The 228,558-nt window shown below is 67.8% G+C and carries 211 protein-coding genes and 3 pseudogenes (2 of these 214 cut by a window edge); 119 read left to right on the forward strand and 95 right to left on the reverse strand.

Annotated features, from left to right (window positions below):
• The 6 genes from ribD to BWO91_RS13470 form a co-directional block, all read left to right on the forward strand.
• Positions 1–69, forward strand: the end of a protein-coding gene (gene ribD, locus BWO91_RS13445) for a bifunctional diaminohydroxyphosphoribosylaminopyrimidine deaminase/5-amino-6-(5-phosphoribosylamino)uracil reductase RibD (protein ID WP_240555500.1). The gene continues 1,008 nt to the left of window position 1, outside the view; only the last 69 of its 1,077 coding nucleotides appear in the window; its start codon lies off the left edge, out of view; its stop codon occupies positions 67–69.
• A 21-nt stretch (positions 70–90) separates the two neighbouring features.
• Positions 91–786, forward strand: a complete 696-nt coding sequence (locus tag BWO91_RS13450; RefSeq protein ID WP_079002887.1) for a riboflavin synthase — start codon at positions 91–93, stop codon at positions 784–786.
• Positions 783–2,066 carry a GTP cyclohydrolase II gene (gene ribA / locus BWO91_RS13455; RefSeq protein WP_079002888.1) on the forward strand — a complete coding sequence of 428 codons (1,284 nt, stop codon included), beginning with the start codon at positions 783–785 and terminating at the stop codon, positions 2,064–2,066. The genes BWO91_RS13450 and ribA overlap by 4 nt, the downstream gene beginning before the upstream one ends.
• Before the next feature lie 82 nt (positions 2,067–2,148).
• Positions 2,149–2,619 carry a 6,7-dimethyl-8-ribityllumazine synthase gene (gene ribH, locus BWO91_RS13460; protein ID WP_064294813.1) on the forward strand — a complete coding sequence of 157 codons (471 nt, stop codon included), beginning with the start codon at positions 2,149–2,151 and terminating at the stop codon, positions 2,617–2,619.
• A gap of 202 nt (positions 2,620–2,821) precedes the next feature.
• Positions 2,822–4,168: an MFS transporter gene (locus tag BWO91_RS13465; RefSeq protein ID WP_064294812.1), complete on the forward strand. Its 1,347-nt coding sequence runs from the start codon at positions 2,822–2,824 to the stop codon at positions 4,166–4,168.
• 182 nt (positions 4,169–4,350) lie between these two features.
• Positions 4,351–6,279, forward strand: coding sequence for an ABC transporter ATP-binding protein (locus tag BWO91_RS13470; RefSeq protein WP_079003987.1), 1,929 nt, complete (start codon positions 4,351–4,353; stop codon positions 6,277–6,279).
• A 69-nt stretch (positions 6,280–6,348) separates the two neighbouring features.
• On the opposite strand, the gene BWO91_RS13475 is transcribed toward BWO91_RS13470, so the two are convergent.
• Together BWO91_RS13475 and BWO91_RS13480 are read right to left on the reverse strand one after the other, a co-directional pair.
• On the reverse strand, positions 6,349–7,311 hold the full coding sequence (locus tag BWO91_RS13475; protein WP_079002889.1) for a hypothetical protein: 963 nt from the start codon (positions 7,309–7,311) through the stop codon (positions 6,349–6,351).
• Positions 7,312–7,478: 167 nt separating this feature from the next.
• Positions 7,479–9,344, reverse strand: coding sequence for a phosphoenolpyruvate carboxykinase (GTP) (locus tag BWO91_RS13480; RefSeq protein ID WP_079002890.1), 1,866 nt, complete (start codon positions 9,342–9,344; stop codon positions 7,479–7,481).
• A gap of 123 nt (positions 9,345–9,467) precedes the next feature.
• Here BWO91_RS13480 and BWO91_RS13485 point away from each other — a divergent pair, with 123 nt between their 5' ends.
• Positions 9,468–10,925, forward strand: coding sequence for a helix-turn-helix transcriptional regulator (locus tag BWO91_RS13485; RefSeq protein ID WP_071262537.1), 1,458 nt, complete (start codon positions 9,468–9,470; stop codon positions 10,923–10,925).
• On the opposite strand, the gene BWO91_RS13490 is transcribed toward BWO91_RS13485, so the two are convergent.
• Entirely contained in the window at positions 10,910–12,097 is a 1,188-nt protein-coding gene (locus tag BWO91_RS13490) for a DUF4192 family protein (RefSeq protein WP_167620482.1), read from the reverse strand. The genes BWO91_RS13485 and BWO91_RS13490 overlap by 16 nt on opposite strands.
• 223 nt (positions 12,098–12,320) lie before the next feature.
• Between BWO91_RS13490 and BWO91_RS13495 the strand changes: the two genes are divergently transcribed.
• Together BWO91_RS13495 and BWO91_RS13500 are read left to right on the forward strand one after the other, a co-directional pair.
• Entirely contained in the window at positions 12,321–14,045 is a 1,725-nt protein-coding gene (locus tag BWO91_RS13495; protein ID WP_079002891.1) for a thiamine pyrophosphate-binding protein, read from the forward strand.
• A 34-nt stretch (positions 14,046–14,079) separates the two neighbouring features.
• Positions 14,080–14,874 (forward strand): alpha/beta fold hydrolase, encoded by a 795-nt coding sequence (locus BWO91_RS13500; protein WP_240555502.1) that lies wholly within the window; start codon positions 14,080–14,082, stop codon positions 14,872–14,874.
• Between the two features lie 19 nt (positions 14,875–14,893).
• Here BWO91_RS13500 and BWO91_RS13505 read toward each other — a convergent pair whose 3' ends face one another.
• From BWO91_RS13505 to BWO91_RS13515, 3 genes are all read right to left on the reverse strand, one after another.
• Complete coding sequence (locus BWO91_RS13505) at positions 14,894–17,164, reverse strand: MMPL family transporter (protein WP_079002893.1); 2,271 nt, start codon at positions 17,162–17,164, stop codon at positions 14,894–14,896.
• Positions 17,165–17,242: 78 nt separating this feature from the next.
• The gene (locus BWO91_RS13510) at positions 17,243–17,818 is read right to left on the reverse strand and encodes an isochorismatase family protein (protein ID WP_079002894.1); all 576 of its coding nucleotides are present in this window, start codon (positions 17,816–17,818) and stop codon (positions 17,243–17,245) included.
• A 99-nt stretch (positions 17,819–17,917) separates the two neighbouring features.
• Positions 17,918–18,112 carry a hypothetical protein gene (locus tag BWO91_RS13515; RefSeq protein ID WP_064294803.1) on the reverse strand — a complete coding sequence of 65 codons (195 nt, stop codon included), beginning with the start codon at positions 18,110–18,112 and terminating at the stop codon, positions 17,918–17,920.
• Positions 18,113–18,172: 60 nt separating this feature from the next.
• On the opposite strand from BWO91_RS13515, the gene BWO91_RS13520 reads away from it, so the two are divergent.
• Together BWO91_RS13520 and BWO91_RS13525 are read left to right on the forward strand one after the other, a co-directional pair.
• Positions 18,173–19,036 (forward strand): endo alpha-1,4 polygalactosaminidase, encoded by an 864-nt coding sequence (locus BWO91_RS13520; protein WP_079002895.1) that lies wholly within the window; start codon positions 18,173–18,175, stop codon positions 19,034–19,036.
• A 128-nt stretch (positions 19,037–19,164) separates the two neighbouring features.
• Positions 19,165–20,070, forward strand: a complete 906-nt coding sequence (locus tag BWO91_RS13525; protein ID WP_079002896.1) for a LysR family transcriptional regulator — start codon at positions 19,165–19,167, stop codon at positions 20,068–20,070.
• Positions 20,071–20,082: 12 nt separating this feature from the next.
• Here BWO91_RS13525 and BWO91_RS13530 read toward each other — a convergent pair whose 3' ends face one another.
• The 13 genes from BWO91_RS13530 to BWO91_RS13590 all read right to left on the reverse strand — a co-directional run bounded on the left by BWO91_RS13530 (position 20,083) and on the right by BWO91_RS13590 (position 34,890).
• Complete coding sequence (locus BWO91_RS13530) at positions 20,083–21,537, reverse strand: LCP family protein (RefSeq protein WP_079002897.1); 1,455 nt, start codon at positions 21,535–21,537, stop codon at positions 20,083–20,085.
• 82 nt (positions 21,538–21,619) lie between these two features.
• Positions 21,620–22,783 carry a CPBP family intramembrane glutamic endopeptidase gene (locus BWO91_RS13535; RefSeq protein ID WP_079002898.1) on the reverse strand — a complete coding sequence of 388 codons (1,164 nt, stop codon included), beginning with the start codon at positions 22,781–22,783 and terminating at the stop codon, positions 21,620–21,622.
• 74 nt (positions 22,784–22,857) lie between these two features.
• The gene (locus BWO91_RS13540) at positions 22,858–23,847 is read right to left on the reverse strand and encodes a LacI family DNA-binding transcriptional regulator (RefSeq protein ID WP_079002899.1); all 990 of its coding nucleotides are present in this window, start codon (positions 23,845–23,847) and stop codon (positions 22,858–22,860) included.
• 87 nt (positions 23,848–23,934) lie between these two features.
• Positions 23,935–24,855, reverse strand: a complete 921-nt coding sequence (locus BWO91_RS13545) for a hypothetical protein (protein WP_197479028.1) — start codon at positions 24,853–24,855, stop codon at positions 23,935–23,937.
• Positions 24,856–24,939: 84 nt separating this feature from the next.
• Complete coding sequence (locus BWO91_RS13550; RefSeq protein ID WP_205847526.1) at positions 24,940–26,349, reverse strand: FGGY-family carbohydrate kinase; 1,410 nt, start codon at positions 26,347–26,349, stop codon at positions 24,940–24,942.
• Positions 26,350–26,508: 159 nt separating this feature from the next.
• Entirely contained in the window at positions 26,509–27,564 is a 1,056-nt protein-coding gene (locus BWO91_RS13555; RefSeq protein WP_079002900.1) for a DUF4432 family protein, read from the reverse strand.
• 69 nt (positions 27,565–27,633) lie between these two features.
• Positions 27,634–28,401: an SDR family oxidoreductase gene (locus tag BWO91_RS13560; RefSeq protein WP_079002901.1), complete on the reverse strand. Its 768-nt coding sequence runs from the start codon at positions 28,399–28,401 to the stop codon at positions 27,634–27,636.
• A 56-nt stretch (positions 28,402–28,457) separates the two neighbouring features.
• Positions 28,458–29,204: an SDR family oxidoreductase gene (locus BWO91_RS13565; RefSeq protein WP_079002902.1), complete on the reverse strand. Its 747-nt coding sequence runs from the start codon at positions 29,202–29,204 to the stop codon at positions 28,458–28,460.
• Positions 29,201–30,043, reverse strand: coding sequence for a class II aldolase/adducin family protein (locus BWO91_RS13570; RefSeq protein ID WP_079002903.1), 843 nt, complete (start codon positions 30,041–30,043; stop codon positions 29,201–29,203). Before BWO91_RS13570 ends, BWO91_RS13565 begins: the two co-directional genes overlap by 4 nt.
• On the reverse strand, positions 30,040–31,521 hold the full coding sequence (locus BWO91_RS13575) for a rhamnulokinase (RefSeq protein WP_079002904.1): 1,482 nt from the start codon (positions 31,519–31,521) through the stop codon (positions 30,040–30,042). Before BWO91_RS13575 ends, BWO91_RS13570 begins: the two co-directional genes overlap by 4 nt.
• Complete coding sequence (locus tag BWO91_RS13580) at positions 31,518–32,522, reverse strand: 1-phosphofructokinase family hexose kinase (RefSeq protein WP_079002905.1); 1,005 nt, start codon at positions 32,520–32,522, stop codon at positions 31,518–31,520. The genes BWO91_RS13575 and BWO91_RS13580 overlap by 4 nt, the downstream gene beginning before the upstream one ends.
• Positions 32,519–33,304, reverse strand: coding sequence for a DeoR/GlpR family DNA-binding transcription regulator (locus BWO91_RS13585; RefSeq protein WP_079002906.1), 786 nt, complete (start codon positions 33,302–33,304; stop codon positions 32,519–32,521). Before BWO91_RS13585 ends, BWO91_RS13580 begins: the two co-directional genes overlap by 4 nt.
• Positions 33,301–34,890 (reverse strand): FGGY-family carbohydrate kinase, encoded by a 1,590-nt coding sequence (locus tag BWO91_RS13590; protein ID WP_167620483.1) that lies wholly within the window; start codon positions 34,888–34,890, stop codon positions 33,301–33,303. Before BWO91_RS13590 ends, BWO91_RS13585 begins: the two co-directional genes overlap by 4 nt.
• A gap of 132 nt (positions 34,891–35,022) precedes the next feature.
• Here BWO91_RS13590 and BWO91_RS13595 point away from each other — a divergent pair, with 132 nt between their 5' ends.
• Together BWO91_RS13595 and BWO91_RS13600 are read left to right on the forward strand one after the other, a co-directional pair.
• Entirely contained in the window at positions 35,023–35,793 is a 771-nt protein-coding gene (locus BWO91_RS13595; protein ID WP_064294790.1) for a DeoR/GlpR family DNA-binding transcription regulator, read from the forward strand.
• A 55-nt stretch (positions 35,794–35,848) separates the two neighbouring features.
• Positions 35,849–36,667: a class II fructose-bisphosphate aldolase gene (locus tag BWO91_RS13600; RefSeq protein ID WP_079002909.1), complete on the forward strand. Its 819-nt coding sequence runs from the start codon at positions 35,849–35,851 to the stop codon at positions 36,665–36,667.
• A gap of 172 nt (positions 36,668–36,839) precedes the next feature.
• Here the strand turns inward: BWO91_RS13600 and BWO91_RS13605 are convergent, their stop codons facing one another.
• From BWO91_RS13605 to BWO91_RS13625, 5 genes are all read right to left on the reverse strand, one after another.
• Complete coding sequence (locus BWO91_RS13605; RefSeq protein WP_064294787.1) at positions 36,840–37,835, reverse strand: ABC transporter substrate-binding protein; 996 nt, start codon at positions 37,833–37,835, stop codon at positions 36,840–36,842.
• A gap of 70 nt (positions 37,836–37,905) precedes the next feature.
• The gene (locus tag BWO91_RS13610; RefSeq protein ID WP_064294786.1) at positions 37,906–38,991 is read right to left on the reverse strand and encodes an ABC transporter permease; all 1,086 of its coding nucleotides are present in this window, start codon (positions 38,989–38,991) and stop codon (positions 37,906–37,908) included.
• Entirely contained in the window at positions 38,988–39,749 is a 762-nt protein-coding gene (locus BWO91_RS13615; RefSeq protein WP_064294785.1) for an ATP-binding cassette domain-containing protein, read from the reverse strand. The genes BWO91_RS13610 and BWO91_RS13615 overlap by 4 nt, the downstream gene beginning before the upstream one ends.
• 130 nt (positions 39,750–39,879) lie before the next feature.
• A complete protein-coding gene (locus BWO91_RS13620) occupies positions 39,880–40,974 on the reverse strand; it encodes a class I mannose-6-phosphate isomerase (protein WP_079002910.1) in 1,095 nt (364 codons plus the stop codon).
• A complete protein-coding gene (locus tag BWO91_RS13625; RefSeq protein ID WP_167620484.1) occupies positions 40,971–42,008 on the reverse strand; it encodes a LacI family DNA-binding transcriptional regulator in 1,038 nt (345 codons plus the stop codon). The genes BWO91_RS13620 and BWO91_RS13625 overlap by 4 nt, the downstream gene beginning before the upstream one ends.
• 356 nt (positions 42,009–42,364) lie before the next feature.
• Here BWO91_RS13625 and BWO91_RS13630 point away from each other — a divergent pair, with 356 nt between their 5' ends.
• Both BWO91_RS13630 and BWO91_RS13635 read left to right on the forward strand, forming a co-directional pair.
• On the forward strand, positions 42,365–43,573 hold the full coding sequence (locus BWO91_RS13630; protein WP_079002912.1) for an HAD-IA family hydrolase: 1,209 nt from the start codon (positions 42,365–42,367) through the stop codon (positions 43,571–43,573).
• Between the two features lie 256 nt (positions 43,574–43,829).
• The gene (locus tag BWO91_RS13635) at positions 43,830–45,392 is read left to right on the forward strand and encodes an HNH endonuclease signature motif containing protein (protein WP_167620485.1); all 1,563 of its coding nucleotides are present in this window, start codon (positions 43,830–43,832) and stop codon (positions 45,390–45,392) included.
• 121 nt (positions 45,393–45,513) lie between these two features.
• Here BWO91_RS13635 and BWO91_RS13640 read toward each other — a convergent pair whose 3' ends face one another.
• On the reverse strand, positions 45,514–47,007 hold the full coding sequence (locus tag BWO91_RS13640; protein WP_079002914.1) for a mannitol dehydrogenase family protein: 1,494 nt from the start codon (positions 47,005–47,007) through the stop codon (positions 45,514–45,516).
• A gap of 69 nt (positions 47,008–47,076) precedes the next feature.
• Positions 47,077–47,793, reverse strand: a complete 717-nt coding sequence (locus tag BWO91_RS13645; RefSeq protein WP_079002915.1) for a nucleoside/nucleotide kinase family protein — start codon at positions 47,791–47,793, stop codon at positions 47,077–47,079.
• A 221-nt stretch (positions 47,794–48,014) separates the two neighbouring features.
• Here BWO91_RS13645 and BWO91_RS13650 point away from each other — a divergent pair, with 221 nt between their 5' ends.
• A complete protein-coding gene (locus BWO91_RS13650; RefSeq protein WP_064296395.1) occupies positions 48,015–48,743 on the forward strand; it encodes an SDR family oxidoreductase in 729 nt (242 codons plus the stop codon).
• 35 nt (positions 48,744–48,778) lie between these two features.
• The gene (locus tag BWO91_RS13655; protein ID WP_079002916.1) at positions 48,779–49,762 is read left to right on the forward strand and encodes a LacI family DNA-binding transcriptional regulator; all 984 of its coding nucleotides are present in this window, start codon (positions 48,779–48,781) and stop codon (positions 49,760–49,762) included.
• 88 nt (positions 49,763–49,850) lie between these two features.
• On the opposite strand, the gene BWO91_RS13660 is transcribed toward BWO91_RS13655, so the two are convergent.
• From BWO91_RS13660 to BWO91_RS13670, 3 genes are all read right to left on the reverse strand, one after another.
• Positions 49,851–50,402 (reverse strand): ATPase, encoded by a 552-nt coding sequence (locus BWO91_RS13660; RefSeq protein ID WP_079002917.1) that lies wholly within the window; start codon positions 50,400–50,402, stop codon positions 49,851–49,853.
• Positions 50,403–50,514: 112 nt separating this feature from the next.
• Positions 50,515–51,693, reverse strand: coding sequence for a Gfo/Idh/MocA family protein (locus BWO91_RS13665; protein ID WP_079002918.1), 1,179 nt, complete (start codon positions 51,691–51,693; stop codon positions 50,515–50,517).
• On the reverse strand, positions 51,690–52,532 hold the full coding sequence (locus tag BWO91_RS13670) for a class I fructose-bisphosphate aldolase (protein ID WP_064294740.1): 843 nt from the start codon (positions 52,530–52,532) through the stop codon (positions 51,690–51,692). The genes BWO91_RS13665 and BWO91_RS13670 overlap by 4 nt, the downstream gene beginning before the upstream one ends.
• 124 nt (positions 52,533–52,656) lie before the next feature.
• On the opposite strand from BWO91_RS13670, the gene BWO91_RS13675 reads away from it, so the two are divergent.
• On the forward strand, positions 52,657–53,733 hold the full coding sequence (locus BWO91_RS13675; protein ID WP_079002919.1) for a carbohydrate kinase family protein: 1,077 nt from the start codon (positions 52,657–52,659) through the stop codon (positions 53,731–53,733).
• Between the two features lie 25 nt (positions 53,734–53,758).
• Positions 53,759–54,781, forward strand: coding sequence for a LacI family DNA-binding transcriptional regulator (locus BWO91_RS13680; protein WP_079002920.1), 1,023 nt, complete (start codon positions 53,759–53,761; stop codon positions 54,779–54,781).
• 35 nt (positions 54,782–54,816) lie between these two features.
• On the opposite strand, the gene BWO91_RS13685 is transcribed toward BWO91_RS13680, so the two are convergent.
• From BWO91_RS13685 to BWO91_RS13695, 3 genes are all read right to left on the reverse strand, one after another.
• Positions 54,817–56,589, reverse strand: a complete 1,773-nt coding sequence (locus BWO91_RS13685; RefSeq protein ID WP_079002921.1) for a glycoside hydrolase family 3 protein — start codon at positions 56,587–56,589, stop codon at positions 54,817–54,819.
• Between the two features lie 136 nt (positions 56,590–56,725).
• Entirely contained in the window at positions 56,726–57,679 is a 954-nt protein-coding gene (locus BWO91_RS13690; protein ID WP_079002922.1) for an alpha/beta hydrolase fold domain-containing protein, read from the reverse strand.
• Positions 57,680–57,719: 40 nt separating this feature from the next.
• Entirely contained in the window at positions 57,720–58,085 is a 366-nt protein-coding gene (locus BWO91_RS13695; protein ID WP_064294735.1) for a MerR family transcriptional regulator, read from the reverse strand.
• A gap of 121 nt (positions 58,086–58,206) precedes the next feature.
• Here BWO91_RS13695 and BWO91_RS13700 point away from each other — a divergent pair, with 121 nt between their 5' ends.
• From BWO91_RS13700 to BWO91_RS13720, 5 genes are read left to right on the forward strand one after another with little or no spacing between them, the layout of a single operon-like run.
• Positions 58,207–59,403, forward strand: coding sequence for an MFS transporter (locus BWO91_RS13700; protein ID WP_079002923.1), 1,197 nt, complete (start codon positions 58,207–58,209; stop codon positions 59,401–59,403).
• A 50-nt stretch (positions 59,404–59,453) separates the two neighbouring features.
• Entirely contained in the window at positions 59,454–60,305 is an 852-nt protein-coding gene (locus BWO91_RS13705; protein WP_079002924.1) for a siderophore-interacting protein, read from the forward strand.
• Positions 60,306–60,361: 56 nt separating this feature from the next.
• Positions 60,362–61,297: an ABC transporter substrate-binding protein gene (locus BWO91_RS13710; RefSeq protein ID WP_079002925.1), complete on the forward strand. Its 936-nt coding sequence runs from the start codon at positions 60,362–60,364 to the stop codon at positions 61,295–61,297.
• Entirely contained in the window at positions 61,294–62,349 is a 1,056-nt protein-coding gene (locus BWO91_RS13715) for a FecCD family ABC transporter permease (RefSeq protein WP_199687303.1), read from the forward strand. The genes BWO91_RS13710 and BWO91_RS13715 overlap by 4 nt, the downstream gene beginning before the upstream one ends.
• Complete coding sequence (locus BWO91_RS13720; RefSeq protein WP_071259211.1) at positions 62,346–63,374, forward strand: FecCD family ABC transporter permease; 1,029 nt, start codon at positions 62,346–62,348, stop codon at positions 63,372–63,374. Before BWO91_RS13715 ends, BWO91_RS13720 begins: the two co-directional genes overlap by 4 nt.
• Before the next feature lie 18 nt (positions 63,375–63,392).
• Here BWO91_RS13720 and BWO91_RS13725 read toward each other — a convergent pair whose 3' ends face one another.
• The 4 genes from BWO91_RS13725 to BWO91_RS13740 form a co-directional block, all read right to left on the reverse strand.
• A complete protein-coding gene (locus BWO91_RS13725) occupies positions 63,393–63,632 on the reverse strand; it encodes a helix-turn-helix domain-containing protein (protein WP_079002926.1) in 240 nt (79 codons plus the stop codon).
• Entirely contained in the window at positions 63,632–64,282 is a 651-nt protein-coding gene (locus BWO91_RS13730) for a DUF2975 domain-containing protein (protein WP_139205314.1), read from the reverse strand. The genes BWO91_RS13725 and BWO91_RS13730 overlap by 1 nt, the downstream gene beginning before the upstream one ends.
• A gap of 100 nt (positions 64,283–64,382) precedes the next feature.
• On the reverse strand, positions 64,383–64,715 hold the full coding sequence (locus BWO91_RS13735) for a biopolymer transporter Tol (protein ID WP_079002927.1): 333 nt from the start codon (positions 64,713–64,715) through the stop codon (positions 64,383–64,385).
• Positions 64,716–64,796: 81 nt separating this feature from the next.
• The gene (locus BWO91_RS13740; protein WP_064294727.1) at positions 64,797–65,105 is read right to left on the reverse strand and encodes a hypothetical protein; all 309 of its coding nucleotides are present in this window, start codon (positions 65,103–65,105) and stop codon (positions 64,797–64,799) included.
• 269 nt (positions 65,106–65,374) lie between these two features.
• Between BWO91_RS13740 and BWO91_RS13745 the strand changes: the two genes are divergently transcribed.
• A complete protein-coding gene (locus BWO91_RS13745) occupies positions 65,375–65,860 on the forward strand; it encodes a pyridoxamine 5'-phosphate oxidase family protein (RefSeq protein WP_064294726.1) in 486 nt (161 codons plus the stop codon).
• Between the two features lie 21 nt (positions 65,861–65,881).
• Here the strand turns inward: BWO91_RS13745 and BWO91_RS13750 are convergent, their stop codons facing one another.
• Positions 65,882–67,294 carry a PLP-dependent aminotransferase family protein gene (locus BWO91_RS13750; protein WP_079002928.1) on the reverse strand — a complete coding sequence of 471 codons (1,413 nt, stop codon included), beginning with the start codon at positions 67,292–67,294 and terminating at the stop codon, positions 65,882–65,884.
• On the opposite strand from BWO91_RS13750, the gene BWO91_RS13755 reads away from it, so the two are divergent.
• On the forward strand, positions 67,293–68,207 hold the full coding sequence (locus BWO91_RS13755) for a DMT family transporter (RefSeq protein WP_079002929.1): 915 nt from the start codon (positions 67,293–67,295) through the stop codon (positions 68,205–68,207). The genes BWO91_RS13750 and BWO91_RS13755 overlap by 2 nt on opposite strands.
• 7 nt (positions 68,208–68,214) lie before the next feature.
• Complete coding sequence (locus BWO91_RS13760; protein WP_079002930.1) at positions 68,215–68,832, forward strand: FMN-binding negative transcriptional regulator; 618 nt, start codon at positions 68,215–68,217, stop codon at positions 68,830–68,832.
• Here BWO91_RS13760 and BWO91_RS13765 read toward each other — a convergent pair.
• Entirely contained in the window at positions 68,750–69,727 is a 978-nt protein-coding gene (locus BWO91_RS13765; protein ID WP_079002931.1) for a DMT family transporter, read from the reverse strand. The two genes, BWO91_RS13760 and BWO91_RS13765, sit on opposite strands and share 83 nt — an antisense overlap.
• A gap of 65 nt (positions 69,728–69,792) precedes the next feature.
• Here BWO91_RS13765 and BWO91_RS13770 point away from each other — a divergent pair, with 65 nt between their 5' ends.
• Both BWO91_RS13770 and BWO91_RS13775 read left to right on the forward strand, forming a co-directional pair.
• The gene (locus BWO91_RS13770) at positions 69,793–70,380 is read left to right on the forward strand and encodes a TetR/AcrR family transcriptional regulator (RefSeq protein ID WP_079002932.1); all 588 of its coding nucleotides are present in this window, start codon (positions 69,793–69,795) and stop codon (positions 70,378–70,380) included.
• 54 nt (positions 70,381–70,434) lie between these two features.
• On the forward strand, positions 70,435–71,226 hold the full coding sequence (locus tag BWO91_RS13775) for an SDR family oxidoreductase (RefSeq protein WP_079002933.1): 792 nt from the start codon (positions 70,435–70,437) through the stop codon (positions 71,224–71,226).
• On the opposite strand, the gene mmuM is transcribed toward BWO91_RS13775, so the two are convergent.
• Positions 71,223–72,122 carry a homocysteine S-methyltransferase gene (gene mmuM / locus BWO91_RS13780; RefSeq protein WP_240555506.1) on the reverse strand — a complete coding sequence of 300 codons (900 nt, stop codon included), beginning with the start codon at positions 72,120–72,122 and terminating at the stop codon, positions 71,223–71,225. The two genes, BWO91_RS13775 and mmuM, sit on opposite strands and share 4 nt — an antisense overlap.
• Before the next feature lie 237 nt (positions 72,123–72,359).
• Between mmuM and BWO91_RS13785 the strand changes: the two genes are divergently transcribed.
• On the forward strand, positions 72,360–73,946 hold the full coding sequence (locus BWO91_RS13785) for an MFS transporter (protein WP_079002935.1): 1,587 nt from the start codon (positions 72,360–72,362) through the stop codon (positions 73,944–73,946).
• On the opposite strand, the gene BWO91_RS13790 is transcribed toward BWO91_RS13785, so the two are convergent.
• The 4 genes from BWO91_RS13790 to BWO91_RS13805 form a co-directional block, all read right to left on the reverse strand.
• Positions 73,927–74,403 (reverse strand): hypothetical protein, encoded by a 477-nt coding sequence (locus BWO91_RS13790; protein WP_079002936.1) that lies wholly within the window; start codon positions 74,401–74,403, stop codon positions 73,927–73,929. The two genes, BWO91_RS13785 and BWO91_RS13790, sit on opposite strands and share 20 nt — an antisense overlap.
• A gap of 15 nt (positions 74,404–74,418) precedes the next feature.
• Positions 74,419–74,598 carry a twin-arginine translocase TatA/TatE family subunit gene (locus BWO91_RS13795; RefSeq protein ID WP_079002937.1) on the reverse strand — a complete coding sequence of 60 codons (180 nt, stop codon included), beginning with the start codon at positions 74,596–74,598 and terminating at the stop codon, positions 74,419–74,421.
• Positions 74,599–74,654: 56 nt separating this feature from the next.
• The gene (locus BWO91_RS13800) at positions 74,655–75,638 is read right to left on the reverse strand and encodes an intradiol ring-cleavage dioxygenase (RefSeq protein ID WP_079002938.1); all 984 of its coding nucleotides are present in this window, start codon (positions 75,636–75,638) and stop codon (positions 74,655–74,657) included.
• Positions 75,639–75,773: 135 nt separating this feature from the next.
• A complete protein-coding gene (locus BWO91_RS13805; protein ID WP_064294714.1) occupies positions 75,774–76,049 on the reverse strand; it encodes a hypothetical protein in 276 nt (91 codons plus the stop codon).
• Positions 76,050–76,188: 139 nt separating this feature from the next.
• Between BWO91_RS13805 and BWO91_RS13810 the strand changes: the two genes are divergently transcribed.
• The 8 genes from BWO91_RS13810 to BWO91_RS13845 all read left to right on the forward strand — a co-directional run bounded on the left by BWO91_RS13810 (position 76,189) and on the right by BWO91_RS13845 (position 85,757).
• Complete coding sequence (locus BWO91_RS13810) at positions 76,189–77,679, forward strand: glycoside hydrolase family 32 protein (protein WP_079002939.1); 1,491 nt, start codon at positions 76,189–76,191, stop codon at positions 77,677–77,679.
• Positions 77,680–77,760: 81 nt separating this feature from the next.
• On the forward strand, positions 77,761–79,122 hold the full coding sequence (locus BWO91_RS13815) for an ABC transporter substrate-binding protein (protein ID WP_240555508.1): 1,362 nt from the start codon (positions 77,761–77,763) through the stop codon (positions 79,120–79,122).
• A 70-nt stretch (positions 79,123–79,192) separates the two neighbouring features.
• Positions 79,193–80,074 (forward strand): carbohydrate ABC transporter permease, encoded by an 882-nt coding sequence (locus BWO91_RS13820; RefSeq protein WP_079003991.1) that lies wholly within the window; start codon positions 79,193–79,195, stop codon positions 80,072–80,074.
• A complete protein-coding gene (locus tag BWO91_RS13825) occupies positions 80,071–80,985 on the forward strand; it encodes a carbohydrate ABC transporter permease (RefSeq protein WP_079002941.1) in 915 nt (304 codons plus the stop codon). Before BWO91_RS13820 ends, BWO91_RS13825 begins: the two co-directional genes overlap by 4 nt.
• Positions 80,982–82,022, forward strand: a complete 1,041-nt coding sequence (locus BWO91_RS13830) for a LacI family DNA-binding transcriptional regulator (RefSeq protein WP_079002942.1) — start codon at positions 80,982–80,984, stop codon at positions 82,020–82,022. Before BWO91_RS13825 ends, BWO91_RS13830 begins: the two co-directional genes overlap by 4 nt.
• A gap of 10 nt (positions 82,023–82,032) precedes the next feature.
• Positions 82,033–83,475: a glycoside hydrolase family 32 protein gene (locus BWO91_RS13835; protein WP_153303466.1), complete on the forward strand. Its 1,443-nt coding sequence runs from the start codon at positions 82,033–82,035 to the stop codon at positions 83,473–83,475.
• An 81-nt stretch (positions 83,476–83,556) separates the two neighbouring features.
• Positions 83,557–85,134 (forward strand): glycoside hydrolase family 32 protein, encoded by a 1,578-nt coding sequence (locus BWO91_RS13840; protein WP_079002944.1) that lies wholly within the window; start codon positions 83,557–83,559, stop codon positions 85,132–85,134.
• Between the two features lie 35 nt (positions 85,135–85,169).
• The gene (locus tag BWO91_RS13845) at positions 85,170–85,757 is read left to right on the forward strand and encodes a DUF1349 domain-containing protein (protein ID WP_079002945.1); all 588 of its coding nucleotides are present in this window, start codon (positions 85,170–85,172) and stop codon (positions 85,755–85,757) included.
• On the opposite strand, the gene BWO91_RS13850 is transcribed toward BWO91_RS13845, so the two are convergent.
• Positions 85,711–86,718, reverse strand: coding sequence for a helix-turn-helix transcriptional regulator (locus BWO91_RS13850; protein ID WP_079002946.1), 1,008 nt, complete (start codon positions 86,716–86,718; stop codon positions 85,711–85,713). The genes BWO91_RS13845 and BWO91_RS13850 overlap by 47 nt on opposite strands.
• 98 nt (positions 86,719–86,816) lie before the next feature.
• Between BWO91_RS13850 and BWO91_RS13855 the strand changes: the two genes are divergently transcribed.
• Positions 86,817–87,275 (forward strand): VOC family protein, encoded by a 459-nt coding sequence (locus BWO91_RS13855; RefSeq protein ID WP_071259176.1) that lies wholly within the window; start codon positions 86,817–86,819, stop codon positions 87,273–87,275.
• Between the two features lie 88 nt (positions 87,276–87,363).
• On the opposite strand, the gene BWO91_RS13860 is transcribed toward BWO91_RS13855, so the two are convergent.
• Positions 87,364–87,954 carry a DUF805 domain-containing protein gene (locus BWO91_RS13860; RefSeq protein ID WP_079002947.1) on the reverse strand — a complete coding sequence of 197 codons (591 nt, stop codon included), beginning with the start codon at positions 87,952–87,954 and terminating at the stop codon, positions 87,364–87,366.
• A 239-nt stretch (positions 87,955–88,193) separates the two neighbouring features.
• Here BWO91_RS13860 and BWO91_RS13865 point away from each other — a divergent pair, with 239 nt between their 5' ends.
• Both BWO91_RS13865 and BWO91_RS13870 read left to right on the forward strand, forming a co-directional pair.
• On the forward strand, positions 88,194–89,465 hold the full coding sequence (locus tag BWO91_RS13865) for an HNH endonuclease signature motif containing protein (protein ID WP_167620486.1): 1,272 nt from the start codon (positions 88,194–88,196) through the stop codon (positions 89,463–89,465).
• Positions 89,466–89,721: 256 nt separating this feature from the next.
• The gene (locus BWO91_RS13870; protein WP_079002949.1) at positions 89,722–91,065 is read left to right on the forward strand and encodes a BNR-4 repeat-containing protein; all 1,344 of its coding nucleotides are present in this window, start codon (positions 89,722–89,724) and stop codon (positions 91,063–91,065) included.
• Between the two features lie 98 nt (positions 91,066–91,163).
• On the opposite strand, the gene BWO91_RS13875 is transcribed toward BWO91_RS13870, so the two are convergent.
• The gene (locus BWO91_RS13875; RefSeq protein WP_079003992.1) at positions 91,164–91,475 is read right to left on the reverse strand and encodes a GNAT family N-acetyltransferase; all 312 of its coding nucleotides are present in this window, start codon (positions 91,473–91,475) and stop codon (positions 91,164–91,166) included.
• Between the two features lie 178 nt (positions 91,476–91,653).
• Between BWO91_RS13875 and BWO91_RS13880 the strand changes: the two genes are divergently transcribed.
• Both BWO91_RS13880 and BWO91_RS13885 read left to right on the forward strand, forming a co-directional pair.
• Positions 91,654–92,922 carry an ammonium transporter gene (locus BWO91_RS13880; protein ID WP_064294702.1) on the forward strand — a complete coding sequence of 423 codons (1,269 nt, stop codon included), beginning with the start codon at positions 91,654–91,656 and terminating at the stop codon, positions 92,920–92,922.
• A gap of 46 nt (positions 92,923–92,968) precedes the next feature.
• Complete coding sequence (locus BWO91_RS13885; RefSeq protein ID WP_079002950.1) at positions 92,969–93,592, forward strand: hypothetical protein; 624 nt, start codon at positions 92,969–92,971, stop codon at positions 93,590–93,592.
• Here BWO91_RS13885 and BWO91_RS13890 read toward each other — a convergent pair.
• On the reverse strand, positions 93,583–94,101 hold the full coding sequence (locus tag BWO91_RS13890; RefSeq protein WP_079002951.1) for a DUF3592 domain-containing protein: 519 nt from the start codon (positions 94,099–94,101) through the stop codon (positions 93,583–93,585). The genes BWO91_RS13885 and BWO91_RS13890 overlap by 10 nt on opposite strands.
• Before the next feature lie 24 nt (positions 94,102–94,125).
• Positions 94,126–94,626, reverse strand: coding sequence for a DUF4188 domain-containing protein (locus BWO91_RS13895; RefSeq protein WP_079002952.1), 501 nt, complete (start codon positions 94,624–94,626; stop codon positions 94,126–94,128).
• Between the two features lie 69 nt (positions 94,627–94,695).
• Here BWO91_RS13895 and BWO91_RS13900 point away from each other — a divergent pair, with 69 nt between their 5' ends.
• Entirely contained in the window at positions 94,696–95,328 is a 633-nt protein-coding gene (locus BWO91_RS13900) for a MerR family transcriptional regulator (protein ID WP_079002953.1), read from the forward strand.
• Between the two features lie 19 nt (positions 95,329–95,347).
• Here the strand turns inward: BWO91_RS13900 and BWO91_RS13905 are convergent, their stop codons facing one another.
• Positions 95,348–96,265, reverse strand: a complete 918-nt coding sequence (locus BWO91_RS13905; protein WP_079002954.1) for a carbohydrate kinase family protein — start codon at positions 96,263–96,265, stop codon at positions 95,348–95,350.
• A 37-nt stretch (positions 96,266–96,302) separates the two neighbouring features.
• Positions 96,303–97,343 carry a LacI family DNA-binding transcriptional regulator gene (locus tag BWO91_RS13910; protein ID WP_079002955.1) on the reverse strand — a complete coding sequence of 347 codons (1,041 nt, stop codon included), beginning with the start codon at positions 97,341–97,343 and terminating at the stop codon, positions 96,303–96,305.
• A gap of 150 nt (positions 97,344–97,493) precedes the next feature.
• Here BWO91_RS13910 and BWO91_RS13915 point away from each other — a divergent pair, with 150 nt between their 5' ends.
• From BWO91_RS13915 to BWO91_RS13930, 4 genes are read left to right on the forward strand one after another with little or no spacing between them, the layout of a single operon-like run.
• Positions 97,494–98,876: an extracellular solute-binding protein gene (locus BWO91_RS13915; protein ID WP_079002956.1), complete on the forward strand. Its 1,383-nt coding sequence runs from the start codon at positions 97,494–97,496 to the stop codon at positions 98,874–98,876.
• Complete coding sequence (locus BWO91_RS13920; protein WP_079002957.1) at positions 98,876–99,826, forward strand: carbohydrate ABC transporter permease; 951 nt, start codon at positions 98,876–98,878, stop codon at positions 99,824–99,826. Before BWO91_RS13915 ends, BWO91_RS13920 begins: the two co-directional genes overlap by 1 nt.
• 8 nt (positions 99,827–99,834) lie before the next feature.
• Positions 99,835–100,668 carry a carbohydrate ABC transporter permease gene (locus tag BWO91_RS13925; RefSeq protein WP_079002958.1) on the forward strand — a complete coding sequence of 278 codons (834 nt, stop codon included), beginning with the start codon at positions 99,835–99,837 and terminating at the stop codon, positions 100,666–100,668.
• Positions 100,669–100,721: 53 nt separating this feature from the next.
• Positions 100,722–102,059: a glycoside hydrolase family 32 protein gene (locus tag BWO91_RS13930; protein ID WP_079003993.1), complete on the forward strand. Its 1,338-nt coding sequence runs from the start codon at positions 100,722–100,724 to the stop codon at positions 102,057–102,059.
• 63 nt (positions 102,060–102,122) lie between these two features.
• Here BWO91_RS13930 and BWO91_RS13935 read toward each other — a convergent pair whose 3' ends face one another.
• Both BWO91_RS13935 and BWO91_RS13940 read right to left on the reverse strand, forming a co-directional pair.
• Positions 102,123–102,959 carry an alpha/beta fold hydrolase gene (locus BWO91_RS13935; protein WP_079002959.1) on the reverse strand — a complete coding sequence of 279 codons (837 nt, stop codon included), beginning with the start codon at positions 102,957–102,959 and terminating at the stop codon, positions 102,123–102,125.
• Between the two features lie 138 nt (positions 102,960–103,097).
• Positions 103,098–104,729 carry a helix-turn-helix transcriptional regulator gene (locus tag BWO91_RS13940; RefSeq protein WP_079002960.1) on the reverse strand — a complete coding sequence of 544 codons (1,632 nt, stop codon included), beginning with the start codon at positions 104,727–104,729 and terminating at the stop codon, positions 103,098–103,100.
• Positions 104,730–104,904: 175 nt separating this feature from the next.
• Between BWO91_RS13940 and BWO91_RS13945 the strand changes: the two genes are divergently transcribed.
• Complete coding sequence (locus BWO91_RS13945) at positions 104,905–108,024, forward strand: DUF7507 domain-containing protein (RefSeq protein WP_079002961.1); 3,120 nt, start codon at positions 104,905–104,907, stop codon at positions 108,022–108,024.
• A gap of 83 nt (positions 108,025–108,107) precedes the next feature.
• Positions 108,108–108,668: a hypothetical protein gene (locus BWO91_RS13950; protein ID WP_079002962.1), complete on the forward strand. Its 561-nt coding sequence runs from the start codon at positions 108,108–108,110 to the stop codon at positions 108,666–108,668.
• Positions 108,669–108,674: 6 nt separating this feature from the next.
• On the opposite strand, the gene BWO91_RS13955 is transcribed toward BWO91_RS13950, so the two are convergent.
• On the reverse strand, positions 108,675–109,295 hold the full coding sequence (locus BWO91_RS13955; RefSeq protein WP_205847527.1) for an amino acid deaminase: 621 nt from the start codon (positions 109,293–109,295) through the stop codon (positions 108,675–108,677).
• Positions 109,296–109,442: 147 nt separating this feature from the next.
• On the opposite strand from BWO91_RS13955, the gene BWO91_RS13960 reads away from it, so the two are divergent.
• From BWO91_RS13960 to BWO91_RS13990, 7 genes are read left to right on the forward strand one after another with little or no spacing between them, the layout of a single operon-like run.
• Entirely contained in the window at positions 109,443–110,150 is a 708-nt protein-coding gene (locus tag BWO91_RS13960) for an HAD family hydrolase (RefSeq protein ID WP_079002963.1), read from the forward strand.
• A 31-nt stretch (positions 110,151–110,181) separates the two neighbouring features.
• The gene (gene phnD, locus BWO91_RS13965; RefSeq protein WP_079002964.1) at positions 110,182–111,192 is read left to right on the forward strand and encodes a phosphate/phosphite/phosphonate ABC transporter substrate-binding protein; all 1,011 of its coding nucleotides are present in this window, start codon (positions 110,182–110,184) and stop codon (positions 111,190–111,192) included.
• 39 nt (positions 111,193–111,231) lie between these two features.
• Positions 111,232–112,056, forward strand: coding sequence for a phosphonate ABC transporter ATP-binding protein (gene phnC, locus BWO91_RS13970; RefSeq protein WP_071259130.1), 825 nt, complete (start codon positions 111,232–111,234; stop codon positions 112,054–112,056).
• The gene (gene phnE / locus BWO91_RS13975) at positions 112,053–112,886 is read left to right on the forward strand and encodes a phosphonate ABC transporter, permease protein PhnE (protein WP_079002965.1); all 834 of its coding nucleotides are present in this window, start codon (positions 112,053–112,055) and stop codon (positions 112,884–112,886) included. The genes phnC and phnE (BWO91_RS13975) overlap by 4 nt, the downstream gene beginning before the upstream one ends.
• Positions 112,883–113,758 (forward strand): phosphonate ABC transporter, permease protein PhnE, encoded by an 876-nt coding sequence (gene phnE / locus BWO91_RS13980; RefSeq protein WP_079002966.1) that lies wholly within the window; start codon positions 112,883–112,885, stop codon positions 113,756–113,758. The genes phnE (BWO91_RS13975) and phnE (BWO91_RS13980) overlap by 4 nt, the downstream gene beginning before the upstream one ends.
• Positions 113,739–114,611 carry a MurR/RpiR family transcriptional regulator gene (locus BWO91_RS13985; RefSeq protein ID WP_079002967.1) on the forward strand — a complete coding sequence of 291 codons (873 nt, stop codon included), beginning with the start codon at positions 113,739–113,741 and terminating at the stop codon, positions 114,609–114,611. The genes phnE (BWO91_RS13980) and BWO91_RS13985 overlap by 20 nt, the downstream gene beginning before the upstream one ends.
• Positions 114,612–114,666: 55 nt before the next feature.
• Complete coding sequence (locus BWO91_RS13990; RefSeq protein WP_153303468.1) at positions 114,667–116,175, forward strand: ABC transporter substrate-binding protein; 1,509 nt, start codon at positions 114,667–114,669, stop codon at positions 116,173–116,175.
• Positions 116,176–116,189: 14 nt separating this feature from the next.
• Here BWO91_RS13990 and BWO91_RS13995 read toward each other — a convergent pair whose 3' ends face one another.
• A complete protein-coding gene (locus tag BWO91_RS13995) occupies positions 116,190–116,819 on the reverse strand; it encodes an isochorismatase family protein (protein WP_079002969.1) in 630 nt (209 codons plus the stop codon).
• 93 nt (positions 116,820–116,912) lie between these two features.
• Between BWO91_RS13995 and BWO91_RS14000 the strand changes: the two genes are divergently transcribed.
• Positions 116,913–118,028, forward strand: a complete 1,116-nt coding sequence (locus tag BWO91_RS14000) for a hypothetical protein (protein WP_205847528.1) — start codon at positions 116,913–116,915, stop codon at positions 118,026–118,028.
• Between the two features lie 15 nt (positions 118,029–118,043).
• On the opposite strand, the gene BWO91_RS14005 is transcribed toward BWO91_RS14000, so the two are convergent.
• Positions 118,044–118,556, reverse strand: coding sequence for a hypothetical protein (locus BWO91_RS14005; protein WP_079002971.1), 513 nt, complete (start codon positions 118,554–118,556; stop codon positions 118,044–118,046).
• Positions 118,557–118,671: 115 nt separating this feature from the next.
• On the opposite strand from BWO91_RS14005, the gene BWO91_RS14010 reads away from it, so the two are divergent.
• A complete protein-coding gene (locus BWO91_RS14010) occupies positions 118,672–119,226 on the forward strand; it encodes a GNAT family N-acetyltransferase (protein WP_240555510.1) in 555 nt (184 codons plus the stop codon).
• 50 nt (positions 119,227–119,276) lie between these two features.
• On the opposite strand, the gene BWO91_RS14015 is transcribed toward BWO91_RS14010, so the two are convergent.
• Together BWO91_RS14015 and BWO91_RS14020 are read right to left on the reverse strand one after the other, a co-directional pair.
• The gene (locus BWO91_RS14015; RefSeq protein ID WP_240555512.1) at positions 119,277–120,539 is read right to left on the reverse strand and encodes a glycoside hydrolase 5 family protein; all 1,263 of its coding nucleotides are present in this window, start codon (positions 120,537–120,539) and stop codon (positions 119,277–119,279) included.
• Between the two features lie 4 nt (positions 120,540–120,543).
• On the reverse strand, positions 120,544–121,587 hold the full coding sequence (locus BWO91_RS14020; protein WP_071259110.1) for a LacI family DNA-binding transcriptional regulator: 1,044 nt from the start codon (positions 121,585–121,587) through the stop codon (positions 120,544–120,546).
• Positions 121,588–121,727: 140 nt separating this feature from the next.
• On the opposite strand from BWO91_RS14020, the gene BWO91_RS14025 reads away from it, so the two are divergent.
• Genes BWO91_RS14025 through BWO91_RS14045 form a run of 5 tightly spaced genes read left to right on the forward strand, consistent with a single transcriptional unit; the run spans position 121,728 to position 128,406 of the window.
• Positions 121,728–123,011 (forward strand): ABC transporter substrate-binding protein, encoded by a 1,284-nt coding sequence (locus BWO91_RS14025; protein ID WP_079002973.1) that lies wholly within the window; start codon positions 121,728–121,730, stop codon positions 123,009–123,011.
• A gap of 17 nt (positions 123,012–123,028) precedes the next feature.
• Positions 123,029–123,961: a carbohydrate ABC transporter permease gene (locus BWO91_RS14030; RefSeq protein WP_079002974.1), complete on the forward strand. Its 933-nt coding sequence runs from the start codon at positions 123,029–123,031 to the stop codon at positions 123,959–123,961.
• Positions 123,962–123,980: 19 nt separating this feature from the next.
• Positions 123,981–124,832 (forward strand): carbohydrate ABC transporter permease, encoded by an 852-nt coding sequence (locus BWO91_RS14035; RefSeq protein WP_079002975.1) that lies wholly within the window; start codon positions 123,981–123,983, stop codon positions 124,830–124,832.
• Positions 124,829–127,102, forward strand: coding sequence for a glycoside hydrolase family 3 N-terminal domain-containing protein (locus tag BWO91_RS14040; RefSeq protein WP_079002976.1), 2,274 nt, complete (start codon positions 124,829–124,831; stop codon positions 127,100–127,102). Before BWO91_RS14035 ends, BWO91_RS14040 begins: the two co-directional genes overlap by 4 nt.
• On the forward strand, positions 127,090–128,406 hold the full coding sequence (locus tag BWO91_RS14045) for a glycoside hydrolase family 125 protein (protein ID WP_240555513.1): 1,317 nt from the start codon (positions 127,090–127,092) through the stop codon (positions 128,404–128,406). The genes BWO91_RS14040 and BWO91_RS14045 overlap by 13 nt, the downstream gene beginning before the upstream one ends.
• 32 nt (positions 128,407–128,438) lie before the next feature.
• On the opposite strand, the gene BWO91_RS14050 is transcribed toward BWO91_RS14045, so the two are convergent.
• Positions 128,439–129,113 carry a suppressor of fused domain protein gene (locus BWO91_RS14050; protein WP_079002977.1) on the reverse strand — a complete coding sequence of 225 codons (675 nt, stop codon included), beginning with the start codon at positions 129,111–129,113 and terminating at the stop codon, positions 128,439–128,441.
• Between the two features lie 158 nt (positions 129,114–129,271).
• On the opposite strand from BWO91_RS14050, the gene BWO91_RS14055 reads away from it, so the two are divergent.
• Entirely contained in the window at positions 129,272–130,909 is a 1,638-nt protein-coding gene (locus tag BWO91_RS14055; protein ID WP_167620487.1) for a PAS domain-containing sensor histidine kinase, read from the forward strand.
• A gap of 190 nt (positions 130,910–131,099) precedes the next feature.
• Here the strand turns inward: BWO91_RS14055 and BWO91_RS14060 are convergent, their stop codons facing one another.
• The 7 genes from BWO91_RS14060 to BWO91_RS14090 all read right to left on the reverse strand — a co-directional run bounded on the left by BWO91_RS14060 (position 131,100) and on the right by BWO91_RS14090 (position 140,602).
• Positions 131,100–134,318: a glycoside hydrolase family 2 TIM barrel-domain containing protein gene (locus BWO91_RS14060; protein WP_167620488.1), complete on the reverse strand. Its 3,219-nt coding sequence runs from the start codon at positions 134,316–134,318 to the stop codon at positions 131,100–131,102.
• Positions 134,319–134,376: 58 nt separating this feature from the next.
• Positions 134,377–134,790, reverse strand: a complete 414-nt coding sequence (locus BWO91_RS14065; protein WP_064294673.1) for an RbsD/FucU family protein — start codon at positions 134,788–134,790, stop codon at positions 134,377–134,379.
• Positions 134,787–135,845, reverse strand: coding sequence for an aldo/keto reductase (locus tag BWO91_RS14070; protein ID WP_079002980.1), 1,059 nt, complete (start codon positions 135,843–135,845; stop codon positions 134,787–134,789). The genes BWO91_RS14065 and BWO91_RS14070 overlap by 4 nt, the downstream gene beginning before the upstream one ends.
• Before the next feature lie 96 nt (positions 135,846–135,941).
• Positions 135,942–137,492: an alpha-L-fucosidase gene (locus BWO91_RS14075; protein ID WP_079002981.1), complete on the reverse strand. Its 1,551-nt coding sequence runs from the start codon at positions 137,490–137,492 to the stop codon at positions 135,942–135,944.
• A gap of 23 nt (positions 137,493–137,515) precedes the next feature.
• Entirely contained in the window at positions 137,516–138,385 is an 870-nt protein-coding gene (locus tag BWO91_RS14080) for a carbohydrate ABC transporter permease (RefSeq protein ID WP_079002982.1), read from the reverse strand.
• Positions 138,378–139,223 carry a carbohydrate ABC transporter permease gene (locus tag BWO91_RS14085; RefSeq protein ID WP_240555515.1) on the reverse strand — a complete coding sequence of 282 codons (846 nt, stop codon included), beginning with the start codon at positions 139,221–139,223 and terminating at the stop codon, positions 138,378–138,380. Before BWO91_RS14085 ends, BWO91_RS14080 begins: the two co-directional genes overlap by 8 nt.
• A gap of 110 nt (positions 139,224–139,333) precedes the next feature.
• Entirely contained in the window at positions 139,334–140,602 is a 1,269-nt protein-coding gene (locus tag BWO91_RS14090; RefSeq protein WP_071259084.1) for an ABC transporter substrate-binding protein, read from the reverse strand.
• Between the two features lie 289 nt (positions 140,603–140,891).
• Here BWO91_RS14090 and BWO91_RS14095 point away from each other — a divergent pair, with 289 nt between their 5' ends.
• Complete coding sequence (locus BWO91_RS14095; protein ID WP_064294668.1) at positions 140,892–141,884, forward strand: LacI family DNA-binding transcriptional regulator; 993 nt, start codon at positions 140,892–140,894, stop codon at positions 141,882–141,884.
• An 84-nt stretch (positions 141,885–141,968) separates the two neighbouring features.
• A complete protein-coding gene (locus BWO91_RS14100; protein WP_167620489.1) occupies positions 141,969–142,532 on the forward strand; it encodes a sensor histidine kinase in 564 nt (187 codons plus the stop codon).
• Positions 142,533–142,581: 49 nt separating this feature from the next.
• Here BWO91_RS14100 and BWO91_RS14105 read toward each other — a convergent pair.
• Positions 142,582–143,550 (reverse strand): annotated as a pseudogene (locus BWO91_RS14105) (aldo/keto reductase).
• 17 nt (positions 143,551–143,567) lie between these two features.
• Positions 143,568–144,437 carry a helix-turn-helix transcriptional regulator gene (locus tag BWO91_RS14110; RefSeq protein WP_079002985.1) on the reverse strand — a complete coding sequence of 290 codons (870 nt, stop codon included), beginning with the start codon at positions 144,435–144,437 and terminating at the stop codon, positions 143,568–143,570.
• Between the two features lie 173 nt (positions 144,438–144,610).
• Between BWO91_RS14110 and BWO91_RS14115 the strand changes: the two genes are divergently transcribed.
• Positions 144,611–146,035, forward strand: a complete 1,425-nt coding sequence (locus tag BWO91_RS14115) for an MFS transporter (RefSeq protein ID WP_079002986.1) — start codon at positions 144,611–144,613, stop codon at positions 146,033–146,035.
• Positions 146,036–146,057: 22 nt separating this feature from the next.
• Here the strand turns inward: BWO91_RS14115 and BWO91_RS14120 are convergent, their stop codons facing one another.
• Both BWO91_RS14120 and BWO91_RS19695 read right to left on the reverse strand, forming a co-directional pair.
• Entirely contained in the window at positions 146,058–146,564 is a 507-nt protein-coding gene (locus BWO91_RS14120) for a DUF6301 family protein (RefSeq protein WP_079002987.1), read from the reverse strand.
• A 4-nt stretch (positions 146,565–146,568) separates the two neighbouring features.
• A complete protein-coding gene (locus BWO91_RS19695) occupies positions 146,569–146,742 on the reverse strand; it encodes a hypothetical protein (protein WP_153303469.1) in 174 nt (57 codons plus the stop codon).
• A gap of 835 nt (positions 146,743–147,577) precedes the next feature.
• Between BWO91_RS19695 and BWO91_RS14130 the strand changes: the two genes are divergently transcribed.
• A complete protein-coding gene (locus BWO91_RS14130; protein WP_153303470.1) occupies positions 147,578–148,135 on the forward strand; it encodes a hypothetical protein in 558 nt (185 codons plus the stop codon).
• A gap of 72 nt (positions 148,136–148,207) precedes the next feature.
• Here the strand turns inward: BWO91_RS14130 and BWO91_RS14135 are convergent, their stop codons facing one another.
• Entirely contained in the window at positions 148,208–148,513 is a 306-nt protein-coding gene (locus tag BWO91_RS14135) for a hypothetical protein (protein WP_153303471.1), read from the reverse strand.
• A 106-nt stretch (positions 148,514–148,619) separates the two neighbouring features.
• Between BWO91_RS14135 and BWO91_RS14140 the strand changes: the two genes are divergently transcribed.
• The gene (locus BWO91_RS14140) at positions 148,620–149,189 is read left to right on the forward strand and encodes a hypothetical protein (protein WP_079002990.1); all 570 of its coding nucleotides are present in this window, start codon (positions 148,620–148,622) and stop codon (positions 149,187–149,189) included.
• An 81-nt stretch (positions 149,190–149,270) separates the two neighbouring features.
• Here BWO91_RS14140 and BWO91_RS14145 read toward each other — a convergent pair whose 3' ends face one another.
• From BWO91_RS14145 to BWO91_RS14175, 6 genes are all read right to left on the reverse strand, one after another.
• On the reverse strand, positions 149,271–149,951 hold the full coding sequence (locus BWO91_RS14145; RefSeq protein WP_079002991.1) for a hypothetical protein: 681 nt from the start codon (positions 149,949–149,951) through the stop codon (positions 149,271–149,273).
• A 718-nt stretch (positions 149,952–150,669) separates the two neighbouring features.
• Complete coding sequence (locus tag BWO91_RS14155; RefSeq protein ID WP_079002993.1) at positions 150,670–151,212, reverse strand: hypothetical protein; 543 nt, start codon at positions 151,210–151,212, stop codon at positions 150,670–150,672.
• A gap of 200 nt (positions 151,213–151,412) precedes the next feature.
• On the reverse strand, positions 151,413–152,123 hold the full coding sequence (locus BWO91_RS19700) for a hypothetical protein (protein ID WP_153303472.1): 711 nt from the start codon (positions 152,121–152,123) through the stop codon (positions 151,413–151,415).
• Positions 152,124–152,976: 853 nt separating this feature from the next.
• Positions 152,977–153,642 (reverse strand): hypothetical protein, encoded by a 666-nt coding sequence (locus tag BWO91_RS14160; protein ID WP_153303473.1) that lies wholly within the window; start codon positions 153,640–153,642, stop codon positions 152,977–152,979.
• Positions 153,643–153,653: 11 nt separating this feature from the next.
• Positions 153,654–153,836 carry a hypothetical protein gene (locus tag BWO91_RS14165; protein WP_079002995.1) on the reverse strand — a complete coding sequence of 61 codons (183 nt, stop codon included), beginning with the start codon at positions 153,834–153,836 and terminating at the stop codon, positions 153,654–153,656.
• Positions 153,837–154,138: 302 nt separating this feature from the next.
• Positions 154,139–160,780 (reverse strand): PA14 domain-containing protein, encoded by a 6,642-nt coding sequence (locus BWO91_RS14175; protein WP_167620490.1) that lies wholly within the window; start codon positions 160,778–160,780, stop codon positions 154,139–154,141.
• Between the two features lie 521 nt (positions 160,781–161,301).
• On the opposite strand from BWO91_RS14175, the gene BWO91_RS14180 reads away from it, so the two are divergent.
• Positions 161,302–161,895 carry a recombinase family protein gene (locus BWO91_RS14180; protein WP_079002998.1) on the forward strand — a complete coding sequence of 198 codons (594 nt, stop codon included), beginning with the start codon at positions 161,302–161,304 and terminating at the stop codon, positions 161,893–161,895.
• 46 nt (positions 161,896–161,941) lie between these two features.
• Here the strand turns inward: BWO91_RS14180 and BWO91_RS14185 are convergent, their stop codons facing one another.
• Complete coding sequence (locus BWO91_RS14185) at positions 161,942–163,351, reverse strand: hypothetical protein (protein ID WP_079002999.1); 1,410 nt, start codon at positions 163,349–163,351, stop codon at positions 161,942–161,944.
• A 289-nt stretch (positions 163,352–163,640) separates the two neighbouring features.
• Here BWO91_RS14185 and BWO91_RS14190 point away from each other — a divergent pair, with 289 nt between their 5' ends.
• Positions 163,641–164,795, forward strand: a complete 1,155-nt coding sequence (locus BWO91_RS14190) for a DUF4238 domain-containing protein (protein WP_079003000.1) — start codon at positions 163,641–163,643, stop codon at positions 164,793–164,795.
• A 48-nt stretch (positions 164,796–164,843) separates the two neighbouring features.
• A complete protein-coding gene (locus BWO91_RS14195; RefSeq protein WP_079003001.1) occupies positions 164,844–165,104 on the forward strand; it encodes a hypothetical protein in 261 nt (86 codons plus the stop codon).
• 27 nt (positions 165,105–165,131) lie between these two features.
• Here the strand turns inward: BWO91_RS14195 and BWO91_RS14200 are convergent, their stop codons facing one another.
• A complete protein-coding gene (locus BWO91_RS14200) occupies positions 165,132–166,496 on the reverse strand; it encodes a hypothetical protein (protein ID WP_153303475.1) in 1,365 nt (454 codons plus the stop codon).
• An 878-nt stretch (positions 166,497–167,374) separates the two neighbouring features.
• Between BWO91_RS14200 and BWO91_RS14210 the strand changes: the two genes are divergently transcribed.
• Positions 167,375–167,563, forward strand: coding sequence for a hypothetical protein (locus BWO91_RS14210; protein ID WP_079003004.1), 189 nt, complete (start codon positions 167,375–167,377; stop codon positions 167,561–167,563).
• Positions 167,564–167,699: 136 nt separating this feature from the next.
• On the opposite strand, the gene BWO91_RS14215 is transcribed toward BWO91_RS14210, so the two are convergent.
• Positions 167,700–168,332, reverse strand: a complete 633-nt coding sequence (locus BWO91_RS14215; RefSeq protein ID WP_153303476.1) for a hypothetical protein — start codon at positions 168,330–168,332, stop codon at positions 167,700–167,702.
• Positions 168,333–168,530: 198 nt separating this feature from the next.
• On the opposite strand from BWO91_RS14215, the gene BWO91_RS14220 reads away from it, so the two are divergent.
• Positions 168,531–169,196 (forward strand): hypothetical protein, encoded by a 666-nt coding sequence (locus tag BWO91_RS14220; RefSeq protein ID WP_079003006.1) that lies wholly within the window; start codon positions 168,531–168,533, stop codon positions 169,194–169,196.
• 61 nt (positions 169,197–169,257) lie between these two features.
• Here the strand turns inward: BWO91_RS14220 and BWO91_RS14225 are convergent, their stop codons facing one another.
• Complete coding sequence (locus tag BWO91_RS14225; protein ID WP_079003007.1) at positions 169,258–169,542, reverse strand: hypothetical protein; 285 nt, start codon at positions 169,540–169,542, stop codon at positions 169,258–169,260.
• A gap of 287 nt (positions 169,543–169,829) precedes the next feature.
• On the opposite strand from BWO91_RS14225, the gene BWO91_RS14230 reads away from it, so the two are divergent.
• A complete protein-coding gene (locus tag BWO91_RS14230; protein ID WP_079003008.1) occupies positions 169,830–170,078 on the forward strand; it encodes a hypothetical protein in 249 nt (82 codons plus the stop codon).
• A gap of 134 nt (positions 170,079–170,212) precedes the next feature.
• On the opposite strand, the gene BWO91_RS14235 is transcribed toward BWO91_RS14230, so the two are convergent.
• Positions 170,213–171,298, reverse strand: coding sequence for a LacI family DNA-binding transcriptional regulator (locus BWO91_RS14235; protein ID WP_240555517.1), 1,086 nt, complete (start codon positions 171,296–171,298; stop codon positions 170,213–170,215).
• Between the two features lie 81 nt (positions 171,299–171,379).
• On the opposite strand from BWO91_RS14235, the gene BWO91_RS14240 reads away from it, so the two are divergent.
• Both BWO91_RS14240 and BWO91_RS14245 read left to right on the forward strand, forming a co-directional pair.
• On the forward strand, positions 171,380–172,639 hold the full coding sequence (locus BWO91_RS14240; RefSeq protein WP_079003009.1) for an MFS transporter: 1,260 nt from the start codon (positions 171,380–171,382) through the stop codon (positions 172,637–172,639).
• Positions 172,640–172,678: 39 nt separating this feature from the next.
• Positions 172,679–174,445, forward strand: coding sequence for a glycoside hydrolase family 3 protein (locus BWO91_RS14245; RefSeq protein WP_079003010.1), 1,767 nt, complete (start codon positions 172,679–172,681; stop codon positions 174,443–174,445).
• Between the two features lie 8 nt (positions 174,446–174,453).
• Here BWO91_RS14245 and BWO91_RS14250 read toward each other — a convergent pair whose 3' ends face one another.
• On the reverse strand, positions 174,454–174,801 hold the full coding sequence (locus BWO91_RS14250) for a hypothetical protein (protein ID WP_079003011.1): 348 nt from the start codon (positions 174,799–174,801) through the stop codon (positions 174,454–174,456).
• Positions 174,802–174,829: 28 nt separating this feature from the next.
• On the opposite strand from BWO91_RS14250, the gene BWO91_RS14255 reads away from it, so the two are divergent.
• The 4 genes from BWO91_RS14255 to BWO91_RS14270 are packed head-to-tail and all read left to right on the forward strand — an operon-like array spanning position 174,830 to position 178,766.
• On the forward strand, positions 174,830–175,837 hold the full coding sequence (locus tag BWO91_RS14255) for an ABC transporter substrate-binding protein (RefSeq protein ID WP_205847529.1): 1,008 nt from the start codon (positions 174,830–174,832) through the stop codon (positions 175,835–175,837).
• 31 nt (positions 175,838–175,868) lie between these two features.
• Positions 175,869–176,924: a FecCD family ABC transporter permease gene (locus BWO91_RS14260; RefSeq protein ID WP_205847530.1), complete on the forward strand. Its 1,056-nt coding sequence runs from the start codon at positions 175,869–175,871 to the stop codon at positions 176,922–176,924.
• 4 nt (positions 176,925–176,928) lie between these two features.
• Positions 176,929–177,981 (forward strand): FecCD family ABC transporter permease, encoded by a 1,053-nt coding sequence (locus tag BWO91_RS14265; protein WP_079003014.1) that lies wholly within the window; start codon positions 176,929–176,931, stop codon positions 177,979–177,981.
• Positions 177,978–178,766 (forward strand): ABC transporter ATP-binding protein, encoded by a 789-nt coding sequence (locus BWO91_RS14270; protein ID WP_079003015.1) that lies wholly within the window; start codon positions 177,978–177,980, stop codon positions 178,764–178,766. Before BWO91_RS14265 ends, BWO91_RS14270 begins: the two co-directional genes overlap by 4 nt.
• A 183-nt stretch (positions 178,767–178,949) precedes the next feature.
• Here the strand turns inward: BWO91_RS14270 and BWO91_RS20560 are convergent, their stop codons facing one another.
• A complete protein-coding gene (locus tag BWO91_RS20560) occupies positions 178,950–179,486 on the reverse strand; it encodes a helix-turn-helix domain-containing protein (RefSeq protein ID WP_079003016.1) in 537 nt (178 codons plus the stop codon).
• An 81-nt stretch (positions 179,487–179,567) separates the two neighbouring features.
• Here BWO91_RS20560 and BWO91_RS19705 point away from each other — a divergent pair, with 81 nt between their 5' ends.
• From BWO91_RS19705 to BWO91_RS14285, 4 genes are read left to right on the forward strand one after another with little or no spacing between them, the layout of a single operon-like run.
• Complete coding sequence (locus BWO91_RS19705; protein WP_153303477.1) at positions 179,568–179,816, forward strand: hypothetical protein; 249 nt, start codon at positions 179,568–179,570, stop codon at positions 179,814–179,816.
• A gap of 19 nt (positions 179,817–179,835) precedes the next feature.
• Positions 179,836–180,825 (forward strand): hypothetical protein, encoded by a 990-nt coding sequence (locus BWO91_RS19710; protein WP_153303478.1) that lies wholly within the window; start codon positions 179,836–179,838, stop codon positions 180,823–180,825.
• A complete protein-coding gene (locus BWO91_RS14280; protein ID WP_167620491.1) occupies positions 180,812–181,633 on the forward strand; it encodes an RNA polymerase sigma factor in 822 nt (273 codons plus the stop codon). Before BWO91_RS19710 ends, BWO91_RS14280 begins: the two co-directional genes overlap by 14 nt.
• Positions 181,633–182,787, forward strand: coding sequence for a hypothetical protein (locus BWO91_RS14285; RefSeq protein WP_079003018.1), 1,155 nt, complete (start codon positions 181,633–181,635; stop codon positions 182,785–182,787). The genes BWO91_RS14280 and BWO91_RS14285 overlap by 1 nt, the downstream gene beginning before the upstream one ends.
• Positions 182,788–182,814: 27 nt before the next feature.
• On the opposite strand, the gene BWO91_RS14290 is transcribed toward BWO91_RS14285, so the two are convergent.
• Positions 182,815–183,156 carry a histone-like nucleoid-structuring protein Lsr2 gene (locus tag BWO91_RS14290; RefSeq protein ID WP_079003019.1) on the reverse strand — a complete coding sequence of 114 codons (342 nt, stop codon included), beginning with the start codon at positions 183,154–183,156 and terminating at the stop codon, positions 182,815–182,817.
• Between the two features lie 718 nt (positions 183,157–183,874).
• Here BWO91_RS14290 and BWO91_RS14300 point away from each other — a divergent pair.
• Positions 183,875–184,213, forward strand: a complete 339-nt coding sequence (locus BWO91_RS14300) for a helix-turn-helix domain-containing protein (protein ID WP_167620492.1) — start codon at positions 183,875–183,877, stop codon at positions 184,211–184,213.
• 86 nt (positions 184,214–184,299) lie between these two features.
• Entirely contained in the window at positions 184,300–184,608 is a 309-nt protein-coding gene (locus BWO91_RS14305; RefSeq protein WP_079003022.1) for a hypothetical protein, read from the forward strand.
• Between the two features lie 187 nt (positions 184,609–184,795).
• On the opposite strand, the gene BWO91_RS14310 is transcribed toward BWO91_RS14305, so the two are convergent.
• Positions 184,796–186,139: a hypothetical protein gene (locus BWO91_RS14310; protein WP_079003023.1), complete on the reverse strand. Its 1,344-nt coding sequence runs from the start codon at positions 186,137–186,139 to the stop codon at positions 184,796–184,798.
• 536 nt (positions 186,140–186,675) lie between these two features.
• On the opposite strand from BWO91_RS14310, the gene BWO91_RS19715 reads away from it, so the two are divergent.
• The 13 genes from BWO91_RS19715 (at position 186,676) to BWO91_RS19720 (ending at position 198,186) form a co-directional block, all read left to right on the forward strand.
• Complete coding sequence (locus BWO91_RS19715) at positions 186,676–187,281, forward strand: hypothetical protein (protein ID WP_153303480.1); 606 nt, start codon at positions 186,676–186,678, stop codon at positions 187,279–187,281.
• Positions 187,278–187,610 carry a hypothetical protein gene (locus tag BWO91_RS14320; protein ID WP_079003025.1) on the forward strand — a complete coding sequence of 111 codons (333 nt, stop codon included), beginning with the start codon at positions 187,278–187,280 and terminating at the stop codon, positions 187,608–187,610. The genes BWO91_RS19715 and BWO91_RS14320 overlap by 4 nt, the downstream gene beginning before the upstream one ends.
• Positions 187,611–187,675: 65 nt before the next feature.
• Entirely contained in the window at positions 187,676–188,599 is a 924-nt protein-coding gene (locus BWO91_RS14325) for a hypothetical protein (protein ID WP_079003026.1), read from the forward strand.
• On the forward strand, positions 188,596–190,101 hold the full coding sequence (locus BWO91_RS14330) for an SCO6880 family protein (RefSeq protein WP_079003027.1): 1,506 nt from the start codon (positions 188,596–188,598) through the stop codon (positions 190,099–190,101). Before BWO91_RS14325 ends, BWO91_RS14330 begins: the two co-directional genes overlap by 4 nt.
• Before the next feature lie 20 nt (positions 190,102–190,121).
• Complete coding sequence (locus BWO91_RS14335) at positions 190,122–191,498, forward strand: helicase HerA domain-containing protein (RefSeq protein ID WP_079003028.1); 1,377 nt, start codon at positions 190,122–190,124, stop codon at positions 191,496–191,498.
• Positions 191,495–193,273 carry a type IV secretory system conjugative DNA transfer family protein gene (locus tag BWO91_RS14340; protein WP_240555518.1) on the forward strand — a complete coding sequence of 593 codons (1,779 nt, stop codon included), beginning with the start codon at positions 191,495–191,497 and terminating at the stop codon, positions 193,271–193,273. Before BWO91_RS14335 ends, BWO91_RS14340 begins: the two co-directional genes overlap by 4 nt.
• A complete protein-coding gene (locus BWO91_RS14345; RefSeq protein ID WP_079003029.1) occupies positions 193,266–193,778 on the forward strand; it encodes a hypothetical protein in 513 nt (170 codons plus the stop codon). The genes BWO91_RS14340 and BWO91_RS14345 overlap by 8 nt, the downstream gene beginning before the upstream one ends.
• On the forward strand, positions 193,778–194,482 hold the full coding sequence (locus BWO91_RS14350) for a hypothetical protein (RefSeq protein ID WP_079003030.1): 705 nt from the start codon (positions 193,778–193,780) through the stop codon (positions 194,480–194,482). The genes BWO91_RS14345 and BWO91_RS14350 overlap by 1 nt, the downstream gene beginning before the upstream one ends.
• A gap of 109 nt (positions 194,483–194,591) precedes the next feature.
• Positions 194,592–194,891 carry a hypothetical protein gene (locus BWO91_RS14355; protein WP_079003031.1) on the forward strand — a complete coding sequence of 100 codons (300 nt, stop codon included), beginning with the start codon at positions 194,592–194,594 and terminating at the stop codon, positions 194,889–194,891.
• 119 nt (positions 194,892–195,010) lie between these two features.
• Positions 195,011–195,787: a ParA family protein gene (locus tag BWO91_RS14360; protein ID WP_079003032.1), complete on the forward strand. Its 777-nt coding sequence runs from the start codon at positions 195,011–195,013 to the stop codon at positions 195,785–195,787.
• 89 nt (positions 195,788–195,876) lie between these two features.
• On the forward strand, positions 195,877–196,071 hold the full coding sequence (locus BWO91_RS14365) for a hypothetical protein (protein ID WP_240555519.1): 195 nt from the start codon (positions 195,877–195,879) through the stop codon (positions 196,069–196,071).
• A gap of 70 nt (positions 196,072–196,141) precedes the next feature.
• Positions 196,142–196,840 (forward strand): DUF3800 domain-containing protein, encoded by a 699-nt coding sequence (locus BWO91_RS14370; protein ID WP_079003034.1) that lies wholly within the window; start codon positions 196,142–196,144, stop codon positions 196,838–196,840.
• 167 nt (positions 196,841–197,007) lie between these two features.
• The gene (locus BWO91_RS19720) at positions 197,008–198,186 is read left to right on the forward strand and encodes a hypothetical protein (protein WP_153303482.1); all 1,179 of its coding nucleotides are present in this window, start codon (positions 197,008–197,010) and stop codon (positions 198,184–198,186) included.
• Between the two features lie 9 nt (positions 198,187–198,195).
• Here the strand turns inward: BWO91_RS19720 and dnaE are convergent, their stop codons facing one another.
• On the reverse strand, positions 198,196–201,507 hold the full coding sequence (gene dnaE, locus BWO91_RS14380; RefSeq protein ID WP_153303483.1) for a DNA polymerase III subunit alpha: 3,312 nt from the start codon (positions 201,505–201,507) through the stop codon (positions 198,196–198,198).
• Positions 201,480–201,752 (reverse strand): hypothetical protein, encoded by a 273-nt coding sequence (locus BWO91_RS14385; RefSeq protein ID WP_079003036.1) that lies wholly within the window; start codon positions 201,750–201,752, stop codon positions 201,480–201,482. Before BWO91_RS14385 ends, dnaE begins: the two co-directional genes overlap by 28 nt.
• Positions 201,753–202,833: 1,081 nt before the next feature.
• On the opposite strand from BWO91_RS14385, the gene BWO91_RS14390 reads away from it, so the two are divergent.
• Positions 202,834–203,292 carry a hypothetical protein gene (locus tag BWO91_RS14390; RefSeq protein ID WP_153303484.1) on the forward strand — a complete coding sequence of 153 codons (459 nt, stop codon included), beginning with the start codon at positions 202,834–202,836 and terminating at the stop codon, positions 203,290–203,292.
• 551 nt (positions 203,293–203,843) lie between these two features.
• On the opposite strand, the gene BWO91_RS14395 is transcribed toward BWO91_RS14390, so the two are convergent.
• A complete protein-coding gene (locus tag BWO91_RS14395) occupies positions 203,844–206,534 on the reverse strand; it encodes an AAA family ATPase (protein ID WP_167620494.1) in 2,691 nt (896 codons plus the stop codon).
• Between the two features lie 459 nt (positions 206,535–206,993).
• Between BWO91_RS14395 and BWO91_RS14400 the strand changes: the two genes are divergently transcribed.
• The 3 genes from BWO91_RS14400 to BWO91_RS14410 all read left to right on the forward strand — a co-directional run bounded on the left by BWO91_RS14400 (position 206,994) and on the right by BWO91_RS14410 (position 210,261).
• Positions 206,994–207,704, forward strand: coding sequence for a hypothetical protein (locus BWO91_RS14400; RefSeq protein WP_079003039.1), 711 nt, complete (start codon positions 206,994–206,996; stop codon positions 207,702–207,704).
• A gap of 170 nt (positions 207,705–207,874) precedes the next feature.
• Positions 207,875–209,524, forward strand: coding sequence for a hypothetical protein (locus BWO91_RS14405; RefSeq protein ID WP_079003040.1), 1,650 nt, complete (start codon positions 207,875–207,877; stop codon positions 209,522–209,524).
• On the forward strand, positions 209,521–210,261 hold the full coding sequence (locus BWO91_RS14410; protein ID WP_079003041.1) for a hypothetical protein: 741 nt from the start codon (positions 209,521–209,523) through the stop codon (positions 210,259–210,261). The genes BWO91_RS14405 and BWO91_RS14410 overlap by 4 nt, the downstream gene beginning before the upstream one ends.
• 276 nt (positions 210,262–210,537) lie before the next feature.
• Here BWO91_RS14410 and BWO91_RS14415 read toward each other — a convergent pair whose 3' ends face one another.
• From BWO91_RS14415 to BWO91_RS19725, 3 genes are all read right to left on the reverse strand, one after another.
• Positions 210,538–210,972 (reverse strand): hypothetical protein, encoded by a 435-nt coding sequence (locus BWO91_RS14415; RefSeq protein ID WP_079003042.1) that lies wholly within the window; start codon positions 210,970–210,972, stop codon positions 210,538–210,540.
• 120 nt (positions 210,973–211,092) lie between these two features.
• On the reverse strand, positions 211,093–211,545 hold the full coding sequence (locus tag BWO91_RS14420; RefSeq protein WP_079003043.1) for a hypothetical protein: 453 nt from the start codon (positions 211,543–211,545) through the stop codon (positions 211,093–211,095).
• Complete coding sequence (locus BWO91_RS19725) at positions 211,542–211,871, reverse strand: hypothetical protein (RefSeq protein WP_153303485.1); 330 nt, start codon at positions 211,869–211,871, stop codon at positions 211,542–211,544. Before BWO91_RS19725 ends, BWO91_RS14420 begins: the two co-directional genes overlap by 4 nt.
• Positions 211,872–212,623: 752 nt before the next feature.
• Between BWO91_RS19725 and BWO91_RS14435 the strand changes: the two genes are divergently transcribed.
• The 13 genes and pseudogenes from BWO91_RS14435 to BWO91_RS14490 all read left to right on the forward strand — a co-directional run bounded on the left by BWO91_RS14435 (position 212,624) and on the right by BWO91_RS14490 (position 220,142).
• Positions 212,624–213,646: a hypothetical protein gene (locus BWO91_RS14435; protein ID WP_153303486.1), complete on the forward strand. Its 1,023-nt coding sequence runs from the start codon at positions 212,624–212,626 to the stop codon at positions 213,644–213,646.
• Between the two features lie 22 nt (positions 213,647–213,668).
• On the forward strand, positions 213,669–213,938 hold the full coding sequence (locus BWO91_RS14440; protein ID WP_153303487.1) for a hypothetical protein: 270 nt from the start codon (positions 213,669–213,671) through the stop codon (positions 213,936–213,938).
• A 143-nt stretch (positions 213,939–214,081) separates the two neighbouring features.
• The gene (locus tag BWO91_RS14445; RefSeq protein ID WP_153303488.1) at positions 214,082–214,423 is read left to right on the forward strand and encodes a hypothetical protein; all 342 of its coding nucleotides are present in this window, start codon (positions 214,082–214,084) and stop codon (positions 214,421–214,423) included.
• 359 nt (positions 214,424–214,782) lie between these two features.
• Complete coding sequence (locus BWO91_RS14450) at positions 214,783–215,799, forward strand: DUF2599 domain-containing protein (protein WP_079003049.1); 1,017 nt, start codon at positions 214,783–214,785, stop codon at positions 215,797–215,799.
• The gene (locus BWO91_RS14455; protein ID WP_079003050.1) at positions 215,799–216,074 is read left to right on the forward strand and encodes a hypothetical protein; all 276 of its coding nucleotides are present in this window, start codon (positions 215,799–215,801) and stop codon (positions 216,072–216,074) included. Before BWO91_RS14450 ends, BWO91_RS14455 begins: the two co-directional genes overlap by 1 nt.
• Positions 216,075–216,570: 496 nt before the next feature.
• Positions 216,571–216,999: a hypothetical protein gene (locus BWO91_RS14460; protein ID WP_079003051.1), complete on the forward strand. Its 429-nt coding sequence runs from the start codon at positions 216,571–216,573 to the stop codon at positions 216,997–216,999.
• Positions 217,000–217,012: 13 nt separating this feature from the next.
• The gene (locus BWO91_RS14465; RefSeq protein ID WP_079003052.1) at positions 217,013–217,297 is read left to right on the forward strand and encodes a hypothetical protein; all 285 of its coding nucleotides are present in this window, start codon (positions 217,013–217,015) and stop codon (positions 217,295–217,297) included.
• 447 nt (positions 217,298–217,744) lie between these two features.
• On the forward strand, positions 217,745–218,161 hold the full coding sequence (locus BWO91_RS14470; RefSeq protein WP_167620495.1) for a DUF4258 domain-containing protein: 417 nt from the start codon (positions 217,745–217,747) through the stop codon (positions 218,159–218,161).
• Positions 218,158–218,373 carry a DUF2283 domain-containing protein gene (locus BWO91_RS14475; RefSeq protein WP_079003054.1) on the forward strand — a complete coding sequence of 72 codons (216 nt, stop codon included), beginning with the start codon at positions 218,158–218,160 and terminating at the stop codon, positions 218,371–218,373. Before BWO91_RS14470 ends, BWO91_RS14475 begins: the two co-directional genes overlap by 4 nt.
• Before the next feature lie 213 nt (positions 218,374–218,586).
• Positions 218,587–218,751: pseudogene (locus BWO91_RS20565) on the forward strand (hypothetical protein); the annotation flags it as partial.
• A gap of 29 nt (positions 218,752–218,780) precedes the next feature.
• A complete protein-coding gene (locus BWO91_RS20245) occupies positions 218,781–218,996 on the forward strand; it encodes a hypothetical protein (RefSeq protein WP_240555860.1) in 216 nt (71 codons plus the stop codon).
• A 402-nt stretch (positions 218,997–219,398) separates the two neighbouring features.
• On the forward strand, positions 219,399–219,644 hold the full coding sequence (locus tag BWO91_RS14485) for a hypothetical protein (protein WP_079003056.1): 246 nt from the start codon (positions 219,399–219,401) through the stop codon (positions 219,642–219,644).
• 9 nt (positions 219,645–219,653) lie between these two features.
• Entirely contained in the window at positions 219,654–220,142 is a 489-nt protein-coding gene (locus BWO91_RS14490; protein WP_079003057.1) for a hypothetical protein, read from the forward strand.
• A 139-nt stretch (positions 220,143–220,281) separates the two neighbouring features.
• Here BWO91_RS14490 and BWO91_RS20250 read toward each other — a convergent pair.
• The 4 genes and pseudogenes from BWO91_RS20250 to BWO91_RS14510 form a co-directional block, all read right to left on the reverse strand.
• A pseudogene (locus BWO91_RS20250) lies at positions 220,282–220,374 on the reverse strand (ABC transporter ATP-binding protein); the annotation flags it as partial.
• A 466-nt stretch (positions 220,375–220,840) separates the two neighbouring features.
• Positions 220,841–222,568, reverse strand: a complete 1,728-nt coding sequence (locus tag BWO91_RS14495) for a putative Ig domain-containing protein (RefSeq protein WP_167620496.1) — start codon at positions 222,566–222,568, stop codon at positions 220,841–220,843.
• Between the two features lie 941 nt (positions 222,569–223,509).
• On the reverse strand, positions 223,510–224,574 hold the full coding sequence (locus BWO91_RS14505; RefSeq protein WP_167620497.1) for a sensor histidine kinase: 1,065 nt from the start codon (positions 224,572–224,574) through the stop codon (positions 223,510–223,512).
• A 14-nt stretch (positions 224,575–224,588) separates the two neighbouring features.
• The gene (locus tag BWO91_RS14510; protein WP_079003061.1) at positions 224,589–225,218 is read right to left on the reverse strand and encodes a response regulator; all 630 of its coding nucleotides are present in this window, start codon (positions 225,216–225,218) and stop codon (positions 224,589–224,591) included.
• A gap of 612 nt (positions 225,219–225,830) precedes the next feature.
• Here BWO91_RS14510 and BWO91_RS14515 point away from each other — a divergent pair.
• A protein-coding gene (locus tag BWO91_RS14515; RefSeq protein ID WP_079003062.1) for an efflux RND transporter permease subunit crosses the window boundary here: on the forward strand, positions 225,831–228,558 show its 5' portion. 1,088 nt of this gene lie beyond the right edge of the window; the window shows 2,728 of its 3,816 coding nt (coding positions 1–2,728); its start codon is at positions 225,831–225,833; its stop codon lies off the right edge, out of view.

Raw genomic sequence — 228,558 nt, forward strand, 5'->3', positions numbered from 1 at the left:
GACCTCCTCGTCATCACGACACCCGACCGCAGCGCCTCCGCCTCGGCCGCCCACCACCTCACCGCCTGACCCCCAGAGAACGGACCACCCATGTTCACGGGCATCATCGAAGAACTCGGCACCATCGTCGCCATCGACCACGGCGACGACTCGGCACGTTTCACCGTCCGTGGCCCGCTCGCCCTCGAGGGCACCCGGCACGGGGACTCCATCGCCGTGAGCGGTGTCTGCCTCACCGTCGTCGAGCAGACCGGTGAGACGTTCACGGCCGACGTCATGGCCCAGACCCTCGCGATGAGCTCGCTCGACGGCGTCACGGTCGGATCTCCGGTCAACCTCGAACGTGCGGCCCGCGTCGGTGACCGTCTCGGTGGACACATCGTCCAAGGGCACGTCGACGGCACCGGCACCGTCCTGGCCACGGTGCCCGGCGAGGCCTGGCGCATCGTGCGTGTCTCGCTCCCCGCGGCACTCGCGCCGCTCGTCGTCGACAAGGGGTCGATCACCGTCGACGGCGTCTCGCTCACCGTCAGCGCCATCAGCGCTCCGGATGCACCGGAGGCCTGGTTCGAGGTGTCCCTCATCCCCGAGACGCTGGCCGCGACGACGCTCGGCGATCGGGTCCCCGGCGACCGTGTGAACCTCGAGACCGACATCCTCGCCAGGCACGTCGAGCGCATGCTCGCCTTCAGCCGTCTCGAGTCGGCACTCCCCAGCAGCATCGGCCAGGATCCGCAGTCCGCGGACCCGGTCGGCACCACCGCCACCGGAAGGGGCAACGTATGAGCATCGCCAGCATCCCGGAGGCCCTCGAGGCACTCCGCCAGGGCCGTCCCGTCATCGTGGCCGACGACGAAGGCCGAGAGAACGAGGGCGACGTGATCCTCGCTGCGGAGTCCGCCACCCAGGAGTGGATCGCATGGACGGTCCGGCACTCCTCCGGATTCATCTGCGCACCGATGACGAACGAGATCGCCGACCGCTTGGCCCTCCCGCCGATGGTCGCGCTCAACGAGGACCCCAGAGGCACCGCGTACACCGTCACGGTCGACGCGGCCGACCGACTCAGCACCGGCATCAGCGCCGCCGACCGCGCTCACACCCTGCGCGTGCTCGCCGACCCGGCGTCCGTGCCTGCCAGTCTCTCGCGCCCCGGACACATCGTCCCGTTGCGCGCCGTCGACGGCGGGGTGCGCGAGCGCGACGGGCACACGGAGGCGGCCGTCGACCTCATGAAGCTCGCGGGGCTCGTCCCGGTCGGAGCGATCTCCGAGATCGTCGCCGACGACGGCGAGATGATGCGTCTGCCCGGCCTCATCGCGCTCGGCGAGCGGGAGGGCGTGCTCGTCACGACGATCGCCGCGCTCGTCGCGTTCCTCGAGGAGAACCCCGACGCGGCCGCGGTCTGCGCCGAGGAACGCACCGCCCAGGCGGCCATCCCCGAGTCGTCGAACGTGTCCTTCGAGGTGGAGACGACCGTCCCGACAACGCACGGCTCGTTCCGGTTGCGCGCCTACCGCGACCGCAGGACCGGTGCCGACCACGTCGCCATCATCGCCGGCGACCCGCAGGCCACCGGTGCGCTCGTGCGCGTCCACTCGGAGTGCCTGACCGGCGAGGCGTTCGGCTCGCTCAAGTGCGAGTGCGGTCCGCAGCTCGACAGCGCCCTCGACACCATCCAGCGCCACGGCGGTGTCGTCGTCTACCTGCGTGGGCACGAGGGGCGCGGCATCGGTCTCGTCAACAAGCTGCGTGCGTACCGGTTGCAGGAGGACGGTCTCGACACCCTCGACGCCAACCTCGCGCTCGGGCTGCCGGCCGACGCCCGCGACTACACGGCGGCGAGCGCGATCCTGACGGACCTCGGCATCACCTCCGTGCGCCTGCTCTCGAACAACCCGGAGAAGGAGCGACAGCTCACGAACCACGGCATCGCCGTGAGCGAGCGCGTCCCGTTGGTGGTCGGCGTCGGCCTGTTCAACGAGGGCTACCTCGAGACGAAGCGCGACCGCATGGGCCACAGCATCGGCTTCGAGCTCGCACCGGAACCGCACCCGCACCAGTAGTCCACCATCGCTCCTCGATTCCTTCGAGGAGCGGGAACACCACCAACCCCCGATGCGCTCGGGGACGAAGACAGGAGACCGCATGAGCGGCGAAGGATCCCCCACCATCAGCGTCGACGGCACCGGCCTCGACATCGTCGTCATCGCCGGCACCTGGCACGAGACCATCACCGACGGTCTCATCGCCGGAGCCGTCAAGGCCCTCGATGCGAGCGGTGCCAACCATCGCCTCGTGCGGGTCCCCGGGAGCTTCGAGCTCCCGGTCGTCGCCAAAGCCGCCCTCGAGGCCGGGGCCGATGCGGTCGTCGCCCTCGGGGTCATCATCCGCGGCGGCACGCCGCACTTCGAGTACGTCTCCGACGCCGCGACGAGCGGCCTCACCCAGGTCAGCATCCAGACGGGCAAGCCCGTCGGCTTCGGCGTCCTCACCCTCGACGACGAGAAGCAGGGGCTCGACCGCGCGGGGCTTCCCGGGTCGAAGGAGGACAAGGGGGCGGAGGCCGCCGATGCCGCCGTGGCCACCGCGGTCGTCCTCCGCGAGCTGCGCGGCTGACTCGAGCGCGTCGCATCACGCGGCATTCCGGTATCGGCATCCGCCCTGCTGGGCAACCGAATACCGGAATGCCGCACTTCGGCGTACAGTGTCATGGTCCTGCCACAAGCGGGCGAACCTCTGATCCTGCCGTCGTCGGCGGGCGTGCGCGACCGGTGCTGATGCTTCGACGGCGTCCATTCCCGAACCGAAACGCGCACGCATGTCTCTCGAAGCAACCCCAGTCACCAAGGCCCCGGTCAATCCGCGCTCTCGTGTCGTCCTCGCCAGCCTCATCGGCACGACGATCGAGTTCTACGACTTCTACGTCTACGCGACGGCCGCCGTCCTCGTCTTCCCGCACCTCTTCTTCCCGAGTGAGGACCCGACCGCGGGTCTCCTCGCCTCCTTCGCCGTGTTCGGCGCCGCGATGGTGGCACGCCCCGTCGGTGCCGTCATCTTCGGGCACCTCGGCGACAAGCGCGGTCGGAAGGCGACGCTCGTCGGTGCCCTCCTCACCATGGGGATCGCGACCTTCCTCATCGGCCTCCTGCCCACCTACCAGCTCGTCGGCTGGGTCGCCCCGCTGCTGCTCGTGATCCTCCGCATCGGTCAGGGCTTCGCGCTCGGCGGCGAATGGTCGGGTGCCGCCCTCGTGGCGACCGAGAACGCGCCGACCGGCAAGCGTGCCCTGTTCGGCACGTTCCCGCAGCTCGGTGCGCCGATCGGCTTCATCATCGCCAACGGACTCTTCCTGATCATCGCGGCTATCCTGCCGAGCGACGACCCGTCCATGCCGTCCGAGGCGTTCCTCGAGTGGGGTTGGCGCATCCCGTTCCTGTTCTCCGTCGTCATGGTGATCGTCGGCCTCTGGGTCCGACTCCGCCTCGTCGAGAGCAACGCGTTCACGAACGCGAAGGAGCAGGGCAAGGTGCAGCGGTCGCCGCTCGCGAGCGTCGTCAAGCTGCACTGGCGCAAGCTGCTCCTCGGCACCTTCTTCATGCTCGCCACGTACGTCCTCTTCTACCTGATGACGACGTTCTCGCTGAGCTACGGCCGTGCGCCGCTCGACGCGCCGGTCGCCGGCCTCGGCTACAGCTACACGACCTTCGTCCTCATGCTCATCGCCGGCGTGGTCTTCTTCGGGATCTTCACGCTCGTGTCCGGCCCCTTCGCCGACAAGTACGGACGCCGGAGGACGCTCATCGTCGTGACGAGCGCGATCCTCGTGTTCGGGCTCGTCTGGGTCCCGCTGCTCGGCGCCGGGTTCACGGGGGTCATGATCTGGCTCATCATCGGGTTCAGCCTCATGGGGTTCACCTTCGGACCGATGGGCGCCCTGCTGCCCGAGCTGTTCCCGACGAACGTGCGGTACACCGGGTCGGGGATCTCGTACAACGTGTCGTCGATCCTCGGCGCAGCGGTCGCACCGTTCATCGCCGTCGCACTGTGGAGTGCCGGCGGCGGCAGCCCGTTCTGGGTCGGCGTCTACCTCTCGGTGATGGCCCTGATCACGCTCGTCGCCCTCATCGTCTCCAAGGAGACCAAGGACGTCGACATCGACGCCTGATCGAGGCGATCACCGAGGGCCGGTGCGTGGAGGACACCTCCGCGCACCGGCCCTTGCTGCGTCGGCGCTCGGCGCGTCGGCTTCGGGCTCGGCGCGTGCGACCGTCGCCTAGAGTTGAACCACGGTGCGCCGTCGCCATGGACGTCTCGGAGCCGCGCACCGCACCTCGGAGGAAGAGCACCATGAGCACCCCAGCGCGCCCGGCACGCAGCCGCAACCCGTTCAGCCGACCGAAGGACGACGGTCCCCGCGCGAGCCTCAAGCAGCTCATGCCGTACATCTTCGAGCACCGCTCGATCCTCATCGTCGTCATCATCCTGAGCGTCATCGGAGCGGCCGCGTCACTCGCCCAGCCGCTCATCGTCAGCCAGGTGATCGGGGTCGTCGAGGCGGGCCGGTCGCTCGGCAACCTGGCGTGGCTCCTCGTCGGGCTCGTCGTGGTCTCCGGCGTCATCAGCGGATACCAGCACTACCTGCTGCAGCGCGCAGGCACCGGGGTCGTGTACTCCTCCCGGCGCCAGCTGATCGCGCGCATCTTCCGGCTGCCGATCAGCCAGTTCGACACGCGCCGCACCGGCGACCTCGTCTCGCGGGTCGGCAGCGACACGACCATGCTCTATGCCGTCCTGACGCAGGGCTTCGTGGACGCCGTCGGCGGTGCCATCACCTTCCTCGGCGCACTCATCGCCATGGCGATCATCGACCCCGTCCTGCTGGGTCTCACCCTCCTCGTCGTCATCGTCTCGGTCGTCGTGGTCGTCGCGCTGAGCGGACGCATCCGCGTCGCCAGCCGCGAGCAGCAGACCAAGGTGGGTGAGCTCGCCGCGGCGGTCGAGCGGGCCATCAGCTCCATCCGCACCATCCGCGCGTCCAACGCGACCGACCGCGAGATCGACGCGGTGGACGGCGTGGCCAAGGAGGTCTACGGCGTGGGCGTGCGGATCGCGAAGATCTCCTCGCTGGTCGTCCCGGTCGCCGGCATCGCCATGCAGACCTCGTTCCTGGTCGTCCTCGGCGTCGGTGGGTTCCGCGTCGCGTCCGGGGCCATCACGATCGCGAGTCTCGTCGCGTTCATCCTCTTCCTGTTCATGATGATCATGCCGCTCGGTCAGGCCTTCGGTGCGATCACGAGCGTCAACCAGGCGCTCGGAGCGCTCGGCCGGATCCAGGAGATCCTCGACCTGCCCGACGAGGGCGACGACGACGCGGCCATCGCCGCGCGGGTCGGACGTCCCGGGGCCGCCTCAGCGTCCGCTCCGGCGATCGAGTTCGACGGGGTCGAGTTCGCCTACCCGGACGCGGCGGTCATCGAGCGCGAACGGGCCGCAGCGGAGGCGCTCGCGACCGATGCGCTGAGCGAGGGCACCAGCGCACCGCAGGTCGTCGCCGCCGACGCCGCCCGGCTCACCGAGGCACAGTCGGCGCTCGGTCGTCAGGTGCTCCGTGGGGTGTCCTTCGCCGCGATGCAGGGCAGACGCACGGCGCTCGTCGGACCGTCCGGCGCCGGCAAGAGCACCATCCTCGGGCTCATCGAACGGTTCTACGACCCGACGGCCGGTGCCATCCGGCTGGGCGGCGTCGACATCCGCACGATCCCCCGCGCCGACCTCCGGGACCAGATCGGGTACGTGGAACAGGACGCCCCGGTCCTCGCCGGCACGCTGCGTGACAACCTGCTGTTGTCGTCACCGGATGCGAGCGACGCCGACTGCGAGCGCGTCCTGCACGCGGTCAACCTCGGCGGGGTCCTCGACCGCAACCCACTCGGTCTCGCCGCTCCGGTCGGCGAGGACGGCATCATGCTGTCGGGTGGCGAGCGGCAACGCCTCGCCATCGCTCGCGCCATCCTCGCGGCTCCCCCGATCCTGTTGTTGGACGAGTCGACCTCGAGCCTCGACGGTGTCAACGAGCAGATGATGCGGGAAGCCATCGACGCGGTCGCGACGGGACGCACGCTCATCGTCATCGCGCACCGGCTCTCGACCGTCGTCGACAGCGATCAGATCGTCGTCCTCGAGGAGGGTCGGGTGGTCGGCGTCGGCACCCACAGCGACCTCGTGACCGAGGTCCCGCTCTACCGCGAACTCGCCAAGCACCAGCTCCTCGTGTGACCCCGGTTCATTCGCCCATTCTTGGGCGAATGGGTGCTCCGTCGCCCAAAAAAGGGCGAATGAACGGTGTCACGGGCGCCATCCTGCCGCAATGAGGCGCTCGCGTGCTCGGTCGATCGCGACCGCGGCACCCGCTTGCAGGTGGTGTGCGAGGAAGCGGTCGTGGGACCAGCCGAGTCTGGTGACGGCATGGATCCGGTCGACGTCCTTCGCGAACTGCCCCGGGTCGGTGGCGTGCTGGCGCCCGTCGTACTCGAACGCTGCGCGATACGCCGGGTAGGCGAGGTCGAGACGTGCGATGAATCGCCCCCAGCGATCGCGGAGTTCGTGGTTGAGCACCGGCTCCGGGAGGCCGGCACGAACGAAGGCGAGTCGGAGTTCCGTTTCCTTCGGCGATTCGGAACCAGCGCGGATCTGCGAGAGCGCGGCACGGAGTGCCCCCGCGCCGAGACGCCGGGATCCGCTGAGCGCCGCTCCGAGGTCGTCGAGCGAGCAGAGCGCTGGAAGGCGCTGGTTGAGCCACCGGCCGGACGCACCACGCTCACGGATCAGATGATCGCCGACCGCGATCAGCTCATCGATGTCGAGAATCGGTCCGGGCCGACACCACATGTCGGCGGGACTCACGACCGCGAGCCTCTCGACGAGGATCGGATCGCCGAAGAGGCCCGCCAAGCGATGGCCGACGACCCCGGCAACCCTGGGCGCTCGGTCCGGCGGCCGGACGCCGACATGCACCTCGTCCCAGCGCAGCCGCGCCGGGAGCGGAGCCTCCAGGAGATGCGCGGCCGACAGGTGCGAGAAGAACTGCGCCGGTGCCATTCGCAAGGCGTACGCACGACACAGCTCCAGGTGCGCGAGATGACGCTGTTCGGGAGGCAGGTCCGCGCCCCTGCGCGGTGCAGCGAGGCTCCGAACCCCCGGGAACGGTGCCGGGACGCGCGTCGTGCGGAGGCGCTCCGGCGAGACGCCCTGCTCCAGCGCCGAGCGGACGGAGAAGGCGTGGTGATCGGGTAGATCGGTCGGCGTCATGCTTCGATCGTCGCGCGATCGGTCGGTCCGCGAACGGCGTATCCTCCTCGTATCGACAAGCCGCCGCGGTCTCCAGCCTGTGGAGCGCCCTCGTCACCGGTTCGTTCGCCCATCTTTGGGCACCCGAACCTCCATTCGCCCAAAATTGGGCGAATGGAGGACGAGGATCAGGATCGGAGGCGGTAGCGCAGGGCGGCGAGTTCCGCACGGAGGGCGGCCGGGACGCGGCTGCCGAAGGTGTCGAAGAAGGACTCGGTGAGGTCGCACTCGACGAGCCAGGACTCGCGGTCGACGGCGAACAGGGCGTCGAGGTCGGCCTCGGGCACGTCGATGCCGTCGAGGTTCAGCTCGTCGAGGAGCGGCAACCGGCCGATCGCCGACTCCCGTGCGTCGGCCTCGTGCTCGAGCCGCCGCACGATCCACTCGACGACCCGGGAATTCTCGCCGAAGCCAGGCCACAGGAAGGAGCCGTCGGCGTCCTTCCGGAACCAGTTGACCTGGAAGATCCGCGGCGCCTTGCCGTGCTCGAGTGCACCGCCCACTCGGAGCCAGTGACTCCAGTAATCCGCCATGTTGTAGCCGCAGAACGGGAGCATCGCGAAGGGGTCGCGACGGAGCTCGCCGACCGTGCCCTCTGCGGCGGCGGTCTGCTCGGAGGAGATCGTCGCCCCCATGAACACGCCGTGCTCCCAGCTGCTGGCCTCGACCACGAGCGGGACGTTCGTGGCGCGACGCCCGCCGAAGAGGATCGCGTCGAGCGGGACGCCGTCGGCCGCGTCCCAGTCGTCGGCGATCGACGGGCACTGCGCCGCCGCGACGGTGAACCGCGAGTTCGGGTGGGCCGCCGGGCGCCCCGACTCGGGCGTCCAGTCCTGGCCCTGCCAGTCGACGAGGTGGGCGGGCGGCTCGGGGGTCAGTCCCTCCCACCAGACGTCTCCGTCGTCGCGGAGCGCGACGTTCGTGAAGATCGTGTTGCCCCACAGGGTGTCGACGGCCGTCGCGTTCGTGCCGGCGCCCGTGCCGGGTGCGACCCCGAAGAAGCCGGCCTCCGGGTTGATGGCGTACAGACGGCCGTCGTCGCCGGGTCGGATCCACGCGATGTCGTCGCCGAGGGTCTCGACCGTCCACCCGGGGATCGTCGGACGCAGCATCGCCAGGTTGGTCTTGCCACAGGCCGAGGGGAACGCGGCGGCGATGTGGAACGCCCGGCCCTCCGGCGAGACGACCCGGACCAGCAGCATGTGCTCGGCCAACCAACCCTCGTCGCGTCCGATGACCGAGGCGATCCGCAGTGCGAAGCACTTCTTCGCGAGGAGTGCGTTACCGCCGTAGCCGGAGCCGAAGGACCACACTTCGCGCGTCTCCGGGAACTGGACGATGTACTTGGTGTCGTTGCACGGCCAGACCACGTCGGCCTGCCCCGCGTCGAGCGGGGCGCCGACCGAGTGGACGGTCCTGACCCACGGTTGTCCGTCGGCGATGAGCTCCAGCACGCGGTCACCCATCCGCGTCATGATCCCCATGCTGAGCACCGCGTACGCCGAGTCGGTGATCTGCACGCCGAGCTGCGAGAGCGGCCCGCCGACCGCGCCCATCGAGAACGGCACGACGTACATGGTGCGACCGCGCATGCTGCCGGCGAAGACCCCGTGCAGTTCGTCACGCATCACTGCGGGATCCCGCCAGTTGTTGGTCGGGCCGGCGTCCTCCTCCTGCTCGGAGCAGATGAAGGTGCGGTCCTCGACGCGCGCGACGTCGCGCGGATCGCTGCGGGCGAGGAAACTGTTCGGCCGCCACTCGGGGTTGAGCTTGATCAGCTTCCCCTCCTCGACGAGCTGGTGGGTGAGCCGGTGCGACTCGCTCGCGGAGCCGTCGACCCAGTGGATCGCGGACGGCTCCAGGAGGGCCGCGAGGTCGTCGACCCAGGCGTGCAGCTCGGCGAGGCCGGTCCGCTTCGGGCGCGGCACCGCTCGGAGCTCCGCGCGGGCGGCGAGGGCGGGTGCGGTATCGGGAATCAGTTCGGCGATGGACATGCGTTCCTCCGGCGTTGGTGGGACGGTCAAGAAGTGGTCGTAGAGCCACCATGCGCCTGATTCTGACGATCTTCGCGGGCGTTCACCCTTCAAGAATCTCGGTTCTTTCGATACGGTGAAGGAATGACGCCGACTCCCACATCGACCGCCGCTGCCGAACTCCTCACACTCGGCCATCGGATCCGGCACTTCCGGACCCGGCGAGGCCTCACCCTCGACGACCTCGGCGAACGGGTCGGGCTGGCGGCGAGCCAGCTCTCCCTCATCGAGAACGGGAAACGCGAGCCGAAGCTGTCGGTCCTGCAGGAGCTGACGACCGCGCTCGGGGTCGACCTGACCGACCTGCTGTCGAAGGAGGCACCGAACCCCCGCGCAGCACTGGAGATCGAGCTGGACCGCCTCCAGCGCAGTGCCCTCTACGGCGAGTTGACCCTGCCGATCGTCAAGCCGTCGAAAGGCATCCCCGACGAGGCCCTCCGCGCACTCGTGGGCCTGCACCGCGAACTGCAGCGGCACGCGAGCGAGGCGATCGCGACCCCGGAGGAGGCGCGGCGTGCCAACACCGAGTTGCGGGAGTGGATGCGGGAGCGCGACAACCACCTGCCCGAGATCGAGGAACTCGCGGAGTCGCGCGTGCTGCGCGCCGGGCACAGCACCGGCGCACTCACCCACCGCACGGTGAGCATCATGGCGGAACAGCTCGGCTTCGACCTCATCTACGTCAACGACCTGCCGCACTCCGCCCGCAGCGTCACCGATCTCGAGAACGGGCGCATCTACCTGCCACCGGCCTCGATCCCCGGCGGACACGGCCTGCGGTCCATGGCCCTGCAGGCGATGGCGCACCGCCTGCTCGGGCACCAGCGTCCGACGAGTTACGCCGAGTTCCTCCGGCAACGGCTCGAGATCAACTACTTCGCGGCGGCGGCGCTCATGCCGCAGACGGCCGCGGTGTCGTTCCTGCAACAGGCCAAGCGCGACCGCAACCTGGCCGTCGAGGACTTCCGCGACGCCTTCGGGGTCACCCATGAGGCCGCGGCGCTGCGCCTGACGAACCTGGCGACCGCCCGGCTCGACATGCGCCTGCACTTCTTGCGGGTCTCCGAGGACGGGGCGATCTCGAAGGCCTATGAGAACGATGCGCTGCCGCTGCCCGTCGACGTGACTGGCGCGGTGGAGGGCCAGATCGTGTGCCGGAAATGGAGCGCACGGAACGCCTTCGCGCGGACGAACCGCACCACGGAGCTCTACCAGTACACCGACACCCCGGCCGGTACCTTCTGGTGCGCGACGCAGACCGGCACGACCGAGGCCGGGGAGTTCTCGATCTCGGTCGGCGTGCCCTGGGGCGAGGCGAAGTGGTTCCGCGGACGGGAGACCACGACGCGTGCGGTCTCCACCTGCCCGGACCCGACCTGCTGCCGTCGACCGCCGTCGGACCTCGCCGACAAGTGGCGGGAGCAGGCCTGGCCGAGCGCCCGGTTGCACACCCATATCCTCTCCCCGCTGCCGAGCGGCACCTTCCCGGGCGTCGACGACTCCGAGGTCTACGACTTCCTGGAGCGTCACGCTGCGGGCTGATCGCTGGGGGCGGTTACGCCGTCGCGTGTTCCCGGGGTGCTGCAGAACGCCCAGGCCGGGAGGTGCCCCTGGCGGATCAGCGACCCGACGGTCGCCGCCAGCGGGTGGTCCAGCTCCTCGTCGACCAGCTCGGCGAGGAAGGCGGTCGCGCGCGTGCTCTGGCCGAGCGCCCACGACAGCCAGGCGAGCATGGCGAGCGGCGCGACGCGTGCGGACTCCGACGCTCGCGCCGCGACGCCGAGGAGCAGGCTGCTCGCTGCACGGATGCGTTGGACGTCGGGATGCGGTCCGTCGCCGACCAGCAGGTGGGCGACCCGGTGGAACACCTCCGGGTCGTCCGTCCCGACCGGCAGATGCCCGTACGCGCGTTCGGCGTCGTCGAGTTCCTCGCCCAGCTCGCGCCCGAACGCCCACTGCATGAGTGCGAGATCGCTCGCCCAAGGGCGTGAGAGGCTCAGCAACAGGAAGGCCACTTCCCGGGCGGTCATCCCCTCGACGCCGCGGGCGAGCGCGTCCTCGAAGACCGCAGGAAGGCCGTCGAGTCGTTCCACGGCGTCTCCGACGTCGATCCGGCAGGTCATGCGGGCGCGATCGGCGGCCTTCTCGAGCATGGAGGCCAGTCGAGCGCAGAGCACCCGGTACTCGAGGTCGACGGCTGCGAACGTCGCCACGTCCACCGACGGGACCTCGGTCGTGACGAGCTCCCAGGGGAGCGGTGGGACCGGCGGGACCGCCGCCGAGGCCACGATCGCCGGCGGACGCCCTCCGGCGGGGAGTCCGGGGTCGAGGTAGGAGCCCCAGCCGTCAGCGGCCGAGCAGAGGGCGTCTTTGACCGTGAACCCCTGCGCGGTCGCCAGCTCGAGGACGGCGTCGGCGATCGTCCTTCCCGGCGGCTCCGCCCCGGCTCCGAATGCGTCGTCCGTGTAGACCACGGGCACGATGGCGTCGACACCCGGGGCCCGGCAGGCGAACCCGAGTGCTCGCTCCGCGGCGGCGTCCGCCACCTGCCGGTCGACGTCCGTTCCGGCAGGCAGGTGCACCTGGAGTGCGCCGCGGCTGTGACGGCCCGCGAACAGGACGACGACGAGACTCGATCTCGGAGTGCTTCCGACGAGTCCGGGGATGAGGGCGAGGAGGTCTTCGGCCGCGTTGGCCTGCACGATGTGGTTCATGGAGCCAGCCTCCGTCGAACCCGGGTCCGACTGTCCGGCAGGCGTCACGGATGTGGAGCGGATGCTGTCGCTGCCGCACTGTGCAGCGCGGTCGCCGCGGAGTAGAGTGTGCTCGTCAGACTCCGCAGCACGGGGGTCGTTGCTCGAAAAAAGGGCGATAGCGCGGCCAGCACCGGCGAGACACACACGGAATCCCATCCGTCCACGTTCTCGAAGGTCTCCCATGTCCGAACACGCTTCGTCGACCGTTCCCACGTCGACCCGCTCCTCCACCGTCTCCGCCCGGGTGGCACAGGCACTCAGCCGCCATGTCTCCGAGGTGTTCGGCGTCATGGGCAACGGCAACGCGCACCTCCTCGACGCACTCGCCACGACCAGGACCCGCTTCACCGCCATGCGTCACGAGGCCGGGGGCGTCGCCGCAGCCGACGCCTACGCCCGTGCCGGCGGCGGTCTCGCTGCCGCGACCGCGACCTACGGAGCCGGATTCACCAACACCCTGACGCCCCTCGCGGAGGCGGTGATGGCCCAGATCCCGCTGATCCTCGTCGTCGGTGACGCCCCGACCACCGGGGCCCGCCCCTGGGACGTCGACCAGTTCCAGATCGCCGCCGGGCTCGGTGCACCGACCTTCACCGTCGGTCGTGACGACGCCACCGCGACCACGCTCCGCGCCATCGAGCACGCCGTCCACCGCCGGACCGCGGTCGTGCTCGCGATCCCCTACGACCTCGCCGCCGTGGCGTCCGACGAGCCGCTGCGGGCGGACGGCACACCGCACCACCCGGCGCTCGTCCGGCCGTCCCGCGTGGAGCCCGTCGCGCGGCGCCTGGACACCGCCGCCGCCGCTCTGCGCGGCGCACATCGTCCGCTCATCCTGGCCGGGCGTGGAGCCTGGCTGGCCGACGCCGGCCCCGTCCTCGGTGAGCTCGCGGAGCTGCTCGACGCCCACACCGCGACCACGGCGCTCGGACGCGGGCTCTTCGGTTCCAGCCCCCGTGATCTCGGGGTGGCCGGCGGCTTCGCGACGGAGCACGCCGCGAGTCGCATCGCCGAGGCGGACGTCGTGCTCGTCGTCGGCGCCGGCCTCAACCAGTTCACGATGCGGTTCGGCGAGGCCTTCTCCCCCGCTGCCCACGTCATCCAGGTCGACCTCGCCGACGCCCCGACGAACGCCAGGGTCGACGAGCTCGTCCACGGTGACGCGGCCCTCGCAGCCGCAGGTCTCCTGGAACGGCTCTCCGACGGCGCGGGGTCCGGATGGGTCGCGTCGGCCGGTCACGCCCGCCCAGCACCGCACCTCGACCGCGACCTGGGTGACGGCTCCTCCGGCGACGGACTGTGCGCCGACGGGCGCCTCGACCCCCGGAACCTCGCGCACCGACTCAATGAGCTGCTCCCGGCCGACCGCACGGTCGTGCAGGACGGCGGCCACTTCATCGGCTGGGCGCCGATGTACTTCGACATCCCCTCCCCCGACCGCCTCGTCATGGTCGGGACGGCCTACCAGTCGATCGGGCTCGGGTTCCCGAGCGCGGTCGGTGCCGCGGCGGCCGGGCACACGGGCACCACCGTCCTCTGCACCGGCGACGGCGGCGGCCTCATGGCGCTCCCCGACCTCGACACCGTCATCCGCACGGTGCCGAGCGGCGTGATCGTGGTCTTCAACGACGCCGCCTACGGAGCCGAGGTCCACCAGTACGGCTCACGTGGACTCGACCAGACCCCGATGCTCATCGACGAGGTCGACTTCGCCGCCCTCGCGCGGGCGTTGGGTGGCCAGGGCGTGACGATCGACACGCTCGCGGACCTCGACGGACTCACCGACTGGGTCCACGCCGGGGCGCAGGGCGTCCTGCTGCTCGACTGCCGCATCTCCACGAGCGTCGTCGCCCCGTACCTCTCCGAGATGATGCACCAGGGACCACGACCGGTGGCCGTCGACTGAGCCTACGCCGCGCCACCGCGGGTATCGTTGACGGGTGCTTCCTCAGCCTGCCCCGACCAAACCCACCTACGTCATGTCGACGGACGGCATCCGGATCGCGACGTACCTCCACGAACCGGCTCCCGGCACAGGCGACCTCGGCACGATCGTCGCGGTGCACGGCTTCGCCTCGAGCGCCGGCCTCAACTGGGACCTCGCCGGGTGGACGCGCACACTGACGCGTGCCGGGTACCGCCTGCTGAGCCTCGACCAACGCGGTCACGAAGCCTCCGACAAACCGACGGATCCGGCCGCATACCGACTCGACATCCTCGTCGACGACGTCCTGTCCGTCCTCGACGGCTACGGCCTCGACGAGCCGCACTACCTCGGGTACTCGCTGGGCTCCCGGGTGGGTTGGCGGCTGGGTGTCCGACACCCGGACCGTGTGCGTTCCCTCAGCCTCGGCGGTCTCCCCGAGGGCGACTCGCTCCGCGACTTCGACCTGGAGTCTGCCCGTCACCATGTCAGGACCGGGACGACGATCGCGCACGCCCTGACCGACACCTACGTCACGATGGCAGAGGGCGTCCCGGGCAACGACGTGGAGGCGCTCATCGCCCTGGTGGAAGGCCTCCGCGGAGGACCCCAACCGAGCACGGCCGAGGTGCCGCCGCTGCCGATGCTGCTCGTGACCGGAGACGACGACGCGGTCGCCGCCGGCAGTCGGCGGCTCGCCGAAGCCGCCGGTGCCCGCTACGTGGGGCTGCCCGGCCGCGAGCACTTCAACGCGGTCTCGTCGCGGGCGTTCAAGGACGCCGTGCTGGCGTTCCTCACTGAGCAGGGGTAGTCGGTCGCGACCGCCTCGGTCAGGCCGCGTGCCGGTGCTCGACCCGATCCTTCGCGAGCTTCGACGGCCACCAGATGGCGCTCCCGATGTCGTGGCTGAGGGCCGGGACGAGCAGCGTCCGGACGATGATCGTGTCGAGGAGGACCCCGAACGCCACGATGAACGCGATCTGCGCGAGGAAGAGGATCGGGATGACGCCCAGCGCCGCGAACGTGGCCGCGAGCACGAGTCCGGCCGAGGTGATCACGCCACCCGTGATCGCCAGCCCCCGCAGCACGCCGGCCCTCGTCCCGACCCGCAGCGACTCCTCGCGGACCCTCGTCATGAGGAAGATGTTGTAGTCGATCCCGAGCGCCACGAGGAAGACGAAGCCGTAGAGCGGCACACTCGGGTCCGCGCCCGGGAACCCGAGCACGTGGTCGAACACGAGCGCGGAGACCCCGAGGGCCGCACCGAAGGACACCACCACGCTGAGGATCAGCAGGACCGGGGCGAGCACCGAGCGGAGCAGCAGCATGAGGATGAGGAGGATGACGGCGAGCACCACGGGGATGATGAGGTTCCGGTCGTGGATGGACGCGTCGTTCGAGTCGATGGCGGTCGCCGTGACGCCGCCGACCGGCGTGTGGGTGCCGACCTCGGCGTCGAGGGTCGAGCGCAGCTGTCGCACGCTCTCCTCCGCCGTCACGGAGTCCGGTGCCGCGTCGAGCGTCGCCTGGAGGAGGATGCGGCCGTCGTCGACCGTCGGTTCGGCGGACGCCACCGGGGTCCCCGGCGGCCCCGCGGCGGGAGCCGTGAAGACCGCCTCCCCGTCGCTCACCGTCGCATCCGCGGTGCCCGTCGCGGCGTCGCTCGACAGCACCTGGACGCTGTCGAGACCGTCAGCATCCTCGAGGATCCCGATGACCTGCGCGGCATCGCCCTCCTGCGTGAGGACGTACACGGGGCTCGCCGAGCCGGCCGGGAAGTGCTCACCGAGGGCGGCCTGACCGTCACGGGCCTCGGACGTGCCGAGGATGAGGTCGCTCTGGGCGACACCGTCCGCCTTGAGCTGGAAGACCCCGAGGCTCGCGACCAGGAGGAGCAGGGTGCTCCCGATCCAGACGACGCGGGCGTGGCGGGAGATCAGACGGGCGATCCCACCCCACAGACCGGTGGTCGGCACGGCGGTGTCGTCGGTCGATGAGGCGCGCACCCGGTGCTCGCTCCCGACCTTCGGGCGCAGCGGCCAGAACGAGGTGCGACCGCAGGCCAGCAGGAGCGCGGGGAGGAAGGTGAGCGCCGCGAGGACCGAGAAGACGATCCCGATCGAGGCGACCGGCCCGAGCGCCTTGTTCGAGTTCAGGTCGCTGAGCAGCAGGCAGAGCAGTCCGGCGATGACGGTGCCGCCCGACGCGACGATCGGCTCGAACGATCCACGGAGCGCAGCCCATGTCGCATCCCACCGCCGCTCATGGTCGCGGAGCGCCTCCCGGTACCGCGAGACGTACAGCAGCGAGTAATCGGTCGCCGCGCCGATCACGAGGATGAAGAGGATGCCCTGCACCTGGCCGTTCAGCAGGACGACGCCGGCCTTCGCGAGCCACCACACGGTGAGGAGTGCGGTGCAGAGGGCGAACAGCGAGGTGCCGAGCACGAGGAACGGGAGGACCGGCGAGCGGTACACGACGATGAGGATGAGGAAGACGGCGCCGAGCGCGGTCAGGAGGAGGATGCCGTCGATGCCGGCGAAGGCGTCGGTGAGGTCGGCGGTGAACCCCGCCGGTCCGGTGACGAAGACGTCGAGGCCGGCCGGGGCCGCTTCGGCGAGTTGTGCACGGAGGGCCTCGACGACGTCGCCGACCTCCGCGTCACCGCTGATCGGGACGAAGACCTCGACCGCGTCGCCGTCCTCGGAGGGGATGGCCGGCGAGATGCCGTCGGCGACGCCCTCCGTCGAGGACAGCGCTGACAGCTCGTCGTCGATTGCGCCCCGGTCCTCGTCGGTGATCCCGCCGTCGCGGACGAACAACACGAGGGCAGGGATGTCGTCACCCTCCCGGAACCCGTCGAGTGCCGTCTGGACCTCGGTCGCGTCCGCGCTCGCCGGGAGGAAGCTCGTCTGGTCGTTGGTCGCGACCTCGCTCACCTTCCCGAAGTACGGACCGCCGACGCCGGCGGCCGTGAGCCAGAGCAGGATGAGGACCGCGGGGAGCGCGACCCGCAGCCACCGCGGCGCACCCGCACGGTCCCGCTGCTGCGTCCGGGGTTCCGCGTCCGTCCGCGTTCCGCCGTGTCGTCCGTGCGTCATGCGCGCGCCCCGTTCTCGCCCTGCTCCGAAGAATACGCAGCTAGCTTACTATCTGCGTGGGGCACCCGGGGACGGAGGTCACACGGGGACGACCACACCCCCGGCCTCGGCGATCTCGGCGAGCGCCGCATCCCCGGCGGCCTGGTCGACGGGCGCGACGAGACCGGCGAGGACGCGGACCTGCAGGCCATGCTCGATGGCGTCGAGGGCGCTGACCCGGACGCAGTAGTCCGTCGCGAGGCCGACGACGTCGACGTCGGTGATGCCCTCCTCGGCGAGGACCTCCCCGAGGGCCCGTCCCTCCGGCGTCACGCCCTCGAAGATCGAGTACCCGTGGGCACCCTGGCCCTTGCGGATGTGGGTGTCGACGCTCTTGGTGTCGAGCGCGTGGTGGTACTCGGCGCCGGCACTCCCCGCGACGCAGTGCACCGGCCAGTTCGTCTCGTAGTCGGGCTCACCCGTCGCGAAGTGACCGTCGTTGTCGCCCGCGGCGTCGTGCCAGTCGCGTGAGGCGAACACGTGCGCGTATTCGTCCCCGTGCTCGGCCAGCAGCCGCGTGACCCCCGCGGCGACGGCCTCGCCGCCGTCCACACCGAGCGCACCGCCCTCGGTGAAGTCGTTCTGTACGTCGATGATGAAGAGCGCGCGCGCCACGATGCCTCCGGGTTGTCGTCGTCCCGCCTCGGCGGAAGTGGGTTCCATCGAGGGTAACGCCGGGGAACCGACCGGGTGAGGTGGTTGCGCCGTCGTGGTTCAGAGCCGACGTGCGCGCTCCTTGCGGCGATCGAAGAATTGCAGACCGATGTTGACACCCATCAGGACGGTGCCGAGCAGCATGGACACGAGCCCGGCGATGCGGAACCCGACGGGCAGCTCCAGGAGCAGCGCGAAGACGATCCCGAGCACGATGAGCGCGGCACCCGCGGAGAACAACACCAGATACTTCATGCCCCAACGGTACCGGCTGAGCGACGACCCCCGGACGGGACCGCGACCTAGGGTGGAGACATGAACCGTCTCCGTCGTCGCGCGCAGCTGCTCATCGCGGCGGGCGCCGCCGTCCTGCTCGCGGTCACCGCCGCCGGCTGCTCCACCTTCCCGAGTGGTGCGAGCTCCGACACCGGGCCGACCCATTCAGCGGGCGGGTTCCCCACGGACATCGTCTTCGACTACCAGCTCGGTGGCGGCTACGAACCGGCGGCAGGGGTGGGCGGCGTCGCGCGCGACAGCACCGACTCCCCCGACCCCGACCGGTACTCCATCTGCTACGTCAACGGGTTCCAGAGCCAGCCGGCCGATCGCGAGGCCTGGCTGGCCGAGCCCGACCTGGTCCTCACCGACGACACCGGTGAACCGATCATCGACGAGAACTGGCCCGACGAACTCATCTTCGACCTCTCCACCGACGACCGTCGCGCGCGGATCGCCGAGCGGGTCGGTGCGAGCATCACCCGCTGCGCTGAGGCAGGCTTCGACGCCGTCGAGATCGACAACCTCGACTCGTACACCCGGTCCGACGGTCGACTCACCGTGGAGGACGCGATCGCCCTCGCCACCCGGTACGCCGACCTCGCCCACGATGCCGGCCTCCTCATCGGGCAGAAGAACGCCGCCGAGCTCGGCACACGTGGTCGGGACGACGTCGGGTTCGACTTCGCCGTCACGGAGGAGTGCCACCGCTTCGACGAGTGCGCCACCTACACCGAGGTGTACGGAGGCGCCGTGCTGGACATCGAGTACACCGACGACCTGCGCGGCACCTTCGACGAGGTGTGCGCCGATCCGCAGGTCCCGTTCTCGACGATCCTGCGGGACCGCGACCTCACGCCGTCGGACGACCCCGACCACGTGTTCGAGGCCTGCGCACCGTAGGCACCGACCGGGCATCCGCTCCGGGGCAGGAGCCCCCGCAGCGGGGCATCCTGCTGTGGGGATCCTCGGCGCTCAGGCATATCCAGCAGGTGTCGGTACCGTGGAGGCATGATCCGGATCCACGACGCATGAACCTGGAGCAGCTGGAGGCGGTCGTCGCCGTCGTCGACTACGGCTCGTACGCCGCAGCGGCCGACGTCCTCCGCATCTCGCAGCCGTCGCTCACCAGACGCATCCAACGCTGCGAGACGGACCTCGGGCTCGCGCTCTTCACCCGGGTGGGTCGGCGCATGCAGGTCACCGATGCCGGCCGGTCCGTGCTCGGTCCGGCGAGACGGATGCTCCAGGAGGCGAAAGGGCTCCGCGCGCTCGCCGACGCGCAGCAGGCGCTCACCGCCGGCACGCTCCGGATCGGTGCGCTCCCCTCGCTCGTCGCGACCCACGTCCCGGAACTCGTCGCCCGGTTCCACGCCGCGCACCCAGACGTCCGCATCGAGGTCACGGGTTCCGTCGACTCCGCCGAACTCCTGGAAGCCGTCGACCTCGGGCGCATCGACCTCGGTGTCGCCGATGTGGCCACCGCCGGCCCCGGTGTCGAGGTGCGGCTCCTGGAGGAACAGCGGTTCGCGATCGTCCTCCCCGGCCTTCGGACCGTCGCCGAGCGCGAGGCCGGCCACACGCCGCCGACCATCACCGGCGACGAGCTGGCTGCGCACACCCTGGTGACCCTCCCGCGCGGGACGTCGATGCGCGCCGTGACCGACGAGGCCTACGCCCGCTTCGGCGTGCAGCCGCCGCGGGTGATCGTGACCACCCAGCGCGACGCGCTCACGCGGTTCGCGACCGCCGGTGTCGGGCTGACCGTGGTCCCCGAGCGGCTCGCCGACTGGGCGGCGGCGAACGGCGCCCGGGTCCGCCGGTTCCCGACACCGGTCACGAGGGACATCGGCCTGCTCGTCCGCCACGACAGCCTCGGGACGCCGGCCGTGAGTGCCTTCCTCCGCTTGGCGGAGCGGGTCCCACCCGGGGTCTGACGACGCCCCGCGTCAGCCGCAGAGGTCCGCGGCGGCGTTGCGGGACTCGACCTCGACGGGCGCCGGCGCGGCAGGCGGGGTCAGCGAGCCGAAGTCGTCACCGATGACGAGCACGACGTCCTCCTCGTCCGGCCCCGGTTCGCCGCTCACGACGACCGCGATCCCCAGCTCCTGGGCGAGGGAGGCGGCCGTCGCCCGAGCCGCGTCCGAGTCGCGCGCGAGCAGGACCGTCACCGGGGTGTCCGTCTCCGCGTCACCGATCGACGCGACGGTGTAGCCGAGGGCGGTCAGTCGGTCGGCCGTCGCCGTCGCGACCCCGTTCGTCTGCGAGCCGTTGAGGACGCTGACCGCCTCGACCCGCACCGGTTCGACCGGGGCGACCGGCTCCGCCGGGGACGCGTCAGCGACTCCCGCGATCGGCACCGGGACATCGGCGGCGAGGCTCGAGAAGACGATCGCCGCGTCATCGCTCGGGACGACCCGGTTGGCGTCCGACGGTGCCTCGGTCCACGGCATCGTCAGGAAAATGATGGCCGACGCCGGCACCTGTGAGACCCGGTGCGCGAGCGAGGTCAGGCTCGCGAGGTCGCCGAGCGCGGTGTCGACGGTGAGCGAGGAGGTGACCGCGTCCAGGAAGCGGATGAGGCGGTCCGGCCGGGTGAGCACTTCGGCACTCAGCGCCCGCTGCACGATCGCGGACATCACCATCTGCTGATTGCCGAGGCGCGAGATGTCACTGCCGTCACCCACCGCGTGCCGGGTGCGGGCGAGCGCGAGCGCCTGCGTCCCGTCGATGACCTGTGCTCCGGCGGGCAGCGCGAGGTTCGAATAGGGGTCGTCCATGTCCGCCGGCAGACACACGGCCAGCCCGTCCATGCCGTTGACGATCGCCTGGAAGCCGCTGAAGTCGAGCTCGATGAAATGGTCGATCGGCACACCGGTCATCGCCTGCACCGCGGCGACCGAGCAGGCGGCCCCCGAGTTCAACGCCGCGTTCACCATCCCGTAGTCGTCGGGCGTCCCCCGCCCGGTGTCCGTGCACATCGACAGGTCGGTCAGCGTGTCACGCGGAATCTGCATCGCGTCGATCCGCGTGTTGCCCTCGGACACATGCACGAGCACCATCGCGTCGCTGCGCTTGGTACCGGTGTCCTCGCCGTAGTCGCCGACCTCGAGGTCACGACTGTCGGAGCCGAGGAGGAGGACGTTGATCGCCGGGTCCGGTGCGCCTGGCTCCGCAGGCTCGGTCGAACGCCCGGTCGGGGCGGCGATGGCCTCCGAGCTGAGGTTGCCCTGCAGCCGCAGCGCGAGCGCACCGACACCTCCGAGGAGCGCGAGCACGAGGCCGCCTGCGATGCCGACGATGAGGCGCCGACGGCGGACCCGCGCGCTCACCCCACCGCCGTGACGGCGAGCGTGGGCGGCACGTGGACGGACGGGTGCCTCGGGGAGATCGGGTCTGCGCATCGTCCCAGTGCACCAAGCGTCGAAGCGGCGGACAAGCAGCCTGCCCGGTGCGACTCATACGCGGCGCGCATGCGTCGGAGAATCAGCTCACGGGCGAGGCGACCTCCGAGCCACGCAGTCCGGGCACCGCACGCTTCCCGAACTGGCCGGTGACGACCAGGATGAGCGCCGTCGCTGCGAGGAGGATCCAGCCCGGCCAGCCGAGCAGGGTGCCGAACACACTGCCGGTGTCCTGCATCGACGTCGGGCTGGCGAACAGCAGCAGTGCCCCGACGGCGGCGTTCACCGCGCCGTGGGCGATCACCGCCGGCCACACCGAGGCGGAGCGGAGCCGCAACCAGCCGATGAGGACGCCGAGCAGCATGCACCAGCCCACCATCAGGAGCAAGCCGACCAGGTCGGTCCGCTGGTAGTTGTAGCCGAGGAGGATGAGCGGTGCGTGCCACACGCCCCAGACCGCCCCGGACAGCAGGAGGGCGGGCCAGGTGCCGAGCGGCAGGAGGTTCGGCAGCAACCAGCCGCGCCAGCCGAGTTCCTCCCCGAACGCGGACAGCGATGCCACCAGGACGCCGAGGGGCAGGGTGAGGAGCTGGACCAGGGCGACCGTGGTGAGGTCGTCCCGCCCGAGCTCGCCGGCGCCCGAGGCGGTCATGATGGCGGCCAGACCGGACAGGCCGACGAGGTCGAGCTCGATGAGCCCCATGGCCTGCCCGAGCAGCATGGAGCAGAACGCGAGGACGGGGAACCCGACGAGCGCCGCCGCGCAGAGCCCGAGGGTCCGGCCGAGGGGGCGCAGCGGCGCGAGTCCGAGCAGCCGCGGGATGCTCCTCGGACGGGCGACGAACAGCACCACGACGAGCGCGGCGATGGTCGGGGTGTACATCATGCCGAGGGCGATGAGCTGGAACCAGGGGTTCGCGAGTCCCTCACCCGACAGCCACAGCGGTGCGGCGACGAGCCAGGCGAGGCCCACGGCGAGCACGGTGAAGACCGTGACGGCGACCCACGGGACCCTGGTGGGCAGGATCGGGGCCAGCTCGCGGTTGCGCCGGCGCTGGCGGTCCGCCGCCGACTCCGGCTGCTGCGCGAGCACGGCGCGCCCGGCGGCACCGATCACCGGAGCCGCGGCCGGTGCTGGTGCTGGTGCCGGCGATCCGTCGGCGAGCGTCGTCCGGATCGGTCCAGGCGCGGGCTGTCCGATCGGCGCCCAGCCGCCCTCGGTCGGTGTGTCGTCCGGTCGCTGCATGTGATCCCCCGTGGTCGCGAACAGCTTCCCACGCTACGGAGCGACGGCACGGGGCGCATCCGCCGCCCGGGGGATCACGCGGTGAGGTGACAGCCGCAGGACTCCCGCAGGAGGAGCCCGACGGGGACGACGGTGCTGCGCTCGTGCTCGCCGTCCGCGTCACCGAAGCGGGCGAGCGCCCGGGTGGCGGCCAGGCGGCCCAGGCGTGCCGGGTCCTGTTCGATGACGCTGACCGCCGGATCGAGCTGGTCGGCCATCGGGAAGTCACCGAAGCCGAGCGAGGCGATCCCCCGTGAGCGCAGCGCGGGGACGAGCGCCATCGTCACGCGCGCGTTCGCCGAGAACAGGGCCGTCGGTGGGGAGGCGAGGGCGAGGAGAGCGTCGACCACGGCGGCGGCCGGTCCGCGGTCCGTCGCGTCGAGGCTGACGATGGCGTCGTCGAGGTCGAGCCCGCTCTCGGCGAGCGCCGAACGGTAGCCCTCGAGCCGGCGACGGGTGCTCGGCGGGTGTGCCGAGTCGGCGATGAAGGCGACCCGGGTGTGCCCGTGCTCGAGCAGGTGCCTCGTCGCGAGGTAGGCGCCGCGGTGGTCGTCCTCCACGAAGCTGTCGGCGTCGAGTCCACCGGGGGCGCGGTCGACGAACACGATGGGCGTGTGCTCGGCCCACGGCGCGAGCCACGACTGGTCTTCCGCGACGGGCGCGAGGACGAGCCCCATGAGCTGTGACCGGAGCAGCGAGTCGAGCACGGCACGCTCGCGCGCCGGGTCGTCGCCGATGCTCGTGACGAGGGTGGTGATGCCCGAGACGGAACAGACCTCCTCGACGGCGCGGACGACCGCGGCGAAGAAGGGGTCGACGACGTCCGGGACCGCGACGCCGACGGAGGAGGACCGCCCGGCGCGGAAGGTGCGCGCCAGGACGTTCGGGACGTAGTTCAGCTCCCGCATGGCCGATTCGACCCGCGACCGCGTCTCGGGGAGCACGTGCGGGTCGTCGTTGAACACGCGGGAGACCGTCTTCGAGCTCACTCCGGCGAGGGACGCCACGTCCTGCATCGTGGCCATGGCTGCTCCTCGGGTGGTTCCACCTGCGTGGCGTGGTCGGATCGGGCTGGTTCGCGGGCGGCGACCGAGGACGCCGCCCGCGATCCGTCAGCGACCGGCGAGCGCGGTCTCGATGACCTGCTCGAGCTCACGGAGGCGAGGCAGCGCACGGTTCGTGAGCAGTTCCTCACGCTTCGCCGACGAGATCGAAAGGCTATCCTTCCACAGCGAACGACCGGCCATCGCGCCGCCGGCACCGTTCTCGACCGCGGTGCGGACCTGGCCGACGAAGGTCTCGTGGTCGACGCCGGCGGACAGCACGGCCCACGGCACACCGGCGGCGGCCTCGGTCACGGCTGCGGCGGCCTCGGCGGAGCCCGGGTACTGGAGCTTCAGGACCTTGGAACCGGCGGCGACGGAGATCTCCGCGGCGCCGCGCACGAGCTCGGGGAAGATCTCGGCGTAGGCCTCGTCGCTCTCGCCGTCGAGCTGGTAGACGAGGATCTCGACGATGAGCAGCACGCCCTCGGCGGTGCACTCCTCCACGAGGCGGGCGATCTCGTCGATGACGACCTGCTCGGCCTCCCGCTGGTCGGAGCGCAGGTAGAAGAGCATCTTCGCGGCGTCGCCACCGAGTTCGCGGACCCGGCGGGCGTCCATGCCGGGGACGTACTTCGTCCGGCGCAGACCGTTCTCGGTGTCGAAGCCCGAGGAGTCCATGCCGACGACGAGACCGGTCGTGCGGGAGAGGGTGCGCTCGTCGACGACGAGCGGGAGGGCGACCTCCGGGTCGAGGAGGATGGCGGGTGCGTGGTTGCCGAGGAACCGGACGAGGTCGCTCTTGGCCTCGGCGAGTTCGTCACGGCTGATGCCGGCCGCGCCGTTCGGGGCGTCGGTCATGACGGCCTTCATGCCGTTGCGCTGGTCGCCGGCGACGATGAGCATGCCACCGCCCGGGGTGCTGATCGTGGCCATGGCGCGGCGTTCGAGCGTCGTCAGCTCGTTGGTCCTGGTGGCTACTGCGTTCATGAGGTGCTCCTTGTGCTTCGGATGGGGTCTGGTCCCGGCAGCGGTCGCGCCGGGGAGGATCGGTCTGAGTGGTCGGGTGGTCGGTCAGGGATGTGATCGGGATGTGGCGGGTTCGAGGAGGGCCCCGGCGAAGACGGCTGCGCCGTATGCCGTGTCCTGAGACCGGTGCGACACCTGCACGCCGGGCAGGACGGCCGCTCGGGCGCGTTGCACGGACCGCATGCCGGCCCAGCCGCCGGTGAGCAGCGCCGAGGTGGCCGGGGCGACCTCGCGGTCCATCGCCGCGATGAGCACGGCGAGTTCGTCGTTGCCGTGCCGGAGCACCGCTTCGAAGATCTCGGCCGGTCCCGCACCGTCGGCACGGACCGTGAGCTTGAGGACGCCGTCGTCGTTCCGGGCGCCCGCGACCGAGACGTCGCCGTCGCCGAGCAGCCCGCCCGCCGGGAGCGCCATGACCTCGTCGTCCAGGCGGTCGCGCCCTGCGCGGTCGGTCACCCCGACGAGCTGGAGGGTGCGACGCATGAGCAGACCGGTCTTGACGCCGGCGACGAGCACCCAGGTGCCCGGCACGACGTGACGGACGCAGTTGATGAACACCTCGGCGAGCCGCTCGCGGGCGGCGAACGGGAGTGGTTCGTCGAGGCGTCGCAGCAGGACCTCGGCCGTGCCCATCGACACGTGGTAGCGCTCGGCGGGGAACGAGCCGGTGGAGACGGCCGACACGAGGTGGTCGTGGCCGGCGACGGTCAAGGCCGCACCGGAGAAGACCGCCGGCACCCACTGGCTGCTCGCGGCGCCGAGCGGGGCACCGGCGTCGGTGAACGGCGGGAGGAACGACGCGTCGACGCCGAGGTGGTCGAGCAGCTCGGGCCACGGCTCACCGGTGTCCTGATCGAGCAGGCCGGTGCGCGACGAGAGCGAGTACTCGGCTGCCTCCTCGCCGCCGAGGGCCGCGACGAGGTACTCCGGCAGGTTGAGCCAGCGCGTTCCGGCGAGGTCGAGTCCGGCGTCACGGAGGTGGAGGAGCTTGATGACCGAGACCTGCACGCCGAGCGGCAGGCCGGTCCGACCGGCGAACTGCTCCGCGATCTCGGCGGGGAGGGCCGCGAGCTGTTCGGCGCCGCGCGGATCGAACCAGGCGATGGCGGGCGCGACGGGCCGGCCGACGGCGTCGAGGACGATCCCGGACTCCCCCATGCCGGAGACGGCGAGCGCCCGGACCCGCGCGGCCGGCCCGAACCGGTCGACGAGTTCCGCACCGACGTGGTCGAGGAGCTCCCGGACGGTGGCGATGAGGGACGCCGCCTCCATCACGGTCGTGCCGCCTGGACCGGCGAGCCACGGGGTGGGCAGCTGGTGGATGAGGACCTCGGCGCCGTCGGCGTCGGTCACGAGGATCTTGACGCCGGTGCTGCCGAGGTCGAGGCCGGCGACGAGTCGATCCGAGGCCACGGAGGTGACGGCGGTCGAGTCGAGGTTCGCAGCAGGGTGCACGGCGGTGTCCGTTCAGGTTCCGACGTCCGTGTCGGCTTCCGACGATGACTCCATGTCATCGATGTCATGGCGAGCATACCTCGTCCATGTCATCGATGACATACCCCAGCGCGAATTCTTCGGAATCCGGGAACCGGATGGTGACGGAGGCCGGTGGGCTCAGTCGCCGAAGTCGTCGGCCGCCGGCTCGAACACGATCTCGAGGTCGACCTCGAACGACTCCCCGGGCTCCACGGTCCGGCCCGCCTTCCCGCGATCCGGACCGGCCGCGTGACTCGGCCAGCAGGTGCCGGGTTCGATGCCGAGGGCGTACGACCCCGCGGCCGTGCTCCGCCATACCGTGAGGAACGGCAACTGCTCCGGTCGGAACCGGACCGTGACCGTGCCGGCCTCGCCCGACAGGGTCGCGATGGACCAGCCGTCGGGCCCGGCGACCGCGTCGAGGGCGTCGACCTGCTCGTCGGCCGCCGGCTCGGGCTCGCCGATCACCCGCCGCCAGCCGCCACCGTCCTGGCGTTCGGATGCCGCCCCGCCGGGGACGTCGGCCTCGGCCGCCACGACGGCACCGCCGTGCAGCACCGGCCAGCCGAGGTTCACGTGGTAGAGCAGGCGTACCGGCTCGGCGACGAACCCCTCGTTCCGGACGACGTCGTGCAGGCGGATCCGCGCGACGCCGACCTCGGCTCGGATACTGCGGGTCACCGTGAGGTTCTGCTGGAACACGGCGCCCTCGCGGAGCAGGCCGTCGACGAGGAGCTCGTAGCGGCCCGCCGCGGTCCATCGCCCCTCGCGGCGGGTCACGGTCGCCGGGATGCGATGCGCCCGACCGTGCATCCCACCGTCCGCGTCCGCGGCCAGGCCGACCGCGGTGAGCCCGCAGGTCGTCAGCAGGCCGCCCTGCCAGCGGCGGGCCCAGCTCTCGGCCTGCGGAGCGGTCGTCGGTGCGACGAACGACACGACCTCGCCGTTCCAGGAGGCCTCGCCGAGGTCGAGGAACTGGTCGACCTCGACCGTCACCTCGAGTCCGCCGAGGTGGCGCAGTTCGACCTGGCGCCGGCCCGTCGACGGCCCGTCGTCGACGCGGACTGCACGCGGAGCCCACGCACGCTCGACGGCACCGGATCGGGCCTCGACGAAGCGTCGACGCCGTGCGCCCCACACGGCGTCGCGGTCGGCCTGGTCGTCAGGCGTCTGTTCGGGCGGCGTCGTCGTCATGGCGGGTCCTCGGGTCGGTGCGGTCGGGTCGGTGTGGTCGGGTCGAACGGTTCGGCGGGTGGGGCCGGCTCAGAGGGCGGTGTAGCCGCCGTCGATGACGAGGCTCTGGCCCGTGAGGTACGAGGAGGCGTCGGACGCGAGCAGCAGGACGAGCCCGTGGAGGTCCTCCGGCTGCCCCATCCGGCCCGCCGGGATGTCCGCGGTCCACTCGGCGGCGAGGTCGGGGTTCGCCTCGGTGAACTCGCGGGTCATGTCCGAGAGGAAGTACCCGGGGGCGATCGCGTTGACACGGACACCGGAGGGTGCCCACTCGACCGCCAGTGACGACGCGAGGTGACTGACCGCCGCCTTCGACGCGCTGTAGGAGGCCTGGAACTGCGGCTGATTCACGATGAACGCCGACATCGACGAGATGAAGACCGCCGAGGCGGGCCGGCCCGCGGCGATGGCTCGACGGGCGAAGGACTGCGCGGCGAAGAAGGTGCCGTCGAGGTTCACGGCGAGCACCTTCCGCCAAGTGTCCGCCGGCACGTCGACGCTGTCGCCCCAGATGGTGATGCCCGCCGCGGTCACGAGCAGCGACGGCGCGCCGAGCTCGGCCTCGGCAGCGGCGAAGGCGGCCTCGACGGCGGTGGCGTCGGTGACGTCGACCGCATGCGCCGAGGTGCGGACGCCGTACTCGGACGCCAACCGCTCGGCCGACTCGTGGACAGTCGGCAAGAGGTCGAGCAACGCCACCTGGACGCCCTGCGCGGCGAGCGCCGTGGCGATCGAGTAGCCGAGCCCGCGGGCCCCGCCGGTGATGACGGCCGTGCGGCCGTGGAGGTCAGCGAACATGTGTGGTCCTTCGATCGGGCGGGCTGGTGGAGGTGTCGGCGGGCGAGGCGAGTCGCTCAGATCTCCTGGTCGGTGGGCAGGATGACGAGGTCGCGGATGGTGACGTGTCGGGGTCTGGTGAGCATGAAGAGCACGGCGTCGGCGACGTCCTCTGAACGGATGCCGGTGCGTGCGGCGATCTGGTCCTCCACGCCTGAGGCCCCCTCGGCGATCCCCCACAGCTCGTTGAGCACGACGCCGGGGGCGACCGCGCCCATCCGCACCCCGGATCCGACGAGGTTCCGCCGGGCGGTGTGGACGAACGACTGCATGGCGTGTTTCGTCGCGGAGTAGACGGGCTCCCAGTGGATGTCCTGGTGACCGGACACCGAGCTCGTCACCAGGACGTCGCCCGCGCCCTGCTCGACGAGGTGCGGCAGCGCTGCGCGAACCGTCGCCATCGCTCCGAGGACGTTGACGCCGACGAGCTCCTCGATCGCGGTCATCGGGGTGTCGACGACGTCACCACCGACGTAGAGGCCCGCGTTGGCGAGGACGATGTCGAGGCGTCCGAAGGCGGCGAGCGCCAGGGCGACGGCCTGCTCGGACACGGCGGGGTCGGCGAGGTCGCCCGCCAGGAACACGCTCGGTGTCGGCAGGGCGTCGGCGACGGCCGAGAGTCGCTCGGTGGAGCGTCCCACGAGGACCGTGCGCACCCCGGCAGCGGCGAGCGCCTGGGCGTACGAGCGGCCGATGCCCGAGGATGCTCCGGTGATGATCGCGACCTGCCCGGTGAGGTCGGTGGCGCTGGTCGGCTGGCTCATGTCGTGGTCCTTCCGTGCGCCGTCCCGGCGCGGGCGGTCGTGGATTCCTGCGCGGCGAGCGCGGCTCGACGCAGCAGTTCGTCGGGTCTCGTGTCGATGCGTGCGACGGCCTCGTCGCTCAGGTACACCGGCCCGCCCGCGGCGAGTGCTCCGAGGAGCACCTGGGCGACCTTCACGGCCATCTCGGTGATCCGGAGGACCTCGGCCGCACTCGAACCGAGGGCGAACATCCCGTGGTTCTGCAGGTACAGGACCTTCGGCACCCGACCGGTCGTGGCGAGCTGCCCACGGAGCATGCGGCGGACCGTGCGGGCGAGTTCGAGCCCGGGGTCGACGTAGGGCACGAGCAGCGGATCGGTGCCGAGGACCACGATCTGGTCGGGGAAGAGGGAACCTCGGGTCAGGGCGTCGGCCGACGGCGAGCAGAGCAGGGCGTTGACCGGCGCGGGGTGGGTGTGGCCGACCGCGACGACGCCGGGCAGGTCGAGGCAGACGGCGTGGAGGATCGCCTCCACCGAGGGGCGCCGACCGTTCCCCGCGAGCGCCGCGGCATCGAACAGCGCGGCCACCTCGGCGTCCCCGCCCGCGTGCGAGTCGACGAGGTCGAGCACCGGTCCGATCGCGAGACGGACCGCGTCGTCGGCGGTCGCCACGGCCATGGACGCGCCGCTCGCCTTCACGAGCATCGCCCGAACACCGTCCTCTGGCAGGAGCAGGGAGGTGTTGCCCTCCGCCAGGAGCGCCCACGCCCGATCGGGGTGGCCGAGGTCGCGCGAGAAGGCGACGAAGCGGTCGAGGAGGTCCGTCTCGGTCTCCGGCTGGTCGGTGCGGTCGGTCATGTCGGTGTCCGCTCATGGTCATGGTCATGGTCGTGATCGTCCTGGCCGTGCCGGTAGACCGCGTCGAGCGACGGCGCGTGACCGGCCGCGACGAGTTGCACGGCCAGGTTGCCGAGCGCCGAAGCCTCCGCCGGGCCGACGGTGACCGGAAGACCGGTCCGTGCCGCCGTGCGGGCACACAGGAGCCGGTTGCGCGATCCGCCGCCGACGATGCGGACCGAACGGATCGTCACCCCGGTGATCGCCTCGCAGGCCCGGACCGTCTCGGCGTAGGCGACCGCGAGGCTCTCGACCACGCTGCGCACGGTGTCGCTCCGTCCGCCCGGTGGACGCTGTCCGGTCTCCCGGCAAAGCGTCGCGATGCGTTCCGGCATGTCCCCCGGCACGAGCAGGCGTGGGTCGGCGACGTCGAACACGGCGGGCGTGACGTCCGTGGCCGCGTCTGTTTCCGCCTCGGACACGGCCGCCACGAGTTCGACGAGGTCGACCGCGCTCCCGTCCTCTGCGGACCAGGCGCGGGCGCACTCCGTGAGCAGCCACATCCCCGCCAGGTTGCGGAGGAGCAGGGAGGATCCGGCGGCACCGGCCTCGTTCGTGAAGCCGGCGTCCCGCGAGTGCTCCGTGAGCACCGGCGCCGGCAGGCACACCCCGACGAGGGACCAGCTGCCGCTCGAGACGAGGAGCTCCGCGCCGTCCGGGCGGGCGAAGGCGAGTGCGGACGCGGTGTCGTGCTCCGCGACGCGGTGGACGGGGATCGGCACGCTCGACCCGAGACGCGCGGTGACCTCCGGCGTCGTCGGGCCGGCGACCGTCCCCGGTGCGACCACCGGCGGGAAGTCGAAGCCGTCGAGACCCCAGCGACGGATGAGCTCCGCCGCCCAGTCGCCGGTGCCCTGATCGAGCAGCTGCGTCGTCGAGGCGATCGTGCGCTCCGCTCCGACGACGCCTGTGAGCAGCCACACCCAGAGGTCCGGGACGAGCAACACGGTCGGGCGATCGCCGTCGGCTCGGCGGACGTCGAGCTCCTCGGCACGGGACCGCAGCTGGTAGGAGGTGTTGATGGTCTGCTCCAGCACGCCGGTCACCGCGTAGGCCGTCGCGGCGTCGACGAGCACGGCGGCACGGGCCGGACCGTCGGCGTCGGCGCCGCGGTGGTGCGGCACGGTCGGGAACGCGGTACCGCTGCCGACGCCCACGAGTGCGACGTCGACGCCCCAGCTGTCGACCCCGATCCCGTCGAGCACACCGCCCGCGGCCGCTGCGATCCGGACGGCCTCCGCGAGCCCGACGAGGGTCTCCTCGAACAGGCGCTCCGCATCCCACCGGAGTCGACCGTCCTGCGTGATCGGGCCGTTGGGGAACCGGTGCACCTCGGTGAGCGCCAAGCGGCCGTCGGCCCAGCGGCCGAGCATGACGCGACCGCTCGACGCACCGAGGTCCACGGCGGCGTGGAAGCGTGGAACGGCCTGATCGATCATGGCGTCGTCGCCTCGTCGCGTGGCGGCGTGGCCGGTTCGCTCAGCGGTGTCGTCGGGTCGGGGTCCTGGACGGCGACCGGTGTGGTCAGCGCCTCGAGGGAGGTGAGGATGGTCGTCGCGCTCGACACGGCGAGCGCACCCCAGGCGGCGGCCGACGCGACCGCGGCCGCCGGGTCGTCCCGGCCGTCCTCGCCGTGGAGTCCGACGAGGAATCCGGCCAACGAGGCGTCGCCGGCCCCGGCCGTGTTCACGACCGTGGCTGCGACGTGCGCGTGCCACAGCCCTGCCGCGGTGCGGAGGAGCGCCCCGTCGGCGCCCATGCTCACGTAGACGAGGTCGCAGCCGGCACGGTGCAGTTCGTCGGCGGCGGAGGCGACGTCGCCGATCGTCAGCAGCTCACGGCCGGTGAGCTCGGCGAGCTCGTGCGCGTTCGGTTTGAGCAGGTGGACGAGGTCGAGGTTCGCGACGGCGGTCTCGAGCGCCGCACCCGCGGTGTCGACGGCCACGCGCGCTCCCCGGTCACCCGCCTGACGGAGCAACTGGATGATGTCGACGGGGCCGGTGCCGCCCTGGACCGTCGGGATCGTGCCGGAGAGGACGAGCCAGTCCGCGCCGATCCGGTCGATCTCCGCGCCGGAGGTGGCGACGACGGCGGCCCAGTCCTCGGCACGCAGCGGGATCGCCGGTTCGTTGACCTTGGTCGTTCCGGTCGCGGCGTCGAGGATGGTCGTGTTCACGCGCGTCCGACCGTCGGTCGGGACGACGGCGAGCAACGTCCGGAGCGCCGGGTCGTCGGCGAGGATCCGTCCGTCCGCACCCATCGGCACCACCGCACGGACCGGGAGCGGCGAGAGGGTGACCGCCCGCGCGACGTTGACGCCCTTCCCGCTCAGCTCGGTGGACACGCCCACCGCCCGGTTGACGTCGCCGAGTCGGAGCCCGTCGACGCGATAGGTCTGGTCGATCGCGGCCGCCGGCGTGACCGTCACGATGCCGCTCATGCGTCCGCCCCGACCGTCTCGACGCGGACGCCGGTCGAGCGGAGGCTGTCGAGGGTCGGTTCGTCGACGCCCTGATGCACCACCGCCACGTCGAGACGGGTGGCCGGGACGGAGGCCGCGAGGCCGTCGGCGCCGAACGTCGCCGGGTCGGCCAGGAGGATCGCCGTGGAGGCGAGTTCGGCCGCGGCCGCGACGACCGCCGCCTCCTCCGGCGAGGCGTGGAGCAGTCGGCCGTCCGCGGAGACACCGAGCGCCTCGACGACCGCGACGTCGAGGCGGAGGCCGGCGAGCTGCTCGCGCGCCCAGGCGCCGGTGAGGACGCCGCGCCCGTCCGCCGTTCCGCCGACGAGGTGGACGACGGCCGATTCCTCGGCAGCGGCCGCGGCCAGGGCGACCGGCACCGAAGCCGTCACGATGACGGTCCCGGCGGTCGTCGCGAGGCCCCCGGCGAGCGCTTCGCAGGCTGAGCCCGCGCCGAGGAAGACCGCTGAGCCCGGGTCGACCAGGGTCAGCGCCCGCGCGGCGAGCGTACCGGACACTCCGGCGTCCTGGCCCGGGTCGAGGTCGGTGCGCACCGCCCCGCCGTGCGCGCGTCGGAGGCGTCCGTCGAGTTCGAGCACGCGGAGGTCGCGTCGGATCGTCTCCTCGGTCACGCCGAGGTCCACTGCGAGCCGGCCGACTTCGACCCGCCCGTCCTGGTCGAGTCGGGTGAGGATCTCCCGACGCCGGTCGTCCACCGGGCTGGACGTGGCCGTCCCGCGGCCGCCGACGGACGCGCTCATCGTTCCACCCCGGCACGGTCGTCGCGTTCCGACGACGGACCGTCGGGGCTCGGCTCGTCGGCCCGTCGTCGCCACCACGGGCCGAGAGCCTCGACGAGCTCGTCGAACGCGGTTCCGACCCCGGCCCAGTACGCGGCTGAGGCGTCCGTCGGCAGGACGGCGGGTGCGTGTCGGACGAGGTCGTGCTGGGCCTGTTCCACCGACGGCAGGAGTCCGGTGGCGACCCCGGCGACGATCGCGGCGCCGAGGGCCCCGGCCTCCTCGGAGTCGACGACCGTCACGGGCGCCCCGAGGGCGTTGGCCACGAGTTGCACGTACAGCGGCGACCGCGCGAGGCCGCCGCCGAGGACGATCGGCTCGTCCCACCGGAACCGTTCGCCGAGCGCCCGGGTGTGCCAACGGTGCATGAGCACGATGCCCTCGAGGGCTCCGCGCAGGACGTGTGCCCGGGTGTGCCAGTCTCGGACGCCGACGAGGGTGGCCGACGCCTCGGCGCCGAGCGGCGAGTCCGATTGGAAGGGCAGGACGAGCGGCACGTGCTCCTCCGGAAGGAGTGCTGCGGCCTCGGCGATCAGCGTGTCACGGCCCGTGGCGTCGGTCACGCCCAGGAGCCGGAGCGTCCAGTCGAAGGAGGGCGATGCCGTCGCCGAGGTGGACATCGCGATCCGCAGGTCCGGGGTGATCGAGAGGCGGGACTGCCACCGCGGGTCCACGTCGGGCTGAGTCGTCGTCACGCCGTTGGTGCTGAACGAGCCGGCCACGAGGGCGAGCCGCCCGGGGACGAGCGCTCCCATGCCGATCGACGAGGCCTGCACGTCGTGGAGTCCCGACACGACCGGCGTCCCGGCGACGAGGCCCGTCACCGCGGCGGCCGCCGGCAGCACCGACCCGACGATCGTGCCGCTCGGGTTGATCGGCGGCAGCAGGCGGAGCAGTTCGGCGGGCAGGCCATAGGCGTCGAGGACCTCGGCGCTCCAGGTGGCGGTCCCGACGTCGAGGAAGGAGGCGCAGGCGTCGGAGTAGTCGGTTGAGATCTCGCCGGTGAGCCGCAGACGGACCGCGTCCTTGCAGAAGAGCATCGCATCGGCTTGCTGGACACGCTCCGGGTCGTGCCGGAGCAGCCAGCGGAGGAGGTTGCCGGCGGCGCCCGGCGTCGGCAGCTGTCCGGAGCGTTCGAGCACCACGCGCAGCCGGTCGGGATCGGAGGCGAGTTCGGCGGCCTCGACGTGCGCCCGGGAGTCCATCGCCGTGATGGCCGGGCCGACCGGTGCTCCCGCGGCGGTCACGAGGTGCAGGCCGTCGCCGTGGCCGGTGATCCCGACGGCGGCGACCAGGCTCGGGTCGACACCCGACGTCGCCATCACCTCCGACACCGCGTCGGCGACCGCGGCCCAGAGGGCGTCCTGCGACCGCTCGGCGTGCCGGGCGACGGGGCGGTCGACGGGGCTCGCGCGCCGAGCGACGGCGACCGGGTGCAACCGCTCGTCGTGGAGGACGGCCTTGACCGCGGTCTGCCCGACGTCGATCCCGAGGAGGAACCGCGACCCCGACTCGTGGGGTGCGCTGTGCGGCCCGTGCTCAGCCATCGGCGGCCTTCCGTTCGTCGTCATCGTCGTCGTCGGGTGCGCCCGATCATGTTGATCTTTGCACCGATCCCACCGAACCGGAAGGGATATCGGACAGATTCGGATACGCTGGCCAGACCGGACGGAGCAGTCATGTACCCAGCAGAGCGTCACGCCGCGATCCTCGCGGGTGCCCGCGACGGCGACGGCGCCCTGTCGGTCGCCGAGCTGAGCAGCCGACTCGGCGTCACGCCGGAGACCATCCGTCGCGACCTCGCGGTACTCGAGCGACAGGGGCTCATCCGCCGCCACCATGGTGGCGCGGTCCTCGCCCGGCGACCCGCGTTCGAGCCCAGCCTCCAACGACGCCGCGAAGGCGAGCGCATCGAGCGCGCTGCCGTCGCGAGGCTCGTCGTCGAGCAGCTCCCCGAGGAGGGAGTGGTCCTCCTCGACTCCGGTGCGATGACCCTCGAGGTCGCCGCACTCCTCCCCCACGCCAGCCGACTCCTCGTGGTGACGAACAGCCTGCCGATCGTCGCCCTGCTCGGTGGCCGGCCGCGACTCACCGTGCTCGCCCTGCCGGGGCGGGTCCGCGCCGTCACCCAGGCGACCGTCGGCGCGTGGACCGTCGAACGGCTGTCGGGGCTCCACGCCGACGTCGCCGTCCTGGGCGCCAACGGGGTGGGGCTCACCTCGGGCGCCACGACGACCCTGCCCGAGGAGGCCGAGGTGAAGCGGGCGATGCTCGACATCTCCAGACGACGCATCCTCGCCGTCACCGCCGCGAAGTTCGGCACCACCTCGTTCCACCGGGCCGCTGGGCTCGACGAGTTCGACCAGATCGTGACCGACGACGGGCTCGACCCGGACACCGTCGACGCACTCGCCGAGAGCGGACCCGAGCTGCTGCTGGCCACCACCTGACCATCCCCACCGGCACCGGGTCGATCGTCCCGCGTGCACACCGAGAGGAACCACCATGACGCTCGTCTCCACCGCCGCGCTCCTCGACGCGCAGCGCGCCGTCCTCGCCTTCAACGTCATCCAGCTCGAACACGGCGAGGCCATCCTCCGCGGCGCCGAGCTCGCGGGCCGGGGTGTGATCCTGCAGGTGTCCGAGAACGCGGCGAGGTACCACGGCGGCCTCGCGCCGATCGGGCTCGCGAGTCTGGAGCTCGCCCGCGAGGCCGGCACCGCGACCGCCGTGCACCTCGACCACGCCGAGGACGAGACGCTCGTCGACGAGGCGGTGCGTCTCGGTTTCACCTCGGTCATGTTCGACGCGGCCACCCTCCCCGACGAGGAGAACCGCGAGCGCACCGCAATGGTCGCCCGCGCGGCTCAGGCACAGGGCGTGTGGGTCGAGGCGGAACTCGGGGCGATCGGCGGGAAGGGGGGCGCACACACGCCCGGCGTCCGGACCGACCCCGGTGAGGCTGCGGCGTTCGTCGCGGGCACCGGCGTCGACGGCCTCGCGGTCGCGGTCGGCAGCTCGCACGCGATGACGTCGCGGAGCGCGACCCTGGACTTCGGCCTCATCCGCGAACTCGCGTCGGCCGTCCCCGTCCCGCTCGTCCTGCACGGTTCGAGCGGCGTGAGCGACGAGGACCTCGTGCGGGCGGTGGACGCGGGCATGCGCAAGATCAACATCTCGACCCACATCAACGGCGTCTTCACCCGAGCCGTCCGTGAGCACCTCGACGCGACCCCCTCGCTCGTCGATCCGCGGAAGTACCTGGGGCCCGCGCGCGACGCCGTCGCCGCCGAGGTCGCGCGGCTCCTCACCCTCGTCGCCTGAGGACTCGGCCCGAGAGCAGGACATCCGCACGGGGGCAGGACGCCCGGCGGTGAATCGTCCTGCTGCCGGGCGGATGTCCTGCTGCCGCGCCCGTGGCACGCGCAGCGCGACGGCGCCGGAGCTCGAAGCTCCGACGCCGTCGCGGTCTGGTGATGCGGAGTGGCTGGCAGGCCTAGCCGCACTTGGACTGGTAGACGGCATCCTTCGCGTCGCCGTCGACGTTGTCCTTGGTGATGATGGTGAAGCCGGTCTGGATCTTGGCCTCGACCTTGTCGCCGTTCAGCGCAGCGATCGCCTGGGCGACACCGTCGGAACCGATGGTGGCCGGCTCCTGAGCGACGAGCGCCTGGACGGTGCCCTCCTTCAGCTGCTTGACCTGGGCGGGACCCGCGTCGAACCCGACGATGGTGACCGAGTCCTCCTTGCCGGCCTGCTTGACACCGGTCGCGGAACCTTCGGCCGCGAACAGGTTCGCTGCGAAGATGCCCACGATGTCGGGGTCCTTCTGGAGCGCCGCGGTCACGATCTCGGCAGCCGTGGACGGCTCGTTGTGGCTGTACTGCACGCCGAGGTCGGTGAACTTGTCATCGCCCTTGACCGCTTCCTGGAAGCCCTCGGCACGGGCGTCCGTGGTCGAGATGCCGGGGTCGACCGAGACCACGAGGACCTTGCCGCCCTCAGGGTGCGCTTCCTTGATCGCGTCGAACGCCGCAGCGCCGCCGCCCTTGTTGTCGCTCGAGATCTGCGAGACCGCGAACGACGGGTCGTCGACGGTGGTGTCGACGAGGACGACCTTGATGCCCGCGTCGGCCGCAGCCTTCAGCGGGGCCTCCATGGCCTTCACGTCGGTCGGGGCGACCAGGATCGCGTCCGGCTTCGAGGCGACGACCGAGTCGACGAGCGGCTTCTGCAGCGTCGGGTCGAACTTCTCCGGACCCTGGGTCGTGACCGTCGCGCCGGCATCCTTCGCCGCCGATTCGATACCGCACTGCATCGAGATGTAGAACTCGTCGCCTGCGACGCCCTGGATGAACGCGATCTTGTAGCCGTCGGAACCTGCGCCTGCGCTGCTGCCGCCCGAGCTCGCGCCACCGGAACACCCGGTGAGCATGAGGCCTGCCGACGCGCCGAGCGCGAGGACTCCGAGAACTGACTTCTTCCACTTCATTGTGATTTCCCGTTTCTCTTGAACTGCTGGACTACTGGGATGGTGCGGGGGGTGTTGATCTGTGTAGGGGTTATTTCTTCTTCCTGCTGACGAGGGCTCGCCAGAAGCTCGTGGATCCACCGCGGGCTGCGGAGGAACGGCGGACCTGGTCGACGTAGACGGCCAGGATGAGGACGGCGCCGACCGCGACCTGCTGCCAGAAGGGCTGCACGCCGGTGATGACGAAGCCGTTCTGGAGGACGGCGGGGATGAACAGACCGACGACGGTGCCGAAGATCGTCCCGTAGCCACCGAAGAGCGAGGTGCCACCGATGACGACCGCGGCGATGACGTTCAGGTTCGTCTGCGACTGACCGGCGATCGCGGTGGTGCCGAACTGCGACAGCGACAGGATGCCGGCGAGACCCGCGAGGCCACCCGAGATCGCGTAGATGCGGATGAGGTGACGGTCGACCTTCACGCCGACGCGTCGTGCCGCCTCCTCGCTCGAGCCCACCGCGTAGGTGTACAGGCCGAACTTCGTCTTGTGGAGGACGAGCGCACCGATGATGACGACGACGAGGGCGATGACCGAGATGATCGGGACTGCGCCGAAGATGTTGCCGTACCCGATCGAGTCGGTGAGGACCGACGGCACCTCGCGGATGTCGACGCCGCCGGTGAGGATCTGGGCGAGGCCGAGCGCCATGCCGAGGCTACCGAGGGTGACGATCAGCGGCGGCACCTTCGCTTTGGAGATGAGGATGCCGTTGAAGGTACCCCAGAGGATGCCGACGCCGATCGACACGAGGATGCCGACGATCGCGGTCCCCCAGTCGTCGCCGCCCATGGCCCGCATCGTCGTCGCGGACACGACGCCCGAGAAGACGAGGACGGAGCCGATCGAGAGGTCGATGCCGGAGGTGATGATGACGTAGGTCATGCCGACGCCGAGCACCGCGAGGATGGAGGCGTTCTGCACGACGAGCCGCAGGTTGGACAGCTGCGCGAAGGTGTCGGGTGCGATCGCGGAGAAGATCGCGATGACGACGAGGAGGACGATGAAGATCTGGAAGGCCTGAGCCTTGAAGAGCTTCTTGATCGGGGTCTCCCGGTCCTTGGCCGTCTCGATGGCGGTCGTCTCCGGCCCCATCTCGGCCTGCTTCACCGCGCTCATGCGACGTTCCTCGTGCTGGCACCGGTCATGAGACCGACGAGTTCTTCCATGTTCGTGTCCTTCGTGTCGACCGTCGCCGCGCGGTGGCCGAGCCGCAGCACCTGCACGCGGTCGGACACCTCCATGACGTGCGGCATCGAGTGGCTGATGAAGACGACCGCGATGCCCTTGTCGCGCACGCGGCGGATCGTCTCGAGCACGTTCTTCGTCTGACGGACGCCGAGGGCGGCCGTCGGTTCGTCGAGGAAGACGACCTTGTTGGCCCAGTGCACCGCACGGGCGATGGCGATCGCCTGGCGCTGCCCACCGGACATCGCGCCCACCGGGTCGGTGAGCGAACGGACGGTCGCGCCGAGTTCGTCGAAGGCGTGACGCGACTGCTTGCTCATCTCCTTGACGTTCATGAGGCCGAGCAGGCCGCCGAGGCCCGGCCGCATGATCTCGCGGCCGAGGTAGACGTTCTGCACGGGGTCGAGGTGGGGCGCGAGTGCGAGGTCCTGGTAGACCGTCTCGATGCCGAGCGCACTCGACTGCATGGGCGAGGTGAGGGTGATCGGTTCGCCTTCGAACCTGATCACGCCGCTGTCGACCGCGAGGTTGCCGGAGAGTGCCTTGACCAGGGTGGACTTGCCCGCGCCGTTGTCGCCGATGAGGGCGGTGACCTCGCCGGGGTAGACCTCGAAGTCCGCCTCGTCGAGGGCGCGGACGTGCCCGAACTGCCGGGTGAGGCCTCTGGCCTCCAAGACGGGAGTCGTCATGTCGTTCTCGTTCCTTTCCAGCCGGCCCCGGTGGACGGGTCCGGCGTGTGGTGGCTGTCGTACCGCCGTTCGGGGCGGTGGTGTGTGGTGCGCTGCTGCGTGATCTCGGGTCCTGCGTCGAGGGGTGGCGTCATCGGATGTCTCCCGACGCGAGGGTCGCCGGCCAGCCCGCACCGGGTCCGGCTGCGAGCACCGTGCCCGAGCCGCTGACGGTCCAGGGCCCGAACCCGGCCGGGACGGCGAAGACCTCTCCGGCTGCGAAATCGACGGCCTCGGTGCCGGCCTCGGGGACCAGTGCGCCTGCGCCGGTGAGCGCGAGCGCGACCGAGAAGCCTGCGTCAACGGGCGCGCTGCCGTCGGTGCCGGGCGCCACGGCGAAGAGCTGGAAGTAGGGGTCGGCGGCCGCAGGCAACAACGAGACCGGCGCATCCGTCCGGGCGTCGAGGTCGTGCAGCACGACGAGGTGTTCGATCTCGGACTGCGGGAGCGCCTTCGTCGACACCGCGCCCATCACGGTCTCGAACCCAAGGCCGAGGTGGGACTCGTCGCGCGTCGAGGTCGTGACCGACCACTCCAGGAGGATGGAGAGGTCGGTCGGTTCCTGCACCTCCGCGAGGAAGATGCCGCCGTCGATCGCGTGGGCCGTGCCGGCCGGCACGAGGATGCCCATGCCGCGCTCGACGACGATCCGGTTCATGTGCGACAGCATCCACTCGCTGTCCTGGGCGTCGCGACGGCGGTCGAGTTCGTCGGGATCGACGTCCTCGCTCCATCCGAGGTGGACCGCCGAACCGGGCTCGGCGTCGAGGATGAACCAGGCCTCCGTCTTGCCGTAGGCGCAGTCGAGGTGGGAGGCGGCGAACGCCCGGTCCGGGTGGACGTGGACGGGGAGTCGCTGACGGGCGTCGAGCAGCTTGACGAGGATGCCGGTGTCGGCGGCGTCGGTGCCGTGGTCTTGTCCAGCCCCGGTCCACTGCTCGGGGTCGGCCGCGACGAGGTCTCGGAGGAGGACGCCATCGACGGTGCGGGCGAGGCCGATGGCGCCGCCGGGCTCCTGGTCGGCGCGGCTCACGGTCGCTCCGAGCCACTCCTCCGGCTGGAACTCGCTCTGCTGCTCGATACCGCGCAGGCCGGCGATACGGTCGCCGCCGCGGTAGAAGTGCTCGATGAGGTTCGGCGCGAGTCGCGTCGGCTGGGCGAGCCTCGTGGGCTGGGTCGTGCTCATGCTGCTGGTCCTCCGACCATGCTCGTGGTGGACGCGGTGCGTGCGTCCACGGTGTGACGCGGTGCCGGGCCTGGGATCTCTCCGGAACCACGCGACACCAGGGAGGTCGGGACGACCCACTCGCGCGGTTCGTCGGCCGGTGATTCGCGCAGTTCGAGGAGTCGCTCGATCGCGGCGGTGCCGATGAAGAACGGATCCTGGTTGATGCAGCTGACGGCCGGCCGCAGGACGTCGGCGAGGGTGAAGTCGCCGAACGCGATGTGCGCCGTCTCCTCGCGCCCGATGCGGTGCAATGAGCTCGTCAGACCGATCGCCGCCTTCGCGTTCGACGCGAAGAACGCGGTGGGCGGGTCCTCGAGCCCGAGCAGGCGCTCCGTCTCGGCGGCGTAGTCGAGCGAGCCGTCGATGGTCCAGGAGACGAGTGACGGGTCGAGGTCGATCCCCGCCTCGGCCAGGACGTCGGTGTAGCCCTGGTAGCGCCGACGGATGGTGAGGAAGCGTTCGTCCCGGTCGTAGAAGGCGATGCGGGTGTGACCGAGCTCGACGAACTGGCGGATCGCCAGCTGGGTGGCGGCGTAGTCGTCGACCACGACGCTGTCGAAGGCGGCGAGCGGACGGTCGACGGCGACGACGGGCGTCACGTTCCGGAACGCCTCGAGGTAGGGCAGCTCCGCGGCGACCGGGGCGATGATGACGCCGGCGACCTGGTGGCCGGCGATGAACCCGGTGAGCTGGTCGCGCTCGCGCCCCTCGTCGAGCCCGGTGCTCGCGACGAGGACGCTCAGGCCCTCCTTGAGCGCGCGGGCCTCGATGGCGCTGACGAGCGAGGCGAAGAACGGGTCGGCGAGCGAGTCGATGAGGACGCCGATCGCGCCGCCGGTGCCGGACTTCAGCGAGCGGGCGGCCGTGTTGGGCACGTACCCGAGGCGATCGATCGCCTCGAGCACGCGGCTTCGGGTCTCGGGGTGCACGGACGGTTCGCCGTTCACCACCCGCGAGACGGTCTTGATGCTGACGCCGGACTGCGCAGCCACATCCTTGATCCCGGGCGGCCGCATCAGCGGGTCCCCCTGACGGGAAGCGGAACGGGCCGGACGTCGCAGCCGGCCTGGAGCGACGGGACGTGCACACGTGTCCGGATCGGACTGGTCGCGGTGATCGCGGGGTTGCAGGTGCCCATGGGCTCCACCTCCTGACAGCGTTGTCATCGGTCGGGGTGGTGCAGCTGCAGAACCCCGTCGTTCCTTCGTGCGCCTATACTGACCGCAGACCGACAACGTTGTCAAGCAACGTTGTCTGAAAGAGATCAAATTCATTTGGAACTTGCATCGAAGAGGCGTTCAGCCCCCTCGGATGCGGGTCGCCATCCCGGAGTCATCGAGGAGTCAGCGTGATCGTCGTCGTCGCAGGAGCAGCCGGAAGCGGCAAGACCACCCTCGGACGCGAGCTCGCCCGGGCCCTCCGGCTCCCGCTCCTCGACCTCGACACCATCACCAATCCGTTGCTCGACGGTCTCGGTGCGGTGACCGATCCCGACGGTGCCGAGCCGCTCCACTGGAACGACGCGAAGCTGCGCCCGACCATGCGTCCGGCACGGTACGCGGCCCTCCGAGCGGTCCTCGCCGACCAGCGCGACAGCGGTGTCGGCGCGGTGCTCGTCGCGCCCTTCACCGCGGAGCTCCGCGGCGGCGCCGAATGGGACGCGCTCGTCGAGGCGGCAGGGGTCGCCCCGAAGGTCGTCTGGCTGCACGCCGATGCCGCCACGCTCGCAGCCCGCCGGGCCGAACGCGGTGCCGAGCGGGACACGCACATCGTGGACCCGTCCTCCGACACCCCACCCGCCATCGAGCACCTGTCGATCGAAGCGGCGTTGTCCACCTCGCAGCAGCTCGCCGCCGTCCAACGCGCGCTCGGCCTCGGACGGACCATCGAGGCCTCAGCACCGATCTTCGACCAGGTCTTCGCCGCCGGACTCTTCGACCTCGACGGGACCCTCATCGACTCGACGCCGGCCGTGAACCGGTCATGGGCGCAGCTCGCCCGCGAATACGGTCTCGAGGGCGACCTGCTCGCCGCGGGACACGGCCAGCCCGCCGCCCAGGTGCTCGCCGCGATCTTCCCGCCCGAGCAGGTCGCCGAAGCACTCGCACGGATCATCGAGATCGAGGCCGACGAGGTCGCCGACGTCATCGCGCTCCCGGGGGCGGCGGAGGCACTGGCGGCGCTCGGCGACGACGCGAAGGCGATCGTCACGAGCGGCACGAGGCTCATCGCCGGCAACCGGATCGCGGCCGCCGGGCTCGTGCGGCCGGAGGTCGTCGTGACCTTCGACGACGTCACGAAGGGCAAGCCGGACCCCGAACCGTTCCTGCTCGGCCGCACCCGGCTGGGCATGGAGTCGCAGCCGTGCGTCGTGTTCGAGGACGCACCGGCCGGGCTCGCCGCAGCGCGTGCCGCCGGCTGCTGGACGGTCGGCATCGCGGGGACGCACGAGGCGCACGAACTCGATGCGGACCTCGTGATCGACGGCCTCTTCCAACTGCGGCTCGAGCCGGTCACCGAGGGCGGGTTCCGGCTCGTCCCGGTGTCGCTCGGCTGAGCAGCGCCCCGCTCCCTGAGCGCGTCGGAACAGTCTGAGGCTGTCGATGCTCTTCGGCAACCGCGGAGTCTCGTTCCCTGAGCCCGTCGAAGGGCCCACGGGCAACCTTCCCCACCGCACCTCGACAACCGCGGGCACCCGTTCCCTGAGCCTGTCGAAGGGCCCACGAGCAAGCATCAACTGTCGGATAAATGCCCAGATCAGAGGCCCATTCTGCGCGCGTTCGAATGTCAGTGGTCCGTGTTTGGATGGACCCATGACCAGCACCGCACCGAACCCCCTCGCCGCCGCCGCGGCCGGGTTCGATGCCGTGTGGAACGGTGCGCTCGACGCGATCCGTGCCGGCTCGAATGTCGCGGAGCAGCTCGAGAACATGAACGGCGAGGCCCTGTTCCGGGTCCTCGACGAACTCGGTGCCGTGCAGCATGCCGTCGAGGTGCTCGCCGCCCGGGTCACCGGGGCGATCGCGCTCCGCCCGTCGCCCACCGGCCGCGATGGGTCGCTCGTCCGCGCCGCCGGTTACGCCAACCCGGGCGTGATGGTGTCGGAGCGGTGGCGGGTCTCCCGCGCCCGCGGTTCGGCCATCGCCGAGGTCGGCGCCGCGATCACGCAACCACGCGGGCTCCTCGGCGAGCTGGAGGAGTGCCCCTTCCCGGACATCGCCGCCGCCCTCGAGGCGACACCAGCCGCCGACGATTCCTCCGTCTCTGCCGAAACGGACGGTGCCGGGCCCGCTCAGGCCGAGGCTGCTGGCACGGTGCCCGCCCCGCTCAGCGTCGACGGGGCGGCGGTCATCGTCCGCGAACTGCGTAACGCGGGCCGCATCTGCGCCACCGTCGAACTCCAGGCGGCGTCGGTCATCGCGGTCGAGCACGCCGCGAACGCGCCCTTGCAGGATGTCGTCCGGATCGCGAAGCTCATCCGCACCCGCCTCGACCAGGACGGCCGGGAACCCCGCGACGAACTCCTCCGACGAGCCGAACGCGCGACCCTCCGAGAACTCCCCTCCGGCATGACGCTCCTCCGCGCCGAACTGGCCCCCGAAAGCGCCGCGTTCGTCCGCGCCGGCCTCGACGCCCTCATCGGCGCCGGACTGCGCCGACCGTCCTTCGTGGATGCCGACACCGCCGGCGATCAGCCCGACGGCTCCGGCACACCCATGCCAGACGGCCCATCGCTGATCCCCACCGACCGACGCCGCGCGATCGCGCTCACCGAGATCTTCCGCCACACCGCCGGCTGCAGTGGCGCCGCCACCGAGCTCGCACCCGTGTCCGTCGTCATCCGCGTCGACCACGACACCCTTGAAACCGGCCTCGGCGCAGCCACCATCGACGGCATCGAGGAACCCATCGGCGCAGGAGCCCTCCGCAGGCTCGCCGCGGACGCGAACCTCATCCCCATGGTCCTCGGCGGACCCTCCCAGGTCCTCGACCTCGGCGCCGGCGCCCGCCTGTTCACCCGCGGACAGAAAGTCGCCCTCGCCGAACGCGACGGCGGCTGCGCCTGGACCGGCTGCACCCACCCACCATCCTTCACCGAAGCCCACCACATCACCTGGTGGTCACAAGGCGGCCCCACCAACCTCGACAACGGCATCCTCCTCTGCCCCTTCCACCACCACCGCATCCACGACGACCACTGGACCATCACCATCCAGAACGGCATCCCCTGGTTCATCCCACCCAGCCACATCGACCGCCACCAAACCCCCATCCGAGGCGGACGCATCCACCTCGCCGCCTCAACCAAGGCACCCGCCTGCCCTTCGACAAGCTCAGGGACCGACACGCGAACCACCCTTCGACAAGCCCGGTGAACGACACGCGAACCACCCTCCGACAAGCTCAGCGAACGACGACGCCGTCCTCGACAACCCGGCCACCCCGGTCCCTGAGCCTGTCGAAGGGCACACGACGCGCGCCCCGTCCTCCGCAGACTCACCCCGCGGCGACGACCTCTTCCACCGCCACCCGCGCACCGACGTCCGCCAGCCGCGCGCGCGCCGCGATGAACGCCTCGCGCAGTCGCGCGTCCGATCCGAGGTCGCCGAACACGACCTCCAGGTCCAGGAACGCCCCAGGGCGCTCCGCCTCCTGCGCGACGGCCGCCTGCAACTCGGCCAACCGCCGATCGACCGGGGCAAGCTCCCGCCCGTCGTCACCGACACCCTCGATGAACCGACTCCACGCTGCGAGGACGAGCGCCGAACGCGCGATCCCGCCGCCGGTCCGCAACTGCTCACGGACCACCGGGAGCAGGAACTTCGGGATGCGCTCCGACCCGTCGACGATCTGCCGCGCCAACGTGTCCTTGACCGCCTCACTGCCGAACCGGCGCATCAGCTCCGCACAGTACGCGTCGATGTCGATGCCCGGGACCGGCGCGAGCGTCGGCCGCGCCTCCTCGTGCATGTACCCGAGGAGGAACCGCGAGAACAGCTCGTCGCGGCAGACGTCGTGCACGTACGTCTCCCCCGCCAGCAACCCGAGGTAGCTCATCGCCTGGTGGGAGGCGTTCAACAACCGGAGCTTCATCAGCTCATACGGCTCGACGTCCTCCACGAGCTGCACGCCCACCTGCTCGTATGGCGGACGACCGTCGGAGAAGTCGTCCTCGAGCACCCACTGCTCGAACGATTCCGAGAGCACCGGCCAGCGGTCGTCGATCCCGAACCGCTCGGACACGAACGCACGCTGCTCGTCCGTCGTCGCCGGCGTGATGCGGTCCACCATCGAGTTCGGGAACCGCACCTCGACACCGATCCAGGCGGCGAGCGCCGGGTCGATGCGCTCGGCGAAGGCGAGGACCGCCGTCCGGGCGACGTGCCCGTTGCCCTGGATATTGTCGCAGGACATGACCGTGAACGGGACCGCACCGGCGTCGCGTCGGGCACGGAGGGCCGCCGTGATGAACCCGAGCGGGCTCTGCGGCAGCGCCCCCGCCGGCAGCCCGTCGAGATCCGCGAGCGTCGCACCGTCGCTCGGCTCGAAAGCCCCGGTCGCATCGTTCACCCCGTAGCCGCCCTCGGTGATCGTGAGCGACACGATCCGCGTCGACGGATCGCTCACGCGGGCGAGGACCGCTTCCGGGTCGTCGGGAGCGAACAGGTACTCGACGATCGACCCGACGACGCGTGCCTCGACCTCGCCGTCCGGACTCGTCGTCACGAGCGTGTAGAGCCGGTCCTGAGCGCCGAGCGCGTCCCGCATGGCGGCGTCACCGGCCAGTGTGCCGACGCCGACGAGCCCCCAGGACGCGTGTTCGTCGCCGGGGAGCCCGAGCACGCGGTCGACGAACATCGCCCCGTGCGCACGATGGAAGGCGCCGACCCCGAAGTGGACGATGCCGGGTCGGATGGCCGAGCGGTCATAGGCGGGGACGGCCACCCGCTCGTCGAGAGCGGTGAGGGTGGCGTCGGAGAGCTGGGTCATGTGGTGCCTTCTCGTCGGTGAGCGGGTTCCGGGTGGTGCAGGTCGAGCGTGCTGGGGCTGCAGGGTGGGTCAGACGCCGTGGGTGGATTCGGTCTCCACCGGCGTCGATGCGTCGAGCGTGACGATCCGGGTGGCACGTTGCTTGGTCGCGTCGACCAGGCGGGCGTTCGGCTCGTCGACGCCGAGCACCCAGGCTTCAGCCTCGTCGCGCGGGTGTCCGTGACCGAGGCGTCGGGCGATGAGTCGGTCGCGGCGGACCTCGTCGTCCACGTCGACGTACCAGGACTCGTCGAGATGCGCGGCGACACCCTGCCAGCCGTGGTCGTCGAACAGGAGGTAGTTGCCCTCCGTGATCACGAGCGGCACCTCGGGTCGGACGAGGACGGCACTGCCGATCGACGCCTCGAGCGAGCGGTCGAACCGGGGTGCGTAGATGGGTGTGCCCGGTGAATCGGCGGTGCGTCCGGCACGGGCGAGGCGGGACAGCAGTGCGACGTAACCGTCGACGTCGAAGGTGTCGGGCGCGCCCTTGCGGTCGCGTCGCCCGAGGCGGACGAGCTCGGCGTTGTCGAGGTGGAAGCCGTCCATCCCGACGATCACGGCCTGGTCGCCGAGCGCCGCAGCGATCGCGTCGCTCACGGTGGACTTGCCCGCACCGGGTGCCCCGACGATCCCGAGGATCCGGCGGGACCCGGTGGCGGCGAGCGAGCGGGCGTGATCGATGAGGCCGTCGAGGTCGACGAAGCCATCGAGGCCGGTCCCGGCGGTGGTCGTCGTGCCGCTCATCGTGATGCCTGACCTCTCCTGGGAGCCGACCGGTCGCGGTCGCGCCGTCGCCCGACTCACGGTAAGTCCAGGGGATGCGTGTGTCAACACCAGATGTCACCGGTGTCATCATCTGCGACAGAAATCCATGTCACGGGTGACATGGCCGTCATTCCGTGGTTATGATGCTCCCGACCCGGTGCACCGACGCACGGGCCTCATCACGTCGATCGGACCACCTCATGACTGACTTCAACGGCCGCACCATCCTCGTCACGGGAGCGAGCGGCGGCATCGGCGGCGCCACCGTCCGCCACCTCGTCGCAGCGGGCGCGCAGGTGATCGCCTCCGGTCGCAACGTCGAGCACCTCGACGCCATCGCCGCTGAGACGGGCGCCGAACCGCTGCCCTTCGACCTCACCTCGGAGGACAGCATCCGCGACGCGATCGAGGGACGCGACATCTGGGGCGTCGTCAACTCCGGCGGTTGGGGCGGCGAGATCGCCTCCCCTCAGGAGACCGACATCGACGTGTTCGACAAGGTCATCAGCATCAACGCACGCGGGTCACTGCTCGTCACCAAGTACGCGTCCCGCGAGATGATCCGCCAGGAACGCGGCGGCGCGATCGTGAACGTCTCCAGCCAGGCGAGCCTCGTCGCGCTTTCCGGCCACATCTCCTACGGCTCGTCGAAGGCCGCGCTCGACAACATCACGCGGGTCTCCGCCCTGGAACTCGGGAAGTACGGCATCCGGGTGAACGCCGTCAACCCGACGGTCGTGATGACGCCGATGTCCGCCTGGTACTGGGGTCGGCCCGACATCGAAGGCCCCTTCCTCGAGGCGATGCCGCTCGGCAAGTGGGCCACCGAGGACGACATCGCCGGCCCGATCACCTTCCTGCTGAGCGACGCCGCCGGCATGATCTCGGGCGTCTCGCTGCCGATCGACGGCGGCTACACCGCGCGCTGACCCGAACCGGCAGGACCGAACGGGGGGACCCGAGCATGGCCACGATGCGCCAGATCGCCGCAGCCGCCGGCGTGAGCGCGAAGACGGTCTCGCGGGTCTTCAACGACGACCCGCACGTCCTCCCGGCGACCCGAGAACGGGTCGAGTCGATCATGCGGGAGCTCGACTACGTGCCGAACTCCCTGGCGACGGCGTTCCGCTCGGGCCGCCCGTCGGTCATCGGGGTCGCCGTCCCCGACATCGTCGACCCGTTCTTCGCCGAGATCGCACGTGCGGTGGAGCGGACGGCGCGCGATCACGACATGTCGACGCTCGTCACGAGCCTCGGCGACGACCCGGACCGCGAGCGCGCGGTCCTCGAGCCGATGCTCCGGCGTCAGCTGGCCGGAGTGGTGCTCGCGCCGATCAGCGACGACCAGAGCTCACTGGCAGCGTGGGCGTCGCGGACGCCGTTCGTGTTCGTCGACCGCGCGCCAGGCGGGCTCGCTGCCGACGCGTTCACGCAGGACGACTTCGGTGGAGCGTTCGCGGCGACGACCCACCTCGTCGAGCACGGCCACCGCCGGATCGCCTTCGTCGGCGACCAGCTGGCCCTGCCGACGACCGCCGAGCGGCTGCGCGGGTATCGGGCCGCACTCACCGAAGCCGGGCTGCCCGCCGACGAGGAGCTCGTCGCCCTCGGCGCGGCGACCCGCGAAGGGGCGGCGCGCGCGCTGGCGGCCATCGACTCGCGGGCGACGGCCCTGTTCTCGTCGAACGCCGTCTGCACGATGGCGTTGCTGCCCGCACTCGCCGAGCAACCGCTCCCACTCGTCGCGTTCGGCGACTTCCCCCTGGCCGAGCTCCTGCGACCGTCGGTGTCCGTGATCACGCAGGACCCGGAGGCCCTCGGCCGACTCGCTGCGGAACGGATCATCGATCGCCTCGACCGCCCCGACGCGCGGTACCGCCGGAGCACGGTCCTCCCGGTGCACCTCGTCGAGCGCGACTCATGCCGCGCCGCGTCCGCGACGCGCTGAGCCCTCCCCGCTGGACGATCCGGGTCCCCCAGCCCGCCCACGTGCCCGCGAGCGCTTCCCACCCCTCGACGGGCTCGGGAGCGGCAGACTATCGCCCACGCAGTGCCGCCGCCTCGCTGAGCCATCGGCTGTAGAGGTCCCAGGGGTCGACGTCGCGGGCGACCGAGGCGATGTGGGCGAGCAGTCGGGGCGACCTGGTGAACCATTCGGAGCGTTCGAGGCGCTCGCGGGCGAACTGTTCGTGACGCGCACGCTCGACGTGCCGGTCGCCGCGTTCGAGGGCGAGTAGTTCGTCGTGCCAGATCGCGGCGAACCGCTGGCGTGGGTTCGTCGTGGTGCCGATCTTCACGCGGTCGCCGTGGCGCAGGTAGTAGACGACGTCGATCCGCGGCCGGGCGAGGTCGTCGTCGGGCACGTCCCCGTGCCGCCACTCGCACGCGGCGCACAACCAGGCGGACGGGTAGCGGCGGCCGAGCCGCGAGCCGCACATGATGCACGGCGAGGGCAGGGCGTCGACCACGCCCCATCGGCGCTCCGCCCAGTCGGCGGCGAGGGCCAGGTGATCCTCGCAGAGCGCGACGGGCGCGTCGACCGATGCCGCGGCGTCACACCCGGGTTGTACGCATCCTCTGTGGGGCATCTCCCGAGTGTCCCCCACCCCGCCGACACCGGCTTCCGCTCACGGACGGAACGCGGGGCCCACGCGCTCCCGGCTGGGAGACGGTCGGGTGGCCTCCCAGCCGATGCGCACGTCACAGCGCGATCGCGCGACCCTCCTCGTGGGAGCGGATCGCCGCACGATAGATGTCGTGGGTGAGCGCCGCCTCCTCGGGGCGCGCCGCCCCGAACCGATCGCCGAGGGAGCCGTGCCGCTCGGCGAGGAACACGGCCCACATCTGGAGGATCGTGTCGGAGAACCCGGACTCGAAGTTCGGGCCGGTCACCGTCGGCCACACCGACTGGCTGCCCGCGTCGAGCTGCTGCCACACCTGCTCCCGACCGCCACCCGGGATGTCCCGCACCGCGAACACCTCGACGAGCTTCGGGTTCTTCGTGCTGAACCGGACCCCGCCGTCGAGACCGATCGCCTCGAACTCCCACGTGTTCTTCTGCCCGGGATCGATGCGCTTCGTCTCGGTCGTCAGTGGGAAACGGACGCCGTCGTGGGTCGCCCAGCTGTGCAGCACCGCGTTGTCCCAGGTGTCGCACGGCACGAGCGAACCGTCGGGGCCCGGACGCTCGGTGACGATGTTCTGCAGCACCCCGTACACGCTCTCGGGTGCCCAGCCGAGCCGCAGCGGCACGTGCCAGGTGTGCATCCCGAGGTCGTTCATCACGCCGGCCTCACCGCAGAACTGCGTCTGGCGCTTCCAGTTGATCTGCTTGCCCCGATCGATGTCGCTCGAGTGCAGGAAACTGTTGCGCGCCTCGACGATCGTGCCGAGCGCCCCGGACCGCACATAGTCGATCGCCAGCTGCGCTCCCGGGAAGAACGGCATCTCACTCGAACACCGGACGAAACTCTCCGGGTGCTCGGCCATCGCCGCGAGGACGGACTGCGCGGCCGCCGCGTCGATCCCGAAGGGCTTCTCCGCCAGCAGGCCCTTCCCGGCGCGGATGACGTCCGTGTAGATCTGCTCGTGCAGGTCGTGACGCACGGCCACGTAGACGACGTCGACTGACGGGTCGGCGAGCAGCTCGTGGTAGTCCGTGGTCTTCGTGACGACCGTGTCGATCTCGTCGAACCAGTCGAGCGCCGCCGGGTTGATGTCGCAGACGGCCGTCAGTCGCGGTCGCACCGGGTGGTCGATGAGCGCCGGCCAGCGCTGGATGGCGGCTGCGATCTCGCGCCCCATGAGTCCGCCGCCGATGATCGCGACGTCGACGCGCTCCGCCGTCGCCCGGTCGGCCGTCACCTGGTCGGCGCTCATGCGCGAGCCGCCTCGAGGATCGCGAGGCCGGCATCGGCGTCGGCGCCGTCGTGCAGCACCGCCATGAGTGCCGCGGTGATGGCCGCCGGGTGCTCGTGCTGGATGATGTTGCGGCCGTAGACGATGCCGCTGACCCCGGCGTCGAGGACGGCGACCGTGCGCTCCAGCAGGGTCCGATCGTCGACGCGACCGCCGCCACGGACGAGGACGGGGACGTCTCCGGCGACCTGCACGACGCGCGCGTACTCGGTGATGTCGCTACTCGGATCGGCCTTGATGAGGTCGGCGCCGAGTTCGACCGCCTGGCGCACGAGGGTGACGATCTTCTCGATGTCGCCGTCGACCTGGTACCCGCCGGCCGTCGTGTTGTCCTGCATGACGAGGGGTTCGATCATGAGCGGCATCCCGTACCGGGTCGCCTCGCGGCGCAGGGCCATGATCGAGCGGATGTTCGCCTCACGGACCTCGGGGTGCTCCGGGATCTGCATGAGGTTGACGCACACGGCGACGGCGTCCAGCCGGACGGCCTCCTCGATCGCGTGCGGCACGTGGTGGCTGTAGAGGATCGAGTCGAGGGGGTTGCCGTAGACGTTCGCGACGTCCGTCCGGAGGACGAGCGCCGGCTTGTCCTTACCGGGGACCTGCTGCAGGAGACGGGCCTGCCCGAGGGTCAGCTGGACGGCGTCCGGGCCCGCGGCGACGAGCGTGCGGACGACCTCGCCCATGTCCTCGATGCCGGTGATGAACGAACGCTCGCCGAAGAACCCGTGGTCGACGGCGACGTCGAGCGCGCGACCGGATCGGGCGTTGAAGAGACGATTGAGGCGGTACAGCGACATTGCGGCGGCTCCTGATCGTGACGGGGAGGGTTTCCGAATCGTCCCTCGGTGTGTCACAGTAGTGGCCTGAGACAACGTTGTCTAGCTTGCGTCGGGTCAGCCCGGGGCGAAGAACGGAGGGTCCATGGGCGAGATCGTCGTCGCCGGTCACATCTGCGTCGACCTGTCGCCGGGGCTGAGCGCGAGCGCACGCATCGATCCGGGCGCCCTCATCGACACCGGCCCGCTCCGCATCTCCCTCGGTGGCTGCGTCGCGAACACCGGTCTCGCCCTCGCCGATCTCGGGAGTACGGTCCGCCTGCACGCGACCGTCGGCGACGACGAGCTCGGCGCGATCGTCGCCTCACGCATTGCGGCGCACGACCGGCTCCACCCGGCGCTCGAGGTCACCGACCGGGCCGCGACCTCCTACAGCGTCGTCGTCGAGCCCGCCGGCCTCGACCGGACCTTCTGGCACCACACGGGCGCGAACGAGGTGTTCACCGGCGAGCACCTGGCCGTCGGCGACGCGGACCTGGTCCACCTCGGCTATCCCCCGCTGCTCCCCGGGGTCGTCGCCGACGACGCGGCGCCCCTCGCGACGCTGCTCGAACGGATCCACCGACACGGCGCCACCACGTCCATGGACCTCGCCGTCGTCGACCCCACGAGCGCCGTCGGCCATCTGGACTGGGAGGCGATCCTCCGGCGCACCCTGCCGCTGACCGACGTCGTGAGTCCGAGCGTCGACGACCTGCGTTCGGCGCTCGGCACGCTCCGCCTCCCGGCCGGGACCAGCGCATCACCGCTGGCCCTAGCGGCGGCGTTCGCGGACCTCCTGCTCGCCTGGGGCGCCGGCGTCGTGGCGATCTCGGCCGGCGAGGACGGTCTGCTCCTCCGGGCCGCCGGCGTCGACCGCCTGCGACTGAGCGGACGGATGCTCGCACCGCTCGCCGAGGCCTGGGCCGACGTCGACCTCGTCGCGCCGCCCGTCGCCGCACCCGCGTTCGTGTCGACCAACGGCGCCGGGGACGCGTCGACCGCCGGCCTGCTGTTCGCGATGTCACGCGGTGCAGCACCGGCGGAAGCGGCCGAGCTCGCGGGCGCGAGTGCCGCTGCGACGATCGCGGGACGCCGGCCGACGGCGGCTGAGATCACCCGACTGCGCCCCGGACTCAACGGCCTCTTCGCTGCCGCGGGCGCGGGCGAGCCGGTCGTGTGACCCCCCATACGCCAGGATGGTGAGCATGCGCAGCTCCCGACCCCCGACCATGAACGACGTCGCCGCGGCGGCCGGGGTCGGGCTGAAGACGGTGTCACGGTATGTGAACGGCGCGACGAACATCAACCAGGAGCTGTCGGAACGGATCGGCGCGGCGATCGAGGCCCTCGGCTACCGGCACAACCTGGCGGCCGCGAGCATCCGGCCCGGACGGTCGAGCAAGGTCATCGGGCTCATCATCAGCGACCTGGCGAACCCCTACTACTCGGTGCTGGCACGCTCGGTGGAGCGCGTGTGCACGGAACACGGCTACCTGCTGATGTCGGCGAGCTCCGAGGAGGACGCCGACCGGCACCGCCTCCTCGTCGACCGGCTCGTCGCGCAGCGCGTGGACGGCCTCGTCGTCGTGCCGCCACGCCAAGCGACGACGGCCTGGGCCACGAGCACGATCGTGCACGTCCCGATGGTGCTCGTCGACCGACCGACCGGGCCACTCGAGTCGGTCGAGGCGCACACGGTGCTCGCCGACAACGCGGGCGGAGCGACCCGGGCGACCGCGGCCATGCTCGCCGCGGGCGCACGACGGGTCGCGTTCCTCGGCGACTCACTCGAGTTGTACACGATGCGCGAGCGACTGGCCGGCTACCACCGGGCGCTCGCCAAGGCCGACCTCGGCGGCGCGGCGGGGACGGGCCCGATCGAGCCGATCGTCTCCGACGGCGCCCACTCCGTCGAGGACGCTGCGGCGGTCGTGACGGGGTTCCTGGCGACGGGCGAGGTGGACGCCGTGTTCGCCGCGAACAACCGGGCCGCGATCGGGGCGGTACAGGCGTTCGCGACGGCCGGGCGACGGCTTCCGCTCGTCGGGTTCGACGACTTCGAGGCGGCACCGCTCGTGTCGCCACCGGTGTCCGTGGTGGCGCAGGACGTGGCGCTCATGGGCCGCGTGGCGGCGGAGACCCTCCTGGCACTGATCGCCGGCGAGGCGGGCCCGCCCGTGACCCACACACTGGACGTGCGTCTGGAGCTGCGCGGGTCCGAGCGCTGACGCACTTCGACAGGCTCAGAGACCGGAAGGGGTGCTCAGGGACCGGAAGGGTACGTGAGGCCGTGGCCGAAGCGGAAGAGCGGGTCCTCGGTGTCGTAGGGGACGTCGGACCGACTCGCCTCGACGGCCGCCATCGAGCGCGGCAGGTCGAACGGCAGCCGGCCCTCCGGCAGCGCCTGACCGAAGACGACGTCGAGGAACGCCGCGTCACTGCCGCCGAAGCTCGCGACGAGCGCCGCGACCGCGTCCACCACCCCGGTGAGGATCGCCGGTCGGTCGAGGTGCATGTCGAGCACGGTCGGCACCGCGAGCGCGAGCGCCCGCAACCGCTCGACCTCGTCGGCCGGGATGTCGAGCGAGCCGGCGTGGAACATGGCCTCGAAGCCGCCGGGCCGCGGTTCGTACGGCGTCTGCATGCGCACGAGGGCGACGTCCGCCGAAGCCGGATCCGCGACGACCTCGCCGTACGCGGCGGCGACCTCGGGATCGACGCCCTCCACATACAACCGCGGACGCGGCGAGCGCACCGGCAGCGTCTCCTCCACGTTCGTCAGGACGGTGAACGCGTGGCGCTGTGCGGCCTCGCCGGCGGCGACGAAGTCCGCGCGCCCGACGATGCCGCTCGCGGCGCCCGCGTCGACGTACGGCTGCTCGAAGAGCCCGAGCACGAACTTCTCGCGCAGCAGTCGACGCACCGAGGCGTCGATGCGATCCTCGGTGATGCGCCCCTGTTCGACGAGTTCGACGACGAGCTCGGGTCGGGCCTCGCCACCGAACTGGTCGCAACCGGCCTGCAGGATGCGCTCGACCCGGGACAGCTCGTCCAGGTGCTCCAGGCCCCAGGCCCGCGCGGGCATGTCCTGCCCCATGATCGACGTGTCGGTGACGAGTCCCCAGTCGGTGCAGACGATGCCTGCGAACCCGAGCTCCTCGCGGAGGAGCCCGGTGATGATCCCGTGGTTGAAGGCGAACGCGACCTCCTCGTGCTCGGTCCCGACGGGCATCCCGTAATACGGCATCATCTGCGCGGCACCGGCGGCGATCGCGGCGCGGAACGGGATGAGGTGGTAGTCGAAGTTGTCGCCGGGGTACACCTGTTCGCGCCCGTAGGCGAAGTGCGGGTCCTCCCCGTCGAGCTGTGGCCCACCGCCGGGGAAGTGCTTCGTCATCGTGGAGACCGACTGCGGCCCGAGTTCGGCGCCCTGGAAGCCTCGGATGTAGCCCGCGACGAGTTCGGCACTGAGCTCGGCGTCCTCACCGAAGGTGCCGCCGATGCGCGACCAGCGCGGTTCGGTCGCGAGGTCGACCTGCGGGTGGAGCGCCAGCCGGATCCCGACGGCGAGATACTCCTGCCTCACGGTGTCGGCGAACGCCTCGACGAGGTCGGCCGATCCGATCGCCGCGAGGCCGAGCGTCTCGGGCCACTGCGAGAACGCGCCGGCACGGGCCGCCGTCCCCACGTTGTCGGTGAAGTGGTTGCGCGGGTCGGTCGACAGCGTGACGGGGATGCCGAGTCGCGTGCGCGAGGCGCGCTCCTGCAGGGCGTTGGTCCACTCGGCGAGGGCCGTCGTGTCGGGCGCGGTGCCGAGGACGTTGAAGTGGGACATGAGCTGCTCGCCGATCATGTGCTCGCCGCTCGCGAGTCCCATGTGCGGGTTCGCCTCGTCGATGGGGCCCGGGGCGATCATCGTCTGGAAGAGCATGCCGGCCTTCTCGGCGACGGTCATCCGTCCGAGGAGGTCCTCCACCCGGTCCTCCACCGGCAGGCTCGCGTCGCGGTAGGGCAGCGCCGGTTCATGCTCGCTCATGGGTGGTCCGTTTCTCGTCGGTGAGTGGGGCGGCGTCGGGATCACCCGGGCTCAGGCGAGCCGGAAGCGAAAACCGAACTCCATTCGGGAACGGAGTGTGACTCCAGTATGCCCGCTGACGAGGATCACGCAAGACTCAGCCGGCGTGGTTCCCCACGGCGCGCAGCCCGTCGGCCAGCCAGTCCAGCGACGGGGAGACGCCGGGTGCGACCGGATGGCGATTGAGGTGGCCATGGAGGACGCCCGGCTCGAGCCGACTACGGACGGGTGCACCGGCCGCCTCCGACGCCGCGACGAGCAGCTCCCCCGACGGCCGGAGGTCGTCGAACTCCGAGAGCAGGACCGACAGCGGCGGGCGGTCCGGGGTCACGGGGACGATTCCCGGCAGGGCGAGCTCGGGCACGTCGTCGAGTCGACCGACGTAGTTCTCGACCATCCAGTCGATCGACTCGGTCGGGAACCGCATGAAGTCCGGGAGGACCGCCATCTCGGCCAGGACGTCCGACGGCAAGGCGGGCACGACCGCGTGCAGGAACGGGTAGGCCAGCAGCACGGCGTCCGCACGACGATCGCTGCGGAGTGAGGCGGCGAGCGCGAGGGCCGCTCCGGCGCTGGCCCCACCGATGGCCGTCCGCGCACCGGGAACGGTCGACCGCTCATCGTCGAGCTGCTCCCAGACCGCGAGCACGTCGTCGAGCGGCACCGGGTATCGCGTCGTGCCGTCCGCCAGGCGGTAGTCGACGGAGACGACCTCGGCAGCCGATCGCGCCGCCACTTCGGCGCTCACGACGTGCGCCTCCGGCCAGTCGAGCGTCCCCGACGCGAAGCCGCCGCCGTGCACCCAGAGGAGCGCGACGCCACTGGGATCGGCCGGGACGTAGCGTCGGATCGGGACCGCACCGTGCGGACCGTCGATGACCTCGTCGGTGATCACCACATCACTCGGCGGGCTCCACGGCCCGTCGTCGCCGTACGCGATGAGTCGTTCTTGGAACGCCTCGTCGAGCGCTCCGCCGGCGGCGGCGCGATCGGCGTTGGAGAACCCGTCGAAGAGGCTCAGGCGGTCGCGGTAGTACGGATCGAGTGACATGCGCCGAGCCTACCCAGCCGACTCGGTCGACTCGGTCGGCTCAGACCGCGACGCCGCCGACGCGCTGGAGGTAGACGTCGATGGCGTCCCGGCTCTCCTGGATGCAGCCGAGCTTCGCATCCAGTCGCTCGCGATGCTCGAGCAACCGCTCCAGCACCTCCGCCGAGGGCGTCACCTGGTAGATCGTGTCGTCGTCCTCGAAGCAGGGCAGGACCTGGAGGATGAGCGCGGTCGGCATGCCGACGGCGATCAGCTCGCGGATGCGCTGCACCTTCGCGACGAGGTGGTCCCCGTACTCGCGGTACCCGTTCGGGCAGCGGGTCGGGCGCAGCAACCCCTGTTCCTCGTAGTACCGGAGCAGCCGCGGCGTGCTCCCGGTGGCCGCCGCCAGTTCGCCGATGCGCATGCAAGACCCCTTCGACCGAGTTGTGTCCTCATGCAGCAGCGGCCGGCGCAGGACGGATATTCCCGGAGCATCCTCGTCGGCTTGACCCTGCCACCAGTGGCAGGCCGGGAGACTCACCGACATGACCACCGACAGCGTGCGCACGGCACGATCCACGACCCCTCCAACCACCCGAACCCGCTCTCCCCTCACGACCGCGCTGCTCCTCGCCGCCGTCGGATTCGTGACGCTCCTCACCGAGGTGCTCCCGGCCGGGGTCCTCCCCGCGATGGCCGCCGACCTGGGCGTGTCGGAGTCGATCGCGGGCCAGAGCGTCGCCGTCTTCGCACTCGGCTGTATCGTCGCCGCGATCCCGATCAGCCGTGCGCTCGCGAGACTCGACCGCCGGACGGTCGTGCTGCTCGCCCTGATCGTCTCGGCGCTCGCGAACGCCGGCACGGCCGTCGCGCCCGACCTGCTCACGCATCTCGCGACCCGGTTCGTCGCGGGGCTCGTGGCCGGCGTCGTCTGGGCGATGCTCCCGGGGTACACGCGCGGGTTCACCACCCCGGAGCGGTTCGGCTCCACACTCGGCATCGTGCTGTCAGGTGCCACGCTCGGCTTCGCGCTCGGCGTCCCGGCCGGCGCGGTCCTCGGTGAGGGGTTCGGTTGGCGCACGGTGTTCGGGATCGTCGCCGCCGCCACCGCGCTCCTCGGCGTCATCGCGGTCGTCGTCGCTCCCCGCGTGGCAGGCAGCGCCCCCGGGCGTTCGACACGCATGGGTGCGGCGCTCCGCATCCCCGCGGTCGTCACGATCCTCGTGGCCCTCGCCGTCTGCATCATCGGCCAGAACATCGCGTACACCTACCTCGCACCGGTCCTGTCCGCCCGCGGCACGCCCGTGCCGCTCGGGGTGCTCCTCGCCACCTTCGGTGTGGCGTCGGTCGTCGGGACCCTCGGCGCCGGACGGCTGGCGAACCTGCGCCTCGGGACGACCATCCTCACGGCCGCCCTCCTCGGGACCGTCGGCCTCGCCGTCGTGGCCTGGGATCCCCCGGTCGTCGTCCTCCTCATCGCAGCGGCAGGCTGGGGGCTCGCCTTCGGCGCCTACTCCGTGCTCTTCCAGGTGGCGATCGCGCGGGTCGCCGGGAACGCCGCGGACGCGGCCCAGTCGGCGCTCGTCACGGTGTGGAACTGCTCGATCGCCACCGGCGGGGCGGTCGGTGGGGTCATCCTCGGCACCTGGGGTGCGTCCCTGCTCCTCCCGGCTGCGGCCGCGCTGACCATCGTCGCCATCCCCCTCTGCGCCGTGATCGCACGCGCCGTCCGCCGCGGGTGAACGACGGAGGACCCGGCACGCCGCAGCCGGGTCCTCCTAGACTCGATGCGATGCCCGTTCCGTTCCTGCACTCGCCGAACATCCTGTTCGACACGGTCGTGGAGCGCACGGAACGGCTGTCCCCCGGCTTCGTCCGCCTCACCCTCGCCGGTGCCTCGCTCGTCGACTTCGCCCCGTACGAGCGGGACCAGCGGATCAAGATCCTGCTGCCGGGAGACGACGGCGCGTACCCGGACGGACTCCACGACGGCCTGCCGGAGCACGCGTGGCGGCGCGCCTGGCGAGCGCTCCCACCGGCGGACCGCCCGGTGATGCGCAGCTACACCGCCCACCGCGTCAGGCCGGCGCAGCAGGAGGTCGACCTCGACGTGTTCATCCACGAGCCGGCCGGTCCGGCGAGTCGTTGGGCGCTCGGGGCGCGGCCGGGCGACCGGTTGCTCGTCTCGGGGCCGGACGTCCGTCGCGGCGACCCGACGCACGGTGTCCAGTGGGCGCCCGGTACCGCGACGACCGTGCTCATCGCCGCCGACGAGACGGCCTTCCCCGCCATCCACGGGATCCTGCGCTCCCTCGACGAGGACGTCCGCGCGCACGTCCTCCTCGAGCTCGGCGATTCCGCCGACACCGCCCTGCTCGGGCCACTGCTCGAACGTCACACGGTCGAGGTCCATGAACGGGCCGGGCGGCCGGGCGGTGACGCGCTCGTTGCCGGCATCGAGCAGTGGCTCCATCTGCACGGGTCGTCGGCGGCGACACTGGGCACTGACTTCGCCGCCTGGCTGGTGACCGAGAGCACCCGGATCCCCCTCCTGCGCGCTGCGACGACCGACCACGGGATCGATGCCGAGCGCGTGCACGGGCAGGGCTACTGGAACGCTCGCCCCAGAACCACGCCCGAATGAAGGTTATGCTTGCCTTACTCGGTCGCGTCCGTCGCGGCCCGTTCGAAAGGTGATCCGTGCCCCTCCCCCTCGCCCATCGTCGACGTCTCGTCGCCGTCGCCGCCCTCTCCATCGCCGCCCTCGGCCTCTCCGCCTGCAGCAGCTCGAGCGCCTCGACCCCCTCGGACACCGCGACGAGCGCGACCCACGTCATGGAGCACGCCCACGGCGAGACCAGCATCCCCGACGCACCCAAGCGGGTCGTCGTCCTCGAACCCGTGCAGCTCGACACGACCGTCGCGCTCGGCATCACCCCGGTGGGCGCAGCGGTGCTGAACGAGACCGCCGGCGTCCCCGCCTACCTCGGCGAGGAGGCCGCCGACATCCCCACCGTCGGGACCGTGGCGGAGCCGAACGTGCAGCTGATCGCCGCCGCGAAGCCCGACCTCATCATCGGCACCGAGTCACGGCACTCCGCCCTGTACGACCAGTTGTCCGAGATCGCGCCGACCGTGTTCATGGCGACGCAGACCGATCCCTGGCGCGACAACGTGCAGTTCGTCGCCGAGGCACTCGGTGACCCGGACGGCGCGGACGAACTCCTCGACGCCTACGACGCACGCTGCGCGGAGATCGCGAAGGAGCACGACACCGCCGGCAAGACGGCACAGCTGATCCGCCCGCGCGACGGCGTCCTCACGCTCTACGGCCCCACCTCCTTCGCCGGCAGCACCCTCGAATGCGCCGGGTTCACGACGCCCGAACACGCCTGGGAGGACATCTCCCTCGACCTCTCCCCCGAGCGCGTACTCGAGGCGAAGGCCGACCAGGTCTTCGTGACGAGCGTCGACCCCGACGACACCTCGACACTGCCGGCCTCCCTCACCGCGAACTCGGACGCCTTCCCCGAGCTGCACCTCGTCGACCAGTCCTTCTGGATCACCGGCGTCGGCCCCCTCGGCGGCATGGCCGTCCTCGACGACCTCGACCGGCTGCTCTCCGACGGGTCGTGACGAAGCCGACCGCGATCCTGACCGCCCGCGACACCTCGGTGAGCGGGCGGGCGCCGCAGCGACACCGTTTGCTCGTCGGACTGCTCGCGGGCGTCGCGGCGCTCGCGGTCGCCGTCCTCCTGTCGCTGTTCGTCGGCGCGAACCCGATCGCACCGGATGACGTCCGTGCCGCGCTCCTCGGCACGGGCTCGGACGAGGCGGACTTCGTCGTGTGGGATCAGCGGGTGCCGCGCACGGTCGCGGCGCTGGCCGTCGGCGCGGCCCTGGGCGTCGCTGGCGCGCTCATGCAGGCGTTCACCCGGAACCCGCTCGCCGACCCCGGCATCCTCGGGGTCAACGCCGGGGCAGGCTTCGCGGTCGCCGTCGGCCTGGCGTTCCTCGGCGTCCGGGCGCCGGGCGACATCGCCTGGCTCGCGTGCGGCGGGGCGCTCGTCGTCACCCTCGTCGTGTACGCGATCGGTTCGGGCGGGCGCGAGCAGTCCTCCACCGCTCGCCTCACCGTCACGGGTGTCGCCTTCGGCGCCGTGCTCGCCGGGCTGACGACGGGGATCGCGATCACGCACCCCGACGCGTTCGACCGGATGCGCGGCTGGAACGCCGGCAGCCTGCTCGAACGCGACCTCGGTGTCGTCGTGCCGGTCCTCCCCTTCCTCGCCGTGGGGCTCGTCCTGGCCGCGGCGAGCGCGCGGAGCCTCAACGCGATCGCCCTCGGCCCGGACGTCGCCAGAGCACAGGGCGTCAGCGTCACGCGCAGTCGCATCCTGGTGCTCGCCGCGGTGACGCTGCTCGCCGGCGGCGCCACCGCGATCGCCGGGCCGATCGCCTTCGTCGGCCTCGTCGTACCCCACCTCGTGCGCTGGTCGGTCGGCAGTGATCAGCGACGCATCCTCGGGGGTTCGGTCCTCGTCGGCTGCGTCCTCGTGCTGTGCTCCGACGTCGTCGGACGGATCGCGGTGCTCCCGGGCGAGATGCCCGTCGGGCTCGTGACCGCGTTCGTCGGGGCGCCCGTCCTCATCGCGCTCGCCCGACGCAGAACGGCCTCGGGCCTGTGAGCACGACGCGGGAACGGGAGACCGCACGTCCGATCACCGGGCGCCGACCGGCACGACGGACCCTTGTCGTCTGCGCCACCGCACTCCTGGCGATCGTCGTCGCGGCGATCGCCGGTCTCGCGCTCGGCGACTACCCGCTGACCACCGAGGAGGTGATCGGCGTCCTCACCGGACGCGTCGACGGCCTGGCCCGCACGGTCGTGCTGGACTGGCGCCTGCCCCGGGTCCTCGCGGCGATCGGATTCGGTGCAGCGCTCGGTGTCTCGGGAGCGATCTTCCAGACCCTCACCCGGAATCCACTGGCGAGCCCCGACATCATCGGCCTCGCGAACGGTTCGTTCACCGGGATGCTCGTCGCGCTCCTCCTCCTCGGCGGCAGCTGGCCGGCGTTGATGGCCGGGTCGTTGCTCGGCGGTCTGGCTGCCGCGGTCGCGATCTTCCTGCTGGCACTCCGCCAGGGCTTGTCGGGGTTCCGGTTCATCGTCGTGGGCATCGGCGTCTCGGCCATGCTCGCGGCATGCAACAGCTGGCTGTTGCTCCGGGCCGACCTCGATGTCGCGCTCTTCGCGGCGGCCTGGGGCGCGGGGACGCTCAACACCGCGACCGCGACCGTCGTGTGGCCGGCACTCGCATGCCTCGTGGCGCTCTTCGCGGTCATGCCGTTCGCCGCCCGTCCGCTCCGCCAGCTCGAACTCGGTGACGATGTGGCCGCCGCGACCGGGGTGCGCCTCACCCGCGAACGCGCCATCCTCATCGGCCTCGCGGTCGCGCTGGTGAGCGCGGTGACCGCCGTCGCCGGCCCGATCGCCTTCATCGCCCTGGCCGCTCCGCAGATCGCACGCCGACTGACCCGCTCGCCGGGGATCCCGCTGGTCGCGACGGGGCTCGTCGGCGGCGTCCTGCTCCTCGCGTCCGACCTCGTGGCCCAGCATCTGATCCCGCTGACGGTCCCGGTCGGCGTCGTCACCGTGGTCGTCGGCGGGCTGTACCTCACGCAGTTGCTGCTCCGCGAGCGGCGGCACTGAAGGTCGGGTCCGAACCACTCAGCGGGCGTCGTCGAGCTCCAGCAGTTCGCCGACCGTGCAGTCGAGCACCCGGCAGATCGCCGTCAGGGTCGAGAACCGGATCGCCTTCGCGCGGTCGTTCTTCAGCACCGAGAGGTTCACCACACTCACCCCGACGAGCTCGCTGAGCCGGGCGAGGGTGAGCCCACGGTCGGCGAGCAACCGGTCGAGGTTGCAGTGCACACCGGTCGCGACGTCCTCCTCGGGCGTCGGCACCATCAGACGAGTCCCTCGGTGTCGGCGCGCAGGCGCTCACCGGCGCGGAAGGCGATCGCGAGGCCGCCGACCGCCATGGCGACGAAGAACGGGATCCAGGTGAGCGGATACGGGGTCCCCTCGACGGCCCCGTCGGTCGCGACAGCGAGCGCGCCGTTCGAGGCCATCGTGCCGAACCAGGTGTCCGCGATCCACCCGCAGAGGATGGCGATCGAGGCGATCGAGAGCAGCCGTGCGTTCCCGGGTGCGAAGGCATCGCCACGCAGCAGACGGCGGAAGAAGCGGAACGCGCAGACGATGACCACGAGGTTCGCGATCGCCGGCAGGATCGCGGCGAGCAGCACACACACGAAGGTCGCCACCGGGAGGTCGGCGACGACGACCGAGCCCTGGTCGATCGTGAAGGCGCCGGTTCCTGCCGCACCCGGCAGGACCGTGTCGACGGCGTCGAAGAACACGGGCACCCGGGTCCCGTCGGTGCCGAAGACGTCGAGCAGCCGGAGGACGAGCATGACGACGACGGCCCCCGCCGCGACGACGGCGGCACCGAGCACGGACACGAGGTCGTTGCGGGTGGAGCGCTGGGTCTTCGCAGCCTGCCAGGCCGCGTGGTCGAAGCCGGACGGCGTCGGGCGATCGGTGGACTCGGTCATGATCATCACATCCATATCGATTGTCGTTGGTATCGATAAACGATATGCCGAGATCGATCAGAACGCAAGAGCGGGCGGAGAGCAGGTCCACCCGGCCGGATCACCCTGCTGATGACTCGTCGAGCGCGTCGAGCTCCCGCAGCGCCGCCTCGGCGCGCCCGAGTCGATCGGCCTCCGGCTCCTCCCACCATTTCGGGCCGCGTTCACCGAGCCCGTGCTTGGCGAGGCCGACCCGGCGGCGGGCAGCAGCGACCGCGTCGTCATCGCCTGCCCGCTTCGCGACGCCGACGCCGGAGCGCCCGCGGCCGAGGTGGGACTGGAGGGACGCGACGAGTTCCGACGGCAGACTCGGATCCGTCCGGCGCCAGCGTCTACCGTTCACGACGAACCAGTGGTCGTCCTCCCCCGGCCCGTCGTCCGATCGTGGCGTCACGGGTGCCTCCTGGAGACGACACAGGGCCCGGCCCACCGCGAACGCGGACGAGACCGGACCCTCGAGGTCATGATGGCGCGATCAGCCGTTCTTGACGGCGTCGAGCACGCCCGCCCAGCCGAAGGCGGAGATGGCGTCGGCGAAGGTCGAGTCACCGCGCCCCTCGCCGATCTGCTTGCCCGAGGCGTCGCGGACGACGACCGTGTGGTCCTTCTCGGCCTCGGTGCCGTTGCCCTCCTCGATGAAGTCGATGTGGATCTCGCTGTCACCGAGGGTGCCGGTGACCGTGGTCGTGGCGTCCTGCTCGGTGGTCTTCGTCGTGAGGAACGGACCGCCGCCAAGTGCCGCGAGCGCCTCGTTGATCTGGTTCGTGAGCGATGAGGTGTTCATGTGTCTCTCCCTACGGTGATGAAGAGTCCAGGCTAGTGAGCGGACCCGGGAACGGCGGGAGCATGGCGCTCGTGCACGAGATGTGCGATGGGGCGACCGGAGACGGCGACAGGACACGTCGGCCGGACTCGCCACAGGAGCAGAAGATCCGCCTCACGTCAACGGTCGGCGCCATCCAGGTGCGGTCGGAGCCACGAGTCGTAGGCTGCGAGCCACGCAGACCGGCACCCCGACACCGACGGGCCGGTCGACGAGACGAAGGAGACCCCATGGCCGGAGACACCGACCCCTACACGACCCTCAACAAGCTGCTCGCGGACTTCCGCTTCGCGATGCTCACCACGGTGGACCTCGACGGCAAGCTCGTCGCCCACCCGCTCACCGTCCAGGAGCGCGAGTTCGACGGCGACCTGTGGTTCATCGTCGGCAAGGACGCCTCCGCCGTGCAGCAGCTCGACGTCAACCCGAACGCCGGCGTCACGCTGAGCTCGGACAGTTCGTGGGTGTCGCTCGCCGGCACCGCCGAACTCGTCGAGGACCACGCCAAGCTGGAAGAGTTGTGGAACAGCGTCGTCGAGGCATGGTTCCCGGACGGCCCCTCCGACCCGCGCGTCGGTCTGCTCAAGTTCTCGGCCGACAGCGCCGAGTACTGGGACAGCCCCGGCGGCAAGATCGCGACCGCCGTCGCGTTCGTGAAGTCCAAGGTCACCGGCGAGACCTACGACGGCGGCGACAACGCGAAGCTCGACCTGTAACGAGCGGTCGCCTGAACACGTTCAGGCACGTTCGTCCGCCAGGACACCGGCGAGGATGCGGGCCGCTTCATCGAAGCGGCCCGCATCCTCGCCGGAGTAGTTGACTCTCAAATAGGGCCCCGCGGGTTCCGCAGGGAACCACTCGGTGCCGTCCGAGACGATGAGCCCGCGGCTCTCGCAGGTGCGGACCACGCGCGGCACATCGGTGCCCTCCGGGAGCCGCAGCCACAGGTTCAGTCCACCGAGCGGCAGCCGCTCGAGGTGCGCCGTCGGGGCGTGCTCGCGCAGACTCGCGACCAGCAGGTCCCGTCGAGCACGGAGGAGCGGTCGCAGACCGCGGAGGTGCGACCGCCACCCGGGCTGGGTGACGACGTCGAGGGCGGCGGCCTGCAGGACCCCGCTGATGTACATCGACTCGGCGGCCAGGTCGGCCAGGATCCGGTCGTGGGCCGGGCCCCGGGCGATGACGGCGGCGACGCGCAACGCGGGCGAGACGCTCTTGGTCAGCGACCGCAGGTAGATGACGTGGCCGTCGTCGTCGAGCGCGGCGAGCGGCCGGGCATCGACGTCGATCGCGAGATCGTGGGCCCAGTCGTCCTCGACGAGGAACGCGCCGTGTCGCCGGACGATCTCGATGATCGCGACCCCCGTCTCCGGCGACCAACGACCTCCGGTCGGATTCGCGAAGGTCGGCTGTGCGTAGAACGCCCGCGCACCGGTGTCCTGGAACGCGCGCTCGACGACGTCCGGGTCCGGTCCGTCGGGACCGGTCGGCACCGGGACCAGCGTCACGCCCGCCTGCTCGGCCGCGAGGATCGCGCCCCAGTAGCTCGGCGACTCGATGAGCATCGGCTGCCCAGGGCCGACGAGTGCCCGGAAGATCGAGCTGAGTCCACTCTGACTGCCGGAGATCACGATGACGTCCCGGGCGGTCGGCGGCGCGACCCCGGGCGGTGCGGCTGCCGCGAGGTCGGCTGCGAACCACGCCTGGAGCTCCGGCGAGCCGGCCGCCGGCGATCGGGTCATCGCCACGTCGGTGCGGGCGGCGCGCGCGAGCGCGGCGCGGACCAGCCGTTCAGGCAACAGTTCTCGGGCGGGGTATCCGGAGTGCATCGCGATCGCGGCGGGTGCGACCGACCGTTGCGCCGAGGACAGCGCGCCAGAGCGCCACGGGAGCGCGCCGAGCGCAGCGGTCTGCCAGCCGTAGTCCACCGACCGCGCCGGACGAGCCGCCCGCACGAAGGTGCCGACGCCCGGCCGACTCTCGATGAGCCCTCGCCCGGCGAGCTGGCGCATCGCGTTCTGGACGGTGACGGGGCTCGCTGCGAACTCGGCGGTCAACGCCCGGTTGGAGGGCACGCGTGCACCCGGAGGAGCCGCTGCGATCCAAGCGGTCATGGCGGCGACGATCCGCCCGGTGCTATCGTTATCCATGAGTCCACAGAGTAGCGTTATCGCTACACCGACGCGAGTGTTATCCCCCAGCGGGCTCGGCTGGGGTGCCCTCGGCGTCCTGGCGTTCTCCCTCACGGTCCCCGTCACCAAGGTCGCCCTCGTCGGCCTCTCGCCGCTCTTCATCGGTTCCGGGCGCGCGGTCGTCGCAGCCCTGCTCGCCGCGATCACCCTCGCCACCCTGCGAGCGCGGCGACCGACCGGTGTGCAGTGGGCGCGCGTCGCGATCGTCGCCGGCGGCGTCGTCGTCGGGTTCCCGCTCCTGACCTCCTTCGCGCTGACCACCGCTCCCGCCGGTCACAGCGCCGTGGTGATCGGCCTCCTCCCGGCGGCGACGGCGGTCGCCGCCGTCCTCCGGGGCGGCGAGCGGCCGACGCGTCGCTTCTGGATCTTCGCCGGCTCGGGCGCGGTCGCGGCGATGGTCTTCGCCTCGGTGCAGCACGGCGGCCTGGCCCCGATGGCCTGGTCGGACCTCCTCCTGCTCGGCGCCGTCGTCGCAGCCGCGATCGGCTACGCGGAGGGCGGACTGCTCGCACGGGAGCTGGGCTCCTGGCAGACCATCTCCTGGGCGCTCGTCGTGGCATCACCGCTCATGGTCGCCCTCACGGCACTCGCGGTCGTCCAGCAGCCGCCGACCGCAGCCATCGGCAGCTGGCTGGCGTTCGGCTACCTCGGCGTCGTGAGCATGTTCCTCGGCTTCTTCGCCTGGTATCGCGGACTCGCGATCGGCCCGATCGCCCGGGTCAGCCAGATCCAACTCGTCCAGCCGGTGCTGAGCATCGTCTGGGCGGCCCTCATCCTCCGCGAGCGACTCGACTGGGCCACCGTGCTCGGCGGGCTCGCGGTCATCCTGTGCGCCGGCCTCGCCGTCCGCACCCGTCTCGACCGGAAGTGACCCCACCATGCGCCACACCCCCACCTACCTGATGACCGACGTCGACGAGGTCAAGCGCCTCATCCGCAACCACCCGTGGGCGACGTTCGTCTCGCCTGCGAGCACCGGTCTCGTCGCCTCCCACTACCCGGCGATCCTCGAGGAGGACCGGGACGAGCTGTCGATCGTCAGCCACTTCGGCCGACCGGACGAGCGCTCGCACGAGCTCGGCGAGCACGAGATCCTCGTCATCATCCAGGGACCGCACGACTACGTCTCGCCGAGCTGGTACCCCGAGGGCCAGCTGATCCCGACCTGGAACCACGTCACCGCGCACCTGTACGGCACGCCCGAGGTCCTGAGCGAGGACGAGAACTACGAGATGCTCTCGCGACTCACCGACCACTTCGAGGACCATCGACCGGACGGCCGCCACCTGTCCCAGGACGAGGCCGGCACCCGGCGCGCAGCGAAGGGCACGGTCGGCCTGCGCATGCGTGTCAGGCGGTTCGACGCCCGCGCGAAGCTCAGTCAGAACAAGGCGCCCGAGGTGGTCGACGACATCACCGCGCACCTTGCGGAGCGGAATCCGGCACTGGCCGAGGAGATGCGCCGTCAGCAGGATCGGCCGCCGGCGAGGCAGTGACCCGACGGGCACCGATGCGACCGCGGGCGTCGCTCACGAGCACGAGGGCGACGCCCGCCGCGCTGAGCAGGAACCCGCCGGCCGTCAGGAGCGTGAACGGCTCCCGGAACAGGAGCGCACCCACGACGGCGGTCGTCGGCGCGACGAGGAACAGGAGCGCGTTGAGGACCGTGACCCCGATGCGACGCAGCAGCCACCAGTAGAGCCCGTAGGCCGAGAGCGTCGGGACGAGCGCGAGGAAGAGCGTCGTCAGCCAGAAGGTCGCGCCGCCTGGCGGCACCGCCTCACCCGTCGCGAGGGCGAGCACCGCGAGGAGCACCATGGTCGCCGTCGCGTGGACGGTCAGCGTGAGGAGGACCGGGGATCGGTGCAGCGAGCGCCGTTCGAGGATCGTCGCGGTGATGAGGCTGGCCATGGCGAGTGCGGGCAGGGCGTAGGCGATCGGCGGCGCGTCCGAGGCGCCGAACTGGGACTGCACGATGAGGAACACCCCGACCGCGCCGATCCCGAGTCCCAGCCACTGGGCACCCGGCACCCGCACGTGCAGCAGCGGTCCGGCGAGCGCCGCGATGACGAGCGGCTGGACGGCGTCGATGAGCGCGGTCGTCCCGGTCGAGATGCCCACGGCGACCGAGGCGTAGACGAACACGACGTAGCCGAACTGCGCGAACAGGCCGATGACGAGCTGCGAGCGCAGCTGAGCCCGGGTGGCGTTCCGCCACTGCCCGCTCAGCACCAGCACGATCGCGAGCCCCACGGCGAGCGGGACGAACCGCCAGAGGAGCACGGTGAGCACCGGCACGTCCTCGGTTCCGATCTTCGCGACGATGAACCCGGAGCTCCACGCGAGGACGAACCCGATCGCCGCGAGGGGGACGATGACGGCACGGATCATCCGCGCCACAGGTATACCGATCTGTCTACTCATCCCCGCAGTATACAGACTGGTATAGTTTTCGCATGACGGCCGACACTCCAGAGCTCGCACCCCTCACGCCGGGCGCCCGACGCGTGCTCGACGCCGCCTCCGTGCTCTTCTACGAGAACGGCATCCACGCGGTCGGCGTCGACACCATCGCGGAGGCGGCCGGGGTCACGAAGAAGACGCTCTACGACCGTTTCGGCAGCAAGGAGGCCCTCGTGCTCTCCTACCTGCAGCATCGCGACGCGCGCTGGCGCATCTGGGTCGACGAGTTCCTCGCCCGGCATCCGGAACCCGGGATCGACCGGGTCCTCGCGATCTTCGACGCGGCGATCGGCTGGTCGGACGACAACAGCCCCAAGGGGTGCAGTGCCGTCAACGCACGCGCGGAGATCCCCGACCACGCGACGAGCGGCCTCGTGCTCCCCGAGGTCACCCGGCAGAAACAGTGGCTGCTCGAACGCTTCGCCGAGCTCATCACCGAAGCCGGCCTGTCGGACGCCGGAGCGCGCGCCCGCGAACTCATGTTGCTCTACGAGGGCGCGATCGTGACGGTCGGGATGCGCACCTTCCGCGAACCGTTCGAGACCGCCCGCGCGATCGCCGGTCGACTCCTGGCCGCCTGACCGGAGCCGGGCGCGGCCTGTCGGCGACCACTCGACATCGCGTAGGGTCTCGGGATGGACTTCACCGACGACGCCACCGCCACCGACCGCATCGCCATCGTCACCGGGGTCGGGCGCCGCCGCTCGATCGGCGCGGGACTCGCCACCGGTCTCGCCGCGGACGGCTGGAACCTCGTCCTCAACGCCTGGCGACCCTACGACGACCGCGTGGGCTACGAGCGGACCCCCGACGACCCCGAGTCGATCGCCGACGAGTGCCGTGCGCTCGGTGTGACCGTCGAGCTCGTGCTCGGTGACCTCGCAGACCCGGCGTTCCCGGCCGAACTCGTCGAGCGCGCGGCGCAGCTGGGGCCCGTGTCGGGGCTCGTCATGTCGCACTGCGAGTCGGTCGACAGCTCGATCCTCACGACGGACCTCGACAGCTGGGACCGCCACTTCGCCGTGAACGCGCGGGCGACGTGGCTCCTCATCAAAGCCTTCGCCGAACAGCTCCCGGTGCAGGAGACGCCGCCCCGGGTGGCCGGTCGCATCGTCGCGCTCACGAGCGACCACACCGTGCACAACCTGCCCTACGGGGCCAGCAAGGGTGCGCTCGACCGCATCGTGACGGCCGCGGCGGTGGAGCTGAGCGACCGCGGGGTGCGGGCGAACGTCATCAACCCGGGTCCGATCGACACGGGCTGGATGACCGACGACATCCGTCGCTGGGGAGCCGAGGCGACGCCCGCCGGCCGACTCGGCACGCCGTCCGACACCGCCGACCTCGTGCGCTTCCTGTTCTCGCCTGCAGGCTCCTGGATCAACGGCCAGGTGCTCTCGAGCAACGGCGGATTCAACGTCGGTTAGGAACGCGTCCACCCGTCGACCTGCGCGCGGACACCGGCGATGTCGGCCGGCATGACGCGACAACAGCCGCCGACGACCGTCGCCCCGGCCTCCAGCCAGGCCTCCACCTCGCCGACCCCGGCGGCTCCACGCCAACAGCGGGCGTCGGCGTCCCAGCGCTCGCCCGAGTTCGGGTAGACCACCACCGCCTTGTCCGTCACGGACCGCGCAGCGGCGATGGCCGGGAGGACCTCGTCCGGGTGCGAGCAGTTGACACCCACCGCCTGGAACTCGTCGATCCCGTCGACCAGTCGGAAGCCCTCCGCCATCGGCTCGCCCGAGCGGAGACGACCACCCTCCACCGTGAACGACAACCACGCAGGCACTCCCGAACCCCGCACGAGCTCAGCGAGCGCCGTCGCCTCGTCGAGCGTCGGAATGGTCTCGAGGGCGAGGAAATCGGGGGCCGCGTCGACCAGTACGGCCAGACGCCGCTCGTGCCACCGCCGGAGCTCGGTCCGGCTGAGACCGGAGGAACCCTCGTACTCCGAGCCGTCGCCGAGCGTCGCGCCGTACGGACCGACCGACGCGGCGACGAGGAGCGGGCCGTCGGGGTCCGATTCGGCCCGCGTGTCGCGCGCCCCACGCGCCAGCTCGACGCTCGACCGCAGGAGCCGTTCGGTCTCCGGAACCGAGATGCCGATCCGATCGAACGCCTCGAAGCCGACCTGGTACGACGCCGTGATCGCGATCTGCGCACCCGCGGCGAAGAACTCCTGATGAGCATCCTGAATCGCCCCAGGATCGTGCGCGAGCAGCGCGGCGCTCCAGAGCACGGTGGACACGTCTCGGCCGCGCGCCTCGAGCAGCGTCCCGAGACCGCCGTCGACCGTCCAGATGCCGCGCCTCAGGTCCATACGTCCCATTGTGCTCGCGTCGCAACCCGATGAGGCGCCACTGGACACCTGGTATCGTCTATACCCGTCCAGAGCCGAGAGGACGCGTTCTCCCCGAGAACGACCCGCCACCCGACGTGCAGCTCCCCCGAGCTCCGTGCCAGTGCAGCATGGCGATCCTCCGGCATTTCTCGGGCACTGAGCGACTACGCGAGTGCCGAACGATTCAACACGACTGTCAGGAAACGAGTACTGCTTGTGAACTCCAGCGACAACGCGGCATCATCGTCCCCCGCATCCCCCTCCCCCAGAACCGGCCGGAAGCCGGCCCGCAAGACCAGGCGCCTCCGCGTCGACGACGTCCTCGTCGTCAAGACGTCCAAGGTCCGCACCGCCATCTCGGGCACCGTCGTCGGCAACTTCATGGAGTGGTTCGACTTCGGTATCTACGGCTACCTCGCGGTCACGATGACCGTCGTCTTCACCGAGGGCCTCCCTCCTGAGGCCGGCATCCTCGTCACCCTGTTCGGTTTCGCCGTGTCGTTCCTCGTGCGTCCGCTCGGCGGGCTCGTGCTCGGACCGCTCGGCGACAAGATCGGCCGGAAGAAGATCCTCTTCCTCACGATGTCGATGATGGCCGCGGCGACCGCCCTCATCGGCGTGCTGCCGACCGCCGCCCAGATCGGGCTGTGGGCGATCGCCCCGCTGTACCTCCTCAAGATGATCCAGGGCTTCTCGACCGGCGGCGAGTACGCCGGCGCGTCCACCTATGTCGCCGAGTTCTCGCCCGACCGCCGACGCGGGTTCTGGGCGTCCTGGCTCGATGTCGGGTCCTACGTCGGTTTCGCGGCAGGCGCCGGGACCGTCGCCCTCACCACGCTCATCGCGGAGGGCCTCGCCGGCCCTGACGCCATGACCGAGTTCGGGTGGCGCATCCCGTTCCTCATCGCCCTGCCGCTCGGTGCGGTGGCGGTGTGGTTCCGCCTCAAGATCCCCGAGACCCCGGCCTACGAGGTCACCGAGACCGCCGGTGGCATCGAGGCCGAGCACGAGGATCCCATGGCCCGCCAGGGGATCTTCGGGATCTTCCGTCACTTCTGGCGCCAGATCCTCATCGCGATGGCGATCGTCGCGGCGACGAACACCGCCGGCTACGCGCTCACGAGCTACATGCCGACCTACCTCGAGAAGGACGTCGGGGTCTCCAACCTGACGGCCGCGGTCGCGACCATCCCGGTCCTGCTGATCATGTCCGCCTGCCTGCCGCTCGTCGGTCGGATGTCCGACAAGCTCGGCCGCAAGCCCGTCTACCTCATGGCCGTCGGTGCGACCCTCGCCCTCATGGTGCCGGCGTTCGCGGTCATGCAGATCGGTGAGATCTGGGCGATCTTCATCGCCCTGTTCATGGTCGCCGCCCCGGTCGCCCTGTGGGCGGGACCGTCCGCGGCCTCGCTGCCGGCGTTCTTCCCGACGGCGTCCCGCTTCGGCGCGATGGCGATCGCCTACAACCTGTCGGTCTCGCTCTTCGGAGGCACGACGCCGCTGTTCAGCGAGTTCCTCATCCAGGTCACCGGGAACACCTTCATGCCCGCGTTCTACATCATGTTCTTCGCGGCGGTGGCGGGCGTCGGCGTGCTCACGATGCGGGAGACGGCTCGTCGTCCGCTCATCGGCTCGGTGCCGACGGTCGAGACGAAGGCCGAGGCGGTGGAACTCGTCAAGGGGCAGGACGACAACCCGCTCATCGACACCCACACGATGCCGCTCGACATCCTGCCCGCCGCGTCGACCACCGGCGCCGCGGCGGACGGCCGGGACGGACGCGTCACGACGCCCGCCGACTAGCGGGTTCGTCGACGCGTTCGTCGAGGACGACGCGTTCGGTGATCACGATCGGGGCGGGTGCGCGGTGCGCATCCGCCCCGTCGCGTCCGACCCGTTCGAGGAGCGCGGCCTGCCAGCCGCCGCTCGCGACCGGCTTCGCCGGGGCGGACGGCACGGTCGGGTCCTGGTCCTCAGCCGCCGGCTCGCGCGGCGCATCCGGCCCACGTTCCTCGACGAGGGCCTCCTGGACGATCCGTCGGGGATCGAACTGTCGAGGGTCGAGGCGTTTCCACTCGGCCGGGTCGAACTCCGATCCGAGCTCCTCGGCTGCTCGCGCCTTGGTCGTGGCGACGAGGTCGCGGACGGTGCGGACGAGCACTCCGAGTCGCTCGGCGTACACCGGCAACTGTTTCGGGCCGATGAGCACGGCCGCGAGGACGCCGATGACGATCAGCTTGTCCATGGTGAGTCCGAACACGATGCGCTCCGATGATCAGGCAGCCGGAGTGTCGGCGCGGGGGTCGGTGTCGGCCGACACCTCGTCCTTCAGGATGCGTGCCGACTGCCCGACGCTGCGGGCGAGGCTCGGGAGCTTCGCGGCACCGAAGAACAGCAGGATGACGGCGAGGACGATGAGGGCGTGCCAGCCGGTGAGGTTCTGGAGGAATCCCATGACGGGTCCTTTCGGGTCGATGCGGGTCGGGACAGGAACGCGTGGAGGTGCCGCGGTCAGCGTCCGCTCGGCGGCGTTCCTCCGCCGCCGCCAGCCCCGCCACCGCCGGACGGGGCAGCACCGGCGGTCGGCGTCGTCGTGGTGTCCACCCGGACGGTGAGCGCCACCTGATACCCGGAGGTCGCGTCACCCGTCACCGTCGCGAGTTGCAGGGCACCGCCGTCGTCGCCGAAGACGTTGTCGTCGTCGAGACTCACCTGGGCGAGGTTCGCGCTCGAACCGTCGTAGCCCGACAGGGCGTAGACGGTGTCGCACGCCGCCTGCGGGAGGGCGACCTGCGAGGTCGCGATGGCGTTCGCGGAGTCGGAGATGTCCGCGACCGTGGGGTACACCTCGAAGTGGATGTGCGGCCACCGGCCCGAATAGCAGGCCGGGAAGATCGAGGTGTACGAAACGGTCCCCGAGCTGTCGGCGACCTGGACGCCGCGGAGGTAGGTCTCGTCCTCGATCCCGTCGGAGTACATCGAGTAGCCGCCCGACGCGTCGCAGTGCCAGACGTACACGGCGACGTCGGCGAACGGGGCGTCACCGTTCGCCATGTCGAGGATGGTGAGCGAGAGGGCCATGGGGACTCCGCTCGCGGTGGTGTCCGACCCGATGCTCGACCGGATGTCGCTGCGGACGATGCCGGACTCCTCGAGCACGTCGGCTCCGTTGGAGCCGTCGCCCGGGTAGGGGCCTGCGGTCTCGTCGGGGATCTCGCCTGATGGGAGGTCGCCGGTCGCGGTCGCGGTGCCCGTGTCGGTACTCGCGGCGCCGGAGCTCGTGCTGCTGCTGCCGGACGCCCCGGTGGAGCAGGCGGCGAGCGCGACGGCCCCGACCCCGGCACCCACGAGGCTCAGCACCGTGCGCCGGCTGACGAGGGTTCCGAGGTCGAACGCGACGCCCTGGTCGACGACCTCCTCGTCGGCCCGGTCGAGCAGACGGCCCTCGTAGGCCGGGCCGTCCGGGGTGGTCTCGGGTGCTGGGATCCTGCTCATGGTGCGCCTCGCCTTCGTCTGCGATCGGTGGTCTCGATCGGTCGTGAGACGAGCATCGGCGTGGCGGCTATGGGCTTCCTATGAGCCGTCCATACGTCGTCGATGGGTCTGCTGGGCGGTTGCCGAGCCCGTGGATCAGCGCGGGGTGGCCTTGAGTCCGTTTGGCGGCCCGTCGCGGTCGGACGCGGTGCGCGGGACGTCGTACCGCACGAGGGCGTCCGCGCGTTCCAGGCTCGGTTGCACACTCATCAACACCCGCTTGAGCGGATCGATGTCCCAGGCGATGACGAAGTACGCGTCGGCACCACCCCGATCACGGCGCCGTTCGATGACCGCCTTCGGGATCACGGGATCGTTCCGCATCACGAGCCACGTGTCGTGGTCGAGGCGGATCGGACGCGGGCGGGTCATGGATCGAACATACGTTCGAATGTCGCGTGAGGCAAGTCGATACTCGAGCTGCTTAACTTTGCTTAACCGCTTGACCACCTTCACTGTGCCTCGCTACGGTAACTGCGTAACCGATTAACCACTCACTGCAGAGGACGTCATGAACCAACGAGGGTTCCACCAGCCGAACGGCGCATGGGTCGGAGACGTCATCCCCTGGCAGGAGGACGGTGTCTTCCACCTCTTCTACCTGCACGAATCGCGTCGCGTTCCCAAGATCGGCATGCCGTGGCATCGCGTGACCACCCGGAACCTCGTCGACTTCGACGAGCTCGGTGAGGCACTGCCGTCGGGCGGACCGTCCGCGCCGGACTTCAACGTCTACACGGGCAGCGTCATCCTGGACCCCGATGGGATCCACCACGTCTTCTACACGGGACAGCACCCGGAGCGCCGCGGTGCCGACGGTCTGGCGCTGCAACTCGTCATGCACGCCGTCAGCACCGACGGCATGCGCACCTGGGAGCGCCGGGAGGCCGACACCTTCGGCGCCACCGCAGGATATGAGACCGCCGACTGGCGGGATCCCTTCGTCTTCTGGGACGAGGACGCGGCCGTCTGGCGGATGCTCATCACCGCCCGACACGCACACGGCCCGGAACGGCGTCGCGGCGTCATCGCCCAGTGCACCTCCACCGACCTCTCGACCTGGGAACCCGTCGAGCCGTTCTGGGACCCGCGCCGCTACATCGCCCACGAGTGCCCCGAGGTCTTCCAGTGGGGCGACTGGTGGTACCTCGTGTCCTCCGAGTTCAGCGAGTCGTTCACAACGCGCTACCGGATGTCGCGCACCCTGCACGGTCCCTGGCTCGTCCCCGAGCACGACACGCTCGACGGACGCGCCTACTACGCGGCGAAGTCCGCCGCCCGCGACGGACGCCGGTTCTTCTTCGGCTGGATCGCCTCGCGTGAGGGAGCCCACGACGCGGGCGCCTGGCAGTGGGCCGGCACCATGTCGGTCCTCGAAGCGGAGCAGCGTGCCGACGGCACCCTGGCCTTCCATCCGCCCACCGAACTCCGCGACACCTTCGCGCCCGCCGACGAGCCGACGGACACCGTCGTCACCTCGGGCACGGTCCTGAGCGCCCCCGACGGGTACGCCGACGCCCTGTCGGCCGTGGACGCACCGAGTTCCTTCCGGCTGGTCGCCCGGTTCGACATCGCCCCCGGCACGACCGAGTGCGGTGTCCTCCTCCGCGCGAGCGATGACGGCGACGAGGGCTACGTCCTGCGCCTGGAGCCGAAGCGCGACCGCCTCGTGTTCGACCGCTGGCCCCGCTCCAGCACCGGCACGGAGCAGTGGCAGATCTCGGGCGACGTCCCGTTCGTCGTCGAACTCGAACGCCCCTGCCACCTCGCCCCCGGCTTGCACGAGCTCGAGGTGATCGTCGACGGCGACCTCTGCGTCGCGACCGTCGACGACGCGGTCGTCCTCAGCACGCGCCTCTACGACCGACCGGCTGGTCGCGTCGGCGTCTTCGTCGGTGAGGGGACCGTCACCGTCGAGGCGTGCACGCTCCTCGAGCGCGACGGCGGCGACTCCGACGACGACCCCACCTCACACCGACTGCTGACCAGCACCACGTCCTGATCCCGACACCACGCTCCGCCCGCCTGCACCACCACCCGCACACCCGCACCCACCTGTGATCGATCAACGGAGATTCCGACCATGCCAACCACCGCACGCCCCCGCACCATGCGCCCCACCCGCAGCACCGCCTTCGTGGCCCTCGTCGCCGCTGCAGCACTCGCCCTCTCCGGCTGCGCCGGCGGATCGAGCGCCACGGACCCGACCGACGTCGATCCGAAGGGCGACATCGTCCCCCGCGAGATCTCGTGGCTGCTCTCCCGCCCGGCCGACGGCGGGGTGATCACCGCGATGGAGCAGATCGCCGACGAGTACGCGAAGGACCACCCCGGCTTCTCGCTGAACCTCATCACGACCCCCGACCGCCCGTCCTACATCCAGAAGTACGAGACCCTGGCGGCCGCGAACAAGCTCCCCGAGCTCTTCGACACCGACGCGACCCCGTTCGCGCAGAAGCTCGCGAAGCAGGGCCGCATGGTCGACGTCGACCTGCTCCTCGAGGACCTCGGTCTCGCCGACTCCTACCGCGAGGCTGCGCTCAACTACCAGCGGTTCGACGACGGCTCGCTCTACATGGTGCCGTTCGAGTTCCAGCTGGAGTTCTTCTGGTACAACCGCTCCCTGCTCGAGGACGCCGGTGTCACCGTCCCGGCCACGCTCGACGACTTCCCCGCCATGTGCAAGGCGCTCCGCGCCAAGGGCGTCACCCCGATCGCGCTCGACGGCCAGGACCAGTGGCCGCTCGAACGCTACATGGCCTACTACCCGTTCCGGATGGCGGGTCCCGAGTACATCCAGGACCTGAAGGCCGGGAAGGCCTCCTTCTCCGACCCGGCCGGGAAGGCCGCGGCCGAGTGGCTGTACGACCTCGGGCAGGCCGGCTGCTTCCAGGAGGGCTTCTCCTCGACCGGTTACGCGGACGCGCAGGCGCTCTTCACCTCGGGCAAGGCCGCGGTCTACAACATCGGCACGTGGGAGCTCTCGAACCTCGCGACGGATGCGCTCGACCCCGGCGTCCGTGACGCGGTCGGCACCTTCACGCTGCCGACCATCGACGGCGCCGTCACCGCCGACAACGAGTACGTCACCCCGTCCGGCATCGGCATGGCGGTGAACGCGAAGACGTACGACCCGCTCGTCCGCGACTTCCTCGCGTTCGCCCTCGAGCGCTACCCGGAGCTCTACGCGGCGACTGGCGCGCTGTCGCCGACGACCTCCGCGCAGACCACCGTCCCCGCGAACGCGACCGAGCTGTACGCCAGCTCCGTGGCGCAGGCCGACGGCGTCGGACCGGCGATCGCGATGCCCTGGGACACCCAGCTCGACCCGGCCACGAACACCCGACTCCAGCAGGAGCTGACCCTGCTCGTGCAGGGTGACATCACGCCGGACGAGTTCATCGCGACGATGGACGCGACCCTCACGGAGAACGTCGATGACTGAGCTCACCCAGACCGCGGTGGGCGCGGCACCGGCCCGCCCACCACGGCGGCGGAAGCCGATGTCCACCTCGATGCTGCCCCGCCGGTCGACGCTGTCGGTGCTCGTGTTCCTCGTGCCGCCGCTCCTCCTCTACGGTGTGGCGGTGCTCCTGCCGATCGTGCAGTCGCTGTTCCTCAGCCTCTTCTCGTGGGACGGCATCACGGACATGGCGTTCGTCGGACTCGACAACTACGTCAAGATGCTCACCCGGGACGACGTGTTCTGGACCTCCTTCGGCAACGCCCTCGGCTACCTTGCGATCTGCCTGGTGCTCCAGCTCGGCGGCGCGCTCCTCGTCGCCGGACTGCTCACCGCCCTCCCCCGGGCCCGCGAGCTCGTCAAGACGCTGTACCTCCTGCCCGCCGTCATCTCGACGGTCGCGATCGCCATCCTGTTCCAGCGGCTGTACGCGCTCGAACCGGTCGGGCTGATCAACCAGCTGCTCGCGTGGGTCGGACTCGGCGACCTCCAGACGGCCTGGCTGTCGAACGTGCAGACCGTCCTCGCCGCGGTGTCGATCCCGGAGGGCTGGCGGTTCACCGGCCTGTACATGCTCATCATCTACGCCGCCCTCATGGCCGTGCCCCGCGACCTCGAGGAGGCCGCCCGGCTGGACGGCGCCTCCTGGTGGCAGATCTTCTGGCGGATCCGCTTCCCGTACATCCGGCCGGTGTGGATCACGACGACGGTCATGGCGACCACCTTCGCCCTCCGCGGCTTCGACATCCCCTACCTGCTGACGAACGGCGGGCCCGGTCAGTCGTCCGAGCTGCTGACCACCTACATGTACAAGACGGCGTTCGTCCACACGGATTACGGCTACGCCAGCGCGATCTCCATGTTCATCGTCGTCGAGTGTCTCGTCGCCGTCGGCCTCATCTTCCTGCTGCTCCGACGGAAGGACAAGTCATGACCGCCACCCTCCCCGCCCGGCCGACCGAACACGTCGCGCCCCCGGCGGCGTCGACACCGAAGCGGAAGCCCCGGCACACCCCGCGCGTGCGGGTGCAGCGGACGATCCTCACCGGGACCGTCGTCGCGATCGTGCTCGTCCAGGTCTACCCGCTCGTCTGGTTGCTGGTCACGAGCTTCCGGACGGCGGCCGACTTCGCCGGTGGCAACCCCTTCGCGCTGCCGTCCGAGTGGACGCTCGACAACTACGCCAGAGCGTTCTCGACCGGCAACCTCGGGCTGAACATCGTCAACAGCCTGATCGTCACCCTCGGGTCGAGTGCCCTGATCGTCATCGCCGGCATGATGGCGGCGTACGCGCTCCAGGTCCTCGGGTTCCGGTTCAGCGGGCTCGTCCGTGGTCTGTTCCTCCTCGGCATCATCGTGCCCGTGCAGATCGCGCTCGTCCCCCTGTTCATCGACTACTCGCAGGTCGGTCTGCTCGACACCCACCTGTCGATGATCATCCCGCTGGCGGCGTTCGCACTGCCGATGGCCGTGTACCTGTTCTCGTCGTTCTACGAGTACATCCCGAGGGAGATGTACGAGGCCGCGTCGCTCGACGGGGCGGGTCCGTACCGGATCTTCGGCCAGATCACGTTCCCGCTCTCGGTCAACACGATCATCACCGTCGTGCTCGTCAACAGCATCTTCATCTGGAACGACTTCATCTTCGCGAACACCTTCGTGCTCTCCGACGGATTGAAGACCATCCCGCTCGGCCTGCAGAACTACATCGGGGCGATGGGGAACACTGATTGGACGGCGACGTTCGCCGCCGTCTGCGTCACGGTCACACCGCTGCTGTTGGTGTTCCTCGTGTTGAACAAAGCGATGATCAGCGGCCTCGAGAGCGGAGCGACCAAGGGATGAGCAGCACCGACCAGCCGAAGCCCGGCGCGGACCACCCGAAGAACACCTCGGGCATCACGATGCGCGACGTCGCGAAGGCCGCCGGCGTCTCCGTGGCGACCGTCTCGCACGTCGTCAACGACAAGCCGGGGTCGCGGATCGGCGAGGACGCCAAACGTCGGGTGCACGAGGCGGTGGCGGAGCTCGGCTACCGGCCGAACGCCCTCGCGAAGACGCTGTCCCAGGGGCACTCCCGGTTCATCGGCCTCGTCGCCGACGCGATCGCGACGACCCCGTTCGCCGGCCAGATCATCCACGGCGCCCAGGACGAGGCGTGGCGCCACGGCTACGTCCTGCTCGTCGCCAACACCGACGGCAACACGGCCGCCGAGGAGGAGGCGATCGCGATGATGCTCGAGCACCAGGTCCGCGGGATTCTGTACTCCACCTGGTTCCACCATGAGATCACCGTGCCCGAGGCACTCCTCCAGACCGACACCGTGCTCGTGGACTGCTACGCCGCGGGCAGCGGGCTCCCGGCCGTCGTGCCCGACGAGGTGCAGGGCGGGCGGACCGCGACCGAGGCGCTGCTCGCGGCCGGCCACCGACGGATCGCGTTCGTCAATACGACGACCCCCTCACCGGCGCAGACCGGCCGGCTCGCCGGGTACCGCTCGGCGCTGCAGGCGGCGGGAGTGGCGTTCGACGACGCCCTCGTGTTCCCGGCCTCACCGGAGCAGGAGGGTGGGTACGCGGCGACCGCCGAGGTCGTCGACTCAGGCGCCACCGCGGTCTTCTGCCACAACGACCGCGTGGCGATGGGACTCTACGACGGGCTGCGCGAGCGCGGACTGCGGATCCCCGACGACATGGCCGTCATGGGGTTCGACAACCAGGACGTCATCGCCGCCCACCTCCGGCCGCCGCTGTCGACGGTCGCCCTCCCCCACTACGAGCTCGGAGCGGCCGGCGTCCGTCGGCTGCTCGGTCTCGACGCCGCGCTGCCCGCCGGGCCGCAGCTCATCGCCTGCCCGGCCGTCCCGCGGCACTCCGTCTGAGGGCGCGACCGTGCACGACGAGCAGCACGCCCTTCCACGGCCCGGCTTCCACCTGACGCCACAGCGGAACTGGATGAACGACCCGAACGGCTTGGTCTTCCATCACGGGCGGTGGCACGCGTTCTTCCAGTACAACCCGGAGGGTGGCGACTGGGGCAACATGAGCTGGGGTCACGCCTCGAGCGTCGACCTGCAGCACTGGGACGAGCATCCGGTAGCCCTGCGGTACACCGCCGAGGAGCAGGTGTACTCGGGATCCGTGGTCGCCGCGGGTCCCGACGGGCGCCTCACGGCGTACTACACGAGCGTGTCCACCGACGGTCGGCAGGCGCAGTCCCGGGCGACCAGTGACGACGACGGGCTCACCTGGCAGCGCGACCCGGAGAACCCGATCCTCGACCGCGGCTCGCACGCCTTCCGCGACCCGAAGATCATCCGGTACGAGGACGCCGCGGGTTTCCGCTGGATCATGCTCACGGTGGAGGCCGTGGAGCGTCAGGTCCTCGTGTACTCCTCCACCGACCTCCGCACCTGGGAGCACCTCAGCACCGTCGGTCCCGTCGGTCCCACCGGCGTCGTGTGGGAGTGCCCCGACCTCATCCGGCTCGCGGTCGACGGACGCCCGGACGAGGTCCGGTGGGTCCTGCTCCTCAGCACCAACCCGGTCGGCGACGTGCAGGACCCGGACGGGTCGTCGATGAGCTATCTCGTCGGCGACTTCGACGGCTCGGTGTTCACGCCTGAGCGGGCCGAGCTGCAGCGGCTCGACCACGGTCGGGACTTCTACGCGGCGGTCGGGTTCGACCGCGCTCCGGACGGTGAAGCGGTGATCCTCGGTTGGATGGGCAACTGGCGCTACGCCGCCGACCTCCCCGCCTCGCCATGGCGGGGCGCGATGTCGCTCCCGAGACGCCTGTCCTTGACCGCGGTCGACGGCGAGCCACGACTCGTGCAGGAGCCACCGGCCTTCGTCAGGGAACGACTGGCCGCGATCGACCCGACGACCGTCGCCGTGTCCTCGGACGCCGTCGACCTGGTGCTCGAGGGTGACGGCGTGGTCGAGTTGCGCTGGGATCCGTCGGTCACGGGTGAGTTGCGGCTCCGGCTGACGGCCGACACCGACGGTGCGGTCCTCATCGTCCACGACCCGGCGACGGCGTCACTCTCCGTCACCCGGTCGGGCGGTGCCATGGACGCGGTGCACCCCGACTTCGCCTCCACGAGCATCGTTCCGCTCGTCGGCGACCCGCCGGCTCGACTCCTCCTGAGCCTCGACGGCCCGCTGCTCGAGCTGTTCGTCGACGGCGGTCTCGCCACCGTCTCCGACCTCGTCATCCTCGGGAGCGGACGACCGACGCTGACCCTCGCGAGCGAACGCGCCAGTCCCGTCTCGGTGGCCGTCGCCGTCCTCGACCGGGCGCCCGCCACCGACCAGGTGCACGCGCTCGCCTGAGCAGTCCTCCACCGCACGATCCAGCACCATCCCGCCACGGGTGCCTTCGGCGCGCCCGCGGCACCGACGAAAGGAACAGCAATGACGCACGACCTCTCCCGCCGGACCGTCCTCCAGGGCGGCGGCCTCGGGGCGCTCGCCCTGTTCGCGAGTACCGGCACGCCCCTCGCCGCCCAGGCGGCGACCACCGCCCAGGCGCAGGCCTCCCTCAGATCGGTGTTCCACATGACGCCGCCGTCGGGGTGGCTCTGCGACCCGCAACGACCGGTGTTCACGAACGGCGCATACCAGCTGTACTACCTGCACTCCGGCCAGAACAACGGTCCGGGCGGTTGGGATCACGCGACGACGACCGACGGCGTCGCCTTCACCCACCATGGGACCGTCATGCCGCTGCAGCCGGACTTCCCGGTGTGGTCGGGTTCCGCCGTCGTCGACACCGCGAACACCGCCGGCTTCGGGGCGGGTGCGGTCATCGCACTCGCGACGCAGCCCACGGACGGCGTCCGGAAGTACCAGGAGCAGTACCTCTACTGGTCGACGGACGGCGGCTTCACGTTCACGATGCTCCCCGACCCGGTGATCGTGAACACCGACGGACGTGCGGCCCAGACCCCGGCGGAGATCGAGAACGCTGAGTGGTTCCGGGACCCGAAGGTCCACTGGGACGCGGCCAGGAACGAATGGGTGTGCGTCATCGGCCGGGCGCGCTACGCGGCCTTCTACACCTCGCCCGACCTCACGACGTGGCAGTTGCAGCACAACTTCGACTTCCCGAACCACGACCTCGGTGGCATCGAGTGCCCGGACCTGTTCCAGATGCGAGCGGGCGACGGCAGCTGGCACTGGGTCTTGGGCGCCAGCATGGACGCCTACTCGATCGGCCTGCCGATGACCTACGCCTACTGGACGGGCACGTGGGACGGGACGCGGTTCACCGCCGACGACCTCACCCCGCAGTGGCTGGACTGGGGCTGGGATTGGTATGCCGCCGTCACCTGGCCGAAGGCGGAGACGCCCGACGACCGCCGGCTCGCGATCGCGTGGATGAACAACTGGAAGTACGCGGCCCGCGACGTCCCCACCGACGCCTCGGACGGCTACAACGGCCAGAACTCCGTCGTCCGGGAGCTACGACTCGAGGCGCAGTCCGGTGGTCGGTACAGCCTGCTCAGTTCACCCGTGGACGCTTTGGCCGGGTATGCGACCTCCACCGTCTCCCTCCCGGACCAGACCGTCACCGGGAGCGCCGTCCTGCCCTGGAGCGGCCGGGCGTACGAGATCGAACTCGACCTCACCTGGGACACCGCGACCAATGTCGGTCTCTCCGTCGGTCGTTCGGCGGACGGCTCTCGCCACACCAACATCGGGAAGGCCGGGGCCGAGCTCTACGTCGACCGCGCACCGTCCGACCTGGCGGGCTTCTCGCTGCAGCCGTACACCCGGGCCGCAGCACCGATCGACGCGGCTGCACGCTCGGTCCATCTGCGGGTCTTCGTCGACACGCAGAGCGTGGAGGTCTTCGTCAACGCCGGTCACACCGTCGTCTCGCAGCAGGTGCACTTCGCCGAGGGCGACACGGGGATCTCGCTCTACACCGACGGCGGACCGTTGACCGCCTCGGCGATCACGATCCGCGAGTTCGGCACGGCGATCTGAGGCCAGCGCGCGCATCCATACGTCAGGATGGACGGATGGATCTGCAGAACCTGGTCGAACACGGACGTTGGACGACAGCCCCTGCGGCGGTGACGACGGAGCCGGACGGTTCCCTGCTCGTCACCGCCGTCGAGGGAAGTGACGCCTGGCGGCACACCTCGTACGGTTTCGTCCACGACACGGAGCACGCGCTGATCGCGCCGATGCAGCGACGGGCGGCGGTCGAGGTGTCGTTCGTCCTCCACGGCTCCGAGCAGTTCGATCAGGCCGGCGTGTTCCTCCGCGCCTCCGAGTCGACGTGGATCAAGGCCGGGGTCGAGGTGTCCGACGGGGTCGCCCAGCTCGGCGCGGTCGTCACGCACGGCACCTCCGACTGGTCGGTGGCACCGGTCCCCGATTGGCTCGGACGAACGGTCACGGTGCGCGCGAGCCGCGACGGCGACGCCGTGACCGTGCGCGCGCGGGTGGACGACGAGGACTGGCGACTGGTCCGCGTCGCCCACCTCGACCCGGAGGCCGACGTCGAGGCGGGACTGTTCTGTGCGGCCCCGACGCGCGCCGGCCTCACGGTCCGGTTCACCGCGGTGCGTCTCGGTCGGCCGGACGACGCGCTCCACGGCTGACCGTCCGTGCGGTCGCGGCGTTGCGCTCGGCGAGCTGCGCGAACGCGGTGACGAGCTCGGGCGGCTCGACGACGTCGATGTCGGTGTCGAAGCGGTTCAGGGAGGCGGCGAGCGCCACCCACGACCATGCGCCGGCGGTGTAGCGCGTGCGGTCCGGGCCGAGGGGCTCGGCGATGCCGTCGCCGACGAACGGTCGGACCGCCTCGAACGGCAGGTGGAGCACGACGGTGCCGACACAGGGCCAGGCGTCGGTCTGCTCGGATCCCTTGAACCTCGCCGCCACGAACGCCTGCACGTCTCCACCCGGCACCTCACGCGGACGGAACCGCGGTCCGGTCGGCGTCCTCGGCACGATGCGGTCGGCGCGGAAGATCCGCCAGTCGTCGCGGTCGAGGTCCCAGGCCACGAGGTACCAGTGCCCCTGGGAGGTGACCAGGTGGTGCGGCTCGACGCGCCGAGGCGGTTCCGGGTCGTCGTCGGATCGCCCGAACCGGAGCACCTCCCGCGCGCGGATGGCCGCGGACAGCGTGAGGAGGACCGGCACGGCCACCTGCGGCGTCGGTCCGTCTCCGGCTCGGGGCACCGAAGTGACGTCGAGGGCGTCGAGTCGATGCCGCAGCCGCGACGGCAGGACCTGCCGCACGGTCGTCAGCGCTCGGAGCGCCGGCTCCTCGAACCCGGATCCCGCGACGGCCGTGGTCTGGAGGGCGACGGTGAGCGCGACGATCTGCTCGTCGTCGAAGAGCAGCGGCGGGAGTTCACTCCCGGCGTCGAGGTGGTACCCGCCGTCCGGCCCCATCGTGGCCTCGATGCGATACCCCATCTCCCGGAGCCGGTCGACGTCGCGGCGGATCGTGCGGTGGCTGACGTCCAGCCGGTCGGCGAGCAGGGCACCCGGCCAGTCGCGGCGCGCCTGCAGGAGCGAGAGCAACTGCAGGAGTCTGGAGGTCGGTGAGGCCATGGTGCGAGCGTAGTCCGAGTGCAGGACACGATCTGTCCTAGACGCCTGGGACAGTGGTGCTCGACCGGGAGGAGCCCGGCACGACTCGAGGAGCACACATGAGCATCACGACCACGACCCACCTCAACTTCCAGGGCGACGCCCGCGCTGCGCTGGAGTTCTACCAGTCCGTCTTCGGCGGGCGGACGACGATCGCGAGCTACAGCGACGTCGGGATGCCGAAGGACGCCCCGGGCGCCGACCTGGTCGTCTTCGGTCAGGTCGAATCCGAGGACGGCTTCCGGGTGATGGCGTACGACAGCCCCGGAGCTCCGGCGGCGTCCCTGATCGGCACCGGAACGACCCGCCGTGAGCACGGGGCGACCGTCACCGGACAGTCCTGCTTCGTCGCGGTGCGTGGCGAGACGCTCGCGGAGGTCGAGGTGTTCTGGAACCGACTCGTCGTGGGAGGTTCGGTCGTCGAAGAGCTCGCCGCGTCCGCCTGGAGCCCCGGCTTCGGCATGGTGACCGACCGGTTCGGCGTCACGTGGGTGCTCGACGTGGCGGCGGCCGGCTGAGGCGTCCACGCCCGTCCGGCGAGACAGGGAACGGGCCGGTGCGGACGATCACGTCCGCACCGGCCCGTTCCGGTCGTCGGGTTGCGACTCAGCGCACGGTGTCGAACCGCTGACCCTCGGGCTTCGAGGGCAGGAGGAAGAGGACGAGCAGGACGATGCCGCCGACCGACGGGATGAGCGAGAAGAAGTAGAACGGGCCGGGGAAGTTGGCGTCGTGGAGACGGCGCCAAGCGAGGGCCAGGTTCGGGACGATGGTCGCCAACCAGATGAGGCCGAGGAGGACGACACCCGTCAGGATCAGCGGAGCAGCCCCGGGGATCTCGAGGATGCCGGGCTGGGTGTAGTAGGTCCGCGAGCCGGTACTGCTGTCGAACACGACGGCCTCGCGCTGCGCGGCAGCGGATGTCGCGCCGATCAGGACGCCGGTGAAGAACAGGATGTTCGGGATGAGCGTGACGAGGAAGACGAACAGCGTGACCCACCAGTACTCACTCCGAGAAGCACGGCCGGTGAAGGTCGCGTACTTGCGGAGGTAGCGCTTGACCGCCTGCGGGAACGTCGCTCCGTAGAGCGGGAGCGTCAGGTCATCCGGGGAGGCGGCGCCGTGGATCGGAGCGGGCGCGTACGGCTGCTTGTACGTCGGCGTCGCGGGGTAGTCAGGGGTGGCGTTGGAACTCATGGTGTCTTTCGATCGAGGTACTCGGTAATGAGACCCTGGCATAACACATGTCCACCTCAGAACAACTTGCGCGACCGACCGACTTCGGGCATGCTCCGCGGTATTTCGGTGATCCTCATCCAGCCCGAGCACCCGCTCCGGCCTCCGGTCCTGAGCCTGTCGAAGGGCACACGAGGACCCTTCCACAACCGACCCGACTCAGCATCTGGAATGTCAGTGGTCCATGGTGGACTCGTCCCATGACCGAGACCACGCTCAGCGCGATCCGCGCAAGCGACGAATACGCCGCGCGTCTCGCGGAGTTCTCGGATGAATGGGCGGACCTCCACCGCCAGCAGGCCGTCCTCGACGCACGCAAGGCGCGTCTCCTGGCCCGCTCCGCTGCCTACGCGGACGCTTTCGCCGACGCCACCGTCCCTGCGATCTTCCCGCCGGCCGAACGCCAGGCCCTGTCCCGTCGCTCCACCTGTGCGGCCCTCGCGATGGCGACCCGGATCCCGGAGCGGACGATCCAGCGTGCGACCAACGACGCCGAGCGCCTCGTGAACGACGCACCGGCGGTGCTGGCGTCGCTCGAGGCGGGCCGTATCTCGGCGAGGCATGCACAGGTGATCACGGACCAGCTCTGCGACGTCCCTGCCGCTGGCCGGGCGGTGTTCCTCGAGCAGGTGCTGCCGGTCGCCGAAGGCGCGACCGTCTCGTACCTCCGGCAACGCGCCCGCGTCCTGCGCGAGCGCCTCCATCCGGAATCGATCACCGCCCGAGCGGTCCGCTCTGAGGCCGACCGTCGGGTTGAGTTCGAGCCGGCCGCCGACGGCATGGCCTGGGTGCACCTGTTCACCACCGCGCCGATCGCGCAGGGCATCATCGAGCGGGTCGAAGCGGCCGCCGCGGAGGCACGCCAGGCCGGCGACGCTCGCACCTGCGGACAACTGCAGGCCGACGCCCTCGCGGCGCTCGCACTGACCGGTGTGACCCCGGAGGACGTCGCATCGAACCCGGTGCTCCCGCATCCGATCGAGGTCCAGGAGCACATCAAGCCGACCGTGCAGATCACGGTCCCGGCGCTCACGATGGCCGGTGTCTCAGAGGCCCCTGCCACGCTGGACGGCTACGGACCCATCGACCCCGAGACCGCCGCACGCATCGCGGTGAACGCACCGAGCTTCACCCGGATCCTGGTTCAGCCGGAAACGGGTGCGGTCCTTTCCGTCGGCCGCAGTCAGTACCGCGTTCCGGCCGACCTGCAACGCGCGGTCCGGCTTCGGGACAGCACCTGTCGGGCACCGGGCTGCGGCAGACGGGCCAGAGCGTGCGATCTCGATCATTCGGTCGCGTGGGAGGACGGAGGGGCGACAGATGTCGGGAACCTCGCCTGCCTGTGTCGGCATCACCATCGCATGAAACATCTCCCCGGCTGGAACCTCGACCACAAACCGGGCGGCGTCCTCGAGTGGACGACACCCGACGGCAAACACCACCAGACGGAACTAGACCCCGCCCCGTTCTGACCCCGCCGACGAAGGCTCCTTCGTGGGCACTTCGACAAGCTCAGTGACCGGAGGAGGTTCAGCCGGAACGTCTCGGTCCCTGAGCCTGTCGAAGGGCAGTCGGGTAGGGACACCTCGGCGAGCGGAAGCATTCCACGCGGGGCACTTCCGGTCCCGCCGCCGGCCAGAGCGCACACCGAACCGTGTCTCGGAAAACGCTTGCCGGGCGCACGCTCGCACCGGTAACCTCGTCCGGAACCCCACCCGGAAGGTCGCGATGCTGCGCCGAAACGACACCTCCACCACGCCGATGGTCGTCAATGACAACGCCGCCTGGTGTTGGTTCCAGGACGAGCGCGCACTCGTCGATCCAACGTCGAACCTGCTCGTCGTCGGCTCGATCGCGTCAACGGGCGGCGTCGACGGCGAGCAGCGCGGCGGCAACGTCGAGGTCACCGTCGTCGACCTCACCACCGGCACCGCCGACATCGTCGTCCTGCACGCACTCCTCGAGTCCGACGACCACGATGTCCCGGCTCTCTGGCGGCGGCGCGACGGGCGCTGGCTCGCGATGTACACCCGCCACAAGACCGACGACCTCACCCGCTGGCGCATCAGCGAACCGGATGACCCACGCCACTGGGGGCCCGAGCACACGTTCGACTGGAGCGCCCAGACCGGTGGACTCGGCGTGACCTACTCGAACCTCCACGAACTCGACGGCCGCCTGTACTGCTTCGCCCGCGCCGTCAACGACGACCAGTGCGCGCTCGTGTCGGACGACGACGGCGACACCTGGAACTACGCCGGCAAGGTCTTCACACGGCCGAAGGTCGGTTACGTCAACGGCTACACGCGCTACGTCTCCTCCCCCGGTCGCATCGACCTGATCACCACCGACCACCACCCGCGCGACTACGACAACAGCGTCTACCACGGCTTCCTCGACGCCGACGGGCTCCACCGGACTGACGGCGCCGTCGTCGACCCGCATCCGTTGCGTGGCGACGCACCCTCGCAGGTCGAGCTCACCACCCTCGTCGCCGCCGGCTCACGAATGCCCGACGGCGGCACCTGGGCCGGCGACCGACTCTCCCACTGCTGGACCGTCGACGTGCGACGAGCCCCCGACGGCACCGTGGCCGCCGTCGTCTCCGCCCGCGCCGACGACGGACCAGCGCATCCGGACGAGGCGACCGAACGCCTCCGGCCCGTCCTGGACCACCGGTTCCTGTTCGCCCGCCTCACGCCCGGCGGCTCCTGGCAGGTGCACCCGCTCGCCCTCGCCGGCCCCGGCCTCCTCCCGCACGAACAGGACTACACCGGACTCGCCGCCATCGACCCGGACGACCTCGACTCGCTCTACGTCTCGACGCCGATCGATCCGCGGAACGACCAGCCGCTCGCCCACCACGAGATCTTCCACGGTCGCACCGGCGACGGCGGAGCGACCTGGATGTGGACGCCGCTCACGGAGGACTCGGACGTCGACAACCTGCGTCCGATCGTCGCACCCGGTGGCCCCTCGACGGTCTCGCTCCTCTGGTTCCGCGGGGACATGGCGAGCTCGCAGGACTACCGGTGCGAGGCCGTCCTGCTCAGGCTGCCACGCACCGAGTGACGACCGGTCGCTCGAGCCAGGAGACCTCGCCACTGAAGTCCGGATGCTCCCGGAGCTCGGTCCGGACGAACGGCCAGCTCACGCCGGATGACGACCGGTCACTCCGGCCAGGACACCTCGCCCCTGAAGTCGGGATGCTTCCGGAGATACGCCTGGATGAAGGGGCAGTACGGGACGATCGTCAGTCCTCGCTCGACCGCATCGTCGAGTGCCGCGGCGGCGAGGACGCTGCCGAGCCCCTGCCCGCCGAAGTCCGGATCGATCTCGGTGTGGGTGAAGAGGACGCGACCGGGCTCCTCCCGGTACCCGGCGATCCCGGCGACGCGCTCCCCCACCTGGATCTCGTACTCGTGGCTGTCATCGTTGCGGACGACCTGCGGGCCGTCCTCGGGTGTGCTCGATGTCGACATCGGGGCTCCCTTCCGTTCGTTCCCCACTGTACGTCGAGCGATCCGTCATGTGCTGTTTACGCAGGGGCCGATTCCGCAACGTGCCGGAAACACGCGCACAGGCCATCGGAAACACGCCGGTGTCACGCTGGGCGCACCCGACGCGCTCCAGCCGCGTCCCTGCGGAGAGGCACCTCGAATGGATCAAGGAAACACAGCGTTCATCCTGATATCAGCGGCACTCGTGCTGCTCATGACACCAGGGCTCGCGTTCTTCTACGGCGGCCTGGTCAAGGCGAAGAGCGTCATCAGCATGATGATGATGAGCTTCGGCGCACTCGGCCTCATCGGCGTCCTCTGGGTGCTCTACGGGTACGCGATCGCGTTCCCCGGCTCCGAAGGCACCGTCGCCCCCTGGGCGATCGACACGGGGAACATCGGCCTGACCGCCGCCCTCGAGACGCCTGAGGGAGCGGCCTACCCGCCACTCGCCTTCGTCGCCTTCCAGGCCACCTTCGCGATCATCACCGTCGCCCTCGTCTCCGGCGCCATCGCCGACCGCGCGAAGTTCGGCTCCTGGATGATCTTCGCCGGCATCTGGGCGACCGTCGTCTACTTCCCCGTCGCGAGCTGGGTGTTCAACTTCGGCCTCGCCGACGACGGCAGCTTCGCGTACGGCGGTTGGATCACGCACGGCCTGCAGGACGTCTTCGGCGTCGGCGTCATCGACTTCGCCGGTGGCACCGCGGTCCACATCAACGCCGGTGCTGCAGCCCTCGCCCTCGCGCTCGTCCTCGGCCGCCGCGTCGGGTTCAAGAAGGGCGTCCACGTCCCCCACAACCCGCCGTTCGTGCTCCTCGGCGCCGGTCTGCTCTGGTTCGGCTGGTTCGGCTTCAACGCCGGTTCGGAACTGGCGGCCGACGGCACCGCTGCACTCGTGTTCGTCAACACCATCGCGGCGCCGGCCGCAGCCCTGCTCGCCTGGCTCATCGTCGAGAAGATCAAGGACGGCAAGCCGACCTCTGTCGGTGCCGCATCGGGTGCCGTCGCCGGTCTCGTCGCGATCACCCCGGCGTGTGGTTCGCTGCACCCGATCTGGGCCATCGTCCTCGGCCTCGTGGCCGGTGTCGTGTGCGCCCTCGCCATCGAACTGAAGTTCAAGCTCGGCTTCGACGACTCGCTCGACGTCGTGGGTATCCACCTCGTCGGTGGCCTCATCGGAACCCTGTACCTCGGCTTCTTCGCCAACGGCACCGGCCTCTTCATGGGTGGTGACGCTTCGCAGCTGCTCGTCCAGGCGATCGCCGCGTTCGCCGTCCTCATCTACTCCTTCGTGCTCGCCTTCATCATCGGCTTCGCGATCGAGAAGACGATCGGCTTCCGCGTGAAGAACGAGGACGAGATCGCCGGCATCGACACCGTGGTCCACGGTGAAGAGGGGTATGTCCTGGTCGACACCAAGGCCTGATCCACCGGCCTGAACGACCTGCCCGACCCGACCCGACGAGGACGAGATGCGCGGAGCAGCTGGACCCGAACCGGCTGCCACCCCCGCTCATCTCGTCCTCGTCGACGTCGCGTCACGACCACCGGCCGACCCGGGCCCGCCCCGGCTCGTCCGGTTCGCCGACCTCGTCCGGCAACCACTCGACCGTGGCCGTGGCAGCGTGCGAGACGTCTGGACGAGCACCGACGTCGACCGCCGCATCCGCTGGCGACTGCAGGTCGTCGAGCTCCGTGACGCCGCCGGACTCATCGCCGCTCCCGACGACATGAACCACGCGATCGTCGGCTTCGCCGGCCCACAAGTCGCGGTCCGCGCGGGCGGGAACGAGCTGAACGGCCCCAGACGCATCCTGCACCGCGACGAGGTCCTGACGGTCCGCGAAGCCTCGGTGCGCCTCTCGAGACCACGGCTCCGGGCCTCGGGGTCGAGCTCGATGATCCTGCTGAGCTACAGCACCTCGGAGGACCCGCCGACGCTGAGCTTCGAGCAGCCGGACGCCGCGCACGATCCCGCCGACGGCCTGCGGATCACCCTCGCCCTGCGCGGTCCGATCCGGCGCGGCGAGGGCGAGGTCCCACAGGGTGCCGCCCTCGTCTCCGCTCCCCTCGCGGTTCCGCCGCGCTATCGCTGACCGGCGGCAGCCTGGATCGCCGCACGGCGCGCCTGGGCACGCTCCGACCTGCCACGGGCGGCCATCACCAGCATCATGACGCCTGTCCCCCCGAGGATGACGGTGAAGACCGCTCCGAGGCCCGTCATCCACTCGCCCTCGCCCCCATAGCCCTCGACGACCGCCGCACCCGGGTCTGTCGCCCGGTACACGATCACGACCTCGTCGCCGACGGACGGCCGGTCGCTGATGTCCCAGGACTCCCACACCGAGTGCACGACGTCATCGGTGGACCGGTAGTCGACCCGGAAATCCAGGTCGGAGGCCTCGACACCGTCCTGCACTTCGGTGATCGTGCCGGTGGTGCGCGTCCCCGTCTCCAGCAACTGGTCGTCCGCAAGCCGGAGGCCGACGCCGATCGCGATCATCACCGGACCGACGAGGAGCATGCCCAGGATCAGCGCGACGACGCCGAGACGGTTGCGGGTGGGATGCGACGCCGCGGCGGCAGGTTGCTTCTGGAGGTCCACCCGCCCATCTCAACACACGAGCGGTCAGGCCGACGCCTCCGACGCACCGGTCCGGCCGTCGGCGAACCGCTGTCGCGCGTGCTGCTGCCGCGACCCGACGGGCACCGCCTCGGTCGCCGCCGGGAGCCCCATGGACGGGGTCGACACGTAGATGCTCTCGGCGCGATCGACGAGGAACGTCTCGTGCCAGACGCCGACGGCCTTCGGCGCGGACCGGGCACGCTTGTTGAAGCGCGACCAGGCGGGCCGATGGGCGGAGGCCGGAGCCGACGCGTAGGCGTAGAGCTTGTCGATCGACGACCAGTACTGGACGAGGTACGGGCCGCTGGAACCGAGCAGGATGTGCGAACCGAGGAGCCCGGACTCCGGGTCGGACATGAGCTCCTGCAGCATGCGCGGCATGTCACCGAAGATCGGGAGCCACTTGTCCACCCGCCACCACTGGTTGATGGTCATTCCGATGTGGAACACGACGAGCTCACCCTCGTGACGATGGGTGATTCGGCCGACGACGACGCGTGACATAGACTGCTCCTGTTCGATAGTGACGCTATCCAAGTTGGATAGTAGCACTATCCAGACGAGGGGGACAGGATGAGGATCTCGGAACTCGCGGCGGTGTCCGAGGTGCCGGTGGCGACCATCAAGTACTACCTGCGCGAGCAACTCCTCCCCGAGGGCGAGCGCACCTCGGCGACCCAGGCGAGTTACGGCGACGCACACGTGTCCCGGCTCCGCGTGATCCGCGCGCTGCTCACCGCCGGCGTGAGCATCGCGGAGACCCGCAACGTCGTCGCCGCGCTCGACTCGCCGCCGGCGGGCCCCTACGACCTCCTCGGCGTCGCCCACACCGCCGTCACCCCGCGCCCGAGCGGTCCGGTCGACACCACCCGCGCACTGGAGCTCTACGAACGACTCGGCGGGATCGAGGCGCAGTGCGACCCCGGACTCCTCGCCGGCCTGGCCGGGGCCCTGGATACCCTGGAACGAGCGGGCTTCACCGTGCCACCCACGGTCCTCGACCGCTACGTCGTCGCAGCGCGCCGCATCGCCGAAGCCGAGATCGACGGCATCCCGGCGGACTCTCCCGAGCTCGCGGTGCAGTACATCGTGCTCGGCACCGTGCTCACCGAACCGCTGATCCTCGCCCTCCGTCGGGCGGCCCAGCAGGTGGTGTCGTCGGAGCGCTTCGCCGGGACGGAAGCCCCGGCGTCCCAGCCGTCCTGACGCTCAGGCCCCCAGCGCCTCAGGCGTCGAGTTCCGCCGAGGTGGGCGGGTTCGCTCCCGGCCGCGACACCGTGATGCTCGCGGCCCGCGCGGCGCGGTCGAGCAGCTGCTGCAGCACCTCGTCGGACACCCCACGAAGCCGTTCCTCGACCCCGGGCCCCGCGATACCGGCGGTCAGCAGTCCGTCGATCAGCGCACCCATGAACGTGTCGCCGGCACCGACGGTGTCGGCCACCTGCACCCGCGGCGTCTCGATCTCGAGCACGGAACCGTCTCTGACCGCGACAGCCCCGTCACCACCCATCGTCACGACCACGAGTCCCGGCCCGGCCGCGACCCACTCCCGAGCGGCGTCGACCGGTGCCACACCGGGCAGCAGGAACGCGACGTCCTCGTCGCTCGCCTTCACGACGTGCGCGCGCGCGATGCAGTCGAGCGCCGCCTGACGGACGCGGGCCGCGTCGTCGATGAGCGACGGCCGGATGTTCGGGTCGTAGGTGATGAGCGCCGAGGGACGACGCGCCTCGACCAACTCGCGGAGGCGGTCGGCACTCGGCTCGAGGACCGAGGCGATCGAGCCGGTGTGGACGACGGCGGCGTCCGGCGCACCCGCGGCCTCCAGATCGAGCGAGAGGTCGAACTCGTAGGTGGCCGCGCCCTCGGCGTCGAGGGTCGCCTGCGCCGTGGACGTCCGGCCGGTCGGAGCGGACACGAGGGTCACCGCGGACGCGTCGAGCCAGGAGCGGATCGCCACGCCTCGCTCGTCGTCGCCCACATGGGTCACCAGGGCCGGGGCGCGGCCCAGCCGACCGAGGGTGATCCCGACGTTCGCCGGGCTGCCGCCGGGACTCTCCGCCTGCGTCCCGTCGAGCCGCCGGACGATGTCGATGAGGGTCTCGCCGGCGATGAGGACGTCGGTCGTGGGGGCTGCGTGCATGGCATCTCTCTCTGCTGGATCCGAGGGTCGGGTGGCGTCAACCGGCGTCGGTCGACACCGCGGCGATGAGCGAGTCGCGCTCGATGATCGGCATGGTGACCAGCTCGTGCCCGAGGGCGTGCTGACCGAGGAGCATCGAGGCTCCGAGCGCGCCGATCTCCTGGTAGGGCAGCCGTGCGGTGGTGAGGCCCGGGCGCAGGTAGCCGGCGAGGATCTCGTCGTCGAAGGAGACGACGGAGACGTCCTGCGGGATCCGACGTCCCTGTTCGAGCAGCACCTGGTAGGCACCGAAGGCGACGCCGTCGTTCGCGGCGAGGATGGCCGTGACGTCCGGGTGGCGCTCGAGGAGCGTGGCCGTCGCCTCGTAACCGGGTTCCGGCTGCCACTCGACGATGTCGACCCGAGCAGGTTCGATCCCGGCCTCCGCGAACGCCGCGGCGATGCCTGCGAAGCGGAGTGCCACCGTGGCCGTCTGTCGCGGATCGTTGATGACGTCCTGCGGCAGGTCGCCGACCACGCCGATCCGCCTGTGGCCCGCGTCGACGAGCCGTTTCGCGACCGCGTACCCGGCCGCACGTTCGTCGGGAAGGACGTTCGCGTGCCCCGAGGAGGACGCTCCGTTGAGCACGACGACCGGGACACCGGTCGAGGTGGTGGGGAGGTCGATGAGGCGGGCGCCGAGGAGACCGATGAGGATGCCGTCGACCCGGTGGTCGATCATCGTCTCGAAGGCGCGGGCGAGACCACCCTCGATCCCCTCGGTCTCCGCGATGAGCATCGTGTGGCCGTGGGCCTTCGACACCTCGAGCGCACCGCCGATGAGCCCCGAGGCGTGCCGGGTGAGCGTGACCTCGTCGGAGATGAACCCGATCGTCCTGGTCTTCCCGCGGCGCAGCACCTGGGCCGCGGGGTTCGGGCGGTAGTCGAGCTCCGCCGCGGCGGCGCGTACCCGCTCGACGGCGTCCGCGGACAGCCGGGAACCGGGACGGTCGTTCAGGATCATGCTCACCGCGGCCTTGGACATGCCCGCGCGCTCCGCGACGTCCGCGAGGGTCGTGCGGCGGCGTTGCGTGGACATGACACTCCCTCGTGCGGTTTGCTGAATCAGTTCAGCATATCGCGCGGAGCTGTGTTATGTTTCGTCTGCTGAATCCGTTCAGCACCTCCATTCACGGCTCATCGTCCGCGCCCTGCGAACGGTCGGCCCCGATTTCGCAGGAGCAACAACGTGGTTGATCTGAGTCGCAGGGCGGCATTCGCCCTGCTCGGTCTCGGTCTGGCGGGCACGGCCATCTCCTGGCCGCGCCTCACCGGCGGAGACATCCCCGGCCGAGGTGACGACGCCCTCACCGTCGCCCTCTTCGGCACCGCCCAGGACGCCGCCGCCCGGCAGTCGCTCGTGGACGGCTTCCAGAAGCTGCACCCCGACATCCCCGTCCGGATCATCGCGATCCAGGGCCAGGACTGGGGTAACTTCTTCGCCAAGATCCTCACGATGGTCGCGGCCGGCACCCCGCCGGACATCGTGTCGGTCGCCACGGAGGGCACGCAGCTGTTCGCCGAGCGACTCGCCCACCCGATCGACGAGTACGTGCAGCGCGACGCCGCCGAGCTGCAGGAGTACTTCGACGACGTGAACCCCTCGCTCATCGAGTCGTTCATGTACAAGGGCAACCTGTTCCAACTGCCCGACAACTTCAACGCGGCGAACATGTACTACAACACCTCCGCGTTCGAGCGGGCCGGCCTCGAGCGCCCGCGCGACGACTGGTCGGTCGAGGACTTCTTCACCGTCGGCCGCACCATGCAGGCCAGTGCCCCCGGCTCGTTCCTGCCGTACTTCTGGAACAACCGTCTCTGGGGCGGCGTCGTGCCCTGGTTGTACATCAACGACACGAGCTTCCTCACTGAGGAGAAGGCACCCGGCGGCGACTGGATGTGGTCGAAGTTCTACCCGGACGAGACCCCGCGTGGTGGCGGATACCTGTGGGAGAACGCCGACGCACTCAGCGACCGCACCGTCGAGAGCTTCGAGGTCCTGCAGCGCATGGTCTCCGAGGGCATCGCCGCGAACCCCGCCCAAGGCGGCGGCAACGAGCTCGTCTCGCTCTTCTCCCGCGGCTCGGTCGGCATGACGCCGGCCGGCGGGTTCTGGGTCAAGGGCCTCAACGACGCCGGCCTGGGCGACGACGAGTACGACGTCACCTACTTCCCGAAGATGCGCGGCCAGCGCCACCAGTTCGGAGCCGGCGGCTACGCGATGATGCAGACCTCAGAACGCAAGGACGAGGCGTGGGAGTGGATGAAGTACTGCATCTCCGTCGAGGGCATGTCGATCGCGCACAGCCAGCCCGACTCGTCGCTGCCTCGGCGCTCGCTCAACGCCGAGCTCTACGGCGGTGACATCGGCCCGAAGCACTGGGAGGTCTTCTACGACACCCTCGACCGGTTCCCGACGACCGGCCCGATGCCCGCACCGCCCCAGCAGGCGGCCGTGGAGTCGGCCCTCATCAAGAACGTGGTCGGCACGATCACGAACGGCCCGAACGGCGTCCGCCGCGGCCTCGAGACGATGCAGCGGGACCTCGAGCTCGCGCTGAAGGGACGATGATGGCACTGCAGTCACCGACGGCGACCCGGGCACTGGTCGTCCCGCCCGAAGCCGAGACCGGACGCCGCAAGCGTGCCCCTCGCGGCAGCCGACTGCTCGTCTGGGTGTTCCTCGCCCCGACGCTCATCGGCCTCGGACTCTTCAGCTTCGTCCCGATCATCGGGTCGTTCGTCCTCGCCTTCTTCCGGTGGGACATCATCTCGGCACCCGAGTTCGTCGGCGTCGGCAACTTCGTCGACCTCGCCGCCAACCCCACGGTGCGCGTGTCCTTCCTGAACACGGTCGGCTTCGTCGTGGTGGCGGTCACGCTGCAGCTCGCCGTCGCCCTCCTGCTCGCGATCCTCGTGCAGTCGCGGATGCCGGAATGGCTGCGTACCTTCTTCCGCTCCGCACTGTTCTTCCCGTTGGTGTTGTCGGCCGCGTCCGTGTCGCTCGTGATGTCGTACCTGTTCAACCAGGAGTTCGGCCTCGTCAACGAGTTCCTCGGACTCTTCGGCGTCGGGAACATCGGCTGGCTGACGACCGGGTTCGGCGCGAAGATCGTCGTCCTCCTCGTCTACGTGTGGCAGAACTTCGGCTTCACCTTCCTGCTGTTCATCGGTGGACTGGCCGCGATCCCGCGCGAGGTCTACGAGGCGTCGTCGCTCGACGGCGCGTACGGCTGGAGCCAGTTCCGGAACGTCACCCTGCCCCTCGTGAGCCCGACGATGCTCGTCGCGTCCGTCATGGCCATCATCAGCGCCCTGCAGATCTTCGACCAGCCGTACGTCCTCACACGAGGTGGTCCGGGAGACGACACCCGCACCGCGGTGATGGTGATCTACGAGTCCGCGTTCCAGCAGCTCGACTTCGGTCTCGCCGCAGCGATCGGCATCGTGCTGACGCTCCTGATCATGCTCGTCACCGCCGCACAGTTCCGACTGAGCAAGCGTTTCGTCTTCTACGGATGAGGTCCCAGATGTCCATCGCAGCAGTCACCCCCGACTCATCACGCCGCCGACTCGCCACGGCCGGGAAGTTCCTCGTCCTCGTCCTCGCCGCGTTCCTCACGCTCGCGCCCGTCGTATGGACGCTCATCACCGCGCTCACCCCCGCGAACGTCGACACCGGGCAGACCGAGTTCGGCCCGGGCGCGTTCATCGACGTCTTCCAGAAGATCCCGATCCTGCTCTACACGTGGAACAGCGCACTGGTGACGCTCCTCATCGCGGCCGGACAGATGCTCAGTGCGGCGATGGCCGGCTACGTGTTCGCGCGCTTCGACTTCGGCGGCAAGCGCATCCTGTTCGGACTGATCCTCGCCACGATGATGGTGCCGATGCAGGTGACGATCGTCCCCGTGTTCATGCTCATCCGCGGCATGGGACTGTCGGACACGCTCCTCGCGCTCATCATCCCGATGATCCCGACGGCGTTCGGCACCTTCCTCATGCGGCAGTACTTCATGGGGTTGCCGCCGGAGCTCGCCGAGGCGGCGCAGATCGACGGCGCGGGACCGTGGAAGATCTTCTTCCGCATCTACCTGCCGCTCGCCGCCCCGGGCCTCGCGATCGTCGGCATCCTCGCGTTCAACTACCACTGGAACGAGTTCTTCCGACCACTGATCCTCACGATCAGCGAGCAGAACTTCACCCTCCCGCTCGGGCTCGTGACCCTGCAGGGCAACCTCGGCACCGGGTCGGTCGCGACCGTCCTCGCCGGTGTCGTCCTGTCCATGATCCCGGCTGCGCTGGTCTTCGTCTTCGGCCAGAAGCCGCTGCGCGAAGGGCTCACCGCCGGCGTCAGCAAGTGACCGGCACCACCGCCCTCCCCTCGATCCGACCGATCTCGAACCGAAAGGAAGCCATGACCGGCCTCCACGTAACGCACGTCCTCGACCGCGGCTTCCCGCTGCTGCACCCCCGACCCGAGGCCGGGTGGTTGAACGACCCCAACGGCATCATGTTCGTCGACGGTCGCTGGCACGTCTTCTTCCAGTACAACCCGGGGTCGGCCAGGCACGAGGACATCCACTGGGGTCACGTGAGCTCGCCGGACCTGCTCGCCTGGGAGGAACACCCGGTGGCCCTGGCTCCACGCCCGAACACCACCGACGGCTTCGGCTGCTGGAGCGGCGTCGGGGTCGTCGATCAGGGCCGGCCGGCCGTCGTGTACTCGGGCGCGCGTGATCGACACGGGTTGTCGGAGGTCGTCGTCGTCCACGGCTCGGCGGATGCGCAGGACTGGAGCGGCGAACGTGTCGTCGCGGCCTCGCTCCCCGCCGATGAGCGCGTGACGATGGTGCGCGACCCGTTCGTCTTCGAGCTGGGTGGGCGCCGCTGGGCGATCCAGGGCGCGGGTCGCTCCGACGTCGGTGGCGCACTGCTCCTCTACGGCGTCGACGACCTCGACGCCTGGACCGAGGAGGGGTACCTGCTGACGGCCGAGGCGCCGGTCGTCTCGGAGCTCGCTCCGTGCGAAGGGTGGGAGTGCCCCCAGCTCGTGCGCGTCGGCGACGACTGGGTGCTGCTGGTCTCGCTGTGGCTCGACGGCCGTCCGCACCGCGGGGTGGCCTGGGTCCTCGGCTCGATGGAGCTCGACGAGGCCACCGGGCGACCCGTGTTCAGCGCCCGCCGGACCGGCATCATCGACGAGGGGTCGAGCTTCTACGCGCCGCAGGCCGTGCAGTCCGACGGCTCGGACGGACAGTCGGAGCGGGTACTGCTCTGGGGCTGGGCCCAGGAGATCGCACCCGATGGCGTGCGCGGCCGGACGCAGGCGGACACCGACGAGCAGGGATGGTCGGGCATGCTGACGTTCCCGCGCGAGCTCGTGGTCCGCGGCGACGAGGTCGAGCTGATCCCGGCCCGGGAGCTGACGGGACTCCGTGCCGAGCTCGTCGATGCGACGGAACTCCCCGACCAGACGGAGGTGCGACTCACGGGCGCAGGCACGGCCTCCCTCGGGCTGGAGGGTTCGGACACGCAGCTGATCTGGCGGGGCGAGCTGGTCGAGGGCGACGAGGTCCGGATCCTCATCGACGCGTCCATCGTCGAGATCCACCACACCGGGCACCCCGCTCGGACCTTCCGCGCGTATCCGGCCGATGGCGAGCGGTACGCCGTGCGGCACGATGCGACCGTGCGAGCCGACGCCTGGTCGCTGGCCCTCCCCGTCGCCGGCGGCGTGTCGGCGTCCCGCTGACCCGGAGACGCGGTGACGCGCAGCGCTGGGTGCGCCGCGCATCACCGCGTGCAGTTGCCGGACCTACTTCGCGAGGAACTCCAGGACGGCCCGGTTCCATTCCTCCGCGTGGCTGACGTTGACGCCGTGCGGCGCACCCTCGACGACGTACAGCGTCGACGACGGAATCGCCGCGTGCGTCCGTGCACCGGAGCCCTCGAAGGGGACGGTCGCATCGCTGTCGCCGTGGATGACGAAGGTCGGGACGGTGACGTTCGGCAGGTCGTCGCGGAAGTCGGTGTTCGCGAACGACGCCATGGCCTCGAGTGCGGCGGGCTTGAACGCCTGGTGCGCGAGCGCGAGGGCCTCCTGACGCTGCTCCTCCGTGACCTTCAGCTCGCCGTCCACTGAGAAGAAGTCGGTCGTGAACTGGTCGTAGAACGCGTCCTGATCCGCCGTGAGCCCGGCCGTCATCTTCGCGGCCTCGGAGACCGGGAGGGGCCCGTCAGGGTTTCCGGCCGTCTGCAGCAGGTACGGCGGAACCGCGGAGGCGAAGACCGCGCTGTGGATGCGCTCCGAACCGTGGCGGCTGAAGTACCGGGCGACCTCACCGCCACCCATCGAGAACCCGACGAGCGTCACGTCGCGCAGGTCGAGCGCTTCGAGCACCGCCTGCAGGTCGTCGGTGAGCCGGTCGTAGCCGTAACCGGTGAGCGGCTTGTCGCTGCGACCGAAGCCGCGGCGGTCGTAGGTGATGACGCGGTAGCCTGCGGCCTCGAAAGCCGGGACCTGTTCCTTCCACGATGCACCGGACAGCGGCCAACCGTGGATGAGGACGACCGGGCGTCCCGTGCCACCGGTGTCGTCGACGTGCAGGTTCGTGTCCTTCAGCAGGCCGTGGTGTGCGGTGATCTCCGTCATGGTGCTCCTCTCCCGGGCCGCGGGTCGCGGCCACTCAGACCAGCTTCGGCGGAGGCGGTGCGAGCGGATGGGGGCTTGCGAACCGCGAGGCGATGTCCTATCCGCTGAAGACTCCGGCGACGTGGCGACCAGTGACGTTCACCGCTCGGTCGGGAGCAACCCCAACCGCCGCGCGGTGGCCAGCGCGTCCTCGCGGGAGTCGACGCCGAGCTTCCGGTAGACGTTCCGGAAGTGGAACTTCACCGTGTTCGCGGACACGTACAGCGCTAGTGCGATGTCCTGCCGGGTCCGGCCCTCCGCGGAGAGCTGCAGGATCCGGCGCTCGGTGGCGGTGAGCTCCACGAGCTGCACGGTCTCCGGCGTCGGCTCGGGACTCGAGGCGAGCGTCCGCTCGATCCGCGCATGGGTCTCGCTGGGCGACATCGTGCCGAGGAGGTGTCGGAGCGGCCTGCGCGGCGCGACCACGAAGGGCGTGAGCATCCCGGTCCGCGCCGTCGTGGCGATCGCCTGGAGGAGATGCCGCCGACCGTCCTCGTCCGAGTCGTCGGCGAGCGCCGAGGTGATGAGCAGCTCCGTCTGCGCACCGGCGTCGATGTGCTCCTCCGCGAGCCCGGCGGTGGCGAGTTCCCGCGCGAGGGGTTTGCGGTCGGTCAGGAGCGCGAGCCGCGAGGCGACCGCCGCGGTGTGGGCGTTCCGGTCACGACCGTCGAGGAGGACGCTGGCCTCCGTCGGGCGGTCGAGGGCGAGGAGGAGTGACGCTTCCACGGCGTCGAGGAGTCGCTCCGATCCGGCATGACGCAGGCTGCGACCGGCGAACACGCGGGTGCGCTCGATGAGCTGCAGCGCCGCCCGTCGATCGCCCCACAGGAGTGCGTGCTGCGCTTGCGCGTAGGTGATGAACGGGGCCCAGGACCGCTCACGGTTGACCTGGAGCTCCAGCGTCGCGAGCGCGGCCTCCGCCGCCGCACGGTCGACGCGGGCGATGGCGATCAAGGCGCGGGCGATGGACCCGGACAGTTGGACCAGGGGCACCATCCACCCGTGCGCGCCGCCCCCGTCGTCGTGGCGCTCGAGCCAGCGGTCCGCCTCCACGATCTCGCCGCGCACCGCGTAGAGCAGGGCGAGCTTGCCGGAGGCGTCCCCACCGTTCCGGCCGTCCCAGGACTCGTGCCGGAGCTCGTACGCCTCACGCAGCACGAGGCTCGCCTCGTGGAGGTCTCCCACGAGCAGTTTCGTGATCCCCACCTGCAGCAGGGCGGTGGGGACGCGGGGCGCGAACTCGGTCGGGCGGTGCACGCGGGCTCGGCGAGCGAGCTCCTCGGTGATCCGCGCGTAGTGCAACGCCCGCTGGTGCCGACCGTGCACGCGGTAGGCGATCATGAACGCCGTCGATGCACTCAGGCTGATGCGCGCGAGCTCGGAGCGGGCGCGGTCACGGATGTCGTCGGGATCAGTCGGGAGCTGGAACCGCCCCACCGACTGGTCGAGTGCGTCGGTCTCCCCACGGATGTTGAGGCGGATCTCCCGGACGGCGAAGACGATGGGGTGGTTCGAGAGCACGCGCACCGGGAGTGCCTGCAGCGCGCGGTCGAGCGTCGCGAGGTCGAGCGCCATGAGGATCCCCCACTCGTACTCGATCACCGAGACGACCGTGTCCCAGTCCTCCTCCTGGATGGCCGTGGTGAGAAGACGGGTGACCGGGGCGACGTCCGTGGGGTGGAGGAACCCCGCCCCGAGGGAGGGAAAGTACCTCTTCCAACCGGTGTGCACGGGTCAACCCTAAGTGACCGCCACCTGTCGGGGAACACCCGGGGCAGGATGCGGGGTGGTCTTTGGCCGATCCGCCCGGACCGCGTCGGGGTTGCCGCTCTACTGATCCTCGGCCCCGCAGCTGGGGCCAGGTTTTCGGCGGGCGCACCGCCGCTTCACGGGGAAGGCGACACACATGCAGCAGCACACGGGTCGAAGGAGTCACCGCGCTCGGTGGCGGAACCGGTGGGGGGCACCGTCCGCCGGTCGCGCGACCATGGGGATCATCGGGGTGACCGTCCTGTCGGCGCTCTCGCTCGTCGGGATCGGCTCGAGCGCGCAGGCGGTGCCGGGGACGCCGGGGACGCCGCAGTCGGGCTCGGTGGTCTACTCCGAGGACTTCGAGAACGGCGTGACGTCGCCGACGTACCTCGAGGACTACGTCGGAGCCGACGGCACGCGGTACACCGCCGACGCCTCCTGGCGCGACCACACCCAGTGCAACGGCAACATCACGAGCTTCGCCTCGTCCGCGGAACCGCAGTGCCTCGCGGCATCGGCGTCCGGCGAAGGGCGCACGCGGCAGCTCGCCTGGGCCCTCGGCGCCGGCGACACGGCCAATCACTCCGTGAGCGCCTGGACCTCGCAGCAGACCCTCACGATGAACCCGCCGAACGCGGTCGAGTTCGCGACCGTCGACCCGATCGCGCTCACGAGCGCCGGCCGGTACCTCACGACCTCGGTGGATCTCGCCGCGGTGTCCTGCAACGCGTCGCAGCAGCCCGTCCTCGAGTTCTTCCTCACCGACGACCAGGGCGGCGCGCACTCCGTCGGGGCCGTCAACGGCTGTACCGCAGCGGGCTCCCGGTCCGTCACCGCACCGGCCACCGGCGCGGCCGGGGCCGAGAACGTCCGTGTCGGCACCTACGTCTCGCCGGGAGCGGTCCTGCTCCCCGGGGCGACCGTCGGCATCGTCGCCCGCAACCTGACCGGTGGCGGCACGGCCGGCAACGACCACGCCTTCGACAACATCCAGGTGCTCGACGTCTCCCCGCAGTTGGACAAGTCGTTCAGCCCGGCGAGCGTCGTCGCCGGTGAGACGTCCACGCTGACCCTCACGATCACCAACACCGACGAACTCGCGGCGAAGAACGGCTGGTCCTTCACGGACGCGCTGCCCGCCGGCCTGACGATCGCCGACGGCGACGCGTCGACCACCTGCCCGTCGGGTGTCGTCACCGCGCCCGAGGGCGGCTCGTCGATCGACGTCACCGGGAACCTCAACCAGGGCATGACCTCCTGCGCCGTGACCGTCGAGGTCACGTCGCCCGTCGCCGGGACGTTCACGAACGGGCCCGACAACATCACGAGCGTGGGCCTCAACCCGCCGGCCGACGCCACGGTCGAGTTCGTGCCGCAGGCTCCCGCGATCACCGTCGTGAAGTCCGCGTCCCCCGCTGCGGCGGAGTACGCCGTCGGCGACGAGATCACCTACTCCTTCCTCGTCACCAACACCGGCAACGTCCCGCTCACCGACGTCCAGGTCGACGAGGGCACGTTCACCGGGACCGGTGAACTCTCCGACGTCGTCTGCCCGCCGGGAGCGGCGACGCTCGCACCCGCGGCGGCGGTGACCTGCGAAGCCACGTACACGATGACGCAGGCCGACATCGACGCCGGTACCGTCTCCAACTCGGCCACCGCGACCGGGACACCGCCGCAGGGCCGGCCGCCGGTCTCACCGCCGTCCGAGGTCACCATCCCGGGCGTGGCCCAGGCCCCGGCGCTCACCGTCGCGAAATCGGCGACGCCGACCACGGGCGCGAACGCCGGCGAGGACGTCACCTACTCGTTCCTCGTCACCAACACCGGCAACGTCACCCTGACCGACGTCTCGGTCGTCGAGGGCGAGTTCACCGGCACCGGCGAACTCTCCGACGTGGTGTGCCCAGCCGCAGCCGGCTCGCTCGCCCCGGCGGCGACCGTCACCTGCGAAGCGAGCTACACGGTCACGCAGGCCGACGTCGACGCCGGCTCCGTGACCAACTCGGCGACCGCGACCGGCACCCCGCCGGCAGGCGGCACTCCCCCGGTCTCACCGCCGTCGGAGACCACGGTCGAGTTCCCGGCAGCGCCCGCCATCACGGTGGCGAAGTCCGCGACGCCGACCACGGTCGCGAACGCCGGCGAGGACGTCACCTACTCGTTCCTGGTCACCAACACCGGGAACGTCACGCTCGCCGACGTCTCGGTCGTCGAGGGCGAGTTCACCGGGACCGGTGAGCTGTCCCAGGTCGTCTGCCCGCCCGCGGCAGGCTCGCTCGCCCCGGCGGCGACCATCACCTGCGAGGCCACCTACACGGTGACCCAGGCCGACGTCGACGCGGGATCGGTCACGAACAGCGCGACCGCGACCGGCACCCCGCCGAACGGTGGCACGCCCCCGGTCTCGCCGCCGTCGGAGACCACGGTCGCGTTCCCGGCGACACCCGCCATCACGGTCGTGAAGTCGGCCGATGCAGTGGCCCAGGGCGGCCTCGCGGTCGGCCAGGTCGTCACCTACTCCTTCCTCCTCACCAACACCGGGAACGTCACGCTGACGAACCCGACGGTGGTGGAAGGGGAGTTCTCCGGCGCCGGAGAGCTGTCCGACGTCGCCTGCCCCGCCGAAGCCGCTTCGTTGGCACCGGGCGCGACGATCACCTGCGAGGCCACCTACACGGTCGTGCAGGCCGACGTCGACGCGGGCCTGATCACGAACTCGGCGACCGCGACGGCGACGCCGCCGAACAGCGTGAACGGTGTCCCGCCGGTCTCGCCGCCGTCCGAGGTCACGATCCCGTCGCCGCCCGTCCCCGGTCTCTCGGTGGTCAAGACGGCCGACGTCGAGCGGGCCACGACTGCGGGACAGGTCATCACCTACTCGTTCCAGGTGACGAACACCGGCAACGTCACGCTGCGTGACGTCGCGGTCCAGGAAGGTGACTTCACCGGTACCGGGACGCTCTCCGCGATCATCTGCCCGACGGGTACGGCGCTCCTCGCCCCCGGGCTCCAGGTCGTCTGCACCGCGACCTACACGGTCACCCAGGCGGACCTGAACGCGGGCTCGATCCGCAACACCGCCTTCGGGACCGGCGTGACGCCGGGCGGCGAGTCGTTCACCTCCGACCCGTCCACGGCCACCGTGAGCACGCCGGGTCCGGTGCTCGCCTCGACCGGAACGACCATCGCACCGCTGGTGGTCGGGGCGGCGGTCCTGCTGCTGCTCGGTACCGGGCTCGTCATCCGACGCCGCCTCGTCACCGGGCGCTGACCCGGACCTGACCGATCGGGCGGGTCGAGCCTTCGGGCTCGGCCCGCCCGTCGTACTTCCACCACCACTACCCTGTTGAGGCCATGAGATCCGCGACCACCACGACCCTGCTGCGCTGTGCGGCCTTCGGCGCCGTCGGTGCCGTCATCCTCTTCCTCGTCAGCCCGCTGACGTCGACCGCCGCGGTGCTCAACCCGGTGCTCTACGCCGCGATCGCCGCCGTCACGATGGTGATGCCGATGCTCGCCAGGCGCTGGACGGGCGTCCCCGGTGCGACGGTGCTCACTGCAGCCGTCACCGGGCTCCTCGCACTGCCCGTCACGGCCCTCGGCCCCGCGATCATCGTCGCGCTCGTCGTTCCGGCAGCGGCGATCGACCTGGTGCTCGCGCGCCGCCGTCACCCCGCCCGCGTGACGACCTGGCTTGCGGCGGCGGTCGGCGGCGTCGCGATCTGGGCACTGTCCTTCGCGGTGATCTCACCCGACCTCATCTCGCCGGCGCTCGTCATCGTGCTGCTCGCGGTCCGCGTCGTGAGCTACGTCCTCGCCATGGAGCTGGCCGGTCTCGTCGCCGGGCGCCTCCGCCGTTCCGGCGTGCGATCCGTGCGTCGCGGCGACGCCCGCCGAGGATCCTCCGACGCCTGATCCGGATCAACGTTCGACAGCAGCGTTCCACCGGGGACGGTCGGGGTCGGCGTCCCACTCCTCCAGCACCGCTGCTCCGGAGGCGACCGGGAACGTCGTGATCAGGTGCTCGTCGATGCCGTACACGAGCGCGACGGCATCGGTGTCCGTCGGGTCGCCGAGCGCCAGACGCATCCGACCGGACGGGCCGTCGGCAGTCCGTACCGGTCGTGCGAGCAGGTCCTGCGCGGCCGCCGTCACCCGCGACAGCAGGGACGACGCACGGGCCCACGGGACGAACTCATCGTCGGGGAGCCCGAACGCGCGCGCGAGCGCTCCGTCCAGCCAGCGGTCGCGCTTCAACCCGTACGGCGTCGGGACCGACGAGAGCAGGTAGCCGTAGACGTGGAGAAGCCCGGCGTTCCCGACCGGCCAGGCCGCGGTGAGGCCGGCGCGCGCATGGAGCGCCTCGAAGAGCACACGAGGGATCACGGGCCCGCCCGTGTGCTCGTCGATGACGGTCGACGCACCCCACGAGGCGAACCGGCGGGCAGCCGCGTCGTCGTCGATCGCCGCACCCAACCAGGAGTGCTCCTCGAGCACGGTCGAGGGTTCGGTCTCTGCTCGCCGCGCGAGCTCCGTCATCATCACAGCACCACAGCATAGGCGGCTCGTGTGTCGGTAAATTCACCCGCCGTTCACCCGCCATGGTGATTGCGTCCACACTCGCCATCCATGATGGACGCAGCGTCCGCAGGAGCGGCCGCGTGAACGAAACGCTCAGAAGGAGCGCCTGTGGCCCCCACCATCCTCTTCGATTTCGACGGCACCCTCGCCCTCGGCGACGGGCCGATCACGGCCTTCGCCCGCGCCATCGCCGAGCGCACCGGCGATTCCGAGTTCGCGATGCGCGCCGAGGCCGCCCTCGCCGCGTTCTCGAACGGCGAGACCGACGCCCGCGACGGCTACGACGCCGTGACCCGGATCGCCCGCGAAGCCGGCGTCGGTGCCGACGTCATCGGCGCGTCCTACGACGACTCGCGCGCTCTGCTCGGCTCGAGCGAGGCGGCGGTCGACTCCCCCGAGGGCCTGCCCGCATTCCTCGAGACGCTGGGCGCCCACGCCCGACTCGTCCTGGCCACGAACGCCCCCGGCGACGGCATCACGGCCCTCCTCCAGTCCTGGGGCGTCGCCGAAGCGTTCGACGCCGTGCACTTCACCGTCGGGAAGCCGGCAGGCCTCGTCCCGCTCATCCGCGAGGCGCTCGCCGCCGGCCCCGTCCTCGCCGTCGGCGACATCGTCGAGAACGACCTCGCTCCCGCCGCCGAACTGGGCGCCGACACCGCCCTCGTCGGCGCGACCTTCGAGCGCTCGACGGCCACCGCCACGATGCGTGGGCGCTCGCTCGCCGACCTGTACGACCAGATCATCGCGTGGGCCGCAGCCGCATCGCGCCTCCCCGACGCCTCCCCGATTTCCACTCCCGCTCCGTCCGCCTCCTGATCACCCTCCACCCTCGAAAGGCATCCCGAACATGCGCAAGACCCTGCTCCTCACCGGCGTCGCGGCCGTCGCCGCCCTCGCCCTCGCCGGCTGCAGCCCCGCCGCCTCCTCCCCGTCGGCCACAGGCACGGCGTCCTGGCCCGACTCCATCACCATCTCGCTCGTGCCGTCGGTGGAGGGCGAGGACCTCGCCGAAGCACTCGACCCGCTCACCAGCTACCTCTCGGAGAACCTCGGCATCGAGGTCAACGGCGTCGTCGCGACCGACTACGCCGCGACCGTCGAGGCCCTCGGCAGCGACCAGGCACAGGTCATCATCACCGACGCCGGCTCGCTCTACAACGCGACCGAGCGCTACGACGCGAACCTCGTCCTGCGCGACGTCCGCTTCGGCGCCACCTCGTACGCGTCGGTCGCCTACACGAACAACCCCGACAAGTACTGCGCCGAGGCTCCGGTCATGGTCACCTACGCAGCAAGCGACACCCCGCTCTCGTACTGCAACGGCATCGAGCCCGGCGCCGACGCTGCGACCGGCTCCGGGCCGGCCGCGCTCAAGGCCCTCGACAAGATCTCGAAGGGCACCAAGGTCGCCCTGCAGGCCGCGACCTCGCCCGCCGGGTACCAGTACCCCGTGGTCGCCATGCGTGACGCCGGCATCGACACCGACGCCGACATCACCCAGGTGCCGGTCGAGGGCAACAACAACGCGGTCCTCTCCGTCTACAACGGCGACGCCGAGGTCTCGTTCGGCTACTGGGACGCGCGCACGACCGTCCTCAAGGAGGCGCCCGACGTCGCCGACAAGGTCGTCGCGTTCGCCTATACCGAGATGATCCCCAACGGCGGCGTCGCGGTCTCGAAGTCGCTCCCGGCCGACCTCACGAAGCAGCTCACCACGCTCATGGCGGGCTACGCGGACTCCTCCGATGCGGCGAAGCAGGTCATGTTCGACCTCGTCGGCCTCTCCGGCTGGACCGACAAGACCGCACCGGACGAGATCACCCGCTACGGCGAGATCCTCGACCAGTTCTCGAACTGACCCGCTCCAACCGATCGACCCTCTCCAGGAATCCGGTGCATGAACACTGATCAGCATCGCGCGGAGGCCCGAGCCCAGCTCGCGGCCTCCGCGTCGTGGTCCATCCGTCTCGACGACGTCTCGGTCACCTACCCGAACGGCACGAAGGCGCTCCGCAACGTCTCTCTCGACATCGCCGCCGGGGAGATGGTCTCCGTCGTGGGGCTCTCCGGCTCCGGCAAGTCGACGCTCATCCGCACGATCAACGGCCTCGTGCCGGCGACGAGCGGGACCGTCGCCGTCGGGCCGCACACCGTCACCGGTCTGCGCGGTAGGCAGCTCCGTCGGCTGCGCGGGCACGTCGGCATGATCTTCCAGGGCTTCAACCTGGCCGACCGGACGAGCGTGTACCGCAACGTGCTCGTCGGCAGGTTCGCCGGCACCCCGACGTACCGGAACCTCCTCGGCCTGACGACCGCCGCCGACCGGGAGCTCGCCCTGCGCTCGCTCCAGTCGGTCGGCATGCTCGACAAGGTCTGGACCCGCGCGGCGCAACTCTCCGGCGGGCAGAAACAGCGCGTCGCGATCGCCCGCGCCCTCACGCAGCAGCCGAGCGTCATGCTCGCCGACGAGCCCGTCGCGAGTCTCGACCCGCCGACCGCGCACACGGTGATGAACGACCTGCGCCGGGTGAACACCGAGACGGGTCTCACGGTGCTCGTGAACATCCACCTCATGGACCTCGCTCGCACCTACACGACCCGCATGATCGGGCTCCGCGACGGCGAACTCGTCTATGACGGCTCCGCAGCCGATGCGACCGAGGCGGACTTCGAGCGGATCTACGGTCGCCCCATCCAGCCCGACGATCGGCTGGACCGATGACGGCGACCGGGACCGACGTGCAGCTGCCGCCCGGGACCGACTGGCAGCTGCCGCCCCGGCCGAGCACCCGGCTGCGGACCGCGCTCATCATCGGGGCCGTGGCCGCGTTCACGATCGCCACCTGCCTCCCGGCGATCGGCGGCGTACAGCTCGACTTCGGCGCGCTCATCTCCCACTGGGACAACGGCTCCGGTCTGCTCCTCCAGCTCTTCCAACCCGACTTCGCCTTCCTGCCACGGACGGTGCAACCGATGCTCGAGACGCTGCAGATGGCGCTCGTGGGTGCGGTGGCCGCTGCGCTGCTGTCCGTTCCGCTGACGCTGTGGGCGGCGGCCCCGACGAACCCGAACGGCCTGTCGCGTCGCATCCTGCGCGCGATCGTCAACGTCGTCCGAGCGGTGCCCGACCTCGTCTACGCGACCATCCTCGTCGCCATGGTCGGCGTCGGTGCGCTGCCCGGCCTCCTGACGCTCTTCCTCTTCGACCTCGGCATCATCGTCAAACTCGTCTCCGAGGCGATCGACTCCGCCGACCACCCGTACATCGAGGCCGGCAAGGCCGCCGGTGGGACGCAGACGCAGATCAACCGCGTCACCGTCCTCCCGCAGGTCTGGCCGTTGTTCGCGAACCAGTGGCTGTACACCCTGGAGCTCAACGTCCGCATCTCCGCCATCCTCGGCATCGTGGGCGCCGGCGGCATCGGTCGGCTGCTCGACGAGCGGCGGGCGTTCTACGCCTACGACGACGTCTCGGTCATCGTCCTCGAGATCCTCGTCGTGGTCGTCCTCATCGAGGTCGCGTCCAACCTGTTGCGGAGGCGACTCGTATGACCGCGACCGATCCGAGCACCGTGCTCCCCCGCCGTCCCTCGCGGCTCGTCCCGACCCTCGCGGCCGTCGCCGTCGGGATCGTCGTCATCGCCGCGACCGCCGGCTTGCCGATCGACTGGCGCGACCTCGGGACCGTCCCGGCGCAGCTCGTGCACTTCGGCGGGCTCATGTTCGAGAGCCCGAACTGGGAGAAGCTCCCGCGGGCCCTCACCGAGATGTGGCGGTCGATCTCGATGGCCTGGATCGGCGCGATCCTCTGCGTCCTCGTCTCGATCCCGCTCGGCATGCTCGCCGCCGGGTCGGTCGGTCCGGTCTGGCTGCGGCTGCCGCTGCGTGGGGTGTTCGCCGTCATCCGCGCGGTCCCGGAGGTGATCATCGCCCTCATCCTGCTCACGATCACCGGACTCACCCCGTTCACGGGCGCGCTGGCGCTCGGGATCGCCGGCATCGGCACCCAGGGGAAATGGGTCTACGAGACGATCGAGTCCGTGCAGGAGGGCGCCTCGGAGGCCGTCCGCGCTGCCGGAGGCGGTACCGCCGAGGTGACGCGCTGGGCGCTCTGGCCCGCCGCCGCCCCGGCACTGCTGTCACTCGCGCTCTACCGGTTCGAGATCAACATCCGCACCTCGGCGGTCCTCGGGCTCGTCGGCGCAGGCGGGATCGGCAGCATGCTGGCGAACTACACCAACTATCGCCAGTGGGATACAGTCGGGATGCTGCTGATCGTGGTGGTCGTCGTGACCATGACGATGGACGCGATCTCGGGAGCCATCCGACGCAGGATCACCCGGGGCCCCGGCATCGCCCGTACCACCCGTACCGCCCTTCCCGCCCGCACGACGAGGAGCCGCAATGTGGACAGGGTCCGCTGACGCCCCGCCGACGGCCAGGATCGCGATGCTCGCGCCGTCGCTCCAGCCCAGCGAACGCCGGGTGGCCGAGACGGTGGCCGAGGACATCGAGGCGAGCATCGAGCGCACCGCCCAGGAGGTCGCCGACCTCGCCGGTGTCGGCCGCGCCACGGTCATCCGCACCGCGCAGTCGCTCGGGTACGAGGGCTACCCGCAGCTGCGGGTCGCCCTCACCCGCGAGGTCGCGCTCGGGACACCGACCGCCCGCGACGACGGCGACGACACGATGCTCGGCACCCTCCGCGGGGCCATCGACCACTTCGCCGGTCGCCTCGGCCAGACGACGTCGGCGATGACGGAGGAGACGCTCGAACAGTTCGTCCGCGTGCTCGACGAGGCGCCGAGACTGCTCATCGCGGCGAACGGCCTCTCCTCACCGCTCGGTTCCGATCTGGCGATGCGGCTCATCTCGGCCGGCCGGCCGGCCGAGTACCTGCCCGACACGCTCGGGCAGCAGATCGCGGCCACCCACCTCGGCCCGGGCGCGGCGTGTCTGGTCCTGTCGGGCTCGGGCGCGAACCGGGCGTCCGTCGACGTGGCCGCGGCAGCTCGGGCGAGTGGCGCGACCGTCCTCGCGATCACCTCCTTCCCGCGCTCGGCCGTCGCCGAACTCGCCGATGTCGCGCTCGTGGTCGCTCCCATCGACGCGACCTTCCGGGACGAACTCGTGCACACCTCCCGGGCGGCCATCATGCTCGTGACGGAATCCGTGGTCGGCCTGCTCGTGGGCCGACGGGGCGATCGTGCGCAGCGCGCCCAGTCGGCGACGCTCGCGGTCATCAGCGGCTCGCTGTCGGACGACGCCTCGGACTGACCCGGCTCGGGCCGACCGGCTCGGACCGGTGCCGGGATCCGCGAGAATGTTCCCCATGCCCCGTCATCGACTGCGTCGTCACCTGCTCACCGCCGTGATCGCGGCCACCGGTTCCCTCCTCGTCCTCACGGGCTGCGCCGGCCCGGCGACGACGCCGACCGCGGACACCGACGCGACACTCCGCGTGGGCCTCGTCCTCGAGCCCTCGGACCTGAACATCCGCACGACCTCCGGCGTCGCACTCGAGCAGGTCCTCATCGACAACGTCTACCAGGGGCTGGTCTCGCGCACGACGGACAACGAGATCGTCGACACCCTCGCCGAGCGCCACGAGGTCAGCGCCGACGGGCTCACCTACACCTTCGTCCTCCGTGACGGCGTGACCTTCCACGACGGCGCTCCGCTCACCACCGCCGATGTGGTCGACTCGCTCTCGCAGGTCCAGCAGAACGAGGCGTTCGTCGACCACCTCGACCTGGAGCGGCTCCAGAGCATCACGGCGGTCGACGAGCGCACCGTCCGGCTGCAGCTCAGCTCCCCCGACTCCGACCTGCTGTGGGCACTGACGGGTCGTGCGGGGCTCGTCCTCCAGGCCGGGGCGGACAACGACCTGTCGACGACGGCGAACGGCACCGGGCCGTTCACGCTCACATCGTGGAAGCAGGGCGACAGCATCACCGTCGAGCGGAACGACGACTACTGGGGCGACGCTCCGAAGGTCCAGGAGGTCGTCTTCAGCTACATCCCCGACGCGTCCTCGGCCGTCAACGCGACCCTCGCGGGCGAGGTCGACGTGCAGATCGGTCTCGACGCGAACCTGCGGGACCAGGTCGAGCGTGCCGACGGCCTGACGATCGTCGAGGGGAAGACCACCGACAAGTACACCCTCGCCTTCAACAACCAGCGCGCGCCCCTGAACGACCCCCTCGTCCGCCAGGCCCTCCGGACGGCGATCGACCACGCCGCCATCGTCGAAGCGGTCGGTGGCGCCGCGGCCCTGCAGTACGGACCGATCCCGGAGCTCGACCCCGGCTACGAGGACCTCAGTGACGTCGTGGGCTACGACCCGGACGCGGCGAAGGCGCTCCTCGCGCAGGCCGGCCAGGAGGACCTCGCGCTCACGCTCACCGTCCCGAACCACTACGGCACCGCCGCGACCAACGTCCTGGTGTCGCAGTTCAAGGCCGTCGGCGTCACCCTCACGGTCGACAGCGTCGAGTTCCCCACCTGGTTGAACGACGTCTACACCAACCACGACTACGACCTCAGTCTCGTGAACCATGTCGAGGCACGCGACTTCCGGCACTGGGCGGACCCGGACTACTACTTCGGCTACGACAACCCGGCGGTGCAGTCGTTGGTCGCCGAGGCGAAGGCCGCGATCGACCCGAAGGTCGCCGACGAACGACTCCGCGAAGCCGCCGCGCTGGTCTCGAAGGACCACGCCGCGGACTGGCTCTACACCGGGATCACCCTCACCGTCGTGCGCGACGGCGTCACCGGCTTCCCCACCGACTTCGTCAGCGAGCACCTCGACCTCCGGGACGTCGCCGTCACCGACTGATCGGCGGCGGGAGGCTAGTCGCGACCGGCGGCGCGCGTGGCGGAGGACACCAGGTCGTCCTTCGGCAACGCCGTGCCGTCCGTGAGGGCCTGCGTCCAGGACGCCGTCGTCGCCACAGCGGCGAAGTTCGAATCCAGCAGCGCCATGAGGGTCGTGTGCACCGTCTTCGCGTCGACGGACCCGGCCGCGTTCTCGAGGTTGATGGCTCCGGTCGCGTCGGAGAGCACCTCGACGTCGATACCGAGTTCTTCGGCGCCTGCTGCCGAGGCGATGACGCAGTTGTTGGTCATGTACCCGACGAGCGTGATGGTGCCGACGCCCTGCTCGCGCAGCCACGCCTCGAGCTCGGTCCCGGCGAAGACCGAACCGTACTGCTTCACGACGCCCTTCCAGGACGGCTGCACCCGGCGGGCGACCTCGGGGTGCAGCTCGAACGCACTCGTGTCCGGATCGAAGACCGGGGCCCCGCTGCCGGATGAGTGCTGGACGACCACGACGGGGACTCCGGCCGTCGTCGCCGCGTCGATGGCGTCCGCGATCCGCAGGATCGACTCGTCGCGCGGCGGGTACTGGATCGCGAGCGGACCGGCGTAGTACTCCTGCTGGACGTCGATCAGGATCAGGGCGCGACGGGCCGTGGTCACGGAGAACTCCTCGGTTCGGTGATGGCATCCACACGACGCCGGTTCCATCCTCCCTCGGAAGCGGACGACGCGCGCCACCGATAGTCTCGGCGCATGGGGATCAGGGGTGCGGGGATGCGTTCGGTCGGGATCAGTGCGGGACTCGCCGTGATGGTGGCGCTGTCGGCATCGGCGTGCGCGTCATCCGCGACGCCGGACGCGTCGCCGACCTCAGCCGCACCGAGCACCCCGGAGTCGACCGACCTCCTCGCGTGCAGCGACCTCGCATCGCTCGACACCGTCGCCGGCGTCCTCGCCGCTGAACCGGCTGACGTCGTCGAGGCCGTGCAGCCGTCCGACGCCGTGGATCTGGCCGTCCTGACGGCGGCCGGCGGGCTCGCCTGCTCCTGGCGGGTGGGCGCCGGACAGCAGATGATCGGCGATGGAGCGGGCGACTGGGCCTACCTCTCGATCGAGATCCTGCCGGGCGCTGCCGACGACTGGGCACCGCCCTACGCCGGCGACACACCGTCCGAAGACACGAGGACGATCGCCGGTGTCGAGGCGACCACCTCGTCGGGCGAGACCGGATGGCGCGTGTCCGCTCCCGTCGGCTCGGCCTGGGTCGAGCTGTCGATCACCGCCTCCGGGCTGACCTCGACCGGCAGCCGGTTCGACGGCACGCCGTCGGGCGAGGTCCTCGACAACCTCGCCTCGGCGGCGGAGACCACCTTCTCGACGGTGGAGCCCGCCTCCGAGGCTCAGCTCGCCTGGCCTGCGCTCGCGCCACGCGAGGGCGACGCGAGCTGCGACGGCGGGCTGGACGAGGCCGGGATCGTCTCAGCACTGCAGTACGGCGAGGCCACCACCACCTACACCGTCATCGACCCACGGGCCCAGCCGATCGGCGATCTGGAGGATGCCGCGAGCGCCCGCGTCGGTGCGTTCAGCTGCGAACTCTTCGCTGAGGGTTTCGGGTACACCGACGTCCTGGTCGTGCGCGACGGCGTGACGATCATCGACGAGCTGGCAGCCCAGCCCGACATGGCGGCGGCCCTCGAGCCGGTCATCCTCGAGGGCGCGGTCGACGGCGAGTCGGCGTTCGTCGCGCGCCGCATGGACGGTCCGCGGTCGCCGCTCTACCTCACCGTCGGTGAGACGTTCTACGCCGTGAGTTCCGGCGACGGTGCACAGACGGTCGCGGAGGCGATCATCGCCCAGACGCGGTGACGGCCGGCAGAGCGGTCACTCGGTGTCGAAACCGCAGGTCTGGATGGTCCAGGCGATGAACGCCTGGTAGTCCGGGTCGGTTGCGGCGCTCTGCACGGCCTGCGACTCGGTGAACCTCGGGTCGAGTCCGACGTCGGAGACGAGGCTGTCGGCCGGGAACTCGGCGAGGATCGCGGCGGTCTCCTCAGCGGAGGTCGCGAAGACCTCCGCGCCGGCTGCGACCTCGGCGCTCACGTCGTCCAGCGGCAGGAGGTCGCGGATCGTCGTGACCTGCGCCTGCACGGCTTCGAGGTCCTCGCCGACGGTGCCCGACTTCGCGGTCGCCGCCGCGCGGTTGGCCGCGCAGAACGCGGTGTAGTCGGCGGGCCCGTCCGCGGCATCGGCGGTCGCCGTGGCGGTGGGGGTCGACGACGGCGCCGCGGAGTCCTGGTCCCCGCTGGACGGTGCCGAGCATCCGGCGAGGAGTCCGGCGGCGAGGAGGCCGGAGCCCCAGACGAGGGCGGGTCGGCTGCGGTGCGGTGCGGTCATGAACGAGGTCCCCTTCAACGATCTGCGAGTCGGCGCCATCCATGTTGCCGTACCCGCGGGCGGTCCGGAAAGCCCGCTGCGCGGTGCGGAGCGCCATCTCGTATCGTTGATCGACGTGAGCACCTCCCTTCCCACGACCTACCCGCTGTCCACCGATCGACTCGTCCTCCGCCCGCACGAACCGTCGGACGTGGCCTGGTTGCTCGCGGTCTACGGACGGCCGGACGTCGCCACCTACCTCCTCGACGAGCCGTGGACGGAGGAGGTCGCGCGGACGAAGAGCGCCGAGCGGCTCAAGCGCACCGGCCTGGACAGCCCGTCGCGTGCGCTCGCGCTCATCGTCGAGCACGAGGGTGCGCCGGTGGGCGAGGTCCTGCTCTGGTACACCGACCACGAGCGGGGCGTCGCCGAGATCGGTTGGGTCCTCGACCCGGCACACGGCGGCAAGGGGTTCGCGAGCGAGGCCGTCGGCGCGGTCCTCGACCTCGCGTTCAGCACGCCGGGGATGCACCGGGTCGCCGCGCAGATGGACGGCCGGAACACCGCATCGGCGCGGCTCGCCGAGCGGGTCGGCATGCGGCGCGAGACCCACCTCCGGCAGGACTGGTGGAACAAGGGCGAGTGGACCGACACGGTCGTCTTCGGCCTGCTGGCGAGCGATCGCGGCTGAGGCCCGTCAGCCGACCTTCCCGACGACCGCACGGCGGTCGTCGGACTCCGTCATCGAACCGATCCCGCGCTGGGGACGGCGTGCACGTCGGTGATGCCACGCTTCGCCAGCGAAGCCGGATCCGCCGCGGTCCGAGACGTCACGACGGTGACTGCCTCGCCCTGTTCACGCAGCTCGTGCCAACGCTCGAACACGATGCCACCCGGTGCGAGGTCGGCCCGAGCGATCGGGAGGTCGTGCTCGTCCACATCGACGACGACGCCGACCGTGCGTGCGAGCACCCGGTCCCTCGCGCTGCCGCGCGCGTCCGCGACGAGCTCGGCGAAGCGATGGCCGAGCGGCTTGACCGCGTTGTCCACGTCGAGCAGGCCGAGCGAGTACTCGAGGTCCTTGTAGTCGCCGAGCGACCGGGACACGTCGTGCGAGCACCACCAGGTGATCCCGTACAGACCGGGCGAGGAGAGCGCGGCCTCCACCGTCCGGGCCGCGAACTCCGGCATCTCGGTGTCCGCCAGGTTCATCGACGGAGCACCGACCTCCTGCAGCCACACCTGACGCCCCGAGTCGGTCGCGAACGCCTTCGACAGCTCGATCATCCACTCGGCGTGGCGGACGGATTGCGTGGACAGCCCGCCGTAGCGCTTCGCCGTCCCGTTGAAGATCCAGGAGTGCACGGTCGTGATGTCGCCGAGCCGCGAGGCGTGCACCGGGAGGAACGGATGCCCGTCCCGATACCAGAGGTGATCGTTCTCGCTGTGCGTGAGCAGGTGCCGGGGATCAGGGTCGACCGGCGCCTCCAGGAGTCTGGTCAACCAGTGCGCGACCTGATCGCTGTCAGCGGGCATCGCGGCCGGATTCGGTGGCTGGAACTGGTTGAGCTCGTTGCCGAGGGTCAGGCCGATGAGGTTCGGGCGGTCCCGCACGGCGTCGTAGACGGCGGACACGAGCGCGGCCTGCGCGTCGACGGCGGCTTCGTCGACGAACATGTTGCCGTCGTGCCAGTTGACGAGCCAGGCCGGGACGAAGTCGAACCCGGACATGTGCCCCTGGATGACGTCGACGGCGATGTCGAGTCCGAACTCGGCGGCGAGGTCGGCCACGAGCGAGACGTCGTCCAGTGCCTGGCGTCGGATGAGCGTCCGGTTCGGTTGCAGCACCGGCCAGAGCGGGAACACCCTGACGTGGTCGAGACCGAGACCGGCCAAGGCCTCGAAGTCCCTGCGGACGACGTCGGCGTCGATGCCCATCCACTGGAACATCCAGTCCTTGGAGGGTGTGTAGTTCGCTCCGAAGCGCGGAGTGTGGTCGGTCACGGTGTCACTCGTCCTTCTCGATGGGGGTCTGGTCCGGGGCCTGCGCCCGTGCGGTGGATTCCCGCACGATGAGTCGTCGCGCCGAGACGGTCTGCGAGGCGACCCGCTCGCCGTTCACGAGCCGCTCGAGCAGTTTCACCGCCGTCCTCGCGCTCTCCTCGACGGGAGCGTCGAGCGCGGTGATGCGGGGGCGCACGAGGGTCGACACCCACGAGTCCTCCCAGGCGATGACGGAGAGCTGCTCGGGGACCCGGACGCCCAGCTCCGGCGCGTGCGCGATGATCTCGGCAGCCATCGCCTCGCTGTCGACGAGCAGTGCCGTGGCCGGGCCGGAGCGCCGCAGCACGTCGGCGACGGGATCCTCGGCGGACGGTTCCCAGTGCAGCACCGTCGGCGTCATACCCCGACGTTCCGCGGCCTCCACGAAGCGACGGTCTCGTTCCCTGGAGTGGACGAGGCCCGGAGAATCGCTCACGCGGGAGATCGCGCGGTGACCGAGTGCGGCGAGATGCTCCAGCACCTCCTCGTAGGCCGCATCGTCGTGCACCGTGACGGCCGGCACGAGATCGTCCACCGGCGCACCGAGGAGGACGGCCGGCGCCCCCAGCTCACGCACCTGCAGGATCCGGGGGTCGTCGTCGCGGACGTCGACGAGCAGGAACGCGTCCACCCGCTGCTCGCTCCACCACTCGCGGTACACGCGCTCCTCGTCGGTGTCCCGCACGAGCGTGAGCGACAACGACCAACCGATGGCTGCGAGGGGCTCGGTGAGACCGGCGATCAGCCGCATGAAGAAGGGGTCGCGCTCGAACGTGTCGCCGGAACGCGTCACGACGAGGCCGAGACTGCGCCCGCCGCGGCCGCTGACCTTGCGACTGGCGTAGTTCGGCCGCCAGTGCAGTTCGTCGGCCGCGCGGCGGATGCGGTCCGCCGTGGCCGTGGACACGTTCGGTCGTCCGTTGAACACGTGCGACACCGCCGACGGGGAGACCCCCGCGCGGGCGGCGACGGCGGCGATGGTCGCGCGAGCCGGTTTCTTGTCGTTCATCGTGTCCGAGAGTAGGGGCTTGACCGGATCTTGTAAAGCGGTATACATTGACCGCACGTTGATGTGTACCGCTACACAAGCGCCACGCGGAGAACACGATCACGTCCCATCCCGACGCACCGCAGCTCTCAGGAGGTCTCATGACCGATGGCATCAGCAGACGTACGTTCCTCGGCACGGTGATCGGGGGCGGGGTGATGATCCCCCTGCTCACGGGATGCGGCCCCCTCGTTCCAGCGTCCGGCATCCCCGGGTCGATCTCGGTGCACACGCAGTTGAGCGGAGCCGTCTCGGGAGCGCAGGTCTTCTCCGACGTCGTGGCCGCCTACTCCCGAGCGACCGACCGCGCCGTCGCCCTCCTGAAGAACGGCTCCGACCTCCCCATCGTCTTCGAGACGAGCTCGCTCGCTGGCAAGGAGGCGGACATCGCCATGGTGAACCTGCAGGGACGCACGCTCTCCTGGACCCGGCTCGGCGCCACGATCCCGGTGGAGGATCTGCTGGACGACTGGGGCCTCCGCGACAAGATCATCCCGGAGGCCCTCGAGGAGTGGACCGACGAGGACGGACACCTCCGCGCGTTCCCCTTCACCCGGACCAACTGGCCGGTGTCGTTCAACACCGGCCTGCTCGCGGAGGCGGGCGTCGACGTGCCGACGACGTCCGACGAACTCATCCTCGTCGCCGACGCCCTGCGGTCGAAGGGCATCGGGCCGGTCACCGTCGGAGGATCGGACTGGAGCGGGCAGAAGCTGTTCCTGCAGATCCTGCAGGGCTTCCTCACGAAGGACGAGGCCACCCGAGCGTTCTCCACCGGCAAGCTCTCCGAGTTCCCCGGAGCCGTCGCCGGCGTCGAGCACTTCGTCGAACTGCGGGATGCCGGCGTGTTCGTCGACAACGTGCAGGGGTACACCTCCGACTCGGAACTCACGCAGTTCAACACCCGGAAGGCCGCGATCGTGCCGGCGATGTCGTCCGCCCTCGCCCTCGTCCCCGCGGAGCGTGCGGCCGAGGTGACCGTCGGCGGGTGGCCGACACCCTCGCAGGGAGGCGTCGTCGACCATCCGACCGTCATCCAGAGCTACAACGGACACGGCATCTGGATCAGCGCGAACGGCGCGGAGAAGCTCGAGCTGCTGAAGCCCTTCATCCAGAACCTCTACTCCCCCGAGGTCACGAGCGAGTTCATCCTCGGCTCCGGTCGCGACATGAACCGGATCACGGACGTCGTGAGCACCGACTTCCCCCTCGTCGCGCAGGCCTCGCAGCTCACCACCGACCAGGTGACCCCGGTCATGCTGCCCGATCTGCTCATCCCCGATGCGGTCTTCGAACCGATGATCCGGGTGACCGCGATGGCCTACGGCTCCGCGAGCGCCGACCAGATCATCGACCGGTTCGAGCAGGCCTACGACGCGGCCTGAGGGCCCGAAAGGACATCATGACCGTGCTCGAAGTCACCCCCACGACGGGACGACCCGTCTCCGCCCGACCACCTGGCGCTCGTCCGCGTCGCTCTCCGCTCCGGGAGCGCTTCCCCGGCCTCGCCCTCCCGGCGCTCGTCTGGTACGCGGTCTTCATGATCGGGCCGGTCGTCGCGATCTTCGTGATCGCCTTCCTACGCTGGCCGGGGATGCTCGAAACCCCGTCGTTCGCGGGCCTGGACAACTTCAGCGTCGTCTTCGCGGACGCCACCTTCTGGGCCGCCCTCGGCAACTCCGCCGTCCAGATCGTCGTCGGACTCCCGATCATGATCGTGCTGGCCTTCCTCCTCGCCTTCTACGTCGTCCAGAAGCCCCGTGGGCACCGCGTCCTGCGGTACATCCTGTTCATCCCCGCGCTGATCTCGGCGCCGGCGACGGCCATGGTGTTCTACGCCATGCTCAACCCGGACGGACTCGTCAACGGCCTGCTCGCGCCGCTCGGCCTGGCGGGCAACGCCTGGCTGGCCGACCCGTCGACCGCGCTCGGCGCCATCATCGCCGTGGAGCTGTGGAGCGGCATCGGCTACTCGGCCGTGCTCATCGCCGCCCGTCTCGACGGCGTCGACACGGAGATCGTGCAGGCGGCCCGCGTGGACGGCGCCTCCGACTGGCGCATCGCCTGGCGCATGTACTGGCCCATCGCCCGCGACTTCATCGGCGTGGTCACCATGCTCCAGTTCCTGTCGCTGCTGTTCAACTCGGCGCAGACGGTCCTCCTCCTCACCCAGGGCGGTCCCGGCACCTCGACCATGACGCTGTCGTACCTCATCTACAGCAAGGCGTTCGTCGAGACGGACCTCGGCTACAGCCAGGCGGTCGGTGTGGTCCTGTTCGTCCTCGGGCTGCTCGGCATGTGGCTGATCCGCCGGACCCTGCGCGCCACCCACTGATCGGATCAAGGAGACTCTCATGGCATCACGCACCGTCCTCCCCCTCCGTGATCGGTTGGGGTCCCTCACGAGCGGCACCCTCGCCTGGCTGTACGCGGCGATCCTGCTCATCCCCTTCTACTACTTCATCTCGTCGTCCTTCAAGACGAACGAGGAGATCTTCGAGTCGCCGCTGGCGCTGCCGACGTCGTGGGACCTCTCGAACTTCGCCACCGCGTTCCGGCAGGCGGACCTCGGGCTCGCGATCGCGAACTCGGCGCTCACCACGGTCAGTGCACTCGTGCTCACCCTGCTGCTCGCCCTCCCCGCGGCGTTCGCGCTCGCACGGGCGCAGGGCCGGTTCGGGAAGGTCATCGAGAACGTCTTCAACCTCGGCTTCCTGATCCCCGCCTTCGCGGCGTTGTTCCCGACGTTCCTCCTCGCCGCCGCCGTCGGGCTGTTCCACACCCGCACCTTCGTCGTGCTGCTGCTCCCGGCCACCGCGCTCCCGCTGGCGATCGTGATCCTCACCGCGTTCATGCGGACCATCCCGCGCGAACTCGAGGAGGCCGCGTCCATGGACGGCGCATCCACCCTGCAGGTCCTGCGTCAGGTGTACCTCCCGATCTGCATCCCCGGCATCGCCACGGTGCTCCTGCTGAACTTTCTGTCGTTCTGGAACGCCTACCTCTATCCGCTGATCCTCATCGGCCCCGACACCGCCCAACGCACGATCCAGGTCGCGTTGCCGACGCTCAAGGTCGACGCCGGCACCGACTACGGTGTCCTCATGGCCGGAACCCTGCTCACCCTGCTTCCGGTCTACCTCGTCTACACGGTCCTCCAGAAGCAGATGCAGAAGGCGCTGGTGTCGGGAGCGGTCAAGGGATGACGCGGTCGTCGGCCGAGCTGAGCCTGCGCGAGCGGATCGGCCAGATCAACCAGCGTCTCAAGGGGTGGGAGGCCGTCGAATGGGTCGACGGCGCCCCGCGCGTCACCGACGTGCTCCGGCGCGAGGTCGACCGGTGGGGTGGGATCGGCGCGATCTACGGCGTCCTGCGCGCCGACCCGTGGTCGCAGGTGCGCTGGGAGAACGGCGTCCCACCCGCACGGAGCGCCGAGGCCTACGCGGCGGTGCAGGAGGTCGTCCGAACCCGCGGGTCCGGCCTCCCGACGCTCTTCGTCGAGGAGGTCCCGCACGGCCTCATGGCGCTCGGCGGCACCACGCTCCCGGTGAACCTCGCACTCGGTGCCGGGATGGACGTCGACCTCGTCGAAGGCCTCGGCGCAGAGGTGGCCGCCGAGGCCCGGGCGCGAGGCACGCACGTGGCGCTCGTCTCCGGGCTCGACGTGCTGCGTGATCCGCGCTGGGGTCGTGCGGAGGAGTGCTTCAGCGAGGATCCGGCGCTGGCGGCGCTGCTCGTGGAGGCGACCGTGCGGGGCATGCAGGGGCGGAACCCGCACGGGCGGCTCGCCCACGACCGCATCGCCGTGGTCGCGAAGCACCTCGCCGGGCAGGGTGCCGGCATCGGCGGCCGGAACGGATCCGGTGCTCCGATCGGACGCCGCGAGCTCGGTGAGATCCATCTGCGGCCGGCGTACGTCGCTGCTCGGGCCGGCGTGTCCGGGTTCATGGCGGCGTACAACGACATCGACGGTGTCCCGTGCAGTGCCAACGCGGACCTCCTCACCGGGGTCCTCCGCGAGGACTGGGGATGGGAGGGCATCGTCATGGCCGACGGCACGGCGGTGGACCGGTTGCGCGACAGTACGCCCGACCCGGCGAGCGCCGCGGCACTCGCCATCACAGCGGGGGTCGATCTGAGCCTGTGGGACGAGGCCTTCACGCATGTGGAGGAGGCGGTCGAACGCGGACTTCTCGATCAGACGCTCGTGACCCGTGCCGCCGACCGGGTCCTCGCGCTGAAGTGGCGTGTCGGCCTGCTCGAGGAAGCGCAGCAGGAGCACGCCGTCACAGGTCCGGCCGAAGATCGCTCTCCGAGGGAGTTCCTCGAACTCGCGCACCGCGCGGCGGTGCAGTCCTGCGTCCTCGTGCAGGACGATGGCGTCCTCCCGCTCTCCGCGTCCGCGGTCGTCGCCGTGATCGGCCCGAACGCCGACGATCTCGAAGCCCAGCTCGGTGACTACACGCCGCCGCGGCCGGACGACGACACGCAGGCCTCCACGGTGCGATCCGCACTCGAGGCACGCCACGGTACGGGCCACGTGCGATACGCGCAGGGTGCCTCGCACCGTTCCCGCCTTCCGGGTGACGCCGCGGAGCAGATGGAGGCGGCGCTGTCCGGCGCGGACGCCGCGGTCGTCGTGTTGGGTGGGACGAGTCGACGACGCTACGACGACGAGTTCGCCGACAACGGCGCCGTCGACGGCCCCGCTCCCGACACCACCAACGGCGAGGGTGTCGACCTCTCGCGCCTCGCTTTACCCGAGTCGCAACTCGACCTCCTCCGAGCCGCTCGGGCAGCCGTCCCCGTCGTGATCGCGGTGCTGATCGACGGCCGCCCGCGCCCGCTCGAGCCACTCGTCGCGCTGGCCGACGCACTGATCGTCGCCCCGTTCCCCGGCCCGAACGGTGGTGCGGCGATCGTCGACGTCCTCGCGACCGGCGTCGGTGGCGGGTTGCTCCCGGCGACCTTCCCCTCGACCGACGGCGTGTGGCCCGTCGCGCACGACGAGCGTCGAGAGACGGCCCGCGGCTACGTCGACGCCCGCCATCCCGTGGGCGGACTGTTCGGCAGTGGCGCCTCCGCCGTGTCGGTCCGGCTGCGTCCCGTCGAAGCGACGCTCACCGCGGAGGCGCTGCGCGAGGGAGGCACGGTCACGCTGACCGCCGACCTCGTCAACGACACCGATCGGGCTGTCTCCCTGCCGGTGCCGCTCTACGGCCGCCGCCATGAGCTCGGCCTCCGTCCGCGCCGGCGCAGTGTGCTCGCGGTCGAACGGGTCGAGGTCGCTGCCCGGTCGACGGCCGCGGTCGCGTTCACCCTCGGTCTCGATGGACTCGGCTCCTGGGCGGATGGTCGTCCGGTACCCGCTCCCGCGGAGGTGGTCGCCTGGACGGCCCCGAGCCACGACCCTCCGTCCGACGCCCTCGTCGTGCGGATCACCGATGAGGAAGGAGGCACCGGGTGGGAACACTGACCGCCTTCGCACCGGACGCCCGCACCCGGGAGCTGCTCGCCGACGCCGCCGAGGCGGTGCGACGGTCGACCGACGGCCGGATCGGCGACCTGGTCGGCCGTGCGCTGCTCGCCACGCTCACCGAGACCGTCGGCGTCGATCCGGCGGGACGGGTGTTCGTCATCACGGGCGACATCCCGGCGATGTGGCTCCGCGACTCGACGACCCAGCTCACCCCGTATCTGCGGTTCGTCGAACGCAGTGGGCAATTGGCCGACCTCGTGGAGCAGGTGGTCCGCCGGCAGTTCGGGTTCATCGCCCACGACCCGTACGCGAACGCGTTCAACGACGGACCGACGGGTGCCCGCTACGATCCCGCAGACGTGTGCGAGGATCCCGAGGTCTGGGAGCAGAAGTACGAGGTCGACAGTCTCGCCTACCCGGTCACCCTCGCTCACGCGTTGTGGCGCCGGACCGGACGGACCGGATTCCTGCTCGACGCCCCGACGCCCGGCGTGCTGCGGACCATCGTCGATCAGCTCCGCGCCGAGCAACAGCACGAGACGTCTCCGTACCGGTTCGAACGGACGACCACCATCCCCACCGAGACACTGCCGCGTGGCGGCCGGGGTTCCGCGGTCGCGCACACCGGCATGACCTGGAGCGGATTCCGCCCGTCCGACGACGCGTGCACGTTCGGGTTCAACATCCCGGCCAACCTGTTCGCCGCGGAAGCGCTGCTCGCGCTCGCCGAGATCGCGACCGAGGTGCTCCAGGACATGCCATTGGCCGAGGATGCCCGCGCCCTGTCCGCCGAACTCGTCGCCGGCGTCCGGGCGCACGGGATCGTTCCCGGCCCGGACGGGGTCCCGATCTACGCCTACGAGGTCGACGGGCTCGGGGGCAGCCTCATCATGGACGACGCGAACACGCCGTCGTTGCTCTCGCTCCCCCTGATCGCACCGACCGTCCTCGATCCGGCCGTCTGGGCGACCACACGTGACGTCGTGCTGAGTCCGGCGAACCCGTACTGGTTCGAGGGCTCGGTGTTGCGCGGCGTCGGCAGTCCGCACACCCGTGATCGGCGGGTCTGGCCCATCGCACTCGCCGTCGAAGGACTGGTGGGCACCCCGGCCGACCGTCGCCGTCTGCTGCGCATGATCGCCGACACGGATGCCGGGACGGGCCGCGTGCACGAGAGCATCGACGTCGATGATCCCGCCGTCTTCTCACGCCCCTGGTTCTCCTGGGCCGAATCGATGTTCTGCGAACTCGCCCTCACCGTCGTGGACGACGAGCGATCGCGCCCGACGCGCTTCGCCTGACGCGGTTCGACTGACAAGGTTCGCCCGACGACTCAGCGGCGCTCCGGGTCGGTGATCAGCAGCGGGTTGTCCGTCGCGAGACGCTCCAGCACCTCGTCCGTCGTCGACCGCTTCGCCTCCTCGACATCGGTGTCGGTCAGCGCGACGGCCTGCCAGAAGGAGACCCGGCCGTTCGGCGTTTCGATGGGTTCGACCACCGGGTCGAGCCTGACGGCGAGGGTGGTGAGGGCACCGTCGGGGTCGTCGGTCACGCCGTTCGCGAGTCGGATGCGATCCCCCAACCACAGCTCCTGCGGTCCGCTGCGCACGTACTGCGCCAGCACGACGAGCGCACGGTACGGCCATTCAGGCGGGGTCTCCTCGGTCGGTGACCGGCGCACGCGCATGGTCAGCTCGTATCCGAAGCCACTGGTCGTCGGATCGTCGGAGTCCTTGCCCCACAGCTCCGTGAGCCCGTAGGTGACGTAGAACCAGTGGTCGGGCCCGGGGAGCGCCGAACACCCCTGCAGGGCGGACCCGAAGTGCAGGCCGGGCGAGTAGGCGACGTGGAATTCACGGGCCCCGGGGTAGTGCTGCGAGACCGCCTGCGTGACGGCGTCCCATCCCCGCTCGTCGAGGTCGTCGAGATCGGCTGGGACGGCCGCCGCGGGATCGGGCGCGGCGGGCGGCGTCGATGGCTGCTGGCGTCTGCGTCGGACGAAGCCCATGCGACGAGTGTAGGCATCGGTCACTCGGACACGCCCATCGAGGTGGACGCGCGCGCCGACTGGCCCGTCGGATGAGGCGGATCACGGGTGCCGTCCATCGGTCGCGGCGGCGATACAGTGAATTTGCTCGACACCGGGCGGGACACCTGGGAGGCCCGATGCCACGTTGGATCGAAGGCACCGAGCGCCACCCGCGGCTCGGCCTGCTGAGCCGGAGTCAGGGACCGCTGGCGCTGGGGGTCGGGATCGTCACGGCGATCGTCGGCATCACCAGTCCGGCCGTCCTCCGTGTCACCGAACTCCAACTGGCGTGGGCCGTGATGGGACTCGCGCTCGTCGCCACGCTCGTGCTTCCGTGGGAGCGGATCGCCCGCCCGTGGGTGCTCACCCTGGTCAGCGCAGACCTCGCCGTCGTGGGACTCGTGAACCATGCGGTGTCCCCCGTCCTCGGCGCCTCGATCGTACTGCTCGCCTTCCCCGTGCTCTGGCTGTCCTACAGCTTCGGACGCCTCGGCGTCGTCCTCGCTCTCGTGGGGAGCGTGCTCGTCATCTGGCTGCCCGGCCTGCTGTACGGCGAGGGCCCCGTGAGCACGCAGGACGTGAGCGAGCTCATCGCGCTCACCACGTTGCTGGTGCTGGTCATCCTCGCCGTCGGCCTGCAGTCGCAACGGTTCGAACGCGCTCAGGCGAGCGTGCGGGCCGAGGGGCAGGCGAAAGTCGAAGCCCTGGAGCAGCAGAACCGGCTGGCCGTGATGCTCCGCTCCGTGGCCGACGAGGTGAACGTCGGACTGGTCTTCTTCGACGAACACGGCGACGAGATCCTCAACAACCGACTCGCGGTGGAACTCGCGACGCTGTCCGGCTACGACGCGTCGACCGGAGGCGCCCGTCTCATCTGGGCGGCGGACGGTGTCACCCCATTGGCGGTGGAGGCCCAACCGGTCCTGCGCGTCCTCGACGGACAGGACGTCCGAGACTTCCTCTACTGGGTGGGGCCTCCCGGCAGGCAACGAGCCCTCGTCGCGAACGGTCGAACGGTCAGCGACGCGGACGGCAGGCCGAACGGGACGCTCCTGGTCGCGCAGGACGTGACCGAGCTCACCGAGGCCGTCCGGATGCGCACCGAGTCACTGACGAGCCTGAGCCACGAACTCCGGACACCGCTCACGAGTATCCTCGGGTACCTCGACATGCTCGACGACGACGCGGACGTCGCACCCCGGGTGCAGGCCCAGCTCGCCGTCATCCGCCGGAGCGCCGATCATCTCGGACGTCTGGCTGAACAGTTCCTCGCAGCGAGCGCACCCCACCTGGAGATCACCGACGAACCCGTCGACCTCAGCGCCATCGTGCTGGAGGCGGCCGACGAGCGACGACGGCTCGGCCTGCCCGACGGCGTGGAGCTGCGCACCGCTGCCGTGCCGACGCTGCAGTTCGTCGGCGATCGAGCACGTCTCCGGGAGTTGCTCGCGATCATGCTCGACAACGCGGTGACCTACACCCGCGCCGGCGAGATCTTCCTGAGCGTGCGCTCGGACGGCGTGGATGCGATCATCCGCGTCACCGACACGGGGATCGGCATCCCGGCGGACGAACTCACCCGGGTCTTCGAACGGTTCCACCGAGCCGGGAACGTGCGCGAGGAGACGATCCGCGGCTCAGGCCTCGGACTCACCATCGCCAGATCCATCGCGCAGGCGCACCGCGGCACGATCGAGGCCTTCGCCACCGGAGACCCAGGGACGACCTTCATCGTCCGCCTCCCGCTGGCCCGCCGGAACCGCTCGGCCGGCTGACACCGCCGACGAGGCGTCAGGGCGCCGGGGTCGTCGCTCTCGTCGGAGACAGCGATCAGGACCGAGGACCCATGCAAGTGCGCCGAACTCATCGCTGGCTACGTCCAGGCTGGTCGTCACGTCCGCGAAACGAGAGTCAAACCGGGAACCGGCGAGCAGCGCGTGTCCGGCGCACCCCTTGGGGGCACGGTCAGCGGAGGGGTGACCGCGCCAGTACCGCGGGGTCCTGACCCTGGCGGAGAGGAAGCAGGCTGTAGAGCACACGGTACGGGCCCTTCGCCGGTGTGTTGCTGTACTGCTCCGGGCGGGTCAGCAGGTCCCAGTTCCCGCCCTGCACCCCTTCCTGCGCTGCGTCCACGCGGACGACGGTCCGCCAGGATGCGGGCACCTCGTGCCAGTGGCGATGTCCCGCGAGCTCGTCAGGACTGTTCGGCTGGGCGTTGAGATACATGCTTCCCTCAGCCACGATCAGCACACCGCTGCCGGCGTCGTCGGTCAGCGTCGCCCAGCGGGTGTCGGCTTTGTTCCCGGTGTCCTGCGGTCGGCTGTATCTCGTGATCTGGTCCGCGACCCTCCCCGAGTATCGGCCGAAGAACGCAGAGCTGTGCCGGTCGGCGGTCGACTCCCATGGCCCCCGTCCGTACCACTCGAGGTTCGCAAGTTCGGGCCGGAGCCCGAAGGTGGTCCCGACGACCTGCGGATTGGGCGTGTCAGGCACGGGTTCGAACGTCGACAGCACGTCCACCTGGCCGTCGCCATGGATCGTGTAGACGATGGACTGCGGCGAGGTCGTGATGCGCTGGCTCGGACGGAACGGCACCGTGGTCGTGACGGTACCGTTCACGATGATGCGGACCGCGCCGGGCGTGTGGGTCGTCTCGACCGAGCTGACGGCCCAGGCCTCGCCGACACCACGCCAGGGCAGCGACGGCTCCGGGTGGGTCTCCCTGAACTCCGGGATGGACAGCTCGGGGTCGTTCGGGGCACGCCAGTAGTTCGGCATGAGGCCGCTCGCGAGCAGCTCCCGCTCGTCGTATCGCAGCGACGTCATCCGCCCCGTCGTGCGGTCGACGGTGATCGAGAAGCCGGTCCCGTGGACCTCGATCAAGCCATCGCTCTCCTGGAGTCGAGGCGCTGCTGCGTCCGACACAGCTGGCGGTTCCGGCGCAGCCCCCGGCACGGGGAGGGCGAACTGGGCTCGGGCGACGACGTGCCCTGCTGGCGCCCACCGAGTCGGTGCGTCGAGCTCGATCGAGAGCTCGAGTCGGTACTCGGCTCGGTGACGCCGCTCCGCCGGCAGTTCGCACGGCAGGGTGACCTCCGTACGCTGCGACGGCCCGATCGACAGTGCAGTGCCGATGATCGTTCCGCTGCTGACGGCTCGACCGTCCTCGGTGACCGCCCACCGCAATCGGTGCTCGTCCAGGCTCGTGAACAGGTACTCGTTCGTGATCGCGACGACCCAGCTGTCAGGATCCGGGAGCGTCATGCTCACCGGCTGATGCGCCAGCTTGGCCTCCTGCAGCTTCGGCGTCGGCGTGCGGTCGGCGAGCACCAGCCCACTCATATGGGCTCCCTCCTCATTGGGATCGTCGCCCCAGTCGCCGCCGTAGGCGAGGAACTCCTCCCCCGGCCGCCCCGGCACGTCCCACCACAGTCCCTTGTCGGCCCAGTCCCAGAGGAAGCCCCCGAGCACCTGGCCGGGGTGTTGCCGGATCGCGTTCCAGGTCTCGTCGAGATAGCCGGAGGTGTTGCCCTGGCTGAACGCGTACTCGACGAGGAGGTACGGCCTCGGGTCTCGGGTCGCTCGCTCGATCAGCTGCGGGACCGGTGGGTAGAAGTCGCCGTCGAAGTCGGAGTGGTCCGATGGGACGATCGGCGAACCGGAGCCGGTCGAATCCTGATAGCTGACCGGCCGTGACGGGTCGTAGGCCTTGGCCCAGTCGTACATGGCCCGCAGATTCGAACCGACGCCCGATTCGTTGCCGATCGACCACGCGATCACGCAGGGATGGTTCTTGTCCCGGTCGACCATGTTCCGCATGCGCCAGAGCAGTGGTGCTCGAAGCTCGGGTCGATCTCCCGGGATGTTCGGCCGTCCGTCGCCGTCGACGCGGTTGATGTGGGTCTCGTTGTTCGCCTCGTCGAAGATGTAGAGCCCGTACTCGTCGGCGAGCTCGTACCACCGGGGGTCGTTCGGGTAGTGGGAGGTGCGGACGGCGTTGATGTTGTTCCGCTTCATCAGGGTGATGTCGGCGACCATGTCGTCCAGGCTGAGGGTGCGACCGGTCCGCGGGTTCCACTCGTGTCGGTTGACGCCTCGGATCGAGAGCGGCCGGCCGTTGATCAGGAACACGCCGTCGACGATCTCGACGCGTCGGAACCCCACGCGAGTGGACACGCGATCGACGACCGAACCGTCCGTATCCACCAGTTCCACGACGAGGGTGTACAGCTCCGGGTGCTCAGCCGTCCAGAGCCGAGGCGGCCGCACGGACTCCGCCAGCGTGGCGGACACTCCCCCTTCGGACGCCTCCGATGAAACGGATGCGGCGCGCGACCAGAGCTGTGGCGCGTCGACGTCCGTCCCGTCGAACAGCGTCCCCCGCGCCTGGAGGCGCTCTCCGTGAAGCTCGCCTGAACCGTCCTGTACCTCGACGTCCAGCTCGAGTGTCGCCTCGGACCAGTCGTCCGCGAGCGGAGTCCTGACCGTGAAGTCACGGACGAACACGGACGGCCTGGAGAGCAGGTTGACACTCCGGAAGATGCCGGAGAGTCGGACGTTGTCCTGGTTCTCCAGGTAGGACCCGGTCGACCATCGGTACACCTCGACGGCGAGCACATTGGACCCGGCGTGCAGGTGCGACGTCACTTCGAACTCGCCGCGGGTGTAGCTGTCCTCGCGATAGCCGAGCGGATGACCGTTGATCCAGACGGTGTACGCCGACTCCACGCCCTCGAACTGGAGGAACGTCCGCCGACCGTCCCAGTCCGCCGGGAGTTCGAAGCTCGTCCGGTACAGTCCGACCGGGTTGTAGCGGGTCGGGGCGTGCGGGTAGTCGCCGGTCGGAAGCGGCTGCTCGTGGTGGCCGTTCGCGCCGGTCCACGGCAGCACGGTGTTGACCCCGATCGGGAAGTCGTACCCGTGCACCTGCCAGCTTACGGGGACGGGGAGGAGGTCCCAGTCCGAGTCGTCGACGTCCTCCCGCTCGAAGTCGGGCATCCGGGATGCGGGGTCCGGGGACCAGCGGAACCGCCAGTCACCGTCCAGGCTGAGCCTGAACGGCGAGGCGGAGCGGTCCGCCCGCACCGCACTCGCCAGGCTGTCGTACGTGACCAGCGTGGCATGTGCGGGTTCGGTCCCCCGCTCGTACACGGCAGGGTCGTTCCATTCGGGTGTCGCGTTCATGGTCTCCTCGGATGCGATCCGGTGTTGCAACATCGATAGGGGCGGTCGGTTTCCGGTGTCAGCGCAGGCCGATCGTGAGCAGGAGATTCCCGTACAGACGTTCGTCTCCGGTCGCGATGACGACGCCGACGTCCGGGGATCGCACGCGGTCGTAGAACGCGAAGCGCTCGACCCGCTCGATCGGCACCTCGGAGCCCAGTGCCCGCGCGTAGTCGTCCTGCGCGGGGGCCTCGACGCCGGGCGGGGTCTGCATGACGGTCGCCGACTCGACGTTCACGACCGTGAGCACGGCGTCGAGCACCGTCGTGACGTCCAGCAGGCCGGGGCGAAGGTTGAGATGGATGAGTCGTGCGCCTGGACGGGTCCCGGTCAGGTAGGGGTAGTTGCCGTCGGCGATGAGGACCCCGGAGCCGTGGCCCGACGACGCGAGCGCTTCGAGCAGCGGCGGGTGGACGAGTGGGCCGGTGATCACGCGGACGCTCCAGCCGTCGCAGGGACCGTCGCGCCGTCTGCGGCGTAACCGTGCCATCCCGGGATCGTCCCGTCAACGTCCCACAGCTCGAGCCAGCTGCCGGCGCCCGGCCAGAGGAACACCTGACCCTTGATGAGTCGGTTGTTCCGTTCTGCTGAACGCAACTCCTCCAGCTCGGCAGGGGTCAGGGGGTCTTCGATCACGGCTTGCAGGTTGGCGACGAACTGCGACGCCTTCACCGAGAACGGGATCGGGATCTGACCGCGCTGCACCGCCCATTTGAGGCAGACGAGCGCCGGATGGACGCCGTGCGCACGGGCGATCGATGCGACGACGGGGTGGTCCATGTCGGAGACGTCGGAGTCGATGCGGTCACGATCCGGTCGCGACGGCGACCCGAGGGGAGAGTAGCCCACCGGCTGGATGCCGTGGTCGAGGCAGAACCGGAACAGCTCGGGCTGCTGGAAGCACGGGTGCAGCTCCATCTCGTTCAGCGCGGGGCGGATCCGCGCATCGGAGATGATGGCCGTGAGCTTGGGGATGGTGACGTTCGAGGTCCCGAGGTGCCGGACGACCCCCTCATCGACCAGGCTCTCGAGAGCATGCCAGAGGGCCATGAACTCCTCGTGGAGGTAGGGGCGCGCGTGCTGGTCGCGGTCGGCCGCATCCGCGAACGGTGCGTGGTGGTTCGGGAACGGCCAGTGCACGAAGACGGCGTCGAGGGTGTCGAGTCGGAGGTCCCGGAGGGATCGTCGGACCGATGCGATCGCGGCCGCCGGCTCGTGGGCGTCGTTCCACACCTTCGACATGACGAAGAGCTCCTCGCGCGGCACGCCGCGGGCGATCTCTTCCTCGAGCACGGCACCGACCTGCGCCTCGTTGCCGTACACCGAGGCGCAGTCGATCAGGCGGTACCCGGCTCGGATCGCTCCGCCGACCGCCGCCGCCACGTCGTCCGCGCCGTATCGGTCGGACCCGAACGTCCCCATTCCGATCGCCGGTATCGACGCCCCGCTGGCGAGTCGTCGGGTGGGCACGCTGTCGATCTTGATCATGTCTGTGTTCTCCGTTTCATTTGGTTCGAGCGTGGTCACCGGACGGTGCCACCGGAGCGTTCCGCAACCGTGCATCATCGCCTCGGCTCGCCGCCACTAGATGTTGAGGCCGTGGAAGAAGTCGGTGCGCAGCGCCGGGCCCGCGGGCGCCAGCTCGATCCGCACCACGGCGCCACCTGGACCCGTCAGCTCCGAGTCGGGCAGCACGACCTCGAGATGCTCGCGTGTGCGTGTCCACTCGGCAGGTTCCCGTGAGCCGAGGACCCGGACGTCGACGATCGGCCGGTCGAGGAGCCGACAGTCCGAGCCGAAACTGCGGATGCGCATCCGGCCGTCCTCCGGACGGACGAGTCCGATCCCGTAGACGTACTCGTGGCCGACCTCGGTCATCCGCGTGAATCGGATGTCCTCGGCGGTGTACACGGCCGCCGCGGCGTCGGTGAACGAGCCGGCGGCGGGTGCGGTCGGCCCTTCCCCGAACACGATCCACGGGCGCGACCCGTAGATCGCCTCTCCGTTCACGGCCAACCAGTCACCGACCGCTTCCAACAACGCGACCTCCTCCTCGGGGATCGTCCCGTCGGGACGCGGACCGACGTTGAGCAGGAGGTTCCCGTTCTTCGAGACGACGTCGACGAGTTCCTGGATGAGCTCGGAGGCGTCCTTGTAGTCGTGCCCCTCCACCCAGCTCCATGAGGTCCGGGACACCGAGGTGTCGTTCTGCCACACCTCCGGCCGGATGCCGTCCATGGTGCCACGCTCGATGTCGAGGACCGCGGACCCGGGCGCGAACGACTCCCACTTGTAGTTGATGACGACCTCACGTCCCCACTCGGCCGCCCGGTTGTAGTAGTACGCCGCCAGCCTCCGGAGGTAGGGCTCGAACGAGGGAGTCTCGATGCCGGTGTCGAAGTACAGGATCTGCGGTCGGTAGGAGTCGATGACCTCGACCGTGCGCAGGAGCCAGTCCTCCAGGAAGCGCTCGGTCGGGTTCGTCTCCTGGCGCATCGCCGGTCCGTAGAGGTCGCTGTAGGCGGGGTCGCGGACGTCGGAGTCGAACGTCGTCCCGTCGTTCATGAAGAACCAGTGTTCGGCCCGGTGGCTCGACGCGCCCGTGACCAGCCACGACTGGTCGACCGCTTCGAGGAGGTCGCCCATCACGTCACGCTGCGGGCCGACCTCGGTCACCTTCCACCGCGAGCGGGCGGTGTCGTACATCGTGTAGCCGTCGTGGTGTTCGGCGACGGGCACCACGAACTGCGCGCCGGCGCGTTTGAACAGTGCAGCCCAGGCCTGCGGGTCGAAGCGCTCCATGCGGAAGTGCGGCAGGAAATCCTTGTATCCGAAGCGGTCGTGCGGGCCGTAGGTCTCCACATGGTGGTCGAAGGCGGGGGTGCCGCGTCGATACATGGTGCGCGAATACCACTCGTTGCCGAACGCCGGCACGGAGAAGGCACCCCAGTGCAGGAACACACCGAACTTGGCGTCGCGGTACCACTGCGGAGCCCGATAGTGCGACAGCGAATCCCAGGTGGCGTCGTACGGACCGGCGTCGATGACGGCATCCACCGCTGCGAGCGCTACACGGTTGTCCGAGACGTCGACCGGTGCCGGCAGGGAGGTGGGGTCGAGCGGTTCGAGGTTCATGGGTCTCCATTCGTGGTCGCGGCTCATCGGCCGCCGAAGGCACCCGCGCCGATCGCGGCCACCAGTTGTCGTTGGGCGACGGCGACCACGACCACCACCGGGGCGATCGTCATCACACATGCCGCCATCAGCAGTTCCCATTGCGTGCCCGTCTGGGTCGTGAAGCCGGCGATGCCGATGGGGATCGTCCACTTGTCGGAGCTGTTGAGGATGATCAACGGCCACAGGAAGCTGTTCCAGCTGCCGAGGAAGCTGAAGATCGCGAGTACCGAGATGGCCGGTCGCACGAGGGGGACGATGACGCTGGTGAGGATCCGCCAGGTCGAGGCACCGTCGAGCCGGGCCGCCTCCTCCAGTTCCGCTGGGATCTGCAGCATGAACTGCCGGAGCAGGAAGGCGCCGAACGCGCCGAACAGGCCCGGGAGGATGAGCGCGATCCAGGTGTCGGCGAGCCGGACCTGGTCGAAGCCGAGGAAGAGCGGCACGACCGCGACCTCGGCCGGCAGGGTCAGCGTGATGATGAACAGCACGAAAACGGCGCTCCGACCGGGGAACCGCAGCCGGGCGAACGCGAACGCGGTCAGGGTCGCGACGATCAGGGTCAACAGGGTCGAGACGGCGGCCACGACCAGGCTGTTGGTGAGCAGCCGTCCGAAATCGACCTCGACCCACGCGTCCGCGAAGTTCGACCAGAGGACCTCGGAGCCGATGAACGTGATCCGCGCACCGAACACCTCGTTCGCGGGCTTCAACGCGGTGAAGAACGTCCAGATGAGCGGGAACGAGAACACGAGCGCGAACAGCCAAGCGATCGTCGAGTTGGCCACGAACCCGAGCGTGCGTCCCCGGTGACGCCGCCGAGCGCCTCGTACCGCGAGCTGCTGATCAGTCATAGTGCACCCATTTCTTCTGTCCCCAGAGTTGGAACATGGTGAAGATCGCGATGATCACGAACAGGACGGTCGCGATTGCCGACGCGTAGCCGAGCTGGTTGTTGGAGAACGCGGTCTGGTAGAGGTACAGCATGATCGTCATGGTGCTGTTGCCGGGTCCGCCGCCCGTGATCACGTAGGCCTGGGCGAACGTCGACCACGCGCCGATCACGGTCAACACCGTGGTGAAGAAGAGGGCTGGGCTGACGAGCGGGAGGGTGATCGAGAACAGGCGCCGGAACCGACCGGCGCCGTCGATGCGCGACGCGGCGATGACGTCGGGGCTGATCGAGTCGAGCCCAGCTCCGAGCACGATCATGTTGTAGCCGAACGACTGCCAGAGCGACACGCCGATCACGACGGCGAGCGCCCAGTTGCCGTCGCTGAGCCATGGGATCGGCGCAAGCCCGACGGCTGCGAGCGCCTGATTGACGGCCCCGTCCTGCTGGAAGAGCAGTCGGAACACCGCGGCGTTCGCCACCATCGGAGACAGGGCCGGGATCAGGAAGATCACGCGCAGCCAGTTCCGACCGGCGATGCGGGTCTGCAGCCACATCGCCATCGCCAACGAGATCGCGATGTTCGCCGGAACGTAGACGAGCACGAAGATCGCCGTGACGAGGACGCTGTTGAGGAACTGCGAATCACGGAACAGCCGGGCGTAGTTCTCCCAGCCGGTGAACTCCGTCCCACCGAGCACGGTCGAGTCGGAGAACCCGAGGATCAGCGACGCCAGTTGCGGGACGACGATGAAGACCACCAGCCCGATGAGCCCTGGGAGGACGAATACCCATCCCACCCAACGCGGGCCCCCGAGGGGCCGGCGGCGAGGCCGACCCCTCGGACGCTCCGGTCGGGTGACCGCGCCGTCGGTGACCTCACCCTCCGCGCTGTCGAGACGCACGAACGTCATTGCGCGAGGCCTGCCTTCACCTGTTCGAGCACCTCGGCGACCGTGCGTTGACCGGAGAACGCCTCCACCTCGTACTGCGTCAACAGGGTGTCGAGCTGGGACTGGTTCGCGGGCACCGGAGACGGCGTCGCATCACCGGTCATCTGCCGGATCACCTCGGTGAACTCCGGTGACCCGACATTGGCGGACCAGGCGTCGAGCGAGTCGAGCCGGGCCGGCACGGACGCCTGCGACTTCGTCACCTCGTCGAGACCCGCCTTGCTGGTCATGGCCGTGATGGCCTCGAACGCCTTCTGCTTGTCACCACACGTCTTCGTGATGCCGAAGCCCGAGCCGCCGATGAAGCCCTTCGACTGCCCGTTCGCACTCGGGATGACGGCGATGCCCACGTTGTCCTTACCGAGCGACTCCTGAGCGTGCTGCAGATCCCAGAGCCCCTGCATCTCCATTGCGGACTGGCCGGTGTTGAACGCGTCGATGTCGGGGAACGTTCCGCCGGCGGCCGCCTCGAGCGGCTTCGCGACCTTGTGCACGGTGGCGAGGTCGACGAGCAGTTGCAGCGCGTCGTGGAAAGCCGGGTCGTCGAGCAGCGGACCGTTCTCGTCCGCGTAGGGATGTCCGTCCGCCGCCATCAGCGTGCTGATGGGGTTGGACCCCTGGCCGATCGCGAACCCGTAGACGCCGTCCTTCGTCGTGGCCTTGGCCGCGGCGATGAAGTCGTCGGTGGTCCAGTCGTTCGACGGCTCGGCGACGCCGGCGTCCTTGAACATCTGCTTGTTGTAGAGGATCACGGTCGGACCGGCGTTGAACGGAAGGGCGTAGAGCTCACCGTCCACCCGGAGCTGCTCGAGCATCGCCGAACTGTAGGCGGACAGATCGAGCTTATTCTCCTTCGCCAGTTCGTCGAGCGGCTCCAGCCCCTCGACGTACGGGTTCACCCGCCCGTTCTGGAACGTGACCAGGCAGGGCGCGCTGCTGCTGCGCATCACCGTGGGCAGCTTCGTGTAGTAATCGCCGATCGGCGGTCCGGAGAAGCTCACCGACATCGAGGGGTCGGCGTGCACTCCTCCGGCGATGTAGTCGGCCCACTGCTGTTTGTCGGCCTTCCCACCGACCCAGGTGTACATGGTGACCGTATCGCCGTCGAGACCCGACGCCCCACCGTCGGCTCCTGAACATGCGGCGAGCCCGAGCACCAGGGCCCCGGCGGTCGTGGTGACGCCCACGCGCCTCCACCTCCGGGCACCGTTCGTCTGTGTCTGCATACAACTCCTCCTTGAGTGTTTGGGCGAAACGTTACGTTCTCCGTGAATGCTAAGAAAGCGAAATCCACGAGTCAAGCACAGGTGTCGACTTCGAAATCTTTCGTACGGCGGTATCATCAGGGCGATAGGCGTGAGAACATCCGCGTGGCCCATGGTCGAAACGATTCGTGCTGATCAACAAAGGTCGCACGAATAGACGGCCGAGCTGGCCTATGCTGAGCGGAAACGCCTCTCGCTCGGCGGTGCCCGAGCAAGAGTGGTGAGCGGCGACACCAGGAAAGGCTGGGCTGTGACGACCTACAAGGACATTCAGCGGGCCACGGGCCTCTCGCTCGCGACGATCTCGAAGTACTACAACGGGCGCAACGTCCTCGAAGCCAACCGGGACGCCATTCAGACGGCCGCGCGCGAGCTGGGGTTCCGGCCGAACCAGAACGCCCGATCGTTGCGCTCACGGCGATCGAGGACCGTCGGCGTCCTGCTTCCGGCGATCAACAACGACTTCCACCTCACGATTGTCGCCGGCGTCGAGGAAGCGCTCCGCCCGAGAGGGTTCAGCGTCATCGTGGCAGCCAGCCCTGATCCGGCCGACGACTCCGTCAACCTGCTCATGGATCGGATGGTCGACGGGATCATCGCGGTGACACCGCCACATGACGTTCCGGCTCTCCGCGCCGCCGCTTCGCAGGTCCCGGTCGTCATGGTGGACTGGCACATCGACGACGTGCATGCCGACGGCGTCTTCCTCGACAACATCGCGGCGGGCGCGCTCGGGGCGCGCCACCTGCTCGACCATGGTCACCGCCGCATCGGCTTCGTCGGCGGCGAATCGACGATCTCCTCGATGCGACTGCGCACGGAGGGCTTCGAGACGGCGCTGTTCACGCAAGGGATCCAGGCCGACCCGGCGCTCGAACGCTTCGTGCCGCTGACGGTCGACGCCGGATACCGAGCCACCCAGGAACTGCTCGCACGATACCCCCGTCCCACGGGGCTCTTCGCGGCGAACTACGAACTCACCCTCGGCGCGGTCACCGCGATCAACGATTCGGGTCTCCGCATCGGCCGCGACATCTCGGTGGTGGGGTTCGACAGCCGCGAACTGGCACAAGCGCTCGTCCCGAAACTGACGGTCATCGTGCAACCGACCCGCAAGATCGCCAAGCACGCCGCGCGCCTCATCGCAGACCACATCGAGGCCGGCGAACGCCCGGCCCCAACGGTCAAGTACCTCGAGGCGCACCTCATCCCTGGCTCCTCGGTGTCCCGCGTCGACGACTGAGCTGTACCTTCGTCTCCGACCTCGGTCCCGATGTCCGAGCTCGGGCCCGGTCTCCTGCCCGTAGGACGGGTTCAGGGAGTGCACGTGGGGGCGGCTGACGGCTCCGGTCGTTCCTCGGCTCACCACATCGAGCAGCCCCGCTCGGCATCGACACGTCGCCCGAGCCAATCCAGGCTCAGCCCCGTCGACCTCAGTGCCATCGTCCTGGAGGCGGCCGACGAACGACGACGACTCGGCCTCCCCGACGGCGTGGAGCTGCGCACGGCTGCCGTGCCGACGCTGCAGCTCGTCGGCGATCGAGCACGTCTCCGGGAGTTGCTCTCGATCATGCTCGACAACGCGGTGACCTACACCCGCGCCGGCGAGATCTTCCTGAGCGTGCGCTCGGACGGCGTGGATGCGATCATCCGCGTCACCGACACGGGGATCGGCATCCCGGCGGACGAACTCACCCGGGTCTTCGAACGGTTCCACCGAGCCGGGAACGTGCGCGAGGAGACGATCCGCGGCTCAGGCCTCGGGCTCACCATCGCCAGATCCATCGCGCACGCGCACCGCGGCACGATCGAGGCCTTCGCCACCGGAGACCCCGGGACGACCTTCATCGTCCGACTCCCGCTGGCCCGCCGGAACCGCTCGGCCGGCTGACACCGCCGACGAGGCGTCTCAGTCGCCGAGGCGCCCGGGTCGGCGACGGTCACCACCAGAAGGGCGCTTGCGTCACGTAGGGCGATTCGAGCCTGGCAACCTCGTCGTCCGTCAGCTGCACGTCGAGCGCGGCGGCGGCGTCCGTGAGGTGTGCCGCTTTGGTGGCACCGATGATGGGAGCTGCGACCGTCGGGTTCCGCAGGACCCAGGCCAGTGCGACCTGCGCCATCGGGATGCCTCGCTCGACCGCGATCTCCTCGACGGCGTCGATGATCGGCCCGTCGGCGTCCGTGTCGAACGCCTTCGCCACCTCGTCGATGTTCGAGCGGTCCGTGGCTGCACCGCGCGGCCGGGCGAGCCGTCCTTTACCGTTCGGCGAGTACGGCGTGAGGCCGACGCCGGTGTCCGCGCACATCGGGATCATCTCCCGTTCCTCTTCGCGTTTCAGCAGGTTGTACTAGTTCTCCATCGCGACGAAAGGTGTCAGCCCGTGGACCGCTGCGGCCGTCTGCAGCTTCGCGAACTGCCAGGCGTACATGGAGGAGGCGCCGAGGTAGCGCACCTTCCCCGCTCGGACGATGTCGTCGAGCGCCTGCATCGTCTCCTCGACCGGGGTCTCCTCGTCGAAGCGGTGGACGTAATACACGTCGATGTGGTCGGTCCCGAGTCGTCGCAACGAGGCGTCGACCTGTTCGAGGATGGCCGTTCGGGAGAGTCCCGATCCCCCGGGCCCGTCATGCATCTTCCCCGAGACCTTCGTCGCGAGGACGATGTCCTCACGGCGACTGAACCGCGTGATCGCGCGTCCGACGTACTCCTCGCCGCTGCCCTGCTGGTAGACGTTCGCGGTGTCCCAGAACGTGATCCCCAGCTCGACCGCCTGCCGGAAGAACGGCGCGGACGCCGCTTCGTCCAGGGTCCAACGGTGGAGTCCGCGGTTCGGATCGCCGTAGGTCATGCAGCCGAGCGCGAGGCGGCTGACGCGGAGTCCGGTCGCTCCGAGGCGGGTGTACTCCATGCTTGGTGCTCCTTGCTTCAGTGGTGGGGCGAGGGCTGTTCGGAGGTGGCCGCCCAGCTGGCGAGGAGTTTGAGTGACTCCTCGGTCGGTGAGCCGGGTTCGGCGCTGTAGATCAAGAAGTTCAGGCCGGGCTGGTCCATCGGCTCCATCGCCTCGTAGATCATGCGGAGCTCGCCGACGACCGGGTGGTGGAACACCTTCTCGCCGGACGTGTGATGGCGGACGTTGTGCGCGCCCCAACGGACGCGGAACTCCTCGCTGCGCGTGGACAACTCACCCACCAGGTCCTGCAGTGCCCGATCGTGCGGGTTGCGCCCTGCCTCGGTGCGGAGGATCGCGACGTTGATGTCGGCCGAGGTCGACCAGCTCGGATAGAACGCCTCCGCGAGGTCGCGGTGCAGGAACACGAACCGAGCCAGGTTCACCGGGCGCTCCGGGAGCGCGTAGAGGTCGGCGTACAGCGCGCGGAAAAGCGCGTTCTCCGCGAGGACGTCCATCCGGCCGTTCCGGACGAACGCCGGGCCTGCGGTGATGGAGTCGAGGGCGAGTTGCATACCGGGCCGCACGCCGGCCGGCGCGGACCGTCGGCGGGCCCGGATCGGCGATTCGTTAGCCGCCCGAGCGAGGTCCGTGAGGTGGGAGCGCTCCGCGTCGTCCAACCGCAGGGCCGAGCCGATCGCGTCGAGGACCGCCTCCGACACCCCCGAGAGGTTCCCGCGCTCGAGACGCGAGTAGTACTCGACGCTCACTCCGGCGAGCATCGCGACCTCGGTGCGGCGCAGCCCCGGGACGCGTCGGTTCGTTCCGCCAGGCAGCTCCACCTGCTCGGGCGCGAGTCGGTCCCTGCGAGTCGTCAGGAACTCGCGCACCTCGTCTCGATTGTCCATGCCGACAACGATAGGACGCGGCCTCCGGTGCTGGGGTGTTCCCCCAGGACACCCATCCTCGGCCTCGTGGAGGCCGTCCGGGCAGGCGCGCAGCGTCTCCCGTACTCGCGCCGCCCTGAGACGTGCCCTGGCGGAGTATCCCTGCTTCGTCGCCGGTGGTGTGTGATCGAGGGATGCAGATCGACCACGGGAACGCGGCAGCACACCGCGTGTCATCACCGACCTCGGACGATGGCCTCGCCGACCGTGCAGGCCGGAAGCCGCGACAACGCCTGACGCTGCTGCTGGCTGCGCTCGGGTTCTTCCTGATCACCCTCGACATCCTCATCGTCACCATCGCGCTCACCAGCATCGCGCGAGACCTCGGCGGAACGACGGCATCGCTGCAATGGGTGATCGACGCCTACACCGTGCTGTTCGCGGCCCTCCTGCTCCTCGCCGGCAACCTCTCGGAGCGGTTCGGCGCGAAGCGGGCGTTCGGCGTCGGCATCACCGTCTTCCTCGTCACGTCGATCGCGTGTGCGGTGGCCCCGTCGATCGGTGTCCTCATCGCCGCTCGAGCTCTGCAGGGCGCCGGTGCGGCGTTGATGCTGCCGGCGTCCATGGCGCTCATCCGTGAGGCGTTCCCCGAAGGTCGCGAGCGCGCTCGCGCCCTGGGTGTCTGGGCGGTCGGCGGCGCGGTCGCCACCGCACTCGGGCCGGTCCTCGGCGGCACGTTGACGACGCTCGACTGGCGACTGGTGTTCGCGATCAACCTGCCCGTCTGCATCCTGATGCTCCTGCTGCTCAAGACGGTCGCGTCGTCCTCTTCACGGCCCGAGCCGTTCGACTGGGCCGGACAGTTCGTCTGGCTCATCGCGGCGACGGCGCTGGTGTTCGGACTCATCGAGGGCGGGGCGGACGGGTTCGCCAGTCCCGTCGTGGTCGCCAGCCTCGGCGTCGCGCTGGTCGGTATCGTCGGCTTCCTCGTCATCCAGGGCAGGGGCGCGCACCCGATGATGCCGTTGGATCTGTTCCGATCGAGCGGTATGCGCATCGCCCTCGCCGTCGGATTCGCGTTCATGGTGAGCAACTTCGGGACGGTGTTCGTCCTGAGTCTGTTCCTGCAGCAGCAGCTCCGACTGCCTCCGCTGCTCGCGGGACTCGTGTTCCTCCCTTCGGCCCTCTTCGCCGTCGTCGGCAACATCGTCAGTGGCACCGTCGCCAACCGGTTCGGGGTGCGCGTCCCGATCGTGTCGGGGTTGCTCCTCATGGTGGTCGGGCTCGTCGGCACCGTCGCCACCGCGCACCTGGGGTCGCCGATCTGGGTGGGCCTGTTCGCTTGCTTCTCCGCCGCGGGAGGTTCCGTGGCGATGCCGCCGGTGACCTCCGTGGTCCTCGCGAGCGTCCCGGCATCGCGTGCAGGCACCGCAAGTGCGGTCTTCAACACCTTCCGACAACTCGGCGGTGCGGTCGCCATCGCGGTCTTCGGGGCGCTCCTCACCGGCTCGACGGGCTTCGTCGCCGGGCTGCAGCTCAGCCTCGTCATCGCCGCGGCGCTCATCCTCCTCACCGCGATCGCGAGCGTGTTCATCAGGCCGGCGGACGGGTCGTCATGACGCCGCAGTCGACCAGACGCGATCAGTCAGTGTCGTCGCCAGCGCCCGGCGTGCGGCCGGGATCGATGCCCAGGCGTTCCTCGCTCCGCTCCACGTCGGCGAACCGCTGCCCTTCGACGACGAGCAGCACCTTCTTGGGCACCGTCTTGAGCCAGATCCTGCCGCCGTTCGCCAGTTCCCAGTACGGGTCGCGGGCCTGGGCGCGGGAGGACTGACCAAGGTGCGCGCTCAGCGCCGACTGCAACTCCTGAGCGGCACTCCGCAGCGCGCCGGGGTCGTCGCTCTTGTCGGAGACCGCGATCACGACCTGGGAGATCGCTTCATCTGCGACGAGCGAACGAACGGTCGGCAGGTTCACGGCATACCCGGAACGGTGTTGGACACCGCTCGACGTCTCCAGTTTGAGCTGCCACCCGAGACGCTCCGCGAGTGCACTGAAGTCGTCGCGACCGAGCGGCCACGACACCGATGTGAAGACTTCACAGACGGTATCGATCTGCGCGTCCGTGGCTCTGGCGAGTGCGTCCATCCGGTCATCCTACGGCGGCCTCGGCACCGGCTCCGGCGGCGGCGGACGAGACGCCCTGAAAACCAGAACAGCCGCTGACCTGGATGTTCCAGGGCAACGGCCGGGTCGAGCTGATGGAGCCGCCCAAGGGAATCGAACCCTTGACCTTCTCATTACGAGTGAGGTCGACGGGATCCATGGACGTCCGCGGTAGTCCGCTGATCAGGGTTTTTCCAAGCCAGGGTCCGCCGAAGTTTGTCATGTCAGTCCCGCGTTGCTGTCATCGGCGCCTCCCGAATGAGAACACCGTCGCCCCCTCCCCCGCGCTCGTCGGGTGAAACAGTGCCCCCCCCCCTGCCGTCATCAATCCGGCTCCCGGGCGAAACCCCACCCTCTGAGGTTTCGAGCAGCTCGGGTTTCGACAACGAGTTCTGAGCACCCGACACAAGCGGAATCTGGCCACATCGCCGGACCGATTGGCAGGTGGTCAGAAACGATCGTTTCCGGGCACGTTAGCCCGTCTGGCTCTGTCGCTCGTGAGGGAGTGCAACAGTGCGTGGCGTGCTGGCCAGAGATGGGATGAATCTCAATCGACGGACGCTGACATCGGATCTCTCAACGCTCTCGCCGCTTCTGCGAGTTTCTAGACACGAAAGATGCCAATCAGTCCGAACGCATCAAACTCTCCGTGTTCAACGACCAGGCGCACAACGCACTCTTCACTGATATCCCGCTCGGACTCTTGGAATGAGTACGGGTGAGCGATCGATGAGCAGGAAGCTCGGCTGCAGGGACACGGCCCGAAACTAGGTTGGTTCACCGACCGCAAGATATTGTCCTTCTATGGCCCGTGCACCCTGGAACAGACCCGGCGAATCCCCACAGACACGTTGGGTCCGTATCGCGATGTTCTGGAGCGCGGTCGTGCTCGTCGTTGCGTTCGTCGCAATCCTCGTGTACTTCGTCGTGGAATCGGCCGAGATCGCGGGCCTGTGAGGTCGGGTCGCTTGTTCGCTCGATGAAAGGTGTATCCCATGCCTGAAGGTCGAACTCTCGCGGTGTCGCGGATGCGCATGGCGAGTGTGGTGCTCTCGATGGTCGCGCTCGCCTTCTTCGCGATGGCGATGCTCCTGTCGTCGTCGTCGTCGCGCGTCGTCCTCCTGGTCGGACCCATCGTCCTCGGTGCGGTCGCACTCGTTTTCGCTCTCATGGCCCGAGGATCCGCCGTCGCTCGCCCCGGGCCCGTCATCGCGTTCGTGCTGGCTACGCTGGCGATAATCGTTCCCGCCGTCGTCGTCGGCGCGGTGATCTCCTCAGTGGCCGCGGCCCCGTCCGCGGTCTACACGATCGAGGTCGACTCCCCGGATCCTGTCGACGTGGTGATCAGGGACGGTGCCGATCGCACGAGCGCCACGTGGGACTCGGGAGACACCATCACCCTCGACTCGAACGCGACGGTCATCGGGATCAACGCGCGAACGCCGGTCTCCACCACGGTCATCTCGTGCGAGATCCGCCGCGACGGCACCGTCTTGGTCGCCGACGAGCGCGCCGGAACAGTCGATTGCAGTTTCGTCGAGGGTGACGACTAGCGAGGCGTGCCCGAGCCAGACAAAGGTTCGAGCCGACGCCATTACCGACTAGTTCGAGAGCATGGTGTTGATCTAGTCCTTCAGTGAATCGATGAACTCTCGCAGTTCGAAGCTCAACTCAGATGCGTCTTTGCCCGTTGCCACAGTGAGTTGGGAGAAGAACCACTCGTAGCTGACTGAGGAGGCGAGCAGCAGCGGCGTTACGTCCAAGGACACCTCGTCCTGGTCGCTCGGCACCGCGCCAATTGCTCCATCTTGGTTGAGTTTTTCCATCGATGTGTTGAAGGTCCGAGTCCTGGCTTCATCCGACTCGGCACCGGTGTATCCGGAGTAGAAATCGAGCAGCGTGTGAGAGGTGTTCCGAGCGGCAGTATCCATACCGCGACGGTACCGGCTCGCGCCGACATTCAGAGACATCAGTCACCCTCGTGACGCCCTGGCTGGAACCGTCGGCACCGTCAGAGGGGCCCGATAGTCTGCGTACATGTCAGACGTTGTAGCCGCTCTCATCACCACAGTTGGTGCGCTGGCGGGTTCTTTCGGAGGCTTCACGCTCGCGGCTCGCATGCAACGCCGCCAAGCGAAAGAGGAGGATGAACGCGCACAGCGCGATGCCGAGCGAGCGAGGGCCGTGGTGCTCGAAGATGAGCGCCACGAGTTTCAGCTCACTACGTTGCTCTCGCTGCAAGAACTCACCCGGAGGATGGCACGAAGGACCTTCCTGATCATTCAACAGGATCGCCAAACCATCGAGAGTCATGGTGGGTACCGGATGCTCCCGACCGAGGACCCTGAAGACTTCGCCAACTCCGTCGAGTTCAGCCACAGCATTGCGCGCATTACCAACGCTGAGCTTAGAGAACAGCTCGACGCTTTCTCCAACCTGTGTAGCACCTACTCGATGCCGCCGCTCGATTGGTCGGACCTGAGCAAAGAGTCTGCCCTGGTGGTGCAGGAGCACCGCTTTCAAGAACTGATGGAGTCGGCCTCCGAGACGGCCGACCTGCTCAACCAGCGTTTGCGCGGCGAGCTCGATCGCAACGCAGCAAAATGACGGCGACGGCGGCGGCTCTTAGACGCGCGGCCAGTTCTGCGAACCGGACATCGTGTAACCTAGCGCTTCATCGACCACGCTTCAAATGAACAGTTGCGTGACTAGCGCGGTAGCGAGTGCACCGGCGCCTGCGTTCGCGGCCGATCCGAGCACGCCCCGCAGTGTGGCGAGTGCACCCTTCACCTTGCGCTGGTTCGGCTCAGCCTGCACGATCTCCTCAAGCACGGTGCTCGCAGCTTCGCGGCCGGCTTCTCGTTCGTCGTCGTCCAGATCATCGGCCGCGCTGAGGGCGTCAATCGCCTGCTGGATCTTCTGCGCCAGCTCCTCGTAACCTGATGTCACGGTCGAGGTCTGGTTGAGCATGCCACCTCGGGTGACGATGTTGACGCTCTGGGAGCCAGTGATGACGTACTGGTCGCCGTTCACGTGCTGCGCGGGCTCAACCGGCCGCGGCGGGCTCGTGGTGAACTTCGCCTCGATGTGGGAGGCGTGCGAGGGCATGTTGCTTGGTGCCTTGTTCACGTCGGTGGTCGTGACGTAGACGGTGCGCGTGCCACCCGTGGTGCTGCGCGGGTCGCTCAGCTCCATGGTGTCGCCGTCATGGACGGGCGCGGTGATATCGAAGAACGCGCTGTGCGCCTGCACCTGAGCTTCCAGCTCGTGCCGGACTCCTTCGTGAACGACCACGACCTGCTCGGTGCCGAAACGTCGTCCGACGCGGGCGATGAAGCCGCCCTTTTCTGGCCGAGGAAGCGGAGTCATCTGCGTCTCATTTCTGGCTCAATTTAGGTCGCGCCGACCTGTGGATAACTCACCGAGAACATACCCGATCATCTCCGTTATGTCAGTGAATGAGATTTATGCGGGTGCGGCAGCGTTCACTCGCCGACATCGAGGACAACGGCTACGCAAGGGCGAATCCTGAGGTGATGGCAAACAACCAGCTGAGACTGCCCGCTAGGCAACCAGCGACGATCCGAAACCAGAACGTACTCCCCCATCGGACCTTACGATGCTCGCTCAAGTCAACGCGAGCCCGCCTGAAGACCCTCACCGCCACAATTACGGGCAGGAGAAACAGGATCAGCCACCCGAACACGACTGCCGCCCTCGACTGAAGGCCTACCTCCAGGGTCGATGTTCTCGATATGTCCGTGGCAATCTGGGTCAACAGCGGGCGAGAAACGAGCAGGAACACGGTTACACAGATCACCGATGCGAGGGCAAGGCTGGCAGCCGATCTCCATCCGGCTCTGATTCCAGGAACTGTCCTGCCCTCCGAGCCTGTCACAAGAGAGACCTGACGATCATGAGCGCTGTGCCGCCACATTTTGGGACACGTTCGTGGCGTAGGACGTCGCCACCTGGGCGAACTCGGCGCAATCTTCTCCCGCAACGACGCTCGAGCCTGCGCACCCGGCCGCGAGAGCGAGCACGAGGCCACTGAGGCCGAGGGCGCCGAGAACGCGATGTGGGCGCTTCACAGGGCAATCCCCCGCCGGCGAAGCTCCGTGATGATCGCCACGTCATCCTCGAAGTGCCGTGATCGCTTGTTGGCCGAAAGGATCTTGTCGTTCCAGCCTTGGCGCATCATCAGCTGCAGAGCGACGCCGAAGTGGGAGCCGCCGAAATCGATGTCATCCCAGACTCCGACCTCCGCACGCTCCCGCGGCACGACCGCCTGGAAGCTCGGATCGATGCGAATCCGGTGAGCGCTGTACCCCCGGATCGAGATCGCCCCCTCGACCCCCCTGATGTCCAGAGCCATGTCGTCCCCTTGATCAGCTTCAGCGACTCGACGCATATACATCGCACGCTCTTCCGGGTTCCTCGCAGTCACCGAAGTCTGAATCGTCAGATCATTGAAAACCCCCGAGAGCGTGACGTTGTGGAACTCACATCCATTGATGAACAGCGAACCTGGATCACCCGTCAACCCACCCACCGTCACGTTCCGCAGCAACGCGCCCGATAGCGAGCAGCTTTTCACCCGCAGCGACGCCACCGACACGTCCTCGATCACCGGACGCGCATCAAAGTCCTCAGCAAGACGCGTGCGGCAGTCCTCTAGGAGAAGATCACCGAAGGTGACTCCCCGGAGAGACTGACCCTCTCGGAGGACCGCTCCTCGAATTTTCTGTCGCATAATCACTTCCCGTAGCCATCCTCGCGGAGCAATATCCGACGCCAAAAACGGACCGCCTCACCACGGTTCGAGCGCGGTCAGGAGGTGCTCGAAACGAGCACCCATGAGCGAACGTAGTCAACTTGACATTCGACCGCGGTCCGCAAACCAGGTTCAAGGTTGCCCAACAGGCTGACGACCAAGTCGTCCCCACTCTGCGCCTCTGAAGGGAACGGCTTGACCAGGAATGTGCCTTGATGAGATTGAGTCAGCATCAGCGCTTCACTGTCATCCCGTGGGATTTGACTTCGAGTGAGCCCCCAGAAGCTTGTGCGGCGAACATAGAGGCCATACTGAGCTAGAAAAAGAAAAACGGCAAGGACACGACCCGCAGTTTCTTTCAGCGTTGCGCCAGACCACTCTGATTGAAATTCCTCTACATACAGGCTCGCTAGATCATCGCCGACAGCCCATAGAACTCCCGCGCGAACATCCCATGCACCACAGTTCGGCACCATCTCTAGAATCAAAGAGTCGAACTCCTCCTCAATAGAGTACGACAGGCCAAAGCACGACTCCGCCCAGGAGCCTATCTGCTCTAGAGCACTCCAAACTGACGCATATGAGAATTCATTTTTCATTTTGATAGAAAGATTTAAGCCGCCCACGGAACAAATCGAAATGAGGATCTTTGGGAGTGCGGACTCTGAACTGCAGCCAAACCCCAGGAGTGTAATATTTTTTATGCGCACTCCAGCCAGCGGCATATCTTGTTCCTTTCTGGTTGAAAACGCCAGGCCTTGCTCCACCCGTGTGAGTATTTCCGAACAGAGTACTCTTCGGTCCAAGGAATGGCACGCGAGCCATTGCGGCGCAAGCAGGCCTGCCTGCAGCCTCGAAGAGAGCCGACTGACTCACGCACCTTGAGATACGCTGCCGAGTAGGCTTCACTACCGTCATGGAAACTTCCACAGCTCCCCGAGGCCATCGCAAGACCTGGTGGATTTTCGCAGTCGCCTTCGCCGTCGGAGCAGTAACCACGGGCGTTTCTTTACTCGTGCGCGCACTCACCATCTCAATGTTGTCCCAGAACATCGCCGGCGGATTATCAGCTCGACCTGAAGTTGAGAACTGGGCCGACCCGGCCGCTGGGATTGACCCCGTGGGAAATACTGTGGGGCTCTTGGTTGCAATCCTGGGGTTGCTGGTATTCGCTGTCGCCATTGTCGTCGTACGACGCCGTCGGACACTCCAGGTCGTGGGCTTGAACCCACAGGAATAGTTCGGCTGCGACGACTTCGAAAGCCTGCGCGACCGCTCGATAGCGAACCTCGTTCTTAGTGCTTTCTTCGTAAGACTCTGCGATTCCAGCGGTCTTCAACTCGCGAAGAATTCTGTGTGCAGTAGTGAGACTAAGAGCTGATCGGATCGTTGAGCCTGTCGACCCCGGATTGGCAATGAGGTAACGCAAAACTTGCATCTTACTAAGCGAGCTGTACACGGGGCGAACGGCCTCAGCGGCGAGGGACAGGTCAGCTGGTTTATCTAGGCGAGCAGGCATGTCTCGATTTTGTCGGTCAAGACGTTGGTCATCTCCGGCGGCAGAAGTCTTCCGCGCTAGGCCACTGAGGCCGAGGGCGCCGAGAACGCGACGTGGGCGCTTCACAGGGCAATCCCCCGCTGGCGAAGCTCCGTGATGATCGCCACATCCTCCTCGAAGTGCCGTGATCGCTTGTTGGCCGAGAGAATCGTGTCCTTCCAGCCTCTCCTCACAACATCCTGGAGCGCAATCTCCAACGTGGACTCGCCGAAATCAATGTCATCCCAGACTCCGGCCACCGCACGCTCCCGCGGCACGACCGCTTGGAAGGTCGGATCGATCCGAATCCGGTGAGCGCTGTACCCCCGGATTGACAGATCCCCCTCCACCCCTCTGATGTCCAGGCCCATATCATCACCTTGGTCAGCTTCCCTGACCCGATGTTCATACATCGCGAGCTCCTCCGGGGTTCTCGCGGTCACAAACGTCTGAATCGTCAGATCACCGATGGCCCCGGACAGCATGACGTTGTGGAACTCACACCCGTTGATGAACAGGGAACCTTGGTCGCCGGTCAACCCGCCCACCGTCACGTTCCGCAGCAGCGCGCCCGATAGCGAGCAGCTTTTCACCCGCAGCGACGCCACCGACACGTCCTCGATCACCGGACGCGCATCAAAGTCCTCAGCAAGACGCGTGCGGCAGTCGTCTAGGAGAAGATCACCGAAGGTGACTCCCCGGAGAGACTGACCCTCTCGGAGGACCGCTCCTCGAATTTTCTGTCGCATAATCACTTCCCCTAGGTCCACATGTTGTACTTGGCGATCCGAGTCGGGTCGACGTAGGACCGCTTCGAGTGACGCGCGAGCGTGGAGAGGTTGTCCGTCGTCAGCTCGTAGAACAGTCCCGAGCTGCTCAGAACCGTCGATGTTTCAAACCCGGCCAGATACGCCCATGGTGCTGTCCTGACGAACATCTGCATGTGCACAACTGACACACTCTTCTGAACGAGCGGGAAGCAGGACTAGAGCCCGTCGACTAGCTCAGGGCGCGGATGAGCATGAAGATACCTAGGCAGACCCCGCCGATACCGCCCACAATGGTTGCGCCAGGGCGAGGGGTTTGCGCGAACTCAGATTCTTTCGGGAGAGTCCAGTTTCCAACACGCCTCATAAAACTCTCGACCGGGCGGTTGAAAATCACAACCACGGTTCCTACGACCACGAGCACGACGGCCACTACGATCATGATTCCTCTTCCCCTTCAATTAGTACGGCGTGTTGTTTACGCCTCCGCAGCTAGCCGCCCCGCCGAAGACGATTCCAATGTACGGGAACCATCCATCTCCTCCATCCCAGACGGCTCCAACAACGGCTCCGACTCCCGGCGAGACGCTACAACTGAAGTTAACGGTGTTAGCCTTCGGGTTTTTGCGCCAACCGTGAGGGTGAGGTTGAACCCCTTTGGCCCGGCGGCACCTCCCACCCCTGTACCACCGGTACCGGCACTGAAGCAGCCTGCGGCACAACCGCTGAAGGAACCAGTGAACTCAGCGTCGTTCCAGGTTCTCGCCTGGGGGTTGTCGAAGAATTTGGTCCAGGTCTTGTTCCAGTTGATCGGAACGTTTGCCCAGGTGCTGTTCCAGTTGTCGGCCACCCGGTCGCCGTACGATTTCGCCTTCGCTGGTTGAGGGCGTGGTGGGAGCCGTTCTCCAGTGACGCTTCCGTTTGGTCCGATTTTGAGGCCGCGACATTCTTCGTTGATGCAGGCTCGTTCGCCGCTGAGGTCGAATCGGTTGACAGGGTCTGGTGGGTAGTCGTAGTTGTTGGTGACTCCACCTTCGACCGGGTCAACCTCGAGGAATCGTCCGAGCTCGGGCACGTATTGCCGTGCGCCCATCTCAATGGTGCTGATACTCCCGCTGTGTTCGGTGAGCTTCTGGTGTTGCCCAAGCCAGCCCCAGTCGGCGTCACCAGTCAGCGTGTCAGGTCCTGCGTCGTTCCCTGAGACTGTTCCGAGTGCCCCGGAGGTTGGGTCAACCGCCTGCCCGAACGGGTCGTAGCGGTGAACGCTCGGGCTTCGAGCACCTCCAGCATCGGCCGTCACGACAATGTCTCCGTGGATGTTCGGGTAAGACCACAGCTGTGCCGCGCCGCGCATGGTCACCGACACGCCTCCCGGCAGGTTCACCATGAGCTCGAGCACTGCGTTGGCGCCGTCAAGTGTGAACGCGGCGCCACCGCTGGAGGCGGTGTGGCCGTATCTCACGACGGTCGGCGCCCCTCCCCCGTACGGTGTCTCTGTTCGCTGCACGATGCGGCCCGTGACGTCGCGAAGGTACTCGACGATTGGACCGGCTTGGACGACCGTCTTCGTGTGGCGATCGGCGATGTCGTAGCTGATCGTCTGGTCTGCAAGTTTCGTGGTGTTGCCGTGGGCGTCGTATGCCAACGACGTCGCCGCCAGTCCTTGGGACACAGGCCCTCGAGTCGGGTCCACTGCTCCGCTGATCTGTGAGGACGTCAGTCGGTCGGCCCAGTCGTAGCAGTACGCGGTCGAGGTGGTTCCTCCCCCGACCACCTGGTCGGTGGCGGAGGTTCGGTTGCCATTCATGCCGGCTCGAGTATTAGCGCCGCAGCCGTCTGCGTAACCGTAGCTGAGGTTGTGGCCTGGGATTGCTGCGGCAACGAGGCGGCCTGCTGTGTCGTAGGTGTAGCGGGATTCGTACGCTTCGTCCCCGTCCAGCAGTGTGTTCGAGAGGATCCTGCCCGACTGGGATCGCAGGACGGAGTCGGTGACTGCTTCTCCGGTTGGGAATGACCAGGTTTGGTCGGTGAGTGCCGCAGCGCCGTTGCGCTGGACTCCTTCGAGGGATGCCCCGTTGCTGTAGCTGACCGACGCAAGTTCGCCCTGCACGTAGCTTGGCGTCGCCGAGATGCCCGCTTGTGTGACCCCGGTGAGGCGCCCATCGATGTCGAAGGTGGATTGCGACGTTTGAGCTGGTCCACTGGGGGTTTTGAGTGTCGTCATTGTCGGTTGTCCGAGCCGGTTGTATTGAGTCTCGGTGACAGCACCCCAAACGTCGGCGTAGGTGGTGGTCCGACCGAGTAGGTCGACCGTCGTTGTGGTAGCACCGGCGGAGTCCCCCGCGATCATGGTGAGGGGCGCGGTGACACTGTAATAGAACACAGCCGTTCGTGGGACCTGCTGCGCAGTCGCGGGATAAACGGTCTGAACACTGCGACCACGAAGGTCGAACGTGGTGCAGGTCCAATCTGCGTCGCCGGAGCGTTTCGTCCCGACCTCTCGGCCCCACAGGTCGTACAGATACTGCGTCTCAGCCCGGGCGCCATCTGCCCCGGCTGGCGGGGTGGACTTCTTCAACGCACCGAACTGAGCGGTCGTCTTGGGGATCCCGCAGATGTGTGAGCTGGCGTCCTTCACTTGTGGATCGTCAGGCAGGGCCGCCTTGATCGTTTGGGTGTCCCCGAAGTAGCTGTAGGTGGTCCCAGCGACTGCGAGTGATTGTCCAGAGGCAACGCCCGCCGGGAGCATGCGTGAGGTGCGGCGGTTGTAGGTATCGGAGTATCCAGCCTGGGTGCGCAGGTTCAACCCTTCTGGGTCGAGAGCTGTCTCGGTTGCGATCCCGAGCCAGGGTGATGCCCCGTACGAGGTTGTCGTCTTGCTTGCGGGGACGTCAGTGTTGTCGATGCCGGCAGGTGCACCAGGTGGTGCCGAGTCGTCCGTGATTGTGGATGTTGCCAGGTTGTATGCAGGGCTCAGGGCAGTGCCCGGGACGGCGGTGAAGGTCGTCTTGCCGGGTGCTTTCCAGTTGAGAACAAGCGCTGCTGGACCGGTGTCCTGGTAGTAGTGGATGCGAATTCGGGACACCTGGCCGGCTTCGGCGACATTGACGATGCCTACGGGTGACGGTGCCCATGCGCCGCCTCGCCAGAAGTTCACGACGAGGTTGTCGTCGACCCAGACCTGGGAGCCATCGTCAGAGTAGGTCTGGAACTCATACTTGCCCGCGGCGGGGAAGGTGATCGTTCCCGTCATGCGAGCGGACCAATTGGTTGCGGCGATCCCGGAGACCGGTGAGGCGGAACTCCAGTCTTTCTCTACAAGGCCACTCGGGACTGTGGGGATTCCTTGCGTCATAACTTTCGGGACGCCGCTCAAGGTCTGGTTGTTGTACCAGGCTGTGGAGAGGCCGCGTAGGCCCTCGTCATAGTTCGTCGACGTATGCGCCGGCGCCGTTGCACAGCTTGAGAGCGGGCGCTTGTCGGAACCGAAGCAGGACGCCGGCGCGGGCCCGTATGAATCGGTTTGGAGATCTGACTGGTTGTAGAGGTTGGTGATCATTCGACCCGTGGCGTCCGTTGTGGACAGAATCTGGTCTCGACTGCTCCACTCGACTGAGGAGCTCAGCCCTGACGGGGACGTCTCGCCGGTCCCACGCCATGCAGCATCCCAGGTGACGGTTCGCGCGAGGGAATCGGATCCGTCGTCCGCGACCGCGTTCACGATCGTCGCCCCGGCCTCGTAGGTGTACTTCCTGCCCGGTTGCAAGTTCGGGCTGACACCATCGGGTGCAGCCAGGGTCACCGCAGCGGCTTTGCCAGCCGCGTCGTACGAGATGACGGTCTGGTTCGTGTTGCTAGCTGTGCGGGCGGGGTCCGCGAGCAGCCAGTCGTTCTGCGCGACATTTCGGACGGCCGTGAGCCTGCGGGATGCGTCGTAGCTGAAGCTGAGGTTCTGGTTGCCAGGATTCTGGATCCCGATGAGCCGTCCGGCAGCGTCGTAGAACAGACGGGTGGTGTCGGTCGTACCCGGCTGGTGACCCGGGTACACGATGCGGCACAGCATGCCGAGGGGAGCTTCGCTGCCGCCGGGGAGGGCTGGGCAGGCGGAGGTCGCAAGGTTCGAGTCGGCGCGCGTCAACGGAGCCTCAGCTGTGTCCCCTCCGTAGAAGTACCGGATGTCCCGAGGCACCGCCGAAGTGCTCAGCCGGTCGTACGTTCGTTTGACTCGCCCTTGAGCGTTGTACTCGAGGGCGGGCGCGGCCGGTTTTGCGATGTCGATCGGACTGACGACTTGGTCGATGACACCATCAGCTCGGAAGGTGTGCACGATGCCGGCGGCGTCTGTGAAAGTGACGAGTTTGTTGCTCGACAGGGAGACGACTCCCGTCTCCCCTGCGGGTGGCCGGTAACCGCCGTCGGCAGCCCGCGTGAAGGAGTGCGTTCCACCCTTCGAGTCAGTGAGGGTAATTGACCCCTCTTCGACACGAACTCGCGTGTAGCTGCCGATGTCGCCGGCGAGGATCGCCGAGGTCGCCCACCCGTCGGGCAAGACCTCCGGTGACTTCGTGAACCATGAGGCCGGCACGATGAAGGGTGCACCGTTCGGGCCCAGTTTCGCCCACAGCTCGATCCCTGCGGGGCCGGATGCCTCGTAGTAGTCGAACTGGAAGGGTTTCGGGCCAGCTGGCAGGGTCTTTGCGGTGGTCGCGAAGACCGGTGCCGGCGTGAATGCTGTGTTCGCCCACTTGTTGATGATCGTTGTTCCGTCGATGATCAGCTTCGCCCCGTCGTCCTGTCGCGTGCCGAAGTAGTAGTCGCCGGCGACGTTCGGCGAGATGAACCCTGTCCAGCGCGCCAAGAACCGGTCCGCGGGCACGCTCGCGCCCGGCGATTCGGCGCCAGGCGACCCTGTCTCCCAGTTGAAGCTGATGAGTTTGTCCGTGCGTTGCAGCACCCGGGTGGCTGTCGCGAAGTCGTAGGTCTGGGTCTGGCCAGGCTTGGCGGTGGCGTCGAAATACTCGGCCTTCAGTCCGGCGTTCGACTCTGTGAGCGAGTTGTAGTTGAATCCGACTCCCATCGGCCCGCCGACGGTGGAGACGGTGGGTGATGAGAACTGCACGTTCGCGTTCCCCGACGCCAGGTTTACGGCGACGGATCCGGCGACGTCGGTGGGCGAGATGCTGTCGGCCCCCAAGCGTTTATTGACGGTGAAGGTGGCAACCCAGGGAGTTGTCGACTCGACGTCGTATCCCACATCCTTCGTCAGAACGGTCCAAGAGTAGGTGGTTCCATCCTGCAGCGATGCCGTTGGTATCTGCCACTGAGGGGCGTCCAACCAGTTCGACAACAGGACCCCTCCCGTTCTGGTGTCGGGTCCGGTCGCGATGCGGAAGCGATATTTCAACGCACGGCCTGCTGGATTTGGTGGCGCTGCGACCGCGAGGACGGGCGAGTCAGTGACTGTGATACTGCGGTCCTGTGGCTGGGAGGAAGCTTTGTCCACCACGGGGACATTGGCCGTGGTGAAAGCCCACGTGCCAACCGGTCGAGTGGTTGACGTTCCGAACACGCCGTCGTAGTTATCTCTGACGAAGGCACGCCAGTAGTACTTGCGGCCGGGGAGTAACTTGTCCGCGGGAACTTGGATCTGATCTTGCGCCAGCCATCCGGAATCCCAAACGGTGCCGACGTCCGGGTTGGGATTTTCGCTGAGACGGAAGAGGTACTGCAGCGAAGTGCCGGGCGCAGGGGTCACGCCCTTGATCTTCAGCGTCGGTGTCAGGTTCGTGTTGATGGCATCGTGTGCAGGAGCCGTCGGAGAATCGACGGTGCCACCGGTGGGGTACTCCTTCCACCAGACGTACATCTGAGACGCCTGATAGTGCTTATACGTGTAGGTGTTGGACTCCTCACCGGTGAATGTGAAATGCATCGCCGTCGTGCCAGCTCGGGTCCACGCTGCAACCTGACTGGTGAGTCGATCATCGTCGACGAGCCCGTTGCCATTGTTGTAAGTGGCGTTGCCTAGGAAGGTGCCTAGTGAGTTGTACTGGAAGCTTGTCGCAACCCACAAGCCTCCGGCCCGTACGGTGGTCGTTGAATCACGCGATTGGCCCGCCAGGCCGACCTGTACGTCGAGAACCTGCTTGCCCGAGATCGATGCCCAGTTATACAACGCCAGCGCGCGCCAGGTGCCGTTTGTGTTGGTGTTTCCGACCTGGATTCCATAATTGTGGTTGTACTGACCATTGGTCTTGTAGGTGTGAGTCTCGGCCGCTGTTGAGTAAAGGTCTGGGTCAACGAAGACTGGGTAGACGCGATCAGCGCTGTTCAGCCAGTTGCGGTCGGGTTCCAGCGAGAGAAGCCAATCCTTGCCGTCCTGCTCGACGCTGACGTCCACATTGGTTTGGGCGTTTGCCCGATCGCCCCTCTTGCTTGCCGAGTCCCACATCGTCGGACGTGGAATGGCGAGCTCTGGCACACCAAGTTCGTTCTCGAAGACGATGTCGCCGTTCCCATCGATTCGTACATCGAGTCCAGCCGTGGAAACTCGCCACTGCCATGAGGCTTTACCCGACGCGCCCGGCGCCGCCTTGAGCTCGAAGAGTTCCTTGACGCCGGCCGGGGTCACCTCGTACACAAGGTCCGTAGTCGGGAAGACGTCGTGGTAAACGGCACGTTCCTTGACATCGCTCCAGGGGAACATGTCGCGCTGCAGCGGCGATGCAGAGGCTCCCTCGAGAGTGAAAGTGATCTCCCGGAGGTTCTTCGTGATCGCAAGCAGCGGCGATTCGTCCGCTCGTCCAGCGAACACCGGAGCGAGGGGGTGCTGCGCGACTTCAGCGCCGCCCTGGCCCAACCACTGGAACGGACCGCGACCTGAAAGATCTGTGGAGACCGGCTTCCACTCGCCATCGATCTTCACGTTCAGCGGCACGTCGGAGAACTTCGTGACGTTCGATCCGTCCGGCCCCTCGTACGTCTCCGAGTAGGCCTTCCGGTCAACGACCTCGGCCGACGAAGGATCCACCTCATACACAGAGTCGAACTCGGGATCAGCATCCGGGGCGGGCGCCTCCTCCACCGGTTCCGCCGGCTGAGGAAGGCTCTCAATCTCCATCGGCACAGGTGCCTCGCCCTGTGGAAGCGCAGCGTCCTCCGAGGATCCGGTCAGCGCCGGTTCCAAAACCGACGATTCGCCGAGTTTCCCAGGCTCGTCGGGCTCGTCAGCAGCGGCAGGCTGCGCAATGGTTCCGACCAACGCTCCGACAATCGCAAAACCCAGCACCGCACGCATGAACCGTCGAGCGGCCACATATCCCCCAAAGTCAGAGCAACGAGGCCGAAGGTACGAGAAACCTGAAGATCACCGCAACATCGACTGCGTGATTTCACTTGTACGCGTGTCAGTCTTGACAAAATTGGGGCAATACCCACCGTCGCCCCAACACTCATCGTCCGGAGGCCTTCGATGCGTCAGGAACCTACAGGTTTACGAGACACACGTTCCATCGTCGACCTGGGCGAATTCAGGCGCGCAGATCCGCAGATCTTCCGGCCCGCCCAATGTCTCGAAAACTCGTCTCACAGTTCGGCGTGTCCCACTCCGTCTCGCTCGACTTTCTGAGACATGCTGGTGTAATGAGGCAGATCGGGTACACCAGAGTGAGCACCGCGAGCCAGGACGGGCAGTTGCAGCTCGACGCACTCGTCGACGCCGGCGTCCAGAAACGCGATGTATTCGCTGATGTGACCTCTGGCAGCAAGACCGCGATCGAGCGGCCTGGGATGACGAAGCTGCTCGAGTACGCCGAGACCGGAGACACCGTGATCGTGTGGCGCATCGACCGACTAGGGCGTTCCCTCATCGATGTCCTCAACACTGTTGAGCTCCTACGCGGCCGCGGGGTCCATGTGCGATCGCTCTCGGATGGGATCGACCCTGCGACGTCGACGGGCCGGTTAATGCTGCACATGCTCGCCACCCTGGCCGAGTACGAGCGCGAGCTCATCGTCGAACGCGTCAACGCTGGCATCGCCGCGGCACGCGAGTCGGGCACGCGATTCGGGCGTCCGCGGGTGAACCCCGCCATCATCGAAGAGAAGCTCGCCCTCGTCGCCGAAGCCCGCAGCCGCGGTCGAACCGCCGCGGAGGCAGCGGCACTCGTTGGCTGGAGCAGAGCAACGCTCTACCGCCACCAGGCCGATGCTAAGAGCAAAGCTTCCTCATTCTGATGGCCTGAGCACATCGGCGTTGCCGACAAGTTGTGAACGCTCGACGTCACGCGGATGTGTCAGCTCGGCGCCGAGCCAATACTGCCGCGGTGCCGCCCAGAAGCTCCGGGTAGGCCATCAGATAGACGAGATGCAACCAGGCCAGGTCTGCAACTGTCGCCGGCACCCGCCCGTTGTGCGCTTCGAGCAGTAGCCCCTGGCGAGGGGTGAGGCCTTGATCGAAGCCGTGGGTAGAGTTCCGAAGCACCCGCAGCCATTCAGACGCAGCATCTACTCGCGGGACAGTCACGTTGCCGCCTGCCTTGTCGGGGAGCCGGATACCGTCGCCATCGAGGAGCTCGGCCGCAAAGAAGCCTGCTGCCACAGCGCGCAGACCCTCAATGGCACGTTCGGCTCGAGGCAGCAGCACCGTCTGCACGGAGGCTGGCATCCGAAGTCTTATCTTGTCGAGCCGTTCGACGGCAGCCTTCGGCTTCGTCAGCGCGCTCCAGTTCCACTGTGGGTTCAGCCCGGGTAGCTGATCGAGCACATTGAACATGAGTACTCGACGTGTGTGGTCGTCGCTCGACGTCGCGAGGGCCTGGCAACTTCGAAATACCTGCGTCAGGGTGATAATCCTCTGCTGCGCACGACCTGGTTCCCACTGCCCGTCCCTTGAATTCACCGCAGGCTCGGTCGCGTGCGACAGGAGCAAGTCGAGTCGGCTGGCCCACCACCGCAGGGCATCGCGAAATGCCGATCTCTCAATTGCACCGACCGGGTCGGCTCGGGTTTCGTTTCCAGTAGGCGAGGCCGTGTCGAGAAGGTCGACTGCGAAGCTTCTCCTACCCGGAAGCGACTCTCCGAACACGATCGCAATCGAGCCACCGATGCGAGGGATGTTGATCCCCCAGACGTGTGGCGAGAGACTGCTGAATACCGGCGCCAAGAAGGGACCGAGGCCGACCATGCTGTCCGACGTGAGATGGTGAGCGCTTTGGAAGTGCAGGTCACCACTGCTCGGCTTCGGGGCATCATCAGAGACTCGCAGGAAGACTCCCGGCATCTGAAGACGCCCCGCGAGCTCAGTGGAACCGCGGACCAGAAACATGCGCGCGTTCGGGAGCGCATTTCGGTGGAGCTCCGGCATCACTGCCGCAGCAACTGCCGGCAGCTCTCCGGCAGTTGCTGCGGCGCCGAACAGAGCCATTGCTCCGGTGAGCATCGCGGCCGCATCGTGGGGGTACTTTTCGACAAGTTCGTCACGGAACGCGACAGCTCGCTCCCAGAGGTTGGCCGTCAGAATCCCGTCGAAGTCGCTGAGCTCGCGAAGCGAGACGTATGTCGACTCATCGTCTGGGGATGACTCCGAACCGGTGTCCAGTACGCGGATGAGACGCGGGGGTCGACCTTTGGCGGCCTCCGCGTTCCGCACGAGCCACCCAGATCCGTCGTGCTCGAGCGCCCATCCGGCCATACCAGCTAGTCCTGCTGGATCTCCGCCATACGCCCAAGAGGGAATCTGCACGCGGACCTGCGAGGCCCTCAACGCGGCAATGTCACGAGCAGTCTGAAACCTCATTGCTTCTCCACACCCCCATCCTGGAGCACGCTCCAGGAGTTGTGTCTCAGGCCAGCGCGACTGGGACATCTTCGTCAAGCGGCCCTGGACTCCGTGAGTGCAGCATCAGCGACGGCTTCTAAGCTGGCGATATGAGGATTCTGGCTCCGTCCCCGTTTTCGAACAGCGACCTCAACAATCCAAGATGATGACCAACCGCTCTGAAAATCTCTGGGAGATCGCCTGGCGAAACGCGGAAGCAATGACCGCTGCTGGGCAGGAGCCGAGGCGTCATCATCTGTTGCCGCGTTTCTATCTGCAGCGCTGGGCGATTGAAGATCGCGTCCGAGTCATTGACCTTGAGCGAGATCGCAACGCCTACGAACCTGCGCCGGAGCGCGCGGCGTTCGAGACGGACTTTTATCGCCTGCCCGACTCGCGCGGTCTGCCCGTCGTGTACTGGGAGGCGTGGCTCTCCGCGGTTGAAGGACACGCGTCACAAGCTTTCGCCGTGCTCGATACAGATCGACCAGGAGACCTCGATGAAGAGCAGCACCAGTGGCTCGCCCTCTTCATCGCAGTGCAGATGACGCGCGGCCGAAAGGCGCGCGCAAAGCGACGCGCGATGCTGGCGGCAGAGCTGACGCAGATTCTCGATGCGTATGGCCCGGAGAATCTCGCGAATGACCTTCGCCAGGGTGACTTGTTCGCCTACACCGCCAACGATTCGATCGAGACGATAATGGCTGACGTCGAGCGCTTTCGAAGCGATCCGTCTCAGCTCCCGCTCACGCGCGAGCAGGATTTGAGAGTTTTTGCGCATACGGCAACGCATGTCGCCGGGCTCATCACGATGCGTCACTTCGCGATCTACAAGACGCCGCGCGCTTTGATCACCTCCGACGAGCCGATGCTCGAACTGCATGAAGACATGGCAAACCCGTCCCTCAGCGGTGGCGTCTGGGGTGCGCCGATCCTCGCATTCCCGATCGGCCCATACCGCGTGGCTGCGTTTTACCGGCGAGACATCGAGCCACGGCAACCAGGCTCGACGTTGAGCATCAACGAGACAGTGGATCTGAACGCTGCACTCCTGGCCAATGCCCACAGCTTCGCGATTGCGCGGCCCGGAGACCTGATTGCCGAGCGACTCTTCCTCCCCGATGCACAGAGCTTTCGTTCCAGTCGCCAGCCAGATCCCAAATCAGGAAACATGCTCTTCCGCTTCTGGTCGCCTTCACGGTGGGAGGGACAACCGAACGCACCCACTCGTGTCGTGTCACGTTGGTGGCCACCGCACGTTCCGCCGGCATCACCACCCACTGAAGAAGAACAGAGGATTATCGACGGCTGGACTTAGCGGGACACTTCGCATCTACCGGCACCTCGAACAGAATCCCAAGGGTTGGTGCGGCCTGACCGTATCGGTTCCATCCAGGCCAGGCGCTATTCATGGCATGCCATCATCGACGCGCGGATCGTCTCCGCACTCCGGGCCGGCGGTCACCGCATTCCGACGATCGCAGCCGTTCTCGAACGGCTGCGTGACTACGCCAATCCGACTGATGCAGATGAGCTGCTGGCCGTCCGACTCAAGCGGATCGCGGAACGTAGCATCGCGCTCCTCGAAGCGTCTGCATCGCTGCGCCAGCTCATCCGTGGAACGTAGCCCGAAAACGATGGTTTACGGACACCCTCAGTAGTGCGACACGATCTCCGTCGTGCTCGACACGAGGTGACCGGCGGGGAAGACCTGCTTGCGTAACCCGTCCTCTTCGAAGACGTGTGCCGCTCCTGGGAACGCCTCGAAGGCAAGCGGATTGAGCGCATTCGGATTGTGGAAGACGGTGAAGCCGTCGGTCCAGTCTTCCTCGTAGCCGGGAGTCACTATCTGCGAAAAGGCTTCTTCAACACCTGTGTTGTCTTTCGAGAAGCGTCGCCCCTCGTGCTTCACGGCCACACTCGGATCACCCATGCCTGCCGCGATCCCCAAGCGGTTGAACTTGGTCAGCGTTCCAGCCGCGTTGAATGCGACAGCGCTGACGTGCTCCGAGTCGGGCAGCTTGAAGAAGCCCGAAGGGAACTCCTTCGTACCCCACTTGATCTGAGCAACCGGCACTTCAACCCTCTGCATCTTGCCCTCGCTCTCCACGTCTTCGATGCGCACACCGTACAGGTACTCGTAGAGGGCCGATTGGCTCCAAGTCATAGAGAGAGGATGGTGAAAGTCCTGGATCGCGATGACGAACGGGATAGTCAGATCCAAGCCCTCGCGGGTCCAGTACCCCTTGTCGTTCAGCTTCTCCCACAGCCGACCCGAGAACCGAGTCGGCAGGTAGTTGTGCACGTACTCGAAGATGTCTTCCTCGGTCGTGGGGAGCGGCACCACCTGATTGGCAGGCGGAGGGTTCGAGGTGGTTGCCTCCACATAGAAGTCGCCAACGATGCCTCGTGCCAAGAAGTCAGGCGCAGGCTTGGGCTGCTCTACCCGGTGGCCCGCCTCTCTCAGCACGGCCCACAAATAGAGTTCCCAGACCCGCGCATCGAAGCCGGTCGTCTGAAACTGCTCGATGTAGGAGCCGTCCTGGTTCTCGTACCAGCGCATAGCGACCTCGATCAGCCGCTTTGCCGCGATGGCACTCGGGCTGTCGCGAAGGTACTTAAAACGTTCGTGCAGCTTGTTCTCCTTCGCCACCTTCGCGAAGAAGTCCACCGAAGGCTTCTCGTCGCCCTGTGCTCGCTCGTTGTCGTAGTCGTTGTGAACACGAGCCATGCTCGCCGCAGTCCGCTCTACGGCCTCACGGATGCTCGCGTGGTCTTGGAGGATGTCCACGCCGCGATACCTCCCAGCGAGGTCCGGAGCCATGACGGCGCTGTGTAAGTCCTTGTCGGTGAGGTCCAGAAAGATCGTCCCAAAGACCCGTGCGGGCTCGATCTCCAGCCACTCAACCTCTTTGATGGGCGGCAAACCTCCAGGTCCGCGCGCCCAAACCACATGAGCTTTGAACCGCTGCTCGGACACGGCTCGAATCTCGACGGGCTCTACTTCTTCGTTCCCCACCGGGACCCCCTTGTTGGTCACCTCAGGCTAGCGGCGGGTTGGGCGACCTGTCGGTCGTGCCCCGCACTTCGTCCTACGCCTGTTCCAAAACGATCGATTCTGAGACCCCGCCGCGACGGAGCAGCTGTTACAATTGAGGCCTCTTGAAAGGAGCCTGGATCAGAACATCGATCCGGGAACTGAGAGCCTCGTTTACGCGACGCTCATTGAAATCAGCAACAACCGACAGCCAACTTAGAGCCCTCGCCGAATTGTTCTCGCCGAACAATTGTCGCGGTGGATGGTAACTAAGACAGCAACGCGGCGGGTTCCGCGGTCGGAGTAGATCGACAGCCATTCGAACAATCGGTGTTAGCGGCGAGGAACGGCACCTGATTCGGACGAACAGTGCCCCCAGTCGACCTCACCCCTCTCGCAGACGCTTTTGCCGTCCCCCTCGGTGCCCTCCAGATCGTCAGCCTGGTCTTCCTTACACTCGTGGCGCTGTTCGCGATTCTGACGCTGCTTCCAGGGCCAGTCGGCAAGCGCGCCTACAAGACCCTCCGCATCCTCATGAGGATGAAGATCCCGCCCGGTGGCGGCTAGTGCCGGCGCTGCGCGGCGGCCTGATAATGCTGCAGCGACTACGCGGTCGTGTTGAGCGTCGGTGGCAACGCCGCCGACTGCCACGCGTCAGCGTCGGAGAACGGCGGTTCCAGATCACGCGCTTGCATGAGTACCCCAGCCATCTAACGGCGTACTTGAGCCCACAGAGACGGCACCGACACGCATGGACCGAAGTACAGTACAAGGTCTGGGACGGTCCGCGGGGCGCGCGCGGCCTGGTGACGGTCATCAACGTCGACAAAGTACACCGCCGTCAAGGATGGGCCTCCGCCATGGTCGAAGCACTCCTGCAGCTCTACCCGGGCCGGGTGTGGGCCGTCGAGAACCCGAACGACGAATCCGGGCAGCTCTTCGTCCACCTCGCGCACAAGCATCCCGGCGTCATCCTGCCGCCGGCGATCGACACCAGCTATGGAGTGGACGCCCCACGGCGCTACAGCACGCCACCCGGGTTCAGGTGAGCCATTCGCCGCCGTGGACGCGCAGCGCGTAGCAGGTAGGGCACGAGCCACCACCTGGCACCGACGGGGTGGTTGGGACTCGAGTCTCCACCACCCCACTTCTCATGCCTCGTAGGCATCGACCAGTTGATCGATCTCAGCCTGACTGGTGTGCACTCGACTCAGCGGCCGCGAAGCCCGCAGCCGTGTTCCTGATAACCGTCGCCGTGAGCCCTCGAAGCTCAGCAAGCCACTTGAGATACTGCAGAGCGTCCTCGTTGGACAGAAACGTCGGGTGGGACTGCCAGAAGATACGACCATCTGGCTCAGTGCGCAGTGTCTGAAAGGCTCCGGAACCTGACGGGTGGGCCATCGAGCTCAGGTGATCGTGTAGTCGTTTGAAGCCCGGCAAGCTCTTCTGTGCTGCGGCAATCACCTTGCCCATTGCAAGTCCCTGCTCGGCTCCGGGATAGAGCTTCGACATCTCTCCTGGGTGCTTCTCGATGTAGAAGACGACTGCGAGGTTTTCAGCGAAAGATCGCAGGAGCGTCGCCGCAGCAAGCGGGTTGCCGGCCTCGACCATGTCCACCGTTCCTAGGTGAAACGCTTGTGCACGCTCGACGAACCCAAGGAAGGAGAGATAACCCATCGTCAAGTCGACGGCGCCAGACAGCGCCCCTCGAGCACCACGGACCATCTCCAGCGCTGCCGTTCTGGCGTCCCGCAGCTCGCCCTCAATCTCCGCTGCGTCGAATACCCGGCTGCCGTTCACAGCCCCAGCTTCGACCATCGCCGCCGCGCCGCGCTAGACAACCGCGCGAAGAAGGTTCAGAACCACTACGGCTTCGCTGGTGACGTCAGCTCCGCGTCGGACACTTCGCGTTGAACCAGCCGCCTTCGTGCCCGAGCTCCGCACCGCCCCGGCGAGCTACTGCTCCCAGACAATGATCGCTTTCTACCCAGACGCTGAATCGCTAACCTGTCGTCCATGCACAATCGTGGCAGGGCGGCAATTGTCCACATCATTTGGGCCGTCGCCGGCGTGGCGGTAGGAGCGACTGTCGCCCTGTTGTGGATCGGAAAGCTCAAATCCGAGTGGGTCGCAGCAACAGGGACCTGGTTTGGTGCGACCGCTACGGTCCTCACGCTCCTGTGGGCGGTTCAGACCTTTCGAGCGGACCAAGCGCATCGCGAGCAACAACGCATCGATAGGGACCAAGCACAGCGCGAGGCCGACGAGGCCCTGGCTGCAACTCAACAACGCGAGTTGCTGCAGGCAGCTGCTGAATTGGAGTCCGCGGCGCGACGAGTCAGCGTGTCAATCGCTGGCGGGGCAGGACAAGGCAGCGGCTCCGACCTGCTCATGACGAGCGTGCACTTCTCCGTGACGAACGACACCGCAGGCCCAGTGACGATCAAGGAATTGCGGTTTCTCCCTCCGCTGGTAGCGAAGAGCTATCCGCAAGTTCCCCTCCGTCTCCAGAGCAACGAGACTCGTCAGGAACAAGTACAGGTTGAACTGATCAACGTTGAGAGTCACGAACTGTCCGGGGCGCCGCTGACACGGTTCACCGCAGAAATCGTCTACGGACTGGATGGCCGCTTGTGGACTCGAACGTCCGTCGACGACTCGACTCCTACACTGCTCGAATGAGCCGAGTCGCCACGGGGGTGCGGCGCGCTGATCCCGAGCGATAGAGCCTCAGGGGCACCTTCTATACGATCTTCGTCTTCGTCGTGGCGACAGCCCGAATGAAGGCAACGTTGCCTGGCTCTTCAACCCAGAAGAAGTAGTAGTGATCGTCGGTCGACCGCCCCGGGACGAACACCTCGACCACGTACGAACCCGGCGGTCGCAGGAACGTGCTCCGCAGGAACAGCTCACGGCTGTCCTCCCAGAGCTTGTCGATCGCTTTGTCGTAGGCCTCGAGCAGATCGTCGTCGAGGTCCTTGTATCCGTCGAGCTTGTCGGCGGCATCGTTATGATATTCTACATTCATGGAGACAGTCTACCAGATCGATTGACCCCTATGCGGCAAAACCCCATTTCCGTATTACCCCATAGTGGGAAAATACGTGTATAGTCGGCTACACACCCAGTGAAGCAACTACACACTCTGTGAGCTAGCAGCGACAGCTGCCTGCAGCTGGTTCGCCGAGAGGCGCCGGCACAACGTGATGCACGGTCCAGGCTCCGCCAGAGCCTCACCGTATGCACCCACCCGCAGCGCACCGGACAAGGCCGGCGCACTGCATCTGTCCAGCCAGGGACGATAGGAGTCACCACATGAACGGAACATTGGTCAGCGTGGACGCCCGCAAGCGAGTCAGCCTCGGAAGCATGGCGCACCACGACAACTACATCGCTCGCGAAGAGCCCAACGGCACGATCATCTTCGAGCCGGCTTTCGTATACACCGCCGCAGAGCAGGCATTCCTCGGAGATCCTGCACTGGTCGCATTGCTTGCCAACACGGAAGCAACCAACGATCGCCGCAAGACCCGCACCACAGGTCGTGCAAAGCAAGACGCGTGAGATGAACACGAAGCGGCCCCGATCAACCGATCGGGGCCGCTTTGTGTCGCCCAGTCCTCCAGGGAGGATTCACGGAAACTAGGCTGATAATCTTTATTATGACAGTCTGCGCGTTTCCTCTGTGGAGCGATGCCTCAGGCGCGTTCGAGACCCGTCGAGGCGCGTTCGACAAGCGTGGTGCCGAACTCGTGTCGCATGATCGGCGCGGGTGTTCCTTCAACAGCTTGCAGCAGCAGAGCGACGGCTGCCCGTCCCATCTCGTCGAAGGGCTGCCGCACGGTGGTCAGCTGAGGGCTGACGAGGACAGCGGCGCGTTCGTCGTCGAATCCCGCGACTGCGACTTCAGCGGGCACACGGATGCGGCGGGAAGAGAGCGTGCGGAGCACCGGAGCAGCCAAGCCATCGAACGCGCAGAATATCGCGTCCGGGACGACGCCGGCGTCGAGAAGTTGGTTGAGTTCTTCGCAGTAGACCTCGGTTTCCGGTCGCTGTGCGACGTCCAAGATGAGACGTTCGTCGATCGGAAGTCCGGCAGCAGACAACGCATCACGGTAGCCCTGCTCGCGCTCACGGATGAACAACCCATCGCCCCAACCCGGAAGGCCCTCGACCAGCCAAGGTCGCAGGAACGCGATCCGTCTGCGCCCCTGTCGCACAAGGTGCGCCACGACGTCCCCGGCGCCGATTCGATTGGTGGGAGAAATCGTCGGAAACCGGAGCTCCAGGCTGGAGTCATCGATGGCAACGCCTGGGATGCCGATTCGATCACAGGCCTCCCGGACGGCTTGCTGGTCCCGGACACTGATCACAATCACACCTTCGGTCGGCATGTTCTCCAACCCTTCCACAACGGCCGCGAGTCCCCCGTCCGTTCCGGCGATCGGGTGCACGAGCACTTGGAAGCCTGCGGATGAGGCGGCCTGAAATGCGCTATGGACAACAGGTTCCCACCAGCCCCACCCGTCGTCGGGGACGATCACGCTGATCGCACGAAACCCGCCATTGCGCAACGCGCGGGCAGCGACGGATGGACGGTAGCCGAGCTGGAGCGCGATCGCACGCACGCGGTCCCTCGTCTCGGCACTGACGTCAGGATGGTCAGCGAGCGCTCTCGACACGGTGGCCATGCCGACTCCCGCAGCTTTCGACACATCTCTGAGAGTTACCCGATGCGTCATAGCGAGGCTCCACTCGTGTTCCTTGACCGGAATGCCGATCATCGTCTATCGTATCGGAGGCGTCACCGGAATCGTTACCGGTAACGTTTCCGGTTTCTATCGCTCAACGATGAGGAAGTTAAGATGACCGCGCCCGTCACCATTCCCCCAGCCGATTCCGTGCAGCGCGCCGGACCCGGCTTCATCGCGATCTACGCGCTCGCGATGTTCGGCATCTGGATGGCCATCAATCTGCCTGCATCCGTCACGCTCGCACTGCGTATCGCGGAGATCGACCCCGCTAGCAAGACCACGAGCTACTCGATCGCCGCCGGCGTCGGCACACTCACTGCAGTCCTCGCCAACCCGTTCTTCGGACGACTCAGCGACCGAACTCGCAGCCGGTTCGGACGCCGTCGTCCATGGATCATGATCGGACTTGTCGGAACAACCGTCGGCGCTGCCGTGATCGGCTTCTCGGACAGCTTCCCGATGCTGCTGCTCGGGTGGATCCTGATGCAGGCATTCGTGAACGCTGCCATTGCGGCGACACTTGCCATCGTCGCCGATCGCGTGCCGACGTCGCAACAAGGTCTGGTCGGCTCTCTGTCGGGTGCGGCGTCGTCCGCGTCAATCGTGCTGGGCGTTTTCTTCATTCAGGCGTTCCCCACCAGCATCCTTGCCCAGATCGGCCTCCCCGTCGCGGTCGCTCTTGTATTTGCTGCGGCTCTGGTCGCGATCTTCAGAGACGACGCGCCCGCGCCCGCCTCTGCGCAGTTTGGCGTCAGAGAATTCTTCGGTTCGTTTTTCATCAACCCCCGCCGCGAACCCGACTTCTCATGGTTGTTGCTCGCACTGTTCCTTCTCTCCTGCGGCCTGGGCGTCGTTGCCACCTACACCGTCTACTTGCTGCAGGATCACATTGCAGTGCCGGTATCGGAACTGTCGGACGCCATCACGCTTTCCTATGTCATTCCCGGCGTCCTCGCGTTCGCTGTCGGCCCGCTTGCCGGGTGGGTTGGGGATCGTCTCAAACGGCGAAAGCCGATGCTCGCCGCGGCCGCAGGCGTGGGGGTCGCCGGCATGATCGTGATCGCGATCGCACCCACGCTGGGTCTGTTCCTGCTCGGCGTGACGCTGGTTACCGGAGTATCCGCCGGCATCATGATGGGCACCTACATCGCGTTCGCCATCACCGTAATGAGGGACAAGCGCGCCGCCGCACGCAATCTCGGCGTCATCAACATCGCACTGACGCTGCCGTTCTCGATCGTCCCATTCGTCGCCCCAGCACTCTTGGGCGTCGGCGGCGGGACCACCAACTACGTTGCCCTCGTGGTCTTCGGCGCAGTACTCATGGCGACGGCAGCGGCCCCGCTCACCCGGATCCGCTCCGAGCACTGATCCTGCTACCCGCGAGAACGCCTCCCCCGAAAGGAAACCATGCCTCAGCACCCATACCTCGACCCCACCCTCAGCGCAGAAGAGCGCACCGAGGATCTCCTCGGCCGCATGACCCTCGCGGAAAAAGCTGGGTTAATGTTCCAGCCAGCAATCAACATTCCGGGTCGGCTTCTTTCTGCTGAACAGGCTCTCTCCGACGCAAAAGAGAAAATCGAGAGGAAGTTCATCTCGCACATCCACGTCATGGACGGCGACGATGCCGGTGAGATCGCACAGTGGCTGAACCGGTTGCAGGCTCTCGCGGCGGACACGCGTCTCGGCATCCCGATCAGCTTCTCGACCGACCCCCGCAACGGCTTCCACAGTTCTCCCTTCACCGGCAAGACCGCCGATGCAGTCTCACGCTGGCCGGAGCACACCGGACTCGGCGCCATCGGCGACGTCCAACTCGTGCGCGAGTATGCGGACATCATCCGTCAAGAGATGCTCGCTATGGGGATGCGGGTCTACCTCGGACCGATGGCCGACATCTTCTCCGAACCCCGCTGGTCAAGAGGATTCGGCACCTTCGGCGAAGACCCAGAGGTCGTAGCCGACCTGGTCGCAGCATTCATCGAAGGACTCCGTGGCGGGCCCGAGCTGAACTCCGCGAGTGTGAGCGCAGTAGTCAAGCATTTCCCCGGCGGTGGCCCGCAGCAGCGCGGCATGGACGCACACGACAAACGCTTCCGCGAACAGGTGTACCCGGGGCATCAACAGGACCTGCACCTGCGCCCGTTCCAAGCGGCATTCGCTGCCGGCGTGACCCAGGTAATGCCTTACTACGGTATGCCGGTCGACACCGACTGGGAAGAGCGTGGCTTCGCCTTCAATGAACCCGTGATCAAGCAGCTCCTCCGTGAACGATTCGCCTTCGATGGCATCGTCTGCACCGACTGGTATTTGCTGGAAGCCACGACGGTCGAGGGGCTCACGTTCGGGCCGAACGGATACGGCCTGGAGGATCTCACGCCGACCGAACGTCTGCGGATCGCTCTGGAAGTCGGGGTCGACCAGTTCGGTGGTGACAGTTGCCCCGAGCGAGTGGTCGAGCTCGTGTCCGACGGACAGGTGCCGGAGGAACGCGTCAACGTCTCTGTGCGGCGCATCTTGCTCGAGAAGTTCCGGCTCGGGCTCTTCGAACATCGCTACGTCGACGTCGAGAGCGCGCGCCTCGTCGGAACCGACCCGCACCACCGCGCACTTGGCGAGTACGCGCAGGGCGCGTCGTTGACGCTGCTGAAAGGGACCGACCTCCTCCCGCTGTCAGCCGGTATGAGCATCTACTCGGAGGGCATCGACTGGGATGGACTTCATGTACCGGTCAAGCGCGTGGACTCCCCCAAAGACGCCGACGTCAACATCGTTCGACTATCCGCCCCATTCGACACTGACCCCGACAGCGCGCTCGGCGATTGGTTCCACGCCGGGTCACTGAGCTGCCCGGAAGAAGTCGTCGACCACATCCGCGACCTCTCCCAGCGATCGCCCACCATCGTCGTCGTCTTCCTTGAACGGCCTCCAGTCCTGACCGCGCTCGAACCGTACTCGGCTGCCCTGATCGGCGAATACGGAGCGAGCGACCAGGTAATCCTCGACGCTCTACTTGGACGAACGCCGTTCGTCGGCGCGCTCCCCTTCGATCTTCCGCGGTCCATGACGGCGGTTGAGGCTTCTCGGGAGGACGTCCCGTTCGATTCAGCCGACCCGCTGTACACGCACGGGCATGGGCTGCGACTGGCGAGTTCGGCTGGATTCTTGGACTGACGCGACGATCAGACGAGGCGGTGGCTGTCGAGTATCGAATACTCGATCCGCAGGGGTACCGCCCTGGTGGATGACGCTTCGGGTGATTCAGCAGTCTGAACGCCCTCAACGTCGAGGACGGTGCCATGCATCCCATACGCGTTCAGAACGCGTTCCTCGTCGAGCTTGCGCGCGTCGAGGTGCCTTACATACTCCGCGTGGACGTTCGTGGCCTGAAACGCCGGGTCCGCGTCGATGCCATCCCCACGCGGCGAGGCAACGGCTGCGTCTGTGCTCTTTCCGACGCATGAGGCGGTGCCTGATTCGGACTTCAGGTCATCGTCTACCAGCACGCCCAGGGTTTCAGGGCCGGCCACTAGCTAGTTAGGATTACCTACCCTAACTTTGCTACAGTCGAGACGATCCCCTTCCGCCGAAAGATTGGTCTTCGCTGTGCTCCGCCGGTCCTCCCTCGCTGTCCTCGTCGCCACGTCCGCCCTGCTGCTCGCCTCCTGTGCCTCGACGGGAGCCGCCCCCGAACAGTCCGCCGGCAGCGGCGGCGGCGTCACCCTCGAGCACCCCTCGATCGACGGCCTCTCGATCGACTTCGACGCGCAGCCGAAGAACATCGTCATGGACTGCTACGCATACAGCTCGCTGCACGAGTATGGCGTCGAGCCCGTCGCTCTCTTCGGATACGAATGCGACAACCCCTTCGTGATGGGCGATGCCGACATCTCCAACATCGAGGTCGTCGGCACCGACGGCGAGATCGATGTCGAGAAGCTCGCCAAACTGCGACCCGACGCCATCATCGGCCAGGGCACGGCCGACGGCTGGAATTGGTTCGACGAAGACGTCAATGCGCAGATCACCCGCGTCGCGCCGTTCGTGCCGCTGCCGAGCAGCGAGACGATCGAGGGGCGCATCGCCGACACCCGCGAGATCGCCGACTTCTTCGGCGGCGACGTGGCCTCCGAGGCGATCGTCCAGTCCGACGAAGACCTTGAGCAAGCAAAGCAAGCATTCAGCGATGCCATCACCGACAAGAATCTGAACCTCATGCTCACGAGCCCCGCCAAGGAGATGCTCTACACCGGCGTCGGCTTCGCGCAAGCCGAACTGCTCGAAGAGCTCGGCGCCACCATCGTCGGCGCCGACGCTCCCAAGACCGGCAACCCGTGGGGCCAGGTCGCGTGGGAGGATGCCTCGACCTACCCCGCCGACATCCTGCTCGTCGAGGGCTACAGCGAAGACTTCTCGTTCAGCTCCGAACTGTGGGACGCGCTTCCCGCCGTGCAGGCCGACCAGCTGGGCGCCTGGAGCTCGAAAGGTGCGATGACCGCCTCGACCTACGCGGCGTGGCTGAACGACGTCGCCGCGCTCGTCTCCTCGTCGACCAAGGTCTCCTGACCTTCCGATGCCCTCGCAGCCCACGGTATCCGTGTCCGCCCCGAACACTTCCCTGTCCGGGGCGGACCCGCGTGCGTCGGCCGCGAGCGATTCGAGCCGACGGCGGTGGATCGGCCTGATCCCGCTGGCGCTCCTATGTCTCGCGGCGCTCGCAGCCAGCATGCTCGTCGGTTCGCGCAGCCTTCCGCCGGCCGATGTGGTGCACGTGCTCTTCCACCCCGACCCCGCCGACGCCATCTCGCAGACGGTCTGGCTCTCCCGCGTGCCGCGCACGGTCCTCGTGCTCATCGCGGGCGCAGCTCTCGGCGTCGCCGGGGCCCTGATGCAGGCTGTCACCCGCAACCCGATGACCGACCCCGGCATCCTCGGGGTGAACGCGGGCGCATCGCTAGCGGTCGTTGTGGGACTGGCATTCTTCGGGATGACGGACATCTCCCAATACATGTGGTGGTCGTTCGCGGGCGCGATGATCACCTCAGTGCTGGTCTTCATGATCGGCAACACCGGCTCGGCCCGCGGCAACCCGGTGCGCATGACGCTGTCGGGTGTTGCCCTTGGGGCCGTGCTGTCGGGGTTCTCGTCGGCCGTGTTGCTGTCGAACTCCGAGGTCCTGCAGAAGATGCGCGGATGGTCGGCCGGAACCACGGCCTCGCAACCGCTCGACGCGACGCTCGCGATCGTGCCGTTCATCGTCGCAGGATTGATCCTTGCGATGCTCAGCTCACGTTCGCTCGACCTGCTCTCGCTCGGCGAAGCATCCGCCGTCGCGATGGGAGCCCACCCGAACCGCATCCGGATCGTCGCGCTCGTCGCGATCGCCCTTCTCGCCGGCGGAGCGACCGCGGCGGCCGGGCCCATCGGCTTCCTCGGCCTGCTCGCCCCACACATCGCGCGCATGATCGTGGGCCCTCACCAGGGATGGATCCTCGCTTACTCGGTGCTGATCGCGCCCACCGTGATGGGGTTCGCCGATGTGCTGGGCCGTGTCATCACGGCTGGCGAGGTACCGGTTGGCGTCGTCACGGCGTTCATCGGCGCCCCGGTGCTGATCTACATGGTGCGCCGATCCCGGGTCTCGGAGGTATGACGGCGTGACCGAACTCGACTTCGGCCGACGCATACACCGCATCGGCCCACACTCGCGGCCGTTCCTGCTGGTGGATGGGCTGTCAGCTCGCCTCTGTACCGCCCTCTGGGTCGGCATCGTGCTGCTCGCGGTGTTCGCAGTGTTTTCGGGATCGGCGCAAATATCACCGGTCGAGGCGCTCAGCGCCCTCCTCGGTCAGGGTGACGACTACACCAACATGGTCGTACTCGAATGGCGTGCGCCCCGCATCCTCATGGCCGTGCTGCTCGGTGCGTGCCTGGCAATGAGCGGCGCGATCTTCCAAAACCTCACTGGCAACCCGCTCGGTTCCCCCGATGTAATCGGGTTCCAGACCGGTTCGTACACCGGCGCCCTGATCGTCATGCTGCTGATCGGTGGCGGCTCGGTCGAGACGATGATCGCGGCACTCATAGGCGGCATCGTCACCGCGTTCCTCGTGTTCCTCCTGTCGTCGAAGCAAGGTTCCGTGCGCGGGGTGCGGCTGATCATCGTGGGCATCGGCGTGAGCGCCATGCTCGCGTCGGTGAACGTCTGGATCCTACTGACGGCGACGGTGGAGGATGCGATCATGGCGAGCCTCTGGGGTGCCGGCAATCTTTCCGGTGTTTCGTGGCCCACATTCGCTGCCGCCTTCGTCGGCTCGGCAGTGTTCATCGTGGCGGCCATCGCGTTGAGCCGGCCGATGCGACTCCTGCAAATCGGGACGCCGTTCGCCACGGCGCTGGGACAGAATGTGCGCGCGGTGCAGGTGTCGGCGATCGTCGTCGGCATCGGCCTCACAGCACTCGCGACGGCGACGGTCGGCCCGATCTCGTTCATCGCACTGGCGGCACCGCAGATTGCCCGGCGCCTCGTGCGCTCCGACGGACTCGCACTAGGGCCCACGGCCGCAGTAGGAGCGTTGCTGCTGTTGCTCGCGGATGTCGTCGCCCAACGCATCCACCCTGATTCGCCCCTGCCCGTCGGCATCGTCACGGTGTCGATCGGCGGACTGTACTTCCTATGGCTACTCCTGCGAGAGGGAAAGAGGAGATGACCCGACTGATAGTCGACGGCGCCGGGCTCGGCTACTCCGACAAGCTGGTCTGCGAAGACGTATCGGTGGATATCCCCGACGGAGCATTCACCGTAATCGTCGGGCCCAACGCCTGCGGTAAGTCCACTCTCCTCAAGAGCCTCACCCGACTCTTACCGCCGACGCGCGGTAGTGTGCTGCTCGACGGCCGCAGCCTGCACAAGATGCCGACCAAACAAGTGGCGCGCGAGGTGGGCCTGCTCCCACAGGGTCCCGTCGCGCCCGACGGCATCCGCGTCATCGATCTGGTGACGCGGGGACGCTACCCACATCAGCGTCTGTTCTCACCCTGGTCGGCCGACGACGAGACTGCAGTCGCTTCAGCGATGGACTCCACCGGAATCCGGGAGCTTTCCGGCCGCCTCGTCGACGAGCTTTCAGGCGGGCAGCGCCAGCGAGTGTGGATGGCGGTCGCACTGGCCCAGCAGACGCCGATCCTGCTGCTCGACGAGCCAACCACCTATCTCGATGTCAGCCACCAGATCGAACTGCTCGAGCTGTGCCGCACACTCAACCGGGTGCAAGGCCATACGCTCGTCGCTGTCCTGCACGATCTCAACCAAGCCGCACGCTACGCCGACCACATCATCGCGATGAAAGACGGTGAGGTCGTCGACACCGGAACCCCGGCCGAGGTCATCACCGAGTCGCTTGTGTCCGAAGTATTCGGACTCGACGCGCGTGTCATCCAGGACCCGGAATCGGGAAGTCCCCTCGTCCTGCCGCGTTGGCCGCACCCCATATAGAGGCGTACTTCCGTTGCCGTTGCCGTGACTATCGATCATGCGCCTGCGTCGGAGCGAGACGAGAACCCAGGAGAGTGTTCCGCCCAACGTCACGCAAGGAAGGGACCCCACACGCGATCAATGACTCACGGTTCCCATAAGTCGTCGTCGACGGACTGCCGCCCGGACTGACGGTCTAGCTACTCAGGCGATCAAATTCTGAGCCGCACTCGGCGCCCCGCAACGGGATCCGACGCGTCGCCTTGTATCGCCGGAGACAGTCACACGGGCGGGCGCTGACTCTACGCCCAGATGGTCAGGCAGGTCTCCCCTCCCAGACCCGACACCCGCGGGGCTTCGCGCGGTCAGCATAGGCGCGATTCGCGCATAATCATGAGTGCTCGCCCTTCCCTGCGACCGCACTCGAACTACGTGCCCGGGTCGCAGCGTGGGATCCGCTGAGTCGGTAGCACCGACGACAGGTATGCCATCCGCCGCAGACATCGCAGCAAATGAGGCTTCCGCTGCCGCCACCACCCGATGGGCCTCCACAGACAGAGCTCCCGACAAGCCATAGAGTGCACCGATCGGAATGGCGCGCTTGCCGTTGAGGTATCGCAGCACCGTCGTACGTACCATTCCGGCACGCCTCGCGACTTCGTCGATAGTGAGACCTCGAGCCGTGCGTTGGCGGCGGAGTTCAGCGGCTACCGCGTCGTTGAAATCGAGGGCGGCGTCCATCCGGCCACCGTAGCAAACAAACACTCGTTCACACAAATCTAATATTTGACAAGCGGACCGAATAATTCCTATGGTGACCAAATGGACACCATCCCCCTCTCCCAGCAGATCGCTCAACGCGTCCTACACGCGTTGCTCAACCATGGCCAGACGGATACTCAACTTGCGAACGCAGTCGGGATGCCGCCAGAACAGCTCCGACTGAAGCTCGCCGGTCAGCTCGACTTCACCGTGGCCGAACTCGACCGGATCGGCGCCTCCCTTGGGCTAAGAGGCTCTGAACTCCTGCCATCATCTGCAGCAGCGGCCAACGGCCCCACCAGTGCCTGAGCCCGCAGAGAAGGGGCCGATGGGTCCTCGAGAGTACTCGATCACCGAGGCAGAGTTCATCCGGCCGGAGTTCGACTTCGAGAGCGAGTTCGCCCAGTTCCGGAACTGGTGGGCGCGTGATCCACGCATCGTCGGGAACGCATTCTCGCTGATGCTCTACCTCGTCACCCACCGACGCACGTACCGGATCACGCAATCCCGGGCCCAGCGAGACCTCGGTCTCGGGAAGGACGCCTTCAGAGCAGCGCGACGGAAGCTCGAGGCCGCCGGATTCCTTCGTGTCGAGGAGCACCGGCATCCAGCCGGGACTGTTGATGCCGCCGGGCAATCGATCGCCGGCCACCGCCGCGTGCTGCTGATTCTCCTCGATCCACCCCAGCCGGAATCAGGATCCGACGGTGGCGCTGCCGATACCTTGGCGGGTTTCCCTCCCCCGCTTTTCGACGCCTGGGACGGATCCGGCACATCGTCCCTGAGCGACACAGCCTCGGAAGCAGTCTCCGCTGCCGACCACGTCGGGTCTTCCTCCCAGGCCGAGCCATCGACGGTTCTCCCGCCACTTAAAGAACATCAATCCCCAGAACACCAATCTTCTTCGACGTCTCCCGGCTTGGAGCTGGCCGCGCAGGCGCTGCACCCTCGACTCAGCCTCGTCGCCGTCGAGCGGTGGCTGGCGAAGCACGCACCATCGGTGGACGTGGCCGCGGTCGACGTGCTGGCGGCGAGCGTCGATGCGATCCATGGTTCATCCCGTCCGGTTGGCGATCCGGTCGCCTACGTCGGCCGATCCATCGCCAGAGAACCGCATCGCTGGCCCACGAACCCCGGTGAGCCAGACGACGGAGATCTCGCCCCGCCGGGTCCCAGGCGCATCGGCAACCGTCCGCCGACGGTAGCCGAATGCAGTGCGGGCGGACATCGCTTCGTCGGAACCTTCCGAGAGGTGTGTGGCATATGTGGCGAAGAGCGTCCGGACTGGAGAAAGGATCGTGACCGTGAATCAGCCTGACCTTGCACAGGCGGCGCCCGCTTCGGCAGCTGCGGTCGATGCATCGCTGCTCGCAGCATCATCCGACGCGATCGACCGCATCGGGTTGGACGTCTTCCTCGCCGCAGTCGAGTCCACACGTGGCTACGTGACTCGAGTCCTCAACCAACACGCTCTCCGTGGCGAGATCGACGCCGCAATGCAGGAGATCCGAGTCGTCGCCTGGCGACGAGCAGAGAGCTTCGACGCGACCCGGGGATCCTTCGGTCACTATGCCCAAGGCATCGCTGCAAAGGTCGTGCTCGCAACGCGGCGCGAAGCTGCAATCCAGTGCGAACGGTTCACTGCGGAGTTCGATACGGACCGGCCGGCAGCAGGCAGCGACCCGTTGGACCTTCTGGTGCACCGATTCGAGCAGCGTCGGCGTATCGCGTGGGTGCGGGAGACGGTGTCAGAACGAGACTGGACGATCGCCATCGAACTGATGCTTACCGACGAGGCCCGCGCCGACGTCGCGGAACGCATCGGCGTCTCACCCCGCACGATCCGCACCGCGCGGGAGAACATCGCCGCCGCCGCCTGGACCGCCAACGCCGCGCTCCGCCTCGCCGACCGTGGGTATCCGAACACTCGCCAGTCCGCGATCGAGTGCATCCCCGAGACCGACGGCCTGCGAGCGATCGCTCTCTTCCAGCCGGCCATGATGCGCGACGCTGCCGCCGTCGCTCGGATCACCGGCCTGAGCAAGCACCGGGTCCACAGCCGGATCGCTCACGTACGCAAGCTGCTGACACTCGCCGCACGCATCCTGGATGGAGAGTCCATCTGATGGCGGCGCCGATGCTCGCGGTCAAGGTCGTCCTGGCGATCGGGCCGAAGAAGATCTTGGGCGGGGCGCTCGCGCTGATGCTGGGCGGGCTCGTCGCGGCTGCAGCGCTACCCGCGATTGCCATCACGATGTTCGTCCCAACAGGGAGCGCTCTGCGGCAAGCGCACTGCGCGGCGCCCGGGTCGGTGCCGGCGGAACAGCCGACCGGCCCGCTCGTGGTCGCCGAACAGGTCCTCGTATCCACGATTGTCGACGCGGCAGCGGCGATCACTCCGGAGCCGAAGGCCAAGCTGGCAGCACTCACCGCGGCGTACGCAGCGTCGAACATGACTTCATCGACGTCCGACACGATCACTGATGACACACCCCTCGGTGTATACCGGCGCACCGTCCGCGGTGGGTGGGGAACAGCCGAGCAGCTGCGAGATACCGCCACTGCCACCGGACTCATCCTGACCGGGGCCGGCGAGAACCGACCAGGGATCATGAGCGACCCAGCCTGGATCGACGAACCCGCTGGGTGGTGGCTGTCGACTATCGGCATTCACGCGGAAGCACCGACCATCGCCGCTGCCGAAGCATCAGCCCGGAATGCGCTCGCCCTCGTCGAACCAGAGGTCCCGGACGAACAGCTCATGGTGGGTGCAGCCTGCAACTACCTGCCGGTCGACGGCGATAACCGAGAGCTCGCTGTCCGACTGGTCGGAGCAATGGACGAGCGGCGTCTGGTCGGGAGCGACTACCTCCAGCAGCTCCGCAACGTCGCGAACGGAACTGCGCTCGCCGATTGCGGCATCGACTCCCGCATCATGCAGATCCTGCTCGTCGCGCTGAACACATTCGAGCAGGTGGCCGTGTCCGACCTCAACCGACGCTGCACCGGCTCGCTTGAAGGCGCCGGCGAGAACTCCTCGCACTACCGCGATGGCGGCGGCATGGCCGTCGACATCTACGCGCTCAACGGCAGCTCCGTGACCGGCGGTGATGACCTGTCTCTGCAGCTGTTGGCACTCCTGGACTCCGTCGTGCCGCCTGGATCACGAACCGGGCAGTCCAACTGCCGGAACAGCCCCGGGTTCGCTCACTTCGACGAGTTCGAGGACACGTGCAATCACGTGCACATCGACGTCGCACACGCGAATCCGGGGCAGTAGTCCACAGAACGCGGACGGGCAGGCGACCTACTTGGCTGCCTCACGGAACTTCTCGAGAAGCGCAGCGGGGATACGTCCCCGGTCAGAGACATCGTGCCCATTGGCGCGCAGCCAGCTACGCGCAGCCGCGAGCTCTTCCTTATTGCTCCGGCTCGAGCTGGCAGAGCTGGCCGTCCTCGACCGCGACACGGTGCGCGCCGCCTTGAGGTAGGGCTCAAGCGCAGCGCGCAGGGCCTTCTCGTTCTTCTCGGACAGGTCGATCTCATAGGTCGAGCCTTCCAAGCCGAGCGTGATGGTCTTACCCTCGCCCTGCTTCAGCTCGGATCCGTCGAGGTCGTCGACGAGGGTGGTGATGACTTTCTGTGCCATGGGGAATCTCCTTCTTCATGTGAACGCATTCGGACCGCAACCGACGATTGTCGTATGCGTATTGCCCGGCGGGGGAAGCTACGTTCAGAGCATTGACGACATTATCGATAAAGCCTGGACTCCGTCGGGAATGGGACAGCCATAGCCGGGCCGTCAGTGCTGGAGCTCGACCGGGTGGAACCGAATGCCACACCTCACGCACCGAGACCCCATCCGGCCTATGTGAGATTGACCATCGCGAATGCGCTTCCCCCTCGCACACCAACGGCAGAGTCCATCACAGGTTGGACAGTCGCCGCTTCGCAAACCTCAATGCGCAGGACCAAGGATCTGAACGCTGTCAGCTATCAGTGAGACAAGGACCGCATCAGAACCTTGCGATGCCGGCGTGGCACGGAGGACGTCCAACTCTCCTCGAACAGCGACCTCGATTCCGGACCTCAGCGAGCCAGCCGCTTCCGCGGTGTCAGTGGATTGGCAGATGACCTGACACCACGCAACCCGGGCTCGGACGATGAGTCCACCGTCGCTCAAAGCTCGCTGATAGTCCGCCAGCATGAACGAAACGATCGGACGCTCCGCCGGGCCGGTGAGGAGGACCTCCCCATCAACGACGCCGATCACTTCAGCTCTTGCAGTCACACACCCTCGATCCCCTTGAAGCTGGTTTAACCATCTGCAAATCATGGACCAGTCCGAGACCGTGCACAATGACCCCATGCCTCGCGTCGCTCGCCCCAAGCTCTCCGACGATGCGAGGAGTGCGCTCGCGACCCTCGGTGAGCCGGTGAACTTCGCGATCCTCTCGAGACTGCTGGAGCAGGGCCCCCTCACGCGCGGACGTATAGCCGAGCTCGTCGAGGTAAACCGCGTCACGGTGCAGGACCACCTGGAAACGCTGCGTGAACTGGGAGTTATCGAGGCCCACCCGATCCAGGAGCCTGACGGCAAACGACACCGATACGAGTACGTCGTCCTCGAGCAGGTCGTGTCCGAGCGCTACCGGGATCTCGGCGTCGAACTTGGCCTGGACCGGAGTCGACCAGCGTCCAAGTAGTCGGGAAGTTATCCACAGACGCCCGTCTTCGCCCGAAGCGGGGCCGCTGCCCCGCCTAGCGTCGACTGCATGACTTGGGCGAACCGATGAAGCTGCGCGGCTGGATGTTCCTGCTCCCGCTGCCGTTCCTGGCGATTGTGCTCCTGGTGGTGATCCTCAGCCGCTGGGGTGGCTGGATCATCAGCCAGATAGTCGTCTCGTTGTTCGGAACCGCGGTTCTGCTTGACGACGCACATCAGGATCCCGCTACACGCGCGTTGATTCTCGCCATCATGTGGGCTGCTGCTGCCGCGAACGCGATGCTCTACATCAGGCACGTTGCTCGGCGACAGCTCACCGCCCAGTCGTCGACGGATACATCCCTCGACCTCGCCCCATACCGACGCGGGACCTAGCCACTCCAGCCCAACCTCATGCGAATGTCCGCGAGCGCGACCTTCAGTAACGCTAGCCGCAGCCCCACGCGCCCACAATATTTCGTGCGCTGCAGTACGCGTCGTACGATTCACGGATACGGCGCAACGTACGTCAATGAGACAGAGCGGGATCTGAGTCGTGGGGGCGACGGCACAGAAGCCGCAGTCAGCCGCTGACGGGTCCATGAGGAAACAGGTCAAAGGCGAGGGGCCTCCCAGATGGAATCGATTCCATCCAAGACGTCGGAGGGGGATCGAACGGCATTGCTCCCCGCCATCCGCTCAACGAACCGTCGCCGAATAGTTGGTAGTGCCTTGTCACCGTTTCAGTGGACACCTGCGCGCTTCGGAACCGGTCGTAAAGTGCGGCTGCCAGCTGCGCTGCGAGAGTCGACGTACCCACCGCGGTGCCGCTAACGAAGGCGGTACCGGGGTTTGGGGGCGCTGTGACTAGATTGACTGCGCTTGCCCCGACGGTAGTGGTGATACCGGTGGTAAACGCAGTGGTGAACGCCTTTCGCAGCGACGGACTGCTTCGCACCCTCGTGCGGGCCAATTCTTCGCGTGATGCGAGGTACTTCGACGCAGCACGCACCGCTCGCGCGGCTTCGACGACTGACTGTTCTCGGCCACCAGAAAGATAGTCGAGCCCGGTTTCCAGATCATTACGCCACTGCTCGAACAGGTCATGCTGCCGAAAGAGCACGAGTTGTTCCGGATCTCGGTGGGCGTCGAGCGGCGCAGGCAAATGGAGAAGCTGCTGAAGGTAGGACTCGTCGGCGAGATGCTCCGTCGACCCCGCGGCCGCAGAGTGGCGTAGCGTCCAATCAAGGAGCTGTGGGCCAGCGAACCATTCGGGCAGGTGGACGTCAACGACGCCACTTCGAACGGCGCCGTGACCAATCACCGCGTCAAGTTGCCTGAACCACATGTTCAAGTTCGAGTCAAACAGGTCACGCTGAATGTCGTTCTCCGGCAACGGGACTACGTAGCCGTTGCGTTCCTTCACGAGCGGGTAGAGCTCCGTCAGATCTGCACTACTCGTCAGTCGTTCGAAGGACGGCTTCGATGCGTAGCGCGGCCCATCCACGTAGTGGAGCAGTCCGGCACGCTCGAACTCGGCGTAGTAGGCAACTCGGATTGCTGCCCAGGCAAGGTTGTTCGCGTCTCGAAAGCCGAGCTGCCAGTGGAGGTCTCTTTCGTTCGGGTCCAGAGCCACCCAGCCTTCAAGTTCGTCGACGACGGCAACACTGTGGGCGTATAGCAGCGAGCGCTGCACAAAATCGAACTCTCTGGTGTAAGGAGTATCCTCGCGTCCGACATAGTCCACAAGGAAGCCAGGACGAAACTCGTGCGGAAGCTTCGTCGGGACTGCTTCGAGATCCGATTCGCGGTAGAGCGCGAGCCATTGCTCCCCGAACGCGACAGTATCCGTCGCACAGGCATGAAGTATTGCTTCCGGGGAGGCTTCCTCCCCCAACGCTTGTTCAAGTATCTGATACATGTACACGCTTGCCCCCAACCACGCGTAATCAGCTTAAGGTGCTGGATGTCCGTGGGCAGAGCACCGGCTGTCATCAGGGGGTTGATTCTCGGAGATTTGGACCCAGCGAGTCGCCAACCTACCCCAGCGGAGCCAGCCCCGTTCACCACCCGTATACGACGACCGCCCATATCAAGAAGGCATGCGCTGTGGTCGACAGAATCGCGACCATCAAGCCCAGTGAGTCCAGTCCGAGGAGGCGTTTCGAGGGTGGCTCGGCTGCAAGCGCAGTGGCGCAAGCGGTCCTACGCCGCTGACTGAAGCCAAGCGGCTTCGTCCGCGCCCAACATCGCGGACAAACGCGGCCGCTCTGTTGTCAGGGGACTCGAGAGTTGCTTTCGTGTCCGCGTTCTGGTCTGAGCGATGCACCGATCACACCTGCGGGTGTCGCGAGCTAGTTGGCGACACTCTCGCCACTCATCTACACGGGTCCGCCTATCCGCCCTGCCGGCCGCAAGGACCGTTGAGGACGACAGTGTCCTCGCGAACTCTCGGGAGGATCAATGCGGCGACCGCTGCTTGTAGGACTGCTTGCCGTAGGAGCCATCACTCTGACCGGGTGTGTCGATGCCGACACTGCGCCCCAGTCCACAGCCTCATCCACAGACCGGACCGACGTCTCCCCGGCGACTCCGGATCCAGAGCCAGTCGCCCGCGCGGCCACCTCAGACCTCGGCGTCGCCGTCTACGAACTCGGCAGTTACGTGACGACCCAGGACTCTGGCCTCCTCCGCCAGCCCGGCGGAATGGACCGCTTTCCCGCCGGCAGCTTCGTGATCGTCATCCAGGTCTCGCTCGACGGCTTCGTCCCCTTCGGTGAACTCGACCTCACCGGCCTAACGGTACGGGAGACGAGCTGGGCCGGCCTCGGCGACACCGCCGAACTGGACACCAACGAGGGACCGGACTTCGCGTCCGATGCCGGCGTCCCGTGGGGACCGTCCGGCGCGCAGGGGCGCGGTCGTGACTGGACCCTGCCGAATCACCTGAGCACGAGCTTCGCGCTCGCGTACTACGTACCGTTCGGCGTGTCCGCGCTGGATCTCGTCGTCGATGTTCCCTCCCAGCGCGACCCGCTGACCCTCTCTGTCCCGATCCACGCGGAATGAACACTGTGGGCGAACGCATCATCACGTCCATCTGGACCACGAACCTCGGCGGGCTTCTCCTGAAGACGATCCCTGACATCACGCCGAAGGCCGGCATCGGATCGAAGGCGATCCAGGACCTTGCGGGCAACATCCTCTTCGTCGTCCTCATCCTCTGCGGCATCGGGGTGCTCCTCGCTGCCGCCTGCATCGCGCTCGGCTGGCTCATCAAGAACGGAGCACTGAAGTCCGTCGGGATCGCGGGGGTTCTCTGCTCAGTCGCCGCTGCCGCAATCGCGGCCGGCACCACCGCACTCATCAACTTCGGCATCGGGCTGCAGATCGTATGAGCGGCTTTCGCACTGACGACTTCGGTGTGCCCCAGTTCGGCTGCGGTCCAGCCGACATCCCTTGCATGGCTCAGGAGTCGGCTGCCCGCTTCATCGGCGGCGGAATCATCGGCCTCGGCGACTTCATGACCGACATGCTCGCAAACGCCTTCATCGGTAGCCGTCCCGGCGAGTCCAGCTGGACCATCGCCGACGGACAGTTCTGGTTCTGGGTCGCGACGATGGGACTCGTCATCTCCATCGTCGCCTGCTTCCAACTCGCGCCGGCGGCGATCATGCGAGACGGCCGGCGGATCGCGCAGGTCGCCGTCGGCCTGGTCGTCGCGGTGCCGTCCAGCGTCGCCGCTGTCTACGTGATGAGGCAGTTCGTGACCTACGGCGGCGAGACGACCGACGCACTTGTCGCGACCGTCCAGGACCAGAGCCTCGGCAACGCACTGCTGCGCATGTTCGGATACCGCGTGGTCGCTGACGTGCCCGTCCCGACCGACGATGGCGCCATCGCTCGGGCCATGACCACCGCCAAGCTGGCCCCGAACGCGATCATCGGCCAGTACACGGTGGTCTTCCTCATCCTCGCCATCATGGCGCTGGCCGCACTCTTCCTCTACGTCTCGATGTCGATCCGCTCCTTCTCGCTCGTCGCCCTCGCCGCGACAGCACCGATCGGCCTCATGATGATCGGTCAACCGAAGTTCGCCGTCTGGGCGACGAGGTGGGCGAACCTGACGATCGGCCTCGTCATCGCCGAACCATTAGCGGCGGCGATCCTCGTCCTCTCGATCCAACTGGTCACGGACTCCACTGACCTCGGCGTCGTGATCGTCGCCGCCGGCGTCGTCTTCGCGGCAGCATTCGCTCCCCTGTGGGCGGTCCGCCTGGTCTCGTTCGCCGGCGACGACGTCCGGAACTCCCTGCAACCGCGACCGCACGTCTCGGGCAAGGCCCAGAACGCCATGCGCCTCCTCGGACGGATTCTCGCGAAGTGACCAACTCGCCGGCATTGCCCCGCGTCCGCTTCGCGCAGCGCGAGCGGCGCGGCGCGTTCCTCGGTCTGAGCTGGCCCCAGCTCACCGTCATCTGCGCGACCGCCGCAGCCTCGGTCATATGGCTCCTGATTGATTGGGGCGCTTACTGGCGCATCGGGATCTGGCCGGCAGCACTCTCGATCGCCATCGGGAGCTGGACCTGGCACCGCGAGTCCGGTCTCGCGCTCATCTGGCGCGTGCTCACCTACGCCTCTCGACGGCATCGCCTCCAGACGAGCTTCAGGCGTGACGTGTGGGACTCACGAAAGGACGAACCCATGAAGATCGGAACGAAGCGGCACGGGACGGAAAGCCCGCGCGAAGTCCATCGCCATCGCCTCCCCGGCGCGTACGGATCGCTGCGCTTCGTCCAGGTCCCAGGTCGGGGCGGATTCCTCCTGGACCCGAAACGATCGCTCATCTCGTTCTCGGTCGACGTTCTGAGTTCCGCATGGCCGCTACTCGATGAAGGCGTCCAGCAAGCGGCATACGACGGCTTCGTCGGATGGATGAGCGGGCTCGAGGCGGTCCCCGGGCTGGTCGACGCGACGGCGCGTATCCGCGTCGACGCCAAACCCGCCGACGAACTCGCGCGCTACGCAGCGGAACGCGATCGAACCGAGCCATCGACCGTCAGCCGCGCGGTCCGAGCAGAGTACGACGCGCTGATCACCGCGGGTGCCGATCGATCGATGCAGTTCACCAACACGGTGACTGTTACCTGCGACCTGCGCTCGCTCCGGTCGGCGATCAAGCACTCTGGCGGTGGCCTCGTCGGCATCGCTGCCATCGTGACCGACCTTGTCGAGCAGATGCGTGACTCGCTCGAAGCCATCGGCGTCGAGCTCCGGAACTGGCTCGACATCGAGGCGATCGACGAGATGCTCGCACTCGCCATGAACCCGACGAGCTTCGCAGCAGGGTCATGGAAGGACGCCCCGGCCCGACTGGCTCCGGTGATGGGCATCGAGGAGCGCTGGGATCACGTGCAGATCGATGGTTCGGTCCACCGCACGTACTGGATTGCCGAGTGGCCCCGCTCCGAAATCAGCGTCGGGTTCCTCGATAAGTTGCTCTATTCAGGCGACGCGACGCGGGTGCTCACCCTCAGCGTGCGTCCGGTGCCGACCCACAAGGCTCTGAGTCAGGTGGGGCGAGCGAAGGTGGACCTGGAGGTCGCGCGAGGCTTGCGTCAGCGACGCGGGATGATCACCACCCGTGAGCAGGAGCGCGAATACGAGGATCTCGGCGAACGCGAGGATGACATCGTCGACGGGTTCACCGACATGGAGTTCCGTGGGTTCGTGACCGTCTCGGCCGCCGACGTCGACGGCCTCACCCGCGCATCGGCCTCCATCCTGCAGGCAGCGCAGCCGGCCCGGGTCACGCTCGCTGCGATGTACTTCCAACAGGCCGCGGCGTTCATGGCGACCGCACTCCCGACTCCGGTGGGCAAGCGATGAGCCGGCGTCGATCCGGATCTGTGTCGCGTCTGAGCGCATGGCGCCATGCAATCGCCGAGGACGCGCTTCCGGCGAGTTCGATATCTGCCGACGGCTGGAAAGCACCGCACAACCTCCGCGCGCGGCCGGGAGTCGTCGCGCCGGTCCACCGCGCCTCCTCACGCACCCTCGGTGCCGCGCTGCCCTTCCTCGCCGAGAGCGGCGAACCGATGGCCGGCGCATACATCGGTCCGAACCTGCTGTCTCGGTCCACGTTCTGCTTCGACCCGTGGGAGGCCTACGCCGCGGGTGTCGTTCGCTCGCATTCAATGGCGATCTTCGGGGTGAAGGGCAGCGGCAAGTCCGTGCTCGCGAAGGCACTCAGCACCCGCCTGTGTCGGCTAGGCCGGAAGGTCGCGGTGCCGCACGATCCGAACGGCGAGTGGACGCGCGTCGCCGCCTACGTCGGAGGTGTGACGATGCGCCTGGGCCCTGGTCAGGCCGCGCGCATCAACCCGCTCGATCCGGGACCTCGTCGCGCCGACGTGAGCGATGCCGATTGGACGCAGGAAGTCCTGCAGTTCCAGCGGGCCAAGGTCCGCGCCATGGTCGCCATCCTCCGGAACACGACGGAGCTGAGCGAGATCGAGCACACGGCTATCGATCTCGCACTCGAGCAGGTGCACCGGTCGAACTCGACCGCGCTAGTGCCGATGGTGTGGGAAGCGCTGCGTCACCCTGAGTCCCACATCGCCGAGGAGATCGGTGCGGGCGGCCAGATGCTCGCGCACACCCTTCGTCGCGTCACGGTCGGCGATCTTGCCGATCTCATGGATCGCCCGTCGACGGTGGTCTTCGACGCGAGCACACCGATGCTGACCGTCGACACCTCGGGACTCCTGCGGGCGAGTGCGGAAACGAAAGCACTTCTCCGCCTGGCGACGACCGACTGGATCGAGCGGGGCACCCCGACCTGTCCTGGCCAGGCGCGGCTGATCGTGCACGAGGAGGCAGCAGTCGCACTGCTCAACGAGGTCGCCGGCGGCGGCAATCTCGTCGGACGAGTGAGCGACGAGAAGACCGCTCGTCACAAGAGGCGGTCGAACTGCTACCTCATCCACCGCATCAACGACTTCGACGCGCTTGGCGATCGCGGGTCCGCCTTGCACGCCCAAGCCCTCGGGCTCCTGGCGGACTGTGACACCCGCGTCAACTACGCGCAGCACACGGGAGAGCTCGAGCGCAGTTCGCAGGTCCTCGGATGGAACCGGACGCAGACCGAGCTTGTCCGCAAACTCCGCCGTGGCGAAGGCTTCTGGCAGATCGGGCCGGAGCGGGTAGCCAAGGTGCGCAACGACTGCACACCTGGCGAACTGGCTGTCTTCCGCACCGACGGACCCGGAGCGGCACCCCGATGACCGACCGACTCGTGCTCGTTCTCCTGGGCATCATCGCCATCGCGGCAACCGCGATCGGCATCGCGGGCGCCGTGGTGATGGTCTTCGTGCTGCTGACCTGCGGAGAGGTGCCGGCTGGACTCGGTCCGTTCGCCGCGGCCGGGATGCTGGTCGCCAGCGGTTCGGTTCCCGCAACACCGGGTGGGAGCTGCATCGTCTCCACGGATGGCGCCCGTTGGACGGTCATCGGCATAGTGGTCCTGCTCACGATCGTCGCCGCGCTGTGTCTTGCCGGATGGTTGTCGTTCCGTGAATCCGACCGCTGGTTCCGATCACAGCTCCTGCGGCGCAACGGCTTGGCGGGACGCAGCGAGGTGCGGCGACAGGTCTCCGAGCGGGCGCTCCTCCGCAGGGCAGGAACCCTTCGTCCGACGCTCGCGGATCCGCACGCCGATGATGTCGGCTGGCGGATCGGCACCTCGCGCGGCATCGACGTCTACGTCTCGATCGAAGACTCCCTCCTCCTCGATGGCCCGCCCCGGTCCGGCAAGGGCTGGCGAGTCATCATCTCGGCGATCCTCGATTGGAACGGCCCGCTGGTCACGACCTCCACCCGCAACGACAACCTTGCCGCGACGATGGCACACCGCGCACAACGGGGAACCGTCACGGTCTTCGACCCGCAGCAGCTCTCAGGCGTCCGCTCCGCCCTCCGGATATCACCGGTGACGGGCTGCGCTGACCCACTCGTCGCCGAGCAACGAGCCCGGACGATCATCGCCGGCAGTGCGCTCGGGCGGTCATCCACCAACCAGGAATGGGCCGGCGCCTCGGGGACCCTGCTGGCCGCTCTGCTGCACGCGGCAGCGCTCAGTGACGGCGGGACAACAGCCCTTCGGGACTGGGGCATGAGTCCGGTGCTGGCGGGGCGTGCCGTGGATGTACTCGCGGACTCTGGTGCACCTGGATGGGCCATGGGTCTCGCGGATGTGATCGAGGGTGATGCGAAGCTATTGGGATCGAAGTGGTTCGGCGTCGCCGAGGCCCTGCGACCGCTTGCGATCCCGTCCGTGTTCGACGCTATGAATCCGGGATGCGACGAGGCGCTCGACGTCGAGGAGTTTCTCGCCGGGTCAAACACGATCTACCTCATCGGCACTGGAACCGGCGCGGGGGCGGTCGGCGGGTTTCTCGGCGCGGTACTGGACGACGTCGTCGAGACCGCTCGCCGGAAGGCGCTGGCGTCGCCCGGGAATCGTCTCGATCCTCCGCTCGGGCTGATCCTCGACGAGATCGCGAACATGTTCGCCTGGCCGCAGCTGCCGACGATCCTCTCGGACGGTGGCGGTATCGGGATCTCGACGATGGTCGTGCTCCAGTCGCTGTCCCAGGCGAAGTCCAGGTGGTCGGAGAGCGAGGCTGACACGATCTGGAACTCCGCCATCGCCAAGCTCATGCTCGGCGGGTCGTCCAACATCAAGCACCTGCAGGACGTGTCGAGCATGCTCGGCCAACGTCAGGTGAACCGCGGGTCCGTCAGCCGCAGCGAGACGGGCACGACCCGCTCCGAGCAGCGACAGCTCGAGCCGGTACTGACGGTCGATGAACTCCGCCGACTCCCTGAAGGCATGGGCCTGCTGAGCTACCGCAATCGACGGGGTGTCCTCCTCGACGTCGATGGATGGACCACACGACGCGACGCTCGCGAGATCGTCGCGGGCAAGCGAGCGACGGAGGCTGCCCAGCGGCAGGTCTTCACTGAGCAGTCCGAAGCCCGGAGGAAGACGCATGGCTGAGACTGGCGGATGGCGTCAGGCCGCGGAGCGTGAGTTCCGGGCTCCGTTCGCGCTGGACGACGCGGACGAAGTCGGCGATGGATTCGACACCTGGCCGGCACTGCCCGAGCCCGAGTACTTCGGGGTCGTCAACTGGCGGTCCTTGCCGGACGATCGCGAGCCAGAGGTCTGGCGACTGCTCGCGGAGTGGGTCTCCTGGATCTGCTCCCGGTACACGATCCCGGCCCGGCTCATACCGGACTGCTGGTATCTCCACGACGGCATTGTGGAGGAGCTCTCCGCGCTCTTCAGCAGCTGGGAAGTGTCGTTCGAAGAAGCCGACGGCGGCGGGCACGGTCCCCTCGGCTGGCACGAGCGATTCGAGTACTTCCGCTCCCGCCTGCGCCACTACAAGCCCGAGGGCTGCGCGAACGGGCACTTGGAAACGGCGAGCCGGACCATGCCGGAAGAACCTGAGCTCCGCGCGCGCATCGCCGGCGCCGACCGAGACGGCACGGTGCCCTGATGCTCGTCGCGGCTCCCAAGACTCTCGACTACCAGGCCGAGGCGAGGGCGTTCTTCAACGGGCTGAAGCAGGCAAGCCCCGAGCGTCTGCAGGCACTGCTGAATGAAGGCGCTCATGACGTCAAGCTCAGCTTCGTGCTGTGGGAGTCTCGCGACTGGATAGCTCGCGAGCACATCCGCGAGGCTCGGGGGCTCGGGTACGGGAGGGAGAAGGCCCTTGCGAAACAGCGCACTCAGTCGTTGCTCGGCCTCTACCGCGAGGACGCGAAGCGTAACTACGTGCCGCTGCCGACGCGGGTATTGCTCCCGCCGCCCCGCCTCCACGAGACAACGGCGGCGGAACAGCGACTCGCGGAGCAGCGTGCCAAGAGCTTCTTCTCCGCGTTGAGTCGGGCAAGCCCTGCTCGGCTGGAGGCGCTCTACCAGGAGCGACGTGGTGGCGAACAACTGTGGAGGCTGCTCCATCCGGAGCCAGGCCGCCCGACGGCCGAAGAACGACAGAGGATCTTCGAGTCCCGCTCACGGATCGACCCCGCAATGCGACCCACGCCGACGACCGGACCGTACAAGCGCGGGAAGGTCACCCCCGTCGGAATGACCCGTGCACGCGCACTCCAGCTAGCCGTCGAAGCGGAGAAGCGCCGGGAGGCCGAGCAACTCGCTCGCCGAGCTGGCCGGGGTCGTAACGGTCCGGCGATGAGCTGACGCGATCCACATGGGCCGCAGCGCGGAAGTTATCCACAGTCAGACACCTGTCGCCCCTAGGTCGGTGTCGCCGTCCCTACGTTCGAAGCAACGACGGACAGGACACCGAATGACTCGCTTCACCCGCATGATGCTCACCGCCTTCGACGACACCGGGCTGCCATCCGAGGCAGCGGCCGAGTGGCAGTGGATCAACCTGGACCACGTCGAGCGGATTCACGAACACGTTCACGAGGAGCCCGTGCGCGAGGCTCGCGGTCGCCCTGGTCAGCCTCGATACCTCGCGTTCCTCGTCCTCACGTTCTTGAGCGGCACGGTCCTCGCGCTCCCGGCTGGCAGATACGACTCGGACGATGCCGCTCTCGACGGCTTGATCCACGTTCGGCAAACGCAGCTCGGTGCCGGTTGACGCGTTCGCCGCATTCGAGCTCGGCGGCTCATCCGGTCAATACGTCATGACGTATTGAGGGACGGTCACCCGTCTCACCATCCACCCTTCCGACAAACCATACGAATGGACGTCAACACATGCCTCACAAAGAAGCCATCGGCTCCCGCAAGGGCGGTGTCGGCAAGACAACGGTCGTCCTTGGTCGAGCAGACGCCCTCGCCCAAGAGGGGCGAAAGGTCCTCGTCATCGACCTCGACCCGCAGTCCGATGCGACAACCGTTCTCGGGAGACACGGTGAGTACACCGCCTTCGATGTCCTCTACGCGGGCGACGCAGGAACACTCGGCGCAGCGGCGGCTCCGACCGATTGGAAGAACGTCGACCTCATCGCCGGGTCCCCGGATCTCGCGCGGATCGAGTCGGAGTCACTCCTGACGCCTGAGTTGCGGCTCAAAACGTCCGCCTGGGGAAGTGCGCAGCTCGACGCCTACGACGACATCCTGATCGACACGCCGCCAGCGCTCGGACGGCTCACGCTCAATGCGCTGCTCTGGGCGGACAGCACCATTGTCGTCACCGACCCCACCGCCTTCGGCCTCACCGGCGTCGGACAGTACCTCGAGACGGTGGCGAAGGTGCGGGCGCTCCCCCACCTGAACCCCTCCCTGCGATTCGCCGGCATCGTCGTCAACCGAGTCACACCCCGACTGACCTCAGAGCACCGATACCGGCTGGAGGAACTCGAGGCCACTTACGGCGAAGTCCTGCTCCGCCCGTTCCTGCCGGAACGCACGGCGATGCAGGATGCGGAGAGCCGTCGTCGGCCGCTCAGCTCGTTGACGACTCCCGGTGCACTGGTGCTGACCGAGCGATTCGCTGCACTCACCGAGGTGCTGCACGGAGTGGCAGCATGAGCGCGGATGACCGTCGCCCAGCGCTGAGGAAGGCACCGACAGTCGATGACCTCACAGTGCTCACCTCCGCCGCCGGTCGGCCCGGCGGCATGACGGATGATCTGGCGTCCCGCCGCCTGGGACCGGGTCGGCCGCGCAATCGCCGCCGGATGGAGCCGTTCTCCTCGAAGATCGAGATCTCCCTCCGGGACGACCTCGACCGCTACCTCGCGATCCACGACATCAGCATCGTCGACTTCCTCGACGAGGCGATTCGCGACCGTCTCAGCCGCAATCCGTCATGACAGACGGAAAGACGCACAGACGGGCAGACGGCTGTCTCGCTGACTGTCCTGATCGACAGACAGACAGCACATGTTGATCGCGTACCTCGATGAGTCCTACACGCGTGACTACTACTACATTGCTGCCGTGGTCATCGATGCGGAGCACGAGGATCGGCTCCGAGAGGCGATCGTGCGAGCAGTGGCCATTGCCGAAGCGTTCGGCCTCACCCGTGACGTCGAACTGCACGCGCACGAGATGACCGCGGGCAAAGGCGCATGGTCACCTCTACGGGGTCGCCACCGAGCGGTCGCGACCATCTACCGTCGAGCACTCGAACTGCTCGTCGAGGTTCCTGTCGAGGTCTTCGTCCGGGGACTCGACGTTGCAAGGTTGCACGCGCGGTACCGCTATCCGCGCCGGCCGCACGAGATCGTCCTGCAGCACATCCTTGAGGAACTCAGCGACTACGCCGTTACGCGAGGAACGTCGCTGACCGTAGTCGCCGATGAGCTTCCCGATCAGAGCGCCCTGCACGCACTCGTCCGCGGATTCCGTGACATCGGTACGCCAGGCTATGCCTCGTCGACGCTAGCCGGACTCCATCTACCGCTCAGTTTCCGTACGTCGCGCGGCACTCCGGGCATCCAAGCCGCGGACCTCGTGGCCTACCTCTACCACCGCCTGGACGGGCATCCCGAAGGCGACGCGCGAGCACGTCGATCGGCAGAGCGGTTATGGGCGGCAATCGAGCCGGCGGTTGTCCACGTCTGGGTCTGGCGCCCTTAAGCACGAAAGCCCCGCGAGGCGGGGCATCCGGCGAACAACGTTCTGGTGACCAGCCCGTCGTACGTACCACGATACAGCAGCTTCCGCACGGCTGTTCTACCCTCTGACCTGATCGGGAGGTCCATGTCTGGGGTGAGCGGCACTATGTTCGTAGCGGAGGGACAGCTATGACCTATTGGGGCGACAGGTTTCGGAATCATGCACTCTGGGCGGGAGTTTCCAGCGCGAGGGAGCAGGTCAACGAACTTCGAATAGATCCTGATGACGCGCCGTCGAATCAGCTTCTTGCATACGTAGGGCAGGTCATCGAACTCCTGGAACGACGGAGTGATGAAACTGATGCCCTGGAGGTAGCCCCGGCGTCTCTCGACTCGACCAGCGCCGCCGTCGCAGAATTGGTCTCAGGGCTTCAAAACGTGAATTCCGAGGCCTGGACCATGGCAAATGTTGTGCCGATGGCCGACGCTGTCATGAACACGCTAGCGTCGTGGCCACCTCTCAAGCCGGCGCGATACCTCAGTGGAATTCAAGCCGCCACAGATAGCTTCGCAGCCAAGGTTCAAGAGGCTCTGGCGTCGGTATCGTCAGGGCTCGAGGACACAGACAAGCGATTGTCAGACCTTGTAACAGCGGAAAGTGACTTGCAAGCTCAGATCGACGAACAGAAAACGCGAATAGCTGAAGCGGTCGCCGAGTTTACGACTGACTCGAAAGAGCAGGTCGACGCACTACTGGAGACGCAGGATGCCGAAGTTTCGGATCACATTCGCCTTTGGAGCGAGAAGAATCAGGCCCACGAGGCCGAAGCGGCCCAGCTCATAGCTCAGCTCCACGACCATGAAGAAACCGCGCGGAGCACCGTCCACGCTACAACCGCATTGGTTGTCGCCACCGACTATGGCCAATATGCCCGTAACAAGAACATCGCGGCATGGATCTGCGACGTTGCCGCAGCACTCGTGGGTGCTGCGGGCGTGTCCGCGATATTGGTGCATCTCTACACGCTCGACGGGGTGGCCGATTCAGACGTTGGTGTGTCGATGACTCGCCTCGCGGCATCCCTTGGGACTCTCGGGATCGCGGCCTTACTCGGCCGTCGAGGCGCTCAGCATCACCGCGAAGCACGAGCCGCGAAACGCACCGATCTGGCGCTGCGCAGGGTACGGCCGTTCATCGTAGATCTCCCGCGAGACGAGCAGCAGGAGATTGTGCTGGACTTCACTGAGCGGGTCTTCATCCGTGGAGACCTCGATGGCTCCGGAGCGCCCGACGACCCTACCCTCCGCCAGAGAATTCAGCAGCTACGGGAAGCAAGGCGATCGCAAGCCGCTACTGACGAAGAATAGCTCCCCTATTCAGCCGACGCGTCGTCGAAGCGGCCGCACTTCCGCGAGGACGGCACCATGCTCGCTTCGCTGCTGCTGTACTTGCAGCAGATCCCACGCGGCTGTTCCAGTCACGGACACACCCCGCGCGCCAGACCGTCGTGTAACACCAGCAATCAGTACATAGTGGGTTTCGAAGACGCCCGACCCGATCTGCTCTTGGACGTCGTGGAAGAAGACGACGTTCGAGACAGGTCCGGTGCCGTCGTCGAGTGAGACGAAGACGACGCGCTTGCCGCCGCGCATCGGGGGTGTATTCGTCGCTCGGCGGACGCCGGCGATGAGGACCTCGGTTCCACCCGGGAGGTCCATGAGGTCGCGTGCCGGCGTCACACCCAGTTCGCGGAAGAGCGGGTAGAACCGTTCCATCTGGTGGCGGTTCACGGCCAGGCGCATCTCCTGCAGTTCGAGGTCGGTCTGGGTCCTACCCCGCAGCTCAAGCGAAGTGACCATGCTGCGCTCGGGAACAGGCAGGTCGAGTTCGAAGGCGAGCTGTTCGTCGGCGATGAGCTGGGCGCTCGTGGTCACGCCGGCGAGGTGAGCGAGGAGTTCGTGGCGTCGTCTCGGGATGTAGTCGATGAATGCGTCAAGTGCACCCACACGAGCGAGCGCCTCGAAGGTTCGGCGGCGCGGACGGACTCGGTCCCGGAAGTCCTGAAGCGATGAGAACGGCTGATGCCTCGCGATGCGGGCTCGTTCTTTCTCGGTACTTCCCTTCATCTCGACCAGCGACATCCGCACGCCCAGCCGGCTGTCGGGCGCGATCTCGACGACGTACTCCAGTCCCGAGCGCTGCACGTCGATCGGGAGCACCGGCACGTCGAGGTGGCGGGCTTCAGCGAGGATCAGGTCCTTCGGCCACATGCCCGGGTCGTGGGTGAGTAGCCCGGCCATGAACTCGGCCGGGTGATGCCGTTTCAACCAGGCCGACTGGAACGTCGGCAAAGCAAAGGCTGCCCCGTGCGCCTTCGCGAACCCGAAGGACCCGAAGCCAGCAAGGATGGTCCAGGCTTTGTCGATCACGGCTGGCCGGAATCCGCGCGCCATAGCGCGGTCGCGCACGAAGGTTTCGATTCCGGCGAGGCGCCCGCGGTCCGCGAGCTGTCGGCGGATGACGTCGGCGGGACCGAGCCCACAGCCGGTGAGTTCGTCGATGATCCGCATGACCTGCTCGTGGAAGACGACCACGCCGCGCGTCTCTCGGAGAATGGGCCGAAGTCTCGGGTCGATGTAGTCAGGCATCGTCTCGCCGTGCCGCACCTGAAGGTACTGCAGCGGCATGTCGTTCTGCATCGGCCCCGGGCGGAACAGTGAGATTTCCACCGTGAGGTCGTTGAAGACCTCTGGTTGCAGCTTGCCGACCAGTTCCATCTGCCCGGGCGACTCGAGCTGGAAGACACCGAGCGTGCGCGTGGAACGTAGCAGTTCATACGTGGGTTCATCGTCGAGCGGCAGGGCATCGAGTTCGATGGTCTCGCCGGTCAAGCGTTCGTGCTCGCTGACGGCGTGCGCCATCGCCGATTGCATCCGCACGCCGAGGATGTCGAGCTTGATGAGGCCCATGTTGTCCATGTCGTGCTTGTCGTACTGCGACATCGGAAGGCCCATGCCCGACAGCTGCGTCGGCGTGCGGTTCAGTAAGGAAGTGTCCGACAGGATGACACCGCAAGGGTGGACGCTGATGTGGCGCGGCAGACGATCGAGACGCTCGGTGACGTCCACGAGCAGGTCGAGTTCGCGGGACTCGCGCACGGCGTCAGCGAGGTCGGCCAGCTCTGGCTTGTCTCGGAGGGCGTCGCGGAACTCGCGGGCGTTGAACCGCCACATCTGCTTCGCGATCATGTCAATCATCGACTCGTCCATACCGAGAGCGAGACCCGCGTCGCGGACCGCTCCACGCGAGCGGTAAGCGTTGGTCATCGACATAAGCGTGACGCGGTCTGAGCCGAAGCGAGCGAACACCTCGCGGTAGACGTCGTGACGGCGGGCGGACTCGACGTCGAGATCGATGTCCGGAAGGTTGGTGCGTTCGGGCGAGAGGAAGCGTTCGAAGATGAGCCCGTTACTGATGGGCTCGACCGACGACGTGTGGAGGGCGTAGTTGAGGACAGACCCGACACCCGAGCCACGAGCCTGAATCCGGATACCCATCTCCCGGATGATGTCAGCGACCTTGGCGACCGTCAGGAAGTAGGACGGCATGCCGAGCTGCTCAACGATCCGCATCTCGTGTTCAAGGGCCCGGTGCGCGTCTTCCTGTGGAGGCATCCCCGGCCGCGCGTACCGTTCATCGACGCCAGCACGCGCCCGTTCCCACAGGGCCTGGTGCGGGTCGCCACTGATGCCAATCACCGACGCTTCCGGCATGCGCGGCTGCTTCCAGCCGACATCGGACACCGGGTCGAGGGCGCACCGTTCGGCGAGGCGCTCGGTCTCTGCCAGTAGCCGTTGCACCGCCCCGTCATCGTGTGTACCGGCGCCGACGATCATCCTGGCGATCTGCCGCATCTGCTTTGCGGGCTTCAACCAGGCCTGTCCATTCACCTGCAGCTCGTTCAGGTCGTCGAGCTCGGCCAGCGGACGCAAGAATCTCGAGGCGTCCGCCAAGTCTGCGGTGGCCGCCTCCTCTGGAAGTCCGTATCGAACGGAGTTCGTGAGTACCGCCGGGACGCCGGCGGACTCCGCGAGGCTGAGCATCCGAGTCGCGGCCGCGACGTTGCCCCGAACCCCTTGGTCGGTGAGATGACAGACGACCTCGATCACAAGATGACGCGTAGGTAGCCGTTCCCGCCACCGATCGAGGGCTGCACCGGCGCCGGCGTGATCCCGTTGCGCGATCGCATGCCCGACATCGGACTCAGGCCCGAGCATCACCGTCAATGCGGGATCATCGGCGAGGATCGCGGCGAGTTCATCGCGAAGGATCGCCGGTCTGTCGCGGCGACCATGCGCAGCGCTGACCGCACGACACAGTTGAGCGAACCCAGCTCCGCGGTTCTGACCATGCGCGAGCAGGACGACCCGGCCGATCGGCTCCTGATGTTCGTCGAGGACAGCGAGGTCGGTCCCCAGCCCCGGTGAGATGCCCGCAGCCAGGCACGCTCCGACGTGCTTCGGTCCTCCGTAGAGCCCGTCGCGGTCGGTCAGGGCGAGCAACGACGCCCCGTCTTCCGCTGCGAGACCGGCCAGGGCGGCGCTCGACGTTACCCCGTAGTGGGCGGAGAGGTGGGAGGCTACGTGGAGGTGGGAGAAGCTCACGTCCAGGCGACCGCGAGCGTCCATCTGCCGGTGGTGTCGCGGCGGAGGTCGTAGCGGGTGGGCTCCTCGTCGCCTCGCGCCGCGTCGACCCGCCACGTCTCGATATCGATGCGGGCTGGCGACGAGTCGCCTGTCCACCAGGCTTGGCGGGAGAACAGCGCTTGCGGCTGGCCGATGACCCGGTGTTCGAATCGTTTCCACACGAACGCCAGCGGATCGCCGTCCGCCGCGAGATCAACATCCACTGCTTCGTCAACGATCGTCGCCATGTCGCACCTCCGAGATTCGAACACGTGTTCGATTAAGCGAGTGTACGTGATGGTAACGACAGTGGCACGACTGGGACTCGACAGCCGCTGCGTGCGGCGGCGTCGGCGGCCGTTCTGGGACGCCAATGATTCCGTTCATTCCCGCTCCAGCGCTTGCCCACGGCGGATTGAATCGGCTTATCACGTGTCGAACGGGATAGCCGCCTGATCAATTGAATTGACAAGCGACTGGAATACCACTATTTACCGCCCCGCGCAGGCAAGAGAAACACCAGCAAGGAGGACGCCCGCCCCTCGGCGCCCCGATAGCCTGCGCGTCCGCCGAATCGACGCCTCCCCCATTCAGGGGTGGACAGGGCTGGGTGGAAGACGATACGTTGATAGTCAATAGCTCACTACCAACAGGGATCACCGCCTTTGCCATAAAGGAGCATACGTGACCCTAATGCGAAATGAGGATGCAATGAAAACCAAGCTTTCGTTTTCGATCATCGCGGCTGCTGCGACTATCGCACTCACGATTCCAACCTCTGCACATGCAGTGACAACTCCCCCACCCTCACCGACCGACGATGCATCTACGATGATTGTCGAGAAGGTGCAGATCATGCCTGAGACTGACGCAGAAAGTAAGTCATCCTCCAGCGCTCAGGCTATTTGCGAAGCTTACGGTATCGTCGACTACCCACACATTTCTACAAGCAATCCGTCAAGTGCTCGAGCGACGCAAGCGCACGGTGGCTGGAATCAAGGCAACTGCAGTGCGACACACGCGGACGTGACCACTCAACTTGATCGAATGAATCCGATCGGTCTCTATCAAGCTGTAGGCACACAGGGTCGCGCAGTCCTCCCCTCGCAGGCAGATATGGGTCTCCCCAGCTCCAATCGAGTGACAGCGCGGTACGAGTGCAATGGGACCGCAGCCGCATCATTCCGGGCCTGGACGAGTTTCGATATGGTCGGAATCGCCGACACGCACACTCCGACCTACTCGCCCGGTACAGACATCACTTGCGGCTAGCGGCTTAACTGATAGAAATCGCTAGTATGAATAGTGGAATGACAAGCCGAGGTCAGCATGAAGTTCAAGTCTCATCTCATCGTTTCTGCGCTCGCATCGGCAGCATTGTTGAGTGCTTGCTCTTCGCCACAGACTTCTCCGGAAGAGCCAGTCGAGACAACGGTCAGCTTTGTGAAGAGCTATGACCATTGGGCCCAGAGTGGGTACGCCGATCCGATCCCGGATGCTCTGCTCGACCTTGCGTCCACGGAGATGCGCGACGTCTTAGAAGAGGATCAAGACTGGTATCTGACGGGCCAGGTTCAACAACACGGCGACGTCGAGATCACAGGGACTGAATTGATCGAATCGAACAATGATCACGCCGTCGTCCGCGTCACCCTGGATGCATCCAACGTGTCGGTAACCGCCGAAGGTCAGGAGACGTGGGTGGACTACTCCAAACCCATCGTTTCAGAATTCACTTTGGAAAAGAGCAAAGCCTGGCGAGTAGTATCCGCTGCGAGCGCCAAGTAGCGCGGCGCGATGTAAACGGTCGCAAGAGTGATCGGCTAGGCGGACAGTTCCGAGCTTATTGACGATTCCTGGATGCCACAAATTCCGGAAAATCGACCGGCCCTATCCCGCCGGGGGCATAGAAGTGGTGGACAAAAGCGGCGACTTTTGCCCGCAGCTCTTCCGTCGAGAACTCAGTGGATGGAGAAGTCGACCCAATGGTGAATCCGTAAGGAGGTTCACTGGGCCCGTTGATCCATGAGAAGTCATACACTCGACGTCCGCCTGGTCCCAGGCGCACCTCTACAGAGAAGCGGTCGCCCTCAACGTCAATCAACATTGACGACCATGGTACGCCCTATCTGCGAGCGAACAACCCCGGCACGACGAAGTTCGCGTTCGACTGTACTGCACGCTCGGCGTTACCGAAGGAGTTCGCCCGTGTCAGCAGCCAAGCGACGCCCGTACACCGTTCGGCTGCCCGGAGTGGGCGGCCGGGCTGACCATTCTGGGCGAGCGAAACCGTTAGACGATTGATGTCCGTAGCGATCTGCACAACGAGCTCGCGTCATTCAGAGTGCCGGTTGAGCAGCGTCTGCCTCTCGTGCGGTGCGGGTCAAGTCGACGCGAGCCGCGGCCTGTGTCCGATTGACTGTCGGTTCTCCGGGATCAAGCGCTAGCAACTCGGCAATCTGCTCACGGAGGTCGAAGACTCTCGCCGGGAGCACCAGGGTGTTCTGGAGCCTTCCACGAGTGAGCCCGACGTAGATGGCCGCACCGTTCACTGCGCCGGAGGTGTAGCTGACGTCCGCTGTGTCGCCCTGGGCACCATGGGTGGTGGATGCGTAGGCCAGGTGTACGTACTCAGCGATGTAGCTCGCTGGTACGTTCCGGACGCGGCTTGAGTCCGAAACGGATTCGAGGGAGGCGTGCCCACCGGTGATGCTGCGGACTCGCCAGAGCTGACGGTTGCTCACGCCCAGGTTCTTCTCGTTGGCTCGGCTCTGGACGAGGTCCCCCTCATAGATGGGTTGCGAGTCCTGCGCGAAGAGCACGGAACGTGGCTGCAGCTCGCCTCGCGAGAGTCGGAGTCGCTGGATCGTGTCATTGATGCGCTGCGCCTCCTCGTTCGTCGCCGTCACCAACGCAACACGCAGCCCTGCTGCAGTGTCTGCGAGATACCGTTCAGCGAGGTAGGCCGTCGGATCCTGACCAGGCTCCAACTCGACGACATGGCCGCCGGCGATAAGACGATCGGCCACGGCAAGCCGATCATCTTCGCTCCGTGCATCGCGCAGCGCGACCGTGAGCTGCGCGTAATCGCGGTCGATCGCTCCGTCCGGTTTGCGGAAGCGGTGCACGTCCTCGAGATCGACGCGTGCTGTCGTGGCCTCGGTCGCCAACAGCATCGCGCCAGAGTGTCCAACTGGGCGCAACTGCATCGGGTCGCCGACGAAGGCCAGGTCGATGCCGGTTTGCTCTGCGGTGATGCAGAGCGCGCGTGCGGCCTCGAGGTCGAGCATGCCGGCCTCGTCGACGATGACGCGGTCGTTGCGGCGGAGTCGGTGGCGGCGAGCGATCGGGTTCGTTGGACGTTCCCACGTCCAGACATCGCGGCCGGCGTCATCCGTATACCAAGTCCAGCCGTGGGCTCGGAGCAGCTCATGCACGCTCGTTGCATCTGCGCCGGTCTCGGCACCAGCCACCTGCGCGGCCTTCCGCGTCGGCGCAAGCAGGAGCGGGCGACGGCCGTTGCGGCGGAGTAGGTCGCAAGCGACGCGCAGCATGGTCGTCTTGCCTGTTCCGGCGGGGCCGGTCACGGTGACGAGCCGATCGCTGCCAGCCAGCACTGCGGCGGCGGCTCGTTGACCCTCATCGAGCGAGCGACCTGTCGGGAGGGACGCGCGCTCGGCGCGGGAGACCGCCTCTTCGGTCAGAGACCGTCCGGGGGGCGCGAGTTCGGCCATGCGGCGCTCAACTTCCCGTTTGAGTGTCGCGGTGTGATTCGAGAGGTAGCCCTTCACCTGTGGCGGCACTTCTTCTGCGCCGAGCAGGTCCGTGCAGCCCGCGTCGACGGCGCGCTGAATCACCAGCTCGACCAGTGGCTCGAGCTGGGATCGTTCAACGACAACGTCCGTTGTGGCGAGTGCCCGGAGCACCCCGGCGCGGACGTCGAATCGGCTGAATCGTCCTCCACTCGGCGTCGAGCGTTGGTCAGCATCGGCGACCGCCCGCCTCGCGAGCAGATCGACATCGAGATCATCGAGGCGGCTCACCAACGGCGCGACGTGGGCCCGCTTCTCAGCGAGCCTCGGATCGAGTTCGATGATCTCCTCTCGCACCAGGTTCAGCCAGTCGGCTTCGTTGATCGCGACAGGCTTTGCCGGGCGCTCGTGTGCGTAGGCCCACTGGTCGATGGCGGTCAGATCCTGCGGCGTTGGTTCAGCGCCGGGGTGTTCGAGCCGCCACTCATCCAGCCGGTTGGCGCGATTCCGTTCGATCTGACGCGACCGCTTCGACAATGGCCGAACAATGTGGGCGAGCTGCTCGATCTCGCCATCGTCGCCGATGCTGAAACCCCTTCGGGCGAGGGCGGCGATCCACTCCGGGTCTGTCCGCGCAGCGAGGTCGCCCTCAGCGTTGATGATGGTCTGAAAGCGCAGTGCCACTCGGGAGTCGATGTTGCTCCAACGCCCGTCCTCTCCGAGCACCTTGATGTTGAGCCACAGATGCCGGTGCTGGTGGGGATCGAGCGCACGAGAACGGGCATGACGGAGCTCCACGATCTCGATGCGCGTCAGCGGCATGCGACGGTGGCCGGCTTTCCCGCGACGTGCGTTGAGCTCGCGCTGCCAGGCGAGCATGACGCGTTCGCGAAGGCGATCCTGGAGTGCGTCGTAGGCGGCTGCGACCTCCGGATCGAGGATCACCGCAATGGAGAACGATTTCGGGGCGTTGATGGTGGCGTCAAGGAGCAGATCTGCTCGAGGTGAGGGGTTCCGGATGCCTCGCATGACCTCGGTGTCGGGATCACGGCCTGCGACCCAGGCGGCGAGTTTCTGTCGGTCGAGTTGGTCAGAGGTGACCTGTTCGTTCTCGACGATGAAGCGGGTTACGGTCTCGGGTGCGTAACCGAGCGCGCGGGCGATGCCAGCGGGGGTGCCGACAGTTGCATCGCACGAACCACCGAGCGCATAGTCGACGGCCTGCTTCAGTCCTTGCGAAGCGATGCCTCGCTTCCACCTGACCATGCCGCCACGCACGGGCACCTCCATGCCGAAGGCGGTCGATCCGCCTCGCTAGCTCTTGCCGCTGGCGGACAGCCGACGCGGACGTGGCCACCCCGGTGCCTGCGTGCATCCCTGAATCGACACCCCTGTCCCTGTCGCCCCTGGCACCGGGTCGGGGGCATGTGCTCCCTCGCCTCTTTGTCAGTGGCGGCTCCGTCATCGATACCCATCACAGCCCAATTGGTGCCAACACTCTGAGCTATGGCGGCCGTCCGAGGGCAAGGCGAGCGGAGCGAGGCGCGGCAGCCCGAATGCGGGACCGGAGATGTGCCCGCGCGCCGCCAGCCTCGACGGCGTTGGGTGGGGATGGGCCGACGCCGAACAGGGCGCCGAAGTCGCAGGAGGCGTCCGCCTAATCGTCGTGCCCTTCTCAAGAGCAGGAGGTGACGCACCAGCGATCATCTCAACTCGCGCAAGCGACGGAAGGACACCATGGCATTGCACCTCTCACTGCAGCTGGCAGCTACCGCGTTGAGTGCGACCGCGCTCGGTACGACCGGTCCGACGGTCCCCCTCGACGCGCCAGCACCCGCAGCCATCGTCACGGCCTCGGGTTTCGCGAACCCCTCGGAAGCGGAAGTAGGCGACTGCGTCGGTTTCGCGGTCGACTTCTCTGGCACCCAGGACGGCATCGCGATCGAACCGATCACGGCGGCACTCACCGGACCCTACGACGGCTGGCCCCCGGTCGGCTCACCCGCCGATGCGGCGACGGTCGGCTCGTTCTCCGCGACCTGGACAGGCTCCGAGTGGAGCTACGACGGCGACTGCGTGAGCGTCTCGGCGGCCGGCGGATACGCCTGGACGCTCGACAACCCGAACGATCCCGAGGGCCTCGACTTGATCATCCACGAGTCGTCCATCGTCGATGTCACCGAACCGGCCGTTATCGACCCGGAAGACGGCGACGAGACCGAGCCACCCGTGGACGACGAGGATGGGGACGGCGGGACCGCCATCGATGTCGTTGCAGATCACTCAGGCGGGAGCGTCGGGACCAGGCGTCCACAGCTGGCTGTCACCGGCGCGAACGAAGATCTCGTCCTCGCCGGCGCTGTGGGAGGCCTGCTCGCGATGGCGGCGGGCGTGGCCCTCGCCGCACTGAGCCGACGAAACCGAGTTCGGGTGGAGGAGGCCGCATGAGCCGGCGCATCCTGAGCGCGGCCGGCGCGTCGATTCTGCTTGCCACCACTCTGAGCTTGCCTGCCCTTTCGGCGAGCGCTTCGGTTCCCGCCGCGGAAGACACGTCAGCCACTGCGGACAACACCACTCCATCCCCTCGAGCCACAACCGCCTATGGGTGGGGCCAGCTCGTGAACTACGTCACCCCGGACGGATCGCTCGCGTACTGCATTGACGTCCAAGCCGACTGGCCATCCGGTGCCACCGGCGGCGGAACGCTCGTCGGCGGCATCGGCGCAACAGCCGGGACGCGCGACGTCGGCGGCACGGAACTCGCAATGCTCAACGCGGGCCTCTCCCAGTTCGGGCAGACCACGGACAACGACACCGCAGCAGCCGTCGCCGCGTTCGTCTACGCCTTCACCTCGCAGAACCACCACGGCTACGACGGCGCCATCCACTACATCGGCCAGAAAGCCGACGGTCACGACGCCACTGTGACTGCAGCGTTCAACAGCATCTGGGCATGGGTCGGCGAGAACTGGGCTGCCGCAGCTGGCTCGAACACGGCGACCACAACCATCACCATGACCGACAGCACCACCGGCTACATCGACGCAACCGTCGACCCCGCCGCCGCGACCGGCACACTCACCCTCACCGGCGCACACGAGACCAGCACCGGCGCGACCTCGGTAGCCGTCGGCAATGGATCCCGCATCGACATCACCGGCGACCCCGCCGACGGCATCGCGGACTACGACATCCGCGTCGACGGGTCCTGGAGCACGCCCGGCGGCTACGCCTCCGAGGCGTGGATGTACGAGACGCCCGGCCAACAGCGCCTCGCTCGTGGCAGCGAGAACCGCTCCCCCATCCCGTTCACCTCCGCTGCGAGCACCACCGCCTCGACGCTCTTCCAGCCGATCGTGACGAGCGAGATGCAGCAGACCCTCGTCCCCGTCGGCGGCACCATCATCGACCACGCAACCTGCGACCTCTCCCCCGACAGCACCAGCACCGCCTGGCGGCGCAACCGGGACGGCGAAGGCGTCGAAGTCGTCTGGGACGTCGCAATCTACGCCAAGCTCCCCGGCGAGGACGGCCTCCCCGACGTCCCAGAAGGTCGGCCGGCGCTCGGCACGGCCATCGCCACCTGTGACGAGGTCGGCGACGTCATGAAGGCAAGCTTCCCCCGAACTGACGAAGCCGACGGCCCGATCACCGCAGTCTGGTCACTCGACCTCGACAAGCAGTCCGACAGGACGAAGTCCGTCCTGCAGGGATCCTGGCACGACGCGTTCGGGTTGCCCGACGAGACGACGGTCATCCCCCGCGTCACGACGAAGGCTGTGCCGTCGGTGATGGAGGGAGAGCAGTACGGCGACACCGCCCACCATGAAGACGTCGCCCTCTACCCCGATACCGCCGTGCAGACCTTCACCGCCTATCGCATCACCGACGGTCAGCCCGTCTGCGACGCCACGACCGAATACCTGACGGAATCGGCACCGATCATGATCGACGGCCGCACGGATATCCCCGGGCCGACCTTCACCGCCACCCGCGACATGGGCACCGGGGTCAACTGGATCGAGCGCACGTATGCCGATGACACGAAGCAGGTGCTCCTCAGCGAAGGCGTCTGTGGGCAGGAAGGTGAGCAGACACGCTTCATCGACCGCCCCGGACAGAAGCTCGCAAGCACCGGCTTCGACGGCGCCACCCTCGCCGCAAGCGCTGCCGCCACGATGCTCCTCGGGGCCTCGCCCTTCGTCGTTCGCGGTGTCATGCGGCGTCGAGCAAGCCTGACTGACTCCGCCAAGGGGCTCGCAGGATGAGCGAAGAACAGACAGGCCCCTCGTCGGACCTGAGCCAGGACCAGAACGAATGGGTGGCGATGTATCGCCACGGGTTACGATTCCGCAAGCCACAGCCGGACTATGACGACGTGCGCGACGACTACGAGGACATTCACGGCGACGACCCTCGGATGGAGGAGGAAATTCAACTCAGGATCGTTGAGACTCAGATGGACCTGCTCCTCCGTTTCACCGGGGCATCGGACTATGACATCCACCCAGACCCTGACTCCTGGCTAGAGACGTACTATGCCTTGGCAGGCAAGTGGCTCGGTCGAGATGCAGGGATCGACGAACAGCTCGAGAGCGTCGACCGAGTCCTTTCGCAGACCGGCGGGCCACTTTGGCGCCCGGACCTGTACCTCCCGTTGGACCAGGTTCACCAAGCTGCGGTAGATGCCGTGCCTGCGAGCCCACAAACCGCGCCGTCGACCTCCGCTTCTAGCTGGCGAGAGCCTCCCCGTCTTATCGACTGGACTCCGGACGAGGACCCAGCCGCGGGCTACCTCCGGGAGCTCCACACCAATCGCCAACAAGCACGGGAGTTGGGTCTGCCCGAGCGTTCCGAAAAGGCGCAGCCGCAGAATTCGAGGGGACCGCTAACCATGTTGGCTCGGAAGCTCTCAAGCAGAGTCCTCCGACCGCGCTCAGACGATACCCACCGCGACGCTCACCCGCCGCATCAGTCCGTGTTCGGGGGCAGTCTGGAGCTCTAGCGATCCGTTCCCCGCAAAGACCAGAATGGACGCTCCTCAGGATCCGACCCGCCGTCCACGACAAGCGGCGCTTCCGCGCATCGTCTCGGGTGACGACCGAAAAGGGCAGTTAAAAATCTCCGTTATTTCACGAAGCCTTTTCGAATGGTCCGCGCCTCAAGCGTTCACGGCCATGGCGCTGTCGTCACGTCGACGTCATGGACACCTCGTTTGCGCACACTGGTTGGGTGCGCGTTGCCGAGCTGCCTGGTGCCCTGGGAGGAACGTGGTCGAGTGCTAGAGCGCCGCCCAGCAGTACATGTGTTCGCCACGATCGCGTGCCGTTCGGGCAAGCGCCGCCCACTCTTGGAGCATTGACAGCAGCTCCGCAGCGTCACCATTACCCCAAAACTCTTCAGTCTCCGACCACGGGGTGGCCACCTCAACGAGGCGGTCGTCACTCGAGGTGGCAAGTGCTTCGGTGAAGGTATCGGGCATGGCAATGACCCAAGCGGAATCATGGTCCGGCGAGGAGACGAGTCGCGACCACGAAGGATCATCGGTGATCGATTCATACGTCACGCCAGAGAGCAGCGCCAGCAACGTGCCGGCCTCCACCGTCGCGCCGACCGCCTCAACAACCGGAGAGCGCACCCCGACAGGACCGTCGTCAACGACAGCGGCCGCAGCCGCGTCATCCGGCGCGATGAAGTAGGTGTTGAACATTCCCATGACCTCATTCTTGCAGTATCCCGGGTTGCTTTCCTCGAGAGTTCTCCAGCTGTCGCCCTGACGTCACGTCGATGTCATCGACACTTTGCTTGCGCACACCTGCTGGTCGGTGTTGTGGAGCTACCTGGTGCTCGACGGGGCGGGGGTGGGCGATTCGGTGGCAGCGCAGGATTCAATCAGCGGCGGAAGGGCCTCACTGAACGAGGTGACTGCGGTCTCGAGGGCGGCTCGAGATTGATCGGTCAGCCCAGAGTCCGAGATGCCTTGTGCAGCATCGGAAATCCCATCGACCAGAACCTGGATCTTGGCGGTCACGTCCTGTTCTCCGCCGATGTCGTTCGTCGCGGCGCGAAAGAGCTCGCCGGCTGCCGAGAGCTGTGCTGCACCGACAGCGGGGTCGGTTTCCAGGGTTGTCAGATTTTCGGACACGTTCGTGGCGTAGGACGTCGCCACCTGGGCCAGCTCCGCGCAATCCTCTCCCGCAACGACGCTCGGGCCTGCGCACCCGGCCACGAGAGCGAGCACAAGGCCGCCGAGGCCGAGCGCGCCGAGGACGCGATGTGGGCGCTTCACAGGGCAATCCCCCGCCGGCGAAGCTCCGTGATGATCTGCACCTCATGCTCGAAGTGCCGCGATCGCTTGTTGGCCGAGAGAATCGTGTCCTTCCAACCTCGCTTCACCACATCCTGGAGTGCGATGTAGAACGTGGACTCCCCGAAATCGATGTCGTCCCAGGCCTCGTTCACTGCACGCTCCCGCGGCACGACCGCTTGGAAGCTCGGATCGATCCGAATCCGGTGAGAGCTGTACCCCTGGATCGAGATCGCGCCCTCGACCCCACTGATGTCCAGGCCCATGTCGTCCGCTTCGTCAGCTTCCCTGAGCCGCTGTTCGTACATCGCGAGCTCCTCCGGGGTTCTCGCGGTCACAAATGTCGAAATTACTAGATCACCAATTACCCCGGACAGCGTGACGTTATGGAACTCACACCCCCTAATGAACACGGGACCACGGACACTAGTCAGCCCACCCACCGTCACGTTCCGCAGCAACGCTCCAGCCAGCAGGCAGCTCGCGACTCGCAGCGACCCTACCGACACATCCTCGATCACCGGACGTGCATCGAAGTCCTCAGCAAGACGCGTGCGGCAGTCATCTAGGAGAAGATCACCGAAGGTGACTCCCCGGAGAGACTGACCCTCTCGGAGGACCGCTCCTCGAATTTTCTGTCGCACATTCACTTCCCGTAGGTCCACATGGTGTACTTCGCGATCCGAGTCGGGTCGACGTAGGACCGCGCTAGATGACGCGCGAGCGTTGAGAGGTTGTCCCTCGTCAGCTCGTAGAACAGTCCCGAGCTGCGACTGATGAAGTCAAGGGCGTTCGGTCTGCCACGATGCTTGAACAGTTGATCGATCAGAGGATTTTCTGCGAGTCGCCCTTCCATCGCTTTGCCTTTGGTCATTCTCTCAATTCGCCGGTACGTTCTGGACTGCCGCCTGGATGGCCGATGGCGACGCCGGCCTGAACCAACCCAGTCGATTCTTGGACGAGGGAAAACCCCCGAATCATCACTGATCCCTCGACACTTTACTTGAGGTAAGGGTACCCTCACAAAACAGCGCAGGTGGCGCTACTGATCGGAGGATGAATGTCGAACCTGAGACGTACCATCGGTATCGCTGGGGTCGGGGCGCTGTGCGCTTCAGCGCTTCTGGGAGGATCATCTGCAGCCTTTGCCGAGGACCAGCTGCCGTACTCTGATGTGCTCGCTGCAGTGGAGGCCGTCGTGCCGGAGACGCTGGATGCGGCAGCGCCGGCAAGCAGCACTGACGCCGACGCTGCGCAGTACTCGGCAGAGGGAACCACGGTCACGGTTCCTTGGGATGCAAGTCGTGCAGCCACCCTCAACTCCGCAAGCCAGGAGCTCACCGTTTCCCTGCCGTTCGCCCAGCAGGCCAGTGACGGGGTGTTGTTGCATGACGGTGTGACGGCGTTCGACAACGGCAACGCGTCGACGACCGTCCCGGTGGTCCGCGGGGACGGCAGCCTTCAGATCATCACAGTGATCGACGGTGCTCAGGCGCCAACGCGCTATGACTACGACTTCTCCGTTCCAGAGGGCGGAGCACTGACGATCCGGGAAGACGGCGTTGTGATTATCACCGACGCCAGCGGCGGGTTCTCCGGTGGCGTCGCGCCAGCGTGGGCGAAGGATGCTACCGGTGCACCCGTCTCGACCTGGTATGAAGTCTCTGGCAACACCCTGACCCAGGTCGTCGACCACAGCGCGGAGACCGCGTACCCCGTCGTCGCTGACCCATGGGCTGGCATTACTCTGTTCCAGAACTTCAAGCGAGACAGCTACAAGGGCGACTACCGTTACAGTGCCTGGGTGACCCCGCTCGGAGCGGTCGTGCTCAGTGGCGGCGGTGGCGTTGGCGGATACATCGCTGGTCAAGCCGTCTTCAACGGCGCAGGCTGGGATGAGTGGAAGTCTAGGTTCGGTGCGACCGCGATGACGAACAAGGCCACACTCAAGCACCAGTACAACTGCCACGTCGCCGCCAGCGTCTACGGCCTCCCCTTCACCCAGGACTACAACCTGGAACGCTTCCGCACCAACCGGTCCAACTGGCCCGCCGGTGTCGTCACCCACCGATGCAACTGGTAGCCATCACCCAGGAGTCATGCCCGTGAAGAAAGTCATCATCGCTTCAGCCATCCTGGCCACCGTCGGGGCGATCACCGTCATCGTGTTCTTCATCATTTCGGGACTGCAGTATCGCGCTCAGGAGGACCAGGGGCTGGAACCTGGCTACACCCCGGCCCCCATCGTGCTCGGCATCGACATCGGACTCTGGGCATTGGGTATCGGCCTGACAGTGTTCGTCGTCGCGGGGACACTCACCCTAGCCAGACGACGAACACGCCCAAGCATCACACCATCACCATCCGAGGATTGACCTCGCCAAACACGTCACACAACCACAGCATCGCCTTGAACCAACACAGCCGGGGCGCAGCTGCGACACCACCACACGGGTGACCGCGAGGGGACGACGCAGTCGGAGTCCGTCAGCTCCAAGCGCACAACGCATGGCTCGACGTGACCATGCAGCTCGGGCTGGTCGGCGCAATCGTCTTCCTGGTCCTCATCGTCCAGACCACTCACGGGACACTGTCGCTCCTCCCCAACCGATTGACCAGGTCAACACTCAGCACCTTCTTCGCGGCCGCCGCGCCGTTCTCGCTGCTCCTGCTCCTGGTGCTGCAGAGCTTGACTGAGAGCCGCCCGCTCGTCGAGTCGGGATGGGTGCTCTTGGCGATCCTCGCCGTCAAGCCACGCATGTTCGACAATCCGCTGCCGGGTGGGCGTGCCGATGCGGAGACGGCACTCTCACGCGCAATCAGCAGGCTGCGTAGCCGTTTGGCACGTACCAGTTGGTGACGTTGTTGATGATGGCCGCGCCAGGCTGGATCGTCCGACATGCCGTCGTGGAGCCACTCTGCAAGCCGGCGATCCTGAATTTGCCTTTGATGGGGTAGCTGCACTTGTTGCGCAGCGTCTGCGTGTAGGTGGGGTTCGGTAGTCGCAAATTACTGCAATAATTTAGCTGAAAATATACCTTATTTCAGTAGGCCTGTTTGCGTGACCCGCCGTTCGGTGTGCTATTTCCGCCACGTGGCGGGTGTTCATTCCGCTGATCGTCCAAGAGGCTTTCAGCAGTGGCGTCGAGGAGCGTCACAACATCGCAGAGCTCAGCGGCGCTTCACTGAAGCCTGATTCCGTTCGGCCGGGGGTCGCGGATGCAGACCTTCGAGTGCGACCGTGACCACACTATCGAGGGGAAAGACTTGCGCATCACCATGAAACTCGTTGCTACCGTTGGAGCCGCGCTTCTGGCGGCGGGATTGGCTGTTCCTGCTCATGCCGCAGAATCCGAGCCTGACCTGCTGGCTGCCATTGCTGCGGCAGCCCCGGAGGTATTGACCGGCGTCGCGGACGCTTCGGTTGACCTTTCTGATAGGTCAGCAGTCGAAGTACGCACCTCCGAAGCCTCCGCGATCCTTCCAACTAAGGCGGCCGACGGAGTGACACTGACCGATTCTGGAGGCACCGAGATCACTGTGGGTTTGCCGAACGCCACGAATGCGGAGAATGCCATCGCCGAGGCAGATGGGATCGTGTCATACGACAACAACGACGGCTCGACAACCGTCCCCGTGCTGAAAGAGGATGCCTCGGTGCAGATCACTACCGTGATTGACGGTGCCCACGCGCCGACCCGCTACGCCTACCCGCTGCAGGTACCCGCGGACGCGACGGTCACCCTGGACCCGGCGAGCGGCGCTGTCGTGATCGTCGACGCAGAAGGCAAATTCCTCGCTGGAGTGGCGTCAGCTTGGGCAAAGGACGCGAACGGCACCGACATCGCTACGCATTACGAGCTCGACGGGACCACCCTCACCCAGGTGGTTGAACACGCAGAAGGTAGCGCATACCCGATTGTCGCCGATCCGTGGCTCGGCATCGCCCTGGTCGACCGCACGAAATGGTCTGGTAAAACGCTGCAGGTCTATCCGTCATCCTGGGCACGAGTGAACCCGTGGGCTAGCGCCGGTGTGGCCGCACGGTGGGCGGGGTGGGACGAAGTCCTCAACAAGACACCGGGGAGCCGGGAGAACACCCCGTCTATGCGAGACCAGTACTACTGCCACTTCGACTTCGTTCGATTCCGCGCACCCAACAAGGTGAGCTGGAACCTCGACCTCGGCCGACCTGCGTACGACTACTGGACGCTGATCCAAAGGCAGTGCAACTGATGCGTGCCCTCGCCGGCGGGGCGGCTATCGCCTCTGCAGCCGGGGTACTCACAGCCGTTGGCACACTCATTTACCTCGGGATAATCCTCGGAGACCGCGGCCTTACAGCTGACGCCAACGGAACATCGGGCTACACCACAGCCACCGAGACCACCTTGCTCATCGGTAGCTTCATCGCGATCCCACTCCTGGGCGTTCTCGGAGCGACAAGCCTGGTGTTCTGGATCGCCCGGTACCGGGCCGACCGAACCAGCAACTCGAGTACAACGCCCTAAACCAGGGCTGACGTCAACGCGCAAGCTCGGAGCAACTCACAGGGCCCCGGCCAGTTGGCCGAGGCCCTGTCTGCTGCAAGCGATCGCCGTCGGCAGCACCCGTCCATGCGCTTGATCGGAAGAGGTTGCCCAACAGGCCGACGATCAAGTCGTCCCCACTCTGCCCCCGCTGATTGGCCTGCCGGACCCCCTGGACAACAATTCTGCGAACCCGGTCGCCTACGGCACGATTGAGACGGCACGGGCCGGGCATGCAGCACAGCGACCGTTCGCAGACGTGCTCAACGACGCCGTCGCGGCGCTCACCGAGGCTGGACGGTGGCGCCGCCCGCGCCTGCAGCAGACACCCACCGGCAAGGTCGAGCCACATCCGACTGAGACTGACCCTGCTGACTGGGCTGAGTTCGTCACCCTGGCCCTCGCCGGCGCTGCGGCGAATCTCTGCTGAATCGATGAGGCGCTGGCCGGTCGACCAAGATCCTGGGAAGCGGCGAAGATGGCAGAGCTGCTCGAGGCGACCGTCGGTCCTGACCAAGCCGAGCTATGGCAGCACCGCACCGAACCACTGCAACTGGTCGTCGACGTCGACGACCTCCTCTCCCACCGAACTGACGCCAGGTCCCAGGACGACGACGCGGAACACAGCATCGGCGAACAGCAGCTCGCGCTAGAGCAGGCAGACCCCTACCCCGACGAAGCCACATACGGGTGGAGCTACAAGGCCACCGGCCCGAATCAGCTCACGGCCGTCGACCCAGCAGCGCCCGAATGGTCATGGGACACCTGGCGTACCCTCAACGACAATGACAACGCCAATCTCGTCGAGAGATCGATCCACGACGGTGACACCTTCTTCACCTCGCTCTTCATCCCCGACTCCCCCGCCTCCGCAGTCGAGTACTACTCGTCTCATCGACGAACGTGATGCCCGGATCGGTTTGTTCGACAAGCAGCTCCGACTGCTCGAAGCACAGAAGCAGCAGGAATGGGACACCTACGCAGTAGCGCTCACCCAATCGATCGAGACCGCAGCACGCTCCATCCAGGGCCTGCGCGTTCCCATCGAGGTCGCAATCACCACGAACACGGATTCGATCGTCACTGCACATCAGAAGCTTGAGCCGCTCGCCGAGCAGCTCCTCGACGCCGCCGTAACCGCAATCCCCTCCCCTGCCGACCTACCCGGAACGCCACTAGAACGCATCGCCGCAAAGGCTCAGTAACTCGGCGGCGTGTCCCTTCACGGCTCGCCTCACGTCATCCAGTAACGCGTGGCAGTGGCGTTCTGCTTACAACGGGACGCCCGACTCATCCCATCCTCGGAACAACGCTGGTGTTCGCGCTGACCATCTTGGCCCCAGACGTCGGAGTCGGTCGCTAGACATGAGGCATCGAACGATGCCGCCTCGAGACCTGATAGCCGATTCGCGCGCGATCGCCATCGGGGTCTCAATCGGCAGACCGACTCTTGACCACGGTTCGAAGCGCGTAGTCCCATGACTACACGACACGTTCAGCTCAGACCAAGGGACGCAACACCAGCGACAATTCAGATCCACACCCCGCCAGGTGGCGTGATTCACAGGTCTGCCGGCGGATACCCGAGACAACCCAACATCGAAAGGCTAGATCCGAATCAACAACAGATCCCGCAACGAAATGAGAATCAAATGAAGAACAACCGGCAACCGACACGTGCGATCTCGCTGTCCCTGAGCGCCCTCCTGCTCGTGGGCACCTCGACACTTGCCGCTCAGAGCGCACAGGCGGCGCCGGCGCCATCAGTGTCCACCGCCGCATCAGCACCGATCACCTCATCCCTGCAATCGCGCGGTCCGATTGTTGTGAAGTTCTTCTGGTCCAGCATCATGAGAATTTTCATCACGTTCTCTAAACACGCCATGACGCAGATGTCCGCCCGCGGCGTCTCCGCGGCCACGGTTCAGCAGATTTTGAATTTTGGACAGGTGATCTCCCGCCACAACGGCATCACTTCTATCCGGTCGGGGCAAATCACAGTGCGGGTCAACACGAATACCGGTAACGTGATCACGGTGATCAGGTCTTCCGGAGGTGGTGGTCGATGAAACTGAGCTACGACCCTGAAGCGGATGCAGCCTACGTTCAGGTTGCGCCTCATATCGAGCCCGGCGCAGTAGTGAGGTCAGAGGAGACCAGCTACCTTGATTGCCATATCGCGGTGGACTACGACAGCGACGACCGCGTCCTCGGTATTGAGATCTTAAGCGCCTCCACCCTATTTACGCCCACAGCACTCGATGTGGCCGGAAGCGAATAGCCTCATGTTGCACGGACAGTGACACGTGATCTACCTCTCCTGGAATTCACCGGACCTCCCGAACGCCTGCCGGCGAGCTTTTGCCTGACGCCTCAGGAGCTATCGGGGACCGTGAGCATGAAGTCTCTAGCGGCTCGCGAAGAAAGTTCACGTTCACGCAAGGGAGGTATTCACGGGGGGGCTGAAACTGGATGCGGATTTCGGTCCCGCTAGCTGCCGCCACGGCGAGACGATGCCCGACTACCTCCACCCCGGCTCCGCCCGATCCTGCGGGAAACCCGCGGCGTGGTGGTGTTCCACGAGCAGGTCATGCGCATCATCGACGAACTCACCGGCACAGGCCTCGGCACCGCCGACGTCCTCCGCCGGCAACTCGCCGACCCAGGCCGGCTCGACGGCATCGAATCGTGTTCTTCACCATTTCGGGACTGCAGTATCGCGCTCAGGAGGACCAGGGGCTGGAACCTGGCTACACCCCGGCCCCCATCGTGCTCGGCATCGACATCGGACTCTGGGCATTGGGTATCGGCCTGACAGTGTTCGTCGTCGCGGGGACACTCACCCTAGCCAGACGACGAACACGCCCAAGCACCACACCATCACCATCACCATCCGAGGATTGACCTCGCCAAACACGTCACACAACCACAGCATCGCCCCGAACCAACACAGCCGGGGCGCAGCTGCGACACCACCACACGGGTGACCGCGAGGGGACCACGCAGTCGACGGGAGTGCTGCGGGGCAGCCTGGCGTCACTTCGCGCGCGGGCAAACATGACAGCTCTCGACTGGACACGGCAGGTGTCGTGGTTGAGCCCGATGGGACGCTCTCGGCCGATCCTGCGGCGTCGGCACCTCAGCCGGAAGGTTCCGCGGGTACGCCGGCAGCGCCGGCTGGCTTCACTGCAAGACTTGCTTCCGCGCCGACGAACCGTGTCGTGCCGGGCACTGGAACGTACGATGTGAGTCACGCTTCGTCGGGCCGCCTACGTCGTCAACAAGCACAACCTGAACACCGCGGTCGTGAAGCGCGTCACGACGTCCTACTCCTCGCGTCTCGGTGCCGGATTTGCGACTGCGTTCAACTACTTCCTTGAGGCCAAGCAGTTCATCTGCAACATGCTGACGTGCTGGGTGAGTGCTTCCGTGTGGGTGCAGTCGACGGTGGATTACCGTGCAATCACCGGTGGCACCTTCGGCGTCGTCACGACGTACTGTCAGGGAGTGACACTGTGCCCCAACTGGGTCAAGAACGCCCTCAACGTTTAGGACGGCGCCATGCATTCAATACGCGTTCAGAACGAGTTCCTCGTCGAGCTCGCGCGCCTCGAGCAAGCGCAGCTCGATGACAGGATCCTCTGCACCAGGATCGACTTCACGGACGCTTCCGTCGTCCTGACGACCAGCGGCGGGCGCGTAGCCGCACCCCTAGGAGCAGATGCCGAGGCTCTGGCACGGTTGCTGCAGCCGCTCCTCGGGCCACTCGATGCCCCGTCAGAACAGGGAACGCGCAACTATCCGAGCAGCGGGACGTTGGGCAGCCGGTGGGCGGAACTGCACTACGACCTCGGCCGTTCCGACTTTCTCATCCAACTCGACTCCGCGGCTGAGACAAGCTATCAGAGCCTGAAACTCGGTGATCGAACCGCGGTCCTGACCTTGAGACGGCCCTCCGAGAGCCTCGTGGTCGAGATGAACATCGACGGCTACCCGGTCCACGCTGCCTCCGAGATCGGTGAAGCCATCGACCGCGACGGCCAGCCCTAATCACCCACCTATCGGCCGGCGCGGATGATCTCCTCTCTCGCAAGGTCGGCAGGGTATCGAAGTCCGTCTGGGATGAACCCAGCGGCTGAAGTTGAAGTGTCGGAGGACGCAGTATATGGATCTGACGAGTAATGGGCAGGCCTGTCACCGTGCCGGGATGGAGTGTGAGCGAGACGTCATCGACTGCTGTCGTCGCGCCGAATCTCTTCGTGAGATGTTCCATTGTGATCATGCGCTCACTCTAAGAATGGTCGACAGCAGGGTCATCGTGCCGGGGGACCACAGCCATACATCCGCAGCACGATTCCCACTTCGTACTTGAGTTTCTTGCAGCGTGTTCGCCAGACCACTCGGATTGAAACTCTTCCATGTAAACGCGGCTGTATCCGGGTACAGAAACACATGAGAACCCCGCATATCGCCCAGTCGACTTCGACCCACCCGGCCTCGCCCTCCCCAGAACTCGCCCTCGCTGACAACCATTGCCCCCCCCCCCCCATCATCAATGTGCAAAGGACAAGCTCGTGGAGTATCTAAGAGCAATCCAGCCCGTCCGAGTATCTACTCGCGCTAGCAAGAGTTCCAGACGAAGGCGGCGCGAATGCACATTCAGTCACTCCCAGAGAGCATCCCAATCCCGCGTTTCCGTTGCGGGCAGATCGTCCAGCGACCTCGAGAACCATGGACAGCGCCGCAGACTATCCACAGATCCTGTCAGGACGAGGGCGTCGGCGAAGCACCAGTAGAATTCCCGCAAGAAGCAGACTCATCGACACCGATGCGATACCGGCGATGTGCGCCATTTCTAGGCCCGTGCTCGGTAGACGCCCACCGTGCGTTCCCGTCTCGGAGGTGATTGGAGACGAGCTCGGGGCCGGGCCGTCCGCGGTGATGACGATGGTGTACTGCGCAGTGTCGGATCCTGCAGCGTCTGTCGCGCTGATGCTCAATGAGTAGGCGCCCGCGCTCGTGGGTGTTCCCGAGATCACCCCAGTGACAGGATCCAAGGACAATCCCGGTGGCAGTACTCCGCCACTGACGGCGTACACGATCGGTCCGGTACCGGTGGCGGTCACCGTGTGGTTGTATGTCGATCCGGTCTTTCCCTCACTGGGCGAACCGGAGGTGATTGCTGGACCCGTCGACGTCGGCGTCGACGGCGTTGCGCCGACGGAGATCACATAGGACGCTGCGTCTGAACCCACGATGTTCGTCGCGGTCACGGTGAACGAGAAGACGCCTGCGGCTGTCGGAGTGCCGAAGATCACGCCTGTGGCCGCGTCCATACTGAGACCTTGCGGAAGCTGGCCGCCCGAAACGTTGAATGTGATCTTCGACGGGGCTGCGTCAGCGGTGACGGCAAACATGTAGCTCTCACCGACGGTGCCATCGATTGGTGCAGCTGAGGCGATCGTTGGCGCGGCACCCAGCACCGACACACTGTTCGAGACGATCGAGGCGATATAGACAGAACTGTCCTGCGGGTTGTACGCGCCGAACAGTGGCGATCGTCCCACGGCGATCGGGGCGCCGATGACCGCACCGCTCGCGCCGTCGATGACCGAGACTGTGCTGCTGCCGGTGTTGGAGATGTACAGATCTCCGGTCGGCGGGTAGTAGATGACTCCTACTGGAGCGGTTCCGACCCCAATGGGCGAGCCGACGACGGTTTGGGTGCTCTGGTCTATGACTGAGACCGAGTTGCTGAAGGTATTGGCGACATACACGCGATCTGTCACCGGATCAATGGCGATTCCCCAGGGCGCTGTTCCCACGGCAATCGTGCCGACGACAAGACCCGATGAACCGTCAATGACTGACACGGATGCGCCGCTGTTGTTGGTGACGTAAATCCGGTTGGCGTCGAGGCTGTAGGTCACGCCGACGGGCCTCTGCCCGACGGGAATGCTCACGATGACCGATCTGGTGGTGGGGTCGATAACCGAGACGGTGTCGCTGCGCGAATTCGCGACGAACACATGCCCGGTCGCCGGATTCACCGCTAGACCGGCCGGAAACGTGCCGACGGAGATGGGTCCACCGATGATGGCCTTTGTCATGGGATCGACAACAACGACCGTGTTTTCCCGTTCGATGGCAACGTAGAAGTATCCGTTGAAGGGGTTGAAGACGATCCCGCTCGGGCTCTGGCCGACGGAGATGATCGTCTCTTCTTTGGTGGCCCCATCGATGATCGACACCGTTGCACTCGCCGAATTGGTCACGTAGACGTCACCCGTGCTGGGCTCGACTGCTGCTGCGGCGGCGCCGCGCCCCACCGGAAGTTCCGAGTACGCGACATTCGGCGCTGCCTCACCTGCCCTCGCGGTCATCGTGCCGCCAGCAACTACCATCACCGCTGCGACGGCGAGAGCGATCACAAATCGTGCAGCCCCCGTCACAACAACATCGCGAACTGCGCTCACCGACCAGGACGATCTCCGAGCCACCGTCCCAAACTGATCAGCCATGCATCCCTCGAAATTCAATCAAAAACCCTCTGAACGGACACATATCCCCCAGAGTCAGTGCAGCGAGGCCGAATGTACGAGAAACCTGAGGATCACCGCAACATCGACTGCGTGATTTCACTTGCAGGCGTTTCAGTCCTGACAAGGTTGGGCAAACACCCGGCCTCGCCCCAATGCTCATCATCCGGCGTCATGACGTGCGGGCGGTCAGGTCGCCTTCGCCGACCATGATGAGCGGGTGAGTTTTGCCTTCCTGACGAACCGTACGGACGGTACCGGCGATGTCCGGGGAACCGCGATCGTTGACTTGCTCCGCTCGGTGCTCGCCCGAGCCTGAGCCCGGAACGGCTGTGACGAAACGAAGCGTTCTGAATTGCATCCAAGCCCAAGGAGCGTAAGAACGGCTATTCCCACTCCAGCCAGTCGCACATTTCATGCACTTCTATTGAAGATCCTGTTCGAACCGTGCCGGTTCGGAGCTCGCGTGCGTCCAACTCGGCCGATTACTGAGCGGCCTCCATCCGAATCGAGCCGACTCGAGCTGCAGCTCCTGTTTCCCTCTCGGGAGCCACGCAACGTCCCACTCCAGCATGAACTGCACGAAGTGCTCAGTGTTCGAGATATATCGGTCGTCTGGTACGGACGCCTCCGGAGACGTCTCGACGACCACAGTCCACCAAGGCTCGACCGTATCCGGGTACACAAACACATGACGACCCTGCAGGTCGCCCCGCCGAATCCGCCCCACCCGGCCCTGGCTTCCCCAGAACTCACCCTCACTGACCACCACTGCCGCCGCCTCTCGCTGTCGATTTGGGACGGACAAGCTCGCCGGAATAGGTGATGAACCGAGATCCCGCAAGCCGATTTGTGTGATTTGAATGACCTCGCTCAAGTCAGCGAGGCAAGCGAAGGGTCAGGGTGAACGCTTCGGGGCCCACTGTCGCGGTGAGCACGCCGTCGAGTATCTCAGCACGCTCTCGCAGCCCCATGAGCCCATGCCCGCCAGGGAGATTATCGACGTCGGTAACAGGGAGGACGAGCTCGTTTCGAATGGAAACCAGAATCTCAGTTCCGGTGGCAACTGCACGAATCGATGCGTGTGCTCCTGGAGCGTGTTTGCGGACGTTCGTGAGACCCTCCTGAACGGTGCGATAGACAGCACGTTGAACCGGCAAGGGGAGATCCTCGGGCAGATCCAGCTCCGCTTCTCCTGGCGTCCCGCTGTTTGCGATGAGATCGGGCAGGTCCGCAACTGTCGGCTGGGGTGTGATGGGCTGTGAGGAGTCCTCGGCTCGGAGCAGACTGACCATCGCTCGGAGTTCATCCAGCGTACGGACCGCCAGCAGCCGAATGTTCTTGAGGGAGTGGTGGATGGGCCCATCAGCGGTGCTGACTTGGAGGGCGCCGGCTTGGACGGCGATGAGGCTCACCTGGTGGGAGACGACGTCATGCATTTCCCGCGCGATGTTCACGCGTTCTTCCCGCAGGAGCTCCATCGCGATAAGTTGTCGTTCACTTTCGCGGGACGCGTGGAGATCGGCTAGCCGAGCGGCAAGTTCAGCCCGGGTGCGGATCAGAATGCCGAGAGCAACGGGCCCTCCTGCATAGAGGAGAGCGTAAGCCAGCGCAAGGATCGTGTACTGCGGTAGGGGCAAGCCTCGCCATGGCGCCGCGGCGACGGCGAAGACGACGAGTCCGGCAAGCACCAGGGCCCACCGTCGTTGTTCTCGACAGGCCACCGAGTACAAGGCGATGAGGCCGGCGAAGGCTGCCAGGCCGAGCGCGAACGCTGGTGCTGCGAGGAGCAGCGAGATCCATGGCCAGCGGTGTCGCACGAGCAGTCCTCCCGCCGCAGCCATCGCGATCCACGACTCGATCGGTGACGCCCAGTCGAGCGTCGTCAGACCTTCTGCGAATGCCACCGCCAAGAGCGCCAGATCGGCAGCGAGTGCGAGCATCTTCGAGCGTTGCATCAGCGGGGCGAGTGGCGCTCTGCGATGAGTGCCGCCTGGAGTCTGGAGGTGACTCCGAGTTTGGTGAGGATGCTGCTGACGTGGTCTTTGATGGTGGCGCTGCTGAGGTGCATCGCTTCGCCAATAGCCGCGTTGGAGGCTCCAGTATGGAGGAGCGCAAGTACTTCGCGTTCTCTCGAGGAGAGGCTGTCGACGCGCGAATCCCATCGCGTCGTCGAGCGAGTGGCTGCCAGGAGCGATCGCGAGACTTGGGGCGAGAGGACGATTCCACCTGCTGCCAGCGATCGGATCAACGCGGGTAATTGCTCCGGGTCGGTGTCCTTGACCAGAAACCCAGCCGCACCCAGGTGGAGTGCCGTGGCAATGTACTCGTCGGTGTCGAAGGTGGTCAGCACCGCGGTCGCCGGCGGCCGTGCCCACTGTTGCAGATCGCGGAGGACGTCGAGGCCGCTCCGACCAGGCATACGGACGTCGAGAAGTACCACGTCGGGATCGGAGCGAGTGATCTCGCCGACAGCAGACACGCCGTCGGTGGATGCGACGACCTCGATGTCGGGAGTCCCGCCGAGGATGAGCTCGAAGCCACCCCGGAACAACGCTTCGTCATCGATGATCGCGACCTTGAGCACTCTCTGCCTCCAATTTTCTCCACACTAGGGCGAACGAGGAGGCGCGAGATCGCCATGGCTCAGATACCCCCCGGACGGCGGGGGTGATTCCACCTCTTGTTCGATACGGGCGCTCTCGGTCTGCGTGAAGCTGGCATCGGTTCGCTCTTCAGGGCGGACGATCAGAGGAGGAGGACGGCTTGGCTCGGACGAACCGGCGGGCTTCGCAAGCTGAAGGTTGCGCTACATCGCCCTACGTCGCCATCGGCTTGATGGCGACGACACTCTTGGTCGCCGTCGTGCTCGGCATCGCGTTCTACGTTTCCGTTCTCCTGCGATGAACGTCCCCGCTCCAGTGCTCCTCTTGAATGCCCCACTCTCCATCGGTGAGCACAACCGCATTTCCACGTTCTGTCGCTGATCTCCGGGGTGCGCGAGCCACGTCGCCGAGTCGGGAGCCCGATGAGTGCACCCAGCACACCTGCCATGAGGTAGGGGTGATGAACGACCAGACGGCCGGGTGGGGGGGGTGTTCCCTCCGGGTGACGGATGGCGACCGGAATGCAGATCATAGACGCTTGACGATGTCGTGTTGTGTGCGCACTTACGGGTGCGGCCGGGTGAGGAGTGTGCATGTTCTTGACGCAGATGAGTCTGAAGAACCGTCTCTTGGTGGGACTGATCACCATCGCCGTCGCTGCCCTCGGAGTCCTTTCGATGGGCAAGCTGAAGCAGGAGATGATGCCGCCCACGACGACTCCGATGGCGTTCGTGTCAGTCCAGGTCGAAGGGATCGCCCCTGAGGAGATGTCACGGATCGCGACCGTGCCCTTGGAGACGGCGTTGCAGTCGGTTCCGAATGTGAAGAATGTATCGTCCACGACGTCGACGGGGTCGTCGAACGTGATTGTGGAGTGGCCATTCGAGAACGATGCGGACGAGACGCTTCGTGCGGTGAAAGCCGCTGCCGACGGGGTGAAATCGGCGTTGCCCGCGACTGCACAGATCGACGTGTTCTCAGGCAGCAACAGCGAGATCCCGGCCATGCAGCTCAGCGCCGGCAGTAGCGGAGATCAGGACGCATTCGGCGACGCTCTCGCGCAGAAAGTCGTGCCGGCATTGAAGAACGTGCCCGGGGTACAGAAAGTCGAACTCGCCGGCCGCGAGGAGCAGCGCATCGTGATCGATCTGCGCCAAGCGGATGTGAACCGACTCAGGGTGGATCCGACGCAGCTGGGTGCGGTACTCGAAGCGCACGGTGCTGCGGTGCCGGCCGGCCAGGCCGACTCTCCGGACGGGTCGACATCAATCTCAGTCGGCACCGCCACCACCAGCCTGGAAGACTTGCAGAACCTGCCGGTGAAAACCGAGGCCGCGATCGTCGCGCTGAAAGAGTTCGCTGACGTTCATGTCGAAAAGCTTCCCACCGGGAGCTTGTCCCGGGTGAACGGGAAACCGTCATTGACCATCACTGTGTCACCTGCCCAGGGTGCGAACGTAGTACAGATCTCCCACGTTGTGACTGCGGAACTCGACAGGCTGGCACCGAGCCTGAAGGCGGAGTTCGTGACGCTGTTCGATCAGGCTCCGGTGATCGAGCAGTCCATCCATGACCTGTCGGTCGAGGGCGGTCTCGGCCTCCTCTTCGCGGTGATCGTCATCCTCGTCTTCCTCGGCTCGTGGCGGTCGACGGTCATCGCCGCGATCTCGATTCCGCTATCGCTGTTGATCACGATGATCGGCCTCTTCGTCAGCAACAACACCTTGAACACGTTGACGTTGGGGGCACTCACGATCGCGATCGGCCGGGTGGTGGATGACTCGATCGTGGTCATCGAGAACATCAGTCGACGAGCGGAAACCGACGGGCTCGGTACGAGCAGTATCATCGCGTCTGTGCGGCAGGTGGCCGGGGCGATCACCGCATCCACCTTGACGACGGTGGCAGTCTTCCTGCCGATTGTGTTCGTCTCCGGAGCGGCCGGGCAGCTGTTCCGGCCATTCGCGGTGACCGTGTCGATCGCACTCCTCGCATCCTTGCTGGTGTCGTTGACGATCGTGCCGGTTCTCGCTTCGATGTTCATGCGGATGAAGCACCAGGACGCCCTCGCGATCACCTCGCCCGACACGCACGAGGATGAGGCCGCTGTCGTTCATGTCGGCTCTGTGCATTCGTCGGACACTGCCCCCGTGGCCGAGTCCCTCACGACAGCCTCCTCAGCCTCTGGAGTTCGCCATCGTCCGGAGCGGCTGAACAGGACCAGTTCGGATAGCAGCGATGTGCCTGAGGACCGGCTGCAACGCGCGATCATGCCGAGCCTCCGAGTCACACGCCGCCACCCGGTGATCACGCTCGTCGCCTCCGGCATGCTCCTCGCGGTCACCCTCGGGATGGGCATCATGATCCCCACCGATTTCCTCGGCTCCTCCGGGAACGAGACCCTGGAACTTTCGCAGTCCCCCGGCACTGCGATCGACGGCGAGTTGGAGAGTGAACAGAGCGACAACGGTGACACTTCCCCCGGAGACGGCGCTGTCGAACCTGCTCCCGAAGCCGCGCCCGCGGAGGATGAATCTGCCGCAGAACCACCGTCGAGCGAGCAAGACCTGGTGACGGCGGCGACCGAGGTGGAGGAGGCCCTCAAGCGCGTCCAGGGTGTGAAGAGCGTGCTCACCAGCATCCCCGTCGGTGAGCAGCAGCCTGGGAAAGCCACCACGATCTCGTACACGCTGAGGCTCGAAGAGAACACCGACGTCGAACAGGTGAGGATTGCGGTGCAGGCGCGGCTCGACAAGATGCCCAAACCCGAGGAGTTCCGGCTCCTCACCCAAGACGCCTTCGTCGGCGACAGCGGTGCCGGCGGTGGGATCGATCTGCGAATTCAGGGCAACGACCCGGCAATGCTCAAGGAGGCCAGCGTCCTGCTTCAGGAACGTCTGAAGTCAGCTGCCGGAATCCAAACGGTGTACAGCGAGCTCGAGGGCGGGCAGAGCATCGTCCGAGTGAAGCTTGATGAGGTGCGCGCTGGGAAGCTCGGTTTCGACCGAGCCTCGGTCGCCAAAGCGATCCAAGACACCCTCCAGGGTGCACAAATCGGATCGCTCATGCTCGAAGGCGAAAAGCGCCCCATTGTCCTCCGCACGCCCGGCACGAAGTACACCGCTGCGCAGGTGGGCGAGATACTGCTTCCGGTGACGGCGGAACAGACGAGTCAGGCACAGAAAGTCGCCTCCGATGCGCTTGAGGCGAGAGCGCAGGCTGAAGCCGACGCCGCGAAGCGAACTGCCACGGCCGAGGTGAACAAGCAGATCGCTGCTGCCCGCCAACAGCGTGCGGACGCGACATCGAGCATCGCCTCGC

This window comes from Plantibacter flavus (genome assembly GCF_002024505.1).
Taxonomy (GTDB): domain Bacteria; phylum Actinomycetota; class Actinomycetes; order Actinomycetales; family Microbacteriaceae; genus Plantibacter; species Plantibacter flavus_A.

Bases quoted from the DNA above. Each gene is read 5' to 3' on its own strand.
- BWO91_RS13450 (WP_079002887.1), top strand. From the start codon at position 91: ATGTTCACGGGCATCATCGAAGAACTCGGCACCATCGTCGCCATCGAC.
- ribA (WP_079002888.1), top strand. From the start codon at position 783: ATGAGCATCGCCAGCATCCCGGAGGCCCTCGAGGCACTCCGCCAGGGC.
- ribH (WP_064294813.1), top strand. From the start codon at position 2,149: ATGAGCGGCGAAGGATCCCCCACCATCAGCGTCGACGGCACCGGCCTC.
- BWO91_RS13465 (WP_064294812.1), top strand. From the start codon at position 2,822: ATGTCTCTCGAAGCAACCCCAGTCACCAAGGCCCCGGTCAATCCGCGC.
- BWO91_RS13470 (WP_079003987.1), top strand. From the start codon at position 4,351: ATGAGCACCCCAGCGCGCCCGGCACGCAGCCGCAACCCGTTCAGCCGA.
- BWO91_RS13475 (WP_079002889.1), bottom strand. From the start codon at position 7,311: ATGACGCCGACCGATCTACCCGATCACCACGCCTTCTCCGTCCGCTCG.
- BWO91_RS13480 (WP_079002890.1), bottom strand. From the start codon at position 9,344: ATGTCCATCGCCGAACTGATTCCCGATACCGCACCCGCCCTCGCCGCC.
- BWO91_RS13485 (WP_071262537.1), top strand. From the start codon at position 9,468: ATGACGCCGACTCCCACATCGACCGCCGCTGCCGAACTCCTCACACTC.
- BWO91_RS13490 (WP_167620482.1), bottom strand. From the start codon at position 12,097: ATGAACCACATCGTGCAGGCCAACGCGGCCGAAGACCTCCTCGCCCTC.
- BWO91_RS13495 (WP_079002891.1), top strand. From the start codon at position 12,321: ATGTCCGAACACGCTTCGTCGACCGTTCCCACGTCGACCCGCTCCTCC.
- BWO91_RS13505 (WP_079002893.1), bottom strand. From the start codon at position 17,164: ATGACGCACGGACGACACGGCGGAACGCGGACGGACGCGGAACCCCGG.
- BWO91_RS13515 (WP_064294803.1), bottom strand. From the start codon at position 18,112: ATGAAGTATCTGGTGTTGTTCTCCGCGGGTGCCGCGCTCATCGTGCTC.
- BWO91_RS13520 (WP_079002895.1), top strand. From the start codon at position 18,173: ATGAACCGTCTCCGTCGTCGCGCGCAGCTGCTCATCGCGGCGGGCGCC.
- BWO91_RS13525 (WP_079002896.1), top strand. From the start codon at position 19,165: ATGAACCTGGAGCAGCTGGAGGCGGTCGTCGCCGTCGTCGACTACGGC.
- BWO91_RS13530 (WP_079002897.1), bottom strand. From the start codon at position 21,537: ATGCGCAGACCCGATCTCCCCGAGGCACCCGTCCGTCCACGTGCCGCC.
- BWO91_RS13535 (WP_079002898.1), bottom strand. From the start codon at position 22,783: ATGCAGCGACCGGACGACACACCGACCGAGGGCGGCTGGGCGCCGATC.
- BWO91_RS13540 (WP_079002899.1), bottom strand. From the start codon at position 23,847: ATGGCCACGATGCAGGACGTGGCGTCCCTCGCCGGAGTGAGCTCGAAG.
- BWO91_RS13545 (WP_197479028.1), bottom strand. From the start codon at position 24,855: ATGAACGCAGTAGCCACCAGGACCAACGAGCTGACGACGCTCGAACGC.
- BWO91_RS13555 (WP_079002900.1), bottom strand. From the start codon at position 27,564: ATGACGACGACGCCGCCCGAACAGACGCCTGACGACCAGGCCGACCGC.
- BWO91_RS13560 (WP_079002901.1), bottom strand. From the start codon at position 28,401: ATGTTCGCTGACCTCCACGGCCGCACGGCCGTCATCACCGGCGGGGCC.
- BWO91_RS13565 (WP_079002902.1), bottom strand. From the start codon at position 29,204: ATGAGCCAGCCGACCAGCGCCACCGACCTCACCGGGCAGGTCGCGATC.
- BWO91_RS13570 (WP_079002903.1), bottom strand. From the start codon at position 30,043: ATGACCGACCGCACCGACCAGCCGGAGACCGAGACGGACCTCCTCGAC.
- BWO91_RS13575 (WP_079002904.1), bottom strand. From the start codon at position 31,521: ATGATCGATCAGGCCGTTCCACGCTTCCACGCCGCCGTGGACCTCGGT.
- BWO91_RS13580 (WP_079002905.1), bottom strand. From the start codon at position 32,522: ATGAGCGGCATCGTGACGGTCACGCCGGCGGCCGCGATCGACCAGACC.
- BWO91_RS13585 (WP_079002906.1), bottom strand. From the start codon at position 33,304: ATGAGCGCGTCCGTCGGCGGCCGCGGGACGGCCACGTCCAGCCCGGTG.
- BWO91_RS13590 (WP_167620483.1), bottom strand. From the start codon at position 34,890: ATGGCTGAGCACGGGCCGCACAGCGCACCCCACGAGTCGGGGTCGCGG.
- BWO91_RS13595 (WP_064294790.1), top strand. From the start codon at position 35,023: ATGTACCCAGCAGAGCGTCACGCCGCGATCCTCGCGGGTGCCCGCGAC.
- BWO91_RS13600 (WP_079002909.1), top strand. From the start codon at position 35,849: ATGACGCTCGTCTCCACCGCCGCGCTCCTCGACGCGCAGCGCGCCGTC.
- BWO91_RS13605 (WP_064294787.1), bottom strand. From the start codon at position 37,835: ATGAAGTGGAAGAAGTCAGTTCTCGGAGTCCTCGCGCTCGGCGCGTCG.
- BWO91_RS13610 (WP_064294786.1), bottom strand. From the start codon at position 38,991: ATGAGCGCGGTGAAGCAGGCCGAGATGGGGCCGGAGACGACCGCCATC.
- BWO91_RS13615 (WP_064294785.1), bottom strand. From the start codon at position 39,749: ATGACGACTCCCGTCTTGGAGGCCAGAGGCCTCACCCGGCAGTTCGGG.
- BWO91_RS13620 (WP_079002910.1), bottom strand. From the start codon at position 40,974: ATGAGCACGACCCAGCCCACGAGGCTCGCCCAGCCGACGCGACTCGCG.
- BWO91_RS13635 (WP_167620485.1), top strand. From the start codon at position 43,830: ATGACCAGCACCGCACCGAACCCCCTCGCCGCCGCCGCGGCCGGGTTC.
- BWO91_RS13640 (WP_079002914.1), bottom strand. From the start codon at position 47,007: ATGACCCAGCTCTCCGACGCCACCCTCACCGCTCTCGACGAGCGGGTG.
- BWO91_RS13645 (WP_079002915.1), bottom strand. From the start codon at position 47,793: ATGAGCGGCACGACGACCACCGCCGGGACCGGCCTCGATGGCTTCGTC.
- BWO91_RS13650 (WP_064296395.1), top strand. From the start codon at position 48,015: ATGACTGACTTCAACGGCCGCACCATCCTCGTCACGGGAGCGAGCGGC.
- BWO91_RS13655 (WP_079002916.1), top strand. From the start codon at position 48,779: ATGGCCACGATGCGCCAGATCGCCGCAGCCGCCGGCGTGAGCGCGAAG.
- BWO91_RS13660 (WP_079002917.1), bottom strand. From the start codon at position 50,402: ATGCCCCACAGAGGATGCGTACAACCCGGGTGTGACGCCGCGGCATCG.
- BWO91_RS13665 (WP_079002918.1), bottom strand. From the start codon at position 51,693: ATGAGCGCCGACCAGGTGACGGCCGACCGGGCGACGGCGGAGCGCGTC.
- BWO91_RS13670 (WP_064294740.1), bottom strand. From the start codon at position 52,532: ATGTCGCTGTACCGCCTCAATCGTCTCTTCAACGCCCGATCCGGTCGC.
- BWO91_RS13675 (WP_079002919.1), top strand. From the start codon at position 52,657: ATGGGCGAGATCGTCGTCGCCGGTCACATCTGCGTCGACCTGTCGCCG.
- BWO91_RS13680 (WP_079002920.1), top strand. From the start codon at position 53,759: ATGCGCAGCTCCCGACCCCCGACCATGAACGACGTCGCCGCGGCGGCC.
- BWO91_RS13685 (WP_079002921.1), bottom strand. From the start codon at position 56,589: ATGAGCGAGCATGAACCGGCGCTGCCCTACCGCGACGCGAGCCTGCCG.
- BWO91_RS13690 (WP_079002922.1), bottom strand. From the start codon at position 57,679: ATGTCACTCGATCCGTACTACCGCGACCGCCTGAGCCTCTTCGACGGG.
- BWO91_RS13695 (WP_064294735.1), bottom strand. From the start codon at position 58,085: ATGCGCATCGGCGAACTGGCGGCGGCCACCGGGAGCACGCCGCGGCTG.
- BWO91_RS13700 (WP_079002923.1), top strand. From the start codon at position 58,207: ATGACCACCGACAGCGTGCGCACGGCACGATCCACGACCCCTCCAACC.
- BWO91_RS13705 (WP_079002924.1), top strand. From the start codon at position 59,454: ATGCCCGTTCCGTTCCTGCACTCGCCGAACATCCTGTTCGACACGGTC.
- BWO91_RS13725 (WP_079002926.1), bottom strand. From the start codon at position 63,632: ATGGTGCCGACGCCCGAGGAGGACGTCGCGACCGGTGTGCACTGCAAC.
- BWO91_RS13730 (WP_139205314.1), bottom strand. From the start codon at position 64,282: ATGACCGAGTCCACCGATCGCCCGACGCCGTCCGGCTTCGACCACGCG.
- BWO91_RS13740 (WP_064294727.1), bottom strand. From the start codon at position 65,105: ATGAACACCTCATCGCTCACGAACCAGATCAACGAGGCGCTCGCGGCA.
- BWO91_RS13745 (WP_064294726.1), top strand. From the start codon at position 65,375: ATGGCCGGAGACACCGACCCCTACACGACCCTCAACAAGCTGCTCGCG.
- BWO91_RS13755 (WP_079002929.1), top strand. From the start codon at position 67,293: ATGAGTCCACAGAGTAGCGTTATCGCTACACCGACGCGAGTGTTATCC.
- BWO91_RS13750 (WP_079002928.1), bottom strand. From the start codon at position 67,294: ATGGATAACGATAGCACCGGGCGGATCGTCGCCGCCATGACCGCTTGG.
- BWO91_RS13760 (WP_079002930.1), top strand. From the start codon at position 68,215: ATGCGCCACACCCCCACCTACCTGATGACCGACGTCGACGAGGTCAAG.
- BWO91_RS13765 (WP_079002931.1), bottom strand. From the start codon at position 69,727: ATGATCCGTGCCGTCATCGTCCCCCTCGCGGCGATCGGGTTCGTCCTC.
- BWO91_RS13770 (WP_079002932.1), top strand. From the start codon at position 69,793: ATGACGGCCGACACTCCAGAGCTCGCACCCCTCACGCCGGGCGCCCGA.
- BWO91_RS13775 (WP_079002933.1), top strand. From the start codon at position 70,435: ATGGACTTCACCGACGACGCCACCGCCACCGACCGCATCGCCATCGTC.
- mmuM (WP_240555506.1), bottom strand. From the start codon at position 72,122: ATGGACCTGAGGCGCGGCATCTGGACGGTCGACGGCGGTCTCGGGACG.
- BWO91_RS13795 (WP_079002937.1), bottom strand. From the start codon at position 74,598: ATGGGATTCCTCCAGAACCTCACCGGCTGGCACGCCCTCATCGTCCTC.
- BWO91_RS13800 (WP_079002938.1), bottom strand. From the start codon at position 75,638: ATGAGCAGGATCCCAGCACCCGAGACCACCCCGGACGGCCCGGCCTAC.
- BWO91_RS13805 (WP_064294714.1), bottom strand. From the start codon at position 76,049: ATGACCCGCCCGCGTCCGATCCGCCTCGACCACGACACGTGGCTCGTG.
- BWO91_RS13810 (WP_079002939.1), top strand. From the start codon at position 76,189: ATGAACCAACGAGGGTTCCACCAGCCGAACGGCGCATGGGTCGGAGAC.
- BWO91_RS13815 (WP_240555508.1), top strand. From the start codon at position 77,761: ATGCCAACCACCGCACGCCCCCGCACCATGCGCCCCACCCGCAGCACC.
- BWO91_RS13820 (WP_079003991.1), top strand. From the start codon at position 79,193: ATGCTGCCCCGCCGGTCGACGCTGTCGGTGCTCGTGTTCCTCGTGCCG.
- BWO91_RS13825 (WP_079002941.1), top strand. From the start codon at position 80,071: ATGACCGCCACCCTCCCCGCCCGGCCGACCGAACACGTCGCGCCCCCG.
- BWO91_RS13830 (WP_079002942.1), top strand. From the start codon at position 80,982: ATGAGCAGCACCGACCAGCCGAAGCCCGGCGCGGACCACCCGAAGAAC.
- BWO91_RS13840 (WP_079002944.1), top strand. From the start codon at position 83,557: ATGACGCACGACCTCTCCCGCCGGACCGTCCTCCAGGGCGGCGGCCTC.
- BWO91_RS13845 (WP_079002945.1), top strand. From the start codon at position 85,170: ATGGATCTGCAGAACCTGGTCGAACACGGACGTTGGACGACAGCCCCT.
- BWO91_RS13850 (WP_079002946.1), bottom strand. From the start codon at position 86,718: ATGGCCTCACCGACCTCCAGACTCCTGCAGTTGCTCTCGCTCCTGCAG.
- BWO91_RS13855 (WP_071259176.1), top strand. From the start codon at position 86,817: ATGAGCATCACGACCACGACCCACCTCAACTTCCAGGGCGACGCCCGC.
- BWO91_RS13860 (WP_079002947.1), bottom strand. From the start codon at position 87,954: ATGAGTTCCAACGCCACCCCTGACTACCCCGCGACGCCGACGTACAAG.
- BWO91_RS13865 (WP_167620486.1), top strand. From the start codon at position 88,194: ATGACCGAGACCACGCTCAGCGCGATCCGCGCAAGCGACGAATACGCC.
- BWO91_RS13870 (WP_079002949.1), top strand. From the start codon at position 89,722: ATGCTGCGCCGAAACGACACCTCCACCACGCCGATGGTCGTCAATGAC.
- BWO91_RS13875 (WP_079003992.1), bottom strand. From the start codon at position 91,475: ATGTCGACATCGAGCACACCCGAGGACGGCCCGCAGGTCGTCCGCAAC.
- BWO91_RS13880 (WP_064294702.1), top strand. From the start codon at position 91,654: ATGGATCAAGGAAACACAGCGTTCATCCTGATATCAGCGGCACTCGTG.
- BWO91_RS13885 (WP_079002950.1), top strand. From the start codon at position 92,969: ATGCGCGGAGCAGCTGGACCCGAACCGGCTGCCACCCCCGCTCATCTC.
- BWO91_RS13895 (WP_079002952.1), bottom strand. From the start codon at position 94,626: ATGTCACGCGTCGTCGTCGGCCGAATCACCCATCGTCACGAGGGTGAG.
- BWO91_RS13900 (WP_079002953.1), top strand. From the start codon at position 94,696: ATGAGGATCTCGGAACTCGCGGCGGTGTCCGAGGTGCCGGTGGCGACC.
- BWO91_RS13905 (WP_079002954.1), bottom strand. From the start codon at position 96,265: ATGCACGCAGCCCCCACGACCGACGTCCTCATCGCCGGCGAGACCCTC.
- BWO91_RS13910 (WP_079002955.1), bottom strand. From the start codon at position 97,343: ATGTCCACGCAACGCCGCCGCACGACCCTCGCGGACGTCGCGGAGCGC.
- BWO91_RS13920 (WP_079002957.1), top strand. From the start codon at position 98,876: ATGGCACTGCAGTCACCGACGGCGACCCGGGCACTGGTCGTCCCGCCC.
- BWO91_RS13925 (WP_079002958.1), top strand. From the start codon at position 99,835: ATGTCCATCGCAGCAGTCACCCCCGACTCATCACGCCGCCGACTCGCC.
- BWO91_RS13930 (WP_079003993.1), top strand. From the start codon at position 100,722: ATGACCGGCCTCCACGTAACGCACGTCCTCGACCGCGGCTTCCCGCTG.
- BWO91_RS13935 (WP_079002959.1), bottom strand. From the start codon at position 102,959: ATGACGGAGATCACCGCACACCACGGCCTGCTGAAGGACACGAACCTG.
- BWO91_RS13945 (WP_079002961.1), top strand. From the start codon at position 104,905: ATGCAGCAGCACACGGGTCGAAGGAGTCACCGCGCTCGGTGGCGGAAC.
- BWO91_RS13950 (WP_079002962.1), top strand. From the start codon at position 108,108: ATGAGATCCGCGACCACCACGACCCTGCTGCGCTGTGCGGCCTTCGGC.
- BWO91_RS13955 (WP_205847527.1), bottom strand. From the start codon at position 109,295: ATGATGACGGAGCTCGCGCGGCGAGCAGAGACCGAACCCTCGACCGTG.
- phnD (WP_079002964.1), top strand. From the start codon at position 110,182: ATGCGCAAGACCCTGCTCCTCACCGGCGTCGCGGCCGTCGCCGCCCTC.
- phnC (WP_071259130.1), top strand. From the start codon at position 111,232: ATGAACACTGATCAGCATCGCGCGGAGGCCCGAGCCCAGCTCGCGGCC.
- phnE (WP_079002965.1), top strand. From the start codon at position 112,053: ATGACGGCGACCGGGACCGACGTGCAGCTGCCGCCCGGGACCGACTGG.
- phnE (WP_079002966.1), top strand. From the start codon at position 112,883: ATGACCGCGACCGATCCGAGCACCGTGCTCCCCCGCCGTCCCTCGCGG.
- BWO91_RS13985 (WP_079002967.1), top strand. From the start codon at position 113,739: ATGTGGACAGGGTCCGCTGACGCCCCGCCGACGGCCAGGATCGCGATG.
- BWO91_RS13990 (WP_153303468.1), top strand. From the start codon at position 114,667: ATGCCCCGTCATCGACTGCGTCGTCACCTGCTCACCGCCGTGATCGCG.
- BWO91_RS14000 (WP_205847528.1), top strand. From the start codon at position 116,913: ATGGGGATCAGGGGTGCGGGGATGCGTTCGGTCGGGATCAGTGCGGGA.
- BWO91_RS14005 (WP_079002971.1), bottom strand. From the start codon at position 118,556: ATGACCGCACCGCACCGCAGCCGACCCGCCCTCGTCTGGGGCTCCGGC.
- BWO91_RS14020 (WP_071259110.1), bottom strand. From the start codon at position 121,587: ATGAACGACAAGAAACCGGCTCGCGCGACCATCGCCGCCGTCGCCGCC.
- BWO91_RS14025 (WP_079002973.1), top strand. From the start codon at position 121,728: ATGACCGATGGCATCAGCAGACGTACGTTCCTCGGCACGGTGATCGGG.
- BWO91_RS14030 (WP_079002974.1), top strand. From the start codon at position 123,029: ATGACCGTGCTCGAAGTCACCCCCACGACGGGACGACCCGTCTCCGCC.
- BWO91_RS14035 (WP_079002975.1), top strand. From the start codon at position 123,981: ATGGCATCACGCACCGTCCTCCCCCTCCGTGATCGGTTGGGGTCCCTC.
- BWO91_RS14040 (WP_079002976.1), top strand. From the start codon at position 124,829: ATGACGCGGTCGTCGGCCGAGCTGAGCCTGCGCGAGCGGATCGGCCAG.
- BWO91_RS14050 (WP_079002977.1), bottom strand. From the start codon at position 129,113: ATGGGCTTCGTCCGACGCAGACGCCAGCAGCCATCGACGCCGCCCGCC.
- BWO91_RS14055 (WP_167620487.1), top strand. From the start codon at position 129,272: ATGCCACGTTGGATCGAAGGCACCGAGCGCCACCCGCGGCTCGGCCTG.
- BWO91_RS14060 (WP_167620488.1), bottom strand. From the start codon at position 134,318: ATGAACGCGACACCCGAATGGAACGACCCTGCCGTGTACGAGCGGGGG.
- BWO91_RS14070 (WP_079002980.1), bottom strand. From the start codon at position 135,845: ATGATCAAGATCGACAGCGTGCCCACCCGACGACTCGCCAGCGGGGCG.
- BWO91_RS14075 (WP_079002981.1), bottom strand. From the start codon at position 137,492: ATGAACCTCGAACCGCTCGACCCCACCTCCCTGCCGGCACCGGTCGAC.
- BWO91_RS14080 (WP_079002982.1), bottom strand. From the start codon at position 138,385: ATGACTGATCAGCAGCTCGCGGTACGAGGCGCTCGGCGGCGTCACCGG.
- BWO91_RS14090 (WP_071259084.1), bottom strand. From the start codon at position 140,602: ATGCAGACACAGACGAACGGTGCCCGGAGGTGGAGGCGCGTGGGCGTC.
- BWO91_RS14110 (WP_079002985.1), bottom strand. From the start codon at position 144,437: ATGGACAATCGAGACGAGGTGCGCGAGTTCCTGACGACTCGCAGGGAC.
- BWO91_RS14115 (WP_079002986.1), top strand. From the start codon at position 144,611: ATGCAGATCGACCACGGGAACGCGGCAGCACACCGCGTGTCATCACCG.
- BWO91_RS14120 (WP_079002987.1), bottom strand. From the start codon at position 146,564: ATGGACGCACTCGCCAGAGCCACGGACGCGCAGATCGATACCGTCTGT.
- BWO91_RS19695 (WP_153303469.1), bottom strand. From the start codon at position 146,742: ATGGATCCCGTCGACCTCACTCGTAATGAGAAGGTCAAGGGTTCGATT.
- BWO91_RS14130 (WP_153303470.1), top strand. From the start codon at position 147,578: ATGCCTGAAGGTCGAACTCTCGCGGTGTCGCGGATGCGCATGGCGAGT.
- BWO91_RS14135 (WP_153303471.1), bottom strand. From the start codon at position 148,513: ATGGATACTGCCGCTCGGAACACCTCTCACACGCTGCTCGATTTCTAC.
- BWO91_RS14140 (WP_079002990.1), top strand. From the start codon at position 148,620: ATGTCAGACGTTGTAGCCGCTCTCATCACCACAGTTGGTGCGCTGGCG.
- BWO91_RS14145 (WP_079002991.1), bottom strand. From the start codon at position 149,951: ATGACTCCGCTTCCTCGGCCAGAAAAGGGCGGCTTCATCGCCCGCGTC.
- BWO91_RS14160 (WP_153303473.1), bottom strand. From the start codon at position 153,642: ATGCGACAGAAAATTCGAGGAGCGGTCCTCCGAGAGGGTCAGTCTCTC.
- BWO91_RS14165 (WP_079002995.1), bottom strand. From the start codon at position 153,836: ATGCAGATGTTCGTCAGGACAGCACCATGGGCGTATCTGGCCGGGTTT.
- BWO91_RS14175 (WP_167620490.1), bottom strand. From the start codon at position 160,780: ATGGAGATTGAGAGCCTTCCTCAGCCGGCGGAACCGGTGGAGGAGGCG.
- BWO91_RS14180 (WP_079002998.1), top strand. From the start codon at position 161,302: ATGAGGCAGATCGGGTACACCAGAGTGAGCACCGCGAGCCAGGACGGG.
- BWO91_RS14185 (WP_079002999.1), bottom strand. From the start codon at position 163,351: ATGGCCGGATGGGCGCTCGAGCACGACGGATCTGGGTGGCTCGTGCGG.
- BWO91_RS14190 (WP_079003000.1), top strand. From the start codon at position 163,641: ATGATGACCAACCGCTCTGAAAATCTCTGGGAGATCGCCTGGCGAAAC.
- BWO91_RS14210 (WP_079003004.1), top strand. From the start codon at position 167,375: ATGGTCGAAGCACTCCTGCAGCTCTACCCGGGCCGGGTGTGGGCCGTC.
- BWO91_RS14215 (WP_153303476.1), bottom strand. From the start codon at position 168,332: ATGGTCGAAGCTGGGGCTGTGAACGGCAGCCGGGTATTCGACGCAGCG.
- BWO91_RS14220 (WP_079003006.1), top strand. From the start codon at position 168,531: ATGCACAATCGTGGCAGGGCGGCAATTGTCCACATCATTTGGGCCGTC.
- BWO91_RS14225 (WP_079003007.1), bottom strand. From the start codon at position 169,542: ATGAATGTAGAATATCATAACGATGCCGCCGACAAGCTCGACGGATAC.
- BWO91_RS14230 (WP_079003008.1), top strand. From the start codon at position 169,830: ATGAACGGAACATTGGTCAGCGTGGACGCCCGCAAGCGAGTCAGCCTC.
- BWO91_RS14235 (WP_240555517.1), bottom strand. From the start codon at position 171,298: ATGATCGGCATTCCGGTCAAGGAACACGAGTGGAGCCTCGCTATGACG.
- BWO91_RS14240 (WP_079003009.1), top strand. From the start codon at position 171,380: ATGACCGCGCCCGTCACCATTCCCCCAGCCGATTCCGTGCAGCGCGCC.
- BWO91_RS14245 (WP_079003010.1), top strand. From the start codon at position 172,679: ATGCCTCAGCACCCATACCTCGACCCCACCCTCAGCGCAGAAGAGCGC.
- BWO91_RS14270 (WP_079003015.1), top strand. From the start codon at position 177,978: ATGACCCGACTGATAGTCGACGGCGCCGGGCTCGGCTACTCCGACAAG.
- BWO91_RS20560 (WP_079003016.1), bottom strand. From the start codon at position 179,486: ATGGACGCCGCCCTCGATTTCAACGACGCGGTAGCCGCTGAACTCCGC.
- BWO91_RS19705 (WP_153303477.1), top strand. From the start codon at position 179,568: ATGGACACCATCCCCCTCTCCCAGCAGATCGCTCAACGCGTCCTACAC.
- BWO91_RS19710 (WP_153303478.1), top strand. From the start codon at position 179,836: ATGGGTCCTCGAGAGTACTCGATCACCGAGGCAGAGTTCATCCGGCCG.
- BWO91_RS14285 (WP_079003018.1), top strand. From the start codon at position 181,633: ATGGCGGCGCCGATGCTCGCGGTCAAGGTCGTCCTGGCGATCGGGCCG.
- BWO91_RS14290 (WP_079003019.1), bottom strand. From the start codon at position 183,156: ATGGCACAGAAAGTCATCACCACCCTCGTCGACGACCTCGACGGATCC.
- BWO91_RS14300 (WP_167620492.1), top strand. From the start codon at position 183,875: ATGCCTCGCGTCGCTCGCCCCAAGCTCTCCGACGATGCGAGGAGTGCG.
- BWO91_RS14305 (WP_079003022.1), top strand. From the start codon at position 184,300: ATGAAGCTGCGCGGCTGGATGTTCCTGCTCCCGCTGCCGTTCCTGGCG.
- BWO91_RS19715 (WP_153303480.1), top strand. From the start codon at position 186,676: ATGCGGCGACCGCTGCTTGTAGGACTGCTTGCCGTAGGAGCCATCACT.
- BWO91_RS14320 (WP_079003025.1), top strand. From the start codon at position 187,278: ATGAACACTGTGGGCGAACGCATCATCACGTCCATCTGGACCACGAAC.
- BWO91_RS14325 (WP_079003026.1), top strand. From the start codon at position 187,676: ATGGCTCAGGAGTCGGCTGCCCGCTTCATCGGCGGCGGAATCATCGGC.
- BWO91_RS14340 (WP_240555518.1), top strand. From the start codon at position 191,495: ATGACCGACCGACTCGTGCTCGTTCTCCTGGGCATCATCGCCATCGCG.
- BWO91_RS14345 (WP_079003029.1), top strand. From the start codon at position 193,266: ATGGCTGAGACTGGCGGATGGCGTCAGGCCGCGGAGCGTGAGTTCCGG.
- BWO91_RS14350 (WP_079003030.1), top strand. From the start codon at position 193,778: ATGCTCGTCGCGGCTCCCAAGACTCTCGACTACCAGGCCGAGGCGAGG.
- BWO91_RS14355 (WP_079003031.1), top strand. From the start codon at position 194,592: ATGACTCGCTTCACCCGCATGATGCTCACCGCCTTCGACGACACCGGG.
- BWO91_RS14360 (WP_079003032.1), top strand. From the start codon at position 195,011: ATGCCTCACAAAGAAGCCATCGGCTCCCGCAAGGGCGGTGTCGGCAAG.
- BWO91_RS14365 (WP_240555519.1), top strand. From the start codon at position 195,877: ATGACGGATGATCTGGCGTCCCGCCGCCTGGGACCGGGTCGGCCGCGC.
- BWO91_RS14370 (WP_079003034.1), top strand. From the start codon at position 196,142: ATGTTGATCGCGTACCTCGATGAGTCCTACACGCGTGACTACTACTAC.
- BWO91_RS19720 (WP_153303482.1), top strand. From the start codon at position 197,008: ATGACCTATTGGGGCGACAGGTTTCGGAATCATGCACTCTGGGCGGGA.
- dnaE (WP_153303483.1), bottom strand. From the start codon at position 201,507: ATGGACGCTCGCGGTCGCCTGGACGTGAGCTTCTCCCACCTCCACGTA.
- BWO91_RS14385 (WP_079003036.1), bottom strand. From the start codon at position 201,752: ATGGCGACGATCGTTGACGAAGCAGTGGATGTTGATCTCGCGGCGGAC.
- BWO91_RS14390 (WP_153303484.1), top strand. From the start codon at position 202,834: ATGAAGTTCAAGTCTCATCTCATCGTTTCTGCGCTCGCATCGGCAGCA.
- BWO91_RS14400 (WP_079003039.1), top strand. From the start codon at position 206,994: ATGGCATTGCACCTCTCACTGCAGCTGGCAGCTACCGCGTTGAGTGCG.
- BWO91_RS14410 (WP_079003041.1), top strand. From the start codon at position 209,521: ATGAGCGAAGAACAGACAGGCCCCTCGTCGGACCTGAGCCAGGACCAG.
- BWO91_RS14415 (WP_079003042.1), bottom strand. From the start codon at position 210,972: ATGGGAATGTTCAACACCTACTTCATCGCGCCGGATGACGCGGCTGCG.
- BWO91_RS19725 (WP_153303485.1), bottom strand. From the start codon at position 211,871: ATGTACGAACAGCGGCTCAGGGAAGCTGACGAAGCGGACGACATGGGC.
- BWO91_RS14435 (WP_153303486.1), top strand. From the start codon at position 212,624: ATGTCGAACCTGAGACGTACCATCGGTATCGCTGGGGTCGGGGCGCTG.
- BWO91_RS14450 (WP_079003049.1), top strand. From the start codon at position 214,783: ATGCAGACCTTCGAGTGCGACCGTGACCACACTATCGAGGGGAAAGAC.
- BWO91_RS14455 (WP_079003050.1), top strand. From the start codon at position 215,799: ATGCGTGCCCTCGCCGGCGGGGCGGCTATCGCCTCTGCAGCCGGGGTA.
- BWO91_RS14460 (WP_079003051.1), top strand. From the start codon at position 216,571: ATGGCAGAGCTGCTCGAGGCGACCGTCGGTCCTGACCAAGCCGAGCTA.
- BWO91_RS14470 (WP_167620495.1), top strand. From the start codon at position 217,745: ATGAAGAACAACCGGCAACCGACACGTGCGATCTCGCTGTCCCTGAGC.
- BWO91_RS14475 (WP_079003054.1), top strand. From the start codon at position 218,158: ATGAAACTGAGCTACGACCCTGAAGCGGATGCAGCCTACGTTCAGGTT.
- BWO91_RS14490 (WP_079003057.1), top strand. From the start codon at position 219,654: ATGCATTCAATACGCGTTCAGAACGAGTTCCTCGTCGAGCTCGCGCGC.
- BWO91_RS14505 (WP_167620497.1), bottom strand. From the start codon at position 224,574: ATGCTCGCACTCGCTGCCGATCTGGCGCTCTTGGCGGTGGCATTCGCA.